Genomic DNA, 188,641 nt, shown 5'->3' on the forward strand with positions numbered 1-188,641 from the left:
CGCCGTTGGGGCGGTGATCGCGATCTCGTGTTCGCACGCCTCCGCCATGGCCAGGGCAAGGTGAGCGTGCTGGCTGACATGGAGTTCATGCGCAGCGAGGTGGATTCACCGGCAGCGCGCCTGGCCTCGGCGGGCGGCAGGGCCAGCGATGGCCTGCACGATGCTTCGCACCGCGACCTGACCCGCCATCTGCTGGACCCGAACTACGGCAACGGTACGGTCTGGCTGATCTACGCCAGCCGTCCGCCATCGCTGTGGGCACGCGTCTTCTACCAGGGCTGGCCGCTGTGGGCGCCACTTCTGCTGGCCCTGCTGGGTTGGCTGTGGGGCCGCTCGCAGCGCTTCGGCAGCCTGCTGCCGTCACCGGTACTGGAACGCCGTTCGCTGCTGGAGCACGTGCGCGCCAGTGGTGAACTGCTGCTGCGTTTCGGCCACGGCGCGCGCCTGTACGAGGCCGTCCTCGCCCTGTTCCTGCACCGCCTGCGCCTGCGCGCACCGATTGCCGCCGCACTGGACGGTGCGCCACGCGATCAGGCCATCGCCGAGCTGCTGAAGTGGCCGCAGGGCCGCGTTGCCAGCGCGCTCACACCGCCTCCGCCGCACGATTCCTCCGCCCTGCGCGAGCGCATCCGCTTGCTGCTCCAGATGAGATCCCTGCTATGACCGAAGTCCCCGAGCTGCCGGCGGCCGCCGATGCCCGCCTGATCGAACGCGTCGATGCCATCCGCACCGCCGTCGGACATGCCTTCATCGGCCAGGCCGATGTGCTGGACCAGATTCTGGTGGCCCTGCTGGCAGGTGGCCACGTGCTGATCGAGGGCGTGCCGGGGCTGGGCAAGACCCTGCTGGTGCGCGCGCTGGCGCAGGCGATGGATCTGGACTATGGGCGCGTGCAGTTCACCCCCGACCTGATGCCCAGCGACGTCAGCGGCCACGCCGTGTACGACCCGAAGAGCGAGAGCTTCAAGATCCGTCGTGGCCCGGTGTTCACCAACCTGCTGCTGGCCGATGAGATCAACCGCGCGCCGGCCAAGACCCAGTCGGCGCTGCTGGAAGTGATGCAGGAAGGCCAGGTGACCATCGAAGGCAAGGCCTTCGCCCTGGCGCCACCGTTCATGGCGCTGGCCACGCAGAACCCGCTGGAACAGGAAGGTACCTACCCGCTGCCGGAAGCCCAGTTGGACCGCTTCCTGCTGAAAGTGCTGATCGACTACCCGCAGCTGGAGGACGAGAAGCGCATGGTGACCGCGATCACCAGCGGCCGCGCCGCCAGCGATTTCGACCTGAGCCAGGTACCGCGCGTGCTCGGCGCCGGCGAACTGCTGGCGCTGCAGCAGGCCACGGCGGCAATCACCGTCGATGACGAAGTGATTGACTACGCGGTACGCATCGTTGCCGCCACCCGGCAGTGGCCGGGAATCGCGGTCGGCGCCGGTCCGCGCGGCAGCATCGCGCTGGTGCGTGCCGCGCGCGCGCAGGCGGTACTGGCCGGTCGTGATTTCGTCACTCCGGATGATGTGCGCGACATCGCCCGCCCGGCACTGCGCCACCGCATCGCGCTGGCCCCGGAACTGCAGATCGAGGGCCAGGACGCCGACGATGTGCTGGGCGCGCTGTTGGTCAAGGTGGAAGCGCCGCGCCGATGAGGCCGGCCCCGCTGCTGCTGGCGCTGCTGCTGGCCTGGGCCGCGCTGGGCGGCCTGGTGCTGGGCGACCTGCTGCCACGCTGGAGCTGGGCGCTGGCCGCGGTGGCCATCGCACTGCCTGCGCTGTTCGACCTGTGGCGGCAGACGCGGCGTCCATCGCCGCAGATCCAGCGCGAACTGCCCGAAGCACTGGCACTGGGCGTGCGCCGCGAGGCTGCACTGCGATTGCAGGCAGACGCAGCGATGACGGTGCAGGTGTTCGACCTGGTGCCCGGCGGATGGCCGCTGGAATCGCTGCCGCAGCGCGTGCGCCTGCAGCCCGGTAGCGCCTCCACACTTCACTATCACCTGCAGCCGCTCCAGCGTGGGCGCTTCCGCTTCGACGGCGTGCATCTGCGCATGCGCTCGCCATGGCGGCTGTGGTGGCAGCAACGCACCCTGCCCCCCGCGCTGGACGTGCGGGTCTATCCGAACTTCGTGCCGCTCACCCGCTTCGCCCTGTTCAGCGCCGACCAGGCCTCGCGCCTGGTGGGTGCGCACGTGAAGCGTCGCCGCGGTGAAGGCACCGACTTCCACCAGATGCGCGAATACCGCGTGGGCGACAGCCTGCGCCAGCTCGACTGGAAGGCCACCGCACGGGCGCGCAAGCTGGTCTCGCGCGAGTACCAGGACGAGAAGAACCAGCAGCTGCTGCTGATGCTCGACAGTGGGCGACGCATGCTGGCCAGCGAAGGCGGCCTCTCGCATTTCGACCACGCCTTGAACGCCTCACTGGTGGTGGCGTACCTGGCATTGCGCCAGGGCGATGCCGCCGGCCTGTTCGCTGCCGGTGGCGAGCGCCGCTGGGTGGCGCCGCAGCGTGGCATGGGTACGGTCGAGCACCTGCTGCGTGCCAGCTACGACCTGCAGCCGCGCGCGGTGGCCACCGATTACCTGGCCGCCGCCACCGAGGTGTCGCTGCGCCAGCGCCGACGCGCGCTGGTGATGCTGGTCAGCAACGTGCGCGACGAAGACATCGAGGATCTGCTGGCGGCAGTGCGCCTGCTGCAGAAACGCCACCTGGTGTGCGTGGCCAGCCTGCGCGAGCGCGAACTGGATGCTGTCCTCGATGATGAGGTGCAGTCGCTGGAGGACGCCGCCCAGGCTGGCGCTGCGGCGCTGTACCTGCAGCAGCGCGCGAAGGCGCACGAGGCACTGCGCAGCGAGAAGGTGATGGTGCTGGACGTGACCGCCGATGCGCTGCCTGCTGCGCTGGTGGAGCGCTATCTGGCAGTGAAGCGCGAAGGGCTGCTCTGATACCAGCGATCGCTCTGGTGGGTGCCAACCTTGGTTGGCACGAAACCCACAGCGCCGACCAAGGTCGGCACCTACCAACACCGGTTGCCGGCCAGCGGCCGGCACTACCCCTGCAACAACCGCCGCTGCAACCGCTCCACCGCACGCTGCAGCAGCACCCGGTTGCGGGCCAGCTTCATCCACTGCGGCAGGCGCGAGAACATGGATCGGTGATGGCCGCGGCTTTCCCGCAGTGTCGCGCTCGCGTACTCGTGCAGTGCCTGCAGATGCTCAGCGTTGTAGGCCCAGAGCAGGCCCGCGCGGGTCGGTTCAACCAGGCGCAGCGGCAATCCGAAGTGCGGATCGGCAGGCTCGGCATCACGCAACGGACGCACCGAGACCGAAACATCGGTACTACGATCACATTGCGCACATCGAGCAGCGAAGGACGCCGGTGCAGGGATGCCAGCGGGAACCCGGCGACGCACATGCAGCCACTGATGCCCACAGAATCCACAAGGTTGGCGGCCCAGCATGTAGACCGCGCCGACCCAGTCACCACTGTCCAACGCAGAACTGCAGCCGGTGCAGCGGAATCGCGCCGTCCACCGATAAGGTTTCCAGCTGGCGATCACCCAGCCGGGGGTGTCGCAGCGATGGCAACGCACAGCGACGCGGTCCGCGAAGGCCTGCAGGCTGCGCCCGTCATCGAAATGCCGGCCCGGCACGGGCGTGGGACGCCCATGCCGGCCAGGCCAACGCCGCACCGTCATCAGACGTAGATCCGCGTCGGCGCCTCATCAACGATCGCGTGCGGCACGAAGCGCGCACTGTCACGGGTAATCGCGCTGTCGTCCTCGCGGATGCCGATGCCGCAGGCGTGGTCACCGATCACCCAGCTGCCGATCAGCGGGTAGCCGCCTTCGAAGCGGGTGAGCGGATGCGCGCGCTGGATGATCGCCGGGCCATCGTAGGGACCGTCGCTGCGCTGGGTACTGCCATCGGCCAGGTGCATCTCGATGTTCGCGCCTTCGCGCGAGAACAGCGGCTTGCGCACCCAGCCCGACGCCAGCGTGCTGCCGTCATCGAAGTGCGCTTCCAGCAGGTTGGGATGGCCCACGTTGCGCTGCCACAGCAACGGCAGGATGCCCTTGTTGCTCAGCACCGCCTTCCAGGCCGGCTCCAGCAGCTGCACGCCCGAGCCGGGAAGCGCGCGACCGAATTCCTCGGCCATCAGGTCTTCCAGCGGGTACAGCTTGAACAACGTACCGATCACCGAATCATCCAGCGCGGTGAAGCGGCCGTCCTCGGACAACCCGATATCCTCGACGGCGATGGCCTGGCCATGCAGGCCGGCCTGCGAAGCGCAGTCGCGCAGGTAATCGACGGTGCCACGGTCTTCTTCGGAACTGCCCACCGCGCTGAAGTACAGCGGCGGCGGCAGCTGCGTGGCCAGTTCGCCGAAACGCTCGACCAGCGCTTCGTGGATGGCATTGAACTGGTCGGCATGCTGCGGCAGGCGACCGGCGTTGCGCTGGTCTTCCAGCCACTGCCACTGGAAGAAGCTGGCCTCGAACAGCGAGGTCGGCGTGTCGTAGTTCAGTTCGTACAGCTTGGCCGGACCGGTGCCGTCGTAGGCCAGGTCCAGGCGGCCGTAGAGGTGCGGCTGGCGCTGGCGCCAGCTGTCAGCGATCCAGTCGCGGTAGTGCGACGGAATCGCCAGCTGGTCCATCAAGCGTTCGCTGGCGATGACATCGCCGACCAGATCCAGCGCCATCTGGTGCAGCTCGGCGCTGGGGTCTTCGATGTCCTGTTCGATCTGGCGCAGGGTGAACGCGTAGTACGCGCTTTCATCCCAGTACGGCTGGCCGTCGATGGTGTGGAAGCGGAAACCCGCCTCTTCCGCGCGTGCCCGCCACTGGGCACGCTCGGCAATCCGGATGCGCTGCATGGGTCGATCAGCCGCCGTAGCTGCCGCTGGTGCTGCGGCGCGCGCTGGTGTTGCCGAAGCCACCACGGCTGGCGGTGACCGCACGGTTCGGTTCGCTGGTGACCGGGGCCAGGCCAGCCTTGCCGGCGCCGATGCCACTGGCGGTGTTCAGGCCACCGCTGCCGCCCGGTGCCGGGCGCGCCCAGCCGGCGCTCTTGTCCTGGTAAGCCGGCGACGCCGCCGGCGCCTGCGGGGCGAGGCCGCCGCGGTTGCTCAGCATCTGCGACATGAAGAAGCCCATCATCATCGGGCCGATGAACGAGGTACCGGCCGAGGTGTGCTGCTGCACGCACTGCTCCGGCTTGTAATCCTTCTCGCAGGCTTCCTTGCTGGCGTACTTCGGTGCCGCATCGGCGGCCTGCTTCTGCGCTTCGGCGAAGGCATTGCGGCACGACGACGGATCGCCGGTGGCCTCGGTGCAGGCCTCCACCGAGGTGTACAGGCCTTCCTGCACCTTCACCTCCGGCTCCTTCTGGCAGGCGGTGAACAGCAGCGGCGCAGCGCTCATCAGCAGCAGCGCGGTGGTGCGGGAACGTTTCATGGCCTCATGCCCTGTCGACGGATCAATGCCCCAATGATGCCAAATCCTGGCCAACAACCGGAATCGGCAAAGTCCGAAAGATGAACGGACTTTCATTTTCGTCGTTCCCCATCATCCACGCATGGCGTGGATTGCCGTGTCGACCAAGGTCGACACCTACCAAGAGCAACGCAGAGCGCCGGCCCCGACAGACCGCAGGAAACTGTCGAAGGCGGGGTGGGTTCGGTTGCGGGGGCGTGAGCGCCATGGATGGCGCGACCGAGGCTACATGGACGTACTTGCGCCGTCCCCCGCAGCCGGACCCACCCCGCCATCCCACGGATAGCCCAGCTGTTGCTGTTGAGGTTGCCGGCCAGCGGCCGGCACTACCCCGGGTGCAGGGCGCAGCCCTGCCGCTCTCTCCCCGGTGGTTGCAGCAGCAACCGAAAAAATTGGCCATGATCGGCTGACCCCCACGTCGTACGGCCCGCCCGTTCCGCCAGCCATGCCCGAATACCGTTCCCGCACCTCCACCGCCGGCCGCAACATGGCCGGCGCCCGCGCCCTGTGGCGTGCCACCGGCATGAAGGACGGCGACTTCCACAAGCCGATCATCGCCATCGCCAACTCCTTCACCCAGTTCGTGCCCGGCCACGTGCACCTGAAGGACCTCGGCCAGCTGGTCGCGCGCGAGATCGAGCAGGTCGGCGGCGTCGCCAAGGAATTCAACACCATCGCCGTGGACGATGGCATCGCGATGGGCCACGACGGCATGCTGTATTCGCTGCCCAGCCGCGAGATCATCGCCGACGCCGTGGAGTACATGGTCAACGCGCACTGCGCCGACGCGCTGGTGTGCATCAGCAACTGCGACAAGATCACCCCCGGCATGCTGATGGCCGCGCTGCGCCTGAACATACCGGTGGTGTTCGTTTCCGGCGGGCCGATGGAAGCGGGCAAGACCAAACTGTCCGAGCACAAGCTGGACCTGGTCGATGCGATGGTGGTGGCCGCCGATGACAGCGCCTCCGACGAGAAGGTGGCCGCGTTCGAGCGCAGTGCCTGCCCTACCTGCGGCTCCTGCTCGGGCATGTTCACCGCCAACTCGATGAACTGCCTGACCGAAGCACTGGGCCTGTCGCTGCCCGGCAACGGCACCACGCTGGCCACCCATGCCGACCGCGAAGCGCTGTTCCGCCGCGCCGGCCGCCTGATCGTCGAACTCTGCCACCGCTGGTATGGCGGCGAAGACCCGAGCGCGCTGCCGCGCGGCATCGCCACCCAGGCCGCGTTCGCCAATGCAATGACCCTGGATATCGCCATGGGCGGTTCCACCAACACCATCCTGCATCTGCTGGCCGCGGCGCAGGAAGCCGAGGTCGACTTCGACCTGACCCATATCGATGCGCTGTCGCGGCGCGTGCCGCAGCTGTGCAAGGTGGCGCCGAACACGCCGAAGTACCACATCGAGGACGTGCACCGCGCCGGCGGCGTGTTCGGCATCCTCGGTGAACTGGACCGCGCCGGCCTGCTCGAAACCAGGGTGCCGACCGTACACAGCGCCAGCCTGGCCGACGCGCTGGAACGCTGGGACGTGCTGCGCAGTGACAACGACACCCTGCATACCTTCTTCAAGGCCGGCCCGGCCGGCATCCCCACCCAGGAGGCCTTCAGCCAGGCCACGCGCTGGCCGACGCTGGACGTGGACCGCGCCGAGGGCTGCATCCGCTCACTGCAGCATGCGTACTCACTGGAAGGTGGCCTCGCCGTGCTGCGCGGCAATCTGGCCGTCGATGGCTGCGTGGTGAAGACCGCCGGCGTGGACGAGTCGATCCATGTGTTCGAAGGCCGCGCGCGCGTCTATGAAAGCCAGGACGCCGCCGTCGCCGGCATCCTCGCCGACGAGGTGCAGCCAGGCGAAGTGGTGGTGATCCGCTACGAAGGGCCGAAGGGCGGCCCCGGCATGCAGGAAATGCTGTACCCGACCAGCTACCTGAAATCGAAGGGGCTGGGCAAGCAGTGCGCGCTGCTCACCGACGGCCGCTTCTCCGGTGGCACCTCGGGCCTGTCGATCGGCCACGTCTCGCCGGAAGCGGCCAGCGGCGGTGTCATCGGCCTGGTGGAAGATGGCGATCGCATCCGCATCGACATTCCGGCCCGCCGCATCGATCTGCTGCTGGACGAGGCCGTGCTGGCCCAGCGCCGCGCCGACGCCGATGCGCGTGGCTGGAAGCCGCGCGCGCCGCGCCCGCGCAAGGTCACCAGCGCGTTGAAGGCCTACGCCCTGCTCGCCACCAGCGCCGACAAGGGCGCCGTGCGCAACACCGCCCTGCTGGGCGATTGATCGCCATACGGTAGTGCCGGCCGCTGGCCGGCAGCCTCATCGATGTGGGCCATCGCGGTGCAGGTGCCGGCCAGCGGCCGGCACTACCCCTGCAACAACCGCCACATCGCTCTGGTGGGTGCCAACCTTGGTTGGCACGGTACCCACAGCGCCGACCAAGGTCGGCATCTACCAACAACGGTTGCCGGCCAGCGGCCGGCACTACCGATCCGCTACGCTGCGCGGCATGACCCAACGTCCATCTCGCCAGCCCCTCATCGATGCCCTGCGTGGGTTCGCGCTGCTCGGCGTGTTCCTGGTCAACCTGCGCTTCTTCTCGCTCGACGCGCTGATGACCGAGGCCGCGCAGCAGGCACTGCCCAGCGCGGCGCTCGACCAGGCCATCCGCACCGGCATGGAATGGCTGGTGGACATGAAGGCAATCACGCTGTTCTCGCTGCTGTTCGGCATGGGCGTGGCGATGCAGATGGACGGCAATGCGCAGGGCAGCATGGCCGCGCACCTGCGGCGGATGGCGGTGCTGCTGGTGATCGGCCTGCTGCATTCGGTGCTGCTGTGGTGGGGTGACATCCTGCTGGTGTATGCCGTGGTCGGCCTGCTGCTGCCGCTGTTCCGGCACCTGGGTGATCGCGCCCTGCTGTTCAGCGGCCTGTTCATTGCCCTGTTGCTGCCTCCGCTGCTGGCGCCGTGGATACGCGAATGGGTGGCCCTGCTCACACCGCGCGCGCAGATGAACGCCGTAGCACTCGATGCGCTGGAGCACGGAAGCCTGGCGCAGGCGTGGTGGCACAACCTGCAGCTGGCGGCGTGGCTGAAGCTGAGCAACTGGGCGTTGTTGCTCTTCGTACTCGGTCGCTTCCTGCTGGGCTACTGGGCAGGCCGTCGCGGCCTGCTGCTGCAGCCGCAGGCACATCTGCCGCTGCTGCGTTCAATCGCTCTGGGCGGCCTGCTGCTGACGGCAGCGTTCCTGTGGATCGATGCCAATGCCGATGCACTGAAGCAGGCATGGCCAGCGCTGCGAGGGGGCGTGCCCGGCTACCTGCTGCGCGTGTCGTACCGCGTTGCGCCGCTGGCATTGGGCATCGCTGCGGCAGCGATCTTCGCCCTGCTCTATCTGCGCCCATGGGCCGGACGCGTGCTGCGCGTGTTCGTTCCGGCCGGGCGCATGGCACTGAGCAACTACCTGCTGCAAAGCGCGATCTGCGTACCGCTGTTTGCCGGCTTCGGGCTGGGCATCGGTCCGCTGCACGGGCTGTGGCCGGTGCTGCTGGTGGCTGCAGTAGTGTTCCCACTGCAACTGTGGGCGAGTGCATGGTGGCTGCGCGGCCATCGTTTCGGGCCGGTCGAATGGCTGTGGCGCAGCGCCAGCGAAGGACAATGGCTGCCGTTGCGGCGGTAGCCACCGGAGACGCAAGGGATCAGGTCGTTTGTGCCATTTGCGACTTAATCCCCTCCGTCCCCTTTTTTCAGCCGATCACGCGCTTGAACGGCGGCAACGCGTCGATGATGCGCTTGCCGTAGCGGCGGGTCAGCAGCCGCGAATCGAGGATGACCACGCGGCCGGTATCGGTGGAGGTGCGGATCAGGCGGCCGGCGAACTGGGTCAGCGTGCGCAGCGCATGCGGAATCGCGATCAGGTTGAAGGCATTCAGCCCACGACCCTCGAACCACTCGCTGAGGGTGGCGGTCTGCGGGTCGGTCGGCACCGCGAACGGCACCTGGGTGATCACCACCGTGGTGCAGGCCTCACCCGGCAGGTCGAGGCCCTCGCCGAACGAATTCAGCCCGAACAGCACCGAGCCCTCGCCCGCCGCCACGCGGCGCAGGTGCTCGTCGATCAACCGGGTCTTGGACATCTCGCCCTGCACCAGCACCTGCTTGCGGCGCGCGGCCGACATCAGCCCGGCCACCTTCTCCATCTTCCAGCGCGAGGTGAACAGCACCATCGAGCCTTTGGCCCAGTCCAGTTCGGTATCCAGGTAGCGCGCTACTTCGCGCGGGTGGCCTTCGCGGTCGTCCGGGGTGACCGGGAACTTCGGCACGATCAGCTCGGCCTGGTTGGGCAGGTCGAACGGCGAGGACAGCGAGACCATCTCGGCCTCTTCAGGGATGCCGTTGTCGATCGCCAGCGACTGGAAATCGCCGCCACCGGTCAGCGTCGCCGAGGTCATCACCACCGAGTCCACTTCATCCCACAGCAGCTTGCGCAGCACGTGCGCGGCCGACACCGGTGAGCCGTGCAGCACCAGGTCGCCGTCGCGGGTGGCGGTGACCCAGCGCGCCATCGGCGGCGCGCCGTCCTTGTCCTCGCGGCGCCAGGCCTGCCACAGGTTGTACTGCTGCTCGATCATCTCCAGCGCCATGCCCAGGTTGCGCTGCAGGCGCTCGCGCGCGGCATCGTCCGGCTTGCCCTTGGCCACCTGCGCGGTGGCGGCATGCGCCCAGTTGTAGAGGCTGCGGGTATCGTCGGCCAGTGCTTCGATCGGCTCGCGCCAGGCCTCGGGCAGTCGCCCGTTGGCGGCGCGCCACATCGGCTCTTCGTCCGCCGGCGCAGGCATCCACACGCGCTCGATGTGATCGCGGAACGCGCGCAGCTGCTTGGCCACGTTGCTGGCCACCTCGATCGCTTCGTTCGGCAGCAGGTTGCCGAGACGATCCTTGTCGACCGCGCGGTAGGCACCCGCGATCAGGATCTGCAGGCGTCCGGTGCGCTTGGCCATTTCATCCAGCGCCAGGCTTGCCGCGCCCTGGTCGATCGCCACGTTGCCGATGTGATGGCCTTCGTCCAGCACCAGCAGCATGTCCGACGGCGGTGCGATCAACGGCTGGCCGTTGTCGCTGTCGCCGATCGACAGTGCCGACAGCAGCAGCGCGTGGTTGGTGACCACGATCTGCGCATCGCGCACCGTGTTGCGTGAGCGCAGCACCGCGCACTGCGCCGAGTACGCACAGCGGCGGCCGGCACAACCCGAGGCCGGCGTGGTGATGCGGCTGCGCAGGCCGGGGCTGATGGTCTCCGGCGCGTTGTCGATGTCGCCATCCCAGGTACCGCCGGTGAAGGCATCGGTCAGGCGCTTGGCGATGTCCATCTCGATCGGCGCCAGCGGCCGATCAAACAGGGGCGCGTCATCCTCGAACATGCCGCCCTGCGAGCCCTCGCCCTGCGCCTCGGCGGCGTTGCGCGTGCACAGGTAGCGGGTACGACCCTTGGCCAGCGCCACGGTCGCTTCCAGGCCGGTGGCCTTGAGGAAGTTGGGAATATCGCGTTCGACCAGCTGCGACTGCAGCGCGACGGTGCCGGTGCTGATCACCAGCTTCTTCTTGCTGGCCAATGCGATCGGCACACCCGCGGTCAGGTAGCCCAGGCTCTTGCCGACGCCGGTGGGTGCCTCGACGACGCCGACACCCCCACTTTTCGACAGCGCGCGCGACACCACGCCGATCATCTGGCTCTGCGAGCGGCGGGTGGAGAAGCCGGGCGTATTGGCCTGCAGCGTCGTGTACGCCTTGCGGATCGCGTCCTTCAAGGGGTCATCGAGCGTGCGCGGAGCGGCGACGGTTTCGGTCACGCCGGGAATTACCGTAGCTGGATCAGGCCGGTCATTGTCGCATGGCTGGCCACGTTCACCGCCGCTGGCACCCTGAACGGGCCAGCGACGACGCCTGGCGGCGGTCACGGTCCGGTGGCCGGATCGCCCAAGGGCCAGATGCGCAGGGCATGGCCCGGCGCTGCCGCTCAGGCCGCCGGAATCGTACGGCTACGCAGCAGGCGTACCAGTGCCCACACCAGCAGCACCACGCCGATGGCCTCGACCATCGCCAGCGCGAAATGCAGCACGCCGAGGATGGCGCCCATGCCCGAGATGGCGCTGAAGTTGCCACTGCTGACCAGCCACATCGGCAGGACACCCGCCGCCAGGCCGCCCAGGCTGGACAGCAGCAACAGCACCAGGCCGACCAGGGCGCCGGTGCGGGTGGCATCGCGCGGTGCGCCGACCACCCAGACCAGGCCGATGCACAGCGCGATCAGCACCGGCAGGCGCACGCCGACCATGCTCAGCACGGTCACCATCAACGTTGTGCTGTCCATCGATCAATCCTCGCCGGCCAGCACGGCCGAGCCCTGGCGCAGCGACTGGTAGACCTCGTCGGTCTGCGGGCGCACACCGTGCCACTGCAGGAAGCTCTCGGCGGCCTGCTCGACCAGCATGCCCAGGCCGTCGACGGTATTGCGGCACTGCGCCGCACGGGCCCAGGCCAGGAAGGCGATGGCCGCCTCGCCGTAGTTCAGGTCGACGGCGGTGGTCATCGAGTTGACCAGCGACAGCGGCAGCTTGAACTCGACGTCACGGTCGCGGCCGGCCGAGGTGGCGTTGACGATCAGTTCGAAGTCACCCAGGTCGCGCAGGTCTTCCCAGTAGCGGCTGATCGCGCGGCCCGGTTCACCCATGGCGTCGATCAGTTCGTCGGCACGCTCCGGCGTGCGGTTGACCACCACCAGCTCGGTGATGCCGGCATCAAGCAGCGCCGGGGCGACACTGCGCGCCGAGCCACCGGCACCGATCATCAGCACGCGACGGCCGCGCAGGTCCAGGCCATGGCGATCGGTCAGGTCACGCACCAGGCCGATGCCATCGGTGGTGTCACCGTGCCAGCGGTCGCCCTTGCGCAGCAGCGTGTTGACCGACCCGGCGCGGCGCGCCCGTGCGGTCAGCGTGGTGCATACCGAGAAAGCGGTTTCCTTGTGCGGCAGGGTGACGTTGGCACCGACACCGCCCTCGGCAGCGAAGGCCTCCAGGCCGGCCAGGAACGCATCCGGGGCCAGGTCGATCGCGCGATAGTCGATGGCGATGCCTTCCTGGCGACCGAACGTCGCATGGATCTGCGGCGACTTCGAGTGGGCAACGGGGTGTCCGAAGACGGCGTAACGGTCGGTCATGGAATCCTCAAGCTGGCTAGACTGATGCTCTTTCGTGCACGGAACCGGATGATGCGCATCACCCTGCCCCTGCTGGTGCTTGCCGCCAGTCTACTCTCTGCCCCCGTGGCGATGGCGTTGAACGAGTACGGCATCGAAGGCATGGGCGTGGTCTCGACCCGTGCCGACGAGGGCCGCGCCACGATCAGCGCCGATGGCCAGCGCATCGTCTTCGCCCGCCGCGGCGAGGCCGGCTGGGGCCTGTGGGAGGCACGCGTGGTCGATGGCCGCTGGCAGCAGGCACAGGCGCTGCCGGTGGGCGTGGCTGGCGAGGCCCGCGATCCCTACTTCAGCCGTGACGGCCGCTGGCTGCTGTTCGCGGCCGGCCGCGAGGGCGCGCTGGCGCTGTACCGCGCCGCATTGGCCGTCGACGGCCAGCTGGGTCATGCGCAGGCGCTGTCCGGTGATGGCGGTCGCCGGGAAGAGCGCGGGCCGGCCCTGAGCGCGGACGGCCAACGGCTGTTGTTTGCCCGCCAGCAGGGCCGTGGCGCCGGCTGGGACCTGTTCGTGGCAACGCTGGATGCGCAGGGCCAGCGCGGACCGGCCACCGCACTGACCGCGTTGAACAGCGCCGGCGACGAGACCGACGGCGACTGGCTGGGCCATGACGGCGCCGTGGTGTTCAGCCGCGGCAACGGCACGACCGCACAGGTGTGGAGCAGCGGTTGTGCGTGGACCGGCGTGTCGCTGCAGCCATTGGGGCTGTCGTTCAACCAGACCAGCGGCTGGACCGGCGCGCCGGTGATCGACAACGCCAAGCCGGGCGAGATGATGGTGGCCAGCAGCGCGGCCAAGGCACCGCGTGCCGGTGGCGTGGATGTGTACCGGTTGGCGGTACCGAAGGTGGCGGCGGTGGCCGGGTGCGTGCAGGGCGCTCGGTAGATGCCAACCTTGGTGGCCTGTGTGAAAGCGCCAACCAAGGTTGGCGGCTACCAGTAGATCCACGCCATGCGTGGATGGAACGCCCGGAACGCGCGGTCAGCGCGACAACACCTTGGCGCGCAACTGCTCGTACTCCACTTCGCTCAGCTGGCCGTTGTCCTTGCGCTGGTTCAGCGCCGCCAGCTCGGCCTGCACGCTCTCCGGCAGGGCCTGCTCACGGGCCACGTGGCGGGCGGCCGAGAGCTGCTCCGGCGGGCGCTTGCCGGCCCGCCAGGCGGCGATGAAGACACCGACGATGATGGCGCCGAACACCAGCGTACCGATGCCCCAGATCAACCATTGCATCCATCCCAGTTCGGGTCCCATCGCGTAGTCCTCCGTCTATCGTGGCGCTATTGTCAGCGCTCGCGCAGCCATCGCGCCACCTGCGGCGCGAAATAGGTCAGCACGCCATCGGCACCGGCCCGCTTGAAGCCCAGCAGCGATTCCAGCACGCAGGCGCGCTCGTCCAGCCAGCCGTTGGCGAAGGCGGCCTTCATCATCGCGTACTCGCCGCTCACCTGATAGGCAAAGGTCGGCACGCCGAAGGTCTCCTTCACCCGGCGCACCAGATCCAGGTACGGCATGCCCGGCTTGACCATCACCATGTCGGCGCCCTCTTCCAGGTCCAGCGCGATCTCGCGCAGGGCCTCGTCGCCGTTGGCCGGATCCATCTGGTAGGTCTTCTTGTCGGCCTTGCCGAGGCTGGCCGCGCTGCCCACCGCGTCACGGAACGGGCCGTAGAACGCCGAGGCGTACTTGGCCGAGTACGCCATGATGCGCACGTTGATGTGGTTGTCGGCATCCAGCGCACGGCGGATCGCGCCGATGCGGCCGTCCATCATGTCCGACGGCGAGACGATGTCCACACCGGCCTCAGCGTGCGATACCGACTGCTTGACCAGCGCTTCGACAGTGATGTCGTTCAGTACATAGCCCTTGTCGTCGATGATGCCGTCCTGGCCGTGGGTGGTGTACGGGTCCAGCGCCACGTCGGTCATCACCCCCAGTTCCGGGAAGCGCGACTTCAGCGCGCGGATCGCACGCTGCGCCAGGCCATCTTCGGCCCACGCCGCCGACGCATCCAGCGACTTCAGCGACGGGTCGATCACCGGGAACAGGTCGATCACCGGAATGCCCAGCTCCAGCGCCTCTTCGGCCACCTTCAGCAGTTCTTCGATCGACAGCCGCTCCACGCCCGGCATCGACGGTACTGCGGTGCGGCCGGCCAGTTCGTGCACGAACACCGGGTAGATCAGGTCGTCGGTGGTCAGCGTGTTCTCGCGCATCAGGCGGCGTGAGAACTCGTCATGGCGCATGCGGCGCGGGCGGTAAAGCGGGTGGGACATGGCAGGCTCCGAGGAGTGGCTATTGCAACAGGTAACCCTGCGGCAGCAGGGGTTCGGGCAATGGGCGTTCGCCGAGCGCGTCGAGCTGGTCGATCTCGATCGTGCGCACCAGCGCGTCCAGCGGCAGGTCGTTCGGCTCCAGGCCGAACGGGTCTTCCATTTCTTCGCCCAGCTGGTCCAGGCCGAAGAAGGCATAGGCCAGCACCGCCGACAGCACCGGCGTGCCCCAGCCCAGCGAACTGGCCAGGCCGAACGGCAGCAGCACGCAGAACATCCACGCGCAGCGGTGCAGCAGCAGGGTGTAGGCGAACGGCAGCGGGGTGGTGAGGATGCGCTCACAGCCGGCCTGGATCGACGACATCGCGTGCAGGCGTTCTTCCAGCTGGGTGTAGAGGATCGGATCGAGGTCACCGGCGCGCAGGGCCTGCGCCAGTTCGGCCGCGATCATCGACAGCAGCGCGTCGGGTACGTTCTCGCGCTGACCGAGTTGTTCGCGCTGGCGCTTGTCCAGCCACGGCAGGGCCATCAGCGCCACGATGCGCCCGCGCAGGCGTCCGGCCAGGGCATGGGCGAACGCGGTGGTGAGGTAGGCGATGCGGCGGCGGCGGCCGGCGTCATCGGCCAGCAGCAGATTCACCTGGCGCGCCAGCGAGCGCGATTCGTAGACCAGCTGGCCCCACAGCTTGCGGCCTTCCCACCAACGCTCGTAGCAGGCGCTGTTGCGGAAGCTGAGGAAGATCGACAGCACCAGGCCCAGCAGGGTGAACGGCGTGACCGAAACGCGTTCGATGCCGGTGGGTGGCGCCAGTTCGACCACCGCGGCCACGGCGATGGACAGGATCAGGATGGCCAGCACCTTGGGCGCGATCGCTTTGACGATCGAACCACGCAGGATGTACAGCAGTTGCCAGCCGTGGGGACGGGGTCGGATGATCATGGGGCAGCCGCGCCGGGCGCGGATTCACAGGCACGCGGGGGGCTCGCGCAGCCATTCATTGTACGCCCCCGCCCGGCCGTCGGCCGTGTGCCTGCGACGCCCTGTCGCACCCGGGACCGGGCTCAGACCACGCCGCCGCCCAGGCCAAGACGCAGGATGCCGACCACCACCACGATGCCGTTCAGGACCAACCCGGCCCACGCCCGGCCACGCTTGCTCGGGTGGGTGAACAGGATGCCCAGCGCGGCGATCACCGCGCCGACCGCGGCGAACGGGATCAGGAACCAGTTGCCCCAGCCCAGCAGCGGAATCAACGCCAGGATCATCCACAACAGCGCCAATACGCCCCACAACAGACTGATCACACCCATGCCGCTCTCCCGCAGTTGGTTCCTGGCCCCACCATAATCGTTCCCATTGCTGCCGCCTACTGCCATTGGCGGGGTTGTCACCCGACCCGTGCTAGCGTGCAGTCGTGCGTGCCCTGGCCCGGGTGTTGGCGCCGATTCAGAGTGGCCCGCCGATCATCGCAACCAGTCCTGCAGGGGTAGTGCCATGAACATCCGTTGGGCCGCGTTGGCGGCCATGCTGCTGGTCGCCGCCGGCTGTGCCAGCACCTCCAAGGTGATGCTGGGCCGCGCCCGCGCACCGATCGACCCGGCGCTGGTGCAGATCTATTCGACGCCACCGGCCGGCTCCCAGGAAATCGCCCAGCTGGAATCGGCTTCCGCCGTCGGCTTCGGCACCCAGGGGCAGACCGATGCCGCGGTGGCACGCCTGAAGCGTGAAGCGGCGGCACTGGGCGCCAACGGCGTGGTGCTGATGGGCGTGGGCAGCAGCGGTTCGCCGGTAGGCATGTCGGTGGGCGCCGGCACCTTCGGCTCGCACGTTGGTGGCGGCGTCGGCATCGGGATTCCGACCACACAGAAGCGCGCCGCCGGCGTCGCCATCTGGGTGCCGAATCCGGCCCCCCCGGCGCGGTTGCCGACACAGGTGATCACCCCGCAGCGGTGACGCAGCTGCGTCACCGCGGGTAGTGCCGGCCGCTGGCCGGCAACCTCAGGAATCCCCTCTACGCCAGGGGAATGCCGGCCAGCGGCCGGCACTACCCCTGCAACAACCGACGCATCGCTCTGGCAGGTGCCAACCTTGGTTGGCACGAAACCCGCGGCGCCGACCAAGGTCGGCATCTACCAACGGCGATTGCCGGCCAGCGGCCGGCACTACCGGAGATGCTCAGCGCTTGTACTTCGGCACGAACACCTTGTTCACTGCGTCAGCCAGCTGGTCCGGCGGCAGCAGGCCCTGGTCGAGCAGGAAGTTGTTGAACGCCAGGCGGTCGAACTTCGCGCCCAGCGCCAGTTCGGTCTGCATGCGCAGTTCCAGGATGCGGGTATAGCCGTAGAAGTAGCTGCCGGCCTGACCCGGCATGCGCACCATGTAGCGGTCCAGTTCCTGGGTGGCCATCGCCTTGGACAGGCCGACCTGCTCCATCAGCACGCGCTCGCCGTTGGCACGGTCGGTCAGGCCGAGGTTGAGCATCGGGTCAAGCATCGCGCGCGCGGCGCGCAGCAGGCGGAACTGCAGGGCAATCATCTGCCCGTCCAGCGGCTCGTACGGCACCATCTCGGCTTCGGCGTACAACGCCCAGCCTTCCACGTTCACCGAATTGAACGCGAACATGGTGCGCGCCAGCGACACGCCGCGCTCGACCATTGCGGTGAACTGCAGCTCGTGGCCGGGGCGACCTTCATGCGCGCTCAGCGTCCATGCTGCCGCACCGAAGTTGAAGTCGTCGTACTGCGCGCCCGGGCCCGCGGCCGGGTTGCCCAGCGGCAGCACGAAGGTGCCCTGCTGCCCGGTGTTGTTGACCAGCGGTGCCGGCAGGAAGTGCGGGGCCGGGCTGGCCGCGCTCTCGGCGGCCGAGCCCAGGCGCATCTGCATGGCGCGCTTGGGCACGTCGACGATGGCGTGCTCGCGGATCAGCGGATCGATCGCATCGATCACCTTGCGGTAGTGGCCTTCCAGCTGATCGTCGGCGATCTTGTCGGCCTTCAGCGCGCGGATCACCGCCACCGGGTCGCTCGGATCAGCCACCTTCAGGCCCTTGTCCTTCACCACCAGCGGTGCCAGCTGCTGCATCGCCGAGCGGGTTTCCATGAACTCCAGCTGCGCACGCTGCATCAGCAGCTTCGGATCGATGTCGATGCCGACCTGCTTGAGCTGGTAGGCATACAGCGGCGCCGGCAGGCGTGCGTCGGCACGTGCCTTCGGCAGCACCTCCCTGCGGGTCCAGGCGGCGTAGTCCTTCATCTGCCCGGCCAAGGCCTTCATCGCCTCATCGGCGCCGGTGATCTGGTACTTCTTCAGCAGCGACTCGATGCCGGTGACGTAGGTCTCGACGTTGTCCAGCGACTGCTGCACTTCGATCTTCGTCGGCTGCAGCAGGCTGCTGTCCTTCAGTCGTTCCTCGTAACGCTGGCGCGCCAGCGTGGTGAAGGCGGTGCCGCCCGGCTGCAGGCCGGCATACGCCTTGAGGCGATCGAGCGCCTTGGCCCGGCGCTCGGCCGGCACCTGGTCGGACAGCAGCAGGTTGAGGCCGCTGAACACGGTCTGCGGTGCGTCGCTCCACGGCAGCAGGTACTTCTCGTTGAGCTCGCTGCCCTCGATGTTCTGGCTGGCGGCGTGGATCATGATCTCCAGGTCCTGGCGGACATTGGGATCCTTTTCGGCGGCCAGCTTCGCCTTCAGTTCGTCGCGGGCCTTGGCCATGGCAGCGCGGTAGCGCTTGCCGTTGTCCGGGCCGAGGTCGGCCACCTTGTCGTCATAGCCGGGCACGCCGAAGAAGCCGGTTTCCTCCGGCTGGAACGGGCCCTGCGCATCCAGCAGGATCTGCGCCAGCGCATTGCTGCGGGCGACCCAGGCCGGGCTGGCCGGGGTAGCGGCCTTGGTGGCGGGTGCCGCCAGCGCCGGCGGTGCGGACAGCAGCGGTGCGGCGGTCAGGGCCAGGGCAACGGCCAATGCAATCGGCTTCATGGGACACTCCAGCAAAGGGTTGCCCGCACCCTACGCGCTCACAGCGATGGCGACAATCGGCTGGAGGTCACGGCGACCGGGTTGTGCGGACGGGCTCCGCGGAAACCTGCCGGGGGTAGAGTCGACTGCCAGTCGACCATCGCGCGCAGCGCGGGGGTTTTCGCCATCTGATCGAAGAGCGGTCGACCAACTGTGTAGACCCAGTCGACGTCCCGCAGTCGCCTGCCCTCGGAGGTCACAACGCGGCGGTCAGCGGGCATTCGCCGCGATCACGGCAGGCCTGCAGTTCGCATTCGTGTGCAGCCTCATCATCATCCAGCGCCGTCAGGTCGAAGGTCTGCTTGTCCTCGCCCAGCACGTACATCACCGGGTAGTCCCACACGTCATCGCGACGGGTGCCCTGCACGAACAACCGGCCATGCGCATGCGGTCCTTCCAGGGCCACGGTCAGGCCGACATCACGCTGGCCGTTGATCGCAGTCTGCATGCTGCCCAGCGGCATCGACTCGATATTCAGCGGCTCACCGAACGCTCCCACCAGGTCGATACTGCAACCCGCGCGCCGCAGCGCCTCGCGCATCGGCGGGCTCTCGCGTGCGGCCTCGCTCCAGCGCAGCACGCTCCAGGTCACCACGCCACCGGCCCCACCCAGCACCAGCACCACCATCAACGGCATCGCCCAGCGCCAGTGGCGGCACCACCAACCGGCGGATGCCGGGTCATGGGCGGGAATCGGCGGTGGCAGGGTCATCGGCGGGCTCCTTCCCGTTGCTGGATCAAGGCTTCAGGCAACGCCCCAGGAAGGCTTCGGCCACGCGGTAGCGATGCAGGGCATCGGCGCCGGACAGGCCATGCTTGGCACCCGGGTAGGTCATCAGCTCAAACGGCTGGGCACGCTTCTGCAACGCGCTCATCAGGCTGGTCGAGTTGGTGAACAGCACGTTGTCGTCGGCCATGCCGTGGATCAGCAGCAGCGGCGAACGCAGGCCGTCGATATGGGTCAGCACGCGCGCTTCGCGGTAGCCCGCTTCATTGCGCGCCGGCAGGTCCATGTAGCGTTCGGTGTAGTGGCTGTCGTACAGGCCCCAATCGGTCACCGGCGCACCGGCCACGCCACAGGCGTACTGGTTCGACGCCTTGGCCAGCAGCATCAGGGTCATGTAACCGCCGTTGGACCAGCCCTGGACGCCGATGCGCGCCGGATCCACCCACGGTTGCTGTTTCAGCCAGGTCACGCCACGCAGCTGGTCGGTCACTTCCACCGTGCCCTGCTTGCCGTACAGCGCACCGCCGAAATCACGACCGCGACGCGGGGTGCCACGGTTGTCCAGCGAGAACACCACGTAGCCCTGCTGGGCCAGGTACTGGTTGAACAGATGATCGCCACGGCCGGGCCAGCTGTTGGTAACGGTCTGGCTGGCCGGGCCACCGTAGACGTACACCGCCACCGGGTAGCGCCTGGACGGATCGAAACCGGCCGGCTTGATCAGGCTGTAGTTCAGCGGGGTCTTGCCATCGGCAGCCATCAACGTGCCGAACTCGACCGGGCGCTGCGCATCGCGGTAGCGCGCATACGGATGCTTGGGATCGGCCAGGTCGTTCTCGAGCAGGGTGGCGATCTTCTCGCCATTGGCGCGGAACAGTTCGATCTGCGGCGGCGTGCTGCTGTTGGACCAGCTGTCGACGTAGACGCTGGCGTTGCGCGCAAAGCTGGCGCTGTGCATGCCCGGCGCCTTCGACAGGCGCTGCGGCTCGCCGCCCTGCAGCGAAACCGCGTAGATCTGGCTTTCGCGCGAGCTCTCGATGCCGGCACGGAAGTAGGCCTTGCCGGCCTTCTCGTCGACCGCCAGCAGTTCGTCCACCGGCCAGTTGCCGTGGGTCAGCGCAGTGGCTTTGCCCTTGCTGTCGATGCGGTACAGGTGCTGGAAACCGGTGCGTTCGGACGACCACAGCACGCTGCCATCATCGAGGAAACGCAGGCTGTTGTGCAGCGGCACCCAGGTCGGGCTGGTTTCGTGGGCGAGCACGCGCTGGCGGTTGGAGTCGAGTGCCACTTCCACCAGGTCCAGCTGCTTCTGGTCACGCGACTGGCGCTGGAAGCTCAGGTGCTGAGCATCGCGCCAGTCCACGCGGGCCAGGTAGATGTCCTGTTCCTTGCCAAGATCGACCCAGCGCGGCTGCGCATCGGCAACCGGTGCGATCACGCCCAGCTGCACGCGCACGTTGGCATCGCCGGCGGCCGGGTAACGCTGTTCGATCACGTCAGTGCGGTCGGCATAGACCTCGTAGCGCTTCTGCACCGGTACCGGGGATTCGTCGATGCGGGCAAAGGCAATCGCCGAATCATCCGGCGCCCACCAGTAGCCGGTGTGGCGGTCCATTTCCTCGTCGGCGACGAACTCGGCCACGCCGTTGCCGATGGTGGTGCTGCCGTCGCGGGTCAGCTGCAGCTGCCTGCCGCTGGCCAGGTCGATCACCCACAGGTTGCGGCCGCGGATGAAGCTGACGAAGCCGCCCTTGGGCGACAGCTTGGCGTCGGTGGCGAAGCCTTCACCGTGGGTCAGCTGGCGCACGGCCGCCGCCCCCTGCTGCTTGAGGTCGTACAGGTAGAGTTCGCCGCCCAACGGGAACAGCAGGCGCTGCGCGTCCGGCGACCACTGGTAATCGACGATGCCGGTCATCGCAGCGATGCGCTGGCGCTCGCGGCGGGCCTTTTCCTCATCGCTGAGGGTCTCGGTGCCGGGCAGCACCACCTTGGAATCGACCAGCAGGCGGGTCTGGCCGCTGCCGATGTCGTAGGTCCACAGGTCCAGCTGGTTGCGGTCGCTGTCCTTGCCGCGCAGGAAACTGACCTGCGAACCATCGGGGGCGACCTTCGGCTTCATCAGGGTCGGGCCGGACAACGGCAACGGGCCGGTGATGGCTTCCAGGGTCAGCTTTTCAGCGTGGGCGGCGGTTGTGGTGGCGAGCATGAGGGCGAGCGAAGCGAACAGGTGGCGCATGGAGGATCCCGGCAAACGGCAGGTCCGCCCTGCGGCGGGCGCCGGGCGGTTGCCCCCATCCTAACCAAGCCCGTGCGGGAAGGCAGCATGACCTTCTGCCCATGAAGCGTGCCGACAAGGGTCGGCACCCACCACCGGTAGATCCACGCTATGCGTGGATGACGCCGTTCTGGGTCAGCGCTGGCCGAACAGGTGCTTGCGCTCCTCGTCGCTGAGCGGCTTGCCGGCGTTCGGGTTCACCTGCTGGCGCAGGGCATAGGCGCGCTGGGTGGCCGGGCGCGCGGCGATGGCCTCGTGCCAGCGCTTGAGGTTCGGGAAGGCGGCGAAGTCCACCGGCAGCTTGTCGTAGGCGCCGATCCACGGGTAGCTGGCCATGTCGGCGATGGTGTACTCGTCGCCGGCCAGGAAGGCATGCTCGGCCAGGCGCTTGTCCATCACCCCGTGCAAGCGGCGCACCTCGTTGTCGTAGCGCTCGATGGCATACGGGATCTTGTCCGGCGCATACACATTGAAGTGGCCCATCTGGCCGCTCATCGGGCCCAGGCCGGCCATCTGCCAGAACAGCCATTCCAGGGTGGTGACGCGGCCGCGGGGGTCGCTGGGCAGGAAGCGGCCGGTCTTCTCGGCCAGGTACAGCAGGATCGCGCCGGACTCGAACACGCTCTGCGGGGCGCCGCCATCGGCCGGGGCCTGGTCGACGATCGCCGGCATCTTGTTGTTCGGCGAAATGGCGAGGAATTCCGGCTTGAACTGGTCGCCCGAACCGATGTTGACCGGGTGGATGCGGTATTCCAGGCCTGCCTCTTCCAGCAGCAGGGTCACTTTGTGGCCGTTCGGGGTGGGCCAGTAATACAGGTCGATCATGGCGTCGGCTCGGGGTGCGGAAAGGAACCTGAAGTCTAGTGCGTGAGTTGGGTTGGCACCGTCATGGCGGGCCGGTAACCTCGCCTCTCCCCCGAAACGCAGCATCCCCCGCATGAGTGCAAACCGCCCGCCGCTCTCCCCGTTGTCCACGCTGATCTTCGCCTCGCGCTGGCTGCAGCTGCCGCTGTACCTGGGCCTGATCGTGGCGCAGTGCGTCTACGTGTTCCTGTTCGGCAAAGAACTGTGGCACCTGATCTCGCATTCCGCCTCGATGGGTGAACAGCAGATCATGCTGATCGTGCTGGGCCTGATCGACGTGGTGATGATCTCCAACCTGCTGGTGATGGTGATCGTCGGCGGCTATGAGACCTTCGTCTCGCGCCTGCGCCTGGAAGGCCACCCGGACCAGCCGGAATGGCTGAGCCACGTCAACGCCAGCGTGCTGAAGGTGAAGCTGGCGATGGCGATCATCGGCATTTCCTCGATCCACCTGCTGAAGACCTTCATCGCCAGTGGCGCGCTGAATGGCATCCCGCTGTGCACGCCGGAGCAGATGACTGTGGCCGCCGCCAACATCGGTGTCGCCCGCTGCTCGATGCTGACCCAGGAAGGCGTGCTGTGGCAGACCATCATCCACTGCGTGTTCATCCTGTCGGCGATCGGCATCGCCTGGACCGACAAGCTGATGTCCAACAGCCACAGCAAGTCGCACGACAAGGCGCACGACCACTGAGGTCGGCGCCGGCAACGGCCTGGTCGCCGTTGCCCTTCCCTGCCACCGCCCTTGTACGTGGCGGTGGCGGGGATGCTAGATTGCACCCTCGCCGTTGCCGGCGGTGGCGTCGGGAAACGTCACCCTGCCGCGCCCGGACCACAGGTCCCGGCCATGCGTATCAATGATTTACGTCACGTCGTCTTCTAGAGGGGAGCAGGATGTCGCACGTCTCAACGATCACCGCCGCGCGCCGGTGGCTGCCGATTGCCCTGGCACTGGCGCTGGCCGCCTGCTCGGGCAAGGAAGAAACGCCCGCACCGGCCCCCGCCGCCGCACCCACGTCCGCTGCTCCGGCCGCCCCGGTGGTCGCCGCCAAGGTGCAGTCGATGGGCACCGAGCAGCTGCGTGAGTCGGCCAGCCAGGCCCTGCGCGAGAACCGCATGTACGCGCCGGCCGGCGACAACGCCATCGAGTACTACCTCGCCCTGCGTGACAAGACCCCGGACGACGCCTCGGTGAAGAGCGCGCTGACCGACCTGCTGCCCTACACCCTGATCGCCGCCGAACAGCACCTGGGTCGCGAGGACTACACCGAGGCGCAGCGCCTGGTGGCACTGATCGAGAAGGTGGATGCGTCCGCGCCGGCGCTGCCGCGCCTGAAGGACGGCCTGGCCAAGGGCGTGCAGAACGCAGCCAAGCGCACCGAAGCGGAAGCCGAGAAGGCCAAGAAGGACGCCGAGGACCGCAGCAAGCAGCAGACCGAGCAGCAGCGCCTGAGCGAGCAGCGCGCCAAGGAAGCCGACGCCGCCAAGCAGATCGCCGCGCAGCAGGATGCCGCCCGCCGCGACAATGAGCGCCAGGAAGCCGAGCGCCAGGCCGCCGCCCGCCGCGAAGCCGAGCAGAAGCAGCAGCAGGCCGCCGCCCAGCAGGCCAGCGCCGCACGCCAGGCCGCCGCACCCGCAGCGCCCACCCTGCGCCCGGTCAGCACACCGGCGCCGCGCTATCCAGGCGAAGCGCTGCGCTCGGGAACCTCCGGCGAAGTGCTGGTGGAGATCACCGTCGGCACCGACGGCTCGGTGGTGAACGCTCGCGTGCTGCGCGCGACGCCGGGGCGCGTGTTCGATCGTGAAGCCCTGAACGCCGTGAAGCGCTGGCGCTTCGAGCCGGTCAGCGCGCCGGTGACCACCCGCCGTACTCTGGTGTTCGCGCCGGGCAACAACTGAACGAAAAAGGGGACGGAGGGGATTAAGTCGTTTCTGCCCCTGCAATGACGCCAAGGCCCGGCATGTCCGGGCCTTGTCCGTTTCAGGCCACTCCATCGATCAGGCGTTGCAGTGCCGGATCGCGCGCCGCCAGCACCTGGAACAGGCCCAGCGCGCGCAGGCCCGGCAGCAACGCACGCAGGTCGGCTTCAGCAGTGGCGCGTGTGGCAGGATCGCTGGCCGGATCCTGCCAGTCGCGGACGCTGGCCAGGAAAGCACCCACGCTGCCCTTGCGCACGGTGAGACCGTTCACCTGCACGTCGTTCTGATGGTCGGGAAGAATGTCCTGTGGCTGCATGGGGAAGCGCTCCGTTGAAGTGGGCTCCAGTGTCGGGGCCCGGACGCGACGTTTCTGCCGTATAACTGCCAATCGATATGACAGATCAGACAACCACCGCATTGCTCGACCCCGCGTTGGCCGATGCCTCCGACGGACCGGTGGTGCTGGCGGCCCGGCTGCGCCAGCGCGGTGTGCGTCGCACGGGCCGCCACCGGCATGCGCGTGGGCAGCTACTGGGTGCGCACCAGGGGCTGCTGCGGATCGCCGCCGACGACCTGCACTGGCTGCTGCCTGCAGGTCACGTCGCCTGGATACCGCCCTTGCTGCCCCACGCGCTGCTGGGCGCAGACGGGTTCAATGGCTGGAGCCTGTACTTCAACGCCGAGGCCTGCCTGGGTCTGCCCGCCACACCACGCATCTTCCAGCCAGATGCGCTGCTGCAGGCGGCGGCAGCACGTGCGCTGCAATGGCCCCATCGGCCGCTGGATGCTGCACAGGCACGACTGGCCGGTGTGATCGCCGATGAGATCGCCAGCAGTACGCCATTGCCATTGGCCCTGCCACAACCGCGCGACCGCCGCCTGCGCCGGATCGCCGCCGCGCTGGCTCGCGCGCCGCACGACAACCGCAGCGTCGACGACTGGGCCGCGAGCAGCGGCCTGTCCAGCCGCAGCCTGGCCCGCCACTGGCTGGCCGAGACCGGCATGACGCTGGGCCAATGGCGGCAACGACTGCGCGTGCTGCTGGCGCTGCCACGCCTGCTGTCCGGCGAGCCGGTGATCAGCGTCGCGCTGTCGATGGGCTACGACACGCCCAGTGCCTTCATCGCAGTGTTCAAGCGCGAGATGGGCGTGACGCCTGCGCGCTACGGAAAAGGGGACGGAGGGGATTAAGTCGCTTCTGCCCCGCCCTACACACGCTGACGGCTTCGCCTGATGTCTTCTGCGGTGGTGGTAGCTGCACGCTGGAGACCCGCTACAGACCAGAGTGCCCATGCCTCGACAAGCGCGCCTGATGCTGGCAGGCCAGCCTTATCACGTAACCCAGCGCGGTGTGAACAAGGGGGCCATCTTCGTTGACGACATCGACCGTCAGCTCTTCCTTCGTTTGTTGCACGGCGCCTTCATGAAGCATCGCGTCGCGCTGCACGCGTACGTACTGATGGGCAATCACATCCATCTTTTGGCGACACCTTCCACCCACCAGGGCTTGGCAGACGCCATGCGCATGCAGGGGAACAATTACGTGCAGGCGTTCAACCAGCGCCATGAACGCAGCGGCCCCCTCTGGCAAGGGCGTTTTCATTCATCGATGGTCGACAGCGATGCCTACCTTCTCAGCGTATACCGCTACATTGAACGCAATCCCGTTCGTGCCGGAATTGCCGTTGCCGCCGAAGACCATCCATGGTCCAGCGTGCACGGCAACCTGCAGCGCCGCGATGATCCATTGCTGACGCCGCATCCTGCATTCCAGTCACTGGCGCCAACCCAACACCGCAGGGCAACGCTGTATGCGGAGTTCCTCAAGGACGCAGATGCCTCGGCAGACGTGCCAGTGATCCGCGCCCACAGCGCCAGACAGCGGCCTCTGGGAGACACCGCATTCCTGCGGATGGTGGAAGAAACGCTGGGGCGTTCCGTGGAGCTGCGCAGGCCGGGGCAGCCTCGAAAGAAGGGGACAGGAGAGGCAGAAACGACTTAATCCCCTCCGTCCCCTTTTTCTGGTCAGCCGGAGATGGCCAGGCGCTCGTTGTGGTAACGACGCACGGCGGCGAACCACAGCACGGCGGCCAGGCCGAGGCTGGCGCCAAGGTAGATCGTCCACACCGAGGGGGTGATGGTCTCGTGGCGGATCACCTTCAGCAGCATCTGGTTCTGCGACAGGAACGGCACCGCGTACTGCCACGGTTGGCTCTTCACCGGGTAGGCGATCAGCGCATAGCCGGGCAGCATCGGCAGCAGCATCAGCCAGGTCATGTGGCTCTGCGCTTCCTTCATGCTCTTGGCCGCGGCCGACAGGAAGGTCAGCAGCGAGGTGCCGATCATCAGCATCGGCAACATCACCAGCAGCATCTGCAGCATCGAACTGACGTTCATGTTGAACTGGCGGCCGATGTTGCCGGGCGCGATCTGTGCGCTCACCTTGAACGCCACCAGGGTCAGCAGCAGCGACACGAACCCGACCACGCAGGCGGCCGCGATCTTGCCGCTGACAATGGCGCTGCGCGAGCCCGGTGTGGCCAGCAACGGCTCCAGTGACTGTCGCTCACGCTCGCCGGCGGTGGCGTCCATCACCAGATAGGCACCGCCGATGAACGAGGTCAGCGTGAGCAGTACCGGCAGCAGCATCGACAGGATCATGCCGCGCTTGGCCTCGGCACTGGCCAGGTCCTGGCGCGCCACGTCCAGCGGCCGTGCGACCTGCGCGTCGATGCCACGCGCCATCAGGCGCAGCGCACCGACCTGGCCGTTGTAGGTCGCCAGTGCCGCCTCCAGGCGCGCGCTGGGTACTTCTGCGGCGCGACGGGTACTGTCCTTGATCACCTCCACCAGCGCCGGCTTGCCATCGGCCCAGTCCTTGCCGAAGTCATCGCTGATGCGCAGCGCCACGTCGATCTCCTGGCTGCGGATGGCCTCGGCCAGGTCCTTCGGTGCCGGAGCGGTGTTCAGCCCCTGCGCGGCGAGGAAACGCACCAGATTGGGGGCGTTGTCCGCACCGATGGTCGGAATCTGCAGCGGTTGTTCGATCTGGGTGCGCACCCGGCTCTCAGCCAGCTTTCCCATGCCCAGCAGCAGCACCGGGTACAGCAGCGGCCCGAACAGCAGGGTCAACAGCAGCGTGCGGCGATCACGGGAAAGATCACGCAGCTCCTTGCGCATCACCGTCATCAGGGTCGACATCATGCTCATGCGTGCAGGCCCTCTTCGCTGCCGATCAGTTTCACGAACGCATCTTCCAGGTTGGATTCGCCGGCCTGCGTACGCAGTTCATCGGCGCTGCCGGCGGCCATCACCGTGCCCTTGGCGATGATCACGATGTGATCGCACAGCGCACCCACCTCCTGCATGATGTGACTGGACAGGATCACGCAGCGGCCTTCCTCGCGCAGCCCCAGCAGGAACCGGCGCAGCGCGCGGGTGGTCATCACGTCCAGGCCGTTGGTGGGTTCATCGAGGATGACGTTGCGCGGGTCGTGTACCAGCGCGCGGGCAATCGCGGTCTTGGTGCGCTGGCCCTGCGAGAAGCCATCGGTCTGGCGATCAAGGATGTCGCCCATGTCCAGGGCATGCGACAGCACCTCGATGCGTTCGCGGATGTGCTGGGCCGAGAGGCCATGCAGTTCGCCGAAGTAGGCGATGTTCTCGCGCGCGGTCAGGCGCTTGTACACGCCACGCGCATCGGGCAGCACCCCCAGGTGGCGGCGTACCTCCACCGGGTTGCGCGCTGCATCGATGCCATCGACGCTGATGCTGCCCTGGTCGGGCGTCATCAGCGTGTACAGCATGCGCATGGTGGTGGTCTTGCCGGCACCATTGGGGCCCAGCAGGCCGGTGATGCGGCCATCCTCGGCGCGGAAGCCGACGTTGGCGACCGCCTGAATGCGGCCCGTACGGGTGTCGAAAGCCTTGTGCAGGTTGTCGGCGACGATCATGGTTCCCATCCGTTGAACGAGGTGAACGCCGGCACATAGCTCAGCGTGTCCAGGCAGCCGGCATCCAGCGCCTTGGCATCGGTCGTGTCGATGAACTGGCCAAGCAGGCGCGGCATGCAACCAGCCGCCAGCGTGCCGTGGCCCTGGCCGCGTGCGACCAGCGTGCGTCCATTGGGCAGGCCCTTGAGGACCTGCTCGGCATAGCGCGGCGGCGTCACCGGGTCCAGCTCACCGGACAGCAGCAGCGCCGGTACGTCACTGCGCAGCGGCACGGCATTGGCTGCCGGTGCCGGCCGGTGCGGCCAAACCGGGCAGGCGGCGAAGAAGGCACTGGCCACGTCGTTGCCGAACAGGCGCTCGGGATCCTCGGCCGGCGCCTGGTAGCGCGGCGCATCTTCGCTGCAGATCACCGACCACTGCATGCCACGGTTGATCTGGAAATCCATGCTGCGGTTCGCACCGCGTGCCAGCGACGCCAGCGGTGCGTAGCGGCCGTGCGCGGCTTCATCGAGAACCAGCGGCAGCAGCGAGGAATACTGCGGCACATAGGAGAAGGCGAACGCCAGGCCGATCACGCTGTCCGGACTCAGCACATCCTGCCGGGTCTGGTTGGTGCCGGGGTCGCGATACTCCACTGAGACCGGGGCGCGGCGCAGGGTCTCGACCACGCTGCGCAGCTGCGCACGGGTGTCGGTCGGGAAGCGCTTGCTGCAGGCGGCATCCTTGCGGCACTGCGCCGACTGCAGGGCGATCGCATCCTCGAACGTGGTGGCGAAATCGCCGCCCACCACCAGCTCGTTCGGCACCACGCCATCGATGACGATGCTGCGCGTGTGCTGTGGATAGGCACCGGCATAGCGTTGGGCCACGCGGGTACCGTAGGAGCCGCCGACCAGGTTGATGCGCTCGACGCCCAGCGCCTGACGCACCGCATCCAGATCAGCAATCGCCTCGCTGGTGGTGTAGAAGCGCGCATCGGCACGCCCCTGCAGCGAGGCGGCGCAGCGCTCGGCGTAATCGCGCAGCGAGGCTTCCGTGGGTGCGGCATCCTCGTCCATGGCCAGCTCCTTGCCATCCGCGCCAAGGCAGTTGAGGGGGTTGGAGCCGCCGGTACCGCGCTGGTCGACGAGGAAGATGTCGCGCTGCTTGCGCACCTGGCGCAGCGCGGTATCGACGATGACCGCCACTTCGCTGGCGGCCTGGCCGGGGCCACCGGCCAGGAAGAACACCGGGTCGGGCTGGCTGGAGCCGCTGCTGCCCGATTCCAGCCAGGCGATGCGCAGGCCGATGCGTCGGCCTTCGGGCTGGGCCCGGTCCTCCGGTACCTGCAGGGTGGCGCACTGCGCTTCCACGTTGGCGCTGGCGCCCTCAGTGGACAGCGTGCAGGGCTGGAAGTCGATCGTGCCGAAGCGGCGACTGGGACCATCACTGGCGCCTTCGGCGCCGGGTGACGGTGACTGGCTGCAACCGGCAAGCATCAGGCTGGCCAGCATTCCGGCCAGCGCGAGGTGGTGTCTTTGCATCGTGCTCGTTTCCCCTGGAGGACGTTCCTGGCAACCACGACGGGCTGCCGCGGAAGATGTGACCCAACTTACACGGGCAGCGCGTCGGCGGCGATGGGCAGAGGCGGATTCCCGGCCGGGACGGCGCAGGCCAGGCGATCGCGGCCCTCGGCCTTGGCCCGGTACAGCGCCGCATCGGCCGCCGCCAGCAGCGTGGACAGGTCGCCTTGGCCTTCGTCCATCGCCAGACCGATGCTGGCGGTGACCGTCACCGGTCCGGTGGCCAGGCGCGCCGGGCACCGCTGCAGAGCGGCACGGATCGCTGCGGCCCCTGCCATTGCATCGCCCTGCGTGCTGCCGGCCATCACCAGCACGAACTCCTCACCACCGTAACGGCCCAGCAGGGCGTCGTGGCCCGGTGCACAGCGCTGCAGCAGCGCTGCGAAATGGCGCAGTACCTGGTCACCTGCCAGATGGCCCCAGCGGTCATTGATCTGCTTGAAGTGATCGACATCCACCAGCAGCAGCGCCAGCGGCCGGCCCTGCCGGCGCAGCCGCTGCAACTGCGCCTGACCATCGGCCAGCACCGCGCTGCGGTTGAGCAGCCCGGTCAGGCCATCGGTGCGCGCCGCACGCCGCAGATCGACCAGCATGCGTTCGACCAGCAGCAGCACCATCGCAAAGCACCGCGCCAGTTCCAGCATCACACCGGCAATGTAGGTGACGAACATCGGCGAACCGGTGCGCATGATGTCCTCACCGGCATCGGGTGCCACTGGCAGGAACAGGCGCACCGCGTACAGGGCCGCCTCGGCCAGGAACACTGCCGCCGCCAGGCGGCAGCTGGTGCGCTGCTGCACGGGGGCATGCCGCAGCAGCAGCCAGGCGATCCAGCCATCGACAACCAGCGCGAACACGCTGAACACCTGCAGGCGCACGCCCAGGTTTGGCCATGGCACCAGGAAGGCAAAGATGCAGGCCATGAACGCGGCCGCCATCAACAACGGCCGCCACAGCGGCAACGGCTGCTCCAGGTGCAGCGCCACGCCGCGCAGCATCATCAGCGCGCACCCGGCCATCGCTGCATTGCCGGCCAGCACCGCCGGCGCCAGTGGCAGATAGGGACGCAGCGCCAGCAGGGTCACGCCCAGGGTGAGCAGCCACAGGCTGGCGGTCCACTGGCGCAGCACCGGCTGCCCGCGCAGCACGACCAGCAGCAGCGAGAACCCCACGGCAATGCCGATGCAGAGCAGGAAGCCAAGCACGGTGATGGTGCGGAAATCCAGTGACATGCAGCGCTCGTCGGCCGGGGCGGCGCGCGCATCTTAGCGCCTTGCAGCGCGATTCCCGCGGCGTTCCTCGGCTCGAGGGTGATGCGGGGTCTGAAAACGGCGAGCATGGCGGCCGGCGCATGCGCAGAATCCGCGGGAAACCAAGGAGACGCCCATGCATGCGTGGTACCTCGGTGGCATCGACCACCGCCCCTTCCTGCCCCTGTTCGAGATGAGTGACATCGCGCTCGCTGCGCTGGGAATCCAGCGTCGCTGGGCAGGTGATTCGGGAGGACACCCCTGCCGGATCAGCCTGAGCGATCCTCCCCGCGGCAGCGAACTGCTCCTGCTGTCCCATGTGCACCTGCCGCTGCACTCGCCCTATCGCGCCTCCGGCCCGATCTTCGTGCAGCGCGGCGTGATCCGTTGCGTACTGCCCGCCGGGCAGGTGCCACCTTATGTGCAGCGCCGCCTGATCTCGCTGCGCGCCTATGACGCAGCGGCGCTGATGCGCAGTGCGCAGGTCTGCGCCGGCACCGAGGTCGCCACGCAGCTGGACACGATCTTCGCCGATCCAGCGGTGGCCTTTGTCCAGCTGCACAACGCGGCACACGGCTGTTTCTCATGCCAGGCAGATCGGGTTGGCATCAACGCCACGTAATGCCACCTCCATGACGTGATCGACGGCACGCCGATCACGTGACCATTGGCGCATCCGTTCAGCACCACGTGAAGCCTGCGGGAAGGGCTTCACATGCACAGTCACGGATCGGCACTTCCATGGTTCCGCCGCCCGCACCACGACTCGATACTCGCTGTGGTGCCGCCGCAAGTCCGCTGCGCAGCGCAACTCCTGCGGTCACCGTTCCCTTTCGACGACCACAAGGATGCGCCATGTCATTCCGATCCACACCGTTGCTGCTGGCCACCACGTTCGCCGCCGCAGGCCTGAGCCTGGCCGGCACTGCGGCCGCCCACGGCACCATGACCACGCCGGTCAGCCGCGTCTACGCCTGCTTCCAGGGCAATCCCGAGAACCCGACCAATCCGGCCTGTGCCGCCGCCAAGGCGATCGGCGGCTCGCAGGCGTTCTACGACTGGAATGGCATCAACCAGGCCAACGCCAATGGCAACCACCAGGCGGTGGTGCCCGATGGCAAGCTGTGCAGCGGCAACAACCCGACCTTCCGCGGCCTGGACGTGGACCGCAGTGACTGGCAGACCACGCCGATCCAGCCCGACGCGAATGGCAGGTTCACTTTCGTGTTCAAGGCCACCGCGCCGCATGCCACGCGTGACTGGCGCTTCTTCGTCACCCGCGAAGGTTGGCAACCGGGCAGCCCCTTGCGCTGGGCCGACCTGCAGGAATTCTGCACACTGGGCAATACGCCGCTGTCGGCCGATGGCACCTACAAGCTGCAGTGCACGCTGCCGCAGCGCAGCGGCCAGCACGTGATCTACAACACCTGGCAGCGCTCGGATTCGACCGAAGCGTTCTACACCTGCATGGACGTGCGCTTCCAGGGCGGTGGCACCACGCCGGCACCGCAGTGGCAGGATGCCGGCCCGGTCACCGCGCGCGGCGAGTTGCCGGTGGGAACTACACTGGCGCTGCGCGTGTTCAATGCAAACGGCAATGACGTGGAACGCGTTGAGGCCACGCTGGCCGGCGGCCAGACGGCGGCCGCGCAGTGGCCGTTGGTGCTTGCCCGCAAGGTCAATGGCAGTGCCCAGCACGCGCGCGTGGGCGTGCTCGCCAATGGCGTGATCACGCCGACCGCCTCGGCCACCGACAACCGCGTGTACCTGAAGGATGGCAACCGCTTCCAGCTCGACACGAAGGTGCCGGACCCGGGCACGCCGTCGCCGGGCGGTGATTTCGACCATGTGTACCCCGCCGGTATCGGCAGCTACGTGCCGGGCCAGACCGTGGTGAAGGGCACCGACGGCAAGCTGTACGCCTGCCGCCCGTTCCCGGAGGGTGCCTGGTGCAACGTCAATGCCGAGGCATACCGGCCGGGCGTGGGTGCCGCCTGGCGGGATGCGTGGATCGCGTACTGATCATACGGTCGAGAGGCGGTGCCACTGCATCGCCTCTCGCCTGCAGGAAGTGGGTACGACTGCGCAGAAGCAATTTCGCGGCCGCGAGTTTCGTACTGTTCCTATGGTGATCGTCAGTTCGCATGTGAAGACTCCTCCCGGCAGTTCCACCCTTCCAGAGGAGATCTCCATGCATCTGTCCCATCGGGCCGCGCTCGCGCTGTCCGCCATCGCTGGCCTGGCCCTGTCCGGCGGCGCCTTCGCCCACGGCACCATGTCCAAGCCGCTCAGCCGCGTGAAGCAGTGCTACGAGGGCAACCCGGAGAACCCGACCAACCCGGCCTGCGCTGCGGCCAAGGCCATTGGTGGCGCGCAGCCGTTCTATGACTGGAACGGCGTCAACCAGGCGGCCGCGCACGGCAACCATCAGGCCGTCGTTCCGGATGGCCAGTTGTGCAGTGGTGGCAACAGCAAGTTCCGCGGCCTCGACCTGAACCGCAGCGACTGGCCGACCTCGCCGATCCGCGCCGATGCACGCGGCCGGTACACCTTTGAATTCCTTGCACCGGCACCGCACGCCACCCGCGAGTGGAAGTTCTACGTCACCCGTGACGGCTGGAAGGCCAGCGCCGGTCTGCGCTGGTCGGACCTGGAAGCGTTCTGCACGCTGGGCAACGTGCCGCTGTCCGAGGGCGGTGTCTACAAGCTGGACTGCCCGCTGCCCAAGCGCAGCGGCCAGCACATCATCTACAACACCTGGCAGCGCTCGGATTCGGGTGAAGCCTTCTACACCTGTGTGGACGTGCGCTTCGAAGACGGTGATGGCGTCACCCCGCCGCCGCAATGGCAGGATGCCGGCCCGGTCACCGCGCGCGGTGCACTGGAAGCAGGCACCAAGGTGACCCTGCGCGTGTTCAACGCCAACGGCAACGATCTGGAACGTCCGGAAATCACCCTGGCCGCCGGCCAGACTGCTGCAGACCAGTGGCCGCTGGCGCTGGCGCGCAAGGTCAACGGCAGCGCCCAGCACGCCCGGGTGGGTGTAATGAGGAACGGCGTCATCACGCCGGTGGCGTCGGCGACCGGGAACCGTGTCTATCTCAAGCCGGGCAACCGCTTCGAACTGGAAACCCGGATTCCGGGGCCGGGCCCGATCGATCCGCCGGGCGGCGACTACGATTTCGTGTACCCGGCCGGTATCGGCAGCTACAAGCCTGGCGAGACCGTGGTGAAGGGCACCGATGGCACGCTGTACGCCTGCCGCCCGTTCCCGGAAGGCGCCTGGTGCAACATCAATGCCGATGCCTACCGCCCGGGCACCGGGTTCGCCTGGCGGGATGCCTGGATCGCGTACTGAGGCAGGCACCGGGGGCGGCATGACGCCGCCTCCGGTGGGTATTTCCAGGCGTCGTGGGGTTGCCGGCCAGCGGCCGGCACCAGCCGGACCTATTTGCTGCTGACGTACTTCTCGCGGCGGATCTGCGGGTTGCCCAGGCCAGCCGCCTTGAGCAGCTCGGCGCAGGCATCGACCATGTCCGGGTTGCCGCACAGGTAAGCGATGTCGGTGGCCGGGTCCGGCGAGAAACCAGCCAGGGCCTGCTGCACGTAGCCGTGCTGCACGTCCGGGTGCGGATCGGCCGGCAGTTCGCGCGACAGGCACGGCACATAACGGAAGTTCGGATGTTTTTCGGCGAAGCTGTAGAAATCTTCGCTGTACAGCAGCTCACCCGGGCTGCGCGCGCCCTGCAGCAGCACGATCTGCACGCCGCGCTCGGCCATGGCCTTTTCCAGCAGCGGCAGCATCGAGCGGTACGGGGTAACGCCGGTACCAGTGGCGATCAGCAGGTAACGGGCGTTGTGATCACCGGGATTCAGGCAGAACCGGCCATAGGGGCCGGACGCACTGATCTGGCCGCCCTGCTCCAGCGCCTCGAACAGCGCCGTGGCGGCGCCGCCGGGCACGAAACTGACCGCGATATCCACTGCCTCGCCCGGGCCCAGCGCGTGGTCGTGGATGGTCGCCAGCGAGTAGCTGCGCTTGGTTTCGGTGCCGTCGGCGTAGCTGAAATGGACCTGGATGAACTGGCCGGGCTGGAAATCCAGCGGCTGTCCATCGTCACGCACGAACTGGTAGTGGCCGACGGTCGGGGCCAGCATGCGGCAGCCGACCAGCTTGAGGGGGAATTGAACAGGCACGACTTTTCGGGACAGTGTGTAGCCGGGGCAAGCCCTCGGGGTCTTCTATAATAGCCCCTCCCCGCCCCCTCTCCAGCGCCAGCCCATGGGCGCGAAGGCTTCGAGCTTGGCATCCCAGAACGATACGGCGCCCGCCCTGCGCGTGCGCGACCTGCGCAAGACCTACGACAACGGCACCCAGGCCCTGAAGGGGGTTTCCCTGGAAGTGGCCCCGGGCGACTTCTTCGCCCTGCTCGGCCCCAACGGTGCCGGCAAGTCGACCCTGATCGGCATCATCAGCTCCCTGGTCAACCTCAGCGAGGGCCAGGTGGAAGTGTTCGGCAGCGACCTGGTGCGCAACCGCAGCGCCACCATGCGCCTGATCGGCCTGGTGCCGCAGGAAATCAACTTCAACCTGTTCGAGAAACCTTTCGACATCCTGGTGAACTACGCCGGTTTCTACGGCGTGCCGCGCGAGGAAGCCGAAAAGCGTGCCGAAGAGGAACTGAAGCGTGCGCATCTGTGGGAAAAGGCGCAGGTGATGAGCCGCACCCTGTCCGGCGGCATGAAGCGTCGGCTGATGATCGCGCGCGCGATGATGACCCGCCCGCGCCTGCTGATCCTGGACGAGCCGACTGCCGGCGTGGACATCGAGATCCGCCGCGACATGTGGCGCGTGCTGAAGGAGATCAATGCCGCCGGCACCACGATCATCCTCACCACGCACTACCTGGAAGAGGCCGAGTACCTGTGCCGCCACCTGGCAATCATCAACCACGGCCAGATCGTCGAGCAGGGCCCGATGCGCGCCCTGCTGGCCAAGCTGGACGTGGAAGGCTTCCTGCTGGACATCGATGGCGAACTGCCGGCGCAGCTGCCGGTGATTGAAGGCGCGACGTTGACCGCCCCCGATCCGCACACGCTGGACATCGACATGCCGCGCGCGATGGACCTCAACCGCGTGTTCGCCACGCTGAACGAGGCTGGCATCCGCGTGCGTTCGATGCGTACCAAGAGCAACCGCCTGGAGGAGCTGTTCGTGCGCCTCACCGGCAACCTGGAGACTTCCGCATGAGCACCACCGAGCTGACCGACGGCCAGCGCAACCGCGTCGCGCTGATGACCATCGTGCGCCGCGAAGTCGCCCGCATCATGCGCATCTGGGGCCAGACCCTGGTGCCGCCGGCGATCACCATGACCCTGTACTTCCTGATCTTCGGCAACCTGATCGGGTCGCGCGTGGGTGACATGGGCGGCTACAGCTACATGCAGTTCATCGTGCCGGGCCTGGTGATGATGAGCGTGATCCAGAACAGCTACGGCAACATCAGCTCCTCGTTCTTCGGCGCCAAGTTCGGCCGCCACGTGGAAGAACTGCTGGTCAGCCCGATGCCGAACTGGGTGATCCTGTGGGGCTACGTGGCCGGTGCTGTGCTGCGCGGCCTGATGGTGGGCGTGATCGTGCTGATCATCGCGATGTTCTTCACCCCGGTGCGCATTCCGCACCCCATCGTGATGCTGACCACGGTGATCCTGGGCGCGACGATCTTCTCGCTGGCCGGCTTCATCAACGCGGTGTACGCCAAGAAGTTCGACGACGTGGCGATCGTGCCGACCTTCATCCTGACCCCGCTGACCTACCTGGGTGGCGTGTTCTATTCGGTGAAGCTGCTGCCGACCTGGGCCGAGGCGGCCACGCACGCCAACCCGATCTTCTACATGGTCAACGCGTTCCGCTATGGCCTGCTGGGCAGCAGCGACGTACCGCTGCCGGTGGCATACGGCCTGATGATCGGCTTCGTGGTGGTGCTGACGGCGCTGGCGCTGTGGCTGCTGCGCCGTGGCGTGGGCATGCGCAGCTGAGTTCTGCGTGCAGGGCCTGCGGCCCTGCACCCGCCGAATCAACGTCAACGTCAACTTCAACGGCAAAAGCTGACTATCCGGGGGATGGCGGGGTGGGTCCGGTTGCGGCTCACACCCCCGCAACCGGACCCACCCCGCCTTCGACAGATTGCCGCTGCTGTTGGTGGGTGTCGACCTTGGTCGACACTGTAGATCCACGCCATGCGTGGATGGAGCGTTCACGGTAAGGTCGACGCTCCGCTCTTCTCGTTCGGGATTGCGGCTAGGCTGTGGCGATGAACATCACTTCCATTCCGCTGGACAAGGCCGTGTCGGACGGCCCCATCGATGCCTTCAGCCATGCGTTGCTGGGCGATTCGCCCACGTTGGAGGAGGTGCTGGAATACCTGGCCTCACAGCACGCGGCTGATCCTCGGTATCGCTATCTATGCACGCTCGATGACGCCGGCCAGTGCCGCTACACCAGCATGCACGCGTCAGACGACGCACGCATCGCGCTGTACGAGGACGAGGACCCGGCAACCCCCGAAGATGCGTTGGCGGCACGCGGGCGGTTGCTGGCGCATGTCGTCGCGCAACTCGAGCATTCCTCTCATCGACTGGAATGGAGCGCGCTGGCGGGCACGCTGATGTGCAATGACGCAGACATCGAGGCACTGGTCGCGGCCAATGCCACACCGGGCCACATCGTCGACGATGTGGTCTGCGTGCAGCAGGTGCCCGTGGACCGCGATGACCTGCTGATCGCCGCCCTGCCCAACGGTTACTTCAGCGCGGACTGGGACCCCTTCCAGAATCACGCCCTGATCCGGCACCTGCAGGAGCGATACGACTACCGTCTGTTCGGGCTTGGCGCGTCGTGGCTGGGCTTCCAGCGCGACAGCGCGCCGTTGCCTGCAGAAGCGAGTGCTCTGGTCGCGGATCTGCAGCACACCTATGCCGCAGGAACGGATGACACCTGGTCACAACTGGCTGCAACCCTGGCCACCCGCACCACACTGCTGTTGGGATACACCGAAGACTTCAGCGAACGGCTGCCCTGAGCACCGCCCCACACGAGCGGGCGCAGCGAGCGACCCGCTTCCGCTCTTGATCTGCTTCCCGTGGTGGCCGCACCCGGAACATGTCCGTGGCCGGCGGGTAGGTTGCGCAGGGGCGTGAGCCGCATGGGCCCGAGGCATGCCTCGGGCGGGTTGGGCAGGACGCCCAACCCCGGTCTTGCCGTGTGCGCAGGAAAGCGCACGCGAGCAAGCGGCGACCGAGCTTACGGGGACGTACTTGCAGCGCCCCCTGCGCGGCCTACCCGCCCGGCCTACCCCAATGAACAGTGCTTTCCGCGAACCACCACGAGGTGCTCCGCCGTTGGCCGCAATCTCCGGCACAATCGCAGTTCTGATTCCCCCAGAACACGGTGAACCTGCAATGCGCATCCTGATCCTCGGCGCCGGCGGTACCGGCGGTTACTTCGGTGGTCGCCTGGCCCAGGCCGGCGTGGACGTGACCTTCCTCGTGCGCCCCGCCCGCGCAGCGCAGCTGGATCGCGATGGCCTGGTCATCCGCAGCCCCATCGGCGATGCCCGCTTCCCGGTGCAGCACGTCACTGCCGACGCGCTGCCAGCGCTCGCCGCGCAGAAGCCGTTCGATCTGGTCATTCTCAGCTGCAAGGCCTATGACCTGGACAGTTCGATCGATGCCATCGCGCCGGCAGTCGGTGTGAACACCACCGTGCTGCCAATCCTCAACGGCCTGCACCACTACAACGCACTGGACCTGCGCTTCGGCCGCGAGGCGGTGCTGGGTGGCCTGTGCTTCATCAGCGCCACCAAGGCCACTGACGGCGCCGTGCTGCATCTGGGCAAGCCAGCCAAGCTCACCTTCGGCGAGCGCGATGGCGGCGCGATCTCCGCGCGCGTCCGTGCCTTCGCCGCCGCCTGCGCACAGGCCAGTCTTGATCACCTGGCCAGCGAACGCATCGGCCAGGAACAGTGGGTCAAGTACACCTTCCTGACCGCGCTGGCCGCTGCCACCTGCCTGCTGCGCGCCGACATCGGCACCATCGTCGCTACCCGCGATGGCGAGGCGATCGTGCGTGGCCTGTACGACGAGTGCCTGGCCGTGGCCGAGGCCGCCGGTGAGCCGATTCCCGAAGCCGCACAGGACACCGCACGCGGCACCTTGACCCAGTCCGGCTCTGCGCTGAAGGCCTCGATGCTGCGCGACCTGGAAGCAGGCCAGCAGGTCGAAGCCGAGCAGATCGTCGGCGACATGCTGGCGCGTGCCCGCAAGGCCGACCAGGAAGCCCTGCTGCTGCAGGTCGCCTATAGCAGCCTGCAGGCCTACCAGGCACTGCGCAGCGCGTGAGCTTCGCGTTGCAGGCCAACGCACTGCCGGCGCGGGTGCTGATCCTCGGCCTGGGCTGGAGTGGGTGCGTGCTGGCTACGCAGCTGCAGGCGCGCGGCGTGCAGGTTGCGGGGACGGTGCGTGATCCGGCAGCGGCGCCCAACGATGGCCTGCATCGACACCGGCTGCATGCCGACGCCTCGCCTTCGCCGTCCCTGCTCGAGGAAATCGCGCAGGCCAACGCCGTGTTGTGCAGCGTGCCACCAGATATCAGGGGTGACCCGGCACTGCGCCTGCTGTTGCCCGCGCTGCAGGCCAGCCCGGCATTGCGCTGGGTCGGCTACCTGTCGTCGACCTCGGTGTATGCCGACCGCGCCGGCGGTTGGATCGACGAGCGCAGCGCGGCCGATGCCACTGAAGCGGCCGGCGTGCAGCGCTTGCTCGCGGAAGCACAATGGCGCGCACTGGCCGGACAACACGGCATCGCCTCGGCGGTGTTCCGCCTGCCCGGCCTGTACGGGCCGGGCCGCAATGCGCTGATGCAGTTGGCGCAGGGGCGTGCACGCCACGTGGTGCGGCCCGGGCTGGTGTTCAACCGCCTGCATGTGCAGGACCTGGCGGCGGTCATCATCGCCGCGATGCAGCGCCCCACCGCACAAGGGTTGTACCTGCCCAGTGACGACGAGCCGGCGCCACCGCAGGACATACTGGCCTTCGCCGCGCAGCTGGGTGGGTTCGCGCTGCCGCCTGCCGTGGCCTGGGACGATCCGGCGCTGAGCCCGACGCTGCGGCGCTTCTACGAGAGCAACAAGCGCATCGACAGTCGTGGCACGCGTGAAGCATTGGGATGGGAACCACGGTTTCCGAGTTACCGTGAAGGCCTGCGCGACCTGATCGGGTAGTGCCGGCCGCTGGCCGGCAATCAATCGTGTTGCCGGCCAGCGGCCGGCACTACCCGATCAACCGGCGTCAGGCAGGCGGAAGAACGCGCGCGTGGCAGCAGTGGCATTGGCCGCGGTCACCGCAACGTCCTCGCCACGGTCACGTGCCAGCTCTTCCACGATGTGCGAGAGGAACATCGGTTCATTGCGGCGATCCTTCGGCATCGGCTTCAGCGTGCGCGGCAGCAGGTACGGCGCGTCGGTCTCGATCATCAGGCGGTTGGCCGGGATGTTCTTCACCAGTTCGCGCAGGTGCGCGCCGCGGCGCTCGTCACACAGCCAGCCAGTGATGCCGATGTACCAGTCCTGGTCGAGGTAATCGAACAGCTCATCGCGTTCGCCGGTGAAGCAATGCACCACCGCCGGGCCGATGCGGCCTTCGAAGTTCTTCATCTGTGCCATGAAATCGGCATGCGCGTCGCGCTGGTGCAGGAACAGGGGCTTGCCATTGTCCGCGGCCAGCTGCAGCTGTCGCTCGAACGCACGGTGCTGGGCCGGGCGCGGCGAGAAATCACGGAAGTAGTCCAGCCCACACTCCCCCACCGCCACCACTTGCGGTTGGGCATGCAGCGCGCGCATCTCCGCATCGCATTCCTCGGTGTATTCCACCGCGTGGTGCGGGTGCACGCCGGCGGTGGCGTACAGGAAGCCGGGGTGCTGCTGCGCCAGCCGCACGGCCAGCGGCGAGTGCTCGCGGCTGGCACCGGTGATGACCATCTGCACCACGCCGGCCTGGCGCGCACGGTCCAGCACGGCGTCACGGTCGCGGTCGAAGGAATCGTGGGTCAGGTTGGCGCCGATATCGATCAGGTGCATGGTCATCGCGGGGGAAAAGTGCCCGCGCATTGTACCTGCGCCCGCCGCGGCCCCTTATCCTTTGCACATGAACGCCCCGCTCTTCCCGATTTCCCCGCTGCTGCCGCAGATCCAGCAGCACCTGGCCATGCAGCCACGGCTGGTGCTGGAAGCCCCGCCCGGCGCCGGCAAGACCACCCAGGTGCCGCTGGCGCTGCTCGATGCACCGTGGCTGCAAGGCCGGAAGATCATCCTGCTGGAGCCGCGCCGGGTGGCCGCACGCAGCGCCGCGCTGTTCATGGCGCGGCAGCTGGGCGAGGATGTGGGCGGCACCATCGGCTACCGCATCCGTTTCGAGAACAAAGTCTCGGCGCGCACGCGCATTGAAGTCGTCACCGAAGGCATCCTGACCCGCATGCTGCAGGACGACCCGATGCTGGAAGAGGTCGGTGCGATCCTGTTCGACGAATTCCACGAGCGCCATCTCAGCGGCGACCTCGGCCTGGCGCTGGCGCTGGACGTGCAGGCGCAGCTGCGCGACGACCTGCGCCTGGTGGTGATGTCGGCCACGCTGGACGGCGAGCGCCTGGCACGCTTCCTTGATGCGCCGCGGCTGAGCAGCGAGGGCCGCAGCTACCCGGTGGCGGTCAGCCATTTCCCGGCGCGCCGCGATGAGGCGCTGGAACTGCAGGTGCGCCGCGCGGTGCAACAGGCCCTGGCCGAACATCCCGGCGACCTGCTGGTGTTCCTGCCCGGCCAGCGTGAGATCGCGCGGGTGCAGGCCGGCCTGCAGGAATCCCTAGACAGCGGCGTGGAGGTGCTGGCGCTGCACGGCGAGCTGCCGGTGGAACAGCAGGCACGCGTGCTGCAGGCCGCCAGCGATGGCCGCCGCCGCGTGGTGCTGGCCACCAATGTGGCCGAGTCGTCGGTGACGCTGCCCGGCGTGCGCGTGGTGATCGACAGCGGCCAGGCACGCGAGCCGCGCTACGACCCCAACAGCGGTTTCACCCGGCTGGACGTGGTGGCCATCGCCCAGGCGTCGGCCGACCAGCGCGCCGGACGCGCCGGTCGCGTGGCCGAGGGCGTGGCCTGGCGGCTGTGGCCGCAGTCGCAGCGGCTGGAGCCGCAGCGCCGCGCCGAGATCGACCAGGTGGAACTGGCCGGACTGGCGCTGGAACTGGCCGCCTGGGGCAGCAGCGACCTGCGCTTCCTCGATCCGCCACCTGCCGGCCCGATGGGCGCCGCGCGCGAACTGCTGCAGCGGTTGGGCGCGTTGTCCAGCCGTGGTGCGATCACCGCACTCGGCCGCCGCGTACTGGCGCTGGGCACGCATCCACGGATGGCGGCGATGCTGCTGGCAGCACCTGATGCCCGCGCGCAGGCGCTGGCCGCCGATCTGGCCGCCCTGCTGGAAGCCCGCGACCCGTTGCGCCAGGGCGGTGACGCGCTGGCGGCCCGCTGGCGCGCACTGGCCGCGTTCCGCAACGGCCGCGCGCCGGGCGACGCCAATCGCAGCGGGCTGGCCGCCATCGATGCCGCCGCCAAACAATGGCGACGTCGCCTGCGCTGCGATGCCGCGCCACCGGCCAGCATCGAGGCGCACGAGCTGGGTGACCTGCTCGCACATGCCTTCCCCGACCGGATCGGTGTCCAGCATCCCGGCGATCCACTGCGCTACCTGCTGGCCAATGGTCGCAGCGCGCGCCTGCACGAACTGAGCGACCTGCGTGGCGAACCGTGGCTGGTGGCCAGCGAGCTTCGCTTTGAGGCACGCGATGCGCTGCTGCTGCGTGCCGCACCGGTGGATGAAGGCCAACTGCGCAAGGCGTGGCCGGAGCGCTTCGTCACTGAAGACGTGGTGCGCTGGGACAGCGAGCGCCGCGCCCTGGTGGCACTGCGCGAGACCCGTTTCGACCGCATCGTGCTGGACAGCCGCTCGGCCGGCCGGGTCGATCCGCAGCACGCCGCGCAGGCCCTGACCGACGCGGTCGCCGAGCTCGGCCTGCAGGCCTTGCCGTGGACCGAAGGCCTGCGCCAGTGGCAGGCACGGGTGGAATCGCTGCGGCGCTGGATGCCGGAGCTGGACCTGCCCGACTGCAGCGACGACGCCCTGCTGGCCAACCGCGCGCAGTGGCTGCAGCCTGCGTTCGCCGGTAAGACGCGACTGGATGCGCTGGATGAATCCGGCTTCGGCGAAGCGTTGAAGTCCCCCCTGGAGTGGTCACAACGGCAGCTGGTCGAACGCCATGCGCCAATCCGCATCACCGTGCCGTCCGGGCTGGAGCGGCCGATCAGCTATGCGCTGGACGGCGAGAGCGGCGATCCGCTGCCACCGGTGCTGGCGGTGAAGCTGCAGGAACTGTTCGGCCTGGCGGATACGCCGCGCATCGCCGATGGCCGCGTGCCGCTGACCCTGCACCTGCTCTCCCCCGGCGGCCGCCCGCTGCAGGTCACCCAGGACCTGCGCAACTTCTGGGAAAACACCTACGCCGAGGTGAAAAAGGAGATGAAGGGCCGCTACCCGCGCCATCCATGGCCGGATGATCCGTGGACGGCCACGGCCACCCACCGGGCCAAGCCGCGCGGGACCTGATTGGCGGGGTCGGATCCCTTTGCAACGCAAAGGGCTCTGACCCCACCCTGCCTGATCCTGAATGGCTGCGGTAAAGTCACGCCACGTGCGGCCTCGACTGACATACCGTTTACGGGCAACACGCGACACTGGACTTCGACCCGAGGCAAAGGACCCCCGCATGAGCAAGCTGACCGTAATCACCGACCGCGCTCTGGAGCGCGCCCTGGAGCTGGCCCACACCGCCGGCGATGGCCTGAAGAGCGCCGGTGGCAGCCTGCGCAATGCGGACTGGATCAAGACCGGCGCCGCCATCGGCGCAGTGAAGACCGGCGGCAAGGCCGCGACCAAGTTCGTGCGCCGCAATCCGGCAGTGGCCGTGGCCGCCGCTGCGGTCGGTGTAGGCCTGCTCGGCTATGCGCTGTACCGCAAGCAGCAGAAGAAGAAGGCCGCCAATGGCCACGTGGTGAATGGGCAGGCGCAGCGTATCAACGCACGTGACCGCCGCAACGACACCGTGGTGGACGAGCACAGCGATATCGGCAGCGACGCGTGAATCATCTGGGGTCGGAGCCCTTCCGCAGGAAGGGCTCCGACCTCAAAGCACCGCACGAGGGCCGGACGCCGCAAGGCCTCCGGCCCTTTCTGTTTCAGCCAATCTGCCGCCACTGCCCCGGCTGCAGGTCGTCCAGCCGGTAGGGCCCCATCGACACGCGGACCAGCCGCAGCGTCGGCAGGTTCACGGCCGCGGTCATCCGCCGCACCTGGCGGTTGCGGCCCTCGCGGATGGTGATCGCCAGCCAGCTGTCAGGCACGGTCTTGCGGAAACGCACCGGCGGATCGCGCGTCCACAGCGACGGCGCCGGATCGAGGCGTTCGATCTTCGCCGGCAGGGTCGGCCCGTCGTTGAGCACCACGCCGTCGCGCAGCTGTTGCAGCTGCTCGTCGCTGGGCGTGCCTTCCACCTGCACCCAGTAGGTCTTGTCGGCCTTGTGCTTCGGGTCGGTCAGCTTGTGCGCCAGCGTGCCGTTGTCGGTCAGCAGCAGCAGCCCCTCGCTGTCATGGTCCAGCCGGCCGGCGGCATACACGCGCGGCGGCAGGCCGAACCCGGCCAGGGTCGGCCGCGGCGGCACGCTGCGGTCGGTGAACTGGCAGAGCACGTTGAAGGGCTTGTTGAAGGCGATCAGCATTGCGGGCACGGCAGGCGGCGGGTAGGGCATTGTCCCATTCCCGCGTTGCCGCCGCGATCACGGCGGGCTCAGCCGAAAACCTTCCATTCCAGCAGGAACGAACCCAGGACCAATGCGATGCCGCACGCGGCGATGACATTGGCCCGGCGCCGCAGGTCTGCCGCCGGCGGGTCGGCCTTGCGCGAACGTTCCTCCAGAAGGGCACCCGCAAACAGCACGGCAAACCCTACCGTCGCCATCAGATCGTGGGCATGACCACCGTAGAACACGAAATCGATCAACCGCCCCAGCACCAGCACCGCGGCAGCGATGTAAAAAATCTTCTTCAACTATCCATGTCCTTGCATACGATCGAATTCCGGCGCATGGCCGGCCTTGGGACCAGCCATGCGCCGCGCTACGCGCGATGAGCCGAGCATGGGCTCGGCTCTACAGAGTCAGCATGCGCCAGCCCGGCACCCCTCTTACGGCTTGATGAAGCGCAATGTCATGCGGTCGCTTTCGCCGATCGCCTGGTACTTCGCATCATCGGCCTTGTCGTGCTGGTTGGTCGGCGGCAGCGTCCACACACCGTTCGGGTGGTCCTTGGTGTCGCGCGGGTTGGCGTTGACCTCGCTGCGCGCGTCCAGCTTGAAGCCGGCGGCCTCGGCCATCGCGATCACCTGCTGCTGGCCGACATAGCCGGTGTCATCGTCGTCGGCCACATCGGCCTTGGCGCGGTGCTCGACCACGCCCAGCACGCCGCCCGGCTTGAGCACGTTGAAGAAGCCCTGGAACATGCCCTGCGCCTGACCGGCCTTGCGCCAGTTGTGCACGTTGCGGAAGGTCAGCACCACGTCGGCAGAATTGGCCGGGCCGAACACCGGCTTGGCCGGATCGTAGGCGACCACGGCGGTCTTGCCGAACTGTGCCGGCGCACCGGCATACTTCTTTTCCAGGCTGTCGCGGCTACGCTGCTGGTAGTCACGGCCGCGGCCTTCGGGCACGGCCATCGGATCGACCACGGCGGCGACGTAGCGACCCTTGTCATGCAGCAGCGGCGCCAGGATCTCCGAGTACCAGCCGTTGCCGGGGGTGATCTCGATGACGGTCTTTTCCGGTGCCACCTTGAAGAACGACAGCGTCTGCGCCGGATGACGGAAGCCATCGCGCTTGGCGTTGCTGGCATCGCGGGTCGGCGCCTTCACCGCCGCGTCGATGGCCGGCGAGACCTGGATCTTCGCCGGCGCTACCGTGGCCGGTGCGGCGAACGCAGGAACAGCAGCGAGCAGGGCCGAAGCAAGCAGCAGTCGGCAACCACGCAGGGACGAAGCAGGCATCATCGGAACGACTCCAGCGGAAGATGCGGCGAGACTAGCAGCCGCAGCGTCCCAGGTGTTCACAAAACGTTAGCCGCATGCCCGTCGCGGAACACTGTTTTGTGGTCACCGCCGCAGCACGGTCACACAACGCGTTTTATTCTGGAGCACTTCCCCCAAGGAGTCCGTGCCCATGACGGCAACCCGCGAACTGGGCCGTTCCGGCCTGCATGTACGTCCGCTCGCCTTCGGTGGCAACGTGTTCGGCTGGAGCGCCGATGAGAAGGCCAGCTTCGCCCTGCTCGATGCCTTCGTCGATGCCGGCTTCAACCTGGTCGACACCGCCGATGTGTATTCGGCGTGGGTGCCGGGCAATGCCGGCGGCGAATCGGAAACGCTGATCGGCAAGTGGTTTGCCCGCAGCGGCAAGCGCGACAAGGTGGTGCTGGCGACCAAGGTGGCCAAGTGGGCCGAGCGCCCCGGCCTGACCCCGGACAACATCAATGCCGCGGTCGAGGATTCGCTGCGCCGCCTGCAGACCGACGTGATCGATCTGTACCAGGCCCACGAGGATGACGAGTCGACACCGCTGGAAGCGACCCTGGCCGCGTTCGGCCGGTTGATCGAAGCCGGCAAGGTGCGTGCGATCGGTGCTTCCAACTACAGCGCCACGCGCCTGGCCGATGCGCTGAAGGTGTCCACCGACTACAAGCTGCCGCGTTACGAAACCCTGCAGCCGGAGTACAACCTCTACGACCGCGCCGGCTACGAAAAGGAACTGGAACCGCTGGTGCAGCGCGAACAGATCGGCGTGATCGGCTACTACGCGCTGGCCAGTGGCTTCCTCAGCGGCAAGTACCGCACGCCGGCTGATGCGGCAAAGAGCCCGGCGCGTGGCGAAACAGTGGTGAAGCGCTATCTGAACCCGCGCGGCCTGCGCATCCTGCAGGCGCTGGATGACGTGGCCAGCAAGCACAGTGCCAGCGCTGCACAGATCGCACTGGCGTGGCAGATCGCGCGGCCGTCGATCACCGCACCGATCGTCAGCGCGACCAGCGTCGAACAGCTGCACGATCTGCTGGCAGCGGCCAACGTAGCGCTGAGCGTGCAGGATGTCGCGCAGCTGGATGCCGCCAGCGCAGAAGCCTGAGTTGTAGTGCCGGCCGCTGGCCGGCATTGCACAACAGCGAAGAAAATAATTGAACAAAATGGTTGCACGCGACTAAATCGTGGTTTATCGTGCGCACCTCGTTTCAACAACCACTGGAAACTTCCCTTGAACGCGCATTCCGTCGCCATCGCCAAACAGCTGCCATGCCTGCGCATGGACGGGCCGGCGCGCGCGTTCGGCAAGGAAGACCAGCTGACAACGGCCTGATACCCGCCCTGCGGAGATCGGCCACCCCGATCTCCGAGGCCTGACGACGCCCTCGGAACGCAAGTCCCGGGGGCGTTTTCGTTTGCGTCGGCACAAGGACCCGCGATGCCAGAACTGCACCCCGCGCGGCGACCCGCCGCTCACTGACCCAGGTTTTTCTGCCCCGCCGAAGGATTTACTTCGCGCGACCGGCAACGCCTGGACATTATCTGCATTGCACCCAAACATTATCGCTCGCCGATAATGTCGGTGGCCTGCACCCTCGATTCTCCAACGGTCCCGTTTCAACCACGGGCTGGTGCGCGCGGCATTGCCGTGGCGTATGCCGGAGGTCGCGGACATGCCATCGCCTGGATCGCCTGCTGGAGGCAGGCACCGGTTCGCCGGTACGCGGTTCGATTCCGCGCGGTCCCCAACTGGATAGCTCAGCTTGGTCAGAGCAACGGATCCGTAATCCGTCTGTCGTGGGTTCGATTCCCACTCCAAACCACATGACCTCTCACGTCATGACTTGAAGCAACACCCGGGGCGCAAGCCCCAGCGGCCATCGTCGCCTTCCACCGTCATCGCCTTCGGGCAGGAACGTGGAAGGCAACGGACCGCACGCCGGGCCCCGGCCCGCCGCCACTGCCAGCCACGTTCCGCACCGGTGCTGCCTGCCGGGAACGACGATGGCAGCACTGCCGGTGCACCGAAGGCTCCGCGCGCGGACCGTCCGCCGATGGCCGCCCTCTTCCGCCGCCTGCACGTGATGTGCAGGCGGCCTCGCCACGACCGGATCGACCCGGGTCATGGCGATTCATCCGCAACGGGTCGAACCACCAGAGCCATACAAGGAGAGACTCCCATGTTCTGGACCATCAAGGTCGTGATCGGCGACGGCGAGCGCGGCCTGGTGTATCGCAACCGTCGTTTCCAGCAGATCCTGCTGCCGGGCGTGCACCGCCTGTCGCCGTTCGGCGGCCGGCCGCACGTGGACATCCACACTGCATCGAAGGGCGCGGCCTATACCGGCAGCGACCAGGACAGCCTGATCGAGGCACTGGGCGCGCGGTTGGACACGCACTTCGTGCTGGCCAACGTCGGCGCCAGCGAGGTCGGCCTGTTGCTGCGCAACGGCCGCATCGACGAAGTGCTGCCGCCGGGCAGCCGCCGCCTGTACTGGCGCGGTTCTGTCGACACCCAGGTACGCGTGATGGCGCTGGGCGACGAGCCGCGCATTCCGGCGGACGTGCAGCAGCGCCTGGGCCAGCTGGGCGTGCTGCCGCGTGTGGCGGTGATCAGCACCGTGCCGAGCGAGTCGGTGGGCCTGCTGTTCATCGATGGCACGCTGCGGCAGACGCTGGACGCCGGCCTGCACGCGTTCTGGAACTTCAACGGCAACGTGTCGGTGGAGCGTGTGGAACTGCGTGCACGTTCGCTGGACGTGTCCGGCCAGGAGCTGCTCAGCCGCGACAAGGTGACCCTGCGGGTGAACCTGGCCGCGACCGTGCAGGTGGTCGACCCGGTGCGTGCGCACCGCACGCTCAGCAACGCCGATGAGTTCGTCTACCGTCAGCTGCAGTTCGGCCTGCGCCAGGCGATCGCGGCGCGCAGCCTGGACGAGTTGCTGGGCGACAAGGCGGCACTGGACGGCGAGATCGCTGCCCATGTGCAGGCGACGATCGAGGGCCACGGCGTGCGGCTGCTTGGCGTGGGCATCAAGGACGTGATCCTGCCGGGCGAGATGAAGGAGATCCTCAACGGCGTGGTGCTGGCCGAGAAGCAGGCCCAGGCCAGCGTGATCCGCCGCCGCGAGGAGGCCAACGCCACGCGTTCGCAGCTCAACACCGCAAAGCTGATCGAGGACAACCCGGTGCTGATGCGCTTGAAGGAGCTGGAGGCACTGGAGAAGGTCACCGAGAAGATCGACAAGCTCACCGTGTTCGGCGGCCTGGATGGCGTGCTGAAGCAGCTGGTGACGATCAGGTAGGGGGTAGCGGCGGCGCAGGGACGCGCCGCCGGCCCATCAAGGACAAACACGAAGACATGGACACTCAACACAACTATCAATGGCTGCATGCCGATGGCACCACGCCGATCAAGGGCTGGGTCAACGGGGTGCCGCTGGAAGCGCAGGCCCACGAGCAGCTGCGCAACATCGCCGCGATCCCGTTCGTCGGACCGTGGGTGGCCGTGATGCCGGACGTGCACCTGGGCAAAGGCGCGACCGTGGGCTCGGTGATCCCGACCCGTGGTGCGATCATCCCGGCTGCGGTCGGCGTCGACATCGGCTGTGGCATGGCGGCGGTGCGCACCACGCTGCGCGCCAATGACCTGCCCGATGACCTGCGGCAGCTGCGCAACAGCATCGAGCGCAGCATCCCGGTCGGCAATGGCCGTGGCGGCGAGCATCACCGCATGCCCGACAGCATCCACACCCGGCTGGTGCAGTCCGGGCTGGCCGCCGGGCTGGAGAAGATCAAGGACAGGCACCGGAAGATCCGCACCGACAAGCTGGACCGTCAGCTGGGCACGCTGGGCGGTGGCAACCACTTCATCGAACTGTGCCTGGACGAGACGGATACGGTGTGGGTGATGCTGCACAGCGGCTCGCGCGGCACCGGCAACCTGATCGGCACCTACTTCATCGAGAAGGCGCGCGAGGAACTGGCGCGGCGCGTGCTGGGCTTCCACCTGCCGGACAAGGACCTGGCGTTCTTCATGGAAGGCGAGCCGCTGTTCGATGACTACGTCGAAGCCGTGTCGTGGGCGCAGGACTACGCCCGGCAGAACCGCGAGGCGATGATGTCGCGCGTGCTGGCCGAGATGCGCCACCGGTTGCCGAAGTTCCAGCTGGCGGCGATGGCGGTGAACTGCCACCACAACTACGTGCAGAAGGAAACGCACCACGGCCAGGAGCTGCTGGTGACGCGCAAGGGCGCGGTCAGTGCCCGCGAGGGCGAGCTGGGCATCATCCCCGGCAGCATGGGCACGCGCAGCTACATCGTGCGCGGCAAGGGCAACGCGGACAGCTTCCACAGCTGCAGCCACGGTGCCGGCCGGGTGATGAGCCGTGGCACGGCGCGCCAGCAGATCACGCTGGCCCAGCACCGCGAGGCCACCGCGCATGTGGAATGCCGCAAGGACAGCGGCGTGCTGGACGAGTCACCGGCGGCGTACAAGTCGATCGATGATGTGATGGCCGCCCAGCTGGACCTGGTCGACGTGGTGCATACCCTGCGCCAGGTGCTGTGCGTGAAGGGGTAACGAATCGGTGCCGACCTAGGTCGGCACCCACCGCTCCCGATTGCAGTAGATCCATGCCATGCATGGATGAAACGGCGCCGACCAAGGCCGGCATCTATCAGCGCGGCACGCTGTCCTCGGCCACCAGCGCGTGATGCACGCCGATGCCGGCGCGCACGCCCTCGGCGGTGGCCAGCGTGATGTTGCCGACCGTCGTCGCATCGCCTGCCGCATACACGTTCGGCACCGACGTCTGCTTCATCGCATCCACCTCGATCAGCACGCCCAGCGGGCTCTCGACCAATGTGCAGCCCAGCTGCTGCACCAATGGCGTGGCCATTGCCTGGGTGGCCGGCACGAACAGCGCACGCTGGGCGATGCGGCGGCCGTCGGCCAGCTCCACTTCCAGCCAGGTCGGCTGGTCGCCCTGCACGCCCAGCACGGGCGACGTCTCGATCTGCACGCCGCGCTGCTGCATGGCGGCCAGCTCCTCATCGGTGATCGGCAGGCCCTGGCTGAAGAAGGTAACATTTCCCCAATCGGCGAACAGTGGCGCCTTGCTGGCGGACATCGGATGGCCACCGAGCAGGCCGATGGCACCTCCGCCCACTTCATAGCCATGGCAGTAGGGGCAGTGCAGCACGGTGCTGCCCCAGCGTTCGACCAGCCCCGGCAGTTCCGGCAGCTGGTCGGCAATGCCACTGGCCAGCAAAAGCTTGCGTGCGGCCAGCACCTGGCCGTCAACAGTATGCACTTCCACGCCCCCTGCGCTGGCGGTGGCCTGCACCGCCTCGGCGTGCAGCCAGCGCACGCTGGGGTAATCCAGCAGTTGTTGGCGCGCGGTCTTCAGCAGCTCGGCGCCGCTGATGCCATCCAGCCCCAGCACGCCATGCGAATGGCTGGCGAAGCGGTTGCGCGGCAATCCGGCGTCGATGACCGTAACCGGGCGACGGGCACGGGCCAGGATCAGGCCGGCGGCAATGCCGGCATAGCTGCCGCCGACGATGAGCACATCAGGATTCATGGTGACCTTCCAGGGAACGGTGATGGGCAAGATGGCGGGCGAAGTCGGCGCCAAGCTGGTCCAGCGTGGTCGCCTGCAATCGCTGTTCAAGCATCCGTTGTGCCTCGCGTGCGCCCTCCAGCAGGGCGCTGTTGACCAGCTGCTGGATCGGACAGCCGCCGCCGGAATCGCGGGCGCCGACCTGCACCAGCGGAGGTGCCCCCACCGCCAGGTAGATGTCATGCAGCGTGATGGCTGCCGCATCGCGGGCCAGCTGGCTGCCGCCGCCGTGGCCACGGGTGCTGCGCACCAGGCCGGCCTTGTGCAGCTGTGCCAGCAGGCGGCGGATCACCACCGGATGGGTCGGCAGGCACGCCGCCAGCTGCTCGGAGGTGCGCGGGGTGGCATGGCCGACCAGATGCGCCATCACGTGCAGGGCGTCGGAAAGGGGATTCGCGGATTTCATGTAACAACCATAGTTACATTTAAATCCCCTGTCGAGGGTCTGCTTTCGTTCCATATGGACACATATGTCCTATGAAATATCTCCTTCACATCGCTAAACGAAACGGGAATGTGATACAAGTCCCACTTCAGAGGGAGGTGGCAGCGGTCGATACCGAATCGCCCCTTCCCGAGAGTCCCTCCCCATGAATGCGTCTGTCCGTGCTCCGCGCCTGCAGTCCAAGCTGCTCGGCGCGGTTTCCGTTGGTCTTGCCGTGGTCCTGCTGTGCGCTCTGGCGGGCCTGGCCTCCGCCTGGTTGAAGCTTTCCACCGAGGTTCCGCCCGAAGTCGCGCACAACCGCGACGCCGAACGCCTGCAGCGCGAGTTCCGCGGCCAGGTGCAGGAATGGAAGAACGTGCTGCTGCGCGGCCACGACGACGCGCTGCGCCAGCGCCATCTGGACGCCTTCGACAGCGAGGGCCGCCTGGTCGAGCAGCTGGCCAAGGGCCTGCTGGCCAGCCCGGACGCGCGCACGCGTGAACTGGCACAGGCCTTCATCGGCCTGCACACGCAGCTGCAGAAGGACTACCACGCTGCCCTGCAGGCGTTTGCGGAGGCCGGCTACGATCCCGCCGTCGGCGACAACCTCGTGCGCGGCAAGGATCGCCCGGTGGCTACGGCACTGGATGCATTGAGCACGCATGCCACGCAGGTGGCGGAGGCGGCCGTGGCGGCACGCTCGCAGCAGGCGCGGCAGACACTGCTGCTGTGCGCAGCGCTGACCGTGCTGGCCGCCGTGCTGTTGCTGATGGGCCTGGCCTGGTGGCTGCGGCGTGCGGTGGTGCAGCCGGTGCTGGCGGTGGAAGCCGCTGCACGTGCCGTGGCCGCTGGTGATCTGCAGCACGTGGTGCAGGTGCGCAGCCGCGACGAGATCGGTCGCCTCGCCCAAGCGATGCAGGCGGTGCAGTCCACGTTGCGCGGCGTACTGGACGCACAGGCGACGATGGCGCAGGCGCATGACGCCGGCACCATCAGCCATCGCATGGATGCCAGTGCGTTCCCGGGCGCATTCGGCGAAATGGTCGCCGACAGCAATGCACTGGTCGATGCACATATCCAGGTAAAGCTGCGTGCGATTGCAATCATGGGCCGCTACGCCATCGGTGACCTCAGCCAGGACATGGAACGCCTGCCCGGCGAAAAGGCCGTGATCACCAACGCATTGGATACGGCCAAGGCCAACCTCGGTGTGATCAACGGCGAGATCCGCCGCCTGGCCGAAGCCGCTGCCGCCGGTGACTTCAGCCAGCGCGGCGACAGCGCACGCTTCGAGCATGATTTCCGCGCGATGGTCGATGGCCTCAACCGCCTGATGCAGACCACCGAGCTGAACCTGGGCGAAGTTTCCAGCATGCTGCGCGCGATTGCCGACGGCCGCCTCGGCGCTCGCATGCACGGTGATTTCCAGGGCGTGTTCGCACGCATTGCAGGCAACGCCAACACCACGGCTGCACAGCTGGCGACCATCGTCACCGACATCAAGCACGCCTCCGGCAACATCCACACCGCGGCGGCGGAAATCGCCGCCGGCAACAACGACCTGTCACGCCGAACCGAACAACAGGCGGCCAATCTGGAGGAGACCGCGGCATCGATGGAGGAACTGACCTCCACCGTGCGCCAGAACGCCGAGCACGCACGCCAGGCCAACCAGCTGGCCATCGGCGCGCACACGGTCGCCTCGCAGGGCGGCAGCGTGGTCGGCCAGGTGGTGGCGACAATGGGCGCGATCGAGACCTCGTCGCGGCAGATCGCCGAGATCATCAGCGTGATCGATGGCATCGCGTTCCAGACCAACATTCTGGCGTTGAATGCCGCGGTGGAAGCGGCACGCGCCGGTGAGCAGGGCCGCGGCTTCGCGGTGGTTGCCAGCGAAGTGCGCACCCTGGCACAGCGCTCGGCCGGTGCCGCCAAGGAGATCAAGGCACTGATCGAAGCCTCGGTGGAACAGGTCGGCCACGGCGCGCAGCGCGTGCGCGAGGCCGGCGACACCATGGCCGAGATCGTGGCGTCGGTGCAGCGCGTGACCGACATCATGGCCGAGATCTCCGCGGCCTCGCAGGAACAGAGCGCGGGCATCGAACAGGTCAGCCAGACGGTGATCCAGATGGACGGCACCACCCAGCAGAACGCCGCGCTGGTGGAAGAAGCCAGTGCCGCCGCACGCAGCCTGGAACTGCAGGCGAACCGGTTGATCGATGCAGTGGATGTATTTGATCTGTCGACCACGGCAGCAGCAAAGGACGCGCTGGCGCGCGCGGCCTGACGGATTTGGTTGCCGGCCAGCGGCCGGCACTACCCTCGTGATGAACGGTAGTGCCGGCCGCTGGCCGGCAACCCCACCACGACCTCAGCGCAGGTAACCGCTCTGCGCCATCGCTTCACCCAGGTAATCCAGGAACGAACTGATCCGCGCCGACACTGCGGTGTTGCGGTAATACACCGCATGGATGGGCTGGTACACGTCCAGCGTCTGCGCGGCCAGCACCGGCACCAGGGTGCCGGCGGCGCGGTCGCGGTCGGTCACGAAGTCGGACAGGCAGGTGATGCCCACCCCTTCCACCGCCAACCGGCGCAACGTCTCGCCGCTGGATACCGCGATGTCCGGGCGCACCCGCAGCAGGCCATCGGCATCGCCCGGCAGCGGCCAGTGATTCAGCGATTCCGGTTCGTTGAAGCTGAGCAGCGTGTGCTGGCCCAGCGCGGCGGCGCTGGTCGGCTCGCCGTGCGCCGCCAGGTAGGCCGGACTGGCCACCAGCCGCAGCTGGCAGCGGCCCAACGGTCGCGCATGCAGGGTGGAATCGGCCAGCGGACCGATCCGGATCGCCAGGTCGGTGCGCCGTTCCAGCAGGTCGATGTAGCGTTCGGAGCTGTTCAACTCCAGCTGCACCTCCGGGTAGCGCGCGCGGTACCCGGCCACCAGCGGCGCGATCACGTGCAGCACGAACGGCATCGCCGCATCCACGCGCAGGCGCCCGGCCGGGCGCTCGCGGCGGGCGGCCATCTGTTCCTCAGCGGACTCCACCGCATCGATGATCGCCCGTGCATGGCGCAGGTAGGCCTCGCCCTCGGCGGTCAGGTGCAGGCGGCGCGTGGTGCGGGTCAGCAGGGTGGTGCCCAGCTTGTCCTCCAGCCGCCCCAGCGCACGGCTGACGCCGGAGGGCGTCTGCCCCAGCTGCTCGGCCGCGGCGCTGATCGAACCGCTGTCGATCACCGCCAGGAACGCCTGCATTTCATCGAGGGTGGTTTTCATGGCGCCATTATTGACCACGAGGCAAGAGTGATTGGTGTGACGATGGGTTTTTAGGCAAAGGTGCGCCGCGCACACTGCGCGCCTTCCTTCCCTCTGGAGCCTGCCATGATCCGTGGCATTCCCCTCGCCCTGCTGGCCCTGACCCTCGGTGCCTTCGCCATCGGCACCACCGAGTTCGTCATCGTCGGCCTGATTCCGACCATCGCCGCCGACCTGCAGGTCAGCCTGCCCTCCGCCGGCCTGCTGGTCTCGCTGTACGCGCTGGGCGTAGCGATCGGCGCGCCGGTGCTGACCGCGCTGACCGGCCGCGTGCCGCGCAAGACCCTGCTGGTGGCGCTGATGGTGCTGTTCACCGTCGGCAACATCATCGCGTTCATGGCACCGGGCTACACCTCACTGATCGCTGCACGCATCCTTACCGGCCTCGCCCACGGCGTGTTCTTCTCGATCGGTTCGATCATCGCCACCGCGGTGGTGCCGAAGGAGAAGGCCGCCAGCGCGATCGCCATCATGTTCACCGGCCTGACCGTGGCGCTGGTGACCGGGGTGCCGCTGGGCACCTTCATCGGCCAGCACCTAGGCTGGCGCGCCACCTTCCTGGCGGTGGCCGCTCTGGGCGTGATCGCCCTGCTCGGCGCGCTGCTGTTCGTGCCGCGCAGCGTGCCGCAGAGTGCGCCGGCCAGCTTCCGCCAGCAGCTGGCCGTACTCGCCCAACCCCGCCTGCTGCTGGTCTATGCGATGACCGCGCTGGGCTACGGCGGCACCTTCCTGACCTTCACCTATCTGGCGCCGATCCTGCAGGACGTCACCGGTTTCTCCGCCAATGCGGTCAGCCTGGTGCTGCTGGTGTACGGCGTGTCGGTGGCAATCGGCAACCTGTGGGGCGGGCGCATGGCCGACCGCATGGGTCCGGTGCCCGCACTGAAGCGCATCTTCGCCCTGTTGGCCGTCGTGCTGTTCGTGCTCACCTTCACCGCCTGCAACACCTGGCTGATGCTGCTGACGGTGCTGGCACTGGGTGCGGTGGCGTTCGGCAACGTGCCCGGCCTGCAGGTCTACGTGGTCAAGCAGGCGCAGCGCTATGCGCCGCAGGCCACCGACGTGGCCTCGGGGCTGAACATCGCCGCCTTCAACATCGGCATCGCGCTGGGCGCCTCGCTCGGCGGCCTGGTGGTGGAGCACATCGGCCTGATGCACACGCCGTGGCTGGGCGCGCTGGTGGTGGTGGGTGCGTATGCATTGACAGTGCTCAGCGGCCGCCTGGACCGCCGCGACGGCATCGATGACCGCGCCGATGGCATCGCCGTGGGCGCGCATTGAGATAAGTCATGCCGTGCCGGCGCCCTGCCGGTACGGTGGTGCAATGCACCGTTGCCGGCACGCATGCGGCCACTGGCCTACCCTTTGCCGGATATTCGCATCCCTCCCCTCTGCTGGAGCTCCCCATGACTGTCCCCGCCTTCGGTCTCGGCACCTTCCGCCTCAAGGACCAGACCGTGATCGATTCCGTGCGCAACGCGCTGGATGTCGGCTACCGCGCCATCGATACCGCGCAGATCTACGGCAATGAGGCCGAGGTCGGCCAGGCCATCGCCGATTCCGGCGTGCCGCGCGAAGAGATCTACCTGACCACCAAGGTCTGGATCACCGAGTTCAAGCGCGAAGCGCTGCTGGCCAGCCTGCGTACCAGTCTGGAGAAGCTGCGTACCGATCATGTGGACCTGACGCTGATCCACTGGCCGTCGCCGAACGACAAGGTCGACGTGCCGATGGAGGAGTACCTGACCGCACTGGCCGAGGCCAAGGCACAGGGCCTGACGAAGCAGATAGGCATCTCCAACTTCACCATCGCACAGACCCGCAAGGCGATCGGCATCCTCGGTGCAGGCGCCATCGCCACCAACCAGATCGAGATCCATCCGTACCTGCAGAACCGCCTGCTGGTGAAGTTCCTGCAGGACAACGGCATCCACATCACCGCCTACATGAGCCTGGCCTATGGCGAGGTGATCAAGGACCCGGTGATCCAGGCCATTGCCGGCCGTCACCAGGCCACTCCGGCGCAGATCGCGCTGGCGTGGGCGCTGCAGCAGGGCTTCTCGGTGATCCCGTCGTCGACCAAGCGCGAGAACCTGTCGGGCAACCTGGAGGCAGCAGCGATCCGCCTGACCGAGGAAGACATGGCGCAGATCGCCAAGCTGGACCGTGGGCACCGCCTGGCCAACCCGGAAGGCATTGCGCCGGCGTGGGACTGAGTAACGCGATACGCACGTGATGCGTCGGGTAAAAGTGTCGCAACTGACACAAGTTGGGCGACGGAACCGCCGGCTGGAAACGACAGTTTCCAGCCGGGAGCCTGCAGCGTCAGGCCAACGGAACCGATTGAAAAAGCGCAGGATCATTGCCACGGACGCGCGCCACGGCCAGATAGGCCAATGACGATGCCAACACCGGCGCGAGGTGGTGCCATCGTGAGATTGGCTCCGCACTTTGCATGTCCATGATGCGAAGAGTGCGCGGATCATGCTATCGGATTCGTTGAATTCCTGCGGACCACCGCGATGCTGACCCTTCTGCTGCTCCTCCTGTGGGCGTGCGCAATGCTGGCGTTGTGGCGACGCCGCCGCGCGCTCGCCATCGTCATGGCGCTGACATCACTGCCGCTGCTGATGGGTATCGGCCCGGTTGCCCAATGGTGGCTGGATGGCATCCAAGGGACGCCGCCCCACGTGCAGACTCCCCAGTGGCAGCCCTCGGCCACCATCATCGTGCTGGGCGCCGGACTCCAGGGCTCACCCGGCAACTCGCGGCCAAGCGTACCGGGGTACAGCCGCCTGCTGGTCGCCGCGCAGGCGTTTCACGCCTGCAACGACACCGGGGCAACCTGCAGGATCCTGGTGAGCGGTGGCCATACCAGGACAGGGCTTCCCTCGGAAGCCGAAGTCTACGCGCGCGAGCTCCATGCGCTGGCCATTCCTCCGCAGTCGTTGGTGCTGGAGGATGCCAGCCTGAACACCTGGCAGAACGCTCACCGTAGCGCTGAACTGACACGACAGATGCAGCCGACCCAGATAGTGCTCGTCACCTCGGGCCTGCACATGCGGCGCAGCCTGCAGTACTTCCGTCATGCCGGCATCGCCGCCGAAGGCCTTGCGAGCGATCATGCCGACGCAATGCCAGGACTCCTTCCAACCTCTTTCAACATGATGCTGGCGGAGTACGCGTTGCGCGAACGCATCGGTATTCTCCGCTACCACGCCTACAACAAACTGGGGTGGAACGAACCGCCTGCCCTCCCAACCCACCTCAATCCGCAGACAACCACCCACGCATCGCCGCACTGACCTCGTCCGGCTTCTCCATCGGGGCAAGGTGCCCGCAATCGGGCACCACCACCAGCTGCGAGTGCGGCACCAGGGCGTGCATTTCCTCGCTCACTGCCAGCGGCGTGATGCGATCGTTGGCCCCGCAGATGATCAACAGCGGATTGCGGTAGCCAGCCAGCACGTCATGGCCGTCACGGCGTTCCAGCGCGCTCTGGCGCAGGAACACGTCCGCGCCCAGGCGAGCGGTCATGTCGCGCACGCGCTGCACCAGCACGTAGTCATCCAGCCGCGAGGCGTCGATATAGCTGCGCATCAGCGCATCGCCGAAGCCGTGGAACTTCCCCGGCAGGCGCACGCTGGCGCGCTGGCTGCGGCGCTGCTCGGCGCGCTCCGGCGAGTCGGCGTGGATCGAGGTATCGACCAGCGCCAGCTGCAGCACGCGTTCCGGCGCGATGCGCAGAATCTGCTGGGCGACGAAACCGCCCAGCGAGAAACCGGCCAGCGCGAAGCGCTCCGGCGCCTGCGCCAGCACATCCTCGGCCACGGCCTGCAGGGTTTCGCCGCGGGTCTGGTCGCCCACCGTGCAATCGGCGATGTCGGCCAGGTCAGCCAACTGTGAGCGCCACAGCTCGGCGTCGTTGAGCAGGCCGGGCAGCAGCAACAGGGGGATACGGTCGGTCATGGGGGTATTGTCGCGCCGGTGCGGTGACAAGGACATGCCGTGGCTGGCCCTGTGCGTTGCAGAACCGGCCCAGCAGCGCGACGACACGCTAGGATGCAGCCCTCGACCCTACCCGTTCCAAGGATGCGGCCATGGCAGACCCCTACAACAGCGGCAACCCGACGACCTCGCTGGCACGTTTCGACGATTCACTGGTCACCACCGCCTTCGAGTTGCCCGGCCATCGCGTGGTACGCAACCTGGGCGTGGTGCGCGGCATCACCGTGCGCTCGCGCTCGATCGTCGGCAATTTCCTCGGCGGCATCCAGACCCTGTTCGGTGGCAACATCACCATCTACACCGAGCTGTGCGAACAGGCCCGTGAGGAAACCTACCGCGACATGGTCAAGCACGCGCGGCAGCTGGGCGCCAACGCGATCATCGGCATGCGCTACGACGCCACCGATGTGATGACCGGGCTGACCGAAGTGCTGTGCTACGGCACGGCAGTGGTGGTGGAGCCGGTGCGCTGAGAGGACCGCCGGGCATGGCCCGGCGCTGCCGACGAGGTGGCGGTCAGGCCACCGGCGGCACTGCGGGCACTTCGACCTGCTGTACCGGCAGGGTCACCATCATCACTGTCGGGTCGTCCGGGTCGAGTCTGGTCTTGAAGCCCAGGCTCTGGCACATCGCCAGCATGGTGCTGTTCTCGCGCAGCACCTGGCCTTCGACCACGTCCAGGCCCAGCCACTTGGCGTACTCGATCATGATCGCCATCAGCCGCCAGCCGATGCCGTGGCCCTTCAGGTCCGAGCGGATCAGGATGCCGTACTCACCGCGATGGTAATCCGCATCGGCGTGCAGGCGCACCGCGCCCAGCATCTCGCCACTGCGCGGTTCGATCGCCACCAGCGCGATCGAGCGTGCGTAATCGAGCTGGGTCAGGCGCGCGATGAACTCGTGGCTGAAGTGCTTCACCGACTGGAAGAAGCGCAGGCGCAGGTCCTCGTCGCTGACGCGGGCGAAGAACGCACGGAACAGCGCGTCGTCCTCCGGCCGCACCGGGCGCACGAAGGCACGGCCGCCATCGGACAGCTCAATGGTGCGCTCCCACTCCTTCGGGTACGGGAACACTGAGAAGCGTGGATGGCCGCGGCCCTTGTGCAGGATGCGCGACGGCGCCACCGCCACGCGTGCGTCGAGGGCAAGGATGCCCTTGCCATCGACCAGCAACGGATTGATGTCCAGCGTGCGCACTTCAGGAATGTCGGCGGCCAGTTGTGCCAGCTTGACCAGCGCCAGCGCCAATGCGCGCTCGTCGGCGGCGGGCACGTCGCCGTAGGCCTTGAGGATGCGCGAGGCGCGGGTCTGGCCGATCAGTTCATGGGCCAGGCGCAGGTCGAGCGGCGGCAGTGCCAGCGCCTTGTCGTTGATCACTTCGACCGCAGTACCGCCACGACCGACCACGATCACAGGGCCGAACGTTGCGTCATCGGCAATGCCGACGATCAACTCACGCGCCTTCGGGCGGACGATGGTCGGCTGCACCAGCAGACCGTCAATGCGCGCATCCGGCCGCAGCTGGCGGGCACGTAACAGGATCGCATTGGCCGCGCTCTGCACCGCCGGCAGCGTCGTCAGGTTCAGGCGTACGCCATCGACTTCCGACTTGTGCGGAATATCGGGTGACAGGATCTTCAGTGCCACGCTGGCGCCACGTTCCAGCAGCGGTTGCGCCAGGTCCATCGCCTCGTGCGCATCGCGCGCATGCATCACCGGCGCGGAGGGAATGCCGTAGGCCTTCAGCAGCTCATGCGTGGCCAGTGGGTCCAGCCACTGCTGGCCGTTGGCCAGCGCCGCATCGACCAGCGCGCGTGCGGCCGCCGCGTCGACACTGAAATCCTGCGGCAGGCTGGGTGGCGTTTCCATCAGGGCGTTCTGCGCCTCGCGGTAGCGCACCAGGTGCTGGAAGCCGCGCACCGCTTCGGCCTCGGTCGGATAGGTCGGCACCCGTGCCGCGTTGAGCGTGGCTGTGGCCTGGTCGTCGTTGCCCAGCCACACCGCGAATACCGGTTTGTCGCGGTGATGGCGCGGGCGCAGTCCGAGCGTGCGGGTAAGCGCCTGTGCGGCGTCTGCGGACGACGTGAATGCGGTCGGCACGTTGACCACCATCACCGCATCATTCTCGTTGTCGGCCAGCAGCGCTTCGATGGCCGCGGCGTAGCGGTCACCGTCGGCATCGACCACGATGTCCACCGGATTGCTGCGTGACCAGCCCTGCGGCAGCACCGCGTCGAGCTTCTCGACCGTGCTGTCGGACAGGTTGGCCAGCGTGCCACGCAATGCGATGAGCTGGTCCACGGCAAGGCGGCCGACACCACCGCCATTGCTGAGGATGGCCAGCCGGCGACCGGGGAAGGTGCCCAGCCGCCCCAGCGATTCGGCAGCGGTGAACAGTTCATCCAGCGCGCCGACGCGCAGCAGGCCGGCGCGGTTGAACGCTGCGCCATACACATCGTCGGCGCGGGCCAACGCCTGCACGTGGGTATCGCGGCTGCCTGGCTGCACCCGCTCGGCGCGACCGGACTTCACCACCACCACCGGCTTGGCACGGGCGGCGGCACGCGCGGCCGACATGAACTTGCGCGCATCCTTGATCTGCTCAACATAGAGCAGGATGGCACGGGTGCGGTAGTCGGTGGCGAAGTAGTCGAGCAGGTCGCCGAAGTCGACGTCCATCGTGTCGCCCAGCGACACCACGGCGGAGAAACCGACCGAACGGGCCACGCCCCACTCCACCAGCGCGGCGGCAATGGCGGAGGATTCGGAGATCAGCGCGAGGTCGCCAGCCTGCGGGAAGTGCGCGGCGATGCTGGCGTTGAGCCGCGCGTGCGGCGCAATGACGCCCAGGCAGTGTGGGCCGAGAATGCGCAGGCCATGCTTGCGCGCCACCGTTTCCACCTGTTCCGACAACGAGCCCGGACCTTCGCCCAGGTGCGCGGTGAGGATGATTGCGGCCTGCACGCCGCGCTCGGCAGCGGTGCGCACCACCTGCGGCACGATGGCTGCGGGGGCGGTGATCACCACCAGGTCCGGTACCCAGTCCAGGTCCTTCAGCCGCTTCACAGTGCGGATGCCATCGATCTCGGCGTGCCGCGGGTTGATCCACGCTACCTTGCCGGGGAAGCCCGTGCCGCGCAGGTTGCGCATCACTGCGCGGCCAGCCGAACGCTCACGCGGGCTGCCGCCGATCACCGCGACTGACTGCGGACGGAACACGGACTGCAGGTGGTAGGTACTCATACGCCTACGGTACCCAAAAAAGGGGACGGAGGGGATTAAGTCGTTTGTGCCACAAACGACTTAATCCCCTCCGTCCCCATTTCTCTTACAGCAGCGTGCCGTGCAGGATCATCGCGGCGATGCTGAAATAGATCACCAGCCCGGTCACGTCCACCAGGGTGGCCACGAACGGGGCCGAGGCACTGGCCGGGTCGAAGCCCAGGCGCTTGAGGATGAACGGCAGCATCGAGCCGGACAGCGAGCCGAAGGTGACGATGCCGACCAGCGCCGCACCGATGGTGATCGCCAGCAGGATCCAGTGCTCGCCGTAGTCATGCAGGCCGCCCAGCTGCCAGATCACGATGCGCACGATGGCAAGGCAACCGAGGATGGCGCCCAGCACCATGCCGGTGGGGATCTCGCGGATGGCCACCTTCCACCAGTCGCGCAGGCGCAGTTCACGCAGCGCCAGGCTGCGGATCAGCAGCGAGGTGGCCTGCGAGCCAGAGTTGCCGCCCGAACTCATGATCAGCGGAATGAACAGGGTCAGCACCACAGCGCGCGCCAGTTCGTCCTCGTAGTGCTGCATCGCGCTGGCAGTCAGCATCTCGCCCAGAAACAGCACGCTCAGCCAGCCGGCGCGCTTGCGCAGCATCTCGAAGAAGCCGATCTGCATGTACGGCTTGTCCAGCGCTTCCATGCCGCCGAACTTGTGCGCGTCCTCGGTGGATTCCTCGATCAACGCATCCAGTACGTCATCGACGGTGACAATGCCGAGCATCTGCTGCTGCGCATCGACCACCGGGATCGCCAGCAGGTCGTGGCGACGGATCAGCCGTGCCACTTCTTCCTGGTCCATCAGTGCGTCCACCGTTACCGGTGGGTTGACCTGGGCCACGTCCAGGATCGACTCCTCCGGCAGGCCGGTGATCAACCGGCGCATGGTCACCACCTGCTGCAGCTGCTGGCTGGCCGGATCCAGCACGTAGATCGCGTACACCGTCTCGCGGGTGCGCTCGACCTGGCGGATGTGCTGCAGGGTCTGCGCCACGGTCCAGCTGGCGGGCACCGCCACGTATTCGGTGGTCATCAGCGCACCGGCGGTGTTCGGCGGGTAGCTGAGCAGCTTCTGGATGGCCTGGCGGGCATCGGTACCGAGCAGCGGGATCAGCCGTGCGCGTTCTTCCTCGTCCAGCTCGTGGACGATGTCGGTGGCCCGGTCATCAGCCATCAGCCCGAGCAGGGCAGCGGCGCGGGCCGGTGGCAATGCGGCCACCAGCTCGCCGCTGCGGTGCAGCTCCGGCGCTTCCAGCATCTTCACCGCACGCGGCAACGGCAGCGCAGCCAGCGTTTCCGCGGCGCGCACGAGTTCCAGCGTGTTGAGGAATTCCACCGCGTCAGCGGTGTTGTAGTTCGCCAGCGGTGCGGCCAGGGCGGCGGCATCGGCCACCGGGCGCAGCAATTGCTTCTGGTTCATCGGGTTTGCCTTGTGGGGGTGCGACCTCGCGCAACGCCAACGCAGGCAAACCGTCCCGATGTCAGGCGGTGGCCATCGCTGGCGTCGAACGAGGTCGACTTCTACTGTCGCTGGACATGGGTTGGGGACTCCGGGATGCGTGTGCTGGAGGACGCGCCGCCAGCGGCGGGCAGTCTGGACCCGTGGGCCATGCAGGTCAACCCGCTCCCGCCGCGGCAGCACCCCGCCCCGCAGGTTGTTCTCGTGCGTACACGGACCGGCGCGCATAATGGCGCGGTGGTGTTCGCCACGCTTTCCCCACCCGAACGGACGCACAGCGGGCTTCCCCGATGACCAGGTATTCCCATGCATAGCGGTGGTCTGGAACTGGCCCTGGTGCTGCTGCTGGCGGCGGTCATCGCCGTGCCGGTGTTCAAGAAATTCGGCTTCGGCGCGGTACTGGGCTATCTGGCGGCCGGCGTGGTGCTGGGCCCGGACGGACTGGGCTTCGTGCAGGACGCCGACCGCATCCTCGGCGCCGCCGAGATCGGCGTGGTGATGCTGCTGTTCGTGATCGGACTGGAGCTGTCGCCGGCACGCCTGAAGGTGATGCGGCGCTCGGTGTTCGGTGCCGGTGCGGCGCAGGTGGCACTGTCCGGGCTGGTGCTGGGCGGCCTGCTGCTGCTCGACCACTTCCAGTGGAAGAGCGCGCTGGTGGTGGGCGTGGCGCTGGCGCTGTCATCCACGGCGGTGGGCCTGCAGCTGCTGTCCGAGCACAAAGCGATCAACAGCGACCACGGCCGGTTGGGCTTTGCCATCCTGCTGTTCCAGGACCTGATCGCGATCCCGCTGCTGGCGGCCATTCCGTTGCTGGGCGGGGTCAAGAATGAAACCCTGCGCTGGGAAGATGCGGCCGTGGCCCTGGGTGCGCTGGCGGTAGTGATCCTGTGCGGGCGACCGGTGCTGCGCCGGGTGTTCAGCACCATTGCCCGGACCCGCAGCCCGGAAGTATTCACCGCCACCGCGTTGCTGGTGGTGCTGGGCACCGCCTGGTTCATGCAGGAAGCCGGCCTCAGCCCCAGCCTCGGCGCCTTCCTGGCCGGCGTGCTGCTGTCCGACTCGGAGTTCCGCCACGAGCTGGAATCGCAGATCGAACCATTCAAGGGCCTGCTGCTCGGCCTGTTCTTCATCGCGGTGGGCATGGGCATCGACCTGGACCGCATCGCCGCCGAGCCGTGGCTGATCGCCGCGGGTGTGGGCATCCTGCTGGTGGTCAAGTTCAGCCTGCTGTACGCGGTTGGCCGTGTCGCCCGGCTCAGCCCGCGGCAGTCGCTGCTGCTGGGCAGCGTGCTGTGGCTGGGCGGTGAGTTCGCTTTCGTGGTGTTCAACGAGGCACAGCGCGCGCACCTGCTGGGCAACGCCAACCACGACCGGCTGGTGGCGATCGTCGGCCTGTCGATGGCGATCACGCCGCTGTTGATGATCGCGCTGCTGAAACTGCTCGGCCAGGAGAAAGCCGCTCCGCGCGAGCCGGCGGACGCCGACAAGGTGGCGCCGGACAACCGACCGAAGGTACTGATCGCCGGCATGGGCCGCTTCGGCCAGGTGATCGCGCGCCTGCTGACCGCCCAGAAAGTGCCGTTCGTCGCGCTGGAGGCGAACCCGGACACCGTGGCCGACCTGCGCCGATTCGGCAACCAGCTGTATTACGGCGACCCGACCCGGCCGGAGATGCTGCGCGCGGCCGGCGGCGAGCACATCGATGTGTTCGTGATCACCGTGGATGACCCGGAAACCAATCTGCGCGCAGTGCGCATGGTGCGCCGGCTGTACCCGGATGCCACGGTGCTGGCGCGTGCGCGCAACCGCCAGCATGCGTGGCGGTTGATGGACATGTCGGCTGAGCCGTTCCGCGAGGTGTTCGGCACCAGCCTGGAGATGAGTGGCCGCGTGCTGACTGCACTGGGCGTTGCCCCCACTGTGGCCGAGCGCCACGTGCAGCGTTTCCGCGAGCACGATGAGCAGCTGCTGCGTGACCAGTACCTGGTCTACGACGACGAGGCCGCCGTGATCCAGACCTCGCGCGATGCACGCAACGACCTGATGCACCTGTTCGAGGCCGACGCGGAAAGCGACGACAAGTAGGCGTGACGACCAACGGTCGGCACCCACCACAGATTGCGGTAGTGCCGGCCGCTGGCCGGCAGCCTAGGGATTCCGTAGATCCACGCCATGCGTGGATGACGCGATGCCGGGGTCAGAGCCCTTTCCGTTGGAAAGGGATCCGACCCCGGTGCTCAGCCGTTGTCGCGCAGGAACCGCGCCATCGACGAAACACCCGGCACGCGCGGTTCGAACTCGCCGGCAACGTCGATGAAGCCACGCATCACCGCGATCTCGCGCGGGCTGCGGTTGAGGCCGTCGCGTACTTCCGGATCGGCACCGGCACGCAACAGGCGCTGCACCAGCAGCGGCAGGCCATGCAGGGCGGCCAGGTGCAGCGGACCGAAGCCGCGCGGATCGCGCACCTCAAGGCTCACGTCTTCGTCCAGCAGGCGTTCCACCGCGGCCATCACCACCTGTTCGTCGCAAGCGGTGCCGGGCTCGGCGCGTGCACCCAGCAGCAGCAGCAGCGGCGTGACCGAACCGGCGGCGGCCTGGTCCGGTTCGGCACCGGCCAGCAGCAGGGTGTCGAGCAGGGCGAGCAGGCGCGAACGGTCGCGGGCGCTGAAACCGTAAAGCGCGGCACAGTGCAGCGGGCCCAGCTGTTGCGCATCACCGGCATGCACGTCGGCACCTGCGGTGAGCAGGCGCGCGACGATGTCCGGCAGGCCCAGCGCCGAAGCGAGCATCAGCACGGTCACGCCGCCCGGCAGGCGGTGTTCCAGCTTGGCGCCGGCGTCGAGCAGGGCCGAGACGATGTCCACCTGGCGCATGCTGACCGCCGCCGACAGCGGCGTGGCACCACTTGCCGCCGCGTGCTGCGGATCAGCGCCGCGCGCCAGCAGCAGGTCGGTCACCGCCAGATGGCCACCACCGGCGGCGCGCAGCAGTGCGGTGCAGCCCTGCGCATCGACCGCATCAACGGCGAAGCCCAGATCGATCAGGCGGCGCACCGCATCGACGTCACCGGCCATTGCGGCCGCCGGCAGATCGGCTTCGCGCAGGGTGCGGCGCGGCAACGGCCACACCCGCCAGTCCAGCCAGTCGGCCAGATCGCGGCGACCAATCGACAGCGCCACGCCCAGCGGCGTCTGGCCATCGGCGGCGCGTGCTTCCGGCGAGGCGCCATGCTGCACCAGCAGCTTCAGCGCACCTTCGCGGGCCAGCGCGGTGGCCAGATGCAATGCGGTCATGCCGTGGCTGTCGCGGGCTTCGCGATCGACGCCTGCCTTCAGCAGGGCCTGCTGCAGGCGCAACCAGCCCAGGCGCACCGCCAGCGACAGCGGCGGATCACCGGCTGGCGAAGCTGCGAACGGATCGGCGCCACGCTCCAGCAGTTCCAGCGCCAGCTGTTCCAGGCCGCGCGCCGCCTGGTCGTGCTGGGCGCAGGCAGCAAGGAAGCGCGCGAGGCCGCCACGGCCGGCCGGCGACAGGCCACGCTGCAGCATCACCTGCAGCGCCGGCACCGCATCGATGCCGCGCGACAGCAGGGCGAACATCGGCGTGTCGGAACAGGCGTCGCGCACGTAGGGATCGGCGCCGTGGCCCAGCAGCCAATCAACCGCACGCGGCTCCAGCGCCAGCTCCGGGTCGAGCAGCAGGCCACCCAGTTCTTCCGGCTGGCACAGCTTGGCCAGCGCGGCCATGCCCTCGGTGTTGCCGAAGCCCAGCGCTTCGCGCAGCAGGGTCAGCGGCGGGCGGTCCGGCAGCAGGCCGCTGGCACTGGCGGCCTCGCCACGCTCGGCCAGGCCATCACTGACGGCGGCGGGCAACGGGTAGGAGGGGTCCAGCAGGGCCACGATCGCCCAGCGGCCGGCTTCGGCAGCGTAATCCACCGCGCGACGACCGACCGGATCGGTCGCGTCGGCGGCGATGCCCAGCTCCACCAGGCGCTTGACCAGCAACGGCGAGACATCCTCGGCCATCGCCGCCAGCTGCACCGCGTTGCGGCCTTCGCCGTCAACGGCAACCAGGTCCGGCTTGTGCGGCAGCAGGTGTTCGACCACCGCGGCGCGCCCGGCACGGGCCGCTTCCAGCCATGGCGTGCGGCCCAGGGCATCGCGCGCTTCCAGATTGGCTCCGGCGCCGAGCAGCACGCCGATGATCTCCACGTGGCCGGCCAGCGCCGCCTCGTGCAGCGCGCTGCGGCGCTGGCGATCGCGGGCGTCGGCGCGCGCCTTGTGCTTGAGCAGCAGCTGCACCCCGGCCGGGTCGTCATCTTCGGTGGCAGCAGCGGCCAACAGCACCGGCGTGCCCTCGGCCGGTTCGCTGCGCGCACCGCGTTCGAGCAGGAAGCGGGCCAGGCGCCAGTTGCCGACTTGGCAGGCCACCGCCAGCGGCGACCAGCCCTCGTTGTTCAATGCATCGACTTCGGCGGCGGCATCGCGCAACAGCGCGGCCACGCCCGGGTCGGAACTGCGCGCGGCATGGTGCAGCGGCGTATTGCCATCGCTGTCGGTAGCACGCGAGTCGGCACCATTGGCGAGCAGGGTCATCACCGCTTCGGGGCGGCCATGCCAGCTGTCACGCGTGGCGGCCAGCAATGGCGTCATGCCGCGGTGCGGCGCGTTCACGTCAACGCCGCGGGCGATCAGTTCGCGCAGCAGGCGCAGGTCCGGCAGCACCGCGGCCAGCACCGCCAGGCTGCGCTGGTCGCGCCAGTTCGGGTCGGGCAGCGCATACGGATCGGCGCCGGCCTGCAGCAGCTGCAGGCCGCGGTCGATGCGGCCATGGCGGGCGGCTTCATACAGTGCCGGGGTCAGCTCCTGCGGTGCCATCGCCTCCAGCGGCGCGGTCTCGGCTGCGGCGGCGAACATCGGTTCGTGTTCGTGGCTGGCCGTCGCCAATGGGCTGGAGCGCAACGCCACCAGCGGCGCCGGCTTGACCCGCTGCAGCAGCAGATGCAGCAGTGGTGACAGCAGCACCACCGCCAGCGCGGCGGGCCAGCGTGCACTTTCCGGCAGCAGGCCCGGCCAGGCTGGCAGCACCACCAGCGCGGCCAGCGCGATCACCAGCGCGGCCACGCCGAGACCGCGCCAGGCGGTCAGGTCGCGACCGGCCAGCGCCTGCCAATGGTGGGCCAGGCTGCCATCAAGCCGTTCGACATCGTTCCACAACGGCCAGGTGCGCCAGGCAGCGAGCAGGCCGGCACTGACCAGCACGCTCAGGCCCAGCACCGCCGCAAGGCTGCCGCTGTCACGCAGTGCGGCCAGTGGCCAGGCCAGCAGCAGCGCCAGCAACAACGGCGCGGCCGACCACAACGCCAGCAATGCCGGCAGGTCCTGGCGCGCAACCACCTTCAGCGGCAGCAGCGCGCGGCTGCGCCGCCACCACGACACGCCCAGCGCGAACGCCGGCTGTGCCAGCGCAGCAAGGATGGCACCTGGAACGCCGCCCACGGCAGCGCCCAGCGCCAGCACGGCGCCCACGGCGAAGGCGATCGACAGGGCGCGCGGACGGGACGTATCAGTCATAGTGGCGCGGCATCAGGCTGGCCACCGACGGCGGCACCTGCAGGTAGAACCCGCGCTCGCTCATTTCACTGCGAACCTTGTCCGGGTCGGCCTGGGCCAGGCGGCGCTGGGCATCCAGTGCCACGTCCAGGACGAAGGTGAGCGCACCCAGCGAGGTGAGCAGCGGCGCAGGCAGCGCGCTGAAATCATCGCGTCGGGGAACGTAGACGTAGGTGTCCGGCTTGAGTTGGCTTTTATAGACGTAGGCGTGCATGTCCACGGGACGATAACCCGGGAAGAGCCGTGATTGTGTCGGAAAGCCGACACCGGGGAAAGCCGTCAGCCGACGATGGCGGCGCGATCGACGGTGTTTCCCCGGCAGGGTTCAGTAATGTGGCGGCGGCGTTCAGGCAACGCCACGTGCTCAGTTGGCCGCGATCTCTTCGGTCATCAGCGGATCGAGCGTGGGGTTGTCCAGCCAGCGGGCCACATCGCCGCCCAGCGCCTCGGCCACCAGCTTCAGGGTGGTGCAGGCGCGGAAGGTGAAGGGACGGCTGGTGGTGCGCTTGAAACTGAAATTGCCGACCACGCGGCCGTCTTCCTTCAGTTCGCCATAGATGCGCCCCCACTTCGGTCCTGAAATGGCCCCCCCCCTGCGGCGTGGGCCTTGGTCACGACGATGTCCAGGCGGCGTCCCGCGTCTTCGCCGGCTGCGGCAACCACCACCCTGCCACCGGCATGGCGCACGATGCTGCTGCTCAGATCGCGGCCGAACGCGCACTCCTGGCGGATCAGCTCACCGCCGACCTCGGCCCGGTACGGTACCTCGGCGGCAATGCGGATGGGTGCTGCATCGGTCGCGTGCGCCGACAGCGCGGGCACGCAGCAGAAAGCCACGGCCAGGGCCGTAGCATGCATCGATTTCATGGAGTCCCCCTGTGGACGGCCTGTGGACGGCATCCCCAGCCCGCGGGCGGGGATGACGGTGGCTTACTTGACCTTGGCGTAGGTGCCCTTCAGCGCCACGCCGGCGACGAAGGTGCCGGCCCAGCACTCGTAGTTGGTGCTGCTCTTGAACTCGTTCTTCTTGTAGTAGCTGACGATGTCGACCACCGCGTTGGCACCGCGCGACTTGGCGCCATCCTGCAGCGCGCGCAGCGCCGACAGCGCAACCCAGCGGCAGGCTTCGGCGTCGCTCTTGTTGGCGGCATTGGTCTTCTTGTTGGTCACGTCTTCGCCCAGGCGCTGCTGCACGCCGACCGGCTGGCCAGCCAGGTAGAAGCGCACGCTGCCGTCAATGCCGGCGTCCCTGGCAGCCTGCGAGCTGACCAGTTCCTGCAGGGACTGCTCGAGGCGGGTATCGCGGGCGGAAGCGGTGGAGGTCAGGGCCAGCAGTGCGGTGGCCGTGGCGATCATCAGGGTGCGGCGCATCGGAACATCTCCTTGTCTAGGGTGCGGGTGGGTTGCGGAAAAAGGCGGGATGGGACGGCGGATCATTCGCTCCAGCGGCGGAACACCAGCGAGGTGTTGATGCCGCCGAAGGCGAAGTTGTTGCTCATCACGTACTCGGCCTGCAGTTCGCGGCCCTGCCCGGTGATGAAGTCGAGCTGGCCGCAGCGCGGGTCAACCTCGGCCAGGTTCAGCGTGGGGGCGAACCAGCCGGCGCGCATCATCTCGATGCTCAGCCAGGCCTCGAACGCACCACAGGCACCGAGCATATGGCCGACGTAGCTCTTCAGCGAGCTGATCGGCACGCGGCTGCCGAATACCTGCGCTGTGGCCTGGGTCTCGGCGATGTCGCCGTGATCGGTGGCGGTGCCGTGGGCATTGACGTAGTCGATCTGCGCTGGCTCCAGGCCCGCATCTTCCAGCGCCAGGCGCATGGCGGTGGCCATGGTGTCGGCACTGGGCTGGGTGACGTGCTGGCCATCGCTGTTGGTGCCGTAGCCGACCACCTCGGCAAGGATGGTGGCGCCGCGTGCCTGCGCGTGCTCCAGGTCTTCCAGGATCAGCGTGCAGGCACCCTCGCCCAGCACCAGGCCATCGCGGCCGGCATCGAACGGGCGCGGCGTGGTCTGCGGCGCGTCGTTGCGCACGCTGGTGGCGAACAGGGTGTCGAACACCGCCGCAGCGGTGGCGTCGAGCTGCTCGGCACCACCGGCAACCATCACCGTCTGCTTGCCGCTGCGGATCGCTTCATAGGCCGCGCCCACGCCCTGGCTGCCCGAGGTGCAGGCACTGGAGGTGGTGTAGACACGCCCCGACAGGCCGAAGAACACGCCGATGTTGACCGGCGCGGTGTGGCTCATCATCTTCAGGTAGGTGGTGGCGCTGATGCCATCGGTGGTGAACTCGTTGAGCATGCGCCCGAACTCGCCGGTGGCTTCGTGGCTGCCCGACGAGGAACCGTAGGCCACGCCGGTGCGGCCGCTGCGCAGCACCGGGTGCTCGTGCAGGCCCGCCTCGCGCAGCGCCACTTCGGTGGCGCGCACCGACATGATCGCGACCTTGCCCATCGAGCGGGTGGTCTTGCGGTTGTAGTTCGGCGGCAGCTCGAAGTCCTGGGCCGGCGCGGCCAGCTTGGTGTTCAGCCCGGCATAGACATTCCACTCGGGCATCGCGCGCACCGCGTTGCGGCAGCTGCGCAGGTGCGCCTCGATGGTCGGCCAGTCATGGCCGAGCGGACTGATCGCGGACGCGCCGGTCACCACTACGCGACGATCGGCGGCCATCAGAGCATGCCTCCGTTCACCGAGATCACCTGGCGGGTGATGTAGCCGGCCGGTTCGGACAGCAGGAACGCCACCGTGGCCGCCACTTCGTCGGGACGGCCGACGCGGCCGGCGGGAATCAGCTTGAGCGCGTGTTCAACCACTTCGTCGTTGAGCATTTCGGTCTCGATCAGGCCCGGGGCCACGCAGTTGACGGTGATCTGGCGGCTGGCCAGTTCCAGCGCAAGGGCCTTGGTGGCGCCAATGATGCCGGCCTTGGCAGCGCTGTAGTTGACCTGCCCGCGGTTGCCGGCCAGGCCGGACACCGACGACAGGGTGACGATGCGGCCGGGTTTGCGCCGCCGCACCATCGGCATGATCAGCGGATGCAGCACGTTGTAGAAGCCATCCAGATTGGTGTGGATCACCTGGTCCCAATCGTCCGCCGACAGTGCCGGGAAAGCACCATCACGGGCGATGCCGGCATTGCATACCACACCGTAGTACGCGCCATGTGCCTCGACATCGGCCTCCAGCGCGGCGCGCGCGGCCTCGCGGTCGGCCACGTCAAACGCCAGCACGCGGGCCTGCTGGCCCAGTGCCTGGATCTCGGCCACCACGGCCTGCGCTTCTTCCACGCGACTGCGGCAATGCACCACCACGTCGAAGCCATCGCGCGCGATGCGCAGCGCAATGGCCCGGCCGATGCCCCGGCTGGCGCCGGTCACCAGCACACTTCGATTCCCTGTCATGCCTGTCCACTCTCCAGATAGGCCATCGCATCGGCCGGTTCGAACACCGACACGTTGGCTGTCGCCCATTCGTCTTCGCCCGCCAGGATGCGGCAGGCGAACATCCCCAATCCATTGTCACCCAACAACTCGCAGCGCGCCTGCACGCGCAGCCGCGAGCCGCTGGGGAAGCTGCTGCGCGCGCTGTTGTAGCGGCGGCTGCCGAGCAGGAAACCGAGCTGCGGCGGCTTGCCGGCCGCGCGCGCGCGGCAGCCGGCCCAGGCCGCGATGGCCTGTGCCATGTATTCGATGCCCACCCAGGCCGGCACCTGGTGGTTTTCCACGAACAGGCCGGCCTCCGGCACTACCAGTTCGGCCTCGATGGCGTCCTGGTCCCAGTGCGTGATGCGCTCCAGCAGGCACATGTCCTGGCGGTGCGGCACCACCTCTTCAATCGCATACAGCATGTTCATCGGCGCTCCAGCGCCAGCACGGCATTGCTGCCGCCGAAGGCGAACGAGTTGCTCAGCACCCGCCGCGGTGGCTCTGCCAGGCGGGTGGCGGGCGCGACCAGTGGCAGCATCGGCAGCGCGGGGTCAGCCACGCCATCCCACCAGTGGGGCGGCAGCTGCTGCTGCGGGTTCTCGGCCAGCAGGATCCAGCACAGTGCGGCTTCGATCGCGCCTGACGCGCCCAGCGTATGGCCGGTCAGCGGCTTGGTCGAACTGGCCGGAACGTCATTGCCCAGCACCTGCGACACCGCCAGGCTTTCCATCGCATCGTTGTGCCCGGTGGCGGTGCCATGCAGGTTCACGTAGTCCACTTCATCGGCAGCCCAGCCGGCGCGCTGCAGCGCCTGCTGCAGGGCATCGATGGCGCCCAGGCCCTGCGGGTCCGGCGCGGACATGTGGTGGGCGTCGGCCGATTCGCCCCACCCGGCCAGGCACACCGGGCCCGGCTCGCGGGTAAGCAGGAACAGCGCGGCACCCTCGCCGATGTTGATGCCGGCGCGGTGCTGCGAGAACGGGTTGCAGCGCAGGGCCGACACCGATTCCAGCGCGCTGAAGCCGGCCACGGTGAAGCGGCACAGCGAATCGGCGCCGCCTGCGATCACGGCGTCGACGATGCCGGCGCGCAGCATGCGCGCGGCCGACATCAGTGCCTTGGCACTGGACGAACACGCCGTGGACAGGGTCCATGCCGGCCCTTGCGCGCCGCTGCGCTGGCGCACGAACTGCGCGGCGGTGCCCATTTCCTGCTGGGCGTAATCGAAGCCCTGCGGCCACTGGCCCTGTTCGGCGTGGCTGCGCAGGGCCTGCTCGGATTCACCAATGCCCGAGGTGCTGGTGCCCAGCACCACCGCCACGCGCTCTGCACCATGGCGGGCGATCGCCGCGGCCACCGCCGGTGCGATCTGCGCCAGCGCCACCTCCAGCAGGGCGTTGTTGCGCCCGCGCAGGGCCACCGGCAGGTCATCCAGCGCCGGCAACGGCGTGCGTACCTCTCCCAACGCCAGGGTGCGCCCCGGCAACAGGCTGTCGTTGTCGCTGAGCCCGCCCGGCACATCGGCGAACATCGCCGATGCGACCGCGGCGCGGCCATCGCCGAGCGCGCAGACCACGCCCAGGTCGTTCAGGTAGATCGGTGCACTCATCGGTCCTGCCCGGCCATATCGATCGATTCGATGCGCAGCGCATAGCCTTCGGCACGGTTGTCCAGCTGCACGCTGCCATCGTCCAGGCGCTGCAGCTGCAGCCACACCGTGCCGTCACGCGACAGGCGGCGCTGGTGGCCGTCGTCGCTGACCTCCCAGCCGGCCGGCAGCGCGGCGGCGATGGCCGCGGTCGGCCACAGCGCGAACTGCAGGTCATCCAGCACACGCTCGGCACGTACCTGCGGCGGCAGCCACGGCGCGCGCTGCTGGGTCAGCTGCTGGCCGTCCCATTGCAGGCGCACGCCGGTCTGGCCCATCGCCTGCACCGCCAGCTGCACCTGCTGCGCATCGGCTTCCAGCAGAGCGTCGAGGTCGCGCTCATGCGTGCCGAAGCGGAAATGCAGCTGCTGCTGCAGCGCCAACGTCGCCGGCAGGCTGGCCGGCGACAGGCGCAGCGGCGGCAGTTCCACCAATGGCTTGGGCATGCGGCCGGCACAGGCGGCCAGCAGCAGGCACAGCAGCAGTGCGGTGGTACGGGCGATCAGGCGCTGCACAGCTGCTCCAGTACGCGCATGCGGCGGCCGCTTTCGTCGGCCACATACGGGTTGTTGGTGTCCCAGGCGTAGCCGGCCAGGATGGAACTGATCATGTCGCGCACTTCGGGCTGCTGCTGCGGGTGGTAAATGATCTTCTGGAAGCCGCCCTCGTACCAGCTTTCGACAAAGCGGCGGAAAGTCTTCACGCCGGCGCGCAGCGGGATCGAGAACTCGGCTTCCCAGTCGACGGTTTCACCGGCATAGCGGCGCGCCAGGCATTCGCTGGCCAGCTGCGCGGACTTGAAGGCGATGGTGACGCCGGAGGAGAACACCGGGTCGAGGAACTCGCCGGCATTGCCCAGCAGCGCGTAGCCCGGGCCCCACAAAGAGCTGACGTTGGCCGAGTAGCCGGTGATGCGCCGCACCGGCAGCACTGCCCATTCGGCGTTGGCCAGCAGGCGGGTCAGGTTGGGGTCCTCGCCGACGATGGCCTGCAGCTTCTGCAGGTCGTCGCCCTCGTAGCGTTCGAAGAACGACGGCTCGGCGACCACGCCCAGCGAGCAGCAGCCGTTGGAGAACGGGATCGTCCAGTACCAGACGTCGATGTGTTCGGGGTGGGTGGTGATCAGGATCTTGTTGCGGTCGAAGTCCGCTTCGGCCGGAATGTTGTCGCGCACGTGGCAGAAGATCGCACCGCGCACCGGGAAGTTGGACGGCGATTCCAGCTGCAGCAGGCGCGGCAGCAGGCGCGCGAAGCCCGATGCGTCGAGGATGAAATCGGCCTCGATGCGGTATTCGCTGCCATCCGGGCGCCGCACGGTCACCGCCGGCTGCTCGCCCGCTTCGACCGACAGCACTTCGTCGCCAAAGCGCAGCGTGGTGCCCATGCGCTCGGCACCCCGCGCCAGCACGTTGTCGAAGTCGGCGCGCTGCACCTGGTAGGTGGTGCCCCAGCCCGGCGAGAACTTCTTCCTGAAGTCGAACGCGGTGCGCGCCTCGCCATGCACGAAGGCAGCGCCGTTCTTGTGCTGGAAGCCTGCTTCGACCACGTCCTGCAGCAGCCCGGCGGCCTCGATGTACTCCATGCTCTGCGGCAGCAGGCTTTCGCCGATGGAGAAGCGCGGGAACTGCTGGCGCTCCAGCATCAGCACCTGGCGGCCCTGCCGGCGCAGCATCGCCGCGGCCACGGAACCGGCCGGGCCGGCGCCGATGATCAGGATTTCAGTACGTTCGACAGCATCCACAGCAGTGTTCATCGGTGCGTCCTTGTTGCTCGATCAGGTGGAAAGAAGGAAGTCGGAAAACAGGCTCAGGCTGGCGGCAGATCGTGCGGCGGCGGCCGGAACAACGGCGAGATCAGCCAGACCAGGCCGATGCCGAACAGCAGGGTCAGGCCGAACGCGCGCAGCGCCGGGGTCTGCGACAGGCCCAGCAGGCCGAACGACAGCCAGGTGCTGGCCGCGCCCACGCACACCGCCAGCCAGGCGCTGGCATCGCCGCGGTGCTCGATCAGGAAGATGCCGTAGTCGATGCCCATGCCCAGCAGCAGCATCAACGCCAGCACGTTGAACAGCTGCAGCGGCTGGCCGAACAGGCCCAGCAGGCCCAGGGTGAGCGCGCCGGCGATCAGGGTCGGGGCGAACACGCGCCAGGCCTGGCGGCGGTAGCGCAGCCACAGCGCACCAAATACCAGCGCGATGCCGACCAGCAGCAGCCCGCCCATCAGCTTGCGGTAGTGGCCCAGCAGCTTGGAGAAATCTGACGTGCGGTCGACCCAGCGCACGCCGGGCAGGCCTTCGGCGGCACCTTCCAGCGTGGCCAGGGCATCGGCGCGCGACAGGTCATCGACCATCACCACGCTGATCATCTGTCCACCGACCTCACCCACCCACAGGTGGCGGAACGGCTGCGAGGCCGGCGAGGCCAGGAAGGCTTCGGCGGTGAGCGGCGCTGCGGCGAACTGCGGTCGCTGCAGCGGTTCGCCCACGGCCTCGGACACAGCCGACAGCACGCCGGGTTCCACCTTCGCGGTCAGCGCAGCATCGGCCTGCTGGCGTGCCGGTGACGGCAGCCAATCGCTGATGGCGCGGTAGCCGCCGATGCGTTTGTCATCGGCCAGTGCACGCAGGCGTTCGGTCAATGCCTCTTCACGCTGCAGCAGCTGCGCGGCATCGGCACCCTGCACCAGGTAGAACTGCGCCGGGCTGGGCATGCCCAGCAGCTGGCTCAGGCGGATCTGCTGCGCCATCAATGCCGGTGGCGAGGACTGCAGGCTGCGCAGGTCGTCGTTGCTCTGCAGGCGCGCGATGCCGATGGCAGACAGTGCCAGCGTGATCACCACGAACATCGTCACCGCGCGGCGGCCATGCAGGCGCGGGAAGCGCTCCAGCGTGTTGCCCAGCCACTGCGAGAAGCGGGTCTGGCGGATCTCGCCGCCATCCAGCCACGGGAACCAGAAGATGACCGTGAGGAACGCCGCGGCCAGGCCTACCACCGAGAACAGCGCCATCTGGCGCAGGCCGGGGAACGGGGCCAGGCCCAACGCGAGGTAGGCCAGCGCACTGGTCAGCAGGGCCAGCCACAGGCCGGGCAGCAGATGCCGCAGCAGCTTCCAGCGACGGTCGGCCGGTTCGGCCTGGCGCGACGCAAACCAGTGGATGCCGTAGTCCTCCGCTACGCCCACCAGCGATGCGCCGAACACGAGGGTCAGCACGTGCACCTTGCCGAATACCAGCACGGTCACCGCCAGTGCCACGCCGCAGCCGATCAGCAGCGAGGCGGCCACCAGCAGGATCGGGCGCAGCGAACGGAACGCCAGCCACACCAGCAACAGTACCGCGGCCAGTGAACCCCAACCGATCGTGTTGATTTCCTGGTTGGCCTGCACCGCCGCCGCTTCAGCATGCAGCGGCACGCCCGCATGCAGGATTTCAAGCTCCGGCGCCGCCGCCGTGGCGGCCTGCCCGGCACGTTCCAGCAGGCCATCAAGATGGCGCTCGCCATCGAGCTGGAACGCCGAACCCGGCGTATCGAACTGCAGCACCGCCCAATGCTTGCCTTCGGCTTCCAGCAGGCCGTCATCGCCCAACCGCAGGCCCGAACCCTGCGCCTGCTGCTGCCACCATTGCGGCCACAGCGACAACGGGTCCTGCCGCCAGTCGGTCAGGCGCGGCGCACCCATCGGGCCGTACAGCGCGGCCAGCGCCTGCTCGGCCAGCGCACCGGTTTCAGTACTCTGCAGCTGGTCACGCTGGGCCGGCGTCAACAGGCGGTCGCGGTACGGCGCGTAGAACGCGCGCGCCTCGTCGAACCAGCCTTCGATGGACCCGCTGGGCACCAGCAATGCACTGTCGGCATCGGCAGCCATGGCCGCAGCGAACGCGGCCTGCGCCCGCTTGGCGGCGGCGCCGTCCTGGCTACCGAGCAGCACCACCACCTGCCGCGAACTGCCGTCGGCAATGCGCCGGGTGACGTCACTCAACAGGCGGTCATGCGCATCCTGCGGGAGCAAGGCGAGGATGTCGGTGTCGATCCGCGATTGCTGGCTCCACAGGCGCCACTGCTGCGCGCCCATCACCAGCAGCACCAGCAGCCAGGCGATGCCCAGCCAGTGCCACCAGCGCCGCAACCGGTCCGGTGCGTTCGATGCCACGGCCTCACTCAAAGCGGCGCGCCTCGTCGGCATTGAGCGTGGCCGGGGCTTCGCTCAACGCGCTGAACTGGATCTGCGTGCGGTCCTTGTTGGCCTCGACGATCTCGACCTGGCGCACGTAGCGGTCGCCCTGCAGGGTCAGTGATTCGAAAGCCTTGGCCAGCATCGCCGACTTCGGCGTCAGGCGCAGCCGCCAGCCCTGTCCTTCACGGCTGGCCGCCACGTTGAACTGGCTGGACAGCGCCTGCACGTCGCCACTCATCAGCGCGAACATGATCGCGTTCACCGAACGCATCGCCGGCTGCTGCCGCGCGTCCAGTTCGACGCGGGTGCTGCCATCACGCTGGCGGCTGAGGATGCGGTCGGCGGTGACCACCACTTCGGAAGGGAACGGCTTGAGCGTGGTCCAGATCACGCCGTGCTGGCGCGCGACCACGAACCGGCCCTGCGAGCGCAGCGGATTCTTGAAGCCGCTGACCTGCTTTTCCTGGCTGAACTGGCCACGCAGCACCTCCGGCCGCGCCACCGTCTGGGTGATCGCATCCACGGCGGGGTCGGCGGCCTGCACGCGCGGTGCGGCAACAAGCATCAGCGCGCACAGCAGCACGCTCGGAAGACGGGCAAGCATAGTCACGGCGCAGGCACTCCCAGGCGTTCCCACAGTACCGGCGGGCACTGGTACAGCATTTCCTTGCTGGTCGCGTCCACCGCAACCTGGATGGTCATCGCACGGGTCAGCACCTGGCCGCTTTCCGCATCAAGGATTTCGTACTCGATCTTCAGCCGGTTCTCCCATTCCACGATGCGCGCGATCACGCGCAGCGCCTGGTTGAACAGCAGCGGGCGCACATACTTCACCCGCGCATCGACCACCGGCCACAGGTAGCCCGATTCGAGCATCTGCGGGTAGTCGTAGTCGTAGCGGCCGAGCAGCGCGCAGCGCGCGATCTCGAAGTACTTGAAGTAGTTGCCATGCCAGACCACGTTCATCGGATCGCAGTCATGGAAGGCGGGGGTCAACGCAATCTCGCCAACCCGTTCGATAGCCTCATTCACCGGCATACAGCTCCCAACGTTGCGCGCGGATCTCCACCAGCAGTTCCCGCAGTTCGCGATCCAGCGCGCGGTCTTCTTCAACCAGGGCGATGCGCTGCCCCAGGTCGGCGTACATGTCGGCCAGACTGCCATGCAGCTGCGCGTTCATGCCAACCCGCTCGCGCAGGGCCAGGCCCTGGCGCGCGGCGATCAGCATCGCCGCCACCACCTGTTCGGTCAGCTCGATCACGCGCAGGCAGTCGCGCGCGGCGATGGTGCCCATGCTGACCTTGTCCTGGTTGTGGCATTCGGTGGAACGCGAGAACACGCTGGCCGGCATGGTCTGCTTCAGCGCTTCGGCGGTCCAGGCCGACACGCTGATCTGCAGCGCCTTCAGGCCATGGTTGATGGCCGCGCGCGGGCCGGTGGCCGCCGACAGGTTGGCCGGCAGGCCGTGGTTGTAGCGGGCATCGACCACCAGCGCCAGCTGGCGGTCGAGCAGATCGGCGACGTTGGCCACGGTGTTCTTCAGGGTGTCCATCGCCAACGCGATGTGGCCGCCGTAGAAGTGGCCACCATGCAGGATGCGCTCGCCGTCAGCGTCGATCAGCGGATTGTCGTTGGCGCTGTTCAGCTCGGTCTCGATCAGCTGGCGCAGGAACGGCAGGCTGTCTTCCAGCACGCCGATCACGTGCGGTGCGCAGCGCAGCGAATAACGGTCCTGCAGGCGCTGTTCGTTGCGCGGCGGGCGTTCGCTGTGCAGGTCGCTGCGCAGGCGCGCGGCGATGCGGCCCTGGCCCGGGTGCGGCTTGGCCGCGAACAGGGTTTCGTCGAAGTGGTGCGCGTTGCCATCGCTGGACAGCACGTTGAAGGCGGTCAGGCGGGTGGCCATGCGCGCCAGGTAATCGGCGCGCTGCCAGGCCAGGCAGGCCAGGCCGGTCATCACCGCGGTGCCGTTCATGATCGCCAGGCCTTCCTTTGGCCGCAGCTTCAGCGGGGTCATGCCGATCTTCGCCAGCACCGGGCCGGCCGGTTGCACCTGGCCTTCGAACAGTACCTCGCGCTCACCGCACAGCACCGCGGCCACGTACGACAGCGGGGTCAGGTCGCCACTGGCGCCCACCGAGCCTTCGGCCGGAATCATCGGCAGCACGTCGTGCTGCAGCAGCGTGGCCAGGCCTTCCAGCAGCGGCACGCTGACGCCGGACATGCCGCGCACCAGCGACGCCAGGCGCGCCGCCAGCACCGCACGGGTCTCGACCGGGTCCAGGTAACGGCCCAGGCCGCAGCCGTGGTAGGTGTACAGGTGGTGCGGCAGCTCGGCCACCAGCGCCGGCGGAATATTCACCGTGCACGAGTCGCCATAGCCGGTGGTTACACCGTAGATCACGCCGTCCTCGCGCAGCAGGCGGTCGAGGAAGTCGGCACCGCGCTGGATGTGCGCGCGGAACGCCGGCGCGTCGCTCAGTGCGGCCTCGCACTGGCGCTGGGCCAGGGCAACCACGTCTTCGATGGTCAACGGTGCATCGCCAAAGCGGCACACGGGTACGGCGTCAGTCGTCATGCGGAGCCTGATCCCAGAAGGGGAAGAAATTGAACCAGTCCAACGGGGACTGGATGACCTGGAGTTCCAGCCAGCGCGCGAAGCGCTGTGCCTGTTCGGCCAGTGCCGCGTCGCGTGAGCCACGCGGCAGCACGATGCGTTCGGCGAACTGTTCAAACGCCACGCGATAGCCCTCGCCCTGGTGCAGGCAGGCCATGGTGTAGACCGGGCAACCCAGCGCGGCAGCGAGTACATAGGCGCCGATCGGGAACGGCGCGCGGTGGCCAAGGAAATCGGCGGTGACGCTGCGGCCGCCCTGCACCGGCGTGCGGTCGCCGACGATGGCGACGAAGCCACCCGCCGCCACGCGCTCGGCCAGCATCATCGCCGTGGCCGGGCCCATTTCGGTTACCTGCACCAGTTCCACCGCCGCCAGCGGGTCCAACCGCTGCAGCAGGCGGTTGAAGCGCTGCGCATGCGCGGTGTGCACCAGCACGGTGATGCGGAACCCCGGCACCTGTTCGGCCAGCACCTGGCACAGTTCCAGGCAGCCGATGTGCGCGGTCAGGATCAGCCCGCCTTCGCGGCGCGCGATCTTTTCAAGCACCAGGTCGCGATGCAGGTGGATGCGCTCGGCCGGATAGCGCCCGCCCAGGCCGAGGATCTTGTCCAGCATCGTGTCGGCGAAGGCGAAGAAGTGGCGCAGGCTGTCGCGCCGGGTCGGCGCACGGCCGAGCGCGCCGCTGTGTGCCTGCAACCGCTGCAGGTACTGTATCGAGGCCTGGCGACCGACGCGGTTGCCCAGCCAATGGCAGGCCACCACCGGCCACACGCACAGGCGGAACGGCCAGCGCCCGAACCAGCGGTGCACCCAGCACAGGAACAGCACGCCGGCCACCGACGTGGATTCGCCGATGTCGGCCCAGTGTGGGGCGCCCTGCGCGGCCGCCATCTCAGCACTGCCCCCGCAGGCGGCGCCACAACAGGCGCGGTGCGCGCCAGAGCATGCCGAAGAACAGGCGGGTATGCATGCGGCTGATGCGCACGTTGTCGCGCCACACATCGAAGTGCGACACGCCATCGGCGGGATAGGTCACGCGCGTGGCCAGGTGCTCGACCGGCAGCTGTCGCCAGTACAGGCGCACCATCACTTCGGTATCGAAATCCATGCGGCGGCCGATGGTCTCTTCACCGATCAGGCGCAGCACCGGCGGCAGCGGATACACGCGGAAGCCGCACATGGTGTCGCGCAGGTGCAGCGACAGCGTGTTGATCCAGACCCAGATGTGGGTGGCGTAGCGGCCGTACAGGCGCGCCTTCGGAACACTGGCGTCGTAGGCCGGAATGCCACAGATCACCGCACCCGGGTGCACGCGCGCCGCCTCGATGAAGCGCGGCAGGTCGGCGGTATCGTGCTGGCCGTCGGCGTCGATCTGCAGCACGTGGCTGTAGCCACGCGCAGCGGCTTCGGCGAAACCGGCCAGCATCGCCCCACCCTTGCCCTGGTTGACGTCCAGGCGCAGCAGGTCGACGCCGTGGCGCTGCGCCAGCGAGCGCAGCACCGCCGCGCACGCCTCATGCGAACCATCATCGACCAGCAGGCACGGAAGGCCGGCGGCCTGCACGCCGTCGACCACCGCCGCGATGGCGTGCTCGTGGTCGTAGACGGGGATCACCACCAGTGGCGCGAACGCGGCACCGGCAACGGCCGGGTCAGTCCGCATCGGCGAAAACCACCTTGCCGCTGGCGTGCACACCGTGGCTGGAGGTGTAGCGGAAGGCCAGCACATTGCGCGTGGCATCCCAGTTCAGCTGCAGTGTCAGCTCATCACCCGGGCGGGCCACGTGCTGGAACTTCACCGCATCCATGCGCAGGAATCGGGCCGGCATGCTGAACGCCTGGCGGCCAAAACGCACGGCCCAGTCCAGCTGCGCCACGCCGGGCAGGATCGCCGCCTGCGGGAAATGGCCCTGGAACGGCCGCAGCGCCGGGTCGAGGGTCATGCGCAGGGTGGCGCTTGCAGCGTCGCGGTGCTCCCATGCTGGCACCGGCATCAGCGGCTGGAACAGCGCCGCCAGCGCCGCCTGGGTGACCTTGCCCTGTGCGTTGATCGGCAGCGCCGGCACCAGGCGCCAGCGGCGCGGCCGGGTGACCGCGTCATGTGCCTGTGCCAGGCGCGCACCAAGGCGCTGGCCCAGCGCGCGGCGCGCGGCGTCACCGCCCTCCAGCAGTGCCAGGTCGGCCGGTACCACCACGGCTGCCAGCTGCTCGCGCTGGCCGGACAGGACCAGCACGCGCACGTCGTCCACTTCGGCGTCTTCGCGCAGCGCGCGTTCCAGCGCATCCAGCGAAACGCGGCGCTCTTCGATCTTGACGATGCGGTCGGCGCGGCCCAACAGGCGGAAGCGGCCGTCGGCCAACGCTTCCACGCGGTCCTGGGTGCGCCACCAGTCGAGGGTTTCCAGATGCGCCGAGGCGACGGCCAGGCAGCCATCCTCGATGCGCCACCGCACACCCGGCAGCGGCTGCCACGGCGGCAGGTCGGTGTCCCAGCGGCGCCAGGCGATACCACCGGTCTCGCTGCTGCCGTAAACCTCGGTAGGTGCCACGCCCAGCCACTGCCGTACCTGGCGTGCGGCTTCTTCGGGCAGTGGGCCACCGGAGGAGAACACCGCGCGCAGGCGGCCGTGCAGGCTGGCCCAGTCGAGCTGTTCAGGCAGGCGCTTGAGGTGGGCTGGCGTCGCCACCAGCACCGTATCGGTACCGGCCAGCGCGCCCACCAGGTCTTCGTGGAAGAACCGGCGCGGATGGATCAGGCGGCCGGCGGCCAGTGGCCACAGCACGCGGAACAGCAGGCCGTAGATGTGCTGGTGGGACACCGTGCCATGCACCTGCACGCCCTCCAGCTGCGCGCCGAACGCAGCCTGCAGCGCATCCACCTCGCGCGCCAGCTGGTCCATGCGCTTGTTGATCGCACTGGGTTGGCCGGTGCTGCCGGAGGTGAACACGCACAGCTCGCAGGCACGCTCGTCCAGCACCTGCAGTTCGCCGTCCACGCCAACAGTGGGGGCAACCAGCGGGCGGTAGTCGGCGGAAACATCACCGGCGAAACCGCTCACCTGTGGCTGCAGTGCCTGCAGTGTGGCCGGCAGGTTGTCGGCAGCCAGGAACACCCGCTTACCGGCATGCCAGGCGCCGAACAGTGCCGCAGCGAAGGCCACGGCGTCATCGAAGTACAGGGCCCAGTCGCGGCCATCGGCAGCAGCAAAGGCCGCACGCCAGGCCAGCACCCACTGGCGGAAGCGGGCATGATCGATCAGCTCGCCATCGCAGAGGCCGATGCTGCGCTGCGGCTGCGGGTCCACCAGCAGCCGGTCCAGGGCAATCCACTCAGCCATGGGCGTGCGCTGCCTTGACCCGACGCCGCACCAGCCACTCACCTGCAAACAACACGCCCATCATCACGTACGCCAACAATCCGTTGTAGAGCATCCAGACCCGGTCCGACGCGTAAAGCGCGGTCAGCAGGGCCAGGCTGCCGTTGAGAACGAAGAAGCCACACCACACCTGGGTGACGCGGCGGGTATAGGCCACCGCGAACGCTGGCAGGTCCGGCTCCTGCAACCGCGCCAGGCGTTCCACCAGCGGCGGGCCGAAGCGCAGGCTGGTACCGAACACCGCCAGCATCACCACGTTGACCAACGCCGGGTACAGCTTCAGCGGCAGGGCCTGGTTGAGCACGGTGGCCAGCACGGCCAGCAGGCCGGTACCCGCGGCGGCGGCCCACCACAGCGGCTGGCGCGTACTCAGCGCACGCAGCAGGGCCAGGGTGAACAGCAGCAGCGACAGCCAGCGTGGCTCGAAACGGCCCATCGCCAGGTACACCAGCACCGGGTAGGCCAGCGAGATCGCAGCCACCACGAACGTGCGTGCGCGTGCCATGGCGGAGCCGCCGGCGCTGCGGTCAGGCGGCTGCCTGGTCCGGCAGCAGCCCGTGCACGACATCGACGATGTCCTGTACGGTGCGCACGGCCTTGAACGCTTCCGGCTGCAGGTTGCGGCCAAGCAGCGGCTTGAGCTGCACGATCAGGTCGACCGCATCGATGCTGTCGATGTCCAGGTCGTCGTACAGGCGGGCCTCGGGGGTGATCCGGGCGGTTTCGATCTCGAAGCTGTCGGTCAGGATGCTGACGATGCGTTCGAACAGTTCATTCTTGGTCATGGCAATTCCTGGCGCCGTTACGACTGGCGGGCGGCGACGAACTCGCCGAGCGCGCGCACGCTGGAGAAATGGCGACGGGTTTCTTCCGAATCGGCCGAGAGGCTGACACCGTACTTCTTCTGCAGCGCCAGGCCCAGCTCCAGCGCGTCGATCGAATCCAGGCCGAGGCCCTCGACGAACAGCGGCGCGGTCGGATCGATGTCCTCCGGCGTGATGTCCTCCAGCGAAAGGGAGGAAATGATCAATTCCTTGATCTCGTGCTCAAGTGCTTGCACGGGGCGGCTCTCCAGACAGGTCGAAATAACGAGAAAGGTGCTCGGTAACGCGGCGTGCCGCCAAGGCATCCCCCCTTGGCGAGTCGTCTTCGGCCAAGAAAGGCGCGATCGGGATATCTTCGCCGATCTGCAGCCGAACGTGAAAGCGACGTGAGGGGACACGATACCACTTCTGCCCCTTGGTCAGGGTTGGCGGGGTGCAGGTGATCCGCACCGGGGTGATGTCCAGGCGGCCGCGCACGGCGATGTTGGCCGCGCCCCGCTGCAGGCGCGGCGGCTGTCCGGGCACGCTGCGGGTGCCTTCCGGGAAGATGACCAGGGTGCCGCCGGCCTGCACCGCTGCTACGCAGTCGTCCACCAGGCCAGCGCCATCATCGTTGGAGATGTAGCCGGCCGCCCGCACCGGACCACGCATGAACGGGTTGCAGGCCACGGCCCGCTTGACCACGCAATCGGCGTTGGGCAGCAACGAAATCAGGCAGACCACGTCGATCAGGGTGGGGTGATTGGCCAGAACCAGCAAACCGTCGCGCTGCAGGCGTTCCCGGCCTTCGATCTGCAGGGTCATCACCCCCAGCCGGCACATCAGCCGGACATGGCTGGCAAAGGCGGCCTGGACCACGCGCCGGGCGCGCCGGCGACGCGCCACCGGGTCGCGCATCAGCAGCAGTACCGGCATCACCAGAACGCCGAGCAGCAGCCCGCCCAGGCCAAATGCGACGAAACTGAGACCGGTGCCAAACACCCGCCAGGCATGGTCGAGGCGGCGCAGCAGCTCAGCCACGGCGTCTCCAGCACCAGCGCTGGCCGTGGGCCACGTGTTCCACTGCCGGCGCGCCGGACAACAGGAACCGGTGCAGGTCCAGCGCATGCGGCAGCAGGCCGGGCGGCGTGCTGGCCTGGCCGGTGGCCGGCTGCCACTGCAGCGACAGCGTCGGCCGGCCCTCTGCCGGGGCGGTCATGCGCCAGCACCATGCAAAGAACGGGTCGGGTTCGTCGGCGAACGTCGCGTAAATTTCAGGAAGCGGAGATTCGTAGACCACCACCCGCACCTCGCGGGCGCCATCGGCCAGCAGGCCGACAGCCTCCAGGCACGCGGCCTCGACCGTGGCCTGGCCGGCAGCCAATGCCAGGTAGTTGCCGCGGTGGCCGCGGGCGATGGAGTACAGCGCGGCGATCGCGTTGTGCACGGACAGGCCGAATCCGGTCGGCGACAACGGCTGGTCGCTGACCAGCGCGCCCAGCAGGTCCATCGAACGGGCCACGTCGCCGTGGCGGCTGGCGAACACCAGCGGCACGTCACTGTCGGCACCCTTCCCGTCCTCGCACCAGCACGCGGCCTGGATCGCCATGCGGCCCAACCGCTCGATGCGCCGTCGCTGCATTGCCGGAACCTCCGCCAGTGCCGGCGTATCCCCGCCATGCGGCAGGTACGGCGCATCGGCCCAGCCCAGCCACTGGCTACGCTCGCTCAGGCCGGGCGCCCACGCAGCCCAGTCGACGATGGAGAATTCAATCATTTAGCGTTGGTGCTTCAACGGGAGAACGATAGGCACGAGCCATTACGGCGACGCGCGGCGGCCCCCATTCCTGCAGCCGTGCGTCCGTCCAGGACGTCGCCGGCTGCCCCCCTGGCCGCCGGAAAGGAGCGCACGCTAGCACGTCCCGCGCAGGGTGTGCAGGTTTCACATTCCCCAACGCGGGGCCTGGCAACAGCCGGCCCCGTCTTCAATCGATCAGTGGTAACCGGTGTCGGCGTGCACCTTGCCGCGGAATACCCGATAGGACCAGGCCGTATAGCCGAGGATGACCGGCAACAGAATGACCAGCCCAACCAGCGTGAAGCCCAGCGACGACGCAGGCGCGGCGGCCTGCCACAGGGTCATCGACGGTGGCAGCAGATAAGGCCACATGCCCAGCACCAGGCCGAGGAAGCCGAGCACGAACAGGGCCAGGCTGAGCAGGAACGGCGGCAGGTCACGGCGCGGGTGGGTGGCACTGCGCCACAGCGCAGCCGCCACCGCCAGGGTCAGCAGCGGCACCGGCGAGAGCCACCAGAAGTTGCCGTCGCTGAACCAGCGCGCCATCAGCCGCGAATCGAGGAACGGCAGCCAGCTGCTGACTAGGCCCATCGCCGCGATCACCGCCACCACCAGCGGGCGGGTCATCTGCCGCGCCAGCGCCTGCACGCGCCCTTCGGTCTTCAGGATCAGCCAGGTGCTGCCCAGCAGCGCATAGCCGGCCACCAGCGCGGCACCGGTCAACATCGCGAACGGGCTGAACCAGGCGAACGGGCCCCCCTGATAGACACCGTCCACCAGCGGGATGCCCTGCACCAGGGTGCCGAGGATCACGCCCTGGGCGAAGGTCGCCAGCAGCGAACCGAGGCCGAACGCCACGCTCCACAACCGGCGCGAACGATGCGCCTTGAAGCGGAACTCGAACGCCACGCCGCGGAACACCAGCGCCACCACCAGCAGCAGCACCGGCAGGTACAGCGCCGACAGCAGCACCGCATAGGCCTTCGGGAACGCCGCCAGCAGGCCGGCGCCACCGAGCACCAGCCAGGTCTCGTTGCCGTCCCAGATCGGCGCGGCGGTGTTCATCATCAGGTCCAGCTGTTCCTCGTCCTCGGCAAACGGGGCGAGGATGCCGATGCCGAGCACGAAGCCGTCCAGCACCACGTACATCAGCACGCCGAAGCCGATCACCGCGAACCATGCCACCGGCAGCCAGGTCATCAGGTCCATGTCAGCGCTCCTCCAGCGGTTCGTCGGCGGCCGACAGCGGGCGTGCCGGGGTGTGGCTGCCGTGGTCCAGCGATGGCCCTTCGGCATACGGCTGCGGTCCATGGCGCAGGATCTTCACCAGGTACCAGATACCCCAGCCGAACACGAACGCGTAGCCGACCACATAGACGCCCAGCGACAGCGCCGTCATCCACGCGCTCTGCGGGCCCACCGCATCAGCGGTGCGCAGCACGCCGTACACCACCCACGGCTGGCGCCCCATTTCGGTAACGAACCAACCCGACAGCAGCGCGATGAAACCGCTGGGCAGCATCCAGTTCCAGCCACGCAGCAGCCACGGCGAATCCAGCAGCTTCCTCCGCCACAACTGGAAGGCCGACACCCAGGCCAGCAGCAGCATCAGCGTGCCCAGCCCGACCATGATGCGGAAGGCGAAGAACACCGGCGTCACCGGCGGCCGCTCGCTGGCGGGCACCGAGGTAAGAGGATCGAAGGTGCCGTCCAGGCTGTGGGTGAGAATCACGCTGCCCAGCTTCGGGATGGCAACTTCGAAATCGTTGCGCTCTTCCTTCTCGTTCGGCAGCGCGAACACCACCAGCGGCACGCCCTCGCCTTCCCTGGTTTCATGCCAATGCGCTTCCATCGCCGCGATCTTCATCGGCTGATGCTTGAGCGTGTTCAGGCCGTGCATGTCGCCGACGAAGATCTGCACCGGCACGGTCAGTGCGGCGAACGCCACCGCCGCGACCAGCATGCGACGCCCCGCTTCCACGTGCGTGCCCTTGCGCAGGTACCACGCGCCCACGCCACCGATCACGAAACAGGTGGTGATGAACGAGCCCAGCGCCATGTGCGCCAGGCGATAGGGGAACGAAGGGTTGAACACCACCTGCCACCAGTCCACCGGATGCACGATGCCGTTGACCATCTCGTAGCCGGCCGGTGTATGCAGCCAGCTGTTGGACGACAGGATCCAGAACGTGGAGAACAGCGTGCCCAGCGCCACCATGCAGGTGGAGAAGAAGTGCAGGCGCGGCGAGACCCGGCCCCAGCCGAACATCATCACGCCGAGGAAACTGGCTTCCAGGAAGAACGCGGTCAGCACCTCATAGGTCAGCAGCGGGCCGATGACCGTGCCGGCCACCTCGCTCAGCCGTGGCCAGTTGGTTCCGAACTGGAAGGCCATGACGATGCCGCTGACCACGCCCATGCCGAACGACACCGCGAAGATCTTCTGCCAGAAGAAATACAGCTCGCGCCACACGGGCAGCTTCGTGCGCAGCCAGCGCCATTCGATGAAGGCCAGCCAGCTGGCCGTACCGATGGTGAAGGCAGGGAACAACACGTGGAAACTGATGACGAATCCGAACTGGATCCGGGACAACAACAACGCGTCCAAGGGACGCCTCCTGCCTGTGACCGGTGGGATACCGGACCACTTTAGGAGGATTTCGTTAAGGTGGGATGCGACCGGGTGACGCGCTGCTTCACTTTGTCGCAGGTGAGGCAGGGTGACAGGATGAATGGGCTACAGGGGCTTCAGCAAGGTCAAGGGCGGCTCCCTGGCGATTCGCAGGGCCCGGGGTACCAGTGCGGTCAAGCAGGCCGCCATCACCAGCACGACAGCGCTCGATATCGAGAACCACGGTGAACCTGTGATGCCGTCCTGCGGCGACCCTACCCATTGCAACGAAAACGCGCCGAGCAGGGTACCCAGCGTGGTGAACACTGAAACCTCGAACATGATCTCGGCAAAGATCACTGATCCGCGAGCACCCAATGTCCGTCGAACCCCAATGGAGTGCCGGCGCTGATCAAGCCATGCACCTACAACTCCGGAAACTCCGGCCATCAGCACACCGAGAACAACGGCCGTCATGACCGCGAGCACGGTCGTAGCGAAGCGATCAGCTTTGACGTAGGCGTCGCGATATCCCGCCAGCGTCTCGACACCGGCTGGACTCACGATCCGATAAGGGCGCTGCAGCGCATCGCCAATGCGATCAAGCGAAGAACGATCGACCTCCGACCTCCACTTCACCAGATAATAGCGACTGGCGCCCATGGGAAGGCCTGGAAGCAGCGCCCACTGCGAGTCCCGCTCATTGCCTCCTGGTGCCGGTCCAGCAACAGACGCAAATACGCCCACGATGACCCGGCTGCTGCCGGGGCCGAAATACAGGTGCCGGCCAACAGCACTCTCCGTTCCGAACAGACGAGCAGCCAGCGCTTCACTGATCAGCACTACCGGAACGCCTTCAGCCATGTCGTCCTCTGTGGCATCCCGTCCCAGGACGATTCCCGCGCCCAGCATCGCCAGCAAGCCAGAGCTTGCAGTTGCCACGGGAATGCGATCACATCCAGCTACGTCTGTCGTGCCCGAGTTCATCGAGTACGCCATGGCCGACTCACTGGTGCATACGCCGTATCGATGGGCTCTTCCCCCGAACGGAACAGCGTCGCTCACAACCGTGTCCTGAACACCGGGCAGCCGGATCGCAGACAGGTCTGCCCGCAGCACTGCTGCATCCGCGCCGTCTTCGACATCCGAGACCCTGACCACACCAATCGACCCTGCCTCCCGGATGCTTCCGGTGTTCAATCTGGCGAAGCTGTCCAGCGCGGATTGCAGTGCGAACGCACATGCCAGGCCTGCAAGCGCTGCCTGGACTGCAAGCAGTGCGGCACTTCCCAAGTGTCGTCGGGTCTCCCTCATCGAGTCGAACATTTCAGGCAGCCCCCTTCGCGAAGGCACTCGACAGGGAGCTGACCCTGCAGATTTCAAACGATGGGACCAATGAACAGAGCAACGTCGTGACGACTCCCAGGCCAGCGGCCATCAGCATTGCCCCAGCATGCATCGCCGTTATCGCGCTGGGCAGAACGTCTCCCGCAGCAACCAACCGGATTCCCAGCGTATAGGTGACGACAGCGAGCGCACTGCTTGCGGCTCCTGCCGCGATGGATTCCCACATGAGCTGGATGAACACGTCCCGGCGTCGCGCACCCAGTGCACGTCGTATCGCGAGCTCCCGCCGACGGCGCCCCAGGCTGAAGCTCAGCAGCGCCGCCGCGTTGACGATGCACACACCGAGAAGGATCAGTGACAGCCGAAGCTGCATCCTGGCCCGCTCCGGAACCAATCCCAGCCTGTCCAGCCAATCCATCAACGGCCAGAGTGCCACCTGCTGGGTGCCTGGTTCGATCCGAAGGCCCTTTGCCTGCGCATAGGCATTCAGACTCGCGCGGTAGGCGGCGACATCATCTGCGGTGGGCAGCCACGCCCAAAGTTGAAGCCATGAAACGTTGGCCCCTGCAAGATCGGTGTCCTGGTCACCCCCCCAGATCGCCGTCCCGTCCACAACAGTCAGCTTGTCTGCGATTGCGGTTTCAACCGGCAGGTAGATCTCGTCAGGTTCCACAAACGGCCGGCGTGTGAGATCTCCCTGAAACATCGGCACCGGATGCCAATCCTCCGCGACACCCACAACGGTATAGGTACGTCTGCCCAGTTCCAACGGATGGCCAACGCAGTCCTGCGCACACTCGCGCTCGGCGAGCGCACGCGACAGGACCACTATCCGACTCGCAGCATGCCCCTCCTCAGCGGTCCATGCCCGCCCTTGAACAACGGCAATGCCAAGGACACTGAAGACTTCAGACGTGGCGAACCTCGCACGCAGCCTTGCGCTGAACTCTCCCGGCCGGGAGAGCGTCACTGCCCCCCCCGCCATTGCTGCCTGCTTCCACGTCCGGCCCTGGTTCAGAAGTACCTTCGCGTCTGGCCAGGTCAGTGCCTGGCCCGGATCCGGCGAACCCCTGCGCAGTGCATCTGGACGCGCGTCAAGGTACGGGCGGAACAATGCCGAGCTCCGGCCTGGCGCGGGATCCGACGATGCCTGGAGAACAATGGAGAGCATCACGGTCGTGATCCCTACCCCTGCACCCAGCATGAGAGCGATTGTCAGATGAGTGCCGATTCGTTGCTTGAATCGGGCAAGCGAAAGCTGGATGTAGTAGAGCATCATCCAACTGCATCCGGCGTTGGCTTACTGTCGCACCTGTCCATGTGATTCTCACTCCATATCCGTGGAAGCTGAGAGTCTCTGATTGTGAAACTCCGCCTCAAGCGGAGACATGGAATTTGCAACTTTCCTCAGGAAGCACACGTAGCTCCTGGGTCCTGGATAGAGCGACCGCCACTGATGACCAGATCGACGTGACGGAATCTGACGGAAAAGGCCAACTACCGACGTGGAGACAACGCCCGATGCCTGGAGATCTGATCGGGAGTTGGAGGAAGAAGCGTCCCAAAGCAGGTGCAGACGTCAATGTTCTCCTAGACCCAGAAGTACCAGACAGCCCCCGCCACCAACGCTCCCAGCAACACCACCTGCACCACCACATAGCCCACGCCACTGTCGCTCGACTCAGCGGTAATGCGCTTCTGCAGCGCCTCGCTCACATCCGGCGTTTCTTTCTGCTGCGCCTGCTCACGCAACGCCTGCACCAGCGCGCGCTTTTCCGCATCGCGAGGGTCGGTCGGTGGGTTCACAGCAGCTCTCCGGCGGTGGCATGCCGCGTCAGTTCCTGCTTCAGGACCTGGCGCGCGCGGTGCAGGTGGCTCTTGATGGTACCGCGTGCCAGCCCGGTCACCTGTTCGATCTCGGCCAGATCGAAATCCTCCAGGTAGTGCAGGCCGACGATCAGGCGCTGCGGTGCACTCAGCCGTTCCAGTGCCGCGCCGAGCTGACGACCGGCCTGCAGCGCCTCGCTCAACTCGGCCGGTCCGGGGCCTTCATCGCCGATCCCCAGTTCCTCCGGCACCTCCACCGCCACCATCCATTGCGCCTCCAGCCGCCGCCGGCGCAGGTGCTGCAGTGCAGTGGTGTAGGCGACCCGGGAAACCCAAGTGCGCAGCGAGGATTCAAAACGGAACCGGTGCAGCTGGCGGAACACGGCCAGGAAGGTTTCCTGCAGCAGGTCGGCGACCTGGTCGCGGTCGCCCACCATGCGTCCGATCACATGCGCGCAGGTGCGCTGGTGGGTCTCCACCAGCTGCGCGAAGGCCGACTGCGAGCCATCGATGATGGCCCGCACCAGGGCCTGGTCCGCGTCCAGCGGTTCGGCGGGTGCTGCCGTCGCCGCTGCATCGTGGCGGCGACGGCCCCGCAGTGCCGACAACGCTTCGCCGAGCAGGCTCATCCGCGGGGCGCCCCCTGTGCCCGTGGCATGTCCTGACTCAGCCCTTGCGTGCGGCAGGACGGGTGAGGTGCCAAGCCAGCAGCTGGCCGAGGCCGGCACTGCCGACCAGCGCGGCAGCGGCACCAAAGGTCAGGTCACGGGCACCGATGGCTTCCAGCAGGGCCATGGCCAAGGCCAGGCAGACCAGGCTGATGCCCCAGCGCAGCGCGCCCTGGCGGCGGCGCTCCTCTTCCAGCACCGCCAGCGAGCGGATCACCTCCTCCGGCACGTGCGGGGCCACCAGCTTGCTGCGCGCGCGGGCATCGGCAATGGCATGGATCGCGTAGGCGATGCAGATGAAGAGGGTGATCGGGATCAGTTCCTGCATGGTCGGGCTCCTGTTCGGTGGATGATGCGGGTTCAGGAGAATGGATGCGTGGCCACGGCAACCGGTTGCAGCATTTTGCCGATTCCACTGCCATGACCTGTGGCCCCTGCTCCGGGCCCGGACGGCTGCTACCCTTGCCCGGTTTCCCCTTCCGGTGCCGTCCGCCCATGTCCCGAGTGCTGCCCCTGTCCCTCCTGCTGTCGGCCGTGCTGGCCGCACCGGCCGCGCATGCTGCGCCCACGCCGATCACCATCGAACAGGCCATGGCCGACCCGGACTGGATCGGCCCGCCGGTCGAGAAGGCCTGGTGGTCGTGGAACAGCCAGCAGGTGGAGTACCAGCTCAAGCGCAACGGCAGCCCGGTGCGCGATACCTTCCGCCAGCCGGTGGCCGGTGGCGTGGCCGCGCAGGTGGCCGATGACCAGCGCGGCACCCTGGACGTGGCCGAGCCGGTCTACGACCGCAGCCGCAGCCGCAGCGCCTTCGTCCGCAATGGCGATGTGTTCGTGCGCGACCTGCGCAGTGGCGCGCTGACCCAGCTGACCCGCAGCAACGAGCGCGCGGGCAACGTGAACTTCGCCGCCGACAACGGCGTGATCTGGCGCGTCGGCCAGAACTGGTTCCACTGGACCGCCGCCAGCGGCGTGCAGCAGGTGGCCAGCCTCAAGGCCGAGAAGGACCCGCGCACGGCGCCGAAGGCCGACGTGCTGCGCGACCAGCAGCTGCGCACGCTGGAAACCCTGCGCCGCGACCGCGACCAGCGCGAAGCACTGAAGGACCAGGACCAGCGCTGGCGCCAGGCCGACCCGACCCGCGCACCGGGCCCGGTGTACCTGGGCGCCGACGTGGAGATCGCCGACAGCGTGCTGTCGCCCGACCTGACCCACCTGATCGTGGTGACCAAGCCGAAGGACTTCGATGATGGCCGCGGCGGCAAGATGCCGCTGTACGTGACCGAGTCGGGCTACGAGGAAACCGAGGACACCCGCACCCGCGTCGGCCGCAACGGCTTCGAACCGCACACCCTGTGGTACGTGGACGTGCGCACCGGCAAGGCCGAGAAGGTCTCGCTGGCTGGCCTGCCGGGCATCAGCACCGACCCGCTGGCCGAACTGCGCCGCAAGGCCGGCAAGGACGCGCTGAAGGGCGAACGCAGCGTGCAGGTGATGAGCGACTTCATGGGCGGCGGCATCCGCTGGAGCGCCGACGGCCAGCAGGCCGCAGTGATGCTGCGTGCCAACGACAACAAGGACCGCTGGATCATCAGCGTCAACGCCGCCGACGGCCGCGTGCAGAACCGCCATCGCCTGACCGACAACGCCTGGATCAACTGGGGCTTCAACGATTTCGGCTGGATGGCCGATGGCCGCACGCTGTGGCTGCTGTCCGAGGAATCGGGCTTCTCGCACCTGTACACCCAGGCCGGCACTGCCAAGCCGCAGGCGCTGACCAGCGGCAAGTGGGAAACCTCGGCGCCGGTGCCGTCGGCCGATGGCAAGGGCTTCTATTTCCTGTGCAACCAGCAGGCCCCGCATGACTATGAAGTCTGCGCGGTCGATACCGGCAGCCGCCAGGTGCGCGAGCTGACCAGCCTCAACGGCGTGGAAGACTTCTCACTGTCGCCGGACGGCCAGCAGCTGCTGGTGCGCTACTCCGGTGCCTACCTGCCGCCGCAGCTGGCCGTGCTGCCCAGTGCCGGTGGCCAGGCGCGCGTACTGACCGACACCCGCACCGCCGACTACAAGGCACGCCAGTGGATCCAGCCGAAGCTGGTGGCGGTACCGTCCAAGCACGGTGCCGGCGTGGTCTGGGCCAAGTACTACGAGCCGGAAAACAAGGAACCGGGGAAGAAGTACCCGATCGTGATGTTCGTGCACGGCGCCGGCTACCTGCAGAACGTGCACCAGCGCTACCCGGCCTACTTCCGCGAGCAGATGTTCCACAACCTGCTGGTGCAGAAGGGCTACATCGTGCTGGACATGGATTACCGCGGCAGCGAGGGCTACGGCCGCGACTGGCGTACGGCGATCTACCGCAACATGGGCCACCCGGAACTGGAAGACTACAAGGACGGCCTGGACTGGCTGGTCGACACCCAGCAGGGTGACCGCGACCACGCCGGCATCTACGGCGGTTCCTACGGCGGCTTCATGACCTTCATGGCGCTGTTCCGCTCGCCGGGCACGTTCAAGGCCGGCGCCGCGCTGCGCCCGGTGGTCGACTGGCACCAGTACAACCACGGCTACACCAGCAACATCCTCAACACCCCGGACATCGATCCGGAGGCGTACCGCGTGTCCTCGCCGATCGAGTACGCGCAGAACCTGCAGGACAACCTGCTGATCGCCCACGGCATGATGGATGACAACGTGTTCTTCCAGGACTCGGTGAACCTGACCCAGCGCCTGATCGAACTGCACAAGGACAACTGGTCGATCGCACCGTACCCGCTGGAGCGCCACGGCTATGTGCGCGCCGATTCCTGGCTGGACCAGTACAAGCGCATCCTCAAGCTGTTCGAGCAGAACCTGAAGTGAGCAACGCCGCAGCCACGATCCGCATCGTGGCTGCGGTCATCCTGGATGACCGCGGCCGGGCGCTGGTGGTGCGCAAGCACGGCGCCAGCCGCTTCATCCAGCCGGGCGGCAAGCCCGAACCCGGTGAAGCGCCGCTGCAGGCGCTGACCCGCGAACTGGACGAAGAACTCGGTGTGCAGCTGTGCGCCGAAACCGCCATCGCGCTGGGCACGTTCGAGGACTGGGCGGTGAACGAGCCCGGCCATCGCGTGCAGGCACAGGCGTGGTGGGTGCGGGTGGACGGCGCGCCACAGGCGCGTGCCGAGATCGCCGAACTGGCCTGGGTGCCGCTGCAGCCGCCGCACGGCCAGCCCTTGGCACCGTTGAGCGAACACCATATCCTGCCGGCCGTCGCCACACGGGTGACGGCCCGCTGACCGCGCGGGCACCGAATGCAAGGACACCGGATGTCAGTGCCGCTCCCGCCGCCCTCATTGCAGCCCTCGCCCTACCATGCGTGGATTCGACCACTGGTCCAGGCCTCCTTCTGGCTGTCCGCGCTGCTGACCGGCTACTTCGTACTGCAGGGGCTGCTGGTGTGGCCGCTGCACGACGTTCCACTCTGGCAACTGCTGGCCGATGAAGCACAGCATCGGCAGGTGCACAGCCTGACCTGGCTGCTGGCGCACCCGGTGGGTGCCTCGATGATCGCTGCATTGCTCTGCCTGGCCTCGGCCGTGGCCAGCTGGGGCCTGCTGCGCGAGCGCCGCTGGGGCCTGTGGAGCTTTGTGGTGATGCTGCTGTTGAGCGCGCTTGCCAATTTCGCGATCACCTGGTGGCTGGACGTGTTCATGCGCGACGTGATCGTGCTGCTCGCCGACGATCCGGGCATGGAGCAATCGCTGCAGCCGCGGCGCTGGATGATGACCTTCACCCTGCTCGGCACGTCGGTCCTGTTCCTCGGCCTGCAGGGCTGGCTGGCCTGGCGCCTGCTGCGGCCGGACATCCGCTTGCGCTTCCACTGAGCAACATCCATTTTCCGCACGACAAGGACCGTCGCATGCGCTTGCTGAGCCTTCTCCCCGCACTGCTGCTGTTCGCCGCGCTGCCTGTTGCCGCCGGCGCGTTGCACTGCGGCGAATACCGCAGCACCGATGGCGACATGGCGCTGGTGTTCACCACCCCCAGCACCGGCTACCGCCACGACGACGGCAGCGAGCCGCAGCCGCTGTGGGTTGATCGCAGTGCGGCGCAGACGCGCCTGGTCATGCTCGACGATGGCGTGGCGGAGCCGATCCGGATCAGTGCCGATGGCCAGCGCATCGAGGACGAGGGCGTCGTGGTCTACACCCTGCGCCAATCCCGTGCCTGCGCCGTCGAGCCCAGCGCGATGGACGGCAGCTGTCGCGCCGCCGGCAGCCACTGCATTGCGCGGCTGCCCACGGCCTCACCCGGCCACGCCCAGCGCGCGTGCAGCGAAGGCGTCGGCGCGGGCTGCTCTTCACTGCTGCGGCAACTGCGCGATGGCGTAGCTGCGGGCGGAAGCGATGACACCGACGCCGTGCGCTTCGAACGCCCGCCTGTCTGCCGCGAACACACACCCGGGCATGACCTGCAGGCCTGCGAAGCGCTGACTGACGATGCGCTGGGCGCCGCGATGCAGTTGGTGGATGAACGCCTGCAAAGGGAAGACGAAGACACGCTGGAATCGTCGCTTCCGGCCGCTGCACGCAATCATCTGCAGCAGCTGTGCCTGCAGCATCGCAATGGCCGCTTCTGCACCGAAGTGGCCGAACAGCAGTTGATCGCACGGGACCCTGCGTTGGCGGTGCAGGCGCTGCAGGTGGTCTGCGACTCAGGCCGCATCAGTGCCTGCCAACGTACCGCGCCGTTGCAGGCACTCGGTGCTGACCTGCGCCTGGTTCCGGCCCAACAGGTGCCGTGCGGCCGCTACCAGGCCGCCGATGGCGTGATCGACATGCTCGACTTCGGCGATGGCGGCCGGGCCCGCCTGCATGACGGTGCCATCCATCTGCAGCAGAACAGCGAAACCCGTGTGCTGCGCCGGCTCGGCAATGGCGACCTGCTTGGCATGGATGCGCAGACCGGCTATCAGCGTTACCAGCCCGTGCCCGGCACGGCACAATGCACGCCCCCGCGCGAGGGCGATGGTTCGCCGTAGCGCCTGGAGTTTCCCGTTCGATCGTCAAGGAGACGACATGCATTCACCCGCACCGCGCCGCCCCTGGCTGGCCTGGGCGCTGCTGCTGGCCGCGCCGATGGCCGCCGCACAGTCACCGCAATGCGGCCTGTTCAAGGCCGACGAAGGCAGCGGCACGCTGCGCATCAGCTCACCGAACCGCGGCGAGCAGAAGCACTTCGGCAGTGCGCCGTCTCCGGTCGCGTTCCAGCAGATCGACGGAAAGCTGCAACTGGTGAACCTGGAGTACGGCCTGCCCAGCGCACTGCAGGTGCGCGATCGTGGCCGCACGGTCGAGGTGGATGGCACGGTCTACATCTTGCAGGCCCCCGCACAGTGCGCCGCAGCAGCCACGCCGGCTGAAGGCAGCTGCCTGGCCGACGCGGCGGCGTGCCTGGACAACCGTCGTGAAACGAGCCCGGCCGCGCTGGAAGCAGGGTGCCGGGAAGGCGTGCCCGGTATGTGCCTGCAACTGGCTGATCGTTGGCACGAGGAGGCCAAACCCACGGTCGAGGCCGATCCCGCCCTGGCAAAGGCAGCGCTGGACGCCGCTCTGTCCGGCATCAAGCTCCCCGCCGCCTGTGACGACGGTGGCTTCGAACAGGGAACCCCGGCGTGTGCCGCCGCACTCGAGGCCGATCCCGCAGTGCAGGAGCAGCTGGTCAAGGCGGCGATGACGGCAGCCATGACCGAAGCCATGGTGACGATGACGGCGCCGACCGTGCCGGTGATCATTCCGGCTGAGCGGCGGCAACAGCTGTTGCGGCTGTGCCGCGAAGTACCGCACGGCGGCTTCTGCACCCGCGTGGCTGAGCTGTCCTGGGAGGCGGGAGACCCCCAGCAGGCGGTGCAGGCCCTGGCTGCGGCCTGCCCCCCCGGCAATGACACCGCCACCTGCGGCCGCCTTCCGGCGCTGCAGGCGGTGGGTGCATCGCTGCAACCGCTGCCGGCAACGGTCCTGCCCTGCGGCAATTACCGGTCCGACGGCGGCCTGATGGACACGCTGGATTTCGGTGACGCCGGTCTGGTCGGTGTGGGCTGGAGCAGCCATCTTCGCGCGCGCGTCGAAAAAGGCGACATCCGCATCCGCCACGACCGGGACGGCGACTTCGTGCTGCGCCCGCTGCCCGGCGGCCAGTTGCTGGGCCTGGATAACTGGACCCGCTTCCAGGTGTTCGCCCCGACCGGGGAGGGCCCGACCCGGTGCAGTGCACCGAAGCAGTTCAAGGTGCTGCCACTGCCACAGGACTGCCCGCTGGCGCTGGCCAACGAGGACGGAGCCGAAGCCTGCTGCGCGCAGGGCAAGCTGCAGGGCTGCAACATTCTTGGCAACCGTCTCGCGCTGTCCGGAAACTGGATGCAGGCCGTCGAGCACTACACCACGGTCTGCCGTGCCGGCGTCCGCGAAGGGTGCGAGAACCTGGTCACCGCGCAGGGCAACGGTGCCGAAGTGAGCGCACGAGCACTCCTGGAGCAGCTGTGCAAGGCCGACCGCAGCGGCCTGCATGTGGCCTGCGACGTGCTCGGAACCCAGAACTGGGAGCTGATCACACTGGGCGGTGCCCTGCAGAAGGCGGTTGACGGGGCGACCGTGGACGACGCTCCGGCGCCACGCAATTCCAACCGCAAGCGCTGAGCCCGCCAGGGCCTGTCCGCAGCTTCGGGCGGGCCCTGATTGTCGTGATCGACATACCCGGGTCCACTTGCTCCCACCAGCCTGCAAGGGTTTCCGACGGAAATCACTGCTGCGTCCGAGCGGCTCCCTATCATGGATTTCACTGGAACTGGCGGGCGTGCTCAGGTCATCGCCCAATGCGCACTCCAGCATCTCCATTCGTACCGAGAAGGCGAAATGCCGCTAGTTGCTCCGCGCTTGCTTGCCTGGTCGCCCCTGACCGGCGCCCTTCTGCTGTTCCTTTCCTTTCCAACCTTGGCATCCGGGGTCGCGTGCGGCGTCTTCAGTAACGAGTACGGAAGCTCGAAGCTTGTTGTCGAGGCACCGGATAGAGGACATGCAATCTCCCACGATGGAAGTCATTCCCGATTCGCGCTGCAACAATCCGGGGACGACATGATCATCGTCAACCTCAGCACCGGCTATGCCCGCTCCGTGGGTGCAGATCAGAGCGGACAGGCTCTTCACGACGATGGAACGCACTACTCGCTGATCGAACCGTCGCAGTGCTCGGCCGCACTTAGGCATCCCGCAGACAGCTGTCTCGCAGATCCCAAGCGATGCTTGGACATGCGGCATTCCATGGAAACCACCGCTCTTGAGAGTGCATGTGCGGAAGGCGTGCCCTACATGTGCATGGCATTGCCGGAGAAGTACATCGAGCGTCTGATCGATACCGGCACCATTGCTCCGCCGGGGGAACTGGCCACCAGAATGCGGGCGACGCTGGAGAGGCAGCTGGCCGCGATGCCGCTGCCCGCCGAGTGCCTGGATCCCGACAGCACCACCTCAGGGCAAGCGTGTCTGGCTCAGCTCGAGGAAGAACCCGAGCTATTGAGTTCATTCAGGAACGCGATTGTCGCCGCTTCTTTGGGGCTGCATGCAGCCACTGTGGCCACCGCCACCCTTCCAAAGGATCACAGGGAAACGTTGCATGACTTCTGCACGAAGACGCCTGATGGTGCGTTCTGCCACAAAGTTGCCGATCTGCATGCTTCGGCAGGCGACCTTGGACGGGCAACAGAGGCCCTGGAACTGGCATGCACCGGTGGTCGGAGCCTCGACTGCGCATTGCTGAAACCACTCCGGGGACTGGGCCCGGACCTGCAGCCAGCCAAGGGCGTGGAGCTTCCGCAAGGAACGTTCGTCTCGTCGGGCGGGATCATAAGCTTCCTGACCTTCACGGAAGACGGCAGTGTCTCCGCGCCCTTCGGCCAGCTGCAGGCCCGGCTGGAAAATGACCGGATCCATCTCAAGCATGCAAGGGTTGGAGAGCTGATCTTCCAGCCGCTGCTCAACGGAGATCTGCTCGGCATCGGACAGCACGTTGGATTCGACTACTTCAGGGCGACCGAGTAGGAGGGGCTGATGGCCACGTCTCCAAGGGACGGGGCCTTCCGGCGGTGCGTGGCCGTTGCGGTAAAGTACGCGCCATGAACGAATTCGAGCGCGTGCGCGCCTACCTCACCGACCTGCAGGACCGCATCTGTGCGGCGATCGAGGCCGTCGATGGCCATGCCCGCTTCCAGGAAGACCTGTGGCAGCGGGCCGAGGGCGGTGGCGGGCGCACCCGCGTGCTGCGCGATGGTGCAGTGTTCGAGCAGGCCGGTATCGGCTTTTCCGATGTGTCCGGCAGCCGCCTGCCGCCGTCGGCTTCGGCCAACCGCCCGGAACTGGCCGGCGCCTCCTGGCGCGCCACCGGCGTGTCGCTGGTGTTCCACCCGCTCAACCCCTACGTGCCGACCACCCATGCCAACGTGCGCTTCTTCCAGGCACAGCGCGACGGCGAAGTGGTGGCCAGCTGGTTCGGCGGCGGCTTCGACCTGACCCCGTTCTATCCGTTCGACGAGGACGTGCAGCACTGGCACCGGGTTGCGCGCGACCTGTGCACGCCGTTCGGCGAAGAACGCTATGCCGCACACAAGCGCTGGTGCGACGAGTACTTCTTCCTGCGCCACCGCAATGAAACGCGCGGTGTCGGCGGTCTGTTCTTCGACGACCTGCACGGCGACTTCGAGCGCGATTTCGATTATCTGCGCGCGGTCGGTGATGGCTTCCTCGATGCCTACCTGCCGATCGTGCAGCAGCGCAAGAACGCCGCCTATGGAGAGCGCGAACGCGAGTTCCAGCTGTACCGTCGCGGCCGCTATGTGGAGTTCAACCTGGTCTATGACCGCGGCACGCTGTTCGGTCTGCAGAGCGGTGGCCGCAGCGAAAGCATCCTCATGAGCCTGCCGCCGCGGGTGCGCTGGGAGTACGGCTTCAGTCCGGAAGCGGGCAGCGCCGAGGCGCGCCTGGCCGACTATCTGGTGCCGCGCGACTGGCTCTGATCTTCCGGCGCCACGCCTGACCCGTGGCACTTTCTCCTGCCTGTGGTGCGCCCCGCGCCGGACAGGCCCTGCCCCACTTTCCTCAAGGATGACCCCATGTCTGCTGCTGTTTCCCTCCGCCCCCGCGCTGCGGGCTGGCGCGCCCTGCTGTTGCTTGCATTGGCCTCGGCCAGCCTGCCGGCCGCCGCGCAGTCGATGGCCTGCGGCACCTACAATGACAGCAGCGGCAACACCACGCTGACCCTGGAGAGCGACGGCCACGGCTTCCTGTCCGGCCCCTACCAGGCCACCGAGGAGCTGCGCATCGCCCGCCAGGAAGACGTGCTCGGTACCGGCAACCTGTCCACGGGCCAGCTGGAAAACTGGTACTTCTCGGACAACGACCGCACGATCAGCACGCCCTATCGCGAGTTCACCCGCGAGCACGCCGCCGCCTGCAAGACGATGCCGGAGCCCGTCGAGGACGGTTGCGTGATGAACACCTCCGAGTGCCTGGAGGCGCTGCCCGAGGCCGCACCCGTGAAACTGCACGCCTGGTGTGCCGAGGGCGTGGGCGCAGCCTGCATGCGACTGCTGGAGACCTACCAGCAGCAGGCCAAGGACGCAGCCCCGGCGCCTGCACGGGCCGAGCCGCCGAAGCCGGAGATCTGCAAGGAGGATTCCGCGTCCTTCAACGCCGAGGGCTGCCGGGCGATCGCCGAGGTGATCGGCCTGGAGATGATCGGCAAGTCGCTGCTCGGGCTGCAGCATTCGGTCGAGCCTGCGTTACTGCCCGCGCAGCTCGATGAGCTGGCCGCACTGTGCCGGCAGCAGCACGGCGAGACCTTCTGCGCCGACGTTGCCGAGGTGCTGTGGAGCGGCGGGCGCCTTTCGCAGGCCCACGAAGCGCTGCAGCTGTCGTGCGCGCAGCGCGTGGACGGCGTGGCCTGCGGCCGCGGCCAGGCACTTGCCAGCCTGGCCGCTGCACCGGCCGCTGCACTGGCCCCGGTGCCGGCCACCGCGCTGCCCTGTGGCAGCTTTGAAGCCGGGTACAGCGTGCTCTCGCAGCTGCGCTTCCTCGATGGCGGCCTGGTTGAGGCCGAGGGCCGCGACCAGCGCCTGCGCGCGCGCCTGCAGGACGGCCGCATCTTCATCCGTCGCGATGTCGGCAGCGACTTCGTACTGCAGCCGCTGAAGAACGGAAACCTGGCCAGCGTCGACGGCGGCAACCGCTTTGCCTATTACGAGCGCAAGCCCGCCACAGGCAATGCCACCTGCACACCGCCGGTGGCCTTCGTGGAGATCCCGCTGCCGCTGGATTGCCCGACCCTGGCCCGCAAGGACGGCGCAAAGGCCTGCTGCACCGATGGCAAGCTGCTGGGCTGCAAGGTCGCCGGCGAAGCGCTGTTCGAGTCCGAAAAATGGGCCGCGTCGCTGCCCTACTTCGAGACGCTGTGCGGCGCGGGCGTGCGCGAAGGGTGCCTGGCATTGGCAGCGGTGTATTCGCACACCGCAGACCCGAAGATCCCGCAGGCCATGGCGGCGATCTGCGCGAAGGATGGCAAGGGCACGCACGTGGCCTGTGATGTGGACGCCACCCGCAACTGGCCGGCGCTGAAGGCCGAAGCCACCCCCTGACGCCCGGCACCCATGGAGCCGGGCGCAAGGCAGCCGAGCATGGGCTCGGCTACAGGGTCAGGTGCTCTTCCTGGGGATGATCGTGATGTGCCCGTTGATCTCCAGCAGGGCCAGCTCGACATCCCCCACGCCCAGGCAGCCCTGCTGGCGCATGGCGGCCTCGAAATCAGCACGGGTGACCTGCTCCCGGCGCAGAACGGCATCGAACAGGCGCCCATCACGCGCGATCACCACGGGTTCTCCTTCCACCAGACGCTCGATCCGCCGGCTGCGGGTACTCACCCAGCCCACCCCGTAGTTGAGCAGGATCAGGGTCGCCGCCAGCAACAGGCCGCCCCCCAGGGAGGTGTCGGTACCCAGTAGCGCGTTCTGTACCGCGTTGCCCAGCAACACCACCAGCAGCACGTCGAAGGGCGTGATCTGCCCCAGCGGACGTTTTCCGCTGAGCCGGACCATGCCCAGCACCACCACGTAGACCACCACCGCGCGCAGGATGAACTCCCACCACGGCATTGCCAGTGCGAACAGGTCGGGCATTGTCTTCCCCTGCGGAGCGGTGGCCCAGCGTGGCGCAGGCCATGGCGTCTGGCAACGGCACAAATAAAAAGCCCCGCTGACCAGGGGGAGGTCAACGGGGCCGGGGAACGGGCACTTGGGGAGGAGTCCCCGTTCCGAGATCTGCTCCAGGGGATGGGAGAGATCCACAACAGGCGTTGCGCCTGTCGAGAGTTATAGAAGCACTCCGAACACTAACGGTTCGTGAAGGGACCCAATTTAATGAACCTCGCTCAGGGCAACATTCATGATCGAGTCAGAAACCTTTGGCGAATGAACGAATTCACGTCGTTTTCGGCCTGAACCCCCCTCAGTGCGCTTCGTCCCAGTTGTTGCCGATGCCGGTATCGACCACCAGCGGCACCCGCAGTTTGGCCGCTTGCGACATGCGCTCGACCACCTGCAAACGCAACTCCTCGACGAAACTGCTTTCGGTTTCGAACACCAGTTCATCGTGCACCTGCAGGATCATCCGCGCCGGTGCGCCGCTGTCACGCAGCCACTGATCCACGTCCACCATCGCCCGCTTGATGATGTCCGCCGCCGTCCCCTGCATCGGTGCGTTGATCGCGGCACGTTCGGCACCGGCGCGCAGGCCCTGGTTACGTGCATGAATGTCGTTCAGGTACAGGCGGCGGCCGAACAGGGTTTCCACATAGCCCTGGTCGCGGGCCTGCTGGCGCATCCGCTCCATGAAGTCGCGCACGCCCGGGTAGCGGCTGAAGTACAGCGCCACGTAGTCCTGCGCCTGGCCCCGGTCGATGCCCAGGTTGCGGGCCAGGCCGAAGGCGCTCATGCCGTACATCAGGCCGAAGTTGATCGCCTTGGCAGCGCGGCGCTCGTTCGGGGTCACTTCCTCCAGCGTACGCCCGAACACCTCGGCGGCGGTGGCACGGTGCACGTCGGCGCCCTGCTCGAAGGCACGCACCAGGCCCGGGTCCCCGGACAGGTGGGCCATGATCCGCAGCTCGATCTGGGAGTAGTCGGCGGCCAGCAGCTGGAAGCCGTCCGGGGCGATGAACGCGCGGCGGATGCGACGGCCATCCTCGGTGCGGATCGGGATGTTCTGCAGGTTCGGGTCCGACGAGGACAGGCGCCCGGTGGCGGCACCGGACTGGTGGTAGCTGGTATGCACGCGGCCGGTGTCCGGGTTGACCATCTCCGGCAGCTTGTCGGTGTAGGTGCTGCGCAGCTTGGCCAGGCCGCGGTAGTCGAGGATCACCCGCGGCAGCTCGTGCTGGTCGGCAATCGCCTCCAGCGCCTCTTCATTGGTGCTGGGCTGGCCTTTGGGGGTCTTCACCACCGCCGGCAGCTTCAACTCATCGAACAGCACCGCCTGCAGCTGCTTGGGCGAATCCAGGTTGAAGCTGCGCCCGGCCAGTTCGGTGGCCTTCTGCTGCGCGGCCAGCATGCGCGAGGACAGGTCCTGGCTCTGCCGGCGCAGTTCGTCGGTGTCGATCCGCACGCCGTTGGCTTCGATCGTGGTCAGCACCGGCACCAGCGGCATCTCGATGTCGCGGTACACGCTGTCCAGCGCCGGCTCGGCCAGCAGCTGCGGCTGCAGCGCGTGGTGCAGGCGCAGGGTGATGTCGGCGTCCTCGGCCGCATAGCGGCTGGCTTCGTCGATGCCCACCTGCGAGAACGGAATCTGCTTGGCGCCCTTGCCGGCCACGTCCTCGAACTTGATGGTGTTGTAGCCCAGGTAACGCAGGGCCAGTGAATCCATGTCGTGGCGGGTGGCGGTGGAGTTGAGCACGAAGCTCTCAAGCATGGTGTCGTCGTGGTAGCCCTGCACCTCCACGCCATGGCGGCGCAGCACGTGCAGGTCGTACTTGCCGTGCTGGCCCAGCTTCTTCTTCGCTGGGTCCTGCAGCGCCGGGCGCAGTGCATCCAGCACCTGCTGCAGCGGCAGCTGCGCCGGTGCGCCAGGATAGTCGTGGCCAACCGGGATGTAGGCGGCCTTGCCCGGCTCGACCGCCAGGCTGACACCGACCAGGCGCGCGCGCATCGCGTCCAGCGCGTCTGTCTCGGTATCGAAACTGATCAGGTCCGCCTGCTGCAGGTGCTCAACCCAGGCCTGCAGCTGTTCGGTGGTCAACACGGTCTCGTAGTCACCCGGTACCGCCAGCGCCGGATCCAGCGTGCCGGCGGCCGGCGCCTCGGCGCTGCCGCGGGCAAAGCCAGCCGCGGTACCGCGCAGGCTCGGCGTCGCTTCGCTGGCGGCCGTCGGCGCCGGCAGCGGCGCACCCAGCTCCTTCAGCGCCTGGGTGAAGCCGTAGCGCGCATACAGCTCGGTCAGCTCCGGCACGTCCTGCTCGCGCAGGGCCAGCGTGGTCGGGCTGGCATCCAGCTCCACATCGGTGCGGATGGTCACCAGTTCGCGGTTCAGCGGCAGGCGCTCCAGCGCCGCGCGCAGGTTCTCGCCGATCTTGCCCTTCATGGTCGGCGCAGCGGCCATCACGCCGTCCAGGTGCTGGTACTCGGCCAGCCACTTGGCGGCGGTCTTCGGCCCGCACTTCTCCACGCCCGGCACGTTGTCGACGGTGTCGCCCATCAGCGCCAGCAGGTCGATGATCTGGTCGGCGCGCACGCCGAACTTCTCCATCACCGCCGCGTCCGAATCCATGCGACTGCCAGTCATGGTGTTGACCAGCTCGATGCCCGGGCGCACCAGCTGGGCGAAGTCCTTGTCGCCGGTGGAAATGGTCACCTTCAGGTCCTGCGCCACGCCCTGCAGGGCCAGCGTGCCGATCACATCGTCGGCTTCCACGCCGGGAATGCGCAGGATGCTGATGCCCAGTGCTTCGACGATGCGGCACATCGGCTCGACCTGGCTGCGCAGTTCATCGGGCATCGGCGGGCGGTTGGCCTTGTACTGGTCGTACAGGTCATCGCGGAAGGTCTTGCCTGGTGCATCGACCACGAACGCCACGTAGGCCGGGCGCTCCTTCAGTGTCGAGCGCAGCATGTTGACCACGCCGAACAGCGCGCCGGTGGGTTCGCCCTGTGCATTGGACAGGGGCGGCAGCGCGTGGAACGCGCGGTACAGGTAACTGGACCCGTCGATCAGGACTAATCTGCTCATGGGTCGATTCTACGCGCCCGTGCCTGCACCGCGGCGACACGGCAGGTGCCCGGCGATGGGGCATAATCAAGGCTCATTCCAGGCAAAGGCCCCCGCCGATGAAGACCCTGATGCTGGCTTCCCTGCTCCTGCTCGCTGGCTGCGCCAGCATGGGTGGCGCGGGCGCTCCCCCGGTGGACGTCAAGGGCGCGGATGTGTCCAAGCGCACCATGGACAACGGCGATGTCATCGAGGAATACCGCGTGTCCGGCCAGCTGCGCATGGTCAAGGTGACCCCGTCGCGCGGCGCCCCGTTCTACATGTACGACAAGAACGGCGATGGCCGTTTCGACAACGACAAGGACGGCGTGTCGCCGGTGTACTGGAAGCTGTACAGCTGGTGAGGTGACCGGCATCGAACCGGGCGGAGTGGCCACACTCCGCCCGGTTCAACGGGTCATTGCACGCAACCCGCCGCGTCACCGTCACAGGCTCGCGCCAGCCCCGTCGGCAACCGGATCCCGGGGTGCGTGATGCCGATCGCACGCGGCTCGATGGTGGCCGCAGCCGCATCGACGTAGACCGCCCGCGGCAGCACCGCGCCCTGCGCACGCACGCCGGGGCCCATCGCAGCAGGATCAGGGCCAGGATCAGGTCCACCGCCCATTGTCAGAGGGCGGCCATCTGCGCCCACGGCATGGAAATAGGCCGGCGGCCGGCCGACGAAATCGACCTCGTAAGTACTGCTCGTGCTGGTCAGATGGATCGGCGCAGGCTGGGTGCCGATACCGCCGCTGGACCACCAACGACTGCTGCCGGCCAGCACCGGCGTGGTGCCCAGCTGGCGGATGTCACCCTCCTGGACCTTCAGGTAGAACGCACTGCTGCCGGCGTCGACGCTGAATGCGCTGCCGTTGACGGTGGCCAGGGTCAGGTTGCCGGTGTTGGTCAGGCTGAAGCCCGCAGGCGACTGGAAATCGCCCAGGTTGCCGATGGCATTGGCCACGAACAATGACGCATTGCCCAGCGTCGTTGGACCGACCGCGCGACCGCTGAGCTGGTCGGCGAACAGGCGGCCACTGGCGCTGGAACGGATCGCACCGGCCGACTGCAGCCGGAGTCTGCCCGCCTGCAGGCTGCCATCGATCTGCAGATCCCCGCCACGCACGTCGAGCAGGCCCTGTGCGCCGGCCTGCACAGTGCCGGTCACCTGCAGCCCCTGCTGGGTCTGCAGTTCCAGGCCCTGGCTGCTGAAATCGCCGAGCGTCGCAATGCGGTTGTCGCCGCGCAGGCGGGCGTTGCCACCCGCGCTGCCCTGCAGGCGTTGTGCGGCCAGCACGCCACCGCTCTGGGTCAGCGCACCCGCGCTGCCAAGCTGCAGTACGCCTGTCGCCAGCACATCGTGGGCGAGCTGCAGGTCCTGGCCGCTGTGCAGCGTGATGTTGTTGCCGCGCAGTGCCGCCGGAAGCTGCAGGGCACCGACCGCGAGCAATTGCAGGTCACCGCTGCCGGTATCGATCCGGGTGCCGGGCAGCTGCAGTGCTCCACCCGCCTGCAGGCGTACCGTCGCATTGCGGTTGTCGAGTGAGGCCACGCGCAGGTCACCCGCGGCGGCCAGGTCGATGCCGACGCCGGTCAGTGCAACCGCACCACGCAGGTCATTGTCCGAACGTGCCAATGCGATGCCCGCGTCGCTGCGCAGGTCAGCGCTTCCATCCACACGCAGTGCGCCACTCTGATCGATGCCGTCGCGGCCCTCGGCCTGCAGGTTGCCACCGACGTGGGTCGTACCCAGATGCAGCTGCTGTCCGTCCAGCACCACGTTGCCAACGATGTCCACCGTGCCCAGGGCCAAACGCCCACCACTTCGCGCAACCAGGCTGTCTGCTGTCACGCGTTGAAGCTGCAGGGTGCCATCGGCGGCCAGTGCCACCTGCCGCCCCTGCACCGTGACAGCGTCGCCGAAACGGTTGCCACCTGCCTGCAGATCAATGGCACCGCCGGCATTCAGGCGAGTGGTGCCTGCCACCTGCACGCCGCCCTGCTGGCGGATGCCTCCTGCGCTGGCCAGCGCCAGTCTGCCCCCTGCACTCACGCTGCCCAGCAACAGCGAAGCAGCCACCACGTCGATATCGCCGCCAGCCAGGTCGAGCGCGCCGTCGAAGCGGTTGCCGGACTGGTCCAGGGTGATGGCCGAACCTGCCTGGAAGCGGCTGTTGCCTGCGACCTGCAGCGCATCGGACTGGGTGATCGCACCGCTGCTGTTCACCTGCAGCGCACCCAGCACCGAGGTGGCACCCAACCGCACGCCGTTGCCACCGAGCTGCACGTCACGCATGGCCTGCAGGTTCTGCAGGTCCAGCGCCGTACTGCTGGTCAGTGTGATGTCACGGCCCTGTACCTGCAGTGCACTGCCCAGCCGGTTGCCGGTATTGCCCAGCAAGATATCGGTGCTGGCCCGCAAATCGCTGTTACTGCCGAAGGTCAGGGTGCCGCTGCCCTGGCGGATGTCACCAGTGCGCGCGGTGGCCTGCAGCAGCCCCCCCATGGATGCGCCGTCGAACAGCAGCGATGTAGCGTTGAGACTGGCAGCTGCAGCGACATTGGCATTGGCCAGCGACATCGCACCGCCACTGTAGGCGTCCAGCGTGGTGGTATCGATGCCGTCCAACGCCAGCCCCGACAGCGCCTGGATGCGCGCCTGGTTGCCCTTCAGGGAAACCTTGCCGCCGAAGATGTTGGGATAGGCATCGAGTACCAGATTGCCGGCGGGGCCTGCGCTGAAGCTGGCGTCGCCACCAACGGTGAACGCACCGCCCTGGGTGAAGCCGGAGCTGCTGGTGACGTCAAGCCGACCTGTCGTCCGGATCGCCTTGGTGGTTACGCTCGAGCCCTTCAGCTCCAGATCGGTCAACCAGGCGCCAGCGGTGGTCCCTGCTCCCGATTGCAGTTCAAGCGTGCCGTGCGCGTTGAGCGCCAGGCTGCTCAGCCCGTCACCGCTGCCGTCGACGCGACCGACCACCACATTGCCATTGTTGCTGCGGATGCTGAGCCAGCGCGGCGTGCTCGCGGCCAGGTTGACGTTGCCCAGTTGGATCGCGCCGTCGGTCGTGATGCTGCCGCCGAGCTGGAGCGGACCGGCACTGTTGATGCCCAGGCTGGCAAGCGCCTGGCGACTGCCCACGTCACCGGCAAACACCACGTCGAGTCCGCTCGTGAGCGTCAACGCATGCGACCCATCGATACGGCCGCGGAAGTTGATCTGGCCGAGCTGGCTGTTCAGCGTGCTGTCGCCGGTGAGCACGGCATCGCCCTGGAAGTACTGCAGGCCGATGCTCCTGCCACTGGCGGGAAGCTGCACGACATCGGCGATCGTCCACAGGCTGGCCACGTCGAAACCGGAAATTGCCAGCGTGCCTTTGGCATAGAGGTAGCTGGTATCGCCCTTCAGCGACACCGCGCCGGCAAACTGGTTGACCGGCCTGCCCATGCTGTCCACCTGGTTCAGAAGGACCGAACCACTGGCGTCGATGTGGGTGGTCCCACCGATATCCAGCGCACTACCGGCGGTCTGCTGGAGCGATCCACCCAGATTCAGCCGCAGGTTGTCCGACAGGATGGTGTTGCCCAGCTGCAGATTGCCCGCACGCAGTTCGGCTTTCCTGCCCAGGAGGCTGACCTCGCCGCTGAAGCGGTTTCCTCCGTCAACCAGGTTGATGTCGCCCAGGCTCTTGAACCGCGCGCGGCCATCGACCTGGTAGCTGCCCAGCTGGACCAGGCTCGCCACGGAATCGATGTCGAGATTGCCCTTGCTGATGATGCCGCGACCGTTGAAGAGCTGTCCGGTGATGCTGACATCGGCGGCACTGATGTTGCCGTTGACCTGGACCCGGCCGGAGGTACTCAGCGCCAGGTTGTAGCCGCCGCTGACATTGCTGGAGATGCCGTCGGTGGTGATGGTGCCGCCACCGGTGCTGACCAGTTGGGTAGCGCCGGCCAGGCGCACGTCACCCTGCAGCAGGATTTCACCATTGGCGACGATGCGGCTGCCCAGTGTGAGGGTGTCGGCACCGCCGTAGATGCGATCGAATGCGCCGCGGGTCCCCACTGCGCCACCCAGCGTGAGCTGGCGAGCGCTCAGGTTCAGCGAGCCGCCATCGCCATCGAGTGTGCCACCGAAGCGCAGGCTGCCACCCACGGATGACAGGTTGCGCGAACCGAACACCTGCACCGGACCATCGAAAGCGAGCATGCCGGTGGCACTGACATCGCCGAACAGGCGAGCGCCGGTACCGGTGGTGACGGACAGGCTCTGCAGAGCGGTGTTGCCACCGATGGCACGGGAGAAGGTCGTCAGCCCGCTGGATTCAACCGCCAGATGGTAGCTGCCATCGACACTGCCATCGAACTGGACCGTACTGCCCTGCAGCGTCGAGTTGCCCCGCAGTATCACCGGTGACTGATAGGTCTGATCACCGGTGGTGATGATCGTGCCGCTCAGGTCGATGGTGCTGCCCTGCGCGGCCAGGCTGCGGGCGTTGATGTTGCCCAACCCGAGTGTGCCGCTGCTGACCAGCGCGATACCACCGCCATTGGCACTGACCCGGTTGCCGAAGCTGTTTCCGGAATGGGTCAAGGTGATGTTGCCGGTGCCGGCGTCAAGCGCGGTGAAGCCGCCGACCGACAAGGCATCGCCGTTGGACAGACCGATGGACGTGGCCAGCGTCAGGTCGGAGCCCACGCTGCCGCCGATGCTTCCGATGCGGTTGCTGCTCTGCCCCAGGGTTGCGCCGCCCTGGAGGGCCAGGGTCAGTGCCCCCTCCAGCGCGCCGCTGGCCTGCACGACATTGTTCGCTGCAACGTTGATCGAGTCGGCCTTGACGTCACCGTTCAGCATGACGTCACCGTTGGCTCCGCCATTGAGCGCGACGGAGCCGGCCTGGAGACGGCCACCATCGATCTGGATCGCAACGGGGCCGCCGACTGCGTTGCCGACCACCGCCACCGTATCGGCGGTGATGGCGGCATTGCTGGTCACCACCGGGGCCGTGCTGTGGATGGTGAGACTGCCATCACCGGCGTCGATCGCATTGGCGGTGATCGTACCGCCAGCATTGATGCCTGTGCTGGACAAACCCGGGCCCATCAACGCGGTCATGCTGATGCTGCGTGCATCGAGGACGCCGACATTGCTGACGCCGGTACCGGCCACGGTGCTGGGTGCAGTGGCGGCAAATGCCAGGCGCGACATGCCGTCCGGGGACACGCCGCTCACCACCGTGGCTGCACCGGCGGCCACCAGATCGATATTGCCGTTGGCCGCGTAGATGGACCCGCTGTTGGAGACCGCGCCACCAATCAGGCTGATGCCACCGGCCGCAGCGCGCAGCGTGCCACCCAGATTGCTGACCACGCCAGTACTGCCACCGCCAGCCAGCTGGAAGGCGGCCGGCAGCGGACCACCATCCATCGGCAGTCCCGGCGTACCCGGCATCAGGGTACTGGCCAGCAGTCCGCCAACATTGACGCTGGCAGTGCCGGTGAAGGTGATGCCCGCCGGGTTGATCAGGAACACCTGGCCGGATGACAGCAGCTGGCCACTGATGATGCTGGCCGAACTGCCGGTGACCAGGTTGATGGCCGTCGATTGCGAGCCCTGTTGCATGTTGAACTGCACTACATCGCCGGTGCCGATGCTGAAGCTGCTCCACTGGATGAGCGCGGACTGGCTGGCCTGGGTGACGGTCATCACGTTGCCGTTGGTGTTGATCGCCCCGGAGCCTGCGATGATGCTGCCGTTCTGTGGCAGGACAACCTGCGCCATGGCAGGCAGGCTGCCGGTCAGCAGCAGCGCCGCCGTCAGCGGCGCCAGCCACAGCGTGCGGCACGTGCGTTGTGGCGCACAGCGGCGCGGCCCGCGTGCGAATTCTGCGGCGACCTGCACCTGGCCCAGCGAAGGATTGAAGACGAGTCGGTAGATACGGTTCATGGTCGCTCCTCAGAAGGTCAGGCCAAGCCGCGCATACACGCGGACATCGCGGCCGTCACCCGGTCGCAGGGCGCTGGTCGGCTTGGCCGCCGCCACACGCAGTTCGAGGTTCTTCCACTGGCGCAGGCGGAAAGTCGCGCCCATGCCCACCGATGCCAGATCGGCCGGTGCCTCCACACCATCGATATCGAACACGCGCGCCTGGTCAGCGAACACGTCCAGCTCCAGCACTTCGCGCCACGGCACCCCGCGGAACGGCGAGACCACGTCGCCGAAACCCGGCGCATCGACGTGGTACTCCAGCGCTCCGTACCAGCCACGATCGCCCAGCGTCTCGCCCTGCGCATAACCCCGCACGCTGTCGTTGCCACCCACCTGGAACTGCTCCAGCGCCGGCAGCGAGTTGTTGCTGTACTGGCCATTGAACTTGAACAGCAGGCGCTGGCTGCGGCTGAGATACTGCAGCCGCAGCAGGCCCAGGCGCACTACGGTGAAGCGGCTGTCGCGGGTCGGGTTGATCGCATCGAAGTCGGCCGAGCGATCATGCAGCGACTGGCGCACGCTCAACTGCGCCAGGTTGATGCCATGCAGGCGCGCATCGTTGTGGCGCAGGCTCGCGCCCACTTCGGCCACGTCGTACTTCTGTTTGGACAGCACCAGGCCCAGCGCTTCAAAGCGTGAGCTCTCGCGGATGTAGCGCATCGAGCTGGTCATCTGCAGGTCGGGACGGTTGATGAACTTCCAGTCGGCACCGGCATAGGCCTGCGAGGCGGGGCCCTTGAGCTTGAAGCCACGCAGGATGCCGTCGTCCACCTCCAGTTCACTGCGGTTGGCACCGGCCAGCACCGACAGCCCCTGCACCACCTGCAACGGCACGCTGTAGGACAGCGCGCCAGCGCGACTGGCCTGCGGATCGAACGCATACGTGCCACTGGCCGCAAATACATCGCCCAGTCCCAGCGGACTGTTCCAGGTGACGCCCAACTGGGCGCGCCCGCGACCGGTCAGCTCGGTGCCGTGGTTGTCCACGCTCGTACTGATTTCGTACGGCCGGCCGCTTTCGCGTGCGACCAGTACAAGATCGGTTTCCCCTACGTTCTCGCCAGGCTGCAGCACCGAGGACACGGATACACCGGGCAGGTCACGTGCATACAGCAACGCGCTGTCGATGTCGGCCTGGCGCAGCGGGTGCCCGCGCAGGCGCTCGGCGACGTTGCTGAGCACATGCGTGCGATAGCGCTGGTTCCCTTGCACCACCACCTTGCCGATGCGACCTTCCAGCACGCGCACTTCGATGCGTCCTTCGGCATCGAGTTTCTGCGGAGGCAGATAGGCAACGCTGACCAGGAAGCCTGCCTTGCGATAGGCCGCCGTCACTGCATCCGCCGCCCCCTGCAACTGGGCGAAGTCCAGCGAGATCACGTCCGCGCCGTGCGCCAGACTGGCGAAGTAGGCATCCAGCACTGCCTGTACCTGTGCAGGCGTGATACCACGTTGCGGATGGTCCCCGACGTCACTGGCGCGGAAACCGCGTACCTGCAGGGTTTGGCTGCCGGTGCGCGCGGCCATGCCGGGCAGGTCAACCGTGGATGGCGCATCGGCCTGCTGCGCGGCAGCGACTACTGGCAGGGCCGCAGACAGCAGCAGTGCGAACGACGATCGATTCAATGGCACGAATGTGTCCTCCAATGACGACGGATGTCCAAGACAATGGACAGCACCCGCCAGTCCCCGGGCGGAGCGCATGAAAGAGACAGGCGCAGCAGGACGCGCTGGCATCCAGCAGGCGATTCGCCCACTGCCCAGACATGCGTGCACCTCAACAACCCCGCGCGGAGGATGCCACAAAGAATGAACGGCCACGCGTGCCGTTCGTAACCGTTCGTCGGACGTATCTGTGCATGGCCGATGGCTTCGGCACATGGATCGATCTGAATGCATGTGCGCCGCTCAGGGCCCACAAAAGATGACGCCGGCGCGCATCCTGCGGCCGGCGTCGGGTCCCCTCCCCGGGAACGCTTGAATCAGTGGGTGTGGATCAGCGGATGACCAGCACCGGCAGGGTGCTGCGCGCCAGCACTTCCGCGGTCTGGCTGCCCAGCAGCACGCGGGTCACGCCACGGCGGCCATGCGAGGTCATCACGATCAGGTCGCTGTTGCGCTCGCCCGCCGTCTCGATGATGCCATCGGCCGCATAGCGGTCCAGCACATGCACCGGATTGGCGGTAATGCCCTGCTCGGCGGCCTTGGCCAGCGCGGGCTGAAGGACCTTCTGCGCGCCTTCCTCGCGGTCTGCCTTGTACTCCGGGCTGTTCATGTAGCCCACGCTCCAGCCCATGGCGTCGTACATGCCGACGGCCCACGGCTCGGAAACGGTCACGATATCAACCTCGGCATTGAGGTCCTTGGCCAGCTCCAGGCCCTTGGCCAGGCCCTTGTCGGCCAGCTCGGACCCGTCGGTGGCAATCAGGATGCGCTTGTACATGGTGGGGCTCCGTAGCGATCTGCCAGATGGGAACGACACCATTGCACACCGGATGTGCAGGCCGCGCCTTGAGCAGGATCAATCCGGCGCCGCGCAGCGGCGTGTGCGCACCGTCGGCTTGCGTACCCACTGACCGCGGCGCATGCTGACCAAGCGGTATCGGGCCGCCCCGGGAGAACGTTGATGCAGGACAGCAAGCCAACACCACGAAGCCCCCTCAGGATCATCCTGTGGAGCCTCGCCGCCACCTTCGTCCTGCTCTGCGGCGGCTATTACCTGGGCAAGGATCTTGCCCAGCGCGACAACGCCCGGCAGTCAGCCGGCCGATAACCTGCTCCTGTAGAGCCGAGCCCATGCTCGGCTGCTTCTGGCGGGAAAAGCAGCCGAGCATGGGCTCGGCTCTACAACAATGTCGCTCAGGCGATCTGCACCACGCGTGCGTTCTGGCACAGCGGATAACTGGCCACGAACCCGGCGATCGCATCGCGCATCGCCTCGAACGATTCGCCATACATGTACAGCGCGGTTTCGGTCGGGCCCTGCCACCAGCTGCAGATCTCGCCCAGGCCGTCGATGTTCTCGGACAGCTGCTCGAACACGTGGTTGGAATCGCACTGCTCGTAGACTTCGTCCGGCAGGGTCAGGCCATCCAGGTAGATGCCCAGGCCCTCGGTGACGCCGAAGCTGCGGTCGGCCTCGCCCGCCCCCTGCAACTGCGAACCCTTCGGCGCACCCAGCTGTTCCAGCAGGTCGATCAGCTTCGGCACGCCATCGGCATCGACCAGCGCCACTTCGATATCGCCGTATTCGACCTCGCCCAGATCGGAGATCGCGGTACCGCCGCCGACGATCTCGCCGATCTCGGCGGCCTGCATCAATGCGTCGAGCGGATCCTCGAACAGTTCGTGGCGATGCTCCGGCTGCAGCCGGGCGTTCAACTTCACGGTGACGTGCAGCGTGGGTTCGGTCATGGGGCGTTCCTGGAAGAAGTCAGGCCCCATTGTAGAGTCGAAGGTAGCGGCAGGAGCCGCTGCCCTCGGCTCTACAACAGCCTGTCAACGCAGGAATGGCGTGACCTTGCGCTTCAGCAGCTCCACCAGCACCGGGTCCATGTAGTCGTAGTCATCGGGGATATCCAGGCAGATCACCCGCTTGCCGTTCAGCCATGCCTTGTAGCGGCTGGATAACCGGTTGCGGTGCGCCTTCTCCATCACGAACACCAGGTCCGCCCACTGCAGCAGCTCCGGGCTGAGCACTTCATCCGCGTCGGCCAGCAACCCGGCCGATGCGGTTTCGATGCCCGGCCACTCGGCGAACACCTGCTCGGCCGTCGGGCTGCGCAGGCGGTTCTGACTGCAGAGGAAGAGCACGTTGCGGGTCATGAGCGCAGCCTAATCGGGGTCGGATCCCTTTTCCAACGGAAAAGGGATCCGACCCCTGAACGGTGATCAGATCACCGTCAGGTTGGCGTACGCCATCACCAGCCACTTGCTGCCGGCGTCGGCGAACTCGACCTGCACGCGGGCATGGGCGCCGCTGCCTTCGTAGTCGGTCACCATGCCTTCGCCGAACTTGGGATGGGTGACCAGCGCGCCCAGCTTCAGCGGCGGTGCCTCGATGGAGGCATGGCCCATCACCCGGCTGCTGCCCAGCGATGCCGGCCGCGAGACCTGCACCTTCGGGCGCACTTCGTGCAGCAGTTCGCGCGGGATTTCGCGCAGGAAGCGCGACGGCAGGCTGTAGTTGTCCTGGCCGTGGATGCGGCGCGACTCGGCATAGCTCAGCACCAGCTTCTGGCGCGCGCGGGTGATGCCGACGTAGGCCAGGCGGCGCTCTTCTTCAAGCCGCCCGCTTTCCTCCAGCGAGCGCGCACTGGGGAACAGGCCTTCTTCCAGGCCGGCCAGGAACACCAGCGGAAACTCCAGGCCCTTGGCCGAGTGCAGGGTCATCAGCTGCACGCCGTCCTCGCCCGCCTGCGCCTGGCCCTCGCCGGCCTCCAGCGCGGCGTAGGCCAGGAATGCGACCAGCTCGTCCATGTCCTCGCCCACTTCCTCGATGTCGTCGGCGCGGCGCACGAAGCGCGATGCCACCGAGACCAGTTCGTCGAGGTTGTCGGTACGCGATTCCGAATCCAGCGCGTTGCGGCTTTCCTTGCTCCAGTGCTCGCGCAGCTGCGAGCGCGCCAGCACGTGGTCCACGCGCTCGGCCAGGGTCATGTGCAGGGTCTGCGCCTGCAGCTCGTTGACCAGCACCAGGAAGCCGGCCAGTGCATTGCGCGCACGTGCGGCCAGCGCGCTGCCCTGGGTGACCAGCATGGTCGCTTCCCACAGCGAGATGCCCTGCGCGCGTGCCTCGCGGCGCACTTCGTCCAGCGTGCGGTCGCCGATGCCACGGGTGGGCGTGTTGACCGCGCGCTCGAAGGCGGCGTCATCGTTGCGGTTGGACAGCAGGCGCAGGTAGGCCAGTGCGTCCTTGATTTCGGCACGCTCGAAGAAGCGCATGCCACCGTACACGCGGTACGGCACCTGTTCGCTCAGCAGCGCTTCTTCCAGCGCGCGCGACTGCGCGTTGCTGCGGTAGAGCACGGCCACTTCGGTGTAGCTGCCACCATCGCGCACCCATTGGCGGGCACGCTCGACGATGTAGCGCGCCTCGTCCATCTCGTTGTACGCGGCGTACAGGTCGATCGGCTCGCCGTCGCCGCTGTCGGTCCACAGCTGCTTGCCGATGCGATCCGGGTTGTGCGCGATCACCGCATTGGCGGCACCGAGGATGTTGGCGGTGGAGCGGTAGTTCTGTTCCAGGCGGATGGTCTGCGCGCCCGGGAAGTCGCGCAGGAAGCCCTGCACGTTCTCGACCTTGGCACCGCGCCAACCGTAGATGGCCTGGTCATCGTCGCCAACCACGAACACGTGGCCGGAATCGCCGGCCAGCACGCGCACGAAGGCGTACTGGATGGCATTGGTGTCCTGGAACTCGTCCACCAGGATTTCGCGGAAGCGCGCGCGGTAGTGCGCCAGCAGGGCCGGGTTGTCACGCAGCAGTTCGTGCGCGCGCAGCAGCAGTTCGGCGAAGTCGACCAGGCCGGCGCGGTCGCAGCGCGCCTGGTACTCGATGTAGGCCTGGCGCATGGTTTCCAGCCACGCGTCGTGCGGTTCGGGCTGGATGTGCTGCGGGCGGCGGCCTTCGTCCTTCTGCGCGTTGATCCACCACGCGATCTGCTTGGCCGGGTATTTGCCGTCGTCCAGTTCCAGCGCCTGCACCACGCGCTTGACCAGCCGCAGTTGATCGTCCGAGTCCATCACCTGGAAGCCTTCGGGCAGCTTCGCGTCCTGCCAGTGCAGGCGCAGCAGGCGGTTGGCCAGGCCGTGGAAGGTACCGATCCACATGCCACGGCTGCCATTGGGCAGCTGTGCGTCGATGCGGTGGCGCATCTCGCCGGCCGCCTTGTTGGTGAAGGTCACCGCGAAAATGCCGTGGGTCGGCACGCCATCGACTTCATGCAGCCAGGCAATGCGGTGGGTAAGTACGCGGGTCTTGCCGGAACCGGCACCGGCCAGCACCAGGTGGTGGCCGGGGGGAGCGGAGACGGCTTCGCGCTGGGCCGGGTTCAGGCCATCAAGCAGGTGGGAGACATCCATGCCCCCATTTTACGGCATCGCCGTCGCGGCTCCTGCGACCACCTGGGTGGCCAGTGCGTGCGCCTGCTGACGCAGTTCAGGCACCGCCAGGCTTTCCCACAGGCTGCCGATGCGCAGGCTGCCCAGCACGCCCAGCCGTGCCTGCGGCTGGCCACCGGAGGCACACAGGCGATCGCCCGGCACCGAGCTGTCCAGGCCCAGCCCATGCGGGCCGGGGCGCGCCAGCCCATCGGCCTGCAGCTGTTGCAGCAACGGATTGCGCAGCGCACTGGCGCGGGTTTCGACGCCGGTGGCGTTGATCACGCCGCCGATCATCCACTGCTGTTCCTCGCCCGAGGCATCCCGGCCGGACAACTGCACGGCATCGCCATCACGCCAGGTGCGTTGCAGGCGGGCGCGGTGGACGCGCAGCTGGCCGCTGTCGATCAACGCCTGCAGCTGAACATCCACCTCTTCGGCGATGCGGTGGCGATGCACATCCCAGTAGCGCACCGCATGGCGCAGGAAGCGGCGCTGGTCGGCCTCATCGAGGCTGCACCACAGCGCCTGCCCGTGCGGGCGGATGCGGTCCATCACGCCCTGCCATGGCAGGCCGTCGGCCTGTGCCTGGCGAGCGAACCCGCGCAACGCGCGCAGGCGCTGACGCAGGTTCATCGGCAGCAGCGTGGCCGGGTCGAACGTGGGTAGGCCCCCATGTGCGTGCGGCAGCGGCAGCAGGCCGTGGCGCGAGATCACATGCAGCGGGCCGGTGTGGCCGGCGGCAACCAGCGCCAGCACGGTGTCGGCCATGCTCAGGCCGGAGCCGACGATGGCCACGGCCTGTTCGCCGGCAAGGGTGCGCACACCGTCGTAGTCCCAGGCCTCGATCACGTCATCGGCGGGCAGCGCATCGGCGCCGGCCACCGGCAGCGGGCGCATGCTGTTGCCAGTGGCCAGCACCGCCTGCGCGGCGTGCAGCGTGTGGCCATCGCCGAGTGCCAGCTGGTAGCCGTGGTCGTCCGGCTGCAGGCCCAGCACCGGCTGTGCGATCACCTGCAGCTGCGCCGGGCTGGCGGCGGCGGCCTCCTGCAGGCGCTGCTGCAGATAAGCCGCAAAGTAGTGGCGGCACACGTAACGCTCGCCCAGCACCTCGCGCGCCTCGCCCGGGTAGGCGTCGGCGGCCATCAGGTAGTCGAGGAAATCGCCAGGCTGGTCGGCAAACGCACTCATCTTCGCCGCCGGCACGTTCAGCAGATGCTCCGGCCACGGCGTGGCATAGGCGATGCCCTGGGCCAGCTGCGAGGCCGGTTCGAAAATGGCCAGCGCCAGCGGCGCCTTCGCCTGGCGCAATACCTGGATCGCCACCAGCACCCCGGCCGCACCACCACCGATGATTGCCAGGTCCAGTTCGCCATTACGCGGTGAATCAGTCATGTGCCGATTGTAGGCCATCGGCGATGACAGGCCGGATTGCCGAAATGGGCGGCCGGCATTGCCTTACATCAACGCGTCGGCCAGCCGTGCGATGCCCTCGCGGCTGCGCCGCCACGTGGGGCGGCTGCGCCACTGCTGCAGATCCAGCTGCCGCGACTCGCGCAGGTAGCCATCCTCGATCGCGCACAGCTGCTGCACCAGCGCGCGGTCGTAGCAGATCAGGCCGATTTCGGCATTCAGTGCGAACGAGCGGATATCCATGTTGATCGAGCCGAGCACAGCGATGTCCTCATCCACGCTCATGTGCTTGGCGTGCAGGAACTGCGGCTCGTACAGCGCGATGCGCACGCCACAGCGCAGCAGCTCGTCGTAGTAGGCCTCCTGTGCCCACGAGGTCAGCCGCTGGTTGTTGCTGGCCGACAGGATCAGCTGCACTTCCACGCCGGACAACGCCGCGATGCGCAGCGCGCTGAGCGTGGCTTCGTCAGGCACGAAGTACGGGGTGACCAACACCAGCCGGCGCCGCGCCAGGTGGATCAGCGCCGCCACCGCATCACGTGCGTTGCTATAGGGATAGGCCGGGCCGCTGGGCAGCAGCTGGGTGGCGATGTCGTCGCTGCACTCGGGCACATCGGCGATCACGTCCAGGCGCTGGCCGGTTTCCATGTACCAGTCGCTGGCGAACACCGCTTCCAGATGCGCCACCGCCGGGCCGCGCACGCGCGCCACCAGCTCTCGGTTCGGGTGGCCGGGCACGAACTGCGGGCCCGCCAGGTTCTGCGAACCGACGTAGGCCACTTCGTTGTCGATCACCGCGATCTTGCGGTGGTTGCGCAGGTCCATGCGCCCGCTGCGGCGCCAGCGCAGGCCGCCGGGCAGCATCGCGCGCACTTCGATGTCGCGCGCTTCCAGGCGCTTGCGATAGGCGCGCAGGCCGCGCTTGGCACCCACCGCATCGAGCAGCACGCGGCATTGCACGCCACGCGCCGCTGCACGCTGCAGCGCCTCGACCACCGCCTCGCCCACCGCGTCGTCGAACATCAGGTAGTACAGCAGATGCACGCGGTCTTCGGCCTGGTCGATGTCGGCGATCAGCGTGTGCAGCGATTCGTCGTAGTCGGTCAGCAGGTCCACCGCGTTGCCGTGCACCGGCATGAAGTCGCCCTGGCGCTGCACCAGCGGCACGATCTCGGCGCTGGCGGTGTCCGGCTGCGGGGTCCAGCGCAGGCGATGCTGCAGCGCCTGTTCCTCGCGGATGACCTGCGAGGCCTCGGCCTGGCGGCGAATACGCTCGCGCGACAGCCACGGGTGGCCGAACAGCAGGTACAGCGGCAGGCCCAGCAGGGGCACGAAGCCGACCAGCAGCAGCCAGCTGCGCGCCGCACCCGGCGTGGTGCGGGTGGGGATCCAGCACAGCGCGACCAGCCGGATCAGCCAGTCGATCAGCAGCAGGTAGGAACCCAGCAACCACTCGAACAGCATCGTGTCGCCCGTCGGGAGGTGATGGGCCATTCTGCCCAGCGGGGTGTGTAGAGTCGAGCCGCGCTCGACTGCCTTGAACCAGCGTGTCGACCAAGGTCGATACGTACCGGGCGGACAGCGTGCCGACCAACGGTCAGCACCCACCACGGCAATGGCGGAGCAGCCGGCAGCCGCCCTGGAATGCCGGGCATGAAAAAACCCGCCACAAGGGCGGGTTTCTTCGCGGGGACCAGCAATCCTTGCGGATTACTTGATCTTGCCTTCCTTGTACAGGACGTGCTTGCGCACGACCGGATCGTACTTCAGGAATTCCATCTTCCCCGGGGTGTTCTTCTTGTTCTTGTCGGTCGTGTAGAAGTGGCCGGTACCGGCCGAGGAAATCATACGGACCTTATCGCGCTTGCCTGCCATGATGCTTTACTCCTCAGACCTTTTCGCCGCGCGCACGCAGCTCAGCCAGAACGGAATCAATGCCGTTCTTGTCGATGGTGCGCAGTGCATGCGCGGAAACACGAAGCTTGACCCAGCGGTTTTCGCTGGCCACCCAGAAACGGCGCTCGTGCAGATTCGGCAGGAAACGACGACGGGTCTTGTTGTTGGCGTGCGAGACGTTGTTACCCGTCTGCACTCGCTTGCCGGAAACCTGGCATACGCGGGACATTGCGCACCTCGATAGTAGTAGTTGTCAGCCCGTAGCCCGGGAGACGGCGGCCTCGATGGTTGCCCACCACACGTCAAGAGAATCAAAGGGTTACGCTGGCGTTGGGCGGCCGGGGACGTGCTCCCGGGGGCGCCGCCCGGTAGAAAACCGGACACAGCGAGCCGCGCATTATGCACGTGTTCAAGCACTTGCGCAAGTTACCCACAGGCTGGGGCTGAACGCGACGGCCGCCCCCTGTAGAGCCGAGCTATGCTCGGCTGCTGCGTCCCGGAACGCCTGAGCCGAGCATGGGCTCGGCTCTACAACAATGACCGACCCGGCTCAGCGCAGGTGCGGGATCACCTGGGCCAGCAGATGGGCATCCTTCAGCGCACCGTGCAGTCCCCGGGTGCCGGGAATGCGCAGGCGCTGCAGCACATCATCCAGCTTGTTGCCCTGGCCCGGCCAGCGCCCGCGCGCCAGCTTCAGGCTGCAGGTGATGCGGCAATGCTGGGCCAGCGTGACGGGGATGCCGGCCAGGCGCAGCTCATTGTCGAGGAAACCCACATCGAAGGTGGCGTTGTGCGCGATCATCTCGCTGCCGCGCAGGAAGTCGAGCAGTTCGGCGGCCTTGCTGGAAAACAGTGGCTTGCCCACCAGCATCGCGTCGCTGATGCCATGTACCCGCTGCGCGCCCCAATCGACCTTGCGCTGCGGCTGCAGGTAGGTGTGGAACTGGCGGCCGGTGAGCTGACCATCGACCAGTTCGACGGCACCGATTTCGATCACGCGATGGCCCAGGCGGTGGGAGATGCCGGTGGTTTCGGTATCCAGTGCGACGATGCGACTCATGCGTGAGGCTGTTTCCTGTTGCGTGTTGTGGTGATTTTCGCACGCCCGGTGCGTGTCACCCCAACACCTCCACCACCCAATCGATGAACACCCGCAGCCGCTGGCTCATGTGCCGGTTCGGCGGAAACATCACGTGCATCGGCATTGGCGGCAGCTGCCAGTCCTGCAACACCGGCATCAGCTCGCCGCGCGCCACGTGCGGCTCGGCCATATAGCTGGGCAGCGCGACCACGCCGAGCCCCGCCAGCGCAGCCGCCAGATACGCGTTGCCGTCGTCGAAGCCGACTGTATAGCGGCCCTGCACCTCGATGCGCTCATCGCCGCGCTTCGCATTGAACACTCGGGCACGGCCGCTACGCGGGCTGAGGAAGCCGACCATGTGGTGGTCCGGCCCTTCCAGCGCGCGCGGGTCGGACGGCACGCCGAAACGTTGCACGTACGCCGGGCTGGCGTGGAAACCAATCTGCAGCGCAGCCAACGGCCGTGCCACCAGCGCCGGGTCGGCCGGGGTGCCACCGCGGATCACGCAATCGACGTTGTCGGCGATGACATCGACCTCGCGGTCGCTGACGCCGATATCCAGCTGGATCTCCGGGTAACGCGCCTGGAAATCCGGCAGCGCCGGTACCAGCCGCAACCGCGCATACGGCCCGGGCACATCCACGCGCAGGCGTCCGCGCGGCTGGGCGGCCGCATCGCCCAGCCCGCCCTCTACCTCGTCCAGCTCGGCCAGCAGGCGGGCGATGCGCGGGTAATAGGCCGCGCCATCGGCGGTGACGCTGACCCGCCGGGTGGTGCGGTTGAGCAGGCGCAACCGCAGGTGCGCCTCCAGCTGCTGCACCAGCTGCGTAACCGTGGTGCGGCTGACCTGCAGGGTGTGCGCGGCGCGGGTGAAGCTGCCCGTTTCCACCACCCGGGCAAACGCCCGCATCGCCTCGAAACGGTCCATGGCCGGCCGTGATTGTTTGGGATTAGCAACCAATCTAGGCCGATCATCGCGGTTTATCCAGACAGCGCTGGCAGGGAGGATGGTGTTCTCTCCCACGGGATCTTCCCCATGTCACAGCGTGATGTCGTTTTCCCCGCCGGCCGACAGGCCCTGTACGAGCGCAACCGCTACTCGCCGGCGATCCGATCCAATGGCTTCCTGTTCGTCTCCGGCCAGGTCGGCAGCCGCGAGGACGGCTCGCCCGAGCCGGACTTCGAGGCGCAGGTGCGCCGCGCCTTCGAGAATCTCAATGCGGTGCTTGCCGCCGCCGGCTGCACGTTCGATGACGTGGTCGACGTGACCGTGTTCCTGGTCGACCCGGAAACGAACTTCGAGAAGGCCTGGGCGATCGTGCCCGAGTACTGGGGCGAGGCGCCGCACCCGACCCTGACCGGTATCGGCGTGACCTGGCTGTACGGGTTCCAGTTCGAGATCAAGGTGATCGCGAAGCTGCCGTGACACGGGTAGTGCCGGCCGCTGGCCGGCAGCGTGGTGGGGTCGAAAAGCGTGTCGACCAAGGTCGACACCTACCGGGACGGCTGGTCGCGCGAAAGCAGCCGAGCGTGGGCTACAGAAGCGCATCCCGGTGTCCCACCCCACGGGCCGAAAGGCGTGCCGACCAAGGTCGGCACCCACCAGGGCAGGAGGTCGGCCCCTACCGGGACAGGAGGCCCCCAGGCCACCCACCTGAACGGGAGGTTCCGACGAATTCCCGAGGTGACCATTGATATTGTATCCGGCGAAAACCGCTTGCTAGCCTCCCTTCCATGCGCCGGATCACCCGCCAACTGCGTACGTACCTGATGATGCTGCTGATGGCGGCATTCGTGGTCGTGCCGGTGGCCGACGCACTGGTGTGTGCGGTGGAACCGCATGCCAGCAGCGCCCATGTCGAGTCCCTTGCGGACGATGCAGGCGGCGACAGCGACAGCAAGCACACGGGTGCCTGCACGCATAACCACTGCCATCACTCCACGCTGAGCCTGCCAGCGAATGATTTCGCCGCCTTCGGTACGCCGCTGCCGGCGCGCTGGATGAATGCCGGCGACGTGGCGACCTATGCGGTCGCCCAGGATGAATTGACGCGTCCCCCCCGGGCGTGAGTTGAGCGCGTCCCGCAATCGCGGGCTCCCGTTTCACTCACAACCGGAATCCCCCTATGTCGATCCTGACACCTCGGTCGCCGCGCGCGGCCGGGCTGGTCGTCGCCGTGTTGCTGGGCCTGGCCCCGGCAATGCAGGCGTCGGCACAAGCCGCCCCCTCCTACGACACCCTGCTTGAACGCCTGGACCAGCTGCCCGGCACCCGTGTGGGTACGGCGCTGGCCGAGGCCGCCGATGCGCGCGCCGACCAGGCCCGTGCGTTGCCCAACCCTTCCCTTTCCTACTCCGCCGAAAACGCCTGGGGCACCGGCTCCTATGGCGGCATGGGCAAGGCCGATACCGTGCTCACCCTGTCCCAGCCGCTGGAGGTCTGGGGCCAGCGTGGCGCGCGCGTCCGCGCCGCCCGCGCCGAGGCCCAGGCCGCCAACCTGCGTGGCGCGCAGAGCCGCAGTGACGTGGCCAGCCAGCTGGCGGTGGTCTATGCACAGGCGGAAAGTGCACTGCGCCGTTACACGCTGGCCGAAGAAGCACTGTCACTGACCCGCGATGACGCCAACGCCGTCAACGCCATGGTCAAGCAGGGCCGCGAACCGCAGCTGCGCGCGGTGCAGGCACAGAGCGAGGTGGCCAACGCCAGTGCTTCACTGGATGAGGCGCAGGCCTTCCGTGATGCCGCGCTGGCCCGCCTGGCCGGTGCCGCGCTGCTGGATGCGCCGGTGCAATCGATCAACGACAGCCTGCTCGACCGCGCGCCACCGCTGCCGCGCGGTGCCACCGATACCGCACTGGCGGTGCGCATCGCCGAAGCAGAGGCCGATGCGGCGGGCAAGCTGGTCGACGTGGAGCGCAAGCGCGCCCTGCCTGATCTCAGTGTCACCGCCGCGCAGACCCGCTTCCGCGAAGGCGGCGAGCGTGCCTACAACCTCGGGGTCAGCCTCAGCATCCCGCTGTTCGACCGCAACCGTGGCGGCATCCGCGCCGCCAATGCCGACCAGCGCGCGGCCGAGGCACGCCTGGACCAGCAGCGCCGCGACAGTGAGGCCGCACGCCTGTCAGCCGTGGCCGGGCTGAAGGCGGCCAGCAGCCGTACCCGTGCCGCCGATGAAAGTGTGGTCGCCGCCGAAGAAGCCTATCGCCTCGCACGCGTTGGCTTCGACGCCGGGCGCATCTCGCAGCTGGAACTGCGCAGCACGCGCAGCGCCCTCATCGCCGCCCGTGGCACCGCCGTGGATGCGCGCCTGTCGCGCGTCGGCGCGGAAATCGATCTTGCCCGCCTGGAAGGGCGCGCACCTTTTGTGGAGGCCCCATGACTCTCTCCCGTTCCTTCCCCCTGATCGGCGGCCTCCTGCTGACCGTGTTCCTGGCCGGCTGCGCTGGCAACGCGCAGACACCTGCAAATGACGACCCCGCCGCGGCCAAGGCGGGCGCCGACGATGGCCATGGCCACGCCGCCGACAGCAAGGAAGCCAAGGCAGAAACCGCGAAGTCGCCGGCTGACGCCGACGAAGGCGTGGTGCAGCTGACGCCAGAGCAGATCAAGGCCTCCGGTATCGAGGTGGTCGCGATCGGTCGCGGCGGTGGCGGTTCAACCCGCCTCGCCGGCCGGGTCGAACCGTCGGTGGGCGCTCGCGCCTCGGTGGCTTCGACCGTGACCGGCCGCGTCGAGCGCGTGCTGGTCGCGCCGGGCACGGCGGTGAAGCAGAACCAGGCACTGGCCATCGTGGTCAGCGGCGAAGCCGCGGTGTTCCGTGCCAACGCGCTGGCCGCATCGGCCGAGGCCGAAGCCGCGCGCCTGGCCTATGGCCGCGACAAGGCCCTGGTCGACCAGGGCGTGGTCGCCCGCCAGGAAATGGAAGCCTCGCGTGCACGTTCGCTGGCAGCACAGGCCCAGGCCGCTGCCGCTCAGGCCCAGGCCGCCGCCAACGGTGCGCCCGATGCCAGCGGCCGCGTGCGCATCACCAGCCCGGTGGCCGGCATCGTCGGCAACGTGCAGGTCACCCCGGGCGGCGTGGTCGCCGCCGGCAGCGCGGTGGCCGACGTCGCCGACCCGACGATGAATGAGCTGGTGTTCACCGCACCGCCGGCGCTGGCCGCGCAGGTCACGCCGGGCATGAAGCTGGAAGTGAGCGTACCGGGTGGCAGCTTCACCGCCACCGTCACCGGTTCGGCCGCCGATGTCCGCCAGCAGGGCGGCGTCGCGGTGATCCGCGCCACGCCGGTGGACGCCTCGTTGCCACCGGCAGGTTCGCCGGTATCGGCCGTGGTGGTCACCGAAGGCCAGGACGGCTCGCTCAGCGTCCCGGCCGATGCGGTGCAGAACGTCGATGGCAGCAGTGCGGTGTTCGTGGCCGTCGAAGGCGGCTTCAAGGTGCAGCCGGTGCTGGCTGGCCGTCGTGCCGGTGATCGCATCGAGATCCTCGGTGGCCTGAGCGGCAGCGAGCGCATCGTTGGCAGCAACGCCTTCCTGCTCAAGGCCGAACTGGCCAAGGGCGAAGCCGAGCACGGCCACTGAGGAGGCGACCATGTTCAAGCTGATCATTGAAACAGCGGTGCGCCACCGCTGGCTGGTGGTGTTCATGGCGGCGCTGATCGCCGCGGTGGGCCTGTTCCAGCTGGGCAAGCTGCCGATCGACGCGGTGCCGGACATCACCAACCGCCAGGTGCAGATCAACACGGTGGCACCGGCGCTGACACCGGAGCAGATCGAGCGGCAGGTGACCTACCCGCTGGAAACCGCGCTGGCCGGCATTCCCGGCCTGACCACCACGCGTTCGCTGTCGCGCAATGGCTTCTCGCAGGTGACCGCGATCTTCACCGATGCCACCGACATCTACTTCGCCCGCCAGCAGGTGGCCGAACGCATGCGCGAGGCATCGGAAGACCTGCCCGATGGCGCATCGCCGATGCTGTCGCCGGTCACCACCGGTCTCGGCGAAGTGCTGATGTGGACGGTGGACTTCACCGCGTTCGATCCAGCCAAGCTGGCCAAGCCCGGTGAAGCCGGCTGGCAGGCCGGCGAGGTCTACCGCACGCCGGAAGGCAACCTGCTGCGGACACCCGAAGAACGTGCGACCTACCTGCGCACCGTGCAGGACTGGATCATCGCGCCGCAGATGCGTTCCAGCCCGGGGCTGGCCGGCGTCGATACGGTCGGCGGCTACGTCAAGGAATACGGCGTGCATCCGGACAGCGCCAGGCTGGCCGCGCATGGCCTCGGCCTGGCCGACCTGGTCACTGCCCTGCAGCGTTCCAACGTACAGGCCGGTGCCGGTTTCGTGCAGCGTGCCGGCGAAGGCCTGGTGGTACGTGCAGACGGCCTGGCGCTGACCACCGATGACCTGGCACAGGCTCCGGTGGCCACCCGCAATGGCGTGGTGGTGCGCGTGGCCGATGTGGCCACGGTGGAACTGAGCCGCGCGCCGCGCCTGGGCGCGGCCAGCCGCAACGGTCACGAAGCCGTGCTCGGCACCGCGCTGATGATTGCCGGTGGCAACAGCCGCACCGTGGCGCAGGCTGCCGCGGCGCGCCTTGAACAGGTGAACAAGTCGCTGCCGGCCGACATCGTGGCGGCACCGGTGCTGGACCGCAGCGTACTGGTCAATTCCACCATCAAGACCGTGGCCAAGAACCTCACCGAGGGCGCGCTGCTGGTGGTGGTGGTGCTGTTCCTGCTGCTGGGCAACCTGCGCGCAGCGACGATCACCGCGCTGGTGATTCCGCTGTCGTTCCTGTTCGCAGTAATCGGCATGAACCGCTTCGGCATCAGCGGCAACCTGATGAGCCTGGGTGCGCTGGACTTCGGCATCCTGGTGGACGGTGCGGTGATCGTGGTTGAGTCGACGCTGCTGATGCTGGGCCAGCGCCGCGCCGAACTGGGCCGTGCGCTGACCGCGATGGAACGCCTGCGTGTAGCCGCCGATTCGGCGCTGAAGATGGCGAGGCCGGCGGCGTTCGGCCAACTGATCATCCTGCTGGTGTTCGCGCCGATCCTCACCCTGGAAGGCGTGGAGGGCAAGACGTTCCACCCGATGGCGGCCACCTTCATGCTGGCCCTGGTCGGTGCCTTCATCTTCTCCTTCACCTTCGTGCCGGCGATGGCCGCGCTGCTGGTGCGCGAGCCCAAGGTGAAGGACGGCGATGCCCATGCGGATGATGGCGAGCACGAAACGAAGTTGATCCGCGTGCTGCGCGCGCGCATCGAGCCGGTGGTGCGCAAGGCCGTGGCACATCCGCGCACGGTGCTGGCCGGTGCGGTGATGATGGTGGTGGTGGGCATCGGCTCGTTCTCGCTGCTGGGCCGCGAGTTCATGCCGACCCTGGACGAAGGCAACGTGGCGATGCAGGCCCTGCGCGTGCCGTCGACCTCGCTGGAGCAGTCATTGGCGATGCAGCTGGCGCTGGAAAAAGCGATCGCCAAACAGCCTGAAGTAGAGACAGTGTTCTCGCGTACCGGTACCGCCGAGGCGGCGATCGATCCGATGCCGACCAACATCTCCGACAGCGTGATCGTGCTGAAGCCGCGCAAGGACTGGCCTGATCCGAAGCTGGACAAGGAGGCGCTGGTGGCGCGCTTCGAAAAACTGGCCGGGCAGCAGCTGGGCAACAGCTTCGAGTTCAGCCAGCCGATCGAACTGCGCTTCAACGAACTGATTTCCGGCGTGCGTACCGACCTGGCGGTGATGATCTTCGGCGATGACTTCAGCCAGCTGCAGAAGGTGGCCGACCAGGTGGCGCTGAAGCTGCGTGCGGTGAACGGCGCGGCCGACGTGCGGGTGGAACAGATCTCCGGCCTGCCCACGCTGAACGTGGCGATCGACCACGTGGCGGCGGCGCAGTACGGGCTGACCGCCGCGGACGTGAGTGATGCACTGTCCACCGGCATCGGCGGTACCGCAGCGGGCAAGATCTTCGAAGGTGATCGACGCTTCAACGTGGTGGTGCGGCTGGACGATGCCTCGCGCAACGATCCGGACCAGCTGGCCTCACTGCCGATCGCCACGCCGTCGGGGCTGGTGATTCCGCTGTCGTCGGTGGCGCGCATTACCGTGAGCGAAGGGCCGAACCAGATCAGCCGCAACAACGGCAGCCGCCGCGTGGTGGTGCAGGCCAACGTGCGTGGGCGTGACCTGGGTGGCTTCGTCGGCGAGGCACAGGCAGCGGTGGCCGACGTGGCGCTGCCGCCGGGTGCCTACCTGACCTGGGGTGGCCAGTTCGAGAACCTGCAGCGCGCGGAGAAGCGGCTGGCGACGGTGGTGCCGGTGGTGTTCCTGCTGATCGGCAGCCTGCTGTTCATGGCCCTGCGCAGCGGCAAGGAAGCCATTCTGGTGTTCAGCTGCGTGCCGCTGGCGCTGGTCGGCGGCATCCTCGCGCTGCTGCTGCGTGGCATGCCGTTCTCGGTGTCAGCGGCGGTCGGCTTCATCGCCGTCTCCGGCGTGGCCACCTTGAACGGCCTGGTGCTGATGCAGGCGATCCGCGAACGCCTGGACGCCGGTGACCTGCCGCTGCAGGCAGCGATCAACGGTGCCTCCAGCCGCATCCGCGCGGTGCTGACCACGGCGCTGGTGGCGATCGTCGGCTTCATTCCGATGGCGATCGCCAGCGGTTCCGGTGCGGAAGTGCAGAAGCCGTTGGCGACGGTGGTGATCGGTGGCTTGATCACCGCGACCGTGCTGACCCTGCTGGTGCTGCCGACGTTTGCCGCGCGAGTGGCCAAGCCGCGGGCGGTGGGCTGAAAGACCACGGGGTCGGATCCTGTGATCCGACCCCGTTTCCCGGTCCGAGGTAGTGCCGGCCGCTGGCCGGCAATGTCGAACGATCGCGGTGCGTGCAGGTGGCCGGCCAGCGGCCGGCACTACCCGGTAGCGGTCAGGCCTTCTTGCGTTCGGCGATGTAGGCCTGGATCTGCTGTTCCAGCACCGGCAGCGGCACCGAGCCCTGCTTGAGCAGGGTGTCGTGGAAGCCCTTGATGTCGAACTTGTCGCCCAGCTCCTTCTCGGCCTGCGCACGCAGGCGCACGATGGCGATCTCGCCCAGCTTGTAGCTCAGCGCCTGGCCCGGCCAGGAAATGTAGCGGTCCACTTCGGTGGTCACTTCATGCTCGCTCAGCGCGGTGTGGTCTCGCAGGTAGGCCAGCGCCTGCTCACGGGTCCAGCCCTTGCTGTGCACGCCGGTGTCGATCACCAGGCGCGTGGCGCGCCACATCTCGTAGGTCAGGCGGCCGAAATCCTCGTAGGGGGTTTCGTAGATGCCCATCTCCACGCCCAGCTTCTCGCAGTACAGCGCCCAGCCTTCGCCATAGGCGGAGATGTAGGCGTTGCGGCGGAACTCGGGCAGGTTCTTCTGCTCGGCGGCAATGGCGCCCTGCAGCGCGTGGCCCGGATCGGATTCATGCAGGGTCAGCGCCGGCAGGTTGTACAGCGGGCGCGACGGCAGGTTGTAGGTGTTGAGCCAGTAGGTGCCCATGCCGCCACGGCCGGCGGTCCAGAACGGCGCGATATCCGGCGGCACCGGCACGATGGTGAAGCGCGCGCGCGGCAGCGTCATGTACTTGCCAAGCTGGCCATCGGCGCGCTTGGAGATCCACGCGGCACGCGACAGCAGCTCTTCCGGCGTCTTGGCGTAGAACTGCGGATCGGTACGCAGGAAGGTCAGGAACTCGGCGAAGCTGCCCTTGAACTTCACCTGCTTGATGATGTCGTTCATTTCCTTCTGGATGCGTGCGACTTCATCCAGGCCGATGCGGTGGATCTCGTCCGGCGACAGGTCCAGCGTGGTGTATTCGTGGATCTGCTGCTTGTAGTACGCCTTGCCATTTGGCATCGCTTCGGCGGCCAGGGTGGTACGCGCCTGCGGCACGTACTCGTTGACGAAGAAGGTGCGCAGCTGCTGGAACGCCGGCACCACCTTGCCGCTGATCGCTTCACGCGCCTGTGCCTGCAGCTTGGCCTGTTCGGCGGCCGGAATGCTGTTGGGCAGTTTCTTGAACGGCGCGTACAGCGGCGACTCGGTGGGATCCATCAGCTCGGCGACGGTAGCGATGGAGACCTCGCGGCCATCGAGCACGGCACGCGGCACGCTGAAGCCACGCTTCAGGCCGGCGCGCATGTTCTCGGTCTGCTGCCCGAAGTAGCGCGGCACATCGTTCAAGCGCGCGATGTAGTTCTGGTAGTCCTGCACGGTCTTCATCTCGCGCCGGGCCATGAAGGACAGGTTGGACCAGAACGAGGAGTCGGCGTTGAACGGCATCTCGTAACCGCGCAGACGCGTCTCTTCAGCCAGGTTGAACACCTGGTCGCGGTAGATCGCGTAGTTGACCTGGTTGTCGGGCGAGAGCGTCTTCGGGTCGATCTTCTTCAGTGCAGCCAGGGTCTCGTCCCAGACCTTCAGGCGCGCCTGCTGCGCGGCCGGGCCGACGTCGGGCATGCGGGTGGCATTGGCCGGGGCGTCCTCGTCCTCACTGGCCTCACCGCCGCCTTGCTGGCGCCACTTCCACTCCTTCTCGTACAGCGTGCGGAAGGCGGCATCGGCGGGCGATTCGGTGGCCACGCTGGCCGGTGCGGCGGTGGCGGGCGGCGCGGCCAAGGCCACGGCAGGGGCGGACAGGGCGATCAGCAGGGCAACGGCGAGACGGGTTTTCACGAGCACAGGTTCCCGGGAAGGCAGGCCCCGATGATGGCACCGCCCACGGCCCGTGGCATGGGACGAAGGTCCTGCCTGCGCAGCAGACCGGGGCCCCGGTAGCGGCCAACCTTGGTTGGCGCTGGATTTCCCCGTGTGCCAACCAAGGTTGGCAGCTACCAGGCACGCAGTAGATCCACGCCATGCGTGGATGCGCCGGGCCCGGATACACCTGTGCCGACCAAGGTCGGCACCTACAGGATGGGCCCCGCAGGCCTCAGTGGCTCGCCTTTTCCCGCTTCCAGCCCCGGTGCTTGATGTCCAGCTGCAGGCTGTACAGCGCGGTGAACGCCGGGAACAGGTTCTGCAGCACGCCCACCGAGTCCTGCTTGGCCGAGAACAGGAAGTAGCTCAGCGTCATCAGGCTGCCGACCACGCTCATGTACCAGAACAGGCGCGGGATGACCGGCTTGCCGGCACGCTTGGAGGCGACGAACTGGACCAGCCAGCGGCCACCGAACATCAGCGCGCCGGTGTAGCCGATCAACTTCCAGCCGGTCACATGCAGGCCGGTCCAGTACAGCCAGGTCAGCGGCTGGTCCAGCCAGTGCAGTTCCAGGCCCATCACCGTTCTTCCACCGTGGTGCGCTTGCTGCGGGTGATCAGCCAGGCCACGCCGCGCAGGTCACGGATGCCGACCAGTGCCCGGCCCAGGTTGTTGTACTTGGACACGCCGGCGGTGCGGTGGCGGTGGTTGACCGGCACGCTGGTGGTCTTCCAGCCGGCACGCTGCATCAGCGCCGGCAGGTAGCGGTGCATGTGGTCGAAGTACGGCAGGTCGAGGAACGCGCTGCGCTCGAACAGCTTGATGCCGCAGCCGGTATCGGGCGTGTCATCGCGCAGCATGCGTGCACGGATGGCATTGGCCCACTTGCTGGCCCAGCGCTTGCTGCCGCTGTCCTGGCGGTTGACCCGCCAGCCGGCGAACAGCTTGACCTGCGCCTCGGCCGCATCGCGCGCGGCCAGCAGCTTGGGAATGTCGGCCGGATCATTCTGCCCGTCGCCATCCAGGGTCGCGATCCACGGCGCACGTGCGTGCTTGACGCCGGTGCGCACCGCGGTGCTCTGCCCGCTCTGGTTCACGTGGTGCAGCACCCGCAGTTCCGGCGTGGTCGCCTTCAGGCCCTGCAGCACCGCCAGGGTGTCATCGCGCGAGTGGTCGTCGATGTAGACGATCTCGAACGGCAGCCGGCCGCGCAGTGCAGCGGTGATTTCGGCGACCAGCGGGGCAACATTGTCGCGCTCGTTGAACACCGGGACGACAACGGAAAGCTCGGGTTGGCTCATAAGGCACTCGGCCAAAGGGGGACAAAGACCGCGCATTCTCCGAAGCCGAGGTTATCCGAAGATGAATCCGGCTGTGTGAGGGTCCGTCCTCAGGCGCGGTCGCTAAAATACTCGCGGCACCACTGCACGACAGGGGGCAACCCTTCTTCGATCGGGGTCACCGCGTCGAAGCCGAATGCGTCATGGGCGCGCCGGGTATCGGCCATCGTGCGCACCATGTCGCCCGGCTGCATCGGCTTGTAGACCTTCTGCGCCGGGCGGCCGGCGGCCTGCTCGATCACGCTGATGAAGCGCTCCAGCTCGACCGGCGTATGGTTGCCGAGGTTGAACACCCGGTGCGGTACCGGACCATCGGCCGGATGCGCGAGCGCGCCGAGAATACCCGACACGATGTCGGAGACATGTGTGAAATCGCGCTGCATGCGGCCTTCGTTGAACACGTCGATCGGCCGCCCGGCCAGCACCGCGCGCGAGAACAGCAGCGGTGCCATGTCCGGCCGGCCCCACGGGCCATACACGGTGAAGAAGCGCAGGCCGGTGGCATGCAGGCCGTACAGCTGCGCGTAGGTGTAGGCCATCAGCTCGTTGGCCGCCTTGGTCGCCGCGTACAGCGAGCGCGGCTGGTCCACGCGCTGGTCCTCGGAGAACGGCGGCGTGGCCGAATCACCGTAGACCGAGCTGCTGGAGGCATACACCAGGTGCTGCACGCCACGATGGCGACACAGCTCCAGCATGTTGACGAAGCCGACCAGGTTGCTGTCGACGTAGGCCTGCGGGTTCTCCAGCGAATAGCGCACGCCGGCCTGCGCGGCCAGGTGGATCACCGCGGTCGGCTGCACTTCGTCGAACAGCGCGGCCAGACCCTGCTGGTCGGTCAGGTCCAGGGTGCGCAGGTCCAGGGTCGGGCACAGTGCGGCCACGCGGTCGCGCTTGATCTGCGGGTCGTAGTAGTCGTTGAAGTTGTCCAGGCCGACCACCGGCTGGCCCGCCTCCAGCAGCGCGCGGGCGGTGTAGGCACCAATGAAGCCGGCAGCGCCGGTGAGCAGGATGGTCATTGCAGTTGCCTGGAAATCAATGAGTACAGGTGCAGAGGATACGCTGCGGGCTCAGAACAGCCCGAAACGCTTCTTGGCCACATTGGTGCGGCCGGGTTCGATCACATCCTGGATCTTCTTCGCATCGAAGCGGTCGAGCAGCGCCTCGGCACCCTTCTTCAGCTTCAGGTCCATCTCTTCCGGATACAGCGGAACCAGGCTCATGAAGCTGATGAGCTTGCCGTCGTCCAGTTCCAGCGTGGCGAAGTCCTCCGGGGTAGTCACCGGCGGCAGCACGATGGCACCGTCGAAGCCCACGCCCGGCGCGTAGGGCTCGCTGGGATGGCCGTTGGGAATGGTGTGGCCGAAACCCAGCCAGGTGTCGTACTCGTGCGGCAGCCGCGCCATGCCCTTCAGCAGGCGCACCGGCCAGTAGTTGCGTTCGTCCTCGAAGGCATCCTGGGACATCGGCCAGTCGGCCGGCAGGGTCACCATCAGCTCCATGTAGCGCGGCACGTCCGCGTCCACCTCGGCGGGCACGGTCATCGGCAGGTCGCTCATGCCGGAGGTGACCAGGCGCAGGTACGGGAACTGGTCATTGGCCGGCACCACGTGCACGTCGATGTGCACCAGGTCGGAGATGATCTCGTGGAAGACACCGGACACCGGACCCAGATGGCGCTCTATGTGCGCGCCGATCGCCTCGATGTGTTCTTCGCCCTGCGGCGGGGTGAAGTCCTTCTGGCGGCTGTGCACCATGATCGGGCTGCCGCCCGGGCTGACGTCGTCGAATGTGTTGCTCATGTCCTGCTCCCTGGATGAGGCCACGGACCGGAGAGCAGTGCATCCCCCGGCGCGCGCGGCGGTGCGTTCCCTGTCATCTGCAGGACGCGGCAGGAACAGGCCGCATCCCCTGGCGCTGCGCCGGGCTCAGCCCTGGCGCGTACGCAGTTTTTCCAGCACGCCGTCCAGGGTATCCAGGTCGGTGTAATGGATGATCAGCTTGCCCTTGCCGCCGCGGCCATGGTTGATCGCCACCTTGGCACCCAGCGCTTCGGACAGCTCGGTTTCCAGCGAGGCGATGTCGGCCTGCTGCACCTTCGGCGTGGCCACCGGGCGGTTGCTGGGTACCTTGCCGGCGGCGAAGGCCTGCGCACGGCGCTCGACCTCGCGCACCGACCAGCCTTCATCGGCCGCTTCCTGCGCCAGCTTGCCGGCCAGCTCGGGGGCCAGGGTCAGCAGCGCACGGGCGTGGCCCATTTCCAGGCGGCGGGTTTCCAGCAGCAGGCGGATGGCCACCGGCAGCTCCAGCAGGCGCAGCAGGTTGGACACCGCCGCGCGCGAGCGGCCGACGGCCTCGGCGGCCTCGGCATGGGTCAGGGTGAATTCGCTGATCAGGCGCTGCAGCGCCTCGGCTTCTTCCAGCGGGTTGAGGTCTTCGCGCTGGATGTTCTCGATCAGCGCCATCGCGATGACGGTGCGGTCTTCCAGCTCGCGCACCACCACCGGCACTTCGTCCAGGCCGGCCAGCTGCGATGCGCGCCAGCGGCGCTCACCGGCGACGATTTCGTAGTTGCCCGCCGGCAGCTGGCGCACCAGGATCGGCTGGATCACGCCCTGCGACTTGATCGAGTCGGCCAGCTCGGACAGCTTGCCCTCGTCCATCTCGCGGCGCGGCTGGTACTTGCCCGGCTGCAGCTGGCCCACGGCCAGCTTGCGCAGCACTTCACCCGGCAGCGGCTCGATCACCGCGGTGGTGGCCTGCACCTGGCTGACCGCCCCCTTGGGACCCAGCAGCGCATCCAGGCCACGGCCGAGGCCTCGCTTCTTGGCTGCCGGCTTGCTGCTGGTCATCAGACGGTCTCCACGGCCTTGGCGGCCTTGTTGCGTTCGTTGTTGCGGCGGATGATCTCGCCGGCCAGGCCCAGGTAGGCCACGCCACCGCGCGAAGCGCGGTCGTAGCCGACGATGCTCTGGCCATGGCTCGGCGCCTCGGCCAGGCGCACGTTGCGCGGCACGATGGTGCGGAACACGCGGTCGCCGAAGTGCTCGGTGAGCTCGGCCGAGACCGCGTTGGCCAGGTTGTTGCGCACATCGAACATGGTGCGCAGCACGCCTTCGATCTCCAGCGCCGGGTTGAGGTTGGCACGCAGCGCTTCGATGGTTTCCACCAGCGCGCTCAGGCCTTCCAGCGCGTAGTACTCGCACTGCATCGGCACGATCACCGAATCGGCGGCGGCCAGCGCGTTGAGCGTCAGCAGCGACAGCGCCGGCGGGCAGTCGATCAGGATGTAGTCGTACTCGTCGCGGATCGGTGCCAGCGCGCGCTTCAGGCGCTGCTCGCGCTCGCTCTGCGCCATCAGCTGGATCTCGGCGGCGGTCAGGTCGATGTTGCCTGGCAGCAGGTCGTAGCCTTCGGCGGTCTGCACGCGCACATCGGCGGCGCTGGACTCGCCCAGCAGCAGATCGTAGGTGGAGGAGACCAGCTCACGCTTGTCCACGCCACTGCCCATGGTCGCGTTGCCCTGCGAATCCAGGTCGACCAACAGCACGCGCTTGGGTGCGTTGGCCAGGGAAGCGGCCAGGTTGACGGCGGTCGTGGTCTTGCCGACGCCACCCTTCTGGTTGGCGATGGCGATGATGCGGGCCATGCGGGTGTGCCTCGTCGACGTGTGCTGGGACCGGTCATTATGCGTACAACCGGCCCCTTGCGGAAATCGTGGATCGCCAACCCGTTGTTCCACAAAGGGCTGGCGGCGGGAATCAGGGGCCTGTAACGGTGACCAGATGGCGTTCGCCGGCCAGGCCGGGCACGCTCAACGGGGTCACCTCACGCACCTGCCAGCCAGCCGGCAGGTCCGCGATCTCCTCATGCGGGTAGACGCCCTTCATGGCCAGCAGCACGCCGCCAGGGCGCAGCAGGTGGCCGCCGACGCGGACGATGCCGGCCAGGGTGTCCATCGCGCGCGCGGTCAGCTGGTCGTAGCGGCCGGCCTCGTCCAGCGCCTCGGCGCGCGATTCGGCCACGCGGGCATTGTCCAGGCCGAGCTGGCGCACGGCCTCGCGCATGAAGCGCGCCTTCTTGCCGTTGCTCTCGACCAGGGTGACCTGCAGGCCTGGGCAGGCGATCGCCAGCGGGATGCCAGGCAACCCGGGGCCGGTGCCGAGGTCGGCCAGGCTGCCATCGGCCACGAACGGCTGCATCGCCAGCGAGTCGAGCAGGTGGCGGGTGACCATCTCCTGCGGATCGCGGATGGCGGTGAGGTTGTAGGTGCCGTTCCAGCGGTGCAGCAGGGCCAGGTAGCGCAGCAGCGGCGGCGCCAGCGCGGCGTCCAGGCCCATGCTGGCCAGGCCCTGTTCCAGCGTGGCAGCCACGCTGGCGGGAAGTGGGTGTTCGCTCATGCCGACATTATCGCCGGTTTTGCACGCTGATTCCCCGCTTCAGTGTGGATACCAGGCCAATGCCGCACGGAACTGGCCGGTGGCCTGCCATTCGTGCAGGTGCCAGCGCGCGGCCTCGCCCAGTTCCGGGTCGCACCAGCGCAGGTGCAGGGCACCATCGGCCCCCGGCGCCAGCTGCAGCCGGTGCAGGCCGAACGAGATGCCCTGCCCGTGCGCCTTCAGGATGGCTTCCTTGACGCACCACACGCGGAAGAACCAGTGCTCGCGCCCGGCCTCGTCCAGGCTTTCCAGCCAGATCACCTCCTCGGGGTGGAAGAAGCGCCGTACGATTTCCAGAAGACGCGGCCGCGGCCGCAGCAGCTCCAGGTCGACACCCAGCCGCACACCTTCGCCCAGCGCCACCAGCAGCACCTCGCCGCTGTGGCTCCAGCCGGTGCCGTAATGGGCCAGTGCGCCGCTCAGTTCCGGCCGGCCCTTGTCATCGCGAACCAGCGGCAGCGTCTGCGGGTCGGCGCCCAATGCCTGCGCCAGCACCTGTCGCGCCTGCGGTTCACCACGCTGGCCCGGCACATGCGGGCACCGCCAGACCGTCACCGGACCGAAGCGCCACGGGCCATCGAGGGTGGCTGGCAGGCTCATCCGCACACGCCCATCACGCAATTCCACGACGGGTTCACGGCCATGCGCGTCAACTGGTCACAGTTCCCCACCGGAGGTTCGATCATGGGCATCATCATCTGGCTGATCGTCGGCGGCATCGTAGGCTGGCTGGCCAGCATCATCATGAAGCGCGATGCCCAGCAGGGCATCATCCTCAACATCGTGGTCGGCATCGTCGGCGCGCTGATTTCCGGCTGGCTGTTCGGCGGCGGCATCAACGAAGCGATCACCATCCGCACCTTCCTGTTCTCGCTGATCGGTGCGGTGATCCTGCTGGCGATCGTCAACCTGTTCACCCGCAAGAGCATACGCTGACGCAGCCGTCGTGCCGGCCGCTGGCCGGCTGATGCATCACAACGGGCCCGGCAATCGTCGGGCCCTGTTCGTTCAACCGATCTGCACCCACGCCGGCGCATGGTCGCTCGGGCGTTCCCAGGTACGCGGCTCGCGGTCGATGCCCGAGGCCACCGCACTGCCCTTCAGCGCCTCGGAGACCAGGGTCAGGTCGATGCGCAGGCCCAGGTTGCGGCGGAAGCCAGCGGCACGGTAATCCCACCAGCTGAACACACCGGCCTCGTCGTTGTGCAGGCGGAAGCCATCGTGCAGGCCCAGCTGCAGCAGCTTGTTCAACGCGCCGCGCTCGGCGGTGGAGGTCAGGATGTGGTTTTCGTTCCACACCTCCGGGTCGTGCACATCGCGCGCGTCCGGGGCGATGTTGAAGTCGCCCATCACGATCAGCTTCGGGTGGCGCTGCAGCTCTTCGGCGATCCAGGCGTGCACCGCCTCGAGCCAGCGCAGCTTGTAGTCGTACTTGTCGGTGCCGATGTCCTGGCCGTTGACCACGTACAGGTTGATCACCCGTAGGTCGCCGAAGGTACCGGCGATGACACGCTTCTGCTCGTCCTCGAAGCCGGGAATGCCGATCTGCACGTCCTGCGCCGGCTCACGCGACAGCAGCGCCACGCCGTTGTAGGTCTTCTGGCCGGCGAACACGCTGCGGTAGCCCGCGGCGATCAGTGCCGAATCGGGGAACTTGTGGTCCTCCAGCTTGGTTTCCTGGATACCGACGATGTCCGGGCCGAACTCCTTGAGCCACTGCTCCAGGTGCGGCAGGCGGACATTGAGCGAATTGACGTTCCACGAGGCGATCTTCATGGGGGCATTCTACCCGGGTGGGCCTTGATGGGCGCCCATATACCCCGGTAGACGCCAACCTTGGTTGGCGCCGGCAGTCACCCTGTGCCAACCAAGGTTGGCACCTACCAGAATGGGCCGCGCGGGTTGGCACCCACCGGAAGTGCCGGCCGCTGGCGGGCAACCCGATGAACCCTCGGCGAGACCCTGCAGTTGCCGGCCAGCGGCCGGCACTACCGAAGCAGCAGCTTCAACAACCCCGCAATCTTCGAATACGGCGGCCGCAACCGGTCGCTGGCCGCCCAGCGCGACTGCCACAGCACCGGCAGCCGCTTGCTCATCGCATCGAAGCCGGCGCGCCCGTGGTACGCGCCCATGCCGCTGGCCCCCACGCCGCCGAACGGCAATCCGTCGGCGGCGAAGTGCAGCAGCGTGTCATTCACTGTCACCCCGCCGGCCACCACCTGGCCGAGGATGCGCTCCACCGTCGCCGTGTCGTGGCTGAAGGGATACAGTGCCAGCGGGCGGTCGCGGGACAGCACATCGGCCAGCGCCGCTTCCAGGTCCGGATAGGCCCGCACCGGCAGGATCGGCCCGAAGATCTCCTCGCGCATCAGGTCCAGGTCGTCCGGCGGGTCCAGCACCACGGTCGGCACCAGCAGGCGTTCACGGTCGGCACGCGCCTCATTCACCTGCGCCAGCGGAATCACCGGCACGCCGCGTTCGCGCGCCTGCGCCAGATAGCCCTGCAGGCGCTGGTACTGGCCTTCGTTGATGATGCGGGTGTAATCCGCGGCATCACTGAAATCGCCGTAGCGCTCGCGCACCTGCTGCTGCAGCGCCTGCACGAACTCGCGCTGGCGCGCGGTGTCGATCAGCACGTAATCCGGCGCGATGCAGGTCTGACCGGCGTTGAACCATTTGCCGGTGGCCAGCCGCGCAGCGGCGGTGTCCAGCGGGAAGTCGCGACAGACAATCGCCGGCGACTTGCCACCCAGTTCCAGCGTGACCGGCACCAGATGCTCGGCGGCGGCCGCCATCACCTTGCGGCCCACCGCCGTCGAGCCGGTGAACAGCAGATGGTCCAGTGGCAGCGAGGATACCGCTGCAGCCACGTCCGCCCCGCCCTGCACCACCGCCACCCGATCGGGCGGGAACACACCGGCCAGCAGGTCGGCCAGGAACGCGCTGGTGCGCGGCGTGTGCTCAGACGGCTTCAGCAGCACGTGGTTGCCGGCAGCAATCGCGGTGGCCAGCGGCACCAGGGCAAGGGTGACCGGGTAATTCCACGGTGAGATCACCCCGACCACGCCCAGCGGCGTCGGCCGCAGCTGCGCGCGCGCCGGCCACAGTCGCCAGCCGGCACCTACCCGCTGCGGCTTCGACCAGCGCCGCAGGTGGCGGCGCAGGTGGTCGATGGCCGACAGCACACTCATGCCATCGGCCAGTTTCGATTCAACGTGGGCGCGATGCCCGAAGTCCTCGGCGATGGCCTGGGCCATTTCGTCCAGGCGTGGCTTCAGCGCTTCGCGGAGGCGGCGCAGGTCGGCTTCGCGCTGGTCGAGCGTGGGCCGCTGGGCCAGCCAGGCGCTGCGCAGGGTGTGCAGGATGGCGGGGAGGTCTGCCGGCGTGGTGATGGTCATGGGCCGACTATACGGCGTGCTGCGCAACACGATGGTCGTCTCGATGGGGTCAGATCCCTTTCGCAAGCGAAAGGGATCTGACGCCAAAAACAGGGAAACAAAAAAGGCCGCGGTCTGCACCGCGGCCCATGAAACCCGGTGGGTGCCGACCGTTGGTCGGCACGCCGGCTATTTGGTGATATCCACGTCCTTGGTCTCGCGCAGGAACAGGCCGCCGATCACCACCGACATCAGCGCGATGATGATGGGGTACCACAGGCCGTAGTACAGGTTGCCGGTACCGGCCACCAGCGCGAACGAGATTGCCGGCAGGAAGCCACCGAACCAGCCGTTGCCGATGTGGTACGGCAGCGACATCGAGGTGTAGCGGATGCGGGTCGGGAACAGTTCGACCAGGTAGGCGGCGATCGGGCCGTAGACCATGGTCACGTACAGCACCAGCAGCCACAGCATGAAGATGGTGCCGGCGATGTTGATGCGGGCGCCATCGGCCTTGGCCGGATAACCGGCGGTGGTCAGGGCGGTCTTCAGTTCCGCACCGAACGCATCGGCCTTGGCCTTGCCGTCTTCCTTGGTCAGGCCAGCGGCTTCATACGAGGTGACGCTGGCGCTGCCCACGTTCACCATCGCCAGCGAACCGGCGGCGGCGGGCTGCACGTCGTACGGCACACCGGCCTTGGTCAGCGCGGCGGTGGCCACGTCGCAGGAGCTGGTGAACTTGCGCAGGCCGACCGGATCGAACTGGAACGAGCAGGTGTTCGGATCGGCCACAACCAGGGCCGGCGAGCTGCTGCGGGCTTCTTCAATGGCCGGGTTGGCGAAGTGGGTCAGGCCCTTGAAGATCGGGATGTAGGTGACGGCAGCCAGCAGGCAGCCGGCCAGGATGATCTTCTTGCGGCCGATACGGTCGGACAGCCAGCCGAAGAAGATGAAGAACGGCACGCCCAGCGCCAGCGCGGCGGCGATCAGCAGGTAGGAGGTGGTGGCATCGACCTTCAGCATGCTGCTGAGGAAGAACAGCGCATAGAACTGGCCGCCGTACCAGACCACGGCCTGGCCGGCTGCAGCGCCGAGTAGGACCAGCAGCATCAGCTTCAGGTTGCCGCCCTTCAGGCTGTCGCGGAACGGGGTCTTGGAACCCTTGCCTTCCGACTTCATCTGCTGGAACAGCGGCGATTCGCTCAGCTGCAGGCGGATCCACACCGAGATGCCCAGCAGCAGGATCGAGACCAGGAACGGGATGCGCCAGCCCCAGGCTTCAAAGGCTTCATTGCCCAGGAAGTAGCGGCAGGCCAGGATGATCAGCAGCGACATGAACAGGCCGAGCGTGGCGGTGCACTGGATGAAACTGGTGTACAGGCCACGCTTGTCGTCCGGCGCGTGCTCGGCCACGTAGGTGGCGGCACCGCCGTACTCTCCGCCCATCGCCAGGCCCTGGGCCAGGCGCAGGATGATCAGGATCACCGGTGCGGCGAAACCGATCGATGCATAGTTGGGCAGCACGCCGACCAGGAAGGTCGAGATGCCCATGATCAGGATGGTGACCAGGAAGGTGTACTTGCGGCCGATGCGGTCGCCGAGGCTGCCGAAGAAGGCCGCGCCGAACGGACGCACGAAGAAGCCGGCGGCAAACGCCAGCAGGGCGAAGATCATGCCCGTGGTTTCGTTGACGCCACTGAAGAACTGCTTGGCGATGATGGCGGCGAGCGAGCCGTACAGGAAGAAGTCATACCACTCGAACACCGTGCCGAGGCTCGAGGCGAAAATGACTTTCTTGTGGCCCTGGGTCAGGGTGCCCGCTTTGTGTGCGGTGCTGGGTGTGCTGGACATGGGACGTTTTCCCTCTGTAGGTGCCGACCTGGGTCGGCACTCAATCCGGTAGACACCGACCGTTGGTCGGTACTCAATTCGGTAGGTGCCGGCCGCTGGCCGGCACGCTCTTAGAAGCTGTACTTGGTGGTGAACTGCAACCGGGTGATGTCACCCTTGTTTCCGTTCTCCACTTCGCGACGGCCGTACATCAGCTCGGCGCCGATATCGACCTTGGGCAACGGCGAGTAGAAGATGTTGCCGCGGATGCTCTGCACGCTCTTGGTCACCAGCGGGCCGAGGATGCTGTCGTTGTCGTAGTCGCTGCGCGCGTAGATCAGGTTGGTGCGCAGCTTCGACGAGAACGCATGCCGCCAGCCCACGTAGCCGGCAAGCACGCCGGTCGGGTTGAGCTCGTCGCGGGCCACGTCGTAGGCACTGTCGGCGGTGATGCCCAGGCCGATGTAGCGGGCGATGCCTTCGCCACCGGTCAGCTGGTAGTGCAGCGAATCGCTGGCACCCATCACCCACTTGCCGCCCAGGGTCAGGCCGCCGGCCACCTTGTCGGCCTTGGCGCCGGTGGCCTGGTTGTCGACCTTCAGCTGACGGACGATGCCGCCGACACCGAAGGTGCCCCAGTCGCCCTTCCAGCCATAGCGCATGGTCAGATCGGGCAGGCTGCCGCGGTCGGAGTTGGCGCTGGCATTGGTCCAGGCGCCGGTGACCGGATTGCGGGTACCGGTGAGGGTGGTGGTTTCCGGGTTTTCCAGCGCGACGCTGAAGCCGCCCTGGGTGTAGCGCACCTGGGCCTGGCGCACGAAGATCACGCCGTCGGTGGGGCCGACGAAGTCGACCGCTTCGGGCAGTGCGGCCGCGTCCATGAAGTTGGACCAGGTCTGGCCGGCCATCCAGTTGTTCCAGTACATGTAGGCGTGGCGCAGGGTCACACCGTAGGTATTGGTGGCGGTCTGGTTGCCCAGCGAGTTGCCGAAGAAGTCCATCTCGAAGAACGCACCGGCCTTGTTGCCCGATTCGCTCACGTTGTCGATGCCCAGGTTGAAGCGCGAGAACTTGGCGTGGGCATTGAAGTCGGTGCCCGAACGCTTGCCGCTGCCGCCGGCGCCTTCCACCGGGGTCTGGCCCGGCAGGTACAGCGAGCGGCCGGTGGCGTCGTCGGCCAGCTGGCCGTCACTGGTCTGGGTGGCGAGGAAGTCGGCCTTGATGAAGCCGCCGATCTTGACTGTGGTGCCCGGCGCCGCGCCCGGGGTGATGGTGGTGACCTGGATCGGCTGCTTGCCGGCCGGCACCGAGGCGACCGGCTTCTGCTCGGCCTGCACCGTGCGGACTTCGGTCACTGCCTGCTGGGTCTGGCTGATCTGGGTCTGTTGTTGTTGCTGCGAAGACAGCAGCAGCTGGACCTGGCGTTCCAGTTCGGCAACGCGTGCTTCCAGCGCCTTCTCTTTGGCGGTCTCTGCGAACGCCATGCCCGGTGCGACCAGGGCGACCAACAGGCAGGCCGCCAAAGGTGTGCGCACGGCTTTCAACGTACGGTGGCTCATGTTGCCCTCTCTCCCAAGTGGCAAGGTGATGCCGCGCGTGGGGCACGGTCGAGCCGAGACTGCGGGGCGATTATGTATAGCGGCTATTCGCCATTGGTCGAACCCGGCCCTGCAGGGCGCTCACTTTCGACCATGGTCTAACCAAGGTGGTGACGCGACCGGGGGTGGATGGGGCAAACTGAGGGGGATCGGTCGCCGCAATGCTGCGACCGCACACACAAAGTCAACGTGCAAGTGAGGGTGCCATGGCTGATATCTACCCCGTCGATCCGCAGTTCGCCGCCAAGGCACGCATCGACAAGACGTCCTACGAACAGCAGTACCAGGCTTCGCTGACCGACCCGGATGGTTTCTGGAGCAAGGCCGCCGAGCGCCTGGAATGGATGCGCAAGCCGACGAAGATCAGGAACGTCAGCTACGACCTGTCCGATTTCCACATCAAGTGGTTCGAAGATGGCGAGCTCAATGCCAGCGTGAACTGCCTGGATCGCCAGCTCGAGAAGCGCGGCGACAAGACCGCGCTGCTGTTCGAGCCGGACAGCCCGGATGCGCCGGCCCAGCACGTGACCTATCGCGAGCTGTACGAGCGCACCTGCCGCCTCGGCAACGCACTGCGCAACCTCGGGGTCAAGAAGGGCGACCGCGTCACCATCTACCTGCCGATGATCGTCGACGCCGCCGTGGCCATGCTGGCCTGTGCGCGCATCGGTGCAATCCACTCGGTGGTGTTCGGTGGCTTCGCACCGAACTCGATCGCCGACCGCGTCAGCGACTGCCAGAGCAAGCTGATCATCACCGCCGACGAGGGCCTGCGCGGTGGCCGCAGGATTCCGCTGAAGGCCAACGTCGATGCCGCGCTGAAGCTGCCGGGCACCAACACGGTTGAAACCGTGCTGGTGGTGCGCCACACCGGCGGCGCGGTGGACATGCAGGCCCCGCGCGACCGCTGGTTCCACGACGTGGTGGACAGCCAGCCGGCCAGCTGCGAGCCGGAACGCATGAATGCGGAAGACCCGCTGTTCATCCTCTACACCTCCGGTTCCACCGGCAAGCCGAAGGGCGTGCTGCACACCACCGGCGGTTACCTGCTGTACGCGGCCTACACCCATGAAGCGGTGTTCGACCTGCGCGAGGACGACATCTACTGGTGCACCGCCGACGTCGGCTGGGTCACCGGCCACAGCTACATCGTGTACGGGCCGCTGGCCAACGGCGCGACCTCGCTGATGTTCGAAGGCGTGCCGAACTACCCGGACACCTCGCGCTTCTGGAACGTCATCGACAAGCACAAGGTGAGCATCTTCTACACCGCCCCGACCGCCATCCGTGCACTGATGCGCGAAGGCGAGGAACCGGTGAAGAAGACCTCGCGCGCGTCGCTGCGCCTGCTCGGCAGTGTCGGCGAGCCGATCAATCCGGAAGCCTGGCGCTGGTACTACGAAGTGGTCGGCGATAGCCGCTGCCCGATCGTCGATACCTGGTGGCAGACCGAAACCGGCGGCATCCTGATCTCGCCACTGGCCGGTGCGATGGATCTGAAGCCGGGTTCGGCCACCCTGCCCTTCTTCGGCGTGCAGCCGGCGCTGGTCAATGCCGATGGCGAGATCCAGGACGGCCCGACCGAGGGCAACCTGATCATCCGTGATTCCTGGCCGGGCCAGATGCGCACGGTGTACGGCGACCACCAGCGTTTCATCGATACGTATTTCCGCACCTACCCGGGCAGCTACTTCACCGGCGACGGTTGCCGCCGCGACGAAGACGGCTACTACTGGATCACCGGCCGCGTCGATGACGTGATCAATGTGTCCGGCCACCGCATCGGCACCGCCGAAGTGGAAAGCGCGCTGGTCTCGCACCCGAAGGTGGCCGAAGCGGCCGTGGTCGGCTTCCCGCACGACGTGAAGGGCCAGGGCATCTACGCCTACGTCACCCTGGTGGCCGAAGAGGCACCGAGCGACGAGTTGCAGAAGGAGCTGGTTGCCTGGGTGCGCAAGGAGATCGGCCCGATCGCCACGCCGGATCACCTGCAGTGGGCGCCGGGCCTGCCGAAGACCCGCTCGGGCAAGATCATGCGCCGCATCCTGCGCAAGATCGCCGAGAACGCGCCGGACCAGCTCGGCGACACCTCGACCCTGGCCGATCCGTCGGTGGTGGCGTCGCTGGTGGACGAGCGCAAGGTGCGCTGACGTACGACCCGGGGTCGGATCCCTTTCCGCAAGGAAAGGGCTCCGACCCCATCTGCTTTCCCCCACGGTTCCCCCCGACCATGACCACCCTCCTGATTGCCGATGACCACCCGCTGTTCCGCGAAGCCCTGCGCGGCGCCGTGCAGCGGGTCATCCCCGGCGTGCAGCTGTTCGAGGCCGACAGCGTGGAAGCGCTGTACGCGCTGGCCGATCAGCACAACGACGCCGACCTGGTCCTGATGGACCTCAACATGCCTGGCGCACAGGGTTTCAACGCGCTGGTGCACATGCGCTCGCTGCACCCGCACCTGCCGGTGGTGGTGGTGTCCGCGCGCGAAGAAGCCACGGTGATGCGCCGCGCGCTCGACCACGGTGCGCTGGGCTTCATTCCGAAGTCTGCGGATTCGGACACCATCGGCCATGCACTGGGCACCATCCTCGATGGCGAGACCTGGGCACCGCCGGAAGCGCACAACGTGCCGCCCACCGGCAGCGAAGAACGCGAAGTCGGCCAGCGCCTGCGTGAGCTGACCCCGCAGCAGTTCCGGGTGCTGCAGATGCTGGGCGCAGGGCGCTTGAACAAGCAGATCGCCTACGACCTCAACGTCTCCGAAGCGACGATCAAGGCCCACGTCACCGCCATCCTGCGCAAGCTGGGCGTGACCAATCGGACCCAGGCCGTGCTGATGGCCGGCAAGCTGGCGATCGACGACGACGCCATCGTGCTGCCGCCGGAAGAAGACTGAGGTAGTGCCGGCCGCTGGCCGGCATTCACCTGGAACCACTGGAACTGCTCTGGTAGCTGCCAAGCTTGCTTGGCTAGGTGTATCCGCGGCACCCGCCGGCGCATGAATTATCGCCAATGCCCGGCAATTGGTTCCAAGCGTATGGCGATGCGACCGATGTGTTTCGCATCTCTCTGCTATCCAAGACGACGCATTTGGCTCTATGGCTGCCACTACTGCAATTGCATACTGTCGCTGCATGGCGACTTGGGCTCGAAAATGAACACTCTGCTCGACACACCCAGAGATGCGTCGCAGCTTCGACCGGAAGAACGGGACGCCATCCGCATGCTGATTGCCTTCGTCCGCGAAGGCTGTCCGGATGGCCCGAGCCCGCCAGGCTTCCCCAATGATCGCAAGGAGGATTTTCGGCGTGCGGCGCTCGAGTACTTCTCCGATCCGCCCGATCCTGCCAATCACTTTCGGATTGATGTTCCCAGCGATGAGTACATCCGCACCCAGGCGCGAATATACAAGCGCCCATCGGGTGCCCAGGTGGAACTGGACCTGTTCGCCGATGGCGAGATGTGTGATCTGACCGCCACCTTCGACCTTGATCGTGAAAGCGTGGTGTTCGGCGGCCCCACGCTGTACAGCATCCATGTGATGTAGCCGGTCGCGTCCGCATTCTTGCCGGCCAGCGGCCGGCACTACCAGGCGCTGCTGCACTCGCGGTATAGCCATCGCTATACAAACCAGCCCTGCCTGCGCGTTTCGCTGGAAATGCGCCACGCGCGAATCGCGGTGCTAAGCTTCGCGTCCCCTTGGGGAGTAGCCGGATTCCTTCGCAGGAATCGTCCACGTCAACATACTCGGCCAGTGCGCCGTGGCGTGGACAACCATGATGGTTGGCGAGACCAGCGGCCCGCGCGCGCAACGTCAGGTTGGGCGCGAGCGCAGGCCGTGCGTCCGTCCCAGCCCGACCTCAGCAGCCGCCCATGTCCCCCATTTCGATCCTCCTGATCGGCTTTGCCATGTCCACCGATGCCTTCGCCGCTGCAATCGGCAAGGGTGCAGCCATGCGCAAGCCGGTGTTCCGCGATGCACTGCGTGCCGGCATCATCTTCGGCGTCATCGAAGCGATCACGCCCATCATCGGCTGGCTGCTCGGCCGCGCCGCGCTGCAGTACGTCGAAGCCTTCGACCACTGGATCGCCTTCGGCCTGCTCGGCGCGCTGGGCATCCACATGATCTACAACGGCCTGCGCCCGGACAGTGCCGAGGAAGACGAGGACCCCTCGCAGCACCACGGCTTCTGGAAGCTGGCGCTGACCGGTTTCGCCACCAGCATCGATGCGATGGCAGTGGGTATCGGCCTGGCCTTCATGGATGTGCATATCGGCGTGATGGCCGCGGTCATCGGCCTGTGCACGCTGACCATGGTCACCGCCGGCATCATGCTCGGCCGTGTGCTCGGCAGCATGGTCGGCAAGCGTGCCGAGATCATCGGTGGCGTGATCCTGGTGATCATCGGCGCGACGATCCTGTACGAACACCTGCACGGCGTGGGGTAACGCGTCGAGAGCGAGCGATTGCGTGGTTGCCGGCCAGCGGCCGGCACTACTGCGCGTCGCGCAGCGCGCCCAGGAAGGCGCGCAGCGAGGCCGGCTTGATCGGCTTGGTCAGCACGCGATAGCCACGTTCGCGTGCCATCCGCTTCAGCTCGTCGCGGCCGTCGGCGGTCAGCAATGCGCCCGGCAGCACGTAGCCGGCTGCTTCGCGCAACGCCACCAGCGCGTCCAGGCCATCCATGCGGTCATGCAGGTGGTAATCCACCAGCATCACCTGCGGGCGCTCGGCAATCTTCTCCAGCGCCTGGTCGACGGTGGCAGCGGTGATCACCTGCACCTGCCAGCGGCCGAGCAGCGCGCGCATGCCGTCGAGGATCTCCTCGTCATTGTCCACGCACAGCACGCGCAGGCCGGCCAGCGAATCGCTGCGCACCGGCGCAGTCACGGCCTGTACCGGCGTGGCCAGCTCGGTGTAGCCCGGCAGCGGCGCCACCCGCGGCAGGATGATCGAGAACATCGACCCGCTGCCGACGCGGCTGCGGGCATTGAGGCGATGGTCCAGCAGTCGCGAGATGCGCTGGCAGATCGACAGGCCCAGGCCCAATCCCTGCTCGCCCCAGTCGAACGGCTGCTGGTAACGATGGAACTCGTCGAAGATCTGCCGCATGTGGTGTTCGGGAATGCCGGGGCCGGTATCCCACACCTGCAGTTCCACTTCATCGCCGCGATGGCGTACCGCCAGCACGATGCGCCCCTGCCGTGTGTAGCGCAGCGCGTTGGCCAGGAAGTTCTGCAGCACGCGGCGCAGCAGGCGGCGATCGCTGCGTACCCAGGCCGGCCGCGCGAACAGGTCCAGGCGCAGGCCACGACCCGCAGCAACCGGGGTGTACTGCGCGGCCAGTTCGCGCATCAGCGCGCTCACGTCGAACTCCCCGATGACCGGGTGCAGGCCACCTGCATCCAGGCGCGACACGTCCAGCAGGCCATCGAGCAGTTCCTCGGCCGCACGCAGCGAGGCATCCACACGCTCGGCCAGGTGCTTCTGCTCATCGCTCACATGGTCGCTGTCACGCAACGCCGATGCGAACAATCGTGCAGCGTTCAATGGCTGCAGCACGTCGTGACTGATCGCCGCCAGGAAACGGGTCTTCGACTGCTGCGCGACCTCGGCCTCGTGCGAGCGCTCGGCCACGCGCTGCTCCAGCGTCTCGTTGGCCTCCAGCAACGCCTTTTCCGCGTGCTTGTAGTCAGTGATGTCGTTGTAGCTGGTCACGTAGCCACCACCGGGCAGTGCCTGGCCACGCATCTCGATCACCTTGCCATCGCTGCGGGTGCGTTCGAACACATGCGGCGAACCGGCTCGCATGTAGCCGATGCGACGGTTGATCTGCACCTCGATATCACCTTCGCCCAACTCGCCGCGCTCGGCGTTGTAGCGGATCAGGTCGGCCACCGGGCGGCCCACGTAGAGCATGCCGTCGGGGTAGCCGAACATGTCCTGGTAGCGGCGGTTCCATGCAGTCAGGCGCATGTCCGGATCGACCACGCTGACCCCGGCGCTGATGTTCTCCAGAGTCGTCGACAGGATTTCCCGGTTGAAGCGCAGCTCCTGCCCGGCTTCGTCCAGCACTGCTACCACTTCGCCCAGGTCCATGCCCGAACCACGCAGCAGGCTGGTCAGCAGCAGGCGTGCCGACGCCGCACCAATCGACGCGGCCAGCAGGCGTTCGGTGAACTGCACCCACGGCCGGTCCGCAGGCGCCGAGGATTGCAACTCACGGCCCAGCGACTGCGCCTGCTCGAAGAACGAGCGCCTTGCGTGACGTTCACCGACCACGCGCGAGGCCAGTGCCAGCAGGTCGCCCACATGCACATGGCCGGGCCAGCCACCGGCCACCGACGGGCGCTCGGCATAGGGGTCGAGGAACGGCGCCGCACGCAGCCGTTCGTCCACACCGGGGCGCCAGCGCGCAGACACCAGCATCATCGTCGCCGCGTTGACCAGCAGCGACCAGAAGGTGCCGTGGGTGAGCGGATCCCAGCCGGTCATGCCGAACAGCTGCTGCGGGCGCAGCCACTCGATGCCGAACGGTCCGTGCTGCACCCAGGCGGCATCGACCCAGCCGGCCATGGTCATCGCCGGCAGCAGCAGGGTGTACAGCCACGTCGCGAAGCCGAGCAGCATGCCCGTCTCGACGCCACGGCGGCTGGCGCCGCGCCAGTACAGGCCGCCGATCAGGCCCGGCGCGAACTGCGCCACCGCAGCGAACGCCATCAGGCCGTACGAGGCCAGCGTGCTGTCGTTGCTGCTGGTGCGGTAGTAGCTGTAGGCCATCAGCGCCAGCAACAGGATCGCCAGGCGACGGATCCACAGCACGCGCGAAGCAACGTCGGCCGCTTCCTGGTGGTCGCCACTGCGGCGCAGCAGCACCGGCATCACCAGGTCGTTGCTGACCATGGTGGCCAGCGCGATGGACGAGACGATGACCATGCCGGTCGCCGCCGAAAAACCGCCGACATAGGCGATCAGCGCCAGCGCGTTGCGGCCCTCGGCCAGCGGCAGCGCCAGCACCATCGAATCGTCGGCGACGCTGCCACCGGTGCCGAACAGGGTGACGCCAGCGGTGGCGATCGGCAGCACCATGCCCGAGATCACCACCAGGTAGCCGCCGAACATCCAGCGCGCGCGGCGCACGTCGCGCACGTCTCCGCACTCGACCACGGCCACGTGGAACTGGCGCGGCAGGCAGATGATGGCGAGAAAACTGAGCAGTGTCTGCGAGATGAATCCCACCGGCGGCAGGCCGGTGAACAGCGTATGCACCGACTCGACCACCGCGTCGGTGCGGTTGCTCAGCCACAGGTAGGCGAACACGCCCACCGCCACCATCGCCAGCAGCTTGATCACCGATTCGAAGGCGATCGCCAGCATCATGCCGTGGTGGTGCTCGGTGGCATCGACCTGGCGGGTGCCGAACAGGGTGGCGAACAACGCCATCAGCAGCGCCACGTACAGCGCCGGGTCGGTGAAGAAGCCGGTGGGGCCGGTGTTGCCGGTCAGCACCTGCAGGCTCATCGCCACCGCTTTGTACTGCAGGGCGAGGTACGGAATGATGCCGATCAGCGCGATGATCGCCACCAGTGCCGCCAACCGCCGCGAGCGGCCAAAGCGCGAGGAGATGAAATCGGCGATGGAGACCACGTTCTGGCTGCGTGCGATCAGCGCCAGGCGCTCGATGATGCGCCAGCCGAACAGCAGCAGCAGCAGCGGGCCGATGTAGATCGGCAGATAGCCCACGCCGTTGCGCACGGCGGTGCCGACCGCGCCGTAGAAGGTCCACGACGAGCAGTACACGGCCAGCGCCAGGCTGTAGACCACCGGCCGCAGCCACGGCCGGTCGGGGTACATCGGCCGACGGTCGCCCCACCACGCCACGCCGAACAGCAGCGCAGCATAGGCAACCGAGACCAGCAGCAGGATCCAGCTGGAGACCACGCGCGCGTTTCCGTCGGGAGAACCCGCAGTGTAGGCCAGGCGTGGCCGGGGGTGCGGGCTCGTTGGGGGCAACCACCCCCACCAAGGTGGGGGCCTACGCGGTGCGGGCCACGACCGTTGGTCGTGGCCGGCTTCTTACTGGGCCGGCACGCCCATTTCCTTCAGCAGTTCGGGCGCCGGGTAGACCTTGGCCAGCAGCCAGCGCAGGTAGCGCATGTCCACGTGCACGGCACGCTTGTAGCGCGGGTCGAACCACCAGCTGGCACTGACCGACTCCCAGTTGCTGTCGAAGTTCAGGCCGATCAGTTCGCCCTTGGCGTTGAGCACCGGCGAGCCGGAGTTGCCGCCGGTGGTATCCAGGTTGGTCAGGAAATTGACCGTCTGGGTCTTCAGTGCCGGGTCGGCGGTGCTGCCGAAGTCACCCTTGGCGATCGCGGCCAGCAGCGGCTTGGGTGCATCGAACGGATAGGCGTTGGTGTTCTTCTCGACGATGCCGGCCACGGTGGTCACCGGCGAGTAGGTCACGCCATCGCGCGGGTGCAGCGCCTCGACCTTGCCGTAGCTGATGCGCAGGGTGCGGTTGGCATCCGGGTATACGGCGCGGCCCTGCTTGGCACGCCAGGCGAACAGCGCCTGCATGTAGGCCGGGCGCAGGCGCAGCTGCTCGCCTTCGCGGGTCTTGCTCTCGTTCTCGATGCGCAGCTGCGCGGCCACCAGCGGGCCGGCCACGGCGATCAGCGGATCGGCGGCCAGCGCCTTGCCTTCGCGCGCAGCAGCGAAGCGCGACAGGCGCTGCGCCTCGTCACCCAGCTGGGTGGCGGCGTACAGGGTGTCCAGCGCCTTGGCCAGCTGCTCCGGGGTACGGCCGAACGCCGCGTCGAACTCGGCCACGCGCTGCGCGTCCGGCAGCTTCTGGTAGCGGGTCAGCAAAGTCGTCAGCAGCGCCTTCTCGACCTCCGGTGCGTAACGGCGCTGGACCTGCTTGAGCACGCCTTCGATCATCGCCTGGTCGCGCTGCTGGAAACCGCTCTCGCGCTGCGCGTCCGGCTTGGCCGATTCGATGCGCAGGCGCTCCAGCAGCAGCGCAGAGCGCAGCAGCTGGCTCTGCGCGGCCATCTGGTCCAGCAGCAGGTCACGCTCGCCCACCGCCGCGCCCTGCGACAGGTTGGCCAGCAGCGCCTTGATGTCGGCCTGATATTTGCGGTCGGTCGCGGCCAGCATCGCCGTCTCGTCGGCGGCACGCTGGGCCTTGGCATCGCTGCGCAGCAGGCCTTCCAGTTCACCGGCAGCGCGCTTGCGGTTGTTCTTCAGCGACTGCAGCTGCGAGGCATAGCGGGTGCGCGCCTGCGCATCCTTGGCGCTGGCGGCCTCGATGGTGTCGATCATCTGCTGGAACACCGACACGCGGCGCGGCAGCACAGCATCGATCTGGCCGGCGAATTCGGCCGCGGTGCGGTGGCGGTAGGTGATGCCCGGGTAACCGGCCAGCATCGCGTAGTCGCCTTCCTTCGGGCCTTCCACCGACATCTGCAGGTGCGCCGGCGCCTGGTAGGGCACGTTGTCCTTGCTGTAGGCGGCCGGCTTGCCGTCCTTGCCCACGTAGGCGCGCAGCAGGGTGAAGTCGCCGGTGTGGCGCGGCCACATGAAGTTGTCGATCTCGTCGCCGTAGTTGCCGATCGCACGCGGCGGCGCGTACACCAGGCGCACGTCGCTCAGTTCCAGCTGGGCGATGCGGTAGAAGTCGGTGCCGTAGTACATGTTGGCCACCGAGCAGCGCACGCTGCCGTCCTTCTCGCACTCGGCCACGATCTGCTTGCTGGCCGCATCGACGGCATCGAAGTAGGCGCGGCCGGTCTTGCCACGCGCCTGCGCCAGCACCTGGTCGGTCACCTTGTCGAAGCCGACGGTGACCAGCACGCGGAAGTCCGGGTTGGCCGGGCGCTCGTCGGCACGGTCCTTGGCGATGAAGCCACCGTTGATCAGGTCGTGCTCGGGCGAGCTGTTGTACTGGATCACGCCCATCGCCACGTGGTGGTTGGTCAGCAGCAGGCCATCGGCGGACACGAACGAGCCGGTGCCGCCGCCGGCACGCACCACGGCGCTCAGCGGCGGCGCAGTGACATTGGCCAGGTCGGCCGGATTGCCCTTGAAACCTGCGGCCTGCAGCGGCTTGGCCAGTTCCGGCAGCTGGGTCGGCATCCACATGCCTTCATCGGCGTGGGCGCCGGCGGCGAGGGTCAGGCCCAGGGCCAGGGCGGTGGGAAGGGCTTTGCGTGGTGACATGAGGCAATCCGGTACGACAGAACAGCCCGGGACCATAGCCCGTGGGGCGCTGTCGGGCAACGCCCGATAGTCAGGCTTGCGCCGCGCTCCTAGAATTGCCGTTTTCTGCACATCGGACGTTCGCAGATGATCGTCGGCATCGATCTTGGTACCACCCATTCCCTCATCGGCATGCACACGGCAGCGGGGCCGCAGCTGTTCCCCAATGCCCATGGCGAGCTGTTGACCCCTTCGGTGGTCAGCCTCGTCGATGGTGCCGTACTGGTCGGCCAGCCGGCCCGTGACCGCCTGGTCAGCCATCCTCAGCAGACCGTGGCCCATTTCAAGCGCTGGATGGGCAGCGACCGTGAGACCCGGCTGGGTGAGCGCAGCTTCCGTCCCGAGGAGCTCTCGGCCATGGTCCTGCGCTCGCTGCTGGCCGACGCCGAAGCCGCCCTGGGCCGCAAGGTGGAGGAGGCGGTGATCAGCGTGCCGGCCTATTTCTCCGACGCCCAGCGCAAGGCCACCCGCGCCGCCGGCGAGCTTGCCGGCATCCGCGTCGAGCGCCTGATCAATGAACCCACGGCCGCCGCGCTGGCCTACGGCCTGCAGGAGCGTGACGGCGAAGGCCGCGTGCTGGTGCTGGACCTGGGCGGTGGCACCTTCGACGTCTCCATCCTGGAACTGTTCGACGGCGTGGTCGAAGTGCATGCAAGCGCTGGCGACAATTTCCTGGGCGGCGAGGACTTCCTGCAGGTGCTCGTGCAGGCCTTCCATGCCGACCAGCGCACGTCCGCCAGCGACCTGTCCGCTGCCGAGCAGGCGCAGCTGCTGCGTCGGCTGGAACTGTTCAAGCGCGAACTCAGCCAGAACAGCACTGCCAGTCTGCAGTTGCCCCTGGCCGGCAGTGAACGCCATTGGCAGCTGGATGAAGCACGCTATACCCAGCTCTGCGAGCCACTGCTGCTGCGCATGCGCACGCCCATCGAGCGCGCGATCCGCGACGCCCGGCTCAAGCCCGAGGCGCTGGACGACATCATCCTGGTCGGCGGTGCGGTACGCATGCCGATGGTCAGCAAGCTGGCGACCCGCATGTTCGGCCGGCTACCGCTGCGCCACGTCCATCCGGACCAGGCGATTGCATTGGGTGCCGCCGTTGCCGCAGGACTGAAGGCGCGCGACGAATCGCTGCGCGAGGTCGTGCTGACCGATGTCTGCCCCTACACACTGGGCACGCAGGTGTCCCGCCAGGATGTTTCCGGTGGCGAGCGCAGCGGCTATTTCCACCCGATCATCCAGCGCAACAGCGTCGTGCCGGTCAGCCGCGAGGATCGCTTCTACCCGCTGCACGAGCGGCAAAGTGCCATCCGTATCGACGTGTTCCAAGGCGAGAGCCCGACGGTGGATCGCAACATCAAGCTCGGTGAGCTGACCGTACCGCTGACCCATTCTGTCCCGATGCAGGAGCGCAGCGTCACCGCCCGCTTTACCTACGACGTGAACGGGCTGCTGCAGGTCGAAGTCACCGAGGACACCACCGGCAAGCGCCACGAGCTCATCCTGGAACAGAATCCCGGGTTGCTGTCACCCGAAGAGATCCAGCAGCGCCTGCGCGCACTGGAAGCGCTGAAGATTCACCCGCGTGACGCCCAGCCCAACCTCGCGGTGATCGCCCGCACCGAGCGCCTGTACGAGGAACGCATCCATCACCGCGAACTGTTGCAGTCGTGGCTGAGCAGCTTCCGCCATGTGCTGGAAAGCCAGGATGCCGTTGCCGTCGAGCGCCATCGCCATCAGCTGGACGAGGCACTCGACACTCTCGAGCGCGATGCATGAGCTGGGCCTTTCACGTCCTGGAGCTGGACGAAACCGCTGACGAGCGCGCGATCAAGCGCGCCTACGCAAAGTGCCTGCGGGTGACGCGTCCCGACGAGGATCCCGTCGCCTTCCAGCACCTGCATGAGGCCTATCAGGCGGCATTGGACTGGGTCCGCCAGGAACCGCTGGCCGATACCGCGGACGAGGCCGAACCGGCGGAGCATGCAGCCGATATCGTCCCCTGGCCGTACGACGTCGACGTGGCATGGGCGCCGCCGGAAACGCGTTCGTACTCACCTCCGTTGCCACCCCGCGGCACGCCTGTGCTGCTGCGCACGGCACCGGTGGTGGAGCTGGAGGGGGTGGTCGATGTACCAGGCCACGCGCAGTTGATCCTGCGCCAGGCCTATCTGTTGCCGGTCGACGACTTCGGCCCCTGGCTGGAGGCCACGCCGGTGCTGTGGTCGCTGCGCTACAAGCCATTGGTGGGTGATGCGCTACTGGATGAACTGGCACGAAGTCACAACGGCATCAGCGCAGCCAACATGGGTCTGCTCGCACGCTGCTTTGGCTGGGATGATGTACACGATGGCGTGGATCCGGACAGGCTGGCATCGATCCAGTCGCGCGGTCATCGACGCTGGGCCGCCGAGACCGGGAATGCGGCGGAGCTGTCGGCACTGCTTGAACGAGAGGGCAGCCTGCGGCTGGGAAAGATCACGGTCAGCCGTTGCCTGAGCTACCTGTCGCAGCCATGGAACCTGCGACGATCCCTCTGGCAGGCGCAGCTGCCCGAGCACATCAATGAAGTCAACGCACTGCTGGATGCCATCGAGTCGGGGGGAAGGGAACAGGTACCCGAGGCATGGCATCCGCAGCAGATCCTGTTCTGGCGAAGTCTTGCCGACGTCTCCCGGCCCAACCGGTGGCGCTGGCAGGTGAACGCGCTGCGTGGCGTGCTGCTGGGCGTCTGCAGCCTGTTGTTCTTTGGTGGAATCGCAGGTGTCTCGTTGGTCCAGGGAAAGGCGGGCGAAGCCGCGATGTTCGTCCAGCTGGGGGCGCTCTTGGGCCTGCTGCTGGCGGTGATGGGAGTACTGTGGGTGCCTGTTCGCTGGGCGCTGCGCCAACTTACGCTTGACCTCACTCATCAGCGTGCAGGGCTGCTGCTGGCCCTACCGGCGCCGTTGATGGCGATCGGCAGCCTGGTTCTTGTCCATGGCCTGGGCCACCGCATGGAAGGTACGCTGCTGATCTTCATGGCACTGCCCTTGGCGACTGCGCGCCTGTGGCGACGCGTCGGGGCCCGGATGCGGTTCGGAATCCGCCACGCCGTGTTCATGGTGCTTGCCATGCTGATCGCCGAAGCAGGCATCGTTCTCACCCTGCTGCAGTGGGGCGCCGAGTTCCTGCAGCGCGCGCGTCGTCACGTGCCGATTGACCGGCTCCCGCCGGCCTCTGGAAACACTGCGTGAAACAGGCGCTGGACGCTCTCGGGCTCGACGCCAGCGCCGACGAACGGGCGATCAAGCGCGTCTACGCGCAGAGACTGCGTGCGGCACGCCCGGACGAAGACCCGGTGGCATTCCAGGCGCTGCACGAGGCTTACCAGGAAGCGCTGCGGTGGGTACGCAACCGCGCGCAATGGCAGGAGGAAAGCAGTGCAGAAGCGCTGACGACCACGCCTGCAGACAACAGCCCACCCGAGCCACCGGCGCCGTACGACAGCCATTCGCCGATGGACCACATGCCGGTGCTGCATCATCCATGCACGCTCGACACCGACATGCCGGACGATGTGGTGGAGCAGTCATTGAACCTGCCCCGGTTTGCGCGCCTGCTGATCAATACCGCGGCCGACGCCGACCCGGCCAGCTTCGAGCGCTGGCTGGCCCATCGTCCGGAGCTGTGGTCATTGGCTGACAGGCCACGCATCGGCGACGTGGTACTGCAGCAGCTGCTGCACCAGGGCGGGCCCCTGTGCGAGTCCAACTTCGATCTGCTCAGCCGGTATTTCTGCTGGGATGAGATCCGGGGTGATATCGATCCCTACCGGGTGCGTGCACGACGCAGCCAGCTGCATCGCCACTGGCTGCTGCAGCCGCGCAACCACGCGGCCCTCACCGAAGCACTGGATCGACCGCAGGACCGCGTGTCCGCACAGGAAGCCCATGCCCGCATGGAACGCTTGACCCGACCGTGGCACTGGCTGGAATCGACGCTGTCGGCCTGCGTGCCCGGGCGCGCAGGCACCATGCGGCGCACGATGCAGCATCTGGGGGTGCACACCGTCCGCGACACGCTGGCGCCACTGGACGCAGATCAGATCGCCTTCTGGATGGCGATATCGCAGCCCAGGCACTTCAGTCTCCTGAAGATGCAGGTGGCGATTGTTCGCTGCCTGCTGGGTGCAATGATCGTGCTGGCGGTTCTGGCAGTTCTGGCACTGCTGGGTGATGCCGCGCGACCGCTTGCGCTCAGCACGTCCGGCATGAAACGCGTGGCGATCCATGCCTCGGTGGTCATCGTGGCCGGCGTCGTCATGCTGGCGACCTTCGTGGGATGGACTCCATCGCGAACGGCGTCCGCGCCAGCCCCCGTCGAACCATCGTCGCCGTCCGATGCACTCGGCATGCTCACGCACGGGCCTCGTCCGCGCAGGCCAGCCCCCTCCTTCGCCGTCGTCAGCCAGATGGACCCCGGCACAGAGGGCGGTTGAGTGGCGGCGGGTTACTTCTCCCGCCGCCAGTTGATCGACCCACGGTTTTCCACCGTGCTCGACTCCACTTCCACGTCGAAGCCACGACGCAGCAGGTACTTCAGCGTGATCACCGAACCGGCACCGACCAGCGACACGCCGTAGCCGACGTACAGCTTCGGCGAGATGTACTTGCCGACGCCGATCACCGAACCACCCAGCGCGCGCGACTGGCTCACGCCGGCGTCGTCCAGGCCCAGCTTGGCACCCAGCTGCGAGGCCAGCAGGCCGCTGCCGGCCGACAGTGCCGCCGAGGCCGCGTTGACCTGCTGGGTCTGGTCGCTGCTGGCCCCGGTCAGGCTGCGGCCCAGCACCAGGTAGGCCAGTGCTTCGGACTGCGACATCGCCGGATCGGACCACACGTCCGCACGCGGCTGCTGCGCACGCCCGGTCACGTCGATGCCGGCGGTGACATCACCGATCCGGCGCTCGGCACGGATGTTGATGCGCGGGTCGGACACCGCGTTGTAGTTCCAGGTGAGGTTGCCGCGGGTGATGGTCAGGTCCTGCCCATACGCCTTGTAGCGGCCACTCACTTCCAGGCCGCCATTGGCGGTCATCTCGCGGCCGGGCTTGGCCCAGACCTGCATCTTGCCGGTCAGCGCGCCCTTCAGGCCGAAGCCGGTCATCTTCACCTTGTCACCAAGGCTGACAACCAGCTCCATGTCCAACGGCGAGGTACGCGACTCTTCCGGATCAGCCGGGTCCAGCACCACCACGTCTTCGGACACCGAGGTGCCACGGTCCAGGCGCTCCAGATCGATGTCGGCCTCGGGCACGTGCACGGTACCGCGCAGTTCCATCGCCGCCTTGGCCAGGGTGAAGTCGAGGTTGGGGTTGGCGACGATGCGCAGCTCGCTGGTGTTGGACAGCAGCACGTTGTCGCCGTGGATCTTCAACTGCAGCGGCTGTGCATCACCGAACCAGGACAGGCCACCATCGACATACAGCGTGCCCTGGCCCGAGTTGGCCTGCGCGGTGATCTTGGCCGAACCGTCGGGCTGGGCCACGAAGCTGCCCTTGCCCTGGTCGAAGGTCAGGCCCAGCGCGGGGAATTCGCCCTTGAAGTTGCTCAACTGCGCGTCGCCGCCCAGCGACGGCTGGCCGCGCGTGCCGCGCAGGCTGACGTGGCCTTCGATCAGGCCGGTCGGGCGCACGATGTCCGGCGAGAACAGCTCCAGCCAGTACAGCCGCGACATGTTGAGATAGAGCTCGCCGTTCAATGGCGCGCTGGCTTCCCAGCCGGTCTGCATCCTGGCATCGACGAAGCCGTTGCCCTGGAAGCCCATGCCCAGATAGCCCTTGATGCTGGCCGGGGTCATGTCGAGCTTGAGCGAGAACTGGTCATAGCGCACCAGCTCGCCGCGGGTGGTGTCCCCCACGGTGTTGCGGTTCTCACCCAGGCGTACGCCGCCTTCCTTCGAGCGTACTTCCACATGGCCTTCCCAGGCATTGCCGCGCGGGCGGATCTGCGCGTCCAGGCTGACATCACCACGCAGGTAGATGCGGCGGCCGGACTGCGGCGGCAACCACGGCTGCACCAGCGCAAGCGGCAGTGCATCACTGCGCACCACCAGGCCCTCGCGCGGCCAGTTGGCCTGTGCGCACAGTGTGCCGCTGCTGGCGGCAGCCAGGCAGGCTTCGCCCAGCGTGTAGTTGCTGCCGTTGATCGCGAACGCCGCCGGTGCACGCAACGACCAGGCATCGCCCTTCACAGGTGCGATGCGCAGCGCGGCCAGCTCGCCGCGCCACTGCGCGCCCTGCTGGCGGACGCTGCCCTGCAGCTCGATCGCGCCCATCTCGTTGCGGGTCTGCGCGGCCAGGCGCAGGTTGGAGACACTGCCCTGCGCATCCACGTTCAAGCGTTCCAGCAGCATGCCGGCATTGACCTGCTGGCCCTGGATCGCCAGCGTGCCGCTGTCGCCGCGCCACGGCAGGTGGCCCTTGATGCTCACGCTCTCGGCGCCGTAGCCGTCCCAGTTGAGGTTGTTGCCGACCAGGTCGGCGGTGATGTCCGGCGCATCGCGCGGGCCCTTCACCTGTACCTGCCCACGCAGGCCGCCATCGGCGCCCGGCAGCAGATCGCTCAGCTGCAGTGGCTCGAAGCGCGCATCGATGTCGAGGCGATCACCGACCTTGCCCGAAGCGGTCACCCGGCTGCTGCCCAGCGACAGCTTCAGGTCACCCTGGCCCTGCGCGCCCTGCAGCGCGAACTTGCCCTGCGCATCGAGATTGCGCTGGCGCAGCACGCCCTTCAGCGACGGCAGATCGACGGTGGCTTCCAGCGTGCCGGCGGTGCCCGGCGGCGCGTTTGCCGGCGGCGGCAGCTGGCGGCCCTTGGAGGCCAGGTTGCCGGACAGGCGGCCATTCCAGCCCGGCACGAAATAGCCGGGGTCGAAGTCCTTCAGCGTGGCCTTGGCATCCCAGTCCAGCTGCGGTGCCCACGCCACCTGGCCTTCCACCTGCAGCTGGCCACCCGGCGTCTGCGCCTGCAGCTGGTGGATCGACGCGGCCTGATCGTTGCCGCGCACGTCGAAGTGCAGCTGCGCCTTCTGCGCATCGCGCTCGACCTCGGCACGGCCGATCGCGGCCCAGGCCTTCAGGGTACCGGCCAGGCCGAAGCGCGCTTCCTTCACGGTGACCGGCACCGGTGCACTGCCGGCGGTGTTCGGGTCCGCCGCTGGCACGTAGGTCAGATCATGTGCGACCACCGAGAAGTTGAGCTTCTGCTGGTCTTCCTGGCTGAAATCGGCGGTACCTTCCAGTCGCGCCTCACCGCCAAGGCCCTTCACCAGCAGCGGTGAGACGTTCAGCACCTGGTCCTTCAGCGACACCACCGACGGTGCCAGTTCCAGTTCCTGATCGCCCTGCTTCACCTTGCCACGCAGGTTGGCGTTGCCGCCCTTGCCGGCGGCGGTGAAGTCCAGTGCCAGCGGCGCGATCGCCGAGCTGGCCAGTGCCGGCGACAGCAGCGCCAGATCCAGCTCTTCACTGCGGATGCTGGCGCTCCAGCTCGGATCGGTGCGGCCATCGAACACCAGCATCGCGTGCAGTGGCTTCGGCGCGCGCCCGGCTACGGCCACTTCCATGTGCGACAGGTCACCACGGGCGACCAGACCGACGGTGGCGGCCGTGCGGCCACGCGGCGCCGGCAGCACGGCAGTGACGGTCACGTCGGTGTCGTAGTCCTTGGCCGGGATGTAGCGGCCCTGGGCGGTGAAATTGCCCATGTCGCTGTCCACCACCAGTTTGTGCGCCTGGAACTCGCCGTTGGCGATCTCGATGCCACCGCGCACACGGCTGATGTCGATCACTGGCTCGTTGGCCTGGCTGATGCGGAAGCCATCGATGGCGATGGCATCGGCCTGGATCGCCAACGGCATTTCGATCTGCGGCAGCGAATCCGGCCACGACGGCAGCTTGAACGGCTCGTCACTCTTGGCCAGGTTCAGCGTCGCGTTGGTCAGCTCCAGCTTGTCCAGCAGCAGCTTGCGGCCCAGCAGCGGACGCAGGTCCGGCTCCAAGTGCGCGCGTTCTGCATGGAAATGGATGTCGTCGTAGCGGAAGTCGACGTTGTACAGGGTCAGCGGGCCGGCCACCGGGCCTTCCACCTTGTCCCAGGTGAAGCTGGCGCCCACCGGCAGCCGTGCCACCACCTGTGCCAGCAGCACGTCACGGCCGGCCACGGTCTGCAGCAGCCAATACACCGCCAGCAGGGCCAGCAGCACCAGGCCCAGCACGCCCACACCGGACCAGGCCCAGAAGCGGCGGCGGCGGTAGAAGCGCACGCGCGGCGGCGTGGTCGGGTTCGGAGCGGGTGCGGGCGTACTCACAGGTCCGCTCCGATGTTGAGGTACAGCTGGAACTGCGAATCCGGGTTGTTCAGGCCATGCGCGATATCCACGCGCACCGGGCCCACCGGCGATTTCCAACGCACGCCGAAGCCGACGCCGGTGTGCAGATCAATGGTGTTGTCGAAGGCGCTGCCGGTATCGACGAACACCGCCGCACCCCAGGGGCCGCCATTGAAGTAGTGCTCGTACTCGGCCGAGCCGATCACCAGGTTCTTGGCGCCCAGCGCGTACTTGTCCGGTGCCGGGGTCCGCGGGCCCACCTCGCGATAGGCATAGCCGCGGATGCTGCGGTCACCACCGGCGAAGTAGCGCAGGCTCGGTGGCATCGCCACCAGGTCGCTGGTCCAGGTGGTGCCGCCCTCACCACGCAGGATCAGGCGGTTGCTTTCACCCACCGGGATGTACCAGCGCAGCACGGCATTGGCCTGCACGAAGCTGGTGTCCGAACCGGCGCCTTCGACACCGGCGCGCATCGTCGCGGTACCGCTGATGCCCTTGCGCGGGAACAGTTCGTCATCGACGTTGACGTAGTCGGCGACCAGCTGCGGGTAGACCAGTGTCGAGGTGTTGTAGACCGCGTCGGTGAATTCGGTGCCGGAGGCATAGCGCCAGCGCTCGCGCAGCGCGTTGATGGAGGCGATCGCGGTCCAGTGTTCGTTGATCTCGCCGCTGCGGCTGGCGATCAGCTTGAAGTTCCGCAGGTCGATGTAGTCGGTCTGCTCGTCGTAGGCGCTGGCAGCGAAGGTGTACCAGCCATCAAGCCAGTTGAAGGCCGGAATGCGGTAGCTGGTGACCAGGCTCTTGCGCTTCTGCGCATAGTCCAGCTGCGTGTTCATCTTGTGGCCGCGGTTGTTCAGCCACCGCCGTTCGATGCCACCGCGCACACCCGGGCCACTCTCGCTGCCGTAGCTCAGACCCGCGGTATAGATGGTGCGCTTGGCACGGGTCAGCTTCACATCCACCGGCACTTCGCCGTTCGCATCGGCCTGGTCGGGCCGTGGCTGGATGTCGATCACGCTGAAGTAGTCCAGCTTGGTCAGCGACTCGCGCAGCCGGTCCAGCTTGCCCTCGTGGAAGTAGCTGCCCTGTTCCCAGTACACCAGCGGGTCGAACAGCTTGTCGACGAAGTAATCCTGCTCGAAACGCACCGGCCCCATGTTGTAGCGGCGGCCGCTGTCCCAGGTCAGGTCGATGTCGGCCGCGTTGTCGGCACGGGTGATCTGCACCTGGCGCTGGGTGTAGTCGGCATCGAAATAGCCACGTTCGGCCAGGCGACGGGTGACGGTGATCTTGCTGGCTTCGTACTGCGTGTGCTCGAAACGCTGGCCCTTGCGCGGCTTGAACGCGGCCAGGTCGTCCTGCAGGTACTGGTCGTACATCGCCGGCCCGGTGATGTCGATGTGCTCGCGGCGGACGGTGACCGGGGTGCCCTTGTCGACATGGATCAGCACGCGCACGTGCTCGTCCTCGCGCGGCGCCTCGACCTTGATCACCGGGTTGTAGTACCCGAACGGTTCCAGTGCCTGGCGGGTCTGCCGCTCGGCCTGTGACAGCAGGTACTCCAGGCGCGATTCGCCCTGTTCCTTGCCGATCGTGTCGTACAACGACAGCGATTCCTGGATGTTCTCGATGATTGCGGCGTCGTCGCCCTTGTCCAATCCCTTGATGTCCACCTTGTCGATGGTGCCGCGCGCGTGGGCCACGGAGGTGGCGGCCAGCGACAGGACCATCAGCGGCAGGGCGTATTTCTTTGGCTGCATGCGGCACAGCATACCGACCGGAGGTGACGATGCGAAATGCATCACGTCATTGGGGATCGGTTGTTAAGTGGCGGTCAAAATACGCGCCTTTGTGGCGATCGTCGTGATCGCAGCCGAGGATGCCGGCATCGTCCGCGATGCCGGCAATGACCCCGATGGACATCCGCCGACGGTGATCCGGTAGTGCCGGCCGCTGGCCGGCAATCCACAGGTCGATACGCGGTGGCAATGCCAGTAGATCCACGCCATGCGTGGATGGGCCACCAATCAGCTCGACAGATGCTCGATCGCTGCCACCTTGCCCAGGCGCTCGCCCAGCATCGTCAGCAGCGCCAGGCGGTTGCCACGCAGCGCCGGATCCTCGGCATTGACCATCACGCCATCGAAGAAGGCGTCCACCTGCGGGCGCAGGCGGGCCAGGCGCGCCAGCACGGCCACGTAATCCTTCTGGTGCAGGCTGGCGCCGGTGTCGTCGATGGCCGCAGTGACCGCCTCAGCCAGCGCGCGCTCGGCATCTTCCTGCAGCAGTGCCGGGTCGATCTGGGCCGGAATGTCGCCCTCGGCCTTGCGCAGGATATTGCGGATGCGCTTGTTGGCCGCTGCCAGTGCCTCGGCTTCCGGCAGCGCGGCGAAGGTGCCGATCGCATCCAGGCGGCGGTCGAAGTCGTACAGCGAAGCCGGCTTCAGCTCGGCCACCGCGTTGAAGTGCGTGGCCGGCACGGCCTTGTCAGCGTAGTAGCCCTTCAGGCGGTCGAGGATGAAGTCGTACAGTTCACCGACGTCGGCCTGCACGTTGCGCGCGGCCAGGCCGGCGTTGGCACTGGCCAGCAACGCGCGCAGGTCCAGCTCGAAGCCGCTTTCGATGATCGTGCGGGCCAGGCCCAGCGCGTTGCGGCGCAGGGCGAACGGGTCCTTGTTGCCGGTCGGCTTCAGGCCTGCGGCGAAGCCACCGGCGAGGGTATCCACGCGTTCAGCAATCGCCAGCACCTTGCCCAGCGGCGACAGCGCGATGTCGTCACCGCCGAAGCGCGGCTGGTAGGCCTCGTCGATGGCCAGCGCCACCTCCTGCGATTCACCACCGGTCACGGCGTAGTGGCGGCCGGCGATGCCCTGCAGTTCCGGGAATTCGTTGACCATGCGCGACTGCAGGTCGTTCTTGGCCAGCTCGGCAGCACGCTTGGCCTGTGCGGCGTCGGCGCCGACCTGGGGTGCGATCACTTCGGCCAGGGCGGCCACGCGTGCCACCTTGTCGGCCACGCTGCCCAGCTTGGCCTGGTAGGTCACCGTCTTCAGGCCCTCGCCCATCGATACCAGGCCCTGCTTCAGGTCCTCGTCGAAGAAGAACTTGGCATCGGCGAAGCGCGGGCGGATCACGCGCTCGTAGCCCTTGGCCACTTCGGCCACGTCCTTCGATTCGATGTTGGCGATGCCGATGAACTGCTCGGTCAGCTTGCCGCTGTCATCCAGCACCGGGAAGAATTTCTGGTTGATCTCCATCGTCTCGATCAGCGCTTCCTGCGGCACGGCCAGGAACGCACGCTCGAAGCTGCACAGCACCGCCGACGGCCACTCGACCAGGTTGACCACCTGCTCCAGGTTGTCCTCGGTGATGCGGGCGCTGCCGCCGACCTTGGCCGCAGCGGCCTCGACCTCGGCGACGATGCGCGCGCGGCGCTCGCTCGGGTCGACCAGCACGAACGCAGCGCGCAGGGCTTCAACGTAGTCCTGCGGCTGTGCCAGCGACACGGCCTGGTCGTGGTGGAAGCGATGGCCACGGCTGACGCGGCCGGCCTGCAGGCCGAACAGCTCGGCTTCGACCACGTTGGCGCCGTGCAGCAGCACCAGCCAGTGCGCCGGGCGCGCAAAGCCCCAGGCGTGGTCACCCCAGCGCATCGGCTTGGGAATCGGCATCGCCGCAATCGCCTCGCGCAGGATCTCCGGCAGCAGGCTGGCGGTGCTCGCGCCCGGGGTCACCGCACGGTGCACGAAGCGCTCACCCTTGTTGTCGGTGGTCTTCTCCAGTGCGGTCCAGTCGATCCCGGCCTTGGCGGCGAAGCCCTGCAGGGCTTTGGTCGGCTGGCCTTCGGCGTCCAGCGCGATGTTCAGGTACGGGCCCAGCACTTCGCTGTGCTGTTCCGGCTGTTCCAGGCCGACGCCCGGCAGCAGCACGGCCAGGCGGCGCGGGGTCGACAGCGGGCGCGCATCGCCCAGTTCCAGCGCGACACCGCGCTTGCGCAGGCCTTCGACAACACCGTCGAAGAACGCCTGGGCCAGGCCCGGCAGCGCCTTGACCGGCAGCTCCTCGGTGCCCAGTTCGATCAGCAGGGGGGACAGTTGGCTCATCGGTTCGATCCTGTGGTGGGGGCGCAGCGCGCAACGCGTCCGGCGCCCCGGGTAGTTGATGAAAAGCGGGTCGGTGCGGGAGGGCCGTCAGGCCTTCTTCGCACCCGGGAAGCCCAGCTTCTCGCGCTGCTCGTAGTAGGCCTTGGCCACCGCCTGGGCCAGCGCGCGCACGCGCAGGATGTAGCGCTGGCGCTCGGTCACGCTGATCGCGCGGCGCGCATCGAGCAGGTTGAAGGTGTGGCTGGCCTTCATCACCTGCTCGTAGGCCGGCAGCGGCAGGTTCACTTCCACCAGCTTCTGCGCTTCACGCTCGCAGGCGTCGAAACGGTGGAACATTTCTTCCACGTCGGCGTATTCGAAGTTGTAGGTGCTCTGCTCCACCTCGTTCTGGTGGTAGACGTCACCGTAGGTCACCGGCTGGCCGTCCGGGCCATAGGTCCAGACCAGGTCGTAGACGTTGTCGCAGTTCTGCAGGTACATGCACAGGCGCTCGAGACCATAGGTGATCTCGCCCAGCACCGGGCGGCACTCCAGGCCACCGGCCTGCTGGAAGTAGGTGAACTGGGTCACCTCCATGCCGTTGAGCCAGACTTCCCAGCCCAGGCCCCAGGCGCCCAGCGTCGGCGACTCCCAGTTGTCCTCGACGAAGCGCAGGTCGTGCACCAGCGGATCGATGCCCAGCGCCTTCAGCGAATCCAGGTACAGCTGCTGGATGTTGTCCGGCGCCGGCTTCATCGCCACCTGGTACTGGTAGTAGCGCTGCAGGCGGTTCGGGTTCTCGCCGTAGCGGCCGTCGGTCGGGCGGCGCGAGGGCTGCACGTAGGCCGCGTTCCAGCTTTCCGGACCGATCGCGCGCAGGAAGGTGGCCGGGTGGAAGGTACCGGCGCCCACCTCCAGGTCGAGCGGCTGGATGAGCACGCAGCCCTGCTGGGCCCAGAACTGGTTCAGGGTCTGGATCAGGCCCTGGAAGGTGATCGGAACGGTCGGGGTCGCGGACATGCGTACGAGTCTTGGCCGGCAAGGGGGTGCGTTAGTATAACGGCCGACCTGCGGGGCATTCCGTACCCGGGAGGAGCAGGCAGATGGAACATCGGCTGCCGGTGGGCACGCCCGGCGAGCGAGGCGGCACCACGCTGCCGTGGGGCCGCCTGCAGTTCGAGCAGATTGCCGCAGCCCTGGTCGCCGATGACCTGGTGGCCGAGCAGGACCGCGAGCGCATGCGGTTTTCCGCACAGGGCGCGCGCAATGCCAGTGAAGTGCACCCGCTGGTGCTGCTGTCCAACCTCAAGCTGGCCGCCACCGGCGGTGGCGAGCTGACCCTGGAACGCCTCACCGAGTGGCTGGCCCAGCGTACCGGCAGCCGCTACCTGCGCATCGACCCGACCCGGGTGGACGTCGCTGCGGTCACCGCGCTGGTGTCGCATGCCTACGCCCGCCGCCACCGCTTCCTGCCATTGGCGGTGGATGCCGAGCGCGTGCTGGTAGCCACCAGCGAGCCGCTGGTGCAGGAATGGCGTCGTGACCTGCAGCACCTGACCCGCCGCCGCATCGAGCTGGCGGTGGTCAATCCGCTGGACCTGCACCGCTACACCATGGAGTTCTACGGGGTGACCCGTTCGGTGCGCGGCGCCCGTGGCGACGTGCGCGGCGAGGCCAGCACCACCCTGCCCAGCTTCGAGCAGCTGGTGGAGCTGGGCCGCACCGGCGACGTCAATGCCGACGACCAGCACATCGTGCACATCGTCGACTGGCTGCTGCAGTACGCCTACGAACAGCGCGCCTCGGACATCCACCTGGAGCCGCGCCGCGAGATGGGGCGCATGCGCTTCCGCATCGACGGCGTGCTGCACAAGGTGTTCGAGGTACCGCCGGCAGTGATGACCGCGGTGGTCAGCCGCATCAAGGTGCTCGGCCGCATGGACCTGGCCGAACGTCGGCGCCCGCAGGACGGCCGCATCAAGACCCGCTCGCCGGGTGGCCGCGAGGTCGAAATGCGCCTGTCGACCATGCCCACCGCCTTCGGCGAGAAGTGCGTGATGCGCATCTTCGACCCGGATGCCGCGTTCAAGAGCATCGACCAGCTCGGTTTCAGCCCACAGGAGGCCGCTGGCTGGAATGCGCTGGTCGAGCGCCCGCACGGCATCGTGCTGGTCACCGGCCCGACCGGCTCGGGCAAGACCACCACCCTGTATTCCACGCTGAAGCGGCTGGCCACGCCGGACGTGAACGTGTGCACGGTGGAGGACCCGATCGAAATGATCGCGCCCGAGTTCAACCAGATGCAGGTGCAGACCAACATCGACCTGGACTTCGCCAGCGGCGTGCGCACCCTGCTGCGGCAGGACCCGGACATCATCATGATCGGCGAGATCCGCGACCTGGAAACCGCGCAGATGGCGGTACAGGCCTCGCTGACCGGCCATCTGGTGCTGTCCACCCTGCATACCAACGACGCTCCCTCGGCGGTCACCCGACTGCTCGACCTGGGCGTGCCGCACTACCTGCTGGCCAGCACCCTCAATGGCATCCTCGCCCAGCGCCTGGTCCGCACGCTGTGCCCGCACTGCAAGCAGCCGCATAGCCTCGGTGCTGCCGACTGGGCGGTGCTGGCTGATAGCCATGCCGCATATCCAGATGCCGCCACGCCCTGTCGGCCGGTCGGTTGCCTGGAGTGCCGGCGCACCGGATTCCTCGGCCGCATCGGGCTGTATGAGTTGCTGCCATTGGGCTCGCGGCTGCGCGGGCAGATCCGCGCCGACATGGATCTGGCCGGTTTCAGCCGTGCCGCACGGGCTGAAGGGCTGCGAACCCTGCGCCAGGCCGGGCTTGAAAAGGTGGCGCAGGGGCTGACTACAATCGAGGAAGTCCTGTCAGTCCTGCCGCCCCCGGATGAACCCAGCCCCGTTCCTGATCCTTGAAACCGGCCGCCCGGTACCGTCGCTGCGCCGCTACGGGCGCTTTCCGCACTGGATCCGCGTCGCCGCCGGGCTGGAAGAACACGAGACCGTGGTGGTCGATGTCGAGCACGGTGGCGCTCTGCCCGATCCGCACGCCTTCGCCGGCGTGCTGGTGACCGGCTCGGCCGCCTTCGTCACCGACCATGCCGACTGGAGCGAGCGCAGCGCCGCGTGGCTGCGCCAGACCGCCCACGACGACCTGCCAGTGTTCGGCATCTGCTACGGCCATCAGCTGCTGGCGCACGCGCTGGGGGGCGAGGTGGCCTACAACCCGGCCGGCCGTGAGTCCGGCACGATCGAACTGGAACTGCAGCCGCAGGCCGCGCAGGACCCGCTGTTCCAGGGCCTGCCGCAGCATTTCGCCGCCCATGCCACCCACCTGCAGACCGTGCTGCGTGCACCCGACGGCGCCGAGGTGCTGGCACGCTCACCGCTGGACGGCTGCCACGCCTTCCGCTGGGGCCGCCAGGCCTGGGGCGTGCAGTTCCATCCGGAATTCGCCACCCACCACATGCGCGGCTACGTGCGCGCCCGCGCCGACTGCATCGGCCGCCATGGCGGCTGCGCCCGCAGCATCGAGCGCGCGGTCAGTGCCGCGCCGCTGGCCCGCCAGCTGTTGCGGCGCTTCGTCCGCCAGGCACGGCTGTCTTCAGCCCAGCCGGCGGCAAAACAGGGATAATCAGCGGCACGGGCAGCCGCCCGGCCCCCTCCTGTCCTTCCCGGATGTCCATGAAAGAGATTCGCAAACTGCCGGCTTCGGCGGGCGCCCAGTGGTTGCTGGATACGTTCTCGCTGTACCGGCGTGCGCCGCTGCAGCTGGCCCGGATCGGCCTGACCTGGCTGCTGGTGAGCTGGGTGGTCACGCTGTTGTCGACGCTGATTCCCGGCGCCGCCGGCATGGCCGTGCAGCTGATGACGCTGGCCATCTCACCGATCATGTTCGGCGGCATGCTGTATGCCGTGGGCGAAATCGATGAAGGCCGCCCGGGCCTGGCCTCGCACCTGCTGCAGCCGATCCGCGACCACCGCGTCAGCCACCTGCTGGTGCCGCTGGCGATCCAGGTGCTGGCGGTGCTGCTGCTGGGCGCGCTGCTGTTCCTGATGATCGGCCGCGAGGGCTTCACCGCCTTCAGCGAGGTCATGACCAAGATGGAAGAGATCAGCCGCAGTGGCCAGCAGATCAAGCCGGACGATGCCGCCGCGCTGGTCGCCAACCTGCCGGCCAAGCGCATCGCGCTGTGGATGCTGCTGGTGTTCCTGAGTGCGGTCGCGCTGTCGCTGGCGATGTTCACCCAGCCGGCGCTGGTGGTGTTCGACAAGCAGAGCGGCATGCACGCGCTGCGCCTGAGCCTGCAGGGCTGCATCGAGAACATCGGCGCGATGATCGTGTTCGCCGCACTCGGCCTGATCGCCGCGTTCTGCATGTACATCCTGTTCGTGATCGTGATCCAGATCGCGATGCTGATCGGTGGCCCGCTGGCCGCCGCCTTCATCGCCCAGCTGGTGCTGACCACGGTGCTGATGCCGCTGTATGTCGGCGCGGTCTACGCCGCATGGAAGCAGATGTTCGTGCACCGCGGCAGCCGCGCGGCGCCGCCGATTCCGACCACGCCGACCTCGAGCGACGTGTTCCACGCCTGACGGAACTCAGGTAGATCCACGCCATGCGTGGATAGAAAAGGGGACGGAGGAGATTAAGTCGTTAGCCGCACAGTGGCACAAACGACTTAATCCCCTCCGTCCCTTTTTTTCAGGCAGCGGGCTTCTTTACTACCGACGACGGCACCAGCCAGCGTGCGGCGTGGATGCCCAGCTCGTAGAGCAGGCACATCGGGATCGCCAGCATCAGCTGCGAGACCACGTCCGGCGGGGTCAGCACCGCCGCGACCACGAAGATGCCGACGATCGCGTAACCACGACCTTCCTTGAACTGCTGCGGCGTCACCCAGCCCAGCAGCACCAGGATCACCATCGCCACCGGCAGTTCAAAGCTGCCGCCGAAGGCGAAGAAGATCGCCAGCACGAAGTCCAGGTAGGCGTTCGCATCCGGGGTGATCGCGATCACGTCCGGGCTGAAGGTGGTGAGGAAGTGGAATACCGCCGGCAGCACCAGGAAGTAGGCGAAGGCACAGCCGGCGTAGAACAGCAGCACCGACGACACCAGCAGCGGCACCGCCAGGCGCTTCTCACGCGCATACAGGCCCGGCGCGACGAACGCCCACAGCTGGTACAGCAGCCACGGCACCGCCACGAACAACGCGACGAAGAACGTCAGCTTCAGCGGCGCGAAGAAGGCACCTGCCGGATTGGTGGCGATCATCGTCTGCCCGTTGGGCAGCTGCGAGACCAGTGGTTCGGCCAGTGCGTTGTACAGCTTCTGGGTGAACGGCAGCAGCGCCAGCAGCACCACGCCCAGGCCCAACAGTGCGCGCACCAGACGGCCGCGCAGTTCCACCAGGTGTTCGACCAGCGAGCTCTCGCCGAAATCCTGTTCACTCATGGCTGGCGCTCCGTGCTCTGCGCCGGCGGCGCACCGGCTTCAGGGGGTGTCGCCGGGGTCGGCTCGGGAGCAACGCTCTCTTGCGTCGGTTCAACGGCATCGGGCGCGGCACTCATGTGCGGCGGTAGATCCGCTGGTGCCGGTGCACGGACTTCCTGCACCAGATCATCACCCTGCTGCTGGGCCTCCTGCGCTTCGCGACGGATCGCTTCACCGCTAGCGCGCAGCTGGTTCTCGGTGTCCTGCATGCCCTGGCGCACGTCCTGCATCTGCCGCTTGATGTCCTCGGCCTGCAGTTCGCGCTCCAGTTCCTGTTTCACCGAATCCCACTGATTGCGGGCACGACGCACCCACAGGCCGGCGAAGCGGGCCGCCTTGGGCAGGCGCTCGGGACCGAGCACCACCAGGGCGACCACTGCAATCACCAGCAGTTCGCTGAAGCCGATATCGAACACCGCAACCGCTCCGGATCAGCGAGCGTTACGGTCGTGCTCGTCCTGCGCGGTGCGCGAGGCGTCCTGGCTGCGCGACTCATCGCCCAGCTGCGCGTTCGGCTTGTCCTCGTCGCGCATGCCCTTCTTGAATTCCTTGACCGCCGAACCGAGATCCTTGGCGCCGCTGGTCAGGCGCTTGGTGCCGAACACCAGCAGGACGATGGCCAGCACGACCAACCAATGCCAGATGCTGAAACTGCCCATAAAGACGCTCGTTACGTTAGTGATCAGGCTGTCGAGCATAGCGCACCGGGTGTTAGCCGGCGCGCGTGACGAAAGTCAGTTTCCGCCCAGCGTTTCCGTGCGGATTTCGCCGTCGTTGACCGGCTGGAAGCCCTGCTGCGGCGGCGGCGGGGTCTGCGGCACGTTCTGCAGCGGCGCGGTGGTGGCTTCGGCTGGGGCGGCCGGCGCTGCCTGAACAGGCGCCGGAGCAACCGACGGGGCCGCTGCCGGACGCGGGGCGCTGCCGCCGTTACCGCTGCGGTTGTTGCGCGCGGCGTAGGTGGCCTCTTCCAGACGGTCGCGGAACGTGACCACATCCATCGACGGCGAACCGGCGGCGCGGCCTTCGAAGATCATGCGCGGCGTGGTGTTGCTGCCGTAGGCGTCCAGATTGGCGGCATCATCGATCTGCAGCACCGCACCATCCAGGGCAACGCCAGCAAACAGACCGCGGGCGCGCGACCAGGACCAGATCTCGGCCTTCAGCTGGCCGTCGGTGGCAGCGGCGGCATTGCGGCCGACCGGGCCGGCGGCGACACCGGCATCGGCGCCCAGCGTGAACTTGCCGTTGACCAGGTTGTCCAGGCTGCGGTCGTTGCGGAACACCAGCACCACATCGGAGGACTGCACGCCGGCCTGGAAGCCGATGCTGCCGCCAGTAAGCTTCACGAACACCGGATTGGACCAGGCACCATTGGGCATGCGCACCGACATCAGGCCGTGGCCACGACGACCGCCAATGACCAGACCGGCCTTGATCGTGTCGGGAATGACGATGACCGCACGGCCTTCGTCGAGCAATTTGTCCGGAATGCCCTGTTCAGGGATTTCCTGGATTTCAGCCAGCACGCGCACGGCATTGCGGGCACGCTGGTCTTCCTGCGGTCCGGCCATGGCCTGGCTGGACAGCAGGCTGGCGGCGATCAGCAGGGCTTGGATCGGGCGACGCATGGCAGGCTCCAGAAGTCAGTCCATAGGAAGATATAGCAAGTGACTGAAATTAGTAGTGTTGTCATGAATCCCCAATGAGCGTTCCCTGCTCACATTGATGCGCGCTATGCCTGCAATCCGAACCCTGCATCCCGGCGCGGCACCGGATCGGCGACAATACCGCTCATGCTCGACGCACCCGATACCGCCGTGCTGGCGGTCAACCTAGGCACGCCCGAGACGCCGACGGCCCCCGCCGTACGCCGTTACCTGGCTGAATTCCTGTCCGACCCCCGCGTGGTCTCGATCCCGGCATTGCTCTGGCAGCCGCTGCTGCGTGGACTGATCCTGCCGCTGCGCAGCAGCCGTTCAGCGGCCAAGTACGCCCAGGTCTGGCTGCCGGAGGGCTCTCCACTGATGGTGCATACGCGCCAGCTGGCGCAGGCCATGCAAGCGCTGTTGCCGACCCTGAAGGTTCGCCATGCAATGCGCTATGGCGAACCGGCGCTGGCCAGCGAGCTCGACCGCCTGGCGGCCGACGGTGCGCGCCGCATCGTGGTGCTGCCGCTGTACCCGCAGTACTCCACCACCACCACCGCCTCGGTCGAAGACCGCGTCGATGCCTGGCAGCGCCGCAATCCGGGCATGACCGTGAGCCTGGTGCGCGACTATTCGGTCGATCCGGGCTGGGTCGACGCCGTTGCCGGCTCGATCCGCCGCTACTGGGAACAGCACGGTCGCGGCCAGAAACTGATGTTCTCCTTCCACGGCATCCCGCAGCGCCTGGCCGATGCAGGCGATCCGTATCCGCAGCGCTGCGAGGCCAGTGCGCAGGCCATCGCCAAGGCTCTGGGCCTGGGCAGGGACGAGTGGCAGATGGGTTACCAGTCGCGTTTCGGCCGCGAGCGCTGGCTGCAGCCCTATGCCGAGCCCAGCCTGTGGGCGCTGGCCGAATCCGGCGTGAAGCAGATCGATGTGGTCTGCCCCGGCTTCGCCACCGATTGCCTGGAGACGCTGGAAGAGGTCGCGATGGGCTTCACCGAAACGCTGGCCGAGCGCGGCGCGACGATGCGCTACATCCCCTGCCTCAACGCCGAACCGGAGCACGCACGTGCGCTTGCGCGGCTGGCCGTGGCCTCGCTGGCATGAGTCTGCAACCGTTTGAACTGGAGGTCGGTGGCGCGCGCGTCGCCGGCCTGCGCAACCACGGCGACGGCCCGCGCGTACTGGCCCTGCACGGCTGGCTCGACAACGCGGCCAGCTTCGTGCCGCTGGCGCCGCATCTGTCGTCGTTGCAGCTGGTTGCCATCGACCTGCCCGGCCATGGCCACAGTGCGCATCTGCCGGCGGGTGCCAGCTACACGACCGCAGCCGCGATCTGCCACGTGCTCGATGTTGCTGATGCACTGGGCTGGGACCGCTTCAACCTGCTCGGCCATTCGATGGGCGCCGGCATCGCCAGCCTTACCGCCTCGGTCAGTGATCGCGTGGAGCGGCTGGTGGCGATCGAAGCGCTCGGCGGCCTGCGCGGTCCGGAGGAAGAAACCGCGCATCGCCTGCGCGAGCATGTGAATGCCACGCGTGGGCTGTCACGCAAGCAGCTGCGCGTGTTCCCCGACCTCTCCGCGCCGATCCGCGCGCGGATGATGACCAACCAGCTCAGCGAACGCTGTGCACGGCTGCTGGTCGAGCGCGGTGTGGAACCGGTCGAGGGTGGCTACCGCTGGTGCAGCGATCCGCGCCTGATGCTTCCCACCGCGATCCGCCTGAGCGAAGGGCAGATCGACAACCTGCTGCAGGCCATCGCCTGCCCGACGCAGGTGATCTATGCCACGCCGGCACAGTCCTACTATCCCGAGCCGATGCGCAGCGATCGCCTGCAGCACCTGCGCGATGGGCGATTGGCGGTGTTTCCCGGCAACCATCACCTGCACATGGAAGATCCGGAACAGATCGCAGAAGTGATCCTGCACTTCTTCAACAACGACAACGCCGGCTGAGTCGCGGCGTCCGCGCACTTCACTCTGCGCAGTTGCGGCCGATACATCAGTTGCGGGCCTCTGCGCCTGCAGCACGCAGGTCCGGTCGGGCCTGCGGCGTGTGTCTGGTTCTGCAAGGAAGTCCGCATGCCCGCTCCATTGCACCGTCACCCACAGGATGTGGTCACGGCGCCCCGTCTGCGCGACGTTGATTGCGTCGCATTCCCCGAATTCCCGGTCCATGCCCTGGCCACGCACTCCTGCGTGCGTCTCCGCGTGGCCGTTGTCGTCTGCTGATCCAGGAGTCGCCGATGTCCGTTGCATTCTCCCGCCCCCCCGATACCGCTCGCCTGCCGCAACTGCAGCAGCTCGCCCGCCGCGCTGATCGCCGCCTGCTGATCTGCAGCGCAGCACTGGGCCTGGCCGGCCTGGTGCTGGCCCTGCGTGGCCCGCAGGTCGTGGCCGCTGCGTTGGTCGCTGCGGCGGTGCCGCCCGCGTTGTGGCTGGCAGGTCCGCTGGCGGGCCGCGGTATCGCCAGCGGCGGTCTGGCGATCCTGTTGTCGCTGCAGCTGGCCCTGCTGTGCGCGATCACCGGCCTGTCACCGGCGTTGCCGATCGCCCTGCTGCTGGGCGTGCTGCTGGGTCACCGCGATCGTCTTCCGGTGTGGCTGGCCGGTGGGGTCGGCACGCTCGCACTGCTGGCCCCGTTGCTGAGCGGTGCCACAGTGTGGCCCACGCTGCTGCAGGCCGGCATGTTCGCGGGCCTGACCCTGTCCCTCGGCCAGGTCGCACTGCGGCTTCGCCAGCAGACGGAGACACTTGGCCATGGCCCGCGTCGCCTTGCCGCGCTGGCACGCGATATCGCCACCGGTGCCGATCTTGGTGCACATGCCGACACCAGCGCCTATGCACCGGGTTCACTGGCCCACGCCCTGGCCGACACTGCACGCCACGTGCAGGCCCAGCGTGGACGCGAGGCGGCGGCGCATGCCGAGAACGCACAGATCCGCCAGGCGCTGGATGCCTCGCGCACCGCGATGATGATCGCCGACAACGACCATGTGATCCGCTATGTAAACCGCTCGGTGGTGGCCTTGCTGCGCAACCAGCAGGCAACGTTGCGACAGGCTTTCCCCGATTTCGACGCCGAGCGCCTGGTCGGCAGCAGCATCCATCGCTTCCACGCCAACCCGGACCGCATCCGCGCCATCCTCAATGGCCTGCAGGTCACGCACAACGGCAAGGTACAGATCGGCCCGGTGCACTTCGCGCAGGTGGTCACGCCGGTGTTCGACGCCCAGGGCGTGCGCCTGGGCTTTGCCGTGGAGTGGCATGACCGGACCCACGAACTCACCCTGGAGAACGCCGTGGCCGGCATCGTCGCTGCGGCCGCCGCCGGTGATCTCGAGCAGCGCCTGCAGGCGACCGAAGGCGCCAGCTTCCTCGACGGCCTCACGGGAGGCATCAACCAGCTGCTCGATACGCTGGGCAGCACTGTCGATGAAGTGCGGCAGATGCTCTCGGCGCTGGCCAACGGCGATCTGGACCGGCGCATGCGCGGCGAGTATCACGGCGCCTTCGCGGCCATCCAGCGCGATGCAAACGCCACGGCAGGCCAGTTGGCGCGCATGGTGGGCCGCATCCAGCAGTGCGCTTCTTCGATCAGTACGGCGGCCAACGAAATTGCTGCTGGCAACGGTGCCCTGTCCGAGCGTAGCGAACGCCAGGCCGCGCACCTCCAGGAAACCGCGGCATCAATGGAGGAGCTGACCGCCACCGTGCGCCAGAACGCCGCCCATGCGCGTGAGGCCAGCGCGCTGGCGGCCTCCACGCAGAATGCCGCCAGTGATGGCAATACGGCCATGCAGCGGGTCGTCGACACCATGCAGGCCATCGAGGGCGCGTCGAAGCGGATCGGCGACATCACCGGCGTCATCGACGGCATCGCCTTCCAGACCAACATCCTTGCGCTCAACGCAGCAGTGGAAGCGGCGCGCGCCGGCGAGCAGGGCCGTGGCTTCGCCGTGGTGGCCAGTGAAGTGCGAGTGCTGGCACAGCGTTCGGCGGCGGCAGCCCAGGAGATCAAGAAGCTGATCGACGAGGCCGGCCGGCAGGTGGGCGAAGGTGCCCAGCTGGTGGCGGATGCCGGCCAACGCATGCAGGGGATCGTCGGCGGGGTGGAGAACGTCAGCCATCTGATGCGCGAGATATCCGCGGCGTCGCAGGAACAGTCGATCGGTATCGAGCAGATCAACCAGACCGTGGTGCAGATGGACCAGGCCACGCAGCAGAATGCTGCGCTGGTGGAGGAAGCGACTGCCGCAGCACGCGAGCTGCAGTCGCAGGCGGGAACGCTGGACGATGCAGTTTCGGTGTTCCGTCGGCAGGAGTCGCAGGACGTGGCGCTGGTCGCCTGATCTCGGCCTTCAACACGATCCATGTGAAGACGGCGCCCGCAGGGCGCCGTCTTTTTTTGCGTGTTCTGCGTGATGGGTCACGCGATACAGCTGCCGACCTCTTGGTTACCGCTGTAGCGCCTCGCAGAGAGCATCCACGCATGGCGTGGATCTACCTGGTAGTGCCGGCCGCTGGCCGGCAAACGATCGCTGTGTGCGCCTGCTGTTGGTAGCGGCCAACCTTGGTTGGCGCCGCTGTTCCTCGCAGGGGGTATTCACGGATGGCGTGGATCTACCGGGCGATGTAACACCATCGGGTTGCCGGCCGACGGCCGGCACTACCCGCATTTACTGCGCACAAAGAAAAACCCCGCTGCGTGAGCAGCGGGGTTTTGGGTGTAAACCCTGGCGATGACCTACTCTCGCATGGCTTGAGCCACACTACCATCGGCGCAGCTGCGTTTCACTTCCGAGTTCGGGATGGGATCGGGTGGTTCCACAGCGCTAATTTCACCAGGGAGGCTTTTGGAGAGTCGCACTCGTCCCGTGGGACAAGGCGCCAGCCTCGCATAGTTCTTGTGACGTAGCGTGCACTTGGATGCTCTTACGACGTTGTCGCAAAGCCAAGGCAACTTGAGGTTATATGGTCAAGCCGCACGGATCATTAGTATCAGTTAGCTCAATACATTGCTGTACTTACACACCTGACCTATCAACCACGTAGTCTACATGGTTCCTTCAGGGGGCTTGTGCCCCGGGAGATCTCATCTTGAGGCGCGCTTCCCGCTTAGATGCTTTCAGCGGTTATCGCTTCCGAACATAGCTACCCGGCAATGCCACTGGCGTGACAACCGGAACACCAGAGGTTCGTCCACTCCGGTCCTCTCGTACTAGGAGCAGCCCCTCTCAAATCTCCAACGCCCATGGCAGATAGGGACCGAACTGTCTCACGACGTTCTGAACCCAGCTCGCGTACCACTTTAAATGGCGAACAGCCATACCCTTGGGACCGACTACAGCCCCAGGATGTGATGAGCCGACATCGAGGTGCCAAACACCGCCGTCGATATGAACTCTTGGGCGGTATCAGCCTGTTATCCCCGGAGTACCTTTTATCCGTTGAGCGATGGCCCTTCCATACAGAACCACCGGATCACTAAGTCCTAGTTTCCTACCTGCTTGATCCGTCGATCTTGCAGTCAAGCACGCTTATGCCTTTGCACACAGTGCGCGATGTCCGACCGCGCTGAGCGTACCTTCGAGCTCCTCCGTTACTCTTTAGGAGGAGACCGCCCCAGTCAAACTACCCACCATACACGGTCCCCGACCCAGATAATGGGCCCAGGTTAGAACGTCAAGCACGACAGGGTGGTATTTCAAGGATGGCTCCACTGCAGCTAGCGCCACAGTTTCATAGCCTCCCACCTATCCTACACAGACGAACTCAACGTTCAGTGTAAAGCTATAGTAAAGGTTCACGGGGTCTTTCCGTCTTGCCACGGGAACGCTGCATCTTCACAGCGATTTCAATTTCACTGAGTCTCGGGTGGAGACAGCGCCGCTGTCGTTACGCCATTCGTGCAGGTCGGAACTTACCCGACAAGGAATTTCGCTACCTTAGGACCGTTATAGTTACGGCCGCCGTTTACTGGGGCTTCGATCAAGAGCTTCGCCTTGCGGCTGACCCCATCAATTAACCTTCCAGCACCGGGCAGGCGTCACACCCTATACGTCCACTTTCGTGTTTGCAGAGTGCTGTGTTTTTGATAAACAGTCGCAGCGGCCTGGTTACTGCGACCCTCTTCAGCTATAGCTCGCACGAGCCACCAAAAAGGGTGCACCTTCTCCCGAAGTTACGGTGCCATGTTGCCTAGTTCCTTCACCCGAGTTCTCTCAAGCGCCTGAGAATTCTCATCCTACCCACCTGTGTCGGTTTACGGTACGGTCTGCGTAAGCTGAAGCTTAGGAGCTTTTCCTGGAAGCGTGGTATCAGTGACTTCGCCATAAAGGCTCGTCTCGGTGCTCGGTCTTAGAGGATCCCGGATTTGCCAAAGATCCAAACCTACCGCCTTTCCCAGGGACAACCAACGCCTGGTACACCTAACCTTCTCCGTCCCTCCATCGCACTTACGCGAGGTGCAGGAATATTAACCTGCTTCCCATCGACTACGACTTTCGTCCTCGCCTTAGGGGCCGACTCACCCTGCGCCGATTAACGTTGCGCAAGGAAACCTTGGGCTTTCGGCGTGCGGGTTTTTCACCCGCATTATCGTTACTCATGTCAGCATTCGCACTTCCGATACCTCCAGCAGACTTCTCAATCCACCTTCAACGGCTTACGGAACGCTCCTCTACCGCGCATACAAAGTATGCACCCCAAGCTTCGGTTCTGTGCTTAGCCCCGTTAAATCTTCCCCGCAGACCGACTCGACCAGTGAGCTATTACGCTTTCTTTAAAGGGTGGCTGCTTCTAAGCCAACCTCCTGGTTGTCTGTGCCTTTCCACATGGTTTTCCACTTAGCACAAAATTTGGGACCTTAGCTGTGGGTCTGGGTTGTTTCCCTTTTCACGACGGACGTTAGCACCCGCCGTGTGTCTCCCATACAGTCCGTCTCGGTATTCGGAGTTTGCAATGGTTTGGTAAGTCGCGATGACCCCCTAGCCATAACAGTGCTCTACCCCCGAGAGGATACATATGAGGCGCTACCTAAATAGCTTTCGAGGAGAACCAGCTATCTCCGGGTTCGATTAGCTTTTCACTCCTAATCACACCTCATCCCCTACCTTTGCAACGGGAGTGGGTTCGGGCCTCCAGTGCGTGTTACCGCACCTTCACCCTCAGCATGACTAGATCACCCGGTTTCGGGTCTACTGCCCGCGACTATGCGCCCTTATCAGACTCGGTTTCCCTTCGCCTCCCCTATACGGTTAAGCTTGCCACGAACAGTAAGTCGCTGACCCATTATACAAAAGGTACGCAGTCACTCCTTGCGGAGCTCCTACTGCTTGTACGCACACGGTTTCAGGTTCTATTTCACTCCCCTCTCCGGGGTTCTTTTCGCCTTTCCCTCACGGTACTGGTTCACTATCGGTCGGTCAGTAGTATTTAGCCTTGGAGGATGGTCCCCCCATGTTCAGACAGGGTTTCACGTGCCCCGCCCTACTCGTCTTCACTGAAATGGCCCTTTCAGATACAGGGCTATCACCTTCTATGGCCGCTCTTTCCAGAGCGTTTTCCTAGAACCAAATCAGCTTAAGGGCTAGTCCGCGTTCGCTCGTCGCTACTTACGGAATCTCGGTTGATTTCTTTTCCTCTGGTTACTTAGATATTTCAGTTCACCAGGTTCGCTTCCAGCAGCTATGTATTCACTGCAGGATACCCGCAAGCGGGTGGGTTTCCCCATTCGGACATTACCGGATCAAAGCTTGTTGCCAGCTCCCCGATACTTTTCGCAGGCTGCCACGTCCTTCATCGCCTCTGACCGCCAAGGCATCCACCGTGTGCGCTTATTCGCTTGACCATATAACCGCAAGTTGCCTTGGGTTATATATATGACCCGGGGGTACAAAGCCCGGATACGAATATAACGACTCAATCAATAAAGAGACTTGCGTCTCTCGCCTTAGCCTCACGACACGTCTGATAGAACATCTCAAACGCTCGCTACGTCACAAGTTTTAAAAGAACACGTACCAGCCACAGTGCTGATGCGTATAAAGATCGATTGTATGCGTCATTCAGAGAATGGTGGGTCTGGGTAGACTCGAACTACCGACCTCACCCTTATCAGGGGTGCGCTCTAACCACCTGAGCTACAGACCCGGAAGTTACTCCGGAGGAAGCTCAAACATGGTGGAGCCTGTCGGGATCGAACCGACGACCCCCTGCTTGCAAAGCAGGTGCTCTCCCAGCTGAGCTAAGGCCCCAAAAGGGACTCTCACATCGGCCTGGCCGTTGTGATTCTCTGAATGCAGGTACTTTGTGAAGACGCCCGACAGGACGATGCTGTCTTTGCTCAAAAGGAGGTGATCCAGCCGCACCTTCCGATACGGCTACCTTGTTACGACTTCACCCCAGTCATCGGCCACACCGTGGCAAGCGCCCTCCCGAAGGTTAAGCTACCTGCTTCTGGTGCAACAAACTCCCATGGTGTGACGGGCGGTGTGTACAAGGCCCGGGAACGTATTCACCGCAGCAATGCTGATCTGCGATTACTAGCGATTCCGACTTCATGGAGTCGAGTTGCAGACTCCAATCCGGACTGAGATAGGGTTTCTGGGATTGGCTTACCGTCGCCGGCTTGCAGCCCTCTGTCCCTACCATTGTAGTACGTGTGTAGCCCTGGCCGTAAGGGCCATGATGACTTGACGTCATCCCCACCTTCCTCCGGTTTGTCACCGGCGGTCTCCTTAGAGTTCCCACCATTACGTGCTGGCAACTAAGGACAAGGGTTGCGCTCGTTGCGGGACTTAACCCAACATCTCACGACACGAGCTGACGACAGCCATGCAGCACCTGTGTTCGAGTTCCCGAAGGCACCAATCCATCTCTGGAAAGTTCTCGACATGTCAAGGCCAGGTAAGGTTCTTCGCGTTGCATCGAATTAAACCACATACTCCACCGCTTGTGCGGGCCCCCGTCAATTCCTTTGAGTTTCAGTCTTGCGACCGTACTCCCCAGGCGGCGAACTTAACGCGTTAGCTTCGATACTGCGTGCCAAATTGCACCCAACATCCAGTTCGCATCGTTTAGGGCGTGAACTAACAGGGTATCTAATCCTGTTTGCTCCCCACGCTTTCGTGCCTCAGTGTCAGTGTTGGTCCAGGTAGCTGCCTTCGCCATGGATGTTCCTCCTGATCTCTACGCATTTCACTGCTACACCAGGAATTCCGCTACCCTCTACCACACTCTAGTCGTCCAGTATCCACTGCAGTTCCCAGGTTGAGCCCAGGGCTTTCACAACGGACTTAAACGACCACCTACGCACGCTTTACGCCCAGTAATTCCGAGTAACGCTTGCACCCTTCGTATTACCGCGGCTGCTGGCACGAAGTTAGCCGGTGCTTATTCTTTGGGTACCGTCATCCCAACCAGGTATTAGCCGGCTGGATTTCTTTCCCAACAAAAGGGCTTTACAACCCGAAGGCCTTCTTCACCCACGCGGTATGGCTGGATCAGGCTTGCGCCCATTGTCCAATATTCCCCACTGCTGCCTCCCGTAGGAGTCTGGACCGTGTCTCAGTTCCAGTGTGGCTGATCATCCTCTCAGACCAGCTACGGATCGTCGCCTTGGTGGGCCTTTACCCCGCCAACTAGCTAATCCGACATCGGCTCATTCAATCGCGCAAGGTCCGAAGATCCCCTGCTTTCACCCGTAGGTCGTATGCGGTATTAGCGTAAGTTTCCCTACGTTATCCCCCACGAAAAAGTAGATTCCGATGTATTCCTCACCCGTCCGCCACTCGCCACCCGTAAGAGCAAGCTCTTACTGTGCTGCCGTTCGACTTGCATGTGTTAGGCCTACCGCCAGCGTTCACTCTGAGCCAGGATCAAACTCTTCACTTAAAACTACATGATCCGAAGATCAAAATTTAAAGCTGCAGATGATTGATGCTGGCAACGTATCGCTTGCTTTAAAACAATTAATAGTTGCTTGATCAAACGTCTGCAAGATGGACAATCATCCTTCCTGCAGGCGCCTTCACAAGATACCTGCGCATACTTTCAAAGATCAGGGGAAGTGGCCTCAGCGCCGCTCCCGTGTGCTGCGAAGTTTCCTTCGTAGCGAGCCGCCCATTATAGCCGGCTTTTCCGCTTCGTCAACACCTTTTTTCAAGGTCGCCTCACCGGGGTGGACGTTGTTGCCGATGCTGCTTCGTCGTTGGACCCGAAGGCCTTTCGTCGTCGCGAGCCGCCTATTATGGCAGGCCTTTCAGCTTTGTCAACAACTTGTTTGAGGAACTTGAAGCTCTTCGTGAAGTTGTTGCCGCAAGTCCAGGTCGAAACCGGGTGCCTGCAAAAAAAGGAAAACCCCGCTGCGCATGCAGCGGGGTTTTGGGTGTAAACCCTGGCGATGACCTACTCTCGCATGGCTTGAGCCACACTACCATCGGCGCAGCTGCGTTTCACTTCCGAGTTCGGGATGGGATCGGGTGGTTCCACAGCGCTAATTTCACCAGGGAGGCTTTTGGAGAGTCGCACTCGTCCCTGTGGGACAAGGCGCCAGCCTCGCATAGTTCTTGTGACGTAGCGTGCACTTGGATGCTCTTACGACGTTGTCGTAAAGCCAAGGCAACTTGAGGTTATATGGTCAAGCCTCTCGGATCATTAGTATCAGTTAGCTCAATACATTGCTGTACTTACACACCTGACCTATCAACCACGTAGTCTACATGGTTCCTTCAGGGGGCTTGTGCCCCGGGAGATCTCATCTTGAGGCGCGCTTCCCGCTTAGATGCTTTCAGCGGTTATCGCTTCCGAACATA

At 67.1% G+C, this 188,641-nt stretch carries 157 protein-coding genes, 3 tRNA genes, 5 rRNA genes and 1 riboswitch (2 of these 166 only partly in view); of the genes, 60 read left to right on the plus strand and 105 right to left on the minus strand.

Annotation, left to right across the window (positions count from 1 at the left end; all coding sequences use genetic code 11):
* The 3 genes in view from ACZK4H_RS20875 to ACZK4H_RS20885 are tightly spaced (each overlapping or abutting the next) and all read left to right on the plus strand, a layout consistent with a single transcriptional unit that may run on beyond the window.
* Positions 1-663, plus strand: the 3' portion of a protein-coding gene (locus tag ACZK4H_RS20875) for a DUF4350 domain-containing protein (protein ID WP_099551700.1). It extends 522 nt beyond the left edge of the window; 663 of the gene's 1,185 nt are visible here — the last part of the coding sequence; the start codon falls outside the window, past its left edge; it ends in the stop codon at positions 661-663.
* The gene (locus ACZK4H_RS20880; protein ID WP_099551701.1) at positions 660-1,646 is read left to right on the plus strand and encodes an AAA family ATPase; all 987 of its coding nucleotides are present in this window, start codon (positions 660-662) and stop codon (positions 1,644-1,646) included. The genes ACZK4H_RS20875 and ACZK4H_RS20880 overlap by 4 nt, the downstream gene beginning before the upstream one ends.
* On the plus strand, positions 1,643-2,941 hold the full coding sequence (locus ACZK4H_RS20885) for a DUF58 domain-containing protein (protein WP_099551702.1): 1,299 nt from the start codon (positions 1,643-1,645) through the stop codon (positions 2,939-2,941). The genes ACZK4H_RS20880 and ACZK4H_RS20885 overlap by 4 nt, the downstream gene beginning before the upstream one ends.
* A gap of 104 nt (positions 2,942-3,045) precedes the next feature.
* On the opposite strand, the gene ACZK4H_RS20890 is transcribed toward ACZK4H_RS20885, so the two are convergent.
* The 3 genes from ACZK4H_RS20890 to ACZK4H_RS20900 are packed head-to-tail and all read right to left on the minus strand — an operon-like array spanning position 3,046 to position 5,451.
* Entirely contained in the window at positions 3,046-3,693 is a 648-nt protein-coding gene (locus ACZK4H_RS20890; RefSeq protein WP_099551703.1) for a hypothetical protein, read from the minus strand.
* Positions 3,693-4,871: a glutathionylspermidine synthase family protein gene (locus ACZK4H_RS20895; protein ID WP_099551704.1), complete on the minus strand. Its 1,179-nt coding sequence runs from the start codon at positions 4,869-4,871 to the stop codon at positions 3,693-3,695. The genes ACZK4H_RS20890 and ACZK4H_RS20895 overlap by 1 nt, the downstream gene beginning before the upstream one ends.
* 7 nt (positions 4,872-4,878) lie before the next feature.
* Positions 4,879-5,451 carry a DUF1190 domain-containing protein gene (locus tag ACZK4H_RS20900; protein WP_014038869.1) on the minus strand — a complete coding sequence of 191 codons (573 nt, stop codon included), beginning with the start codon at positions 5,449-5,451 and terminating at the stop codon, positions 4,879-4,881.
* 484 nt (positions 5,452-5,935) lie between these two features.
* Between ACZK4H_RS20900 and ilvD the strand changes: the two genes are divergently transcribed.
* Together ilvD and ACZK4H_RS20910 are read left to right on the plus strand one after the other, a co-directional pair.
* Positions 5,936-7,774: a dihydroxy-acid dehydratase gene (gene ilvD / locus ACZK4H_RS20905; protein ID WP_099551705.1), complete on the plus strand. Its 1,839-nt coding sequence runs from the start codon at positions 5,936-5,938 to the stop codon at positions 7,772-7,774.
* A 226-nt stretch (positions 7,775-8,000) separates the two neighbouring features.
* On the plus strand, positions 8,001-9,173 hold the full coding sequence (locus ACZK4H_RS20910) for a DUF418 domain-containing protein (protein ID WP_099551706.1): 1,173 nt from the start codon (positions 8,001-8,003) through the stop codon (positions 9,171-9,173).
* A gap of 67 nt (positions 9,174-9,240) precedes the next feature.
* On the opposite strand, the gene dinG is transcribed toward ACZK4H_RS20910, so the two are convergent.
* The 3 genes from dinG to aroE form a co-directional block, all read right to left on the minus strand.
* Positions 9,241-11,343 (minus strand): ATP-dependent DNA helicase DinG, encoded by a 2,103-nt coding sequence (gene dinG, locus ACZK4H_RS20915; RefSeq protein ID WP_099551707.1) that lies wholly within the window; start codon positions 11,341-11,343, stop codon positions 9,241-9,243.
* A gap of 167 nt (positions 11,344-11,510) precedes the next feature.
* Positions 11,511-11,864, minus strand: coding sequence for a hypothetical protein (locus ACZK4H_RS20920; protein ID WP_043402795.1), 354 nt, complete (start codon positions 11,862-11,864; stop codon positions 11,511-11,513).
* Positions 11,865-11,867: 3 nt separating this feature from the next.
* Positions 11,868-12,713 (minus strand): shikimate dehydrogenase, encoded by an 846-nt coding sequence (aroE, locus tag ACZK4H_RS20925; protein WP_099551708.1) that lies wholly within the window; start codon positions 12,711-12,713, stop codon positions 11,868-11,870.
* Positions 12,714-12,761: 48 nt separating this feature from the next.
* Here aroE and ACZK4H_RS20930 point away from each other — a divergent pair, with 48 nt between their 5' ends.
* Positions 12,762-13,634: a TolB-like translocation protein gene (locus ACZK4H_RS20930; RefSeq protein WP_099551709.1), complete on the plus strand. Its 873-nt coding sequence runs from the start codon at positions 12,762-12,764 to the stop codon at positions 13,632-13,634.
* A 96-nt stretch (positions 13,635-13,730) separates the two neighbouring features.
* Here ACZK4H_RS20930 and ACZK4H_RS20935 read toward each other — a convergent pair whose 3' ends face one another.
* The 4 genes from ACZK4H_RS20935 to ACZK4H_RS20950 form a co-directional block, all read right to left on the minus strand.
* On the minus strand, positions 13,731-14,000 hold the full coding sequence (locus ACZK4H_RS20935; RefSeq protein WP_099551710.1) for an SHOCT domain-containing protein: 270 nt from the start codon (positions 13,998-14,000) through the stop codon (positions 13,731-13,733).
* 32 nt (positions 14,001-14,032) lie between these two features.
* Positions 14,033-15,022: a porphobilinogen synthase gene (hemB, locus tag ACZK4H_RS20940; protein WP_006400669.1), complete on the minus strand. Its 990-nt coding sequence runs from the start codon at positions 15,020-15,022 to the stop codon at positions 14,033-14,035.
* 19 nt (positions 15,023-15,041) lie between these two features.
* On the minus strand, positions 15,042-15,959 hold the full coding sequence (locus ACZK4H_RS20945; RefSeq protein ID WP_099551711.1) for a bestrophin family protein: 918 nt from the start codon (positions 15,957-15,959) through the stop codon (positions 15,042-15,044).
* Positions 15,960-16,081: 122 nt separating this feature from the next.
* Positions 16,082-16,330, minus strand: a complete 249-nt coding sequence (locus ACZK4H_RS20950) for a hypothetical protein (RefSeq protein ID WP_005411548.1) — start codon at positions 16,328-16,330, stop codon at positions 16,082-16,084.
* A 184-nt stretch (positions 16,331-16,514) separates the two neighbouring features.
* Between ACZK4H_RS20950 and ACZK4H_RS20955 the strand changes: the two genes are divergently transcribed.
* A complete protein-coding gene (locus ACZK4H_RS20955; protein ID WP_099551712.1) occupies positions 16,515-16,973 on the plus strand; it encodes a hypothetical protein in 459 nt (152 codons plus the stop codon).
* Between the two features lie 222 nt (positions 16,974-17,195).
* Here ACZK4H_RS20955 and ACZK4H_RS20960 read toward each other — a convergent pair whose 3' ends face one another.
* The 4 genes from ACZK4H_RS20960 to ACZK4H_RS20975 all read right to left on the minus strand — a co-directional run bounded on the left by ACZK4H_RS20960 (position 17,196) and on the right by ACZK4H_RS20975 (position 22,861).
* Positions 17,196-18,995, minus strand: a complete 1,800-nt coding sequence (locus ACZK4H_RS20960) for a DUF885 domain-containing protein (RefSeq protein WP_099551713.1) — start codon at positions 18,993-18,995, stop codon at positions 17,196-17,198.
* Positions 18,996-19,230: 235 nt separating this feature from the next.
* On the minus strand, positions 19,231-19,746 hold the full coding sequence (locus ACZK4H_RS20965) for a cytochrome c oxidase assembly factor Coa1 family protein (protein ID WP_099551714.1): 516 nt from the start codon (positions 19,744-19,746) through the stop codon (positions 19,231-19,233).
* Between the two features lie 25 nt (positions 19,747-19,771).
* Positions 19,772-21,997, minus strand: a complete 2,226-nt coding sequence (locus ACZK4H_RS20970) for a S9 family peptidase (protein WP_099551715.1) — start codon at positions 21,995-21,997, stop codon at positions 19,772-19,774.
* 174 nt (positions 21,998-22,171) lie between these two features.
* Positions 22,172-22,861, minus strand: coding sequence for a glutathione binding-like protein (locus ACZK4H_RS20975; protein WP_099551716.1), 690 nt, complete (start codon positions 22,859-22,861; stop codon positions 22,172-22,174).
* 112 nt (positions 22,862-22,973) lie between these two features.
* Here ACZK4H_RS20975 and ACZK4H_RS20980 point away from each other — a divergent pair, with 112 nt between their 5' ends.
* Positions 22,974-23,594 carry a TIGR00645 family protein gene (locus ACZK4H_RS20980; RefSeq protein ID WP_099551717.1) on the plus strand — a complete coding sequence of 207 codons (621 nt, stop codon included), beginning with the start codon at positions 22,974-22,976 and terminating at the stop codon, positions 23,592-23,594.
* Positions 23,595-23,794: 200 nt separating this feature from the next.
* Entirely contained in the window at positions 23,795-24,799 is a 1,005-nt protein-coding gene (locus tag ACZK4H_RS20985) for an energy transducer TonB (protein WP_099551718.1), read from the plus strand.
* A gap of 82 nt (positions 24,800-24,881) precedes the next feature.
* On the opposite strand, the gene ACZK4H_RS20990 is transcribed toward ACZK4H_RS20985, so the two are convergent.
* Positions 24,882-25,136: a hypothetical protein gene (locus ACZK4H_RS20990; RefSeq protein WP_099551719.1), complete on the minus strand. Its 255-nt coding sequence runs from the start codon at positions 25,134-25,136 to the stop codon at positions 24,882-24,884.
* Between the two features lie 77 nt (positions 25,137-25,213).
* Here ACZK4H_RS20990 and ACZK4H_RS20995 point away from each other — a divergent pair, with 77 nt between their 5' ends.
* Positions 25,214-26,011: an AraC family transcriptional regulator gene (locus ACZK4H_RS20995; RefSeq protein WP_099551720.1), complete on the plus strand. Its 798-nt coding sequence runs from the start codon at positions 25,214-25,216 to the stop codon at positions 26,009-26,011.
* 100 nt (positions 26,012-26,111) lie between these two features.
* Positions 26,112-26,822, plus strand: coding sequence for a transposase (locus tag ACZK4H_RS21000; RefSeq protein WP_099551721.1), 711 nt, complete (start codon positions 26,112-26,114; stop codon positions 26,820-26,822).
* A 23-nt stretch (positions 26,823-26,845) separates the two neighbouring features.
* Here ACZK4H_RS21000 and ACZK4H_RS21005 read toward each other — a convergent pair whose 3' ends face one another.
* The 4 genes from ACZK4H_RS21005 to ACZK4H_RS21020 all read right to left on the minus strand — a co-directional run bounded on the left by ACZK4H_RS21005 (position 26,846) and on the right by ACZK4H_RS21020 (position 31,567).
* Positions 26,846-28,030, minus strand: coding sequence for an ABC transporter permease (locus ACZK4H_RS21005; RefSeq protein WP_099551722.1), 1,185 nt, complete (start codon positions 28,028-28,030; stop codon positions 26,846-26,848).
* Positions 28,027-28,773 carry an ABC transporter ATP-binding protein gene (locus ACZK4H_RS21010; protein WP_099551723.1) on the minus strand — a complete coding sequence of 249 codons (747 nt, stop codon included), beginning with the start codon at positions 28,771-28,773 and terminating at the stop codon, positions 28,027-28,029. The genes ACZK4H_RS21005 and ACZK4H_RS21010 overlap by 4 nt, the downstream gene beginning before the upstream one ends.
* Complete coding sequence (locus ACZK4H_RS21015; RefSeq protein ID WP_099551724.1) at positions 28,770-30,296, minus strand: alpha/beta hydrolase; 1,527 nt, start codon at positions 30,294-30,296, stop codon at positions 28,770-28,772. Before ACZK4H_RS21015 ends, ACZK4H_RS21010 begins: the two co-directional genes overlap by 4 nt.
* A 68-nt stretch (positions 30,297-30,364) precedes the next feature.
* Entirely contained in the window at positions 30,365-31,567 is a 1,203-nt protein-coding gene (locus ACZK4H_RS21020) for a GGDEF domain-containing protein (RefSeq protein ID WP_099551725.1), read from the minus strand.
* Between the two features lie 154 nt (positions 31,568-31,721).
* On the opposite strand from ACZK4H_RS21020, the gene ACZK4H_RS21025 reads away from it, so the two are divergent.
* The 3 genes from ACZK4H_RS21025 (at position 31,722) to ACZK4H_RS21035 (ending at position 34,943) form a co-directional block, all read left to right on the plus strand.
* A complete protein-coding gene (locus tag ACZK4H_RS21025; protein WP_099551726.1) occupies positions 31,722-32,207 on the plus strand; it encodes a DUF1203 domain-containing protein in 486 nt (161 codons plus the stop codon).
* A 233-nt stretch (positions 32,208-32,440) separates the two neighbouring features.
* Positions 32,441-33,607: a lytic polysaccharide monooxygenase gene (locus ACZK4H_RS21030; protein WP_099551727.1), complete on the plus strand. Its 1,167-nt coding sequence runs from the start codon at positions 32,441-32,443 to the stop codon at positions 33,605-33,607.
* A gap of 169 nt (positions 33,608-33,776) precedes the next feature.
* A complete protein-coding gene (locus ACZK4H_RS21035) occupies positions 33,777-34,943 on the plus strand; it encodes a lytic polysaccharide monooxygenase (RefSeq protein WP_099551728.1) in 1,167 nt (388 codons plus the stop codon).
* Between the two features lie 89 nt (positions 34,944-35,032).
* Here ACZK4H_RS21035 and ACZK4H_RS21040 read toward each other — a convergent pair whose 3' ends face one another.
* Positions 35,033-35,782 carry a ferredoxin--NADP reductase gene (locus tag ACZK4H_RS21040; protein ID WP_142807012.1) on the minus strand — a complete coding sequence of 250 codons (750 nt, stop codon included), beginning with the start codon at positions 35,780-35,782 and terminating at the stop codon, positions 35,033-35,035.
* Between the two features lie 85 nt (positions 35,783-35,867).
* On the opposite strand from ACZK4H_RS21040, the gene ACZK4H_RS21045 reads away from it, so the two are divergent.
* From ACZK4H_RS21045 to ACZK4H_RS21065, 5 genes are all read left to right on the plus strand, one after another.
* Positions 35,868-36,836 carry an ABC transporter ATP-binding protein gene (locus ACZK4H_RS21045; protein ID WP_099551730.1) on the plus strand — a complete coding sequence of 323 codons (969 nt, stop codon included), beginning with the start codon at positions 35,868-35,870 and terminating at the stop codon, positions 36,834-36,836.
* A complete protein-coding gene (locus tag ACZK4H_RS21050; protein ID WP_099524090.1) occupies positions 36,833-37,624 on the plus strand; it encodes an ABC transporter permease in 792 nt (263 codons plus the stop codon). The genes ACZK4H_RS21045 and ACZK4H_RS21050 overlap by 4 nt, the downstream gene beginning before the upstream one ends.
* Positions 37,625-37,899: 275 nt before the next feature.
* On the plus strand, positions 37,900-38,667 hold the full coding sequence (locus ACZK4H_RS21055) for a hypothetical protein (protein WP_099551731.1): 768 nt from the start codon (positions 37,900-37,902) through the stop codon (positions 38,665-38,667).
* A gap of 379 nt (positions 38,668-39,046) precedes the next feature.
* Positions 39,047-39,985 carry a 2-dehydropantoate 2-reductase gene (gene panE / locus ACZK4H_RS21060; RefSeq protein ID WP_099551732.1) on the plus strand — a complete coding sequence of 313 codons (939 nt, stop codon included), beginning with the start codon at positions 39,047-39,049 and terminating at the stop codon, positions 39,983-39,985.
* Positions 39,982-40,866, plus strand: coding sequence for an NAD-dependent epimerase/dehydratase family protein (locus ACZK4H_RS21065; RefSeq protein WP_099551733.1), 885 nt, complete (start codon positions 39,982-39,984; stop codon positions 40,864-40,866). Before panE ends, ACZK4H_RS21065 begins: the two co-directional genes overlap by 4 nt.
* A gap of 57 nt (positions 40,867-40,923) precedes the next feature.
* On the opposite strand, the gene ACZK4H_RS21070 is transcribed toward ACZK4H_RS21065, so the two are convergent.
* A complete protein-coding gene (locus ACZK4H_RS21070; RefSeq protein ID WP_099551805.1) occupies positions 40,924-41,721 on the minus strand; it encodes a TatD family hydrolase in 798 nt (265 codons plus the stop codon).
* A 67-nt stretch (positions 41,722-41,788) separates the two neighbouring features.
* On the opposite strand from ACZK4H_RS21070, the gene hrpB reads away from it, so the two are divergent.
* Positions 41,789-44,293, plus strand: a complete 2,505-nt coding sequence (hrpB, locus tag ACZK4H_RS21075) for an ATP-dependent helicase HrpB (protein ID WP_099551734.1) — start codon at positions 41,789-41,791, stop codon at positions 44,291-44,293.
* A 160-nt stretch (positions 44,294-44,453) separates the two neighbouring features.
* Positions 44,454-44,828, plus strand: a complete 375-nt coding sequence (locus ACZK4H_RS21080) for a hypothetical protein (RefSeq protein WP_019336760.1) — start codon at positions 44,454-44,456, stop codon at positions 44,826-44,828.
* A 94-nt stretch (positions 44,829-44,922) separates the two neighbouring features.
* On the opposite strand, the gene ACZK4H_RS21085 is transcribed toward ACZK4H_RS21080, so the two are convergent.
* The 3 genes from ACZK4H_RS21085 to ACZK4H_RS21095 form a co-directional block, all read right to left on the minus strand.
* The gene (locus tag ACZK4H_RS21085) at positions 44,923-45,462 is read right to left on the minus strand and encodes a pseudouridine synthase (protein ID WP_099551806.1); all 540 of its coding nucleotides are present in this window, start codon (positions 45,460-45,462) and stop codon (positions 44,923-44,925) included.
* 68 nt (positions 45,463-45,530) lie between these two features.
* Positions 45,531-45,791, minus strand: a complete 261-nt coding sequence (locus tag ACZK4H_RS21090) for a hypothetical protein (RefSeq protein ID WP_099551735.1) — start codon at positions 45,789-45,791, stop codon at positions 45,531-45,533.
* Between the two features lie 135 nt (positions 45,792-45,926).
* Positions 45,927-46,784 carry a class I SAM-dependent methyltransferase gene (locus tag ACZK4H_RS21095; protein WP_099551736.1) on the minus strand — a complete coding sequence of 286 codons (858 nt, stop codon included), beginning with the start codon at positions 46,782-46,784 and terminating at the stop codon, positions 45,927-45,929.
* A 169-nt stretch (positions 46,785-46,953) separates the two neighbouring features.
* Between ACZK4H_RS21095 and ACZK4H_RS21100 the strand changes: the two genes are divergently transcribed.
* The 4 genes from ACZK4H_RS21100 (at position 46,954) to ACZK4H_RS21115 (ending at position 51,387) form a co-directional block, all read left to right on the plus strand.
* Positions 46,954-47,910 (plus strand): aldo/keto reductase, encoded by a 957-nt coding sequence (locus ACZK4H_RS21100; RefSeq protein WP_099551737.1) that lies wholly within the window; start codon positions 46,954-46,956, stop codon positions 47,908-47,910.
* 644 nt (positions 47,911-48,554) lie between these two features.
* A tRNA-Thr gene (locus ACZK4H_RS21105) sits at positions 48,555-48,628 on the plus strand.
* 357 nt (positions 48,629-48,985) lie between these two features.
* Positions 48,986-50,110, plus strand: coding sequence for a slipin family protein (locus ACZK4H_RS21110; protein ID WP_099551738.1), 1,125 nt, complete (start codon positions 48,986-48,988; stop codon positions 50,108-50,110).
* Between the two features lie 56 nt (positions 50,111-50,166).
* A complete protein-coding gene (locus ACZK4H_RS21115) occupies positions 50,167-51,387 on the plus strand; it encodes an RtcB family protein (RefSeq protein WP_099551739.1) in 1,221 nt (406 codons plus the stop codon).
* A gap of 97 nt (positions 51,388-51,484) precedes the next feature.
* Here the strand turns inward: ACZK4H_RS21115 and ACZK4H_RS21120 are convergent, their stop codons facing one another.
* Both ACZK4H_RS21120 and ACZK4H_RS21125 read right to left on the minus strand, forming a co-directional pair.
* Entirely contained in the window at positions 51,485-52,390 is a 906-nt protein-coding gene (locus tag ACZK4H_RS21120; RefSeq protein ID WP_099551740.1) for an NAD(P)/FAD-dependent oxidoreductase, read from the minus strand.
* Entirely contained in the window at positions 52,380-52,835 is a 456-nt protein-coding gene (locus tag ACZK4H_RS21125; protein WP_099551741.1) for an Rrf2 family transcriptional regulator, read from the minus strand. Before ACZK4H_RS21125 ends, ACZK4H_RS21120 begins: the two co-directional genes overlap by 11 nt.
* A gap of 184 nt (positions 52,836-53,019) precedes the next feature.
* Between ACZK4H_RS21125 and ACZK4H_RS21130 the strand changes: the two genes are divergently transcribed.
* Positions 53,020-55,140 carry a methyl-accepting chemotaxis protein gene (locus ACZK4H_RS21130; RefSeq protein WP_099551742.1) on the plus strand — a complete coding sequence of 707 codons (2,121 nt, stop codon included), beginning with the start codon at positions 53,020-53,022 and terminating at the stop codon, positions 55,138-55,140.
* Positions 55,141-55,224: 84 nt separating this feature from the next.
* Here ACZK4H_RS21130 and ACZK4H_RS21135 read toward each other — a convergent pair whose 3' ends face one another.
* The gene (locus ACZK4H_RS21135; protein WP_099551743.1) at positions 55,225-56,127 is read right to left on the minus strand and encodes a LysR family transcriptional regulator; all 903 of its coding nucleotides are present in this window, start codon (positions 56,125-56,127) and stop codon (positions 55,225-55,227) included.
* A 105-nt stretch (positions 56,128-56,232) separates the two neighbouring features.
* On the opposite strand from ACZK4H_RS21135, the gene ACZK4H_RS21140 reads away from it, so the two are divergent.
* The 3 genes from ACZK4H_RS21140 to ACZK4H_RS21150 all read left to right on the plus strand — a co-directional run bounded on the left by ACZK4H_RS21140 (position 56,233) and on the right by ACZK4H_RS21150 (position 59,471).
* Positions 56,233-57,447, plus strand: a complete 1,215-nt coding sequence (locus tag ACZK4H_RS21140; protein ID WP_099551744.1) for an MFS transporter — start codon at positions 56,233-56,235, stop codon at positions 57,445-57,447.
* Positions 57,448-57,572: 125 nt separating this feature from the next.
* Entirely contained in the window at positions 57,573-58,382 is an 810-nt protein-coding gene (gene dkgB / locus ACZK4H_RS21145) for a 2,5-didehydrogluconate reductase DkgB (protein ID WP_099551745.1), read from the plus strand.
* Between the two features lie 306 nt (positions 58,383-58,688).
* Positions 58,689-59,471, plus strand: a complete 783-nt coding sequence (locus ACZK4H_RS21150) for a YdcF family protein (protein ID WP_099551746.1) — start codon at positions 58,689-58,691, stop codon at positions 59,469-59,471.
* On the opposite strand, the gene ACZK4H_RS21155 is transcribed toward ACZK4H_RS21150, so the two are convergent.
* Complete coding sequence (locus ACZK4H_RS21155; protein ID WP_099551747.1) at positions 59,434-60,135, minus strand: alpha/beta fold hydrolase; 702 nt, start codon at positions 60,133-60,135, stop codon at positions 59,434-59,436. The two genes, ACZK4H_RS21150 and ACZK4H_RS21155, sit on opposite strands and share 38 nt — an antisense overlap.
* A 131-nt stretch (positions 60,136-60,266) precedes the next feature.
* Here ACZK4H_RS21155 and ACZK4H_RS21160 point away from each other — a divergent pair, with 131 nt between their 5' ends.
* Positions 60,267-60,647 (plus strand): YbjQ family protein, encoded by a 381-nt coding sequence (locus tag ACZK4H_RS21160; protein ID WP_049426729.1) that lies wholly within the window; start codon positions 60,267-60,269, stop codon positions 60,645-60,647.
* A 43-nt stretch (positions 60,648-60,690) separates the two neighbouring features.
* Here ACZK4H_RS21160 and ACZK4H_RS21165 read toward each other — a convergent pair whose 3' ends face one another.
* Both ACZK4H_RS21165 and mgtE read right to left on the minus strand, forming a co-directional pair.
* Complete coding sequence (locus tag ACZK4H_RS21165; protein WP_099551748.1) at positions 60,691-63,417, minus strand: bifunctional acetate--CoA ligase family protein/GNAT family N-acetyltransferase; 2,727 nt, start codon at positions 63,415-63,417, stop codon at positions 60,691-60,693.
* 85 nt (positions 63,418-63,502) lie between these two features.
* Positions 63,503-64,873 carry a magnesium transporter gene (gene mgtE / locus ACZK4H_RS21170; protein ID WP_099551749.1) on the minus strand — a complete coding sequence of 457 codons (1,371 nt, stop codon included), beginning with the start codon at positions 64,871-64,873 and terminating at the stop codon, positions 63,503-63,505.
* Between the two features lie 345 nt (positions 64,874-65,218).
* Between mgtE and ACZK4H_RS21175 the strand changes: the two genes are divergently transcribed.
* Positions 65,219-66,997 (plus strand): monovalent cation:proton antiporter-2 (CPA2) family protein, encoded by a 1,779-nt coding sequence (locus ACZK4H_RS21175; RefSeq protein ID WP_099551750.1) that lies wholly within the window; start codon positions 65,219-65,221, stop codon positions 66,995-66,997.
* A 152-nt stretch (positions 66,998-67,149) separates the two neighbouring features.
* Here the strand turns inward: ACZK4H_RS21175 and ACZK4H_RS21180 are convergent, their stop codons facing one another.
* The 30 genes from ACZK4H_RS21180 to ACZK4H_RS21325 all read right to left on the minus strand — a co-directional run bounded on the left by ACZK4H_RS21180 (position 67,150) and on the right by ACZK4H_RS21325 (position 95,149).
* A complete protein-coding gene (locus ACZK4H_RS21180; protein ID WP_099551751.1) occupies positions 67,150-70,488 on the minus strand; it encodes an ankyrin repeat domain-containing protein in 3,339 nt (1,112 codons plus the stop codon).
* Positions 70,481-70,741, minus strand: coding sequence for a YcgL domain-containing protein (locus ACZK4H_RS21185; RefSeq protein ID WP_049431711.1), 261 nt, complete (start codon positions 70,739-70,741; stop codon positions 70,481-70,483). The genes ACZK4H_RS21180 and ACZK4H_RS21185 overlap by 8 nt, the downstream gene beginning before the upstream one ends.
* Before the next feature lie 150 nt (positions 70,742-70,891).
* Positions 70,892-71,056 (minus strand): hypothetical protein, encoded by a 165-nt coding sequence (locus ACZK4H_RS21190; protein ID WP_158230203.1) that lies wholly within the window; start codon positions 71,054-71,056, stop codon positions 70,892-70,894.
* 14 nt (positions 71,057-71,070) lie between these two features.
* A complete protein-coding gene (locus ACZK4H_RS21195) occupies positions 71,071-71,394 on the minus strand; it encodes a hypothetical protein (protein WP_143567570.1) in 324 nt (107 codons plus the stop codon).
* Between the two features lie 63 nt (positions 71,395-71,457).
* Positions 71,458-71,898, minus strand: a complete 441-nt coding sequence (locus ACZK4H_RS21200; RefSeq protein ID WP_099551753.1) for an excinuclease ATPase subunit — start codon at positions 71,896-71,898, stop codon at positions 71,458-71,460.
* Positions 71,899-71,960: 62 nt separating this feature from the next.
* Entirely contained in the window at positions 71,961-73,199 is a 1,239-nt protein-coding gene (locus tag ACZK4H_RS21205) for a beta-ketoacyl-ACP synthase (RefSeq protein ID WP_099551754.1), read from the minus strand.
* Positions 73,199-73,930 (minus strand): 3-ketoacyl-ACP reductase FabG2, encoded by a 732-nt coding sequence (locus tag ACZK4H_RS21210; RefSeq protein WP_099551755.1) that lies wholly within the window; start codon positions 73,928-73,930, stop codon positions 73,199-73,201. The genes ACZK4H_RS21205 and ACZK4H_RS21210 overlap by 1 nt, the downstream gene beginning before the upstream one ends.
* Positions 73,927-74,382: a hotdog family protein gene (locus tag ACZK4H_RS21215; RefSeq protein ID WP_099551756.1), complete on the minus strand. Its 456-nt coding sequence runs from the start codon at positions 74,380-74,382 to the stop codon at positions 73,927-73,929. Before ACZK4H_RS21215 ends, ACZK4H_RS21210 begins: the two co-directional genes overlap by 4 nt.
* Positions 74,379-75,563 (minus strand): beta-ketoacyl-[acyl-carrier-protein] synthase family protein, encoded by a 1,185-nt coding sequence (locus tag ACZK4H_RS21220; RefSeq protein WP_099551757.1) that lies wholly within the window; start codon positions 75,561-75,563, stop codon positions 74,379-74,381. The genes ACZK4H_RS21215 and ACZK4H_RS21220 overlap by 4 nt, the downstream gene beginning before the upstream one ends.
* Positions 75,560-76,117: a DUF3261 domain-containing protein gene (locus tag ACZK4H_RS21225; RefSeq protein WP_099551758.1), complete on the minus strand. Its 558-nt coding sequence runs from the start codon at positions 76,115-76,117 to the stop codon at positions 75,560-75,562. Before ACZK4H_RS21225 ends, ACZK4H_RS21220 begins: the two co-directional genes overlap by 4 nt.
* On the minus strand, positions 76,105-77,355 hold the full coding sequence (locus ACZK4H_RS21230; protein ID WP_099551759.1) for an NAD(P)/FAD-dependent oxidoreductase: 1,251 nt from the start codon (positions 77,353-77,355) through the stop codon (positions 76,105-76,107). Before ACZK4H_RS21230 ends, ACZK4H_RS21225 begins: the two co-directional genes overlap by 13 nt.
* A 53-nt stretch (positions 77,356-77,408) precedes the next feature.
* Complete coding sequence (locus ACZK4H_RS21235; protein ID WP_099551760.1) at positions 77,409-79,784, minus strand: MMPL family transporter; 2,376 nt, start codon at positions 79,782-79,784, stop codon at positions 77,409-77,411.
* Positions 79,756-80,379, minus strand: a complete 624-nt coding sequence (locus ACZK4H_RS21240; protein ID WP_197577831.1) for a LolA family protein — start codon at positions 80,377-80,379, stop codon at positions 79,756-79,758. The genes ACZK4H_RS21235 and ACZK4H_RS21240 overlap by 29 nt, the downstream gene beginning before the upstream one ends.
* 2 nt (positions 80,380-80,381) lie before the next feature.
* Positions 80,382-80,813 (minus strand): acyl-CoA thioesterase, encoded by a 432-nt coding sequence (locus tag ACZK4H_RS21245; protein WP_019336783.1) that lies wholly within the window; start codon positions 80,811-80,813, stop codon positions 80,382-80,384.
* The gene (locus tag ACZK4H_RS21250; protein WP_099551762.1) at positions 80,800-82,350 is read right to left on the minus strand and encodes an HAL/PAL/TAL family ammonia-lyase; all 1,551 of its coding nucleotides are present in this window, start codon (positions 82,348-82,350) and stop codon (positions 80,800-80,802) included. Before ACZK4H_RS21250 ends, ACZK4H_RS21245 begins: the two co-directional genes overlap by 14 nt.
* Positions 82,340-83,281: an LpxL/LpxP family acyltransferase gene (locus ACZK4H_RS21255; protein WP_099551763.1), complete on the minus strand. Its 942-nt coding sequence runs from the start codon at positions 83,279-83,281 to the stop codon at positions 82,340-82,342. The genes ACZK4H_RS21250 and ACZK4H_RS21255 overlap by 11 nt, the downstream gene beginning before the upstream one ends.
* Position 83,282: 1 nt before the next feature.
* On the minus strand, positions 83,283-84,053 hold the full coding sequence (locus tag ACZK4H_RS21260; protein ID WP_099551764.1) for a glycosyltransferase family 2 protein: 771 nt from the start codon (positions 84,051-84,053) through the stop codon (positions 83,283-83,285).
* Positions 84,043-85,728: an ApeI family dehydratase gene (locus ACZK4H_RS21265; protein ID WP_099551765.1), complete on the minus strand. Its 1,686-nt coding sequence runs from the start codon at positions 85,726-85,728 to the stop codon at positions 84,043-84,045. Before ACZK4H_RS21265 ends, ACZK4H_RS21260 begins: the two co-directional genes overlap by 11 nt.
* The gene (locus ACZK4H_RS21270) at positions 85,721-86,272 is read right to left on the minus strand and encodes a COG4648 family protein (RefSeq protein WP_049431675.1); all 552 of its coding nucleotides are present in this window, start codon (positions 86,270-86,272) and stop codon (positions 85,721-85,723) included. Before ACZK4H_RS21270 ends, ACZK4H_RS21265 begins: the two co-directional genes overlap by 8 nt.
* 22 nt (positions 86,273-86,294) lie before the next feature.
* The gene (locus ACZK4H_RS21275; protein ID WP_005411609.1) at positions 86,295-86,552 is read right to left on the minus strand and encodes an acyl carrier protein; all 258 of its coding nucleotides are present in this window, start codon (positions 86,550-86,552) and stop codon (positions 86,295-86,297) included.
* Positions 86,553-86,569: 17 nt separating this feature from the next.
* A complete protein-coding gene (locus ACZK4H_RS21280) occupies positions 86,570-86,827 on the minus strand; it encodes a phosphopantetheine-binding protein (protein ID WP_005411610.1) in 258 nt (85 codons plus the stop codon).
* The gene (locus ACZK4H_RS21285) at positions 86,814-87,611 is read right to left on the minus strand and encodes a lysophospholipid acyltransferase family protein (protein ID WP_099551766.1); all 798 of its coding nucleotides are present in this window, start codon (positions 87,609-87,611) and stop codon (positions 86,814-86,816) included. Before ACZK4H_RS21285 ends, ACZK4H_RS21280 begins: the two co-directional genes overlap by 14 nt.
* Positions 87,604-88,347 (minus strand): beta-ketoacyl synthase chain length factor, encoded by a 744-nt coding sequence (locus tag ACZK4H_RS21290; protein ID WP_099551767.1) that lies wholly within the window; start codon positions 88,345-88,347, stop codon positions 87,604-87,606. Before ACZK4H_RS21290 ends, ACZK4H_RS21285 begins: the two co-directional genes overlap by 8 nt.
* A gap of 216 nt (positions 88,348-88,563) precedes the next feature.
* Entirely contained in the window at positions 88,564-89,577 is a 1,014-nt protein-coding gene (gene cydB / locus ACZK4H_RS21295; protein ID WP_005414876.1) for a cytochrome d ubiquinol oxidase subunit II, read from the minus strand.
* A gap of 1 nt (position 89,578) precedes the next feature.
* Positions 89,579-90,976 carry a cytochrome ubiquinol oxidase subunit I gene (locus ACZK4H_RS21300; RefSeq protein ID WP_099551768.1) on the minus strand — a complete coding sequence of 466 codons (1,398 nt, stop codon included), beginning with the start codon at positions 90,974-90,976 and terminating at the stop codon, positions 89,579-89,581.
* Between the two features lie 129 nt (positions 90,977-91,105).
* The gene (locus tag ACZK4H_RS21305; RefSeq protein ID WP_099551769.1) at positions 91,106-92,305 is read right to left on the minus strand and encodes an ABC transporter permease; all 1,200 of its coding nucleotides are present in this window, start codon (positions 92,303-92,305) and stop codon (positions 91,106-91,108) included.
* 1 nt (position 92,306) lies between these two features.
* Positions 92,307-93,605 (minus strand): ABC transporter permease, encoded by a 1,299-nt coding sequence (locus ACZK4H_RS21310; RefSeq protein ID WP_099551770.1) that lies wholly within the window; start codon positions 93,603-93,605, stop codon positions 92,307-92,309.
* Positions 93,606-93,916: 311 nt separating this feature from the next.
* Entirely contained in the window at positions 93,917-94,132 is a 216-nt protein-coding gene (locus tag ACZK4H_RS21315; protein WP_478473033.1) for a hypothetical protein, read from the minus strand.
* The gene (locus ACZK4H_RS21320; protein WP_099551772.1) at positions 94,129-94,782 is read right to left on the minus strand and encodes an RNA polymerase sigma factor; all 654 of its coding nucleotides are present in this window, start codon (positions 94,780-94,782) and stop codon (positions 94,129-94,131) included. Before ACZK4H_RS21320 ends, ACZK4H_RS21315 begins: the two co-directional genes overlap by 4 nt.
* 37 nt (positions 94,783-94,819) lie before the next feature.
* Entirely contained in the window at positions 94,820-95,149 is a 330-nt protein-coding gene (locus ACZK4H_RS21325) for a hypothetical protein (protein ID WP_099551773.1), read from the minus strand.
* Between the two features lie 167 nt (positions 95,150-95,316).
* On the opposite strand from ACZK4H_RS21325, the gene ACZK4H_RS21330 reads away from it, so the two are divergent.
* The 8 genes from ACZK4H_RS21330 (at position 95,317) to ACZK4H_RS21365 (ending at position 105,487) form a co-directional block, all read left to right on the plus strand.
* Positions 95,317-97,686 (plus strand): S9 family peptidase, encoded by a 2,370-nt coding sequence (locus ACZK4H_RS21330; protein WP_099551774.1) that lies wholly within the window; start codon positions 95,317-95,319, stop codon positions 97,684-97,686.
* Entirely contained in the window at positions 97,683-98,102 is a 420-nt protein-coding gene (locus ACZK4H_RS21335) for an NUDIX hydrolase (RefSeq protein ID WP_099551775.1), read from the plus strand. The genes ACZK4H_RS21330 and ACZK4H_RS21335 overlap by 4 nt, the downstream gene beginning before the upstream one ends.
* A gap of 30 nt (positions 98,103-98,132) precedes the next feature.
* Entirely contained in the window at positions 98,133-98,690 is a 558-nt protein-coding gene (locus ACZK4H_RS21340; protein ID WP_099551776.1) for a hypothetical protein, read from the plus strand.
* A gap of 35 nt (positions 98,691-98,725) precedes the next feature.
* Positions 98,726-99,847: a hypothetical protein gene (locus ACZK4H_RS21345; RefSeq protein WP_099551777.1), complete on the plus strand. Its 1,122-nt coding sequence runs from the start codon at positions 98,726-98,728 to the stop codon at positions 99,845-99,847.
* A 37-nt stretch (positions 99,848-99,884) separates the two neighbouring features.
* The gene (locus ACZK4H_RS21350; protein WP_099551778.1) at positions 99,885-101,501 is read left to right on the plus strand and encodes a hypothetical protein; all 1,617 of its coding nucleotides are present in this window, start codon (positions 99,885-99,887) and stop codon (positions 101,499-101,501) included.
* Between the two features lie 435 nt (positions 101,502-101,936).
* On the plus strand, positions 101,937-102,899 hold the full coding sequence (locus tag ACZK4H_RS21355) for a hypothetical protein (protein WP_143567572.1): 963 nt from the start codon (positions 101,937-101,939) through the stop codon (positions 102,897-102,899).
* Between the two features lie 74 nt (positions 102,900-102,973).
* Positions 102,974-103,870 carry an oxygen-dependent coproporphyrinogen oxidase gene (hemF, locus tag ACZK4H_RS21360; RefSeq protein WP_099551780.1) on the plus strand — a complete coding sequence of 299 codons (897 nt, stop codon included), beginning with the start codon at positions 102,974-102,976 and terminating at the stop codon, positions 103,868-103,870.
* 96 nt (positions 103,871-103,966) lie between these two features.
* The gene (locus ACZK4H_RS21365; protein ID WP_099551781.1) at positions 103,967-105,487 is read left to right on the plus strand and encodes a hypothetical protein; all 1,521 of its coding nucleotides are present in this window, start codon (positions 103,967-103,969) and stop codon (positions 105,485-105,487) included.
* 57 nt (positions 105,488-105,544) lie between these two features.
* Here the strand turns inward: ACZK4H_RS21365 and ACZK4H_RS21370 are convergent, their stop codons facing one another.
* Both ACZK4H_RS21370 and polA read right to left on the minus strand, forming a co-directional pair.
* The gene (locus ACZK4H_RS21370) at positions 105,545-106,024 is read right to left on the minus strand and encodes a DUF421 domain-containing protein (RefSeq protein WP_099551782.1); all 480 of its coding nucleotides are present in this window, start codon (positions 106,022-106,024) and stop codon (positions 105,545-105,547) included.
* 328 nt (positions 106,025-106,352) lie between these two features.
* A complete protein-coding gene (gene polA, locus ACZK4H_RS21375) occupies positions 106,353-109,127 on the minus strand; it encodes a DNA polymerase I (protein WP_099551783.1) in 2,775 nt (924 codons plus the stop codon).
* A 98-nt stretch (positions 109,128-109,225) separates the two neighbouring features.
* Here polA and ACZK4H_RS21380 point away from each other — a divergent pair, with 98 nt between their 5' ends.
* The gene (locus tag ACZK4H_RS21380) at positions 109,226-109,510 is read left to right on the plus strand and encodes a DUF2782 domain-containing protein (protein ID WP_005411628.1); all 285 of its coding nucleotides are present in this window, start codon (positions 109,226-109,228) and stop codon (positions 109,508-109,510) included.
* 53 nt (positions 109,511-109,563) lie between these two features.
* On the opposite strand, the gene ACZK4H_RS21385 is transcribed toward ACZK4H_RS21380, so the two are convergent.
* The 3 genes from ACZK4H_RS21385 to ACZK4H_RS21395 form a co-directional block, all read right to left on the minus strand.
* Positions 109,564-115,095, minus strand: a complete 5,532-nt coding sequence (locus ACZK4H_RS21385) for a two-partner secretion domain-containing protein (protein WP_099551784.1) — start codon at positions 115,093-115,095, stop codon at positions 109,564-109,566.
* A gap of 9 nt (positions 115,096-115,104) precedes the next feature.
* The gene (locus tag ACZK4H_RS21390; protein ID WP_428843482.1) at positions 115,105-116,763 is read right to left on the minus strand and encodes a ShlB/FhaC/HecB family hemolysin secretion/activation protein; all 1,659 of its coding nucleotides are present in this window, start codon (positions 116,761-116,763) and stop codon (positions 115,105-115,107) included.
* Between the two features lie 370 nt (positions 116,764-117,133).
* Entirely contained in the window at positions 117,134-117,580 is a 447-nt protein-coding gene (locus tag ACZK4H_RS21395; protein ID WP_005411629.1) for a universal stress protein, read from the minus strand.
* A 183-nt stretch (positions 117,581-117,763) separates the two neighbouring features.
* Between ACZK4H_RS21395 and ACZK4H_RS21400 the strand changes: the two genes are divergently transcribed.
* Positions 117,764-117,910, plus strand: coding sequence for a hypothetical protein (locus tag ACZK4H_RS21400; protein WP_197577830.1), 147 nt, complete (start codon positions 117,764-117,766; stop codon positions 117,908-117,910).
* 86 nt (positions 117,911-117,996) lie between these two features.
* Here ACZK4H_RS21400 and ACZK4H_RS21405 read toward each other — a convergent pair whose 3' ends face one another.
* The 9 genes from ACZK4H_RS21405 to ACZK4H_RS21445 form a co-directional block, all read right to left on the minus strand.
* Positions 117,997-118,551 (minus strand): hypothetical protein, encoded by a 555-nt coding sequence (locus ACZK4H_RS21405; protein WP_099551785.1) that lies wholly within the window; start codon positions 118,549-118,551, stop codon positions 117,997-117,999.
* A gap of 84 nt (positions 118,552-118,635) precedes the next feature.
* Positions 118,636-118,962, minus strand: coding sequence for a low molecular weight protein tyrosine phosphatase family protein (locus ACZK4H_RS21410; protein ID WP_099551786.1), 327 nt, complete (start codon positions 118,960-118,962; stop codon positions 118,636-118,638).
* 66 nt (positions 118,963-119,028) lie between these two features.
* Positions 119,029-121,221 carry a DNA helicase II gene (uvrD, locus tag ACZK4H_RS21415; protein WP_099551787.1) on the minus strand — a complete coding sequence of 731 codons (2,193 nt, stop codon included), beginning with the start codon at positions 121,219-121,221 and terminating at the stop codon, positions 119,029-119,031.
* Between the two features lie 9 nt (positions 121,222-121,230).
* Positions 121,231-122,652, minus strand: a complete 1,422-nt coding sequence (locus tag ACZK4H_RS21420; protein ID WP_099551788.1) for an FAD/NAD(P)-binding protein — start codon at positions 122,650-122,652, stop codon at positions 121,231-121,233.
* Positions 122,653-122,697: 45 nt separating this feature from the next.
* Positions 122,698-124,116, minus strand: coding sequence for a cardiolipin synthase (gene cls / locus ACZK4H_RS21425; RefSeq protein WP_099551789.1), 1,419 nt, complete (start codon positions 124,114-124,116; stop codon positions 122,698-122,700).
* 246 nt (positions 124,117-124,362) lie between these two features.
* A complete protein-coding gene (gene rpmG, locus ACZK4H_RS21430; protein ID WP_169411268.1) occupies positions 124,363-124,530 on the minus strand; it encodes a 50S ribosomal protein L33 in 168 nt (55 codons plus the stop codon).
* 10 nt (positions 124,531-124,540) lie between these two features.
* On the minus strand, positions 124,541-124,777 hold the full coding sequence (gene rpmB / locus ACZK4H_RS21435) for a 50S ribosomal protein L28 (protein WP_005411638.1): 237 nt from the start codon (positions 124,775-124,777) through the stop codon (positions 124,541-124,543).
* A 321-nt stretch (positions 124,778-125,098) separates the two neighbouring features.
* Positions 125,099-125,608, minus strand: coding sequence for a DNA polymerase III subunit epsilon (gene dnaQ / locus ACZK4H_RS21440; protein ID WP_099551790.1), 510 nt, complete (start codon positions 125,606-125,608; stop codon positions 125,099-125,101).
* A gap of 55 nt (positions 125,609-125,663) precedes the next feature.
* Positions 125,664-126,557 (minus strand): LysR family transcriptional regulator, encoded by an 894-nt coding sequence (locus tag ACZK4H_RS21445; RefSeq protein WP_099551791.1) that lies wholly within the window; start codon positions 126,555-126,557, stop codon positions 125,664-125,666.
* A 108-nt stretch (positions 126,558-126,665) separates the two neighbouring features.
* Here ACZK4H_RS21445 and ACZK4H_RS21450 point away from each other — a divergent pair, with 108 nt between their 5' ends.
* From ACZK4H_RS21450 to ACZK4H_RS21470, 5 genes are all read left to right on the plus strand, one after another.
* Positions 126,666-127,055 carry a RidA family protein gene (locus ACZK4H_RS21450; protein ID WP_057500905.1) on the plus strand — a complete coding sequence of 130 codons (390 nt, stop codon included), beginning with the start codon at positions 126,666-126,668 and terminating at the stop codon, positions 127,053-127,055.
* A 308-nt stretch (positions 127,056-127,363) separates the two neighbouring features.
* Positions 127,364-127,699, plus strand: coding sequence for a hypothetical protein (locus ACZK4H_RS21455; protein ID WP_006402574.1), 336 nt, complete (start codon positions 127,364-127,366; stop codon positions 127,697-127,699).
* A gap of 56 nt (positions 127,700-127,755) precedes the next feature.
* On the plus strand, positions 127,756-129,009 hold the full coding sequence (locus ACZK4H_RS21460) for a TolC family protein (protein WP_099551792.1): 1,254 nt from the start codon (positions 127,756-127,758) through the stop codon (positions 129,007-129,009).
* Positions 129,006-130,211 carry an efflux RND transporter periplasmic adaptor subunit gene (locus tag ACZK4H_RS21465; RefSeq protein WP_099551793.1) on the plus strand — a complete coding sequence of 402 codons (1,206 nt, stop codon included), beginning with the start codon at positions 129,006-129,008 and terminating at the stop codon, positions 130,209-130,211. Before ACZK4H_RS21460 ends, ACZK4H_RS21465 begins: the two co-directional genes overlap by 4 nt.
* Before the next feature lie 10 nt (positions 130,212-130,221).
* Positions 130,222-133,431, plus strand: a complete 3,210-nt coding sequence (locus ACZK4H_RS21470; protein ID WP_099551794.1) for an efflux RND transporter permease subunit — start codon at positions 130,222-130,224, stop codon at positions 133,429-133,431.
* Positions 133,432-133,564: 133 nt separating this feature from the next.
* Here the strand turns inward: ACZK4H_RS21470 and ACZK4H_RS21475 are convergent, their stop codons facing one another.
* The 9 genes from ACZK4H_RS21475 to ACZK4H_RS21515 all read right to left on the minus strand — a co-directional run bounded on the left by ACZK4H_RS21475 (position 133,565) and on the right by ACZK4H_RS21515 (position 141,738).
* Positions 133,565-135,337 (minus strand): DUF885 domain-containing protein, encoded by a 1,773-nt coding sequence (locus tag ACZK4H_RS21475; RefSeq protein WP_099551795.1) that lies wholly within the window; start codon positions 135,335-135,337, stop codon positions 133,565-133,567.
* A gap of 256 nt (positions 135,338-135,593) precedes the next feature.
* Complete coding sequence (locus ACZK4H_RS21480; protein ID WP_164145863.1) at positions 135,594-135,941, minus strand: lipid-A-disaccharide synthase N-terminal domain-containing protein; 348 nt, start codon at positions 135,939-135,941, stop codon at positions 135,594-135,596.
* On the minus strand, positions 135,941-136,663 hold the full coding sequence (locus ACZK4H_RS21485; RefSeq protein ID WP_099551796.1) for a glycosyltransferase family 2 protein: 723 nt from the start codon (positions 136,661-136,663) through the stop codon (positions 135,941-135,943). Before ACZK4H_RS21485 ends, ACZK4H_RS21480 begins: the two co-directional genes overlap by 1 nt.
* 89 nt (positions 136,664-136,752) lie before the next feature.
* The gene (locus tag ACZK4H_RS21490; RefSeq protein ID WP_099551797.1) at positions 136,753-137,718 is read right to left on the minus strand and encodes an NAD-dependent epimerase/dehydratase family protein; all 966 of its coding nucleotides are present in this window, start codon (positions 137,716-137,718) and stop codon (positions 136,753-136,755) included.
* A 51-nt stretch (positions 137,719-137,769) separates the two neighbouring features.
* Positions 137,770-138,501: a suppressor of fused domain protein gene (locus tag ACZK4H_RS21495; RefSeq protein WP_099551798.1), complete on the minus strand. Its 732-nt coding sequence runs from the start codon at positions 138,499-138,501 to the stop codon at positions 137,770-137,772.
* 126 nt (positions 138,502-138,627) lie between these two features.
* Positions 138,628-139,551, minus strand: coding sequence for a ParB/RepB/Spo0J family partition protein (locus tag ACZK4H_RS21500; protein ID WP_008267278.1), 924 nt, complete (start codon positions 139,549-139,551; stop codon positions 138,628-138,630).
* On the minus strand, positions 139,551-140,348 hold the full coding sequence (locus ACZK4H_RS21505) for a ParA family protein (protein WP_032128472.1): 798 nt from the start codon (positions 140,346-140,348) through the stop codon (positions 139,551-139,553). The genes ACZK4H_RS21500 and ACZK4H_RS21505 overlap by 1 nt, the downstream gene beginning before the upstream one ends.
* Before the next feature lie 112 nt (positions 140,349-140,460).
* Positions 140,461-141,099 carry a 16S rRNA (guanine(527)-N(7))-methyltransferase RsmG gene (gene rsmG / locus ACZK4H_RS21510; RefSeq protein WP_049436024.1) on the minus strand — a complete coding sequence of 213 codons (639 nt, stop codon included), beginning with the start codon at positions 141,097-141,099 and terminating at the stop codon, positions 140,461-140,463.
* A gap of 39 nt (positions 141,100-141,138) precedes the next feature.
* Positions 141,139-141,738, minus strand: coding sequence for a 4'-phosphopantetheinyl transferase family protein (locus ACZK4H_RS21515; protein ID WP_099551799.1), 600 nt, complete (start codon positions 141,736-141,738; stop codon positions 141,139-141,141).
* A gap of 84 nt (positions 141,739-141,822) precedes the next feature.
* On the opposite strand from ACZK4H_RS21515, the gene ACZK4H_RS21520 reads away from it, so the two are divergent.
* A complete protein-coding gene (locus ACZK4H_RS21520) occupies positions 141,823-142,074 on the plus strand; it encodes a GlsB/YeaQ/YmgE family stress response membrane protein (protein WP_005411656.1) in 252 nt (83 codons plus the stop codon).
* A gap of 72 nt (positions 142,075-142,146) precedes the next feature.
* On the opposite strand, the gene xth is transcribed toward ACZK4H_RS21520, so the two are convergent.
* The 4 genes from xth to ACZK4H_RS21540 form a co-directional block, all read right to left on the minus strand.
* On the minus strand, positions 142,147-142,914 hold the full coding sequence (gene xth / locus ACZK4H_RS21525; RefSeq protein ID WP_099551800.1) for an exodeoxyribonuclease III: 768 nt from the start codon (positions 142,912-142,914) through the stop codon (positions 142,147-142,149).
* A 212-nt stretch (positions 142,915-143,126) separates the two neighbouring features.
* Positions 143,127-144,536 (minus strand): coniferyl aldehyde dehydrogenase, encoded by a 1,410-nt coding sequence (locus ACZK4H_RS21530; protein ID WP_099551801.1) that lies wholly within the window; start codon positions 144,534-144,536, stop codon positions 143,127-143,129.
* Between the two features lie 168 nt (positions 144,537-144,704).
* Complete coding sequence (locus ACZK4H_RS21535; RefSeq protein ID WP_099551802.1) at positions 144,705-146,366, minus strand: MFS transporter; 1,662 nt, start codon at positions 146,364-146,366, stop codon at positions 144,705-144,707.
* A gap of 110 nt (positions 146,367-146,476) precedes the next feature.
* Positions 146,477-147,904 (minus strand): DcaP family trimeric outer membrane transporter, encoded by a 1,428-nt coding sequence (locus tag ACZK4H_RS21540; RefSeq protein WP_099551803.1) that lies wholly within the window; start codon positions 147,902-147,904, stop codon positions 146,477-146,479.
* A 245-nt stretch (positions 147,905-148,149) separates the two neighbouring features.
* Here ACZK4H_RS21540 and acs point away from each other — a divergent pair, with 245 nt between their 5' ends.
* The 4 genes from acs to ACZK4H_RS21560 all read left to right on the plus strand — a co-directional run bounded on the left by acs (position 148,150) and on the right by ACZK4H_RS21560 (position 152,392).
* Positions 148,150-150,093: an acetate--CoA ligase gene (gene acs, locus ACZK4H_RS21545; protein WP_099551804.1), complete on the plus strand. Its 1,944-nt coding sequence runs from the start codon at positions 148,150-148,152 to the stop codon at positions 150,091-150,093.
* An 80-nt stretch (positions 150,094-150,173) separates the two neighbouring features.
* Positions 150,174-150,839: a response regulator transcription factor gene (locus ACZK4H_RS21550; protein ID WP_006477308.1), complete on the plus strand. Its 666-nt coding sequence runs from the start codon at positions 150,174-150,176 to the stop codon at positions 150,837-150,839.
* Between the two features lie 258 nt (positions 150,840-151,097).
* A complete protein-coding gene (locus ACZK4H_RS21555) occupies positions 151,098-151,490 on the plus strand; it encodes a hypothetical protein (protein ID WP_143567691.1) in 393 nt (130 codons plus the stop codon).
* A 148-nt stretch (positions 151,491-151,638) separates the two neighbouring features.
* Positions 151,639-151,728, plus strand: a riboswitch (yybP-ykoY riboswitch).
* An 88-nt stretch (positions 151,729-151,816) separates the two neighbouring features.
* The gene (locus ACZK4H_RS21560; RefSeq protein ID WP_005414918.1) at positions 151,817-152,392 is read left to right on the plus strand and encodes a manganese efflux pump MntP; all 576 of its coding nucleotides are present in this window, start codon (positions 151,817-151,819) and stop codon (positions 152,390-152,392) included.
* Between the two features lie 46 nt (positions 152,393-152,438).
* Here ACZK4H_RS21560 and ACZK4H_RS21565 read toward each other — a convergent pair whose 3' ends face one another.
* A complete protein-coding gene (locus tag ACZK4H_RS21565; RefSeq protein WP_099554352.1) occupies positions 152,439-155,885 on the minus strand; it encodes a hybrid sensor histidine kinase/response regulator in 3,447 nt (1,148 codons plus the stop codon).
* A gap of 135 nt (positions 155,886-156,020) precedes the next feature.
* Positions 156,021-158,168 carry a S46 family peptidase gene (locus ACZK4H_RS21570; RefSeq protein ID WP_099554350.1) on the minus strand — a complete coding sequence of 716 codons (2,148 nt, stop codon included), beginning with the start codon at positions 158,166-158,168 and terminating at the stop codon, positions 156,021-156,023.
* A 126-nt stretch (positions 158,169-158,294) separates the two neighbouring features.
* Here ACZK4H_RS21570 and ACZK4H_RS21575 point away from each other — a divergent pair, with 126 nt between their 5' ends.
* From ACZK4H_RS21575 to ACZK4H_RS21585, 3 genes are read left to right on the plus strand one after another with little or no spacing between them, the layout of a single operon-like run.
* Positions 158,295-159,983, plus strand: coding sequence for a molecular chaperone HscC (locus ACZK4H_RS21575; protein ID WP_099554348.1), 1,689 nt, complete (start codon positions 158,295-158,297; stop codon positions 159,981-159,983).
* Positions 159,980-161,437, plus strand: coding sequence for a J domain-containing protein (locus ACZK4H_RS21580; protein ID WP_099554346.1), 1,458 nt, complete (start codon positions 159,980-159,982; stop codon positions 161,435-161,437). Before ACZK4H_RS21575 ends, ACZK4H_RS21580 begins: the two co-directional genes overlap by 4 nt.
* On the plus strand, positions 161,434-162,681 hold the full coding sequence (locus tag ACZK4H_RS21585) for a J domain-containing protein (RefSeq protein WP_099554344.1): 1,248 nt from the start codon (positions 161,434-161,436) through the stop codon (positions 162,679-162,681). The genes ACZK4H_RS21580 and ACZK4H_RS21585 overlap by 4 nt, the downstream gene beginning before the upstream one ends.
* Before the next feature lie 11 nt (positions 162,682-162,692).
* Here the strand turns inward: ACZK4H_RS21585 and ACZK4H_RS21590 are convergent, their stop codons facing one another.
* From ACZK4H_RS21590 to glyQ, 5 genes are all read right to left on the minus strand, one after another.
* Positions 162,693-166,553 carry a translocation/assembly module TamB domain-containing protein gene (locus ACZK4H_RS21590; protein ID WP_099554342.1) on the minus strand — a complete coding sequence of 1,287 codons (3,861 nt, stop codon included), beginning with the start codon at positions 166,551-166,553 and terminating at the stop codon, positions 162,693-162,695.
* Positions 166,550-168,346, minus strand: coding sequence for an autotransporter assembly complex protein TamA (locus ACZK4H_RS21595; protein WP_099554341.1), 1,797 nt, complete (start codon positions 168,344-168,346; stop codon positions 166,550-166,552). The genes ACZK4H_RS21590 and ACZK4H_RS21595 overlap by 4 nt, the downstream gene beginning before the upstream one ends.
* Positions 168,347-168,380: 34 nt before the next feature.
* Positions 168,381-168,578, minus strand: coding sequence for a hypothetical protein (locus ACZK4H_RS21600; protein ID WP_143567690.1), 198 nt, complete (start codon positions 168,576-168,578; stop codon positions 168,381-168,383).
* A 23-nt stretch (positions 168,579-168,601) separates the two neighbouring features.
* Positions 168,602-170,677 (minus strand): glycine--tRNA ligase subunit beta, encoded by a 2,076-nt coding sequence (gene glyS, locus ACZK4H_RS21605; RefSeq protein WP_099554338.1) that lies wholly within the window; start codon positions 170,675-170,677, stop codon positions 168,602-168,604.
* 87 nt (positions 170,678-170,764) lie between these two features.
* Positions 170,765-171,676, minus strand: a complete 912-nt coding sequence (glyQ, locus tag ACZK4H_RS21610; protein WP_006403404.1) for a glycine--tRNA ligase subunit alpha — start codon at positions 171,674-171,676, stop codon at positions 170,765-170,767.
* A gap of 83 nt (positions 171,677-171,759) precedes the next feature.
* Here glyQ and ACZK4H_RS21615 point away from each other — a divergent pair, with 83 nt between their 5' ends.
* From ACZK4H_RS21615 to ACZK4H_RS21625, 3 genes are read left to right on the plus strand one after another with little or no spacing between them, the layout of a single operon-like run.
* Positions 171,760-173,595, plus strand: a complete 1,836-nt coding sequence (locus ACZK4H_RS21615; protein ID WP_099554336.1) for a GspE/PulE family protein — start codon at positions 171,760-171,762, stop codon at positions 173,593-173,595.
* Positions 173,567-174,313, plus strand: a complete 747-nt coding sequence (locus ACZK4H_RS21620; RefSeq protein WP_033835362.1) for a glutamine amidotransferase — start codon at positions 173,567-173,569, stop codon at positions 174,311-174,313. The genes ACZK4H_RS21615 and ACZK4H_RS21620 overlap by 29 nt, the downstream gene beginning before the upstream one ends.
* A 50-nt stretch (positions 174,314-174,363) precedes the next feature.
* Complete coding sequence (locus ACZK4H_RS21625) at positions 174,364-175,275, plus strand: BPSS1780 family membrane protein (protein WP_005411674.1); 912 nt, start codon at positions 174,364-174,366, stop codon at positions 175,273-175,275.
* 109 nt (positions 175,276-175,384) lie between these two features.
* Here the strand turns inward: ACZK4H_RS21625 and tatC are convergent, their stop codons facing one another.
* The 4 genes from tatC to ACZK4H_RS21645 form a co-directional block, all read right to left on the minus strand.
* Entirely contained in the window at positions 175,385-176,134 is a 750-nt protein-coding gene (gene tatC, locus ACZK4H_RS21630; RefSeq protein WP_032128455.1) for a twin-arginine translocase subunit TatC, read from the minus strand.
* Complete coding sequence (gene tatB / locus ACZK4H_RS21635) at positions 176,131-176,589, minus strand: Sec-independent protein translocase protein TatB (protein WP_099554334.1); 459 nt, start codon at positions 176,587-176,589, stop codon at positions 176,131-176,133. Before tatB ends, tatC begins: the two co-directional genes overlap by 4 nt.
* 15 nt (positions 176,590-176,604) lie before the next feature.
* Positions 176,605-176,832: a Sec-independent protein translocase subunit TatA gene (gene tatA, locus ACZK4H_RS21640; protein ID WP_005420453.1), complete on the minus strand. Its 228-nt coding sequence runs from the start codon at positions 176,830-176,832 to the stop codon at positions 176,605-176,607.
* A 75-nt stretch (positions 176,833-176,907) separates the two neighbouring features.
* Positions 176,908-177,801 carry a lipid-binding SYLF domain-containing protein gene (locus ACZK4H_RS21645; RefSeq protein ID WP_099554332.1) on the minus strand — a complete coding sequence of 298 codons (894 nt, stop codon included), beginning with the start codon at positions 177,799-177,801 and terminating at the stop codon, positions 176,908-176,910.
* A 165-nt stretch (positions 177,802-177,966) separates the two neighbouring features.
* Between ACZK4H_RS21645 and hemH the strand changes: the two genes are divergently transcribed.
* The 3 genes from hemH to ACZK4H_RS21660 all read left to right on the plus strand — a co-directional run bounded on the left by hemH (position 177,967) and on the right by ACZK4H_RS21660 (position 182,176).
* On the plus strand, positions 177,967-178,929 hold the full coding sequence (gene hemH / locus ACZK4H_RS21650) for a ferrochelatase (RefSeq protein WP_099554330.1): 963 nt from the start codon (positions 177,967-177,969) through the stop codon (positions 178,927-178,929).
* Complete coding sequence (locus ACZK4H_RS21655; protein ID WP_099554328.1) at positions 178,926-179,780, plus strand: alpha/beta fold hydrolase; 855 nt, start codon at positions 178,926-178,928, stop codon at positions 179,778-179,780. Before hemH ends, ACZK4H_RS21655 begins: the two co-directional genes overlap by 4 nt.
* Positions 179,781-180,070: 290 nt before the next feature.
* Complete coding sequence (locus tag ACZK4H_RS21660) at positions 180,071-182,176, plus strand: methyl-accepting chemotaxis protein (protein WP_099554326.1); 2,106 nt, start codon at positions 180,071-180,073, stop codon at positions 182,174-182,176.
* Positions 182,177-182,558: 382 nt separating this feature from the next.
* Here ACZK4H_RS21660 and rrf (ACZK4H_RS21665) read toward each other — a convergent pair.
* The 7 genes from rrf (ACZK4H_RS21665) to ACZK4H_RS21695 all read right to left on the minus strand — a co-directional run.
* A 5S ribosomal RNA gene (gene rrf, locus ACZK4H_RS21665) occupies positions 182,559-182,673 on the minus strand.
* Between the two features lie 125 nt (positions 182,674-182,798).
* A 23S ribosomal RNA gene (locus tag ACZK4H_RS21670) occupies positions 182,799-185,676 on the minus strand.
* A gap of 225 nt (positions 185,677-185,901) precedes the next feature.
* Positions 185,902-185,978: transfer RNA gene (locus tag ACZK4H_RS21675), tRNA-Ile, on the minus strand.
* 28 nt (positions 185,979-186,006) lie between these two features.
* Positions 186,007-186,082 (minus strand) — tRNA-Ala (locus tag ACZK4H_RS21680).
* A 92-nt stretch (positions 186,083-186,174) separates the two neighbouring features.
* A 16S ribosomal RNA gene (locus tag ACZK4H_RS21685) occupies positions 186,175-187,721 on the minus strand.
* A gap of 500 nt (positions 187,722-188,221) precedes the next feature.
* Positions 188,222-188,336 (minus strand): 5S ribosomal RNA (gene rrf, locus ACZK4H_RS21690).
* Positions 188,337-188,462: 126 nt separating this feature from the next.
* A 23S ribosomal RNA gene (locus ACZK4H_RS21695) occupies positions 188,463-188,641 on the minus strand; it runs 2,703 nt beyond the window's last position.
* Together the 16S, 23S and 5S rRNA genes with 2 tRNA genes alongside form the textbook arrangement of a ribosomal RNA operon.

Source organism: Stenotrophomonas sp. 78350_Sma, from assembly GCF_056482105.1.

Coding starts and splice junctions, on each gene's coding strand:
- ACZK4H_RS21130 (WP_099551742.1), top strand. CDS start 53,020: ATGAATGCGTCTGTCCGTGCTCCGCGCCTGCAGTCCAAGCTGCTCGGC.
- ACZK4H_RS21010 (WP_099551723.1), bottom strand. CDS start 28,773: ATGATCGTCGCCGACAACCTGCACAAGGCTTTCGACACCCGTACGGGC.
- ACZK4H_RS21080 (WP_019336760.1), top strand. CDS start 44,454: ATGAGCAAGCTGACCGTAATCACCGACCGCGCTCTGGAGCGCGCCCTG.
- cydB (WP_005414876.1), bottom strand. CDS start 89,577: ATGGACCTGATGACCTGGCTGCCGGTGGCATGGTTCGCGGTGATCGGC.
- ACZK4H_RS21550 (WP_006477308.1), top strand. CDS start 150,174: ATGACCACCCTCCTGATTGCCGATGACCACCCGCTGTTCCGCGAAGCC.
- ACZK4H_RS21055 (WP_099551731.1), top strand. CDS start 37,900: ATGAACATCACTTCCATTCCGCTGGACAAGGCCGTGTCGGACGGCCCC.
- ACZK4H_RS21135 (WP_099551743.1), bottom strand. CDS start 56,127: ATGAAAACCACCCTCGATGAAATGCAGGCGTTCCTGGCGGTGATCGAC.
- ACZK4H_RS21515 (WP_099551799.1), bottom strand. CDS start 141,738: ATGAGCCTGCCAGCCACCCTCGATGGCCCGTGGCGCTTCGGTCCGGTG.
- ACZK4H_RS21100 (WP_099551737.1), top strand. CDS start 46,954: ATGACGGCAACCCGCGAACTGGGCCGTTCCGGCCTGCATGTACGTCCG.
- ACZK4H_RS21370 (WP_099551782.1), bottom strand. CDS start 106,024: ATGCCCGACCTGTTCGCACTGGCAATGCCGTGGTGGGAGTTCATCCTG.
- ACZK4H_RS21155 (WP_099551747.1), bottom strand. CDS start 60,135: ATGACCGACCGTATCCCCCTGTTGCTGCTGCCCGGCCTGCTCAACGAC.
- ACZK4H_RS21240 (WP_197577831.1), bottom strand. CDS start 80,379: ATGCTTGCCCGTCTTCCGAGCGTGCTGCTGTGCGCGCTGATGCTTGTT.
- ACZK4H_RS21405 (WP_099551785.1), bottom strand. CDS start 118,551: ATGACCGAACCCACGCTGCACGTCACCGTGAAGTTGAACGCCCGGCTG.
- ACZK4H_RS21580 (WP_099554346.1), top strand. CDS start 159,980: ATGAGCTGGGCCTTTCACGTCCTGGAGCTGGACGAAACCGCTGACGAG.
- ACZK4H_RS21095 (WP_099551736.1), bottom strand. CDS start 46,784: ATGATGCCTGCTTCGTCCCTGCGTGGTTGCCGACTGCTGCTTGCTTCG.
- acs (WP_099551804.1), top strand. CDS start 148,150: ATGGCTGATATCTACCCCGTCGATCCGCAGTTCGCCGCCAAGGCACGC.
- ACZK4H_RS21215 (WP_099551756.1), bottom strand. CDS start 74,382: ATGAACATGCTGTATGCGATTGAAGAGGTGGTGCCGCACCGCCAGGAC.
- ACZK4H_RS21380 (WP_005411628.1), top strand. CDS start 109,226: ATGAAGACCCTGATGCTGGCTTCCCTGCTCCTGCTCGCTGGCTGCGCC.
- ACZK4H_RS20935 (WP_099551710.1), bottom strand. CDS start 14,000: ATGGGACCCGAACTGGGATGGATGCAATGGTTGATCTGGGGCATCGGT.
- ACZK4H_RS20970 (WP_099551715.1), bottom strand. CDS start 21,997: ATGCGCCACCTGTTCGCTTCGCTCGCCCTCATGCTCGCCACCACAACC.
- ACZK4H_RS21235 (WP_099551760.1), bottom strand. CDS start 79,784: ATGCCGACGAGGCGCGCCGCTTTGAGTGAGGCCGTGGCATCGAACGCA.
- xth (WP_099551800.1), bottom strand. CDS start 142,914: ATGAAGATCGCCTCGTGGAACGTCAATTCGCTCAATGTCCGCCTGCCG.
- ACZK4H_RS21480 (WP_164145863.1), bottom strand. CDS start 135,941: ATGGGCCTGGAACTGCACTGGCTGGACCAGCCGCTGACCTGGCTGTAC.
- ACZK4H_RS21400 (WP_197577830.1), top strand. CDS start 117,764: ATGCAGGACAGCAAGCCAACACCACGAAGCCCCCTCAGGATCATCCTG.
- ACZK4H_RS21530 (WP_099551801.1), bottom strand. CDS start 144,536: ATGACCATCACCACGCCGGCAGACCTCCCCGCCATCCTGCACACCCTG.
- rpmB (WP_005411638.1), bottom strand. CDS start 124,777: ATGTCCCGCGTATGCCAGGTTTCCGGCAAGCGAGTGCAGACGGGTAAC.
- ACZK4H_RS21085 (WP_099551806.1), bottom strand. CDS start 45,462: ATGCTGATCGCCTTCAACAAGCCCTTCAACGTGCTCTGCCAGTTCACC.
- ACZK4H_RS21535 (WP_099551802.1), bottom strand. CDS start 146,366: ATGTCCAGCACACCCAGCACCGCACACAAAGCGGGCACCCTGACCCAG.
- ACZK4H_RS21245 (WP_019336783.1), bottom strand. CDS start 80,813: ATGCCGGTGAATGAGGCTATCGAACGGGTTGGCGAGATTGCGTTGACC.
- ACZK4H_RS21160 (WP_049426729.1), top strand. CDS start 60,267: ATGGCAGACCCCTACAACAGCGGCAACCCGACGACCTCGCTGGCACGT.
- ACZK4H_RS21420 (WP_099551788.1), bottom strand. CDS start 122,652: ATGGCCTACAATCGGCACATGACTGATTCACCGCGTAATGGCGAACTG.
- ACZK4H_RS21555 (WP_143567691.1), top strand. CDS start 151,098: ATGAACACTCTGCTCGACACACCCAGAGATGCGTCGCAGCTTCGACCG.
- ACZK4H_RS21050 (WP_099524090.1), top strand. CDS start 36,833: ATGAGCACCACCGAGCTGACCGACGGCCAGCGCAACCGCGTCGCGCTG.
- ACZK4H_RS20985 (WP_099551718.1), top strand. CDS start 23,795: ATGTCGCACGTCTCAACGATCACCGCCGCGCGCCGGTGGCTGCCGATT.
- ACZK4H_RS20930 (WP_099551709.1), top strand. CDS start 12,762: ATGATGCGCATCACCCTGCCCCTGCTGGTGCTTGCCGCCAGTCTACTC.
- ACZK4H_RS21120 (WP_099551740.1), bottom strand. CDS start 52,390: ATGAATCCTGATGTGCTCATCGTCGGCGGCAGCTATGCCGGCATTGCC.
- ACZK4H_RS21250 (WP_099551762.1), bottom strand. CDS start 82,350: ATGACGACTGACGCCGTACCCGTGTGCCGCTTTGGCGATGCACCGTTG.
- ACZK4H_RS21340 (WP_099551776.1), top strand. CDS start 98,133: ATGTCAGTGCCGCTCCCGCCGCCCTCATTGCAGCCCTCGCCCTACCAT.
- ACZK4H_RS21560 (WP_005414918.1), top strand. CDS start 151,817: ATGTCCCCCATTTCGATCCTCCTGATCGGCTTTGCCATGTCCACCGAT.
- ACZK4H_RS21575 (WP_099554348.1), top strand. CDS start 158,295: ATGATCGTCGGCATCGATCTTGGTACCACCCATTCCCTCATCGGCATG.
- ACZK4H_RS21615 (WP_099554336.1), top strand. CDS start 171,760: ATGGAACATCGGCTGCCGGTGGGCACGCCCGGCGAGCGAGGCGGCACC.
- glyQ (WP_006403404.1), bottom strand. CDS start 171,676: ATGTCCGCGACCCCGACCGTTCCGATCACCTTCCAGGGCCTGATCCAG.
- ACZK4H_RS20910 (WP_099551706.1), top strand. CDS start 8,001: ATGACCCAACGTCCATCTCGCCAGCCCCTCATCGATGCCCTGCGTGGG.
- mgtE (WP_099551749.1), bottom strand. CDS start 64,873: ATGAACCAGAAGCAATTGCTGCGCCCGGTGGCCGATGCCGCCGCCCTG.
- ACZK4H_RS20980 (WP_099551717.1), top strand. CDS start 22,974: ATGAGTGCAAACCGCCCGCCGCTCTCCCCGTTGTCCACGCTGATCTTC.
- ACZK4H_RS21025 (WP_099551726.1), top strand. CDS start 31,722: ATGCATGCGTGGTACCTCGGTGGCATCGACCACCGCCCCTTCCTGCCC.
- tatA (WP_005420453.1), bottom strand. CDS start 176,832: ATGGGCAGTTTCAGCATCTGGCATTGGTTGGTCGTGCTGGCCATCGTC.
- ACZK4H_RS21220 (WP_099551757.1), bottom strand. CDS start 75,563: ATGAGTGCACCGATCTACCTGAACGACCTGGGCGTGGTCTGCGCGCTC.
- ACZK4H_RS21645 (WP_099554332.1), bottom strand. CDS start 177,801: ATGCGTCGCCCGATCCAAGCCCTGCTGATCGCCGCCAGCCTGCTGTCC.
- hemB (WP_006400669.1), bottom strand. CDS start 15,022: ATGTCCCACCCGCTTTACCGCCCGCGCCGCATGCGCCATGACGAGTTC.
- ACZK4H_RS21305 (WP_099551769.1), bottom strand. CDS start 92,305: ATGTTCGACTCGATGAGGGAGACCCGACGACACTTGGGAAGTGCCGCA.
- ACZK4H_RS20975 (WP_099551716.1), bottom strand. CDS start 22,861: ATGATCGACCTGTATTACTGGCCCACCCCGAACGGCCACAAAGTGACC.
- hrpB (WP_099551734.1), top strand. CDS start 41,789: ATGAACGCCCCGCTCTTCCCGATTTCCCCGCTGCTGCCGCAGATCCAG.
- ACZK4H_RS21540 (WP_099551803.1), bottom strand. CDS start 147,904: ATGAGCCACCGTACGTTGAAAGCCGTGCGCACACCTTTGGCGGCCTGC.
- ACZK4H_RS21165 (WP_099551748.1), bottom strand. CDS start 63,417: ATGAGTACCTACCACCTGCAGTCCGTGTTCCGTCCGCAGTCAGTCGCG.
- cls (WP_099551789.1), bottom strand. CDS start 124,116: ATGCTGTTCGAGTGGTTGCTGGGTTCCTACCTGCTGCTGATCGACTGG.
- ACZK4H_RS21260 (WP_099551764.1), bottom strand. CDS start 84,053: ATGCGGACTGACCCGGCCGTTGCCGGTGCCGCGTTCGCGCCACTGGTG.
- ACZK4H_RS21185 (WP_049431711.1), bottom strand. CDS start 70,741: ATGCACGCCTACGTCTATAAAAGCCAACTCAAGCCGGACACCTACGTC.
- ilvD (WP_099551705.1), top strand. CDS start 5,936: ATGCCCGAATACCGTTCCCGCACCTCCACCGCCGGCCGCAACATGGCC.
- ACZK4H_RS21255 (WP_099551763.1), bottom strand. CDS start 83,281: ATGGCGGCCGCGCAGGGCGCCCCACACTGGGCCGACATCGGCGAATCC.
- ACZK4H_RS21200 (WP_099551753.1), bottom strand. CDS start 71,898: ATGCGCCGCACCCTGATGATCGCCACGGCCACCGCACTGCTGGCCCTG.
- uvrD (WP_099551787.1), bottom strand. CDS start 121,221: ATGGATGTCTCCCACCTGCTTGATGGCCTGAACCCGGCCCAGCGCGAA.
- ACZK4H_RS21275 (WP_005411609.1), bottom strand. CDS start 86,552: ATGACCAAGAATGAACTGTTCGAACGCATCGTCAGCATCCTGACCGAC.
- hemH (WP_099554330.1), top strand. CDS start 177,967: ATGCTCGACGCACCCGATACCGCCGTGCTGGCGGTCAACCTAGGCACG.
- ACZK4H_RS21470 (WP_099551794.1), top strand. CDS start 130,222: ATGTTCAAGCTGATCATTGAAACAGCGGTGCGCCACCGCTGGCTGGTG.
- ACZK4H_RS21490 (WP_099551797.1), bottom strand. CDS start 137,718: ATGACCATCCTGCTCACCGGCGCTGCCGGCTTCATTGGTGCCTACACC.
- ACZK4H_RS21485 (WP_099551796.1), bottom strand. CDS start 136,663: ATGAGCCAACCCGAGCTTTCCGTTGTCGTCCCGGTGTTCAACGAGCGC.
- ACZK4H_RS21655 (WP_099554328.1), top strand. CDS start 178,926: ATGAGTCTGCAACCGTTTGAACTGGAGGTCGGTGGCGCGCGCGTCGCC.
- glyS (WP_099554338.1), bottom strand. CDS start 170,677: ATGAGCCAACTGTCCCCCCTGCTGATCGAACTGGGCACCGAGGAGCTG.
- ACZK4H_RS21020 (WP_099551725.1), bottom strand. CDS start 31,567: ATGTCACTGGATTTCCGCACCATCACCGTGCTTGGCTTCCTGCTCTGC.
- ACZK4H_RS21125 (WP_099551741.1), bottom strand. CDS start 52,835: ATGAAATCCGCGAATCCCCTTTCCGACGCCCTGCACGTGATGGCGCAT.
- ACZK4H_RS20900 (WP_014038869.1), bottom strand. CDS start 5,451: ATGAAACGTTCCCGCACCACCGCGCTGCTGCTGATGAGCGCTGCGCCG.
- ACZK4H_RS21505 (WP_032128472.1), bottom strand. CDS start 140,348: ATGGCCCGCATCATCGCCATCGCCAACCAGAAGGGTGGCGTCGGCAAG.
- ACZK4H_RS21265 (WP_099551765.1), bottom strand. CDS start 85,728: ATGGCTGAGTGGATTGCCCTGGACCGGCTGCTGGTGGACCCGCAGCCG.
- ACZK4H_RS21625 (WP_005411674.1), top strand. CDS start 174,364: ATGAAAGAGATTCGCAAACTGCCGGCTTCGGCGGGCGCCCAGTGGTTG.
- ACZK4H_RS20960 (WP_099551713.1), bottom strand. CDS start 18,995: ATGAAGCCGATTGCATTGGCCGTTGCCCTGGCCCTGACCGCCGCACCG.
- ACZK4H_RS21115 (WP_099551739.1), top strand. CDS start 50,167: ATGGACACTCAACACAACTATCAATGGCTGCATGCCGATGGCACCACG.
- dkgB (WP_099551745.1), top strand. CDS start 57,573: ATGACTGTCCCCGCCTTCGGTCTCGGCACCTTCCGCCTCAAGGACCAG.
- ACZK4H_RS21350 (WP_099551778.1), top strand. CDS start 99,885: ATGCATTCACCCGCACCGCGCCGCCCCTGGCTGGCCTGGGCGCTGCTG.
- ACZK4H_RS21210 (WP_099551755.1), bottom strand. CDS start 73,930: ATGACAGGGAATCGAAGTGTGCTGGTGACCGGCGCCAGCCGGGGCATC.
- hemF (WP_099551780.1), top strand. CDS start 102,974: ATGAACGAATTCGAGCGCGTGCGCGCCTACCTCACCGACCTGCAGGAC.
- ACZK4H_RS21030 (WP_099551727.1), top strand. CDS start 32,441: ATGTCATTCCGATCCACACCGTTGCTGCTGGCCACCACGTTCGCCGCC.
- ACZK4H_RS21410 (WP_099551786.1), bottom strand. CDS start 118,962: ATGACCCGCAACGTGCTCTTCCTCTGCAGTCAGAACCGCCTGCGCAGC.
- ACZK4H_RS21035 (WP_099551728.1), top strand. CDS start 33,777: ATGCATCTGTCCCATCGGGCCGCGCTCGCGCTGTCCGCCATCGCTGGC.
- ACZK4H_RS21345 (WP_099551777.1), top strand. CDS start 98,726: ATGCGCTTGCTGAGCCTTCTCCCCGCACTGCTGCTGTTCGCCGCGCTG.
- ACZK4H_RS21355 (WP_143567572.1), top strand. CDS start 101,937: ATGATCATCGTCAACCTCAGCACCGGCTATGCCCGCTCCGTGGGTGCA.
- ACZK4H_RS21310 (WP_099551770.1), bottom strand. CDS start 93,605: ATGATGCTCTACTACATCCAGCTTTCGCTTGCCCGATTCAAGCAACGA.
- ACZK4H_RS20990 (WP_099551719.1), bottom strand. CDS start 25,136: ATGCAGCCACAGGACATTCTTCCCGACCATCAGAACGACGTGCAGGTG.
- ACZK4H_RS20890 (WP_099551703.1), bottom strand. CDS start 3,693: ATGACGGTGCGGCGTTGGCCTGGCCGGCATGGGCGTCCCACGCCCGTG.
- ACZK4H_RS20965 (WP_099551714.1), bottom strand. CDS start 19,746: ATGACCCTGCCACCGCCGATTCCCGCCCATGACCCGGCATCCGCCGGT.
- ACZK4H_RS21595 (WP_099554341.1), bottom strand. CDS start 168,346: ATGCTGTGCCGCATGCAGCCAAAGAAATACGCCCTGCCGCTGATGGTC.
- ACZK4H_RS21455 (WP_006402574.1), top strand. CDS start 127,364: ATGCGCCGGATCACCCGCCAACTGCGTACGTACCTGATGATGCTGCTG.
- ACZK4H_RS21570 (WP_099554350.1), bottom strand. CDS start 158,168: ATGTCACCACGCAAAGCCCTTCCCACCGCCCTGGCCCTGGGCCTGACC.
- ACZK4H_RS21110 (WP_099551738.1), top strand. CDS start 48,986: ATGTTCTGGACCATCAAGGTCGTGATCGGCGACGGCGAGCGCGGCCTG.
- ACZK4H_RS21500 (WP_008267278.1), bottom strand. CDS start 139,551: ATGACCAGCAGCAAGCCGGCAGCCAAGAAGCGAGGCCTCGGCCGTGGC.
- ACZK4H_RS21175 (WP_099551750.1), top strand. CDS start 65,219: ATGCATAGCGGTGGTCTGGAACTGGCCCTGGTGCTGCTGCTGGCGGCG.
- polA (WP_099551783.1), bottom strand. CDS start 109,127: ATGAGCAGATTAGTCCTGATCGACGGGTCCAGTTACCTGTACCGCGCG.
- rsmG (WP_049436024.1), bottom strand. CDS start 141,099: ATGAGCGAACACCCACTTCCCGCCAGCGTGGCTGCCACGCTGGAACAG.
- ACZK4H_RS21070 (WP_099551805.1), bottom strand. CDS start 41,721: ATGCACCTGATCGATATCGGCGCCAACCTGACCCACGATTCCTTCGAC.
- ACZK4H_RS21520 (WP_005411656.1), top strand. CDS start 141,823: ATGGGCATCATCATCTGGCTGATCGTCGGCGGCATCGTAGGCTGGCTG.
- ACZK4H_RS21005 (WP_099551722.1), bottom strand. CDS start 28,030: ATGAGCATGATGTCGACCCTGATGACGGTGATGCGCAAGGAGCTGCGT.
- ACZK4H_RS20885 (WP_099551702.1), top strand. CDS start 1,643: ATGAGGCCGGCCCCGCTGCTGCTGGCGCTGCTGCTGGCCTGGGCCGCG.
- ACZK4H_RS21660 (WP_099554326.1), top strand. CDS start 180,071: ATGTCCGTTGCATTCTCCCGCCCCCCCGATACCGCTCGCCTGCCGCAA.
- ACZK4H_RS21290 (WP_099551767.1), bottom strand. CDS start 88,347: ATGATTGAATTCTCCATCGTCGACTGGGCTGCGTGGGCGCCCGGCCTG.
- ACZK4H_RS21445 (WP_099551791.1), bottom strand. CDS start 126,557: ATGGACCGTTTCGAGGCGATGCGGGCGTTTGCCCGGGTGGTGGAAACG.
- ACZK4H_RS21465 (WP_099551793.1), top strand. CDS start 129,006: ATGACTCTCTCCCGTTCCTTCCCCCTGATCGGCGGCCTCCTGCTGACC.
- ACZK4H_RS21045 (WP_099551730.1), top strand. CDS start 35,868: ATGGGCGCGAAGGCTTCGAGCTTGGCATCCCAGAACGATACGGCGCCC.
- ACZK4H_RS21015 (WP_099551724.1), bottom strand. CDS start 30,296: ATGCAAAGACACCACCTCGCGCTGGCCGGAATGCTGGCCAGCCTGATG.
- ACZK4H_RS20945 (WP_099551711.1), bottom strand. CDS start 15,959: ATGATCATCCGACCCCGTCCCCACGGCTGGCAACTGCTGTACATCCTG.
- ACZK4H_RS21460 (WP_099551792.1), top strand. CDS start 127,756: ATGTCGATCCTGACACCTCGGTCGCCGCGCGCGGCCGGGCTGGTCGTC.
- ACZK4H_RS21150 (WP_099551746.1), top strand. CDS start 58,689: ATGCTGACCCTTCTGCTGCTCCTCCTGTGGGCGTGCGCAATGCTGGCG.
- ACZK4H_RS21205 (WP_099551754.1), bottom strand. CDS start 73,199: ATGGCCGCCGATCGTCGCGTAGTGGTGACCGGCGCGTCCGCGATCAGT.
- ACZK4H_RS20955 (WP_099551712.1), top strand. CDS start 16,515: ATGAACATCCGTTGGGCCGCGTTGGCGGCCATGCTGCTGGTCGCCGCC.
- ACZK4H_RS21230 (WP_099551759.1), bottom strand. CDS start 77,355: ATGAACACTGCTGTGGATGCTGTCGAACGTACTGAAATCCTGATCATC.
- tatC (WP_032128455.1), bottom strand. CDS start 176,134: ATGAGTGAACAGGATTTCGGCGAGAGCTCGCTGGTCGAACACCTGGTG.
- ACZK4H_RS20950 (WP_005411548.1), bottom strand. CDS start 16,330: ATGGGTGTGATCAGTCTGTTGTGGGGCGTATTGGCGCTGTTGTGGATG.
- ACZK4H_RS21320 (WP_099551772.1), bottom strand. CDS start 94,782: ATGAGCCTGCTCGGCGAAGCGTTGTCGGCACTGCGGGGCCGTCGCCGC.
- ACZK4H_RS21385 (WP_099551784.1), bottom strand. CDS start 115,095: ATGAACCGTATCTACCGACTCGTCTTCAATCCTTCGCTGGGCCAGGTG.
- ACZK4H_RS21450 (WP_057500905.1), top strand. CDS start 126,666: ATGTCACAGCGTGATGTCGTTTTCCCCGCCGGCCGACAGGCCCTGTAC.
- ACZK4H_RS20995 (WP_099551720.1), top strand. CDS start 25,214: ATGACAGATCAGACAACCACCGCATTGCTCGACCCCGCGTTGGCCGAT.
- ACZK4H_RS21195 (WP_143567570.1), bottom strand. CDS start 71,394: ATGAAATCGATGCATGCTACGGCCCTGGCCGTGGCTTTCTGCTGCGTG.
- ACZK4H_RS21620 (WP_033835362.1), top strand. CDS start 173,567: ATGAACCCAGCCCCGTTCCTGATCCTTGAAACCGGCCGCCCGGTACCG.
- ACZK4H_RS21495 (WP_099551798.1), bottom strand. CDS start 138,501: ATGAGCAACACATTCGACGACGTCAGCCCGGGCGGCAGCCCGATCATG.
- dnaQ (WP_099551790.1), bottom strand. CDS start 125,608: ATGAGTCGCATCGTCGCACTGGATACCGAAACCACCGGCATCTCCCAC.
- ACZK4H_RS21395 (WP_005411629.1), bottom strand. CDS start 117,580: ATGTACAAGCGCATCCTGATTGCCACCGACGGGTCCGAGCTGGCCGAC.
- ACZK4H_RS20895 (WP_099551704.1), bottom strand. CDS start 4,871: ATGCAGCGCATCCGGATTGCCGAGCGTGCCCAGTGGCGGGCACGCGCG.
- panE (WP_099551732.1), top strand. CDS start 39,047: ATGCGCATCCTGATCCTCGGCGCCGGCGGTACCGGCGGTTACTTCGGT.
- ACZK4H_RS21365 (WP_099551781.1), top strand. CDS start 103,967: ATGTCTGCTGCTGTTTCCCTCCGCCCCCGCGCTGCGGGCTGGCGCGCC.
- ACZK4H_RS21180 (WP_099551751.1), bottom strand. CDS start 70,488: ATGACTGATACGTCCCGTCCGCGCGCCCTGTCGATCGCCTTCGCCGTG.
- ACZK4H_RS20880 (WP_099551701.1), top strand. CDS start 660: ATGACCGAAGTCCCCGAGCTGCCGGCGGCCGCCGATGCCCGCCTGATC.
- ACZK4H_RS21000 (WP_099551721.1), top strand. CDS start 26,112: ATGCCTCGACAAGCGCGCCTGATGCTGGCAGGCCAGCCTTATCACGTA.
- ACZK4H_RS21330 (WP_099551774.1), top strand. CDS start 95,317: ATGTCCCGAGTGCTGCCCCTGTCCCTCCTGCTGTCGGCCGTGCTGGCC.
- ACZK4H_RS21325 (WP_099551773.1), bottom strand. CDS start 95,149: ATGCAGGAACTGATCCCGATCACCCTCTTCATCTGCATCGCCTACGCG.
- ACZK4H_RS21270 (WP_049431675.1), bottom strand. CDS start 86,272: ATGGCACGCGCACGCACGTTCGTGGTGGCTGCGATCTCGCTGGCCTAC.
- aroE (WP_099551708.1), bottom strand. CDS start 12,713: ATGACCGACCGTTACGCCGTCTTCGGACACCCCGTTGCCCACTCGAAG.
- ACZK4H_RS20920 (WP_043402795.1), bottom strand. CDS start 11,864: ATGGACAGCACAACGTTGATGGTGACCGTGCTGAGCATGGTCGGCGTG.
- ACZK4H_RS21140 (WP_099551744.1), top strand. CDS start 56,233: ATGATCCGTGGCATTCCCCTCGCCCTGCTGGCCCTGACCCTCGGTGCC.